Raw genomic sequence first — 226,963 nt, 5'->3', positions numbered from 1 at the left:
TCTTGAGCTTGAGCTCGTAGTTCTCGGTGGCCGCCTCGATCACCAGTTGGGCCTTCTGCAGGTCTTCATAGCGGGTGCTGCCCTGGATGCGGCCCAGTGCGGCGGCCTTGTCGGCTTCGCTGATCTTTTCCTTCTTGATCAGGCGGTCCAGGCTGCTGCCCACCGTCGCCAAGCCCTTTTGCACGGCGGCGTCCGAAATGTCCACCATCACCACATTCAGCCCGGCCACTGCGCAGGTCTGCGCAATGCCGTTGCCCATGGTGCCTGCACCAATTACGCCTACGGTCTGGATCGTCATCTGTCTTCCTTGGGTCCTGTTGCTGGGAGAGGGGCTGGCCTGCATCCGCCCTGCAGCGCCTATCGGCAAGCCCGGTGGCAAGATCATAGCGGCAGGTGTTGCACTGCGGCACAAACTGGGCGACAGAGCGCGGGGATAGGCGAGGGTTCTAAAATGCCCCCCATCGCTGCGCCGCAGCCCCTTAGTAGACACGACCTGATATGACCACCTTCGGCACCCCGCTCACCAAGAACGCAACCAAAGTCATGCTGCTGGGCAGCGGCGAGCTGGGCAAGGAAGTGCTGATTGCCTTGCAGCGCCTGGGCGTGGAGACGGTGGCAGTGGACCGCTATGACCATGCGCCCGGCCAGCAGGTGGCGCACCATGCCCGCACCATCACGATGAGCGACCCGGCCCAGCTGACGGCGCTGATCGAGGCAGAAAAGCCCGACATGGTGGTGCCCGAGATCGAAGCCATTGCGACGCCCGCGCTGCAGGCGCTGGAGGCCGCAGGCACCGTGCGCGTGGTGCCTACCGCCCGCGCCACCCGTTTGACGATGGACCGCGAAGGCATCCGCCGCCTGGCGGCCGAGACCCTGGGCCTGCCCACCAGCCCCTACCAGTTCTGCGACAGCCTGGCCGAGCTGCAGGCGGCCATCGATGGCGGCATTGGCTACCCCTGCGTGGTCAAGCCGGTGATGAGCAGTTCGGGCAAGGGCCAAAGCAAGATTGACGGCCCGGCCGATGTGGAAAAGGCCTGGAACTATGCGATGGAAGGCGGCCGGGTGCAGGGCGGCCGCATCATCGTCGAAGGCTTTATCGACTTTGACTACGAAATCACCTTGCTGACGGTGCGCGCCAAGAATGCCGCCGGCCAGATCGAAACCCATTTCTGCGAGCCCATCGGCCATGTGCAGGTGCAGGGCGACTATGTGGAGAGCTGGCAGCCGGCCCGCATGGCGCCCGGCGCGCTGACCCTGGCGCAGGACATTGCCCGCGCCATCACCAGCGACCTGGGCACCGGCCTGAACGGCGAGCCCGCCGGCCTGGGCCTGTTTGGCGTGGAGCTGTTCGTCAAGGGCGACCAGGTCTGGTTCAGCGAAGTGAGCCCCCGCCCGCATGACACCGGCATGGTGACCATGATCACCCAGTGGCAAAACGAGTTCGAGCTGCATGCCCGCGCCATTCTGGGCCTGCCGGTGGACACCAGCCTCAAGACCGCCGGCGCCAGCGCCGTGATCTACGGCGGTGTCGATGCCCAGGGCATTGTGTTTGATGGTGTCGATGCTGCTCTGCAGATCCCCGGCACCGAAGTGCGCCTGTTTGGCAAGCCCGAGAGCTTTAGCCGCCGCCGCATGGGCGTGGCACTGGCGCGCGCGGCCGATACCGACGCCGCGCGCGACAACGCCAAAAAGGCGGCGGCGCTGGTCAAGCCCCGCGTGGCGGCGTAAGCGGCCGGGGCGCAGCGCTCCCTGGGCTGCGCCATTGAAAAAAGCTGCTGGCTGCCCTTGCAGGACGTCCAGCAGCTTTTGTTTGGGGTGTGCTTGGTGCGGTGGTTTTTAGTTGGACTGGCAGCTATAGCTGTCAGCCACGTTCACATCCCCACTGCCCTTGTAGCGCGGCCAGGTCGGGTACTCGCACAGCGGCCGGGTGCGGCCAGGCACACCCGCGGTGTCGCTGACCACCTGGGCACCAGGCGCGGCGCCAGCGGTCACCCATTGGTCCAGCGCCTTGAGCGAATCCCAGTTGGCATTGAAGGCGGTGCTGGCCGCATGGCCGTAACCGGGTACCTCGTAGTAACGGGCAAAGCTCTTGACGGCGCTGGCGCCCATGGTCTGCTCCAGGCGCTGCCAGTACTGCGCGGTGGCGCGGGTGCTGACGAGCACATCGGCCGTGCCATGCGCCATCAGCAGCTTGCCGCCGCGTTTGTTGAAGGCCGACAGGTCGGTGCTGTTGATGTCCTGCAGCTTGGTGAGCTGGTGGATGCGGTCGGTCCAGGCGCCAGGGTTTTGCGGATCGAGCGACAGCGCATCAAAGTTGGCATCGCGGGTCACAAAGTAGCGCACCCACTGGTCCCAGAACACTGCCCAGTACGGAGCGGTGAGCGGCGCGGGGCTGGCCGGGGCGGTGGTGTTCATCGCCAGCAGGTTGACGGTGGGCTGCAGCGGGCTGCTGCCTTCCTCACCCAGTTCCGAGCCCCAGACGTTGAAGCCGGGGTACTGCGTCTCGCCACTGCCCAGCGGGGCGCTGAAGCGGATTTCGCTGTTATAGGTCTTGAGCGCGCTGATCATCGCATCGGACAGGCAGCCTTCCTGGCTGGCGCCACCGGCGCAGCGCAGCGGCTGGCCGCCCACGGTGGCGGTGGCCGGGTCGAACTGGCTGTTGCAGGCGGCCACATTGCTGACCACGCCGTCCTGCACGCCGTCGAGCGCATCGCACTTCTCCAGCGCCGCCTGGCGCAGCAGCTTGCGCTGGCCCAGGCTGGGGTAGGCGCCGGGCTGGGCAAAGGCGCGGCTGATGCGGCCAAACTGCAGATCCAGGCTGGCCGCATTCCAGGCGGGGTACCAGGCGACGACGCCATCCCAGTCGGACGGCCATTTCTGGGCCACGGCCAGTGCTTCGCGCCCGCCGGTGGAGCCGCCGATGAAGTAACGCTTGTCCGGCTTTCTGCCGTAAAAGCGCGTCACCAGCACCTCGGCCACGTCGCTGACTTTCTTCAGCGCAGCGCCGGAGAAGTTGGCGACCGCTTCGTCATTCGTGCCAAAGCTGCCATCGCGGCTGCCGGCTGCCCCGGCCTGGTGGCCGGAGTCGCTGCCAAACACCGCATAGCCCTGGTTGAGCAGCGGGTAGGCACCCTGGCTGGCGGGGGCGGCCGGGTAGGTGTAGAGGCTGGGCATCACGCCGTTGTAGCCGCCGCCGCCCACCATCACCACCTTGCCATTCCACTCCTTGGGCAGCAGCAGGCCCATCTTGATGGCCGGGGCGCCAGGGTCGACCGGCGCTATCGAGATATTGGCCCGGACCGAGGCGGGCGGCTGTGCGCCGGTGGCGGCGCTTGGCGTTTCGGTCGAGGTCACCGTGGCGCCGCTGGTGGGCAGACCGATCTGGCTGGCTGCCACCTGCTGCTTGGCCAGGGCCAGGCTGGCCTCGTCAAAATTGAAGCTGTGCGAACCGCCGCTGCCGCAGGCGGACAGCGCAAGGACCGCGCTGGCGACGGCCGTCAGAGGGATAAGGCGCCGCAGGGGTGGGAGGATGGTTGTGGTCACTGTGTCTCCTGGTTGTTATGGTGCGGGCGCAAAGGCTTCTTCACGGCCCGCCGACCATTGTGGAAGTGAGGCGCACAGTTATCCACAGGGTTTGCAGTTAGGTAGTTCCCCATAAGTAAAAAAGCCAGCACGCTGGTGCTGGCATTGGAGTAAGGGAGCGGTGCAAAGCGCCGTTGGGGAGCGCAACTTATTGGAAGGCCACCTCGGCAAAGCTGCGCAGCTTGCGGCTGTGCAGCCGGTCCACACCGCCTTCGCGCAGGATGTTGACCGCCCGCATGCCGATGCGCAGATGCTGGTCCACCCGCTCGCGGTAGAAGTGGTTGGCCATGCCCGGCAGCTTGATCTCGCCGTGCAGCGGCTTGTCGCTGACGCACAGCAAGGTGCCGTAGGGCACGCGGAAGCGGAAGCCATTGGCGGCAATGGTGGCGCTCTCCATGTCCAGCGCCACGGCCCGGCTCTGGCTGAAGCGGCGCTGGGGCGTGTTGTCGGGCAGCAGCTCCCAGTTGCGGTTGTCGGTGCTGGCCACGGTGCCTGTGCGCATGAAGCGCTTGAGGTCGTCCTCGGGCACCTGGGTCACATCGGCCACCGCCTGCTGCAGCGCGACCTGGATCTCGGCCAGCGCAGGGATGGGCACCCACAGCGGCAGCTCTTCGTCCAGCACATGGTCCTCGCGCACATAGGCATGGGCCAGCACATAGTCGCCCAGCTGCTGGCTGTTGCGCAGGCCGGCGCAGTGGCCCAGCATCATCCAGGCGTGGGGGCGCAGCACGGCGATGTGGTCGGTGATGGTCTTGGCATTGGCCGGGCCCACACCGATGTTGACCATCGTGGTGCCCGACTGGTCGGCGCGCACCAGGTGGTAGGCGGGCATCTGCGGCAGGCGCGGCGGCGGGCTGCCCAGCGCATCCACGGCCTCGGGCGCCAGGCCCTGGCGGCGGGTGACGACATTGCCCGGCTCGATAAAGGCGATGTATTCGCTGTCGGGGTTGGCCATTTCGGCGCGGCCCAGGCGGATGAACTCGTCGATATAGAACTGGTAGTTGGTGAACAGCACAAAGTTCTGGAACCACTCGGGCAGGGTGCCGGTGTAGTGGCGCAGGCGCTGGAGCGAGTAATCCATGCGCGGCGCGGTGAACAGCGACAGCGGCTGCGGCTCACCCGGCTTGGGCTCCCAGGTGCCGTTGGCGATGCCGTCGTCCATCGCATGCAGGTCGGGCAGGTCGAAGACGTCGCGCATCAGCATGCGGCGCTCGGCACTCAGCTGGCCTTCGATGTGGTCGTTGTCGGCAAACGAGAAATGGATCGGAATCGGCTGGCTGCTGGTGCCCACTTCCAGCTCCACATTGTGGTTCTCGATCAGCAGCCGGAACTGCTCGGCATAGTAGTTGGCAAACAGGTCGGGGCGGGTCAGCGTGGTTTCGTAGTGGCCGGGGCCCTCGACAAAGCCATAAGCGAGCTTGCTGTCGGCCCGCGCCACGGTGCGCGTGTGCAGGCGTACAAAGGGGTAGCAAGCGCGGTACGGGGCCGCCGGGGTCTCGCCCGCCACAAAGCGTTGCATGGCCTGGCGCAGGAATCCGATCTGTTCGGCATAGATGGCCTGCACCTGCGCCAGCGCGGATTGAGCCGTGCGGTGGCTGGTCGGTGCGGTAAAGGCAGGTTTGGTATAGGTCATGCACCATTGTGCCTCTGCTTTGGGGCGGCGGCATGACAAATCGCCTGCCTGCAGCGCTGTGGACGACGGCGGATTTCAGGGCTTCCCGCCGGGTGGTTGGCGGCCCCTGGCCCGGGCGCGGGATAATCGCGGCATGAACGCAACAAACACCCCCGCCAACGCAGCGGACGCCGCCTCCTTTAGCCAACTGCCGCTGGGCCAGACCATGCAGGCCAATCTGCAGCAGCTGGGCTATACGCAGATGACGGCAATCCAGGCGGCCAGCCTGCCCTTTGCGCTGCAAGGCAAGGATGTCATCGCCCAGGCCAGCACCGGCAGCGGCAAGACGGCCGCCTTTGGCCTGGCCCTGCTCGCCCGTCTGAACCCGCGCTGGTTTGCGGTGCAATCGCTGGTGCTCTGCCCCACCCGTGAGCTGGCCGACCAGGTCGCCACCGAAATCCGCCGCCTGGCGCGCGCCGAAGAGAACATCAAGGTCGTCACCGTCTACGGCGGTGTGCCTTCGCGCAACCAGATTGCCAGCCTGGAGAACGGCGCCCACATCATCGTCGGCACCCCGGGCCGGGTGATGGACCTGATGGAGCGCAACGTGATCGACCTGGCCGCCCTCAATACGCTGGTGCTGGATGAGGCCGATCGCATGCTCGACATGGGCTTTTATGGCGATATCGTCACCGTTGCGAGCCAGTGCCCGGCCGAGCGCCAGACCCTGCTGTTCTCGGCCACCTACCCCGAGGGCATTGCCCAGCTGGCCGAGCGCTTCATGCGCGACCCGCAGACCGTCAAGGTCGCCTCGCAGCACAGCGCGCACAAGATTGAGCAGCGCTGGTACGAGGTCAAGGAATCCGAGCGCCTGCATGCCGTATCGCAGCTGCTGGCGCATTTCCGGCCCGAGTCGTCCATCGCTTTTTGCAATACCAAGCAGCAATGCCGCGACCTGGTCGAGGTGCTGCAGGCCCAGGGTGTAAGCGCTTTGGCGCTGTTTGGCGAGCTGGAGCAGCGCGAGCGTGACGAAGTGCTGGTGCAGTTTGCCAACCGCAGCTGCAGCGTGCTGGTGGCCACCGATGTGGCCGCGCGCGGGCTGGACATCGCCAACCTGGCCGCCGTCATCAATGTGGACACCACGCCCGATCCGGAAGTGCATATCCACCGCATCGGCCGCACCGGCCGGGGTGATGCCGAAGGCCTGGCGCTGAGCCTGGCCAGCATGGACGAGATGGGCTCGGTCGGCAAGATCGAAGTGCTGCAGGGGCGCGAGTCGCAATGGCATCCACTGAGCGAGCTGACCCCCGCCTCCAGCCAGCCCATGGTGCCGGCGATGCGCACGATCCAGATCATTGGCGGGCGCAAGGAAAAGATCCGTGCCGGTGATGTGCTGGGCGCCATGACGCGCGACTTTGGCTATGCCAAGGAGCAGATCGGCAAGATCAATGTGAACGACTTCTCGACCTATGTGGCCGTCAGCCGCGACATCGCCCACAAGGCGGTGGACCGCCTCAACAGCGGCCGCGTCAAGGGCAAGACCGTCAAGGCCCGCCTGCTGTAAACCAGGCCACACCCCGCCGCCATGAAACCTGCCTTATCCGCCGCAGCCCACAGCCGCTGGACCACGCCCGAGAACCTGCTGCGCATCTCGGTGGTGGTGGCCATCGCCACGATTGCCCTCAAGACCAGTGCCTGGGCCGTCAGCGGCTCGGTGGGTTTGTTGTCCGATGCGCTGGAATCGCTGGTCAACCTGGTGGGCGCCCTGTTTGCGCTGGGCATGGTGACCATCGCCAAGCGCCCGGCTGACGAGGGCCACCCCTATGGCCACACCAAGGCGGAGTACTTCTCGGCCGGCTTTGAGGGCCTGCTGATCTTTGGCGCGGCCATGGCCATCGTCTGGGCCTCGGTGGACCGCCTGCTCCACCCCCAGCCGCTGGAGCAGCTGGGCTGGGGCATTGCGCTGTCGATGCTCAGCACGGCGCTCAACGGTGGGCTGGCCTGGGTCATGCTGCGCGCAGCGCACGAGCACCAGTCCATGGCGCTCGAAGGCGACGGCCGCCACCTGATGACCGATGTCTGGACCTCGGCCGGTGTGGTCGGCGGCTTGCTGCTGGCGATGCTGACCGGCTGGCATTGGCTGGATGCGGTGCTGGGCATTGCGGTGGCCTTGCATATCTTCAAAGAGGGCGGTCAGCTGGTCTGGCGCTCGTCGCAGGGTTTGATGGACGAATCCATCGACGCCGAGACCCTTGCCAAGATCGAGCGCTGCGTGCGCGCCTTCGAGGCGCAAACCGGCGGCGCCGTGCACTGCGACAAGCTCAGCACCCGCCGCGCCGGCGCGCTGCACTTTATCGACATGCACCTGCACATGCCCGGCGGCTGGAGCCTGGCCCACGCCACCCAGCTGCGCATGCAGCTCGAAGCCGCGCTGCTGCAGGAGTTGCCGCAGGCGCGCATCAGCATGGAAGTGCTGCCGCTGGGTGTGCAAACCCAGACCGAGGCTGTGCAGCGCCATGGCGATGCACCCAGCCCCTGAACCCTGAACCCCGGCTGCAGCGTTTGCGCCTGCCGCCTTTCCGGAAACAAGAATCTCCCATGATCAGCGTATTGCAACGGGTGCGCGAAGCGCGTGTCGAAGTGGATGGCCAGGTGATCGGCCAGATCGGCCATGGCCTGCTGGCCCTGGTCTGTGCCGAGCGCGGCGACAGCCAGGCAGACGCCGACAAGTGGTTGGCCAAGATGCTCAAGCTGCGCATCTTCCAGGACGAAGCCGGCAAGATGAACAAGAGCGTCGTCGATGTGGCCGGTGGCCTGCTGATCGTGAGCCAGTTCACGTTGGCGGCAGATACCAGCGGCGGCAACCGCCCCAGCTTTACCCAGGCCGCGCCCCCGGCCGATGGCGAGCGCCTGTACGACTACGTGGTGGCACAGGCCCGTACGCTGCACCCCGAGGTGGCGACCGGCCGTTTTGGTGCGGACATGAAAGTCTACCTGATGAACGACGGCCCGGTGACGATCCCGTTGCGCATCACGCCGGCCGCTGTGGCGGCGGGCGGTTGAAGCCCATCCCCAGGTCATCTGGCGCCAGCCCAGAGGCAGCTAGACTCAGTCCCTTTGCCACCAAGAGGACGAAAGACACGATGACCGAGATGGAAAAAGCCGCTGCCGGCCTGCTGTACGACGCCAACTATGACCCCAGCGTGCTGCAGCTGCGCGATGCCGCGAAGGAAAAGCTGTTTGCCTTCCAGCAGATTGGCGCCCACCGGCGTGCCGAGCGCGAAGCGGTCTTGCGCGGCCTGCTGGGCAAGCTGGGCCGCAACCCCGTGTTCGATGGCCCGTTTCTCTGTGACTACGGCTTCAACATCGAGATCGGCGACCACTTCTACACCAATGTGAACCTGGTCATCCTCGATGCCGCCAAGGTCCGCATCGGCAACAACGTCTTCATCGCGCCCAATGTCGGGCTCTACACCTCCGGCCATCCGCTCGATGCTGAGCGGCGCAACCAGGGCCTGGAGTTTGCCCTGCCCATCACGATCGGCGACAACGTCTGGATTGGTGCCGGCGTGCAGGTGCTGCCCGGCGTCAGCATCGGCGCGGGCAGCGTGATTGCGGCCGGCGCCATTGTCACCAAGGATGTGCCCGAAGGGGTGGTCAGCGCGGGCAATCCGGCGCGGGTGCTGCGTGCTATTACGGACAAGGACAGCCAAGCTTACAGCTGAGGTTTTGCCGTGGCTTGATGCCTGCTGCAGGGCTGCTTTTCTGAAAGGGGAGCAGCCTTTTTGTTGGGCGCTGGCTGTGTCAGCAATACCTGAATGGGCGGCAGCCTGAGCGCTGCAGTGGGCGCCAATGCTGTCAGCCACAGCGGCTTCACGATTATCTGTGGTGGTTACACGGCGGCTTGGTCCCGATGCAGGCTGCCAAATATGCCGCAGACCTTGTCAGTCACCAACGCCGTCTATAAGAGGTTCTTCGGTCACGTCAGCGTTTGAGGGCGGTTGTTGGCTTTTACATTTTTCGTAATTTTTAAAAGGCGGTAGTTGCTGCATGGTTGCTGTCATTTTGTAAGGTGATGACTAAAGCGAGTTTTGTAAAACACGGGGTGCTGTGTTTTTGAAGTGGGTAATGACTCAGCTGGCTTTTATTTATTCAATCGTTTAATGATCTAAGCTGTTTGGAGTATTTTTCATTTGAAATGAATGTCTGCATAGTAGTTGGCAGCCTTGGGAAATGCTGGTGATGGAAGTGGAAAGGGTAATCGAATATCGGCAATCCGGTCTTTTGACTTCGGCCCCAGGTATTTGCCAGGTCTGCATGCGGGCTACCGTGCAAGGTAGCAAATTCATTTTCAAAGGAGTTATCGATGAAAAGTGGCATATTTCTAAGCAGGCTGCTGTTGTCTGCCTTCTTGCTCGGTGGTTCTGTATCACAGGCGGTGGCGCAAAAGATTCTGTTGCTTACCACCAATGCGGCCAGTACATCCGACGAGTTAGCAGAGGTGGACGCTGCTTATGACAACCTGCAAAACGAGTTTGCATCGGTACTGGCGAATCCCGAAGAAATCACGAGGCTGTCAGTGCTAGGCCATCCCGACGCTATTTCAGCAGAGACCTTCAACACGCCAACGGGCCCCTACGATATGGTGATTGTTGCAAACGCCAATAGAATCATCGATCCATCCAACTGGCAGGTGCTGGAGCAAGCCTTGGCCAATCGTTGGGCGGAAGCCATGGTTTTCTTTGTCGATGGATGTTGTGATGAAGCCAGCCTCGAAGGCAATATAGATGTAATGATAGGCGCCTTGAATACCGGAACAATGTCGGAATTTTCGAGAGGAATCTCCGAAGTTGGAAGTGAGATTTCCTTAAATCCTGACTCGCCCTATGCCCTTGCGTTTGAGAGCGTAGGGATTCAGCAAGGTGGCCGCTTTACCTTAATCGACTCGGTTCCTCAGCTAAATGTACTGTACAGCGGCACAATGAGTATCCCTCAAGTCGCTCAATTAGGGTCGAGCAACATGGTCTATGGCCTCACGATTCCTAAAGCGCAGTCCAATGGTGGCCTAGGTGCCTGTGTGTTTGTGATGATGGATACCTTCTTCTTTTTCGAGAATGTTTGGGCTCAATACCAAGGCAAGATCGCCCCCGCATTCCTCGACGCAGCCACTTCGGCAACCGGTGCTTGCGGTGTGCCCGAAGTCAGCGCCAGTTTTGACAAGTCTGACCTCCACTTGGGGACGGGCGACAACGGCGCGACCTTGACCATCAGCTTGCTCAACGTCACACCCATGACTTCAACAACCTGACCCTGGCCAACAATCTGCCTACACCATTGGTTGTCGCTGGGGGCGCCATCAGCAACACCTGTATAAAAGGCAGCCTTGGCGCTGGCGAGGGTGGCAACGTCATCGATTACACCGGCTTTACCGTGCCTCCCGGTGGCTGCGCTATCACCGTACCAGTAACCTGGCCCAATACTGATGCGGGTGTTCAGGCATGCCGCAGCAGCCCTTCGGTCACCAACACCATCACACCAGGCAGCGATTTTCTCTCGCCGACCGGACAGATCAATACGCCCGCTACCGCATCGCTGGTCTGCCACGCTCCGGATGAGCTCATCGTCAAGCAGCCAGAGCGAGTACCTGCGCTGGACAGCAGCAAGCTGGCGTTGATGGGGGCGGCATTGACGCTGCTGGGGATGTGGGCACTGCGCCGCAGGCAGCGCAGTTGATGGGGCTGGGGTTGGTCTTCCTTCAGGCCAAGCTGCGCAGCGCGCGTTGGCATATGCGTTCGGTGCTGGGCAATGGCGCATTGCCCAGCCACTGGTTGCAGAGCTGGCGCACCCAGTCGGGCTGGTCCTTGGCCGCATCGTTGAGCCAGTTGGCGACGGAATCCTGCACATAGACAGAGGGGTCGGCACGCAGCGCCTGCAGCAGTGGCAGGGCCTGCGCAGGTGCTTCTTTGAGCGCGCGGATGTGGGCGCACCAGACGCCGCGTGGGCGCAGCGCCTCGCAGGCAAAGCGGCGCAGTTTGTCGGACGGCAATGCCGTCCACGGCATCAGCTGCGCGAGGGCCTCGTCCAGATCGCTGGCCAGATGCGGGCGCAAGGCCATCCAGGCCCATTCGCGCACGCCAAAATGCCCGTCGTCCGCCAGGCTTTGGATGGCAGCCAGGCGTGCGGGCAGTGCCAGCCCCGGCTGGGCACCGACCATGAAGCAGGCCCAGCCGCGCACCGTGTCTGCCGGGTGGCTGCGGCACCGCGCGATGCCCTCGGCGCCCAGCGCATGCAGCAGCAACTCCGCCATGCGGCCCATGCGTTTGAGAATGCCCAGCGCACAAGCAGCATCCGCCTGCTGCAAGGTATGGGCAGAGAGGCCTGGAAAGACTGTGCGCAGCAGCTGCGCCTGGTTGAGCGCCGTGCATTCAGCCAGAGTGGCCGTGGCGATCTCGCCGTTGGACAGCGCTTGCAGCACATCGGCGGGGATATCGGCCGCGCGGTTGGCTCCTTTGCGTAGGCTGCTCATGGCGCTGGCGGGCCCAGGTTGCGGGCCACTTTGTCCAGCAGCTGGGCCAGCTGCTGGCGCTCGCTGGCCGACAGACCAGCATACAACCCTGCGATCCAGTGGCTGTGCTGCGCAAACACCTGTTGCGCCACCTGCTGGCCTTTGCCGGTAAGCCGTATGCGCAGCGCGCGGCGGTCGCAGGCCTCGGCATGGCGGGCCGCCAGGCCTTCGCGCTCCAGGCCATCGAGCAGGCCGGTGACGGTGGCCCGGGTCACGCCCGCACGCTCGGCCAGGGTGTTGGGGGCCAGTCCATCGGGCGCTGCGTCGAGCAGGAACAGCAGCACAAAGCGCCCTTCCGACAAGCCGTGGGGCGCCAGCAGGCGGGCGCAGTCGCGGTCAATGTCTGCTGCCAGCGTGAGCGTCTGGAAGCAGAGGCGGATCCCTGCCACATCGGGCATGCCGCGCCGCTGGGCTTCGTCCAGCAGGGCGTTGTACTTTTGGGAGAGTTGCATGGTGGCGGCTGATAGTAAGGTGGCTAATTATATGCGCAAGTCTGGATCGTCCATCCGCTGCGCGTGCCTGTACGGGCATGTCTGCCGCCGTCTGCACGCGGCATTGCTGCGGTTGCGCGGATGCCGATGCCAGGCCCGTCCACGATAAACAAATTTTCGATTGTGGGATTTTGCTATTTCTGTTTCTTTGTCACCGGAATGGGCCATGGCGCTGATAGGCTCGGTGAGAAAGTTTGCAGAAACAGGGGCCGAAAATAATGGGATCCCTGGGGGTTATTTTGCCCGGCGGGATTTAGCGTGGCGTTGGTTGCTGCTTATTTATTGGTGTGGTTAATAATCAAATTTGGATTAAATATTTTTCTTTGCGGCTTGGCAGGCGCATAGTGGGCTCTCGCAAGCAAAGCCGAAAATTATCGGCGATTTGGTACCAAGTCAGACATGTCGATCCGCGCATAGTGACAAATTTGTCCTTGTTTTTCTTTCTCGAAACATATACCGGCCATGCGCATGCCGGTGAATGGTTCCAAACGCGGTTATCAAATATCCGTCCCGAAAATCCTGAGCTGGCATGCGCACGTCAGCATAAGGTCAGGGAATAGGCAGACCTTCTCAAGGAGAAAGCCATGAAAAGCCCACTGTTTTTTGCCAAACTGCCGGCCGCGGCCATTTTTCTGTTCACAGGCATGCAGCCGGCAGCTGCGCAGCGGGTGCCGGATGGGGGCGCAGCGCATTTTTTGCCCTATGCACTGCCGTGTTTGGAGCAAGGGCGCGGGAGACCAGCAGTTTCATCCTCGGTGGTGCTGGCCGTGGTTGATTGCAAAATACGCCCGGCGCTGCGTTTAAGCAGGTCTCCCATCCCTGCTGGTATGCGCTGGATGCAGGGGCGCGTTGCATATGGACCTGTATCCGGGCTCCCGGATGTGGCGGTGCTTCCCACCGGCATCGTTCCAACCACCCCGTGGAGCCACCGCGCCACCGGTTTTACAGGTACCAGCGACCAGGGCTTGCGTGGCGTATTGCCCGGCTCAAGCGCCAGAGCGGCGCCAGCTGACGGGGACCCGCCCAGCAGGCGGCCACCCTACACCGTCAAACTGGTGCTGATGGGCGCAGCGCTTGCCTTGCTGGTTTTGGGGGTGGGACATACCACAGCGCGGCGCTGGTAGCGCCCGCCGCCGTCAATGCAGCGCTGCCACCGGCAGGATCAGCCCAAACGTCGTTTCCCCGCCCTGCGACTGCGCAAAGACCGAGCCGCCATGCATCGTCGCAATGGCTTTGACAATGGCCAGGCCGAGGCCGTGGTTGCGCTCCGGGTTGTGGCGCGAGGCATCGGCGCGGTAGAAGCGGTCGAACAGGTGGCGCAGATGTTCGGGTGCGATGTCGGGCCCGGTGTTGGAGACGGTGATGACCGCATGGGCATGCTCATGCTGCCAGCGCGTGCGTATGTCGATGCGGATGGCCGAGCCCGCCAGCGCATAGCGGGTGGCATTGCTCAGCAGGTTGGACAGCGCGCGGCGCACCAGCGGCGCATCGACCTGGGCCTGGGCATCGCCGCTCACCGCCAGCTGCAGGTCGGCATCCAGCGCAACCGCCTCGTAGAACTCGACGACATCCTGGGCCACGGCGGCCAGGTTGACAACACCGGTCTCGCGCGCGCCCACGCCCTGGTCGGCGCGCGACAGAAACAGCATGTCGCCCACCATCGCGGCCATGCGGCCCAGGTCCTCCAGGTGCGATGCCAGGACCTCCCGCAACTCCTCGACCGAGCGCGGTTTGCGCAAGACCACCTCGGTGCTGGAGATCAACGTGGCCAGCGGGGTGTTGAGCTCATGGGCCACATCGGCGTTGAAGGCTTCGAGCTGGCGGTAGGCGTCTGCCAGGCGGTCCAGCAAGGCATTGAACTGCGTGACGATGGGCTGCAACTCCTGGGGCAGACCGCTGCCGTCCAGCCGGCGCTCGAAATCGCGCGCCGACAGCAGGCTGATCTGCGAGACCAGCGACTCGATGGGCTGCAGGCTGCGCTGCACCAGCAGGCCGCCAAACAGCGCCAGCAGCAAGGAGCCCGCGACCATCGCGGCAAACAAGGTCCCGCCCAGGCCATGCAGCAAGGCTTGGTCAGGGCGCAGGTCCATCACCAAGGTGGCGGTGGCCGCGCGCGCCGGGTGGTACTGGGGTGCGGTGATGGTGACCGCAAAATTGCGGCGCAGCGTGTGGTGGCTGTTCCAGTCTGCCGGGATGCTGTCAAACAGCACATGGCCCTGGTTGTCCACGACGCGTATCGCGTAGTCGCCGTGACCGGCGAGAAAATCGGTGAGCAGGTGGTCCAGCGCCTTGTCGCGGTGGGCCGTGCTGTCATCGCGCAGCACATGCATCAGCGATTGCTGTTTTTGGTCGAGCATCTCCTTTTGGCGGGCCGTCAACGTGTTGTCGAACACCAGAAACACCACCAGGCTGACAGCGCCCAGGCCCAGCATGGACAGCAAGGCCATCCAGCGCGAGAGCCGGCGCCCCAGGTGCGGTATGGCGGGCGCTGGGCTCATGGCGGGGCCCGGCTCTCCAGCACATAGCCCATGCCGCGCACCGTGTGGATCAGCGGCGAGGCAAACGGCTGGTCGACCTTCATGCGCAGGCGCCGCACCGCGACTTCGACCACATTGGTCTCGCTGTCAAAGTTCATGTCCCAGACCTGCGAGGCCAGCTCGGTGCGCGAGAGCACCTCGCCCTGGCGGCGCAGCAGCATGGCCAGCAGGTTGAATTCCTTGGCCGTCAGATCGAGCCGCACGCCGGCGCGCACGGCCTTGCGGCGGATCAGGTCCAGCTCCAGATCGGCCTGGCGCAGCACGGTGGGCTCAGGCGACGCGGGGTGGGCCTGCGCGCGGCGCAGCAGCACCTGGATGCGGGCCACCAGCTCGGAAAACGCGAAGGGCTTGATCAGGTAGTCATCGGCCCCGCTTTGCAAGCCGCGTACCCGGTCCTGCACATCGCTGCGGGCCGTCAGCATCAGCACCGGGGTGGATTTGGACTGGCGCAGCGCTGCCAGCACCGCAAAGCCATCGATGCCGGGGAGCATGCCATCGAGCACGATCAGGTCGTAGTTCAGCTCCATCGCCAGATGCAGGCCATCGATGCCGTTGGTGGCGACATCGACGGTGTAGCTCTCCTCGGCCAGACCTTTGCGAAGGTACTCGCCGAGCTTGGCTTCGTCTTCAATCAGCAGCAGTCTCATGGCCGCCATTGTCCCTGATGGCGCACGCGGGCGCGGATTACAAATTTGTCATCTTCCTGTCGGTCTGGTGTTCGTCGCCGCTTTCTACAGTCGCTGGCATCGCATACGGATACCGCCTGCACCGGGGGCCTGCGGTGTCTGCCGCTCCCTTGCGCCGGGCGCCGCCAACGCCTGGCTGTGCGCGGCCCGCCACCACAGGAGAAGCCGCTATGATCACCCCGCAGCCAGCCCCCACCCGGGCCGGCACACGTTCCCCCCGCCCGGCATGGCCCGCCTGGCTGCTGAGCGCAGCGCTGGCCAGCGGCTGGCTGCCGCCCGCCCATGCCCAGGCCGATGCACAAAGCCAGGCAGGCGTGGCGGCGCAGACCACCCCGGCGATCACGCTGGCTGCCGCCTGGGACAAGGCGCTGGCTGCCAACCCGGGCTTGCAGGCGGCCCGCCATGGCGCCGCTGCCGCCGACGGTCTGGTGATGCAAAGCCAGGCGCGACCCAACCCGGAGCTGGCGGTCAACATCGAAGACACCCGGCCCGAGACCCGAACCAATACCGTGCAGATCAACCAGCGGATCGAGCTGGGTGGCAAGCGCGAGGCACGCATGCAGCTGGCAGACAGCGAGAAGGCGGCGGCAGAGGCGGGTGTAACGGCCGCACTGGCGGCCTTGCGCTACCAGCTGCTCATCAACTTCAACGAGCTGCTGCTGGCCCAGCAGCGGGTGGATTTTGCGAGCCAGACCCATGCGCTGGCAACGCAGGCGCTGGACGCCGCCAACAAGCGGGTGCAGGCGGGCAAGGTGCCACCGCTGGAAGCCAGCCGTGCCCAGGTGGCGCAGGCCAATGCCGCGATGGAGCTGGAGCAGGCCCATGCCTTGACGCGCGTGGCGCAGCACAACCTGGCCGCGCTCTGGGGCGGGCGCGGCGCCGAGCTGGGCCTGGCCAGCGGCGACTTTTTGACCACCACGGCGGCGCCGACCGCCGAGCAGCTGGACCAACGGCTGGACGAGGCACCCGCGATGGTGCTGGCCCAGCGCGCGCTGGCGCAAAGCCAGGCCGCATCGGCGGTCGAGCGCAGCAAGCGCGTGCAGGACCCGACGGTGAGCCTGGGCGTCAAGCGCGCCCGCGATGTCGGGCGCAATCAGGTGTTTGTCGGCGTCAGCATCCCGCTGCCGCTGTTTGACCGCAATGCCGGCAACCAGCTGCAGGCCCTGCGCAAGGTGGACCAGGCCGAGCAGCAGCTGCAGGACCAGCGCCTGCAACTGCAGGCCCAGGTGTTTGCCGCCCGCCAGCAGTGGATCAGCAGCAACCAGCAGGTGGCGCTGCTGCAAAGCCAGGTGATTCCCACCGCGCAGTCGGCCTATGAGCTGGCCGTGCGCGGTTTTTCGCTGGGCAAGTTCAGCTTTCTGGACGTGCTGGACGCCCAGCGCAGCTTGTTTGACAGCCGGCGCCAGCTGCTAGACCAGCTGATGGCATCGCACCGCGCCCGTGCGGAGATTGAACGCATCTTTGGCACGCCAGCGCTGGCGGCCGCTCCAGGAGTCTGAACCCATGTCCGAGAAAACCAGATTCGATAGCTCGCTGACCTCGTCCAAACAGTGGATTGCAGCGGCGCTGATTGCGGCCGCTGGCGTGGCCGGTGGCGCCTATTTGTTGCGGGGCCCCGGCAGCGCAGCTGCTGCACCGGCATCAGGCCATGCCGATGCGCCATCCCACAAAGATGGTGAGCACCATGGCGAGGCCGCTGCCAAGACGGGCGCCAAAGCAGGTGCCCAAGCCGATGCGCACCAGGAGGCTGACCAGCATGGCGATGGAGAACACCACGATGAGAAAGCCGAGGCCGGCAGCAAGGATGCGCATGGCGCTGCGGAAGGCGGCCATGCCGAAGGCGAAGAAGCGGGCGAGGGCCTGGTCAAGCTGAGCCCAGCCCAGGCCAAGGCGGCCGGTTTGGTGGTGGCCCAGGCGGGGCCGGCGTCCATCAAAAAGCAGGTGCTGCTGCCCGGCGAGATCCGCTTTGACGAAGACCGAACGGCCCATGTGGTGCCCAGAGTGGCGGGGGTGGTGGCCTCGGTCCATGCTCAGCTGGGCGAGCAGGTGGCCAAGGGGCAGCTGCTGGCGGTGATTCAGAGCCCGGCGGTATCTGACCAGCGCAGCGAGCTGCAAACGGCGCAGCGGCGCCTGGCCTTTGCCAAGCGCAATTACGAGCGCGAAAAGCAGCTGTGGCAGGAGCGCATCTCTGCCGAGCAGGACTACCAGGCAGCCCAACAAGCGCTGCAGGAGGCCGAGATTGCCGTGGCCAATGCCGCGCAAAAGCTGTCCGCTATTGGGGCGGGTGCAGGCGCGGGCACCGGCGGATCCAGCCGCTATGAGCTGCGCGCGCCGCTGGCGGGCATGGTGGTGGAAAAGCACCTGACCGTGGGCGAGTCGGTGACCGACAGCACGGCCTCGTTCACCGTCTCTGACCTGCGCTCGGTCTGGGCGGAGATCAGCGTGGCCGCGCCGCAGCTGCCGGACGTGCGCATGGGTGCGCCAGTGGTCGTGCGCGCCACCGCTTTTGACTCCCAGGCCGAAGGCCGGATTGCCTATGTGGGTGCGTTGATTGGCGCGCAAACCCGCACGGCGCCGGCGCGTGTGGCGCTGGCCAACCCGCAAGGGGTGTGGCGGCCGGGCCTGTTTGTCGATGTGGAACTGCTGGCTGGCGAATCGCCCGTCCCCATTGCGGTGGACGCCAAGGCCATCCAGAGGCCCGACGGCAAGGAGAGCGTGGTGTTTGTTCCGACCGAGGGCGGCTACCAGGCCCAGGTGGTGCAACTGGGCGCGACGGATGGCAAGACCACTGAGGTCACATCGGGCCTGAACGCGGGGCAGAGCTATGTCAAGCAGGGCTCCTTCATGCTGCGGGCCGAGCTGGGCAAGGCATCTGCCGAGCACGCGCATTGATCGGGAGTCCGCATGTTTGAGCGCATCATCCGTTTTTCCATCGAGCAGCGCTGGCTGGTCATCCTGGCAGTTTTTGCCATGGCTGCACTGGGCATTTTCAGCTACCAGCGCCTGTCCATCGATGCCGTGCCCGACATCACCAATGTGCAGGTGCAGATCAACACCCAGGCGCCGGGCTACTCGCCGCTGGAGACTGAGCAACGCATCACCTACCCCATTGAGACCGTGATGGCCGGCCTGCCGCACCTGGAGCAGACCCGTTCGCTGTCGCGCTACGGGCTGTCGCAGGTCACGGTGATCTTCAAGGACGGCACCGACATCTACTTTGCGCGCCAGCTGGTCAATGAGCGCATTCAGGAGGCGCGTGAGAAACTGCCGCCCGGTATTGCGCCGAGCATCGGCCCCATCTCCACCGGCCTGGGCGAAATCTACCTCTGGACAGTAGAGGCTGAGGAGGGCGCCAAGAAGGCCGACGGCAGCCTTTACACGCCGATGGACCTGCGCGAAATCCAGGACTGGGTCATCAAGCCCCAGCTGCGCAATGTGCCGGGTGTGACCGAGATCAACTCCATCGGCGGCTTTGCCAAGGAGTACCTGGTAGCACCCCGGCCGGACAAGCTCGCGTCCTATGGCATCTCCATGGACAAGCTGGTGGCGGCACTGCAGAGCAACAACACCAATGTGGGCGCCGGCTATATCGAGCGCGAAGGCGAGCAGTACCTGATCCGCGCGCCCGGCCAGGTCCAGGGCATTGCGGACATCCAGGAGGTGATTGTGGGCAGCACCCAAGGCCAGCCGGTGCGCGTGCGCGACCTGGCCGAGGTGAGCCTGGGCCGCGAGTTGCGCACGGGTGCTGCCACCGACAACGGGCGTGAGGTGGTGCTGGGCACCGTGTTCATGCTGATTGGGGAGAACAGCCGCATCGTCTCCAAGGCGGTGGATGCGCGCATGGAATCAATCCGCAAGACCTTGCCCGAGGGGGTGAAGATCGTGACCGTCTACGACCGCACCACCTTGGTGGAAAAGGCCATTGCCACGGTGAAGAAAAACCTGGTCGAAGGCGCGGCGCTGGTGGTGGTGGTGCTGTTTCTGTTCCTGGGCAATATCCGCGCTGCGCTGATCACGGCGCTCATCATTCCGCTGTCGATGCTGTTCACCTTCAGCGGCATGGTGAAGTACGGGATCAGCGCCAACCTGATGAGCCTGGGCGCGCTGGATTTCGGCATCATCATCGACGGGGCGGTGGTGATTGTGGAGAACTGCGTGCGGCGCCTGGCGCATGCGCAGGAGCGCAAGGGCAGCCCGCTGTCGCGCAGCGAGCGTTTTCATGAGGTGTTTGCGGCGGCCAAGGAATCGCGCCGGCCGCTGCTGTTCGGCCAGCTGATCATCATGGTGGTCTACCTGCCGATCTTTGCGCTGACGGGGGTGGAGGGCAAGATGTTCCACCCGATGGCGCTGACCGTGGTGCTGGCGCTGGCGGGCGCGATGCTGCTGTCCATCACCTTCATCCCGGCGGCGATTGCGCTGTTCATCGGGGCGAAGGTGGGCGAGAAGGAAAACCGCCTGATGACCTGGGCGCGCAAGGCCTACGAGCCCTTGCTGGCGCGGGTGATGCGCATGCCGGTGGTGGTGCTGACGGCAGCCGTCGTCTCGGTGGCCCTGAGCCTGCTGCTGGCATCGCGCCTGGGCAGCGAATTTGCGCCCAACCTGAACGAAGGCGACTTCGCAATCCAGGCGCTGCGGGTGCCGGGCACGAGCCTGACGCAATCGCTGGAGATGCAGATGCAGATCGAGCGCGCGCTCAAGGACCAGGTGCCCGAGATCGAGCGTGTGTTTGCCCGCACCGGCACGGCCGAGATCGCCTCGGACCCGATGCCGCCCAATATCTCGGACGGCTACATCATGCTCAAGCCGCGTGCGCAGTGGCCTGATCCGCAGCGCAGCCGCGAGGACTTGCTTGCTCAGGTGCAGGAGGTGGTCGAGGCGATACCGGGGAGCAACTACGAGTTCTCGCAACCGATCCAGCTGCGCTTCAACGAGCTGATATCGGGCGTGCGCAGCGATGTCGCGGTGAAGGTGTTTGGTGACGATATGCAGGTGCTGGAGCGTACTGCCCAATCGATTGCCGCGATGCTGCAGAAGGTGCCCGGCGCCTCAGAGGTGAAGGTGGAGCAGACCACGGGCCTGCCAATGCTGACGGTGCAGGTGGACCGCGAGAAGGCATCGCGCTATGGCCTGAACATGGGCGACGTGCAGCAGACCATTGCCACGGCGGTGGGCGGCCAGGAGGCCGGCACGGTGTTTGAAGGCGACCGCCGCTTTGACATACAGGTGCGCCTGCCCGAGGCGCTGCGCAGCGACCTGGCCGCGCTGGAGCGCCTGCCGATTGCACTGCCGACGCAAGAGGGCAGCCGGCTGGGCTTTGTGCCCTTGTCGGCGGTGGCCAGCTTTGCGCTGTCGCCCGGTCCCAACCAGGTCAGCCGGGAGGATGGCAAGCGCCGCATTGTCGTGAGCGCCAATGTGCGCGGCCGCGATATCGGCTCCTTCGTCGAGCAGGCGCAGCAGGACCTGGGCGCGATGGCCTTGCCCAGTGGCTACTGGACGCGCTGGGGCGGCACCTTCGAGAACCTGCAATCCGCCCAGCAGCGGCTGCTGATCGTCGTGCCCGTCGCGCTGCTGCTGGTGTTCACGTTGCTATTTGCGATGTTCAACAACGTGCGCGATGGCCTGATCGTCTTTACCGGCATTCCGTTTGCGCTGACCGGCGGCATTCTGGCGCTGTGGCTGCGCGGTATTCCGCTGTCGATCTCGGCAGCGATCGGCTTTATTGCGTTGTCCGGCGTGGCCGTGTTGAACGGTTTGGTGATGATCTCGTCGATCCGCGCGCTGCGCGAGGGTGGGCTGGCCGTTCCCGATGCCGTGCACACCGGGGCGCTGTCGCGCCTGCGGCCGGTGCTGATGACGGCCCTGGTCGCGTCACTGGGCTTTGTGCCGATGGCCATTGCAACCGGCACGGGTGCCGAGGTGCAGCGGCCGCTGGCCACTGTAGTGATTGGCGGCATTTTGTCGTCCACGGTGCTGACCTTGCTGGTGCTGCCCTTGCTGTACCGCCTGGTGCACCGGCGCGATCCGTCGGAGGACGAATTGGATAGCAAAGAGGGCGCTGACAGGCCCGCTGCGGCCTGAGCCACTTCATCTCACTGACAACCAAGCCATGGCCTAACCCGCCATGGCTTTGTTTTGTCTGCCGTTTACGCAGTCCGCGCATTGCAGCAATGTCATCTGGCTGTGGGGCTTTGGTCAGCGTGTTTTTTCAACAATGGAGCCATCTCGCATGCAGCCGCAGCGAGCGTATTTCCACCCTCATGAAAGGCAATGCAACCATGCAAAAAGCACCTACCTCCACCCTGTTGTCCCTGGCTTTCGCAGCCCTGTCGCTGGGCATGCTGAACAGCGCATCGGCCAGCGCGACCTTGCACTCGGCGCCGACGGAAAAGGGCTACGAGCTCTACCCCGAGCATGCGCAGCCGGGCAAGAGCCGCGCGCAGGTGCAGGCGGAGACGGTAGAGGCGCTGCAAAAGCGCGGACCCAACGCCTTGCGCAGCAGCAACTACCCGCCTGCACCTGTTGCTTCCGGTCCCGGCAAGACGCGCCAGCAAGTGATGGACGAGTACAGCAGCGAGACGCCGGCCGAGAGAAAGGCCCGCCTGCAAATGTTCCGTGGCTGAACACCGCGTGGCCCTGGAAGGTGGCGCAGTGCGCCACCTTTTTTTGCGCCCACGGGCCTCAACAGCGAACCCGTGCCTAGCGCACATGCAGATGCTGTTTGACCGCCGGCGCCGCTGGCGTCTCGGCCAGGCCGGCGAGGATGCCGCAGTGCTCCACGTCCTGGGTGCCCCGGCAGCGGTCACGCAGCGCGATGAGCTGCGCCTTCAGCCCGCGCAGCTCCTGGATGCGCAGCGCGACATGGCCGATATGCGCTTCGATCAGCTTGTCGACGGTTTCGGCACAGTCCTGGGCGGGCTCGTCCTTGTAGCGCAGCAGCTCGCGCACTTCGTCCAGCGACATCTGCAGCCCCCGGCAATTGCGGATGAACTGCAGGCGCTCCAGGTGTTGCTCTTCATAGACGCGGTAGTTGCTGGCGGTGCGCGTGGGCTGCGGCAGCAGGCCTTCGCGCTCGTAGTAGCGGATGGTTTCCACGGGTGTTGCCGAGGCCGTGGCCAGTTCACCGATTTTCATGTCATTGCCCTCATGTCCATACGGAGTCTAGCGATTTAGGCTTGACATTGTAGTTACTACAGGGTTTTTAATCGAAGCAACAGGGAGCACGCTCTATGACCCCAACGAATTCCAAGCCCATGACTGCCCATTCCGACACCACGCAACGCCATTCCGATGGCCATGCTGCGGCATCCTGCTGCGCTGGCAAAGACCACCAGGCCGCCGCAGTGGCCGCCAACGGGCATGGCCACAGCCATGACCAAGACAACGATCACGATCACAGCCATGGTCACGACCATGCGCATTCGCATTCCCATGCACCTGCAGCAACGGCTGCAGCGCATGCGCATACCGATTGCTGCACCCCTGATCTGGGCGCTGCCGCCCCCGCCAGCTCGGCGTTGAAGGCCGATGACGGTGCCTTGCTGCTGCGCATTCCCGCGATGGACTGCCCGGTCGAAGAGGGGCAGATTCGCCAGATCCTCGAAGGCGCGGCGGGCGTCAAGCTGCTGCAGTTTGACCTGCCTGCCCGCACGTTGCGGGTGGAGGCCGACCCGCAGCAATGGGCCGCAGTGACGGAGAAGATCCAGTCCGCAGGCTTCAGCACCGAGACGCTGTCGGCGCCGCCCGCCGCTGCCGATGTGCAGAAGGCGCAGCGTGTGGAGCTCTACCGCCTGATTGCGGCCTTGGTGGTGGCGGCCACCGCAGAGCTGCTGCACCTGCTGACCCCCGAGACCTCGGTCTGGCGCATGGTCGGCATGGCCGTCGCCGCGCTGGCGATTGCGCTGTCGGGCCTGGGCGTGTTCAAGAAGGGCCTGTCGGCGTTGCTGCGCGGCCAGCTGGGCATCAATGCACTGATGAGCGTGGCGGTGATCGGCGCCTTTGTGATCGGCCAGTGGCCCGAGGCGGCCATGGTGATGGCGCTGTACTCGCTGGCCGAGTTGATCGAGGCGCGCTCGGTGGACCGCGCGCGCAATGCGATTGCCCAGCTGCTGGCGCTGTCGCCGCCGCAGATCGAGGCCCGGCAGGCCGATGGCAGCTGGCAGATCCAGGACGCCAAGACGGTGGCGGTCGGGACCTTGGCGCGGGTCAAGCCCGGTGAGCGTTTTGCGCTCGATGGCGTGGTGACCAGCGGCCAAAGCGCGGTGGACCAGTCCTCCGTCACCGGCGAGAGCATTCCGGTGGACAAGGCGCCGGGCGACCCGGTGTTTGCCGGCACCATCAACCAAAGCGGCTCGCTGGAGTTCGAGGTCAGCAAACGCTCGAGCGACACGGTGCTGGCCCGCATCATCCATGCGGTGGAGCAGGCCCAGGGCCAGCGTGCGCCCACCCAGCGTTTTGTGGACAGCTTTGCGCGCATCTACACCCCCGCCGTCTTTGTGCTGGCGGTCGCCGTCGCGGTGCTGCCCCCGCTGATGCTGGGCTGGCCCTGGCTGACGGCAATCTACAAGGCGCTGGTGCTGCTGGTCATCGCCTGCCCTTGCGCGCTGGTGATCTCCACGCCGGTGACCGTTGTCAGCGGCCTGTCGGCAGCGGCCCGCCGAGGCATTCTGGTCAAGGGCGGCGCCTATCTGGAAGAGGCGCGCAAGCTGCGCGTCGTGGCGCTGGACAAGACCGGCACCATCACCGCCGGCACCCCTCGGCTGGTGCAGACCCGCATGCTGTCGACCAGCACCGATGCCCGGCAGATAGAGCGCATTGCCAAGAGCCTGGCCGCGCGCTCGGACCATCCCGTCTCCAAGGCGGTCGCCGCCGGTATCGATGGCGAGGCGCTGGAGGTAGATAACTTTGCCGCCGAGCTGGGCCGTGGCGTCAAGGGCGATATCGCCGGGCAGAGCTATGTGCTGGGCAACCACCGCTGGATCCACGAGCGCGGCCAGTGCTCTGCCGAGGTGGAGGCGCTGATGCTGGCGATGGAAGAGCAGGGGCAGACCGTCTCGGTGTTGGCCAGCGCGCAAGGCGTGCTGGGGCTGTTCGCGGTGGCCGATACCACCAAGGAATCGAGCAAGCAGGCGATTGCCGAGCTGAAGGCCCTGGGCATCCGCACGGTGATGCTGACCGGTGACAACGAAGCCACCGCCCGCGCCATTGCCGCGCAGGTGGGCATCGACGAGGTCAAGGCCAACCTGCTGCCCGAGGACAAGCTCCAGGTCATCAACGGCCTGGTGGCCCAGCAGCCGGCCGGCATGGTGGGCGATGGCGTCAACGATTCCCCCAGCCTGGCCGCCGCGTCGATCGGCTTCTCGATGGGTGGCGCCGGCACCGACATCGCCAAGGAGGCCGCCGACATCCTCATCATGAACGACGACCTGCGCCGCGTGCCGGAAACCGTGCAACTGTCCCAACGCACCTACGCCATCCTGTGGCAGAACATCATCTTCGCGCTGGGCATCAAAGTGGTGTTCTTCGCGCTGGCGGTGTTTGGCAATGCCTCGATGTGGATGGCGGTGTTTGCCGATATGGGGGCGAGCTTGCTGGTGGTGTTCAATGGGCTGCGGTTGCTGCGCGTGTCCACCAAATAGCCCCTCTCCGGGGACGCCTGGCCCCGGCTTGACCCAGGGCCCCTCCATGGCATCGATCGCCGGGACGGGGCTGACAGGGCAGCGCAGCCTGACCGGCGCTGATGCGGTCCATCGTGGTCATCGCAAATGTCTGTCTACCCAGGTCATCATCCTGGCGATCGCCACAGCGGGCACAACGATGAACACATAGGCGGCCGACCGTGCCCAGCGAGAGCCTTCGATGTGTTGCGCGATCCTGGGGCCATGGCGGTAATACCACCGAATGAACGCCTTGCCCAGTACCGTGCGGACCAGCATCTTGTCCCGGAAGGCGCGCAGGAAAATGACATTCGGGTGGTGCACGCTCCCCATCGTGGCGGTGATCACGAAGCAATGCAGCGATTTTCTTCTTGGGTACGGGAGCTGATAGCCTGGCTCCAGTGCCACGAGTTTTGCGGCATACAGATCAAAGATGGACCGGAGTTCTTTCTCGTATTGGTCATCGAGGTGTTTGACGGTTACGGCGTTGTCATTGGCGGGGTCTTTGAATTTGATGCCGGTAATATTGTCATTGCATATCTGGACAATATTTTTCAGGATCTGGCTGTCCTGGGGCTTGTACGTGTGCGCGGTCTCAAGGAGTGAAATGATCTCCCGGCACAGCACCAAATGGCTGGCCCATGCACCAGGGGCAGCGGCAAGCTTTGTGATGATGGAATATGCCATCTGGTAATTCGTGGCACCAATGCGTGCCATATCCTGTGCGGCGGCCAGTTTCATGTCTTCCCGCTTGTCGGCGGTGGATAACTTGATGGCCTGCGCAAAGGCGACCTGCATTTCTTTCAGGTGTTGAAAGTTTCTATTGCCCAGCGCGCCCGCTGCCTTCCCCTTGCCATACCAGGCCGCCGCATTGCGTGGCTCGATCTCCAGCACCTTGGTGTAATAGCCATAGGCTTCTGAAAAATTTCCTGCCGTCAAAGCGACATCTGCGAGCTCCATGAAAGTGGACGCACTGCCAGAGATCAATCGGATCGCTTGCCTCACCACCACATCGACGCCGCAGTACATGCATTTGACGACGTCGCGATCGTCGGGTACTTGGAGAGTCCCCGAGCAGGAGGGGCATAAGGCGGGCACAAATGGCATAAACGCTTTCGCTATCTTGAAGTCTCTGGAACCTCAGAGCCCGTTGGGCAAAGGGTTTTGCAGAGGATACCTCCAGGGGGTGGACCATTTCCAGGCAAATGGTGGGGGCGCCCATACCGGTGGGTTGCATCGGGATGCGGCGCATCCGCGCATGGGCCCTGGCCCCTGGAGAGTCTACCGCTGCCTGAACGGGCCAATGGCAGCCCACTGCCCAGTGTCTGGACAAGGCATTGTGCAGGCCCCGGCAAGTATCCGTGGCTTTGAAGCCTGGCGCTCAGAAAGTGGACCAGAGTGACCAGGTGCCATAGGCATGGAGCAGACCGATCAAGCCGCAAATGCCGGACGAGACTATCCAAAACGCGGTTGAGTTCTCTGGAAACTTCGCCTTGAGAAGGGGAGATGCGACAGATCGGGCCATGAAGACAACGCTCACAGCAACCAACACCCATTGGGTGAGCGGAAGCCGTTGCCGGAGAACACCTGCGCCAGAAAGCGCAAAGACGGCCCAGATCAAAAGCACGCCCGCTATGGAAAGCGTCACCAGGGTAGGCCGGAGTTGCTGGGCTTCAGCCGCTCGGGCCATGCGCTCCCCTGCGCCCATGAACCGATAGGCTTTCGGGCCGATGACGATACAGGCCATATGGGCCACGGCAGCGGCAGCGCTGAACGCTGCCCCGATGAGCAGCGCAGAAGCGCCCGTGCTGAGTATGTACATGGTGATCTTTATGCGGGCACAGGGTGCAGTCAAAGCCGGTATTTACCTGAAAGCGGTGCGGGAGCAGGGAACGGCTGCCATGTTGCACAGCCCTGAGGGTCCACCGGACGTCAATACGCACCCATATAGTCGCGCTTGCCAATCTCCACGCCGTTGTGGCGCAGGATCGCATAGGCAGTGGTCACATGGAAGAAGAACTGTGGCAGCCCATAGTGCAGGAGATACGCAGTGGCGGTCAGCTTCTTTTCCTTGGGCGTGCCGGGGCGCAATACGATGTCGCGGCTTTCGCTGTGGTCGAATTGCGCGGCTGGGAAGGATTCGAGATGGGCCAGCGCCTTGGCGATCAGGGCTTGCAGGTCGGCGAAGCTGGTCTCCGTGTCGGGCCAGGATGGCACTTCGGCACCTGCGAGGCGGGAGGAAATGCCCTTGGAGAAGTCCGAGGCGATCTGCACCTGGCGGACGAGCGGAAACATGTCGGGAAACAGCCGTGCCTGCAGCAGCGCGTTGGGATCGATGTTGCGTTGCGCCGCATGGTCTTCGGCCTTCTTGAGCACCTCTGACAGGGCACGCAACATCTGCTGCATGACGGGAATGGAGGCGGTGTACAGCGGGCTGGTCATGGAGAGTTCACTTTTTAGAAATGGCACGATGGCCGAGGTGGGGCTGGCAGAGATTCTGCCTGCCCTCGGAGGCTACCAGCAAACGGATGTAACAGCGCGCATGGTGCCGTTATCGGCTGGCTGGTTGCCAGTTGCATCCATGAATATAGGCCGACGACAATCTATGACCAGGTGGAGGGCACCGCCATTCACAGGCCCAGATGGACCTATCGATGCCGCCGATCTGATGCAGCCCATGCTGCGCAACCCCTGTCCTGCTCCTGAAGGAGAACCGATGAAAAAATGCTTGCTGCTCTGCGCACTGGTGTCGCCATTCGCACTCGCCGGCCAGGCCATCGCCGGTGCCAATACCGCACAACTGAACTGCAGCGGCAGCCATGCCGGGCAGGCGATAAGCTTGGTGGGCGCCATTCCCGCCTCCATCGTGGAAGTCGACCTCCAGCTTACCTACGGTGCGCAAACCCTGGGCTTGGCGTCGCCACAGGCTGAGGCCACTGAGCGCACGGATTTTCGCCGTGGCATCTTCACGTTGGATGTGACCCTAGCTGGCGCCAACAGGCTGCAGCTCCAGGCCCAGCCCAAGAGCATCAAGTACAAGGGCAGCATGGGTGGCGGCAAACTCAAAGCTAGCTTTGTTGCCATCCTCCAAGAGGCTCCGGAGCCTTTTAAAGCCGCGCTGAAAGGGGCTGAGTTGCGGTGCAGCTATGCCTATGAAATTTGAGCAGAAGGCCCGGTTGCGGGCTGTTTGAGATGACAGAGGCACCGATCGACTCCAAACCGCATCAATACCAACTGCCCGTATACCCGGACCGGTGACGGAAGCTGGGCACCACTAGGACGCCATGACAGACCCCATCGACCTACTCACCCATAACCAAGCCGCCTGGAACCGCCAGGCCGCGCAAGGCTGCGCCTGGTCGGCCCCAGTCAGCGCTGAAGAGATTGCAACCGCCCGTGCAGGCAATTGGAGCGCCGCCCGTCTCACGCCCGGGCCCTTGCCCGCAGGGTGGTTGAATCAGGTGCGCGGTCGGCGCATTCTGTGCCTGGCAGCCGGAGGCGGGCAGCAAGCCCCCATCCTGGCGGCGGCGGGCGCTGATGTGACCGTGTTCGATTTCTCCGAAGGGCAGCTGGACCAGGACCGCAAGGTCGCCGCCAGAGAGGACCTGGACCTGCGCTGTGTGCAGGGCGATATGCGTGATCTCTCTGTCTTTGATGACGCGAGCTTTGACGTCATCTTCCACCCCATCTCCAACCTCTATATCCCCGATGTGCGCCCGGTCTGGCGCGAATGCGTGCGCGTGCTGGCGCCGCAAGGAGAGCTGCTGTCGAGCTTTTGGAACCCGGTGGTTTTTGTGGCTGACCGCGACCCGGCCTTGACGGCTCAAGGTCTCGTGCGCCCCAACCGCCGGCTGCCTTATTCCGATATCGCGCACTTGTCTGCTGAAGACCTGGCCGCCAAACGCGAACGCGGCGAGGCCCTGGTGTTTGGCCATACGCTGGCAGACCAGATTGGCGGCCAGCTGGATGCGGGCTTGGTCCTCACCGGCTTCCATGAGGACTGGCAGCCCCATCCGCGCTTTGTGGTCGAGAACGTGATGCCGACGTTTATGGCGACCCGGGCGTTGAAGATTGCCTGAACGCCTTGGTGATGTTGGTGTGACTATGTCCACACCTCGTCCGTAAGCCTTTTCATCTCGGCTGCTGCCGCGCGAAAAGAGGACAGAGGAAAAACCGCTTTCTGATGGGGTGTGATCCATTTCACCGAAGTCACTATGCCGTGGCGCACATCGACTGCTTGGCCAAACCGCTCCCAGACCACCGTGTCTGCATTGACCGTCTGCTCAACGACCACGACGGTGCAGTTCATGTCCATATCATTGGCGCACACCAAAACCGGCACGACGGTGGCGCTGCCTTCGCTCTGAGGGCCGAGCAAATGCCATGCATTGTCATAGTCTGCTTGGTCGATCAGCCATCCTTGGGCGGGAACGAGGTAGTCGGTCATATCGTCCCCGGCAACATCCTTCACGCCCTTGATCCACTGTTCAAGCGGTACACCGTCAATGCGCAGAACAGGGTGCGGGCTATTGGCAGTTCGCGATTTGTGCATTCCAGCGTCAATGGTGTTCATGTGTAGACAAAAAAATCTGGGTTGAGACATGCAATTGAGCGTGCAGGTTAGCGCATTGGCTTGCTGCCAGGAAAGCCGCTGGCCATCAAGACCAACGGCTTTCTGTAGCCATCAAGCCTTGAACGTTAGCCAAGGCTTCAAGCGAACGCTGGCGCGGATCAAACCTGCCTGCTCCTGGGCCTGCAAAACGGGCCCCACAGGTTTGTAGGCGCTGGGTGCTTCCTCGATGAGCCGCTCCTCACGCAAGGTGATGCATTGCCAGACCGTGTCGACCAGGGGCTGCTTCATTCGGCGGGTATCCTGGCGGCGCACCTGGCGACCAGCGCCGTGGCTGCAGGAGCGCAACCAGTCCTCGTGGCCCAGGCCCTTGACCAGGTAGGAGTGGTCGCCCATCGACCCAGGGATCAAGGCCCACTGGCCGTCATGCGCGGGCGTGGAGCCTTTGCGGTGCACATTGAATTCGCCTTCTTGCAGAACCACGTTGTGCGGCACATCCACAATCACCGCCGATGCATCTGGCGCTGCGATATCGGCCAATTGCTGGCGCACGATTTCGCCCAGGGCCATGCGGTTGAACCAGGCGTAGCGGGCGGCCACGCCCATGGCCTTCATGTACTCGGCAGCCAGATGGCCGCTCAAGCCATAGAGCCCATGGCTGGGGTGTTTGAGGCCTTGGGGCCACGCTTGCTTGGCCAGGTCCATCCAGCGGCGGCCCACATAGAAGCCTACATCGCGCGAGCCGGTATGGATCATCACGGTGATATCGCCTTTTTTAAGGCCTGCTTCGTAAGCCGCATGCCGGTCGAAGATCTCGTCGACAACATTGAACTCCAGAAAATGGTTGCCTCCGCCCAGCTCCGCTGCAGAGGGCGGACGCACGATTTCGCGGCTTTGCATCAAGGCCTCAGGCCCATAGCATGCATCGCCCTGGAAGCTGTCGAGCCCCACGCAGGCTGCCAGCTCGCGCTGAAGTTGATCGCGATCGGCGGCGCGCCACAGGCCCAGCTCGGGCAGTTGCTCCAAAAAGCTGGCCGTGCCATCGTCAAACAGCGCCTTGAAGCCGGCACTGCGCACCGGCACATCGCGGCCATTCTCCAGAATGGCTCGCTTGAGCTTGGCAATGATGTTGGTCTTGTGTGCCTCGGCCTGGGCCAGGTTGAGTCCCGTGCGCATGATCCGGATGCCACAGTTGATGTCGGTGCCTATCGCGGCGGGTATGACAAAGTCCCGCGATGTGGCGACCACGGCGCCAACCGGCGCAATGCTGCCCGGGTGGAAGTCGGGCGTTGCACAGGCCTTGCAGACAGCGCCTTGGCCCTGCGGATCGGCCACGGAGGCAAACTCAAGCAGCTGGGTCACTGCCTTTTGCTCCAGGGGCAAAGTGGCGGGCAGCAGGATCGATGCCGCTGCATGCGCGTTGTGGATGTTGTAGATACCGTCTCGGAACGAGACATGGATGCCCTGGCGAGACAGGGCTTTTTGGAGTCGGGGAAAGTTCGACATGATGCTGAAAACAGGTACGCAAACAAACACCCTCCGTGTGACGGAGGGTCTACGCACCTTCTGGCAGCAGCACCAAGAAGGATGAGGTGGCCGAGTATAGGCCACCTGGGTTTCCATGCGAAGGCCCATTTGTTGGGCGAGGCATTTGCGCAACGCGGTGTGCAGGGTTGCGCGTCATGCGCAGTAACGAAATCGCTCAGGCTGGCCGTGCATCCCATGCTGGTGTGTAAGCTGTCCAGTTCATTAAATGGGCATCACTAGCAGCTCGGTAGCTCGATGGCTTCAACAGATGTCGAACATGGCAAAGGCAGTACAGCACAATGGGCAAATTCGGATTGGCACCGGCTGTTGAAACTATGGTTCGAGAGGAGTTGGTATGCATGGCGTTGATGAGACGCTCCGATTGGAGACCAAGAACGCAGTGGTTAACACTGCCCGCGACCTTGCCCATCGCAGGACCCCATTCATCGAGGGGATTCGTCTGTTGGCTGCGCTGAGGTTCAGTGATTCACGCCTTGAAAACGATCCTGACTTTATGCTTTTCGTTGCGATAGCGAGCGAAACGGATCACCATCCTTCGCCAGAAGTTCGTAAGCATTGCTCCCAAGCTTGGCTTGAGAAGTGCGACAGCGAGGCATTGGCGATGCACGAGGAGCATGTGAGACTTGTGCGCTTGGCATGTGACCGGCTCATTGAACGGTTTTCATAAGTGCTGCACCGTATTGGCAGAAAGGATCGCGCTACCGATGGCAGTTTGGCAATTCGACCTCCTATTCATACCTCGCGATGGCCACTTGCCGGTCAGGGCGCAAGAATGCTTTGATGCGTCAACATTTTCAAGTCACGAAGCGTCTGTTGCACAGGTTTGGTTATTGGATCGCCTCGGTGAGCCGGATGAAATGATGGACGACTGGTTTGTTTACGGAAGCACAGCAGGAAATAGAGTCGACGTGGTTCTTGATGAGGCGTCGGAAGGGGGGATCAGTGCTCGTATTGATGCGAGGTCCCGAGACTCCGAGTTCGTCAATCGGATTTGCGATCTCTGCAAGTTACTGGAGGCAAAACTTTTCTCCGTTGAACTTTGGAGGTTGGTGGAAGCCAGTCCTTCGGCCATTGAATCGGCATTCAGGTGTTCCCGCGCTGCAGCATATATACAAGATCCCGAGCGCTTTCTTCGGGATGCGGTGCGTCCAGGACTGACGCCACCCTGAGGGCTGAGGGGCATCCAATATGCCTGGCAGCGCGCTCTAGAGTGAGCAAATTTGCGCAGATGCTTGCAATGGTTCTTGAGACTGAATCTCTCAGGTATCAGGTGGCACCTGTCTCACATCACCTCAAACCCCATACCGCTTCAACACCAACGAAGCATTCACCCCCCCAAACCCAAACCCATTGAGCATCGCATGCTCGATCGAATGCGCCCGCGCACTGCCGCGAATCAGATCCAGACCGTCGGCCAAGGGGTCCGGGTTGTCCAGATTGAGCACAGGCGGCGCCATCTGGTCGCGCAAGGCCAAGACGGTAAAGATGGCAGCAACCCCGCCGGCGGCGCCCAGCATATGGCCCAGGGCCGATTTGGTGGCGGTGATGGAGGGGCCCTCGCCGGCACCAAACACCTGGCGGATGGCGGCCAGCTCGCCGCGGTCGCCAACCGGGGTGGAAGTGGCATGGGCATTGAGGTGCTGGATATCGCCCGGCTGCAGCTGCGCCTGGCGCAAGGCGGCGCGCATGGAGCGGGCGGCACCGGATCCGTCCTCGGGGCCGGAGGTGACATGGTAGGCATCGGCCGAGGTGCCATAGCCCACCACTTCAGCCAGTGGTGTGGCGCCGCGTGCCAGCGCAGTGTCCAAAGCCTCCAGCACCAGAAGGCCTGCGCCTTCGGCCATCACAAAACCTTCGCGCGCCATGTCAAAAGGCCGGGACACCTGGCCGGGATGGTGTTCGCCGCCGGTGGCGACGGCCTTGGCGGCGGCAAAGCTGCCCAGTGCCACGCGGTCAATCGTGGCCTCGCTGCCGCCGCACAGTGCCATGTCCGCCTCATGGTTGCGGATCAAGCGTGCTGCATCGCCAATCGCCTGGATGCTGGCGGCGCAGGCGGTGACTGGCGCGCCCAGCGGGCCCTTGAGCTGGTGGCGGATGGAAACCTGCCCGGCGGCCAGGTTGGCCAGAAAGGCCGGCACGGTGAAGGGCGAGAGGCGCTGCGGCCCTTTGCCATCGGTGGTGCGTACCGCGTCGGTGATGGTGCTGAAGCCGCCGACCCCGGAGCCGATGACGGTGGCTGCACGCTCCAACTGTTCGGCGCTGGCTTGGCCCCACTGCGCATGCGCCAGCGCCTGGTCTGCGGCGCCCAGCGCAAAGGTGATGAAGCGGTCCATGCGGCGCAGCTCTTTGGCGGCGATGATGGCCTCGGCGCCCCAGCCGGCCTGTGGGTCTTCTTGCAGACTGGGTACGCGGCCGGCGACTGTGACGCCAGTGCCTTCACCGACTTCGGCAGCCAGCGCACGCACGCCCGATTGGCCCGCCAGCAAGCGCTGCCAGGCCAGCTCTACAAGGCAACCCAGCGGTGACACCAGGCCCAGCCCGGTGATGACGACGCGACGATCCATATGGCAGCTTTCGCGGTTGGACGCTATCGTGCTAAAACGGGTGCCCAGCCTTATTGATGATGGTCGTCATCATAAATGAGTTTTGATGATGGGTATCATCTAACGCATGAAAGTCAGCAAAGCACAAGCCGCCGAAAACCGCGAAGGTATCGTGGATGCCGCTGCGCGCCTCTACCGGGAAAAAGGCCTGGAGGGCGTGGGTGTGGCCGAGATCACGCGCGATGCGGGCCTGACGCACGGCGGGCTCTACCGCCACTTTGCGTCCAAGGATGCCCTCGCCAGAGAGGCCTGCCTGCGCGCCTTTGACTGGACCATCACGCCGCTCGAAGGCCTGGATGCTGCAGCTGCTGACGATGCGCCCGCCGCCCGGCTGCGCGCCTTGGTGCATGGCTACCTGTCGGCCAACCACCGCGACCATCCGGGCGAAGGCTGCCCCGCCGCCGCCTTGGCCACCGATGCGGCCCGCGCGGGGCCGGAGATGTCCGAAGCATTTGCGCAAGGGGTGGAGCGCAATATCCAGCGCTTTATGGAAGTCGTGCCGGGCGATGGGCCTGCCAAGCGCGCCCAGACCATCGTGACGCTCAGCAGCATGGTGGGTGCCCTGGTGCTGGCCCGCGCTACGGCGGCGGGCAACCCGGCGTTGTCTGAGGAGATCTTGGCTACTTTGCGGGCGCAGTTGGCGCCGCCGGTTGGCGAATGACAGGTTTCAAGACGGCGTTGGGCTCTGAAAGTAAATGGCTGGCGTCGATGGCCACCACTCCATCCGCAAATGAGGATTGCAAAGGGTTTAAATCCACGCTTTTCATCCTTAAATCGACAATTTGGAGTTAAGGACGGAAATGGTGGATTTAGTGTTCAATGCGCCACCTCACTCCGGCGCCCCAAAGGCCCCTTCGCGCGACAGCCCATAGCCGGCAATGAAGAACTCGTAGCGCAGCCCCGTAGCCACATCCGTCGCAGTCTCGATGCCGATGGTCTCCAGTGCGCCCTCCAGGATCTGCGCCTGTTTCAAGGGCTTGGCATCGATCTGCTGGGCGACGATATAGCTCCCATCCGCTGCCCGAAAAACCACATCGCCCTTGGGCGTCACTGCCTCAATCACATTCTGCATAGCTGGCTCCAAATCCATCGTGGCCGGGCCCCATGGCCCGCTGCCTGATTGGTCACTGTACGCATGCGGCAGACGATGCGGTAGAGGGCGCCCGCTTGCAGAAATCGTAAGCAGTATTTACGAATCGGTTTGGCGATACATTCACATTCATGACGAATCTGCGCGCTATCGACATCTTTGTCAAAGCCCTGGAAGGGGGCTCCATCGCCTCGGCTGCACGCCAGCTGGGTATCTCTCCGGCGGCGGCCAGCCAGAACATTGCGCGGCTGGAACGCGAGCTGGGCACGCGGCTGATCACGCGCACCACCCGCTCGATGGCGCTGACCGAAGCGGGCGAGCGCTACCTGGCCCGGGTGGCGCCGGTGCTGGATGAGCTGGCGCGCGCGCAGGCCGATGTGTCGCTGGTGCATGGGGCCGTGCAAGGGCGGCTGCGGGTGGCCTGCATGGCCGCCTTTGGCCGCCATGTGCTGGCGCCGTTGCTGCCGGCCTTCCAGGCGCGCCATCCGCAGCTGGAGCTGGAATTGCTGGTGACCGACCGCGATGTCGATGTGCTCAAGGAGGATGTGGACGTCAGCATCCGCTACCGCGATGTGCTGGAGCCCGGCATGTCGGTGCGGCCGCTCGCCGCCATGCCGCGCTTTTTGTACGCCTCGCCCGCGTATCTGGAAAAGCATGGCCGCCCGCAGGTGGCCGAGGATCTGCTGCAGCATGCCTGTTTGCTGTACCGCCGCGAGCGGGACGGGCGCTTTATGCGCTGGCCCTTTGTGCGCGATGGCCGCCGGGTCGACCCCGGTCTGCGTGTTGCCGCCATTGGCACCGATATCGATGCGCTGGTGGAGCTGGCGGTTGCCGGTGGCGGCATTGTCTGGGCTGGCAGCTTTATCACCCAGCGCCATGTGCAGGAGGGGCGGCTGGTGCCCTTGGTGCTGCAGCCCGCGCGCAAAGGCCGCAAAGCCGCACCGGGCCCGCTGCTGCTGGAGGAGGTGACCTTGGACTTTTTTGCCTGTTTCCGCGACCGGCAGTATGTGCCAGCCAAGGTGCGCAGCTTTGTGGACTATTTGCTGGAGGTGCTGCCGGGGCATCCGGCGTTGGCACAGGCGGCAGTCAGCGAAGCGGGGCGGTAACGATGCGCGCTGGGCTGGGGCTTGCCTGCGTTATCAAGCACCGCCGTACTTCAAATGGATCAACGGATAAGGCCGCCCCTGCCCATCGACCGCCGAACGCCCGGTGCGCCGAAAGCCCATCTTTTCGTAAAAGCCCACCGCCTGGTCGTTCTGCTCGTTGACATCGGTGCTCATCTGCGCATGCAGTGACAGCCCATGGCGCACCAGCGCGGCGCCCAGGCCTTGGCCCCGGGCGGCGGGGTCCACAAACAGGGCTTCCATGTGTCCGTTGTCGATGAGCATGAAGGCGAGCGGCTGGTCCTGCGCATCAACGGCCAGCCAGAGCGGCGCCTGGGGCAGGAAGCTGCTGACCAGTGCATCGAGGGCCGCGCGGTCCGCTGGCAGCAGAAAGTGGTGGGTGGCGTCGACGGCCTGGCGCCAGATCTCGACGGCGCGCGGGCCATCTTCGGGGCGGGAGGGGCGGATGGTAATCATCGTGGAATTATGCACAGGCCTGCTGTGCCGAGGCCGTGAGGCGCGCATGGCGCAGCTGCGAATGGGCATTGCACCGCCCATCGCTGGCATCCGCATCCAATAACAATTAAGCTCCACCGTTATGGAGTTTTTGGCAGAACAGTGGAGCTGACGATGGCGCGCAACGGAACCCTTATCCAGCAGGTGATGGCGCATGTGCGTGCCGGTATGGCCTCGCGCAGCTACTTGCCGGGCACACGGCTGCCATCGGTGCGGCAGCAGGCGGGGCTGCTGGGCATGTCGGTGTCGACGGTGGTGGAGGCCTATGAGCGGCTGGCGGCTGAGGGCCTGGTGGTGGCGCGGCCGGGGGCAGGGTTTTATGTCAACGGGCCGGTGGCGCCGCTGGCGCTGCTGGAGCTGGGGCCCAAGCTGGACCGGGTGGTTGATCCGCTCTGGGTGTCGCGCCAATCGCTGGAGAGTGCGCAAACGACCTTGCGCCCGGGCTGCGGCTGGCTGCCACCGGACTGGATGTTTGAAGAGGGCATTCGGCGGGCGTTGCGCGCGCAGGCGCGGGGGCCGCTGGCTGAGCTGACCGAATATGCCACTCCGCTGGGCAGCCCGGGCCTGCGCCAGTTGCTGGCCAGGCGCATGGCGGCTACCGGCATCGAGGTGTCGCCCGAGCAGCTGATGCTGACAGAGTCAGGCACGCAGGCCATCGACCTGGTGTGCCGCTTCCTGCTCAAGCCTGGCGACACGGTGCTGGTCGATGACCCCTGCTATTTCAACTTTCATGCGCTGCTCAAGGCGCACCAGGTGAAGGCAGTGGGCGTGCCCTACACGCCGCAGGGGCCTGATGTGCAGCTGTTCGACAAGGCCCTGCAGGAATACCAGCCGCGGCTCTACATCACCAATGCCGGCATCCACAACCCCACGGGTGCCGCGCTGTCGCCGCTGGTGGCGCACCGGCTGCTCAAGCTGGTGGAACACTCGGACCTAGTGATTGTGGAAGACGATATCTTTGCCGACTTCGAGAACCAGCATGCGCCCCGGCTGGCGGCGTTTGACGGGCTGGCCCGGGTGATCCAGATCGGCAGCTTCTCCAAGACCATTTCGGCATCGGTGCGCTGCGGCTACCTGGCGGCGCGGCCCGAGTGGATCGAGGGACTGGTCGATCTGAAGCTGGCCACCACCTTTGGCGCCGGGCGGCTGGCGCAGGACATCATCCTAAAGACCCTGACCGACAGTGGCTACCGCAAGCACATGGACCTGGTGCGCCAGCGCCTGGCCGAGAACATGGAGAAGGTGGCCCAGCGGCTGCGCAAGCTGCGCGTGGAGCCGGCCTTGGTGCCGCAGGCCGGCATGTTTCTGTGGTGCCGGCTGCCGCAAGGCGCCGATGCGGCGGCGGTGGCGCGCGCTTGCCTGAAGGAAGGCGTGGTGCTGGCTCCTGGCAACTCGTTCAGCCAGTCGCAGTCGGCGGGGGATTATCTGCGCTTCAACGTATCGCAGTGCGCAGATGAGCGGGTGTTTGCGGTGCTGGCCCGGGCCTTGAGCCAGGCCACGGCGGGCCGCTGACGGTCGGATTTTGGGTCATCCACCCAAAAATTGTATTGCTTTTTACCGATAACAGTTTCTTTAAACTGTACTGCACTGTGTCTGGTGTGCAGTGCTGGCCCCATGGTGTACTGCTGGCTCGATCAAGGAGTCTTGCATGGAGAAAAGTACGGCCGGCTGGGTCAATGGCCTGGTGGGGGTGGCGATTTTTGCCGGTTCGCTGCCGGCCACGCGGGTGGCGGTGGCGGATTTGAACCCCAGTTTTTTGACCTGTGCCCGCGCCGTGGTGGCAGCGCTGTTGGGTGGTGCGTTTTTGCTGGCCCAGCGTGCGCGCCGGCCTGCGGCAGCCGATGTGCCGTCGCTCGCGATTGCGGCCTTGGGCGTGGTGGTGGGATTTCCGCTGCTGACGGCCTTGGCACTGCAGCACATGACCTCTGCCCATTCGATTGTCTTTGTCGGCTTGCTGCCGCTGTCCACCGCGATTTTTGCGGTGCTGCGCGGGGGGGAGCGGCCCAGGGGCCTGTTCTGGGTGTTCTCGCTCGCGGGGGCGGCGGTGGTGGCGGGCTATGCAGCCCTGGGCGGCGGGCAGGGCTCGCTCATCGGCGATCTGCTGATGCTGGGCGCCGTGCTGGTTTGCGGCATGGGCTATGCCGAGGGCGCACGCCTGTCGCGCAAGCTGGGCGGCTGGCAGGTCATCAGCTGGGCGCTGATGCTGTCGCTGCCGCTGATGCTGCCGTTGGCGCTGTGGCTGGCCCCTGCCAGCCTGGCGCATGTGCGCAGCGCCACCTGGCTCAGCTTTGTCTATGTGGCCGTATTCAGCCAGCTGATCGGCTTTGTGTTCTGGTACCGGGGGCTGGCACAAGGCGGCATTGCGGCAGTCGGCCAGCTGCAGCTGCTGCAGCCCTTTATGGGCTTGGCGCTGGCCGCCGTGCTGCTGCAGGAGCAGGTCAGCGGGTCCATGCTGGTCGTGACCCTGGTGGCCGTGGTCTGCGTGGCGGGGGCCAAAAAATACGCCTGATCCAGCCGCCGCACAGCGCTTGACAGCCCGTGGACCGATGCGCTGTCTGCATCCGGTACCCAGCGGGCATGTTCGGCATGTTCTGCGTGGCGCTGGCGGCGTTTTCTGGCGTGGGGCGGGGCGGAAAACGGCTATTCTTTCGGCTTTCGAATATAAGAGACGAGGTTCCCTATGAAGACCGTATTCCGCCACACCGCCATCGCGTTGGGCATTGCCTTGGCAGCCGCCGGCGCCCAGGCCCAGCTGCTGCAAAAACCGGCGCTCGATGCGATTGCCGCCGAAGCGGTGAAGACGCCGGCGACCTTTGCACAGTTTCTGCAGAACGCCGCCAAGCAGGACACGCGCCTGGCGCCAGCGGTGCAGCGTTACACGCAAGGCGAGCAGCTGCAAGGCGATGACCTGGCCAATGTGGCCCGTCTGCTGGGCCTCTACACCCGCCTGACGCAAGAGCACCAGGTGCTCAGCAGCATCACCCAGATGGTGGCGCTGCCAACGGTGCGCGACCCCAAGGTGCCGCCGCACGAGAGCCCGGCCATCATCGACTTTGGCCGCATGGTGGAAAAGATGGCCCAGGACTTTGGCCTGCAGTACCGCAATGTGGACAACCGCATTTTTGAAGTGACCCTGCCGGGCAAGGGCACCGAAGAGTTCGGCATCCTGACCCATGCCGATGTGGTGCCGGTGGTACCGGCCGAATGGGTGGTGGATGGCCAGCAGATCGACCCCTTCAAGGTCACCCGCGTGGGCGACAAGCTCTACGGGCGTGGCACCATCGACGACAAGGGCTCGATCGCCACGGTGCTGTATGCGATGAAGGCGGTCAAGCAATCGCAGCTGCCTTTGCAGCGCAGCATCCGCCTGATGATCGAAACCACCGAAGAGACCGGTGGTGATGCGATGAAGTACTACCGCGACAAGACCAAGCTGCCCGACTACAACATCGTGCTCGACAGCAAGTACCCGGCCGTGGTGGCTGAAAAAGGCACGGGCGCCATCAAGGCCAGCTTTGCCGATGTGAAGACCGACCCGCAGCAACCGGCCATCACCGCGATGGCGGGCGCCGCATCAGCCAATGCGATTGCCCAGACCGCCACGGCAACGATCGAGGCTGGCAATGCGGCTGCGCTGGCCGCCGTGGCCCAGAAGCTGCAGGCTGCCAAGGATGGCTTTGTGGCCAGCAACCAGCAGTTTGGCAAGTTCAGCGTGGACCTGGTGAGCAGCGCCAACAAGATCGATATCAAGGTGACCGGCAGCTCCGCCCACGGCTCGCGCCCCGAAGAAGGCGTGAATCCCGTGCCGCGCCTGGCCTTGCTGCTGCAATCGGCGCTGATGCCCGCCCAGGGCCAGCCTCTGGTGCAACAGAACCAGTACAGCGAAGCGGTGCGCTACATCAATGGCGTGTTTGGCATGGACTACTTTGGCAAGGGCCTGAATGTCGCCTACGCCGACGACTTCATGGGCCCGCTGACCATCTCGCCCAACCTGATCAAGCCCGGCAATGGTCAGCTGGAAGTGACCGCCAATGCCCGCATGCCGCGCGGCAAATCGCCGGAGCAGCTGAAGGCCGAAGTGGAAAAGGGCATTGCCAATTGGAGCGCTGCCACCCAGGTACCCGTCAAGATCGACTACACCCAGGGCAACTGGATGGCCCGCGATCCCAAGGGTGCCTGGCTCTCGACCCTGCTGAACATCTTTGGCGACACCACCGGCCTCGATGCCAAGCCCGTGCCGACTGCCGGCAGTACCACCGCCAAGCTGATGCCCAATGCCATCAACTTTGGCCCTGCGATGCCCGGCAAAAAGTACACCGCGCACAATGCGCTGGAGTACAAGGAAGTGCCGGATCTGCAGGCCGATATGCAGATGTTTACCGAGATGCTGGTGCGCATCGGGAACCTGCAGCAAATGCAATAAGCACGAGGCTGTGGCCCAAGCAAAAGGCCTGCTCCCGTTACGGGGCAGGCCTTTTTTACGGGCTAGACATCAGCGGATCAGCCGGCCTTTGAAGCGCGAAAGTTTTCTGCAAACGCCAGCGCATCCACACGCACCTGCGCGGCTGTTTTGCCGGGCTTGAACAGCGCCGAGCCAATGCCAAAACCGGCCGCGCCTGCTTGCAGCCAGGGGGCCATGTTGTCCGGCGCAATGCCGCCGACAGGGTAGATATTGCTGCCCTTGGGCAGCACGGCCAGCAGCGCCTTGACGACGGCGGGCGAGGCCAGCTCGGCCGGGAAGATCTTGAGGCCATGCGCGCCATGCTCCAGCGCCATGAAGGCCTCGGTCGGGGTGAAGACGCCAGGCAGGCTGATGAGGCCGAGCTTGACGGCCTCGTCGATCACGGCCGGGTTGCAATTGGGCGAGATGATGAGCTGGCCGCCAGCGGCATGCACATCGCGCACCTGCTGAGGCGTCAGCACCGTGCCTGCGCCCACCAGCACATGGGGGTAGGCCTCGCGCATCGCGGCAATGCTCTCGAGCGGCTCGGGGGAGTTCAGCGGCACTTCCCACAGGCCAAAACCGGCCGATTGCAAGGCGGCCCCCACGGGCACAGCCTCGCCGGGGGTGAGGCCGCGCAGGATGGCGATCAGCGGCAGCTTGGCCTGCAGGGCCTGGAATGTTTGAATCAGGTTCATGGCTGGGATGGCAGTGACTGCGGTGTGGAGAGGGTCGTCTGGGTCAGGTGGTCGTAAATCGCTTGGTGGCCGGCCCAGGTGGCCTCATCACCAAAAGCGACCGCTTCGCAGCCCACATGGCGCAGCGCCAGGCTGTAGCGCTGCACCAGGGTGCTGGAGCCGATGACGGCGACGCGGCTGCCAGCAGCCGTCGGCATGGTGCGCAGCTCCTGGCCAATCAGCAGGCCCGAGAGGTAGCAGGCCGACTGGGCTGGATCGAGCGCGCCAAACAGTGACAACGCGCGCGTGCCAAACAGCAGGTGGCTCAGGGTGTCGGGGCTCTGCGCCCGCTCCAGGCCCTGGATGAAGGCGGTCTCGTCCAGCGCAGCGCTGCTGTCCAGGGTCTTGCCCAGGATGGAGTGCTGGGCCAGCAGCGCAAACAGCTCGCCGGTCATGAAGGTCTTGAAGCCGGTGATCGTGCTGTTCTGCGCCTGCACCCATTTGCTGTGTGTGCCCGGCAGCAGCAGCAGGCCGTCGCGGCTGCCCATCAACGCCAGCGCGCCGATGACCTGGATTTCCTCGCCGCGCATCACATCGGGCACGCCTTGCACGGGATCGACCTGGCTCTGCGCCAGGCTGCTCATGCCCGGCACGATGGCCGTGGGCACGCCCTGAGGAACATCGAGCCAGAGCAGCTGCTGGCACAGCGCGGAAAAATCGGCCGGGCAGGGGCAGTAAGGCGCCTCCTGCCAGCCCTGGCGGCTGCCCACCATGCCCGACAGCAGGCACAGCTGCGGGTCCTCGGCCAGCCAGTCGCCAAAGTGCTGTGCAAACGCATTGGCAAAGCCGCCAGGCGCCACTTGCAGAATGCCTTGGGGCAGCGCGCGCCGCTCGCTGATCTGGCCCTGCGCATCGATGCGCGCGCCCCGCAGCGAGGTGGTGCCCCAGTCGATGGCAATCATGCGGGGGCGCGGGTCGCCCGGCGCGCGGGCAGTAAAGGATGGGGGCTTGGGCATGGGCGGTGAAAAAGGGCCAAAAAAAAACGCAGACGTGGTCTGCGTGGGCCATTGTAGAAGCGCCTGCAGCGGGACGCTGTCGCGCCTGCTGCGCGTGGCGGCTATGGGCTTACAGCGGCTTGTAGGCCGTCACGTCGATCTCGACCTTCGCATCGATCATCAGGCGCGATTCCACGGTCGAGCGTGCCGGGCGGTGGTCGCCAAAGCACTCCATGTAGACGCGGTTGAAGCTGCCGAAATCACGCGGATCGTCGAGCCAGACGTTGACCTTGGCGACATCGGCCAGGGTGCAGCCGCCCAGCGCCAAGGCCTCTTCCAGGCGCTTGAACACGGCGCGGGTCTGCGCCTCGATACCGCCGGGCACGACCTGGCCCTGGTCATCGGTGGGCACGGTGCCCGAGACAAAAACAAAGTCGCCAGCGCGCACGGCGGGCGAGAGCGGACGGGCCAGACGGTCCGATGCGAGAGGGGCTTGGCCTAGGGTAATTACTGTCATGGGGTGGGTCTCCTGTATGTAAAGATATTACATCAACAACCGATAAACCTGTCAATAAATCGATTTGAAGGCGGTTTTTAGCGGTTGTGGTGTAAAAAAATTTCTTCACCCCTTCGATGAAAGCCTGCCCCATGAACGCCCTTGCCTCGCGTGTCCGCACGTCCCGTCGCCAACTGCTTGCCGCAGCCCTGTTGGCTGCCGGCTGCGCAGGCCTGCCAGCGGGCAGCGCCTGGGCCCAGGCAGCCCACAAGGGCGGTGCCGCCAACCTGGCGATGATTGGCGAGCCCCAGAGTCTGGATCCGATGGTCAGCTCCACCGACCTGGTGGGCACCATCATGCAGCATGTCTACGAGCCGCTCTTCACCTTTGATGCGCAGTGGAACCTCCAGCCCATGCTGGCCCAGGCCATGCCCGTGATTTCTGCCGATGGCCTGACCTACACCATCACGTTGCGCAAGGGCGTCAAGTTCCACAACGGCAAGGAGATGGTGGCCGATGACGTGGTCGCCTCGCTGCAGCGCTGGATGGACGTGTCGGCACGCGGCAAGGCCGTGGGCCAGGAGATTGCCAACATGACCGCCAAGAACCCGCAGACGGTGGAGATCAAGCTCAAGGCGGTGTATGCACCGCTGCTGGCCCACCTGGCGATGCCCAGCGGCATGGCCGGCATCATGCCCAAGGAAGCGGTGGCACCGGTTCTCAAGGATTTCATCGGCACGGGCCCCTACCAACTCAAGGAGCGCAAGCCCGACCAGTTCACCGTGCTGGCGCGTTTTGACCAGTACGCCGCACGCAGCGAGCCTGCCAGCGGCTATGCCGGCAAGCGCGAGGCCCAGCTCGATGAGCTGCGCTTTGTGCCGGTGCCCAATGCGACGACGCGGGTCGAGGGTGTGCTCTCGGGCCAGTTCCAGTACGCCGATCTGCTGCAGGTCGAATCGGTAGGCCGCCTGGAAAAGGCTGCGCCCAACGTGGTGCCGATCGTCACGCAGAACTTTGGCTTCCCCTATATCGTCTTCAACACCAAGGAAGGGGTGCTGGCCAAGAAGGAGCTGCGCCAGGCGGTGCAGACCGCAATGGGCCCGGCCGAGATGCTGCAGGCCGGTTTTGGCGACAAGCGCTTCTTCGCCGCCGAGCCCAACTTCTTTGCCAAGGGCACGCCGTACTACTCGGATGCCGGTGCCAAGCAGTACAACCAGAAGAACCCGCAGCTGGCAAAGGACCAGGCCGCCAAGGCCGGCTACAAGTCCGAGCCGATCCGCATCATGGCCAGCCGCCAGTATGAGTTCCACTACAACATGGCGCTGGTGATGGCCGAGCACTTGAAGCGCGCCGGCTTCAAGACCGAGCTGCAGGTGGTGGACTGGGCCACCCTGGTGCAGCGCCGCAACGATGCCAAGCTCTGGGATGTCTACATGACCCACTCGGGCCTGTTCCCTGAGCCGATGCTGTCGCCCCCCCAGATGGGCAGCGGCGCGCCGGGCTGGTGGGAGACGGAGACCAAGAAGGCCGCGCTTGCCGCTTTCAATGGCGAGCCCGATGTGGCCAAGCGCGGCCCGCTCTGGGGCAAGGTGCAGGCGCTGGTCTATGACGAGGTGCCCTTTGTCGAAGTGGGCAAGTTCAACGCGCTGTCGGCACGTTCATCCAAGCTGCAGGGCTACCAGCCCATGCCCTGGCCTTTCTTCTGGAACACCTCGCTGAGCCAGTAAGCCCCAGCGACTCTCGAGTTCAGCCATGCTGCATTTTTTAGTCAAGCGCCTGGGCGGCGCTGTGGTAGTGCTCGCCCTGGTGGCCGTGCTGGTGTTCCTGCTCACGCGTCTGGCGTCGGGCGATCCGGTGGCGCTGCTGCTGGGTGACCAGGCCACCGCCGCCGATATTGCTGCCGCGCGCGTGCAGTACGGGCTGGACAAGCCCCTCACCACCCAGTTTGTGCTCTGGATTGGCCAGGTGCTGCAAGGCAACCTGGGCCAGTCGTTGTTCCTGCAGATGCCGGTCACGCAGGCACTGCTCGAGCGCGCCGAGCCCACGATGTTTCTGGCGCTGTTCGCCGTGTCGATTGCCGCGTTGATCGGTGTGCCCTGTGGTATGGCCGCAGCCGTGTGGCGTGGCAGCTGGATCGACCAGGTGCTCAGCAGCATTGCGATGCTGGGCGCGAGCATCCCCAGCTTCTGGTTCGGCCTGATCCTGATCCAGGTGTTTGCCGTGCACCTGGGCTGGTTCCCGGCCTCGGGCTATGGCGATCCGGACGCCAGCTTTGGCGACCGCCTGCAGCATCTGCTGCTGCCCGCGCTGGTGCTGGGCGTGCTCAACTCGGCGCTGATCATCCGCTTCACCCGCGCCTCGGTGCTCGACATTCTGGGCGAGGACTATGTGCGCACCGCGCGGGCCAAGGGCCTGGGCGAGTCGGTGGTGCTGGTCAAGCATGTGCTGCGCAATGCGCTGGTGCCGGTCGTGACCGTGCTGGGCCTGACCCTGGCCTTGATGATTGGCGGCACGGTGGTGACCGAGACCGTGTTCAACCTGCCCGGCGTGGGCAACCTGGTGGTGCGGGCCGTGCTGCGGCGCGACTATCCGGTCATCCAGGGCACCTTGCTCGTCATTGCCGCCATCTACGTTTTCATCAACCTCGCGATCGACCTGCTCTACACGGTGGTGGATCCCCGCATTCGTCTGGAGGGCCAATGATGAACGCCTCCCCAACGGCATTGCCGCTGCCCGCGCGCGGCGGCTGGGCCCAGTCCCCCTGGTTCAAGACCTTGCGCCGGCTGTTTGCGCGCAAGGTGGTGCTGGCGAGTGCCGTGGTGCTGCTGCTGATTGCCGCCACCGCGTTGCTCTATCCACTGCTGACCGACTCCGACCCCAATGACATGAACATCAGCATGCGCCTGCATGCGCCTTCGTGGGCGCACTGGGCTGGCAACGATGAGCTGGGCCGCGATGTGATGGCGCGCATCATCTACGGCGCGCGCTACTCGCTGATGATTGGCCTCTTCACCGCGCTGGGCGCCGTGGTGCTAGGCACCTTGCTGGGCATGCTGGCCGGCTACTTCCGCCGCCTCGATGCACCGCTGATGCGCCTGGTCGACGCGATGATGGCCTTCCCCGACATCCTGCTGGGCATTGCGCTGGTGTCGATCCTGGGTGCCTCGCTGTGGAATGTGATTCTGGCGCTGACCATCGTCTACACGCCGCGCGTGGCCCGCGTGGTGCGTGCCTCCACGCTGGTGCTGCGCGAGCTGCTGTTTGTCGATGCCGCCAAGGCGCTGGGCGTGCGCACGCCGCTGATTCTGTGGCGCCATATCCTCCCCAACCTGCTGTCGCCGGTGCTGGTGCAGGTCACCTTCATCTTTGCCTATGCCATCCTGGCCGAGGCGGGCCTGTCCTTTCTGGGCGTGGGCGTGCCGCCTGACATCCCCACCTGGGGCACGATGATTGCCGGCAGCCTGGAATATGCCGACAAGGCGTTCTGGACCATTCTGACCCCCGGCGTGGCCATTGTGCTGACGGCGCTGTCGCTGCAGCTGCTGGGCGACGGTGTGCGCGATCTGCTCGACCCCAAGCTGAAGAACAAATCATGATGAACACCGCCACCCCTGCAGCGGCCACCAGCCTGGCCGCGCCCCGCCTGGATGTGCGCTCGCTGTCGACCTCGTTCGCCACCGAAGGCGGGCGTATCCAGAGCGTCTCCGATGTGAGCTTTCAGATTCTGCCGGGCCAGACCCTGGCCCTTGTGGGCGAGTCGGGTTCGGGCAAGTCGGTCACCAGCCTGTCGCTGATGGGCCTGCATGCCAAGACTTCGCAAGCCCAGGTGCAAGGCCAGGCCCGGTTTGTGCAGCGCGATGGCCGCACGGTGGATCTGCTGTCGCTGGATGCCAAGTCCCTGCGTGCGCTGCGCGGCAATGAGCTGGCCATGGTGTTCCAGGAGCCCATGACCAGCCTGAACCCGGTGCTGACCGTGGGCGAGCAGATTGCCGAATCGGTGCGCCTGCACAAGGGCCTGGGCAAGGCGGCGGCCTTGGCCCATGCCCAGCGCATGCTGGAGCTGGTGGAGATACCGGCTGCGGCCCAGCGCGTGCATGAGTACCCGCACCAGCTGTCTGGCGGCATGCGCCAGCGGGTAATGATTGCGCTGGCCATGGCCTGCGACCCGAGCCTGCTGATTGCCGACGAGCCCACCACCGCGCTGGATGTGACCATCCAGGCGCAGATCCTGGCCTTGATGGGCCGGCTGCAAAAAGAGACGGGCATGAGCATTCTGTTTGTGACCCATAACCTGGGCGTGGTGGCGCAGTACGCCGATGCGATTGCGGTGATGTATGCCGGCCGCATTGTCGAGACCGCCAGCGTGCATGCGCTGTTCGCCGCACCCCAGCACCCCTATACCCAGGGCCTGCTGGGCTGCCTGCCCGGCATGGCGCGCCAGCGCGAGCTGGCTGAGGCCGCCGCGCTGCGCGCCGGTGGCAAGCCGGCCTTTGTGGGGCGGCGCCGCCTGGATGCCATCCCCGGCCAGGTCTCCAGCCCCTTGAGCCCGCCGCCCGGTTGCGCCTTTGCGCCGCGCTGCAGCAAGCGCCTGAACGCCTGCGAGCAGGCCATGCCCGGCCTGGAGACATGGCGCACCGGCAACGACGCCCAGCCCAGCGAGCGCCAGGTGCGCTGCATTCGCGCAGGAGAAGCCGCATGAGCATGACCGACACCCTGGACCGCCCGGCCGCGCTGGCCACGGCAGCCACCTCAGCGGCCGAGCCGCTGGTGCGCATCCAGCATTTGAGCAAGCAGTTTGGCAGCGGCGCCCACCCGGTGCGCGCGGTGCAGGATGTTTCCTTTGACATCTACCCCGGCGAGACCCTGGGCCTGGTCGGCGAGTCGGGCTCCGGCAAAAGCACCATCGGCCGGCTGCTGACGCGGCTGATCGAGCCGACCGATGGCCAGCTGCATTTTCGCAAGCAGGGCGGCGAGACCGTGGACCTGGCGCACCTGGGCCCCAGCGCGATGCGGCCACTGCGTTCCGATATCCAGATCATCTTCCAGGACCCCTATGCCAGCCTGAACCCGCGCATGCGCATCCGCGATGTGCTGGGCGAGGCGCTGTCCACCCACGGGCTGGCGCCCGGTGCGGCGCGCCAGCAGCGCATTGCCGAGCTGCTGGACCAGGTGGGTTTGCGTCCCGAACATGCCGAGCGCTTTCCGCATGAGTTCTCCGGCGGCCAGCGCCAGCGCATTGGCATTGCCCGGGCACTGGCAGTGCAGCCGCGCTTTATCGTGGCCGATGAGCCGCTGTCCGCGCTGGATGTGTCTATCCAGGCGCAGGTGGTCAATTTGCTGGGCGACCTCAAAGATCGCCTTGGATTGACGCTGCTCTTCATCTCGCACGATTTGGATGTGGTGGAATACCTCTGCGATCGCGTGGTGGTCCTGTATCTGGGCCGTGTGGTGGAGGTGGCACCGACCGAGGCCTTGTATGCCCGGCCGCGCCACCCCTATACCCAGGCCTTGCTGGCAGCCGCACCGATTCCGGACCCGGCCCAGCGGCGCAGCATCCCGCTGCTGTCGGGTGACCTGCCCAGCCCCAAGAACCCACCGAGTGGTTGCGTCTTTCGTACCCGTTGCCCGCAGGCCGAGGCGCGCTGCGCCCAGGCTGATATGCAGCTGCGCCCCGTGGCCGAAGGCCATCTGCAGGCCTGCTGGAAAGTCCAAGATTGAGAGAGTGAACCATGCAACCCGATTTTTTGATTGACGCGCGCAGCAAGAGCTACCCGCTGGCTGCTGCTCCCACCCAGGCCTCTGCATTGGCTGCACGCGGCTGGAATGTGCTGCGCGATGACCTGCCTTATCCGCTGGCCGTCATCCGCCAGTCGGCCCTGGCCCACAACGCCCACTGGATGCAGGACTATGCGGCGCGCCGCCAGATCCAGTTTGCGCCGCATGGCAAGACCACCATGTCGCCCCAGCTGTTTGACCTGCAGCTCCAAGGTGGCGCCTGGGGGCTGACCTTTGCGACCATCTTCCAGCTGGCCGTCGGCGTGGAAGCCGGTGCGCGCCGCGCCATCATTGCCAACCAGGTGGTGGCGCCTGCCGATCTGGATGGGCTGGACGCGTTGCTGAGCCAGCACGCGGATCTGCGCGTCTGGTTCCTGGTCGATTCGATCAGCCAGCTGCGCTGCATCGAGGACTGGAGCCGCGCGCGCAACAGCGCACGCCGCTTCGATGTGCTGATCGAGGTGGGCATTCCCGGCCAGCGCACCGGTGTGCGCAGCCAGGAAGACGCGCTGGCGCTGGCCCAGGCCATCCATGCCAGCAGCAGTGCCCAGCTGGGCGGCATCGAATGCTATGAAGGGGGCCTGACCCAGTGCGACAGCGCCCATGACATCCCCGCCGTCGCCGAGCTGGTGCGCCGCGTGGTGGAGATTGCCAAGGCCTGCGATGCCCAGGGCCTGCTGCCTGAGGAGGCGCCGATCCTGAGCGCTGGCGGATCGGCCATTTTTGACCTGGTGGTGCCGTTGCTGCAGGGCGCGGGCCTGTCGCGTGCCTTTACCGGCGTGCTGCGCTCGGGCTGCTACATCACCCATGACCATGGCAACTACCGCCGCTTGCTCAAGCTGGTCGAGCAGCGCGAAGGCGTGGATGCATCGCTGCAGGCCGCGCTGGAGGTCTGGGCCATGGTGCAGTCCGTGCCGGAGCCAGGCCTGGCCTTGCTGACCTGCGGCCGCCGCGATATCTCCTACGACCTGGAAATGCCATCGGTGCAGCGCCATGCGCCGCGCGGCAGCCAAACGGCCCAGCCCGCGCCTGCGGGCTGGACGATCTCGGCCCTGAACGACCAGCATGCCTACCTGCGCTTTGACCCGGCGCAGGGCGCGCCGGCGGTGGGCGACCGCATTGCGCTGGGCATCTCCCACCCTTGCACCACCTTTGACAAGTGGGGCTGGATTCCGGTGGTGGACGATGCCTGGAACCTGGTCGATGCGATCGAGACAAGGTTCTGAATGCTTAGAGCACAACCCCCTGAGGCGCTTTGCGCCTTCCCCCTTCTCTCATGCTACGCATGGGAAGAGGGACGCAGCCCTCGCTGCGGGGCGGCGCGGCCGGCTGCGGCCCTTGCTCGGCTGCCCGCGCATCGTCTCTGCTCCAACCAGTGGCTAGGCTATCAATGGGGAGCATGGTGATGAATCGCTCGGTTTTGAGCCTGCAGTTGCTGCAACAGCAGCAGGCCGCGCTGCCGCTGGCCCAGCGCCAGGTCATCGATGTGATCCTGCGCGACCCGGGCGCCGCCGTGCTGGCCACCGTCGAGCAGCTGGCGCTGCAGGCGAATGTGTCCATGCCGACGATCGTGCGCATGTGCCGCCGCTTTGGCTATGCATCGGTGCGCGAGTTCATGGTGGCGCTGGCGCAGACCTTGGCGGTGTCGGGATCGCACTTGCACCGCAGCGTGCAGCAGGACGACTCCACCGCCGAGGTGGTCAGCAAGATCGTGCATGCGGCAGCGGGTGCGATTGCCAACCTGGGCCAACGCCTGGATGCGGCGCTGATCGACGAGGTGGCCGGCAAGATGGCCAAGGCCTCGCGCATCGATTGCTACTCGGTCGGGGCGGCTTCGTCCTTCATGGCGCAGGAGCTGCAAAGCCGCTTGTTCCGCCTGGGCCTCACGTCCAACGCCATCTTCGATGCGCACCAGCAGCTGGTGTCGGCCTCGACCTTGGGCAAGAACGGCGTGGCCTTTGTGATATCGCATGTGGGGCGCATGCCCTACACCTTGGAGGCGGCGCAGTTTGCCAAGCAGCAGGGCGCCACCGTGGTGGCCCTGACCCAGCCGGACACGCCGCTGGCCGAGATGGCAGACCATGTGCTGGCGGTGAATGTGCCGCAGGACGCGGTGATGCGCGTGGGCACCGAGGCCTACCTGGCCCACCTGGTGGTGATCGAAATCATGATGGTGCGCCTGGCGCAGATTCTGGGGCCGCGCGTGGTCACGGGCATGCAGCAGTACAAGCGGCTGCTGGAGACCCATGGCTTTGACAGCTATGAATACATGGGCTTTCAGCAGCCCGCGCAGCAGCGCAAAGGGGATGCACCCGCCCCCACCAAACAACAAGGCCCCACCGCTGGCTGATGGCAGCCGGCAGCAGTGCCTGGAGATACAACAATGGAACGCAGAGTGTGGTTGAGCAATGGCACGGTGGTGGATGGCACCGGCCTGTCGGAGTTTGTCGGGGATGTGTGGCTGCAGGGTGGGCGCATCATTGGCGTGTTTGCCCGCGATGGTGTGGCCGACGCCGCCCAGCAGGCAGCGCTGGCCGGCTGGAAGGCGCAGGACCCGCTGCAGATCGACTGCACCGCCAAGGTGATCGCACCGGGCTTTATCGATGTACACACCCATGACGACGCGGCGGCGCTGAACAGCCCGGCCATGCTGCCCAAGCTCTCGCAAGGGGTGACCACGGTGATCGCCGGCAACTGCGGCATCTCGCTGGCCCCGGTGGTGACGGCGCACCCGCCAGCACCGCTGTCACTGCTGGGCGACCAGCAGTTCCGCTTTGGCAGCATGCAGGATTACGCAGCGGCCGTGGATGCGGCGCAACCCTCCGTCAATATTGCGGCGCTGTTGGGCCACACCTCGCTGCGCATCAAGCACATGGCCGATCTGAGCCGCCCGGCCAATGCCGCCGAGCGCGAGGCCATGGCGCAGGACATGCACGAGGCCATGCAGGCCGGCGCGCTGGGCCTGTCCAGCGGCATCTTCTACCGCGAGGCCTATGCGGCGGACATGCAGGAGCTGGTAGCAGTAGCCACCGTGGCCGCCCGGCATGGCGGCGTCTATGCCACCCATATCCGCGACGAGCTCGAAGGCATTCTGGAGGCCATGCTGGAGGCCGCTGGCACGGCCCAGCAGTCGGGCCTGCCGCTGGTGCTGTCGCACCACAAATGCGCGGGCTCGGCCAACTGGGGCCGCACGCTGCAGACCTTGCCGCTGGTCGACAAACTGGCGCAGCAGCAAGAGCTGTCGATGGACGTCTATCCCTACACCGCCGGCTCCACCGTGCTGCGCGAGGACCTGGTCGATGGCGTGATCGATATCCTGATCACCCGCAGCGAACCCCACCCTGAGGTGGGCGGCCGCTACCTGCGCGATATCGCCAAGGACTGGGGCATCAGCGAGTACGACGCCTGCGTGCGCCTCAAGCCTGGCAATGCCTGCTACTTCCAGATGCGCGAGGACGATGTGGAACGCGTCATCCGCCACCCGCTGGCCATGATCGGCTCCGACGGCCTGCCCAACGACGAGCGCCCACACCCCCGGCTGTGGGGCGCCTTCCCGCGCGTGCTGGCCATGTACTGGCGCGACAAGGGCGTGCTGAGCCTCGCCCAGGCGGTGCACAAGATGACAGGCATGTCGGCCCAGCGCTTTCGCATGGCCGACCGGGGCCTGCTGGCCGCCGGCAAGGCCGCCGATGTGGTCGTGTTCGACCCCGCCCGCATCCAGGACCAGGCCACCTTTGAAAACCCCAAGCAGCGCAGCGTGGGCGTGGAAGCCGTCTGGGTCAATGGCGTGCTGAGCTACACCGAAGAGGCGGGTGCTTTGCCGGCGCGCGCTGGGCGTTTTGTGCGGCGGGCGGTGGCGGCTTAGGCGCCAGCCTGGGTCTCGTCCTGTGGCTGCCCCGCTGCCGCATAAAGCAGCCGGTAGTCACTCTGCACAAAGCCAAAGTCATAGCTGCGCGTCTGCAGATGCTGGGCGGTCACCGAATTGGTACCCTCCGCCAAGGGCCCGAACAGCGGCAGGCCGCTGCCCAGCAGCACGGGAATGCGGGTGATGGTGATTTCGTCGAGCAGCTGCGCGTTGATAAAGGACTGGATCAGCTGCCCACCATCCACATAGGCCGCGCGCACGCCGCTGGCGGCCAGATGGGTGCGGAGTGCCGGCAGACTGCCCTTCCACAGCTGTGCAGTAGCAGGCGCGCCAGCGGGCAGGGCGCTCCACTGGCGGGACACCACATAGACCGGCTTGTCATACGGCCAGGCGCCAAAGCCCAGCACCGTCTCAAAAGTTTTGCGCCCCATCAGGATCACATCCACACCGGCCATGTACTGCGCATAACCGCAGTCTTCCCCCTCCGGCACAGTGGCATTGGCGGCATTCAGCCAGTCCAGGCTGCCATCGGTTTTGGCGATAAAACCGTCGAGGCTGGTGGCGATAAAGCTGCTGCATTGCATGGGGTTGTCCTGGTGAAATTCATGGGCTAAGCCTCGAATTCTAAGCAGCGGGTAGAGGTCTGGCGGGTCAAATACCTGTTTTTTTCACAGTGTTCATTCGCTGCGTTTAAGAATTCGATTTGAATATCAAACCATCCATATAAAACATTGGACGCGAATCGTTGAGAGCTGCACCATGCAAGCTAGCCCATTGGGATCCTCTGCAAAACTCCCTGCCGTGGTCTGAACGCGGGCTCGGGCGATCCGCTGTGTTGTCTTCCTTGTCAATAGCTCGCTATTGACTGCAAAAGACGCCTTGCGTCTCATCCCGATCCGCGTCCATCCCGCTTGGCGAGGGTTTTGCAGAGGATCCCTGGAGGCTCGACTAAAAAAAGGAGACAAAGACATGCAACCACGCCAATGGTGGGCCACGCTGGCCCTGACCGCGATAGCCACCGTAACAACTGCTGCCTATGCCAGCGCGGCGCAGGGCAGCTACCCCAATGCACCGATCACGATGATCGTGCCCTTTGCCGCTGGCAGCGGCACCGATGCGGTGGCCCGGGCCGTGGGCCAGAAGCTGGGTGAGCGCCTGCAGCAGCCGGTGATTGTGGACAACCGCGCAGGCGCCAATGCGCAGATTGCGGCAGGCCTGGTGGCGAAGGCCAAGCCCGATGGCTACACCTTGTTCATGACCACCAACACCTCGCACTCGGCCAACCCCTGGCTGGTCAAAAGCCTGAAGTACGACCCGATCAAGGATTTCACCCCAATTGCCCGTGTGGGGGAGCTGCCGTTTGCGCTGGCGGTGCACCCGTCGGTGCCGGCCGATTCGGTGCAGACGCTGATCGACTATGCCAAGGCCAACCCGGGCAAGCTGTCGTACGCGACGCCCAACAGCACCTCCTTGGTGGCGTCGGAGACGCTGCGTTTTCTGTCCAAGACCGATATCGTTGGCGTGCCTTACAAGTCCAGCCCGCAGGCGCTGACCGACCTGATGGGCAACCAGGTGCAGATGTATGTGGTGGACCTGGGCTCGGGCTGGAGCATGCTCAAGACCGACCGGGTGCGCACCCTGGCCGTCACGGCCGCCAAGGGCAGCAAGATCCTCCCCCATGTGCCGCCGATCGGCAAGACCTTGCCCGGCTTTGACATCACCTCCTGGAACGGCATTTTTGCGCCAGCCGGCACGCCCCCTGAGGTGGTCAACAAGATCAATGGCGCCTTGCAGGCGGTGCTGGCCGATGAGGCCGTGCAAAAACAGCTCGAACAGATTGGCTTTGAAGTCTGGCCCACGAAGACCCCGCAGGAGTTTGCCCAGTATGTGAGCGAGCAACTGGCGTACTGGGGTCGCCTGGTCAAACAGGCTGATATCCCGGCGCAGTGATGCTGCGCCACGCCCTAGCAGACATTCCCATCCCCACACGATGAACGCCACACAATGACTTCGCGCTACCTGATCCGTGCCTCCGAGGTGGAGGCCTATAGCCCGGCCAACCATACCGGAACCATCAACCGCCGCCTGGTGAGCCAGGCCAATGTGGGCGCCCAGCATATGGAAGTGGTGCTGGGCGAGATTGCCAAGGGCGGCGGCGCGCTGCCCCATGCCCACCCCGGCATGGAGCAGGCCTGCTACCTGCTGGAGGGCACGGCCCATGTCGAGGTGGAGGGCGAGAGCTTTGAGATGGTGCCGGGCGATACCTGTTTTTTCCCGGCCGACAAGATGCACATCTTCCAGACCACCAGCGACACACCGGCCAAGCTGCTGGTGATCTACAGCCCGCCCTATGGCGAGAACCCCGAGCGGGTGCGCCGGCCGGCCTGAGCTGCACTGTGACCGGCGCCGTGCAAGGCACGGCGCCACTGATTGGATATTGAGGACCGCAACACCATGGATTTCGCCCTGACCGAAGAGCAGCAACAGATCATCGATGCCATCGAGAAAGTCTGTGCGCCGTTTGATGCCGACTACTGGCATGCCCGTGACAACGATGGCGCTTTTCCGGAAGACTTTTACCGTGCGCTGGCCGATGCCGGCTGGCTGGGCATTGCGATGCCCGAGGCCTATGGCGGCGCCGGCCTGGGTATCACCGAGGCGGCATTGATGATGCATACGATCTCGGCCACCGGCGCGGGTCTGTCGGGCGCATCTGCGGTGCATATGAACATCTTCGGCCTGCACCCAGTGGTGGTCTATGGCACGGAGGAGCAAAAGGCGCGCATGCTGCCGCCGCTGATTGCCGGCAAGGACAAGGCCTGCTTTGGCGTGACCGAGCCCAATACGGGGCTGAACACGCTCAAGCTCAAGACCCGCGCGGTGCGCGATGGCGACCACTATGTGGTGCATGGGCAGAAGGTCTTCATCTCCACCGCGCAGCAGGCCAGCAAGATCTTGCTGCTGGCGCGCACCAAGCCGGTGGAGGAATGCAAGGGCACCGAAGGCCTGTCGCTGTTCTATACCGACTTTGACCGCAGCAAGATCGAGGTGCATGAGATCGCCAAGATGGGCCGCAAATGCGTGGACACCAACCAGCTGTTCATCGATGGGCTGCGCATCCCGGTAGAGGACCGCATTGGCGAGGAGAACCGGGGTTTTGAATACATCCTGCATGGCATGAACCCCGAGCGCATTCTGATTGCCTGCGAAGCGATTGGCCTGGGCCGCGCCGCGCTGGGCCGCGCCACGCAGTACGCCCGTGAGCGCGAGGTGTTCAACCGCCCGATTGGCCAGAACCAGGGCATCCAGCACCCGCTGGCCGAGCGCTGGATGGAGCTGGAAGCCGCGTTCTTGCTGGCGATGAAGGCAGCCTGGCTGTATGACCGCCACCAGCCTTGCGCAGCCGAGGCCAATGCGGCCAAGTTCCTGGGGGCGGAAGCGGGCTTCAAGGCTTGCGAGAGCGCGATCTTCACCCATGGCGGCATGGGCTACGCCAAGGAGTTCCATGTCGAGCGGCTGATGCGTGAGAGCTGGATTCCGCGCCTGGCGCCGGTGAGCCCGCAGCTGATTCTGTGCTTTATCGCAGAGAAGGTGCTGGGCCTGCCCAAGTCCTACTAGGCGGCGCCATGGGCAGCGCAGTGCCGGGCCATCCCGTGCGGCGTGCGGCCAGCCCGCACTGGCTGGGGCATGATACGCAGATGAAGACCCATTTGCTGCGTTATTTTGTGGTGCTGGCTGAGGAGCTGCATTTTGGCCGGGCCGCCCAGCGCCTGGCCATCACCCAGCCGCCGCTGTCGGTGGCCATCAAATCGCTGGAAGAAGATTTGGGCGTGCGGCTGCTGGAGCGCGATGCCAAGCAGGTGCGGCTGACCGATGCCGGCGCCGCTTTTTTGATCGAGGCGCGCCAGGTGCTCAGCCAGATCCAGCGCGCTGCCGATGTGGCGCGCAATGTGGCCCAGGGGCGCCAGGGCCAGCTGGACATTGGCGTGACCGGCTCGATGATCTACCGCGACCTGCCCCATGTGATGCAGGCCTTTGCCCAGCAGCGGCCCGATATCGACATCACCTTGCATGAGATGTCTACCACTGAGCAGCAGGCGGCCATTCTGCGCGGCCAGTTGCAGGGCGGCTTTGTCAACATCATCACGCCTGCGCCAGGGCTGGAGCTGTGGCCGCTGGCGCCGGATACCCTCGTTTGCTGCCTGCCAGAGAACCATCCCCAGGCCCAGCAGGCCAGCCTGGACCTGCGCAGCCTCGCCCATGAGCGCTTTGTGATGTTTGTGCGCGATGTCAGCCCGGCCAATTACGACAATGTGATCGCCTGCCTGCACAACGCCGGCATCCACCCGCGCACCAGCCATGCGGTGCGGCAGTGGCTGGCCGTTATTTCGCTGGTCGCCATCGGCCAGGGCGTGGCGCTGGTGCCCTCCTGCATGCAGCGGGCGGGCATGGCCGGTGTGCGCTATGTGCCGCTGCACAGCAACCATGGGCAGACGGCGCTGACGGCGGGTGCCTTTGTCTGGCACCCGCAAAGCCGCTCGGCGGCGCTGGATGCGCTGATCGATGTGATCAAGACGCCTAGGCTCGGCACCCCTGCTTGAGCGCGGCCGGCTAGGCGCGGGTGGCTAGGCGCCCCCGGCTGGGCGCCCCCGGCTAGGCGCGGCCAGCTAGGCTTTCAAGAAGAACAGCACCGCCATGACCAAGCCAGTAATCACAATGCCGGCGCGCAGCCACTGCGGCGCAATCTTGCGTGCCACCCGGGCGCCCAGATAACCGCCCAAGGTGGCGGCCACCATCATCAGCAACGCGGGCTGCCACTGCACAACGCCGCCAGCAGCATAGATGGCCACGGCAATGGCGGTCAGCAGCGCAGAGACGAGGTTCTTGGTGCCATTCATCGCATGCAGGTTGGTCTGGCCCAGCAAGCCCAGCAGCGCGAGCAGCAGGATGCCCAGGCCGCCATTGAAGTAGCCGCCATAGACAGAAACCGCCAGCATGCCCAGCGCGGCCTTGCTGCGCGATGGCGTGGCACCATGCTGCGCACCCATGGCCCATTGGCGCAGCTGCGGGCCAAAGGCAAACATGGCGGTGGCCGCCAGCAGCAGCCAGGGCACGATCTTGCGGAAGGCCGCCTCAGGCGTGACCAGCAGCAAGGCAGCGCCTGCAGCGCCGCCCAGCAGCGCCAGGGCGATGACGGCGCGCATCGACAAGCCCGGCGGCGCCTGCATATCGTCCTTGAAGCCCCAGGCCCCTGCCGCGTAGCCGGGCAGCAGTGCGACGGTGCCGGTGGCATTGGCCACCACGGGGGGCACGCCGGTAAAGACCAGCGCAGGCAGGGTCAAAAAGCTGCCGCCGCCGGCGACGGCATTGAGCGCGCCGGCCACAAAGGCGGCTGCGAGCAAGATGGGGGTGTCGAGCATGTCTCCTCCTGTTATGGGCGCTGCAGCAGCGGCGTGCGCTGCCTGCATGGCCTTTGTGAGGAGGATTCTAGGTAGGAATGGCGCCGAAATACCGTTTGATTAGTCGCTCAAAAGTCAGTATTGCGTTGAGGCAGAAGCGCCCAATGCGCGATGTTCATCTTTGGATGCAGCGCTGCGCTGCTTACTTCTGGTAGGGATCCGCAAAGCCCAGCTCTTGCATGATGGCCGTCTCGTAGGCTTCCATCTCTTCGGCATCCTGCTCGCTGGTTTCATGGTCCCAGCCCTGGGCGTGCAAGGTGCCATGCACCAGCAGGTGGGCATAGTGCTCCTGCAGTGACTTGTTCTGCTCCTTGGCCTCGCGCGCCACCACGGGCGCGCACAGCACCAGGTCGGCCAGCACGGTGGGCTCCTGCTGGTAGTCAAAGGTCAGCACATTGGTGGCGTAGTCCTTTTGGCGGTACTCGCGGTTCAGCGCCTGGCCTTCTTCGGTATCGACAATGCGCACGGTGATCTCGGCATCATCGGCCAGCGCATGGCGAATCCAGCGCGTGACCTGGCCCCGGGGCAGGGCGGCGCGGTGTTCGGCAACGCCGTCAAAGCGGGCAAATTGCAGCGACAGGGTGAGTTGGTTCAATGCCATGTGGTTGTGGATCGGTGGGTGGCACAGGTGGGGCGTGCGGGCGGGGCTCAGTCGCCGCGGGTCGGGCGGCGCTGCTTGTCGTAGGCGTCCACGATGCGCGCTACCAGCGGATGGCGCACCACATCGGCGCTGGTAAAGCGGTTGACGGCAATGCCCTTGACCCGCTTGAGCACGCGTTCGGCGTCGATCAGGCCGCTCAGTTGGCCCTTGGGCAGGTCGATCTGGCTCACATCGCCGGTCACTACGGCCTTGGCGCCAAAGCCGATGCGGGTGAGGAACATCTTCATCTGCTCGGGCGTGGTGTTCTGCGCCTCATCCAGAATGACAAAGGCGTTGTTGAGCGTGCGGCCGCGCATGAAGGCCAGCGGCGCGATCTCGATGGCGTTGCGCTCAAAGGCCTTTTGCACCTTGTCGTAGCCCATCAGGTCGTAGAGCGCGTCGTACAGCGGGCGCAGATAGGGATCGACCTTCTGCGACAGATCACCGGGCAGAAAACCCAGGCGCTCACCGGCTTCGACCGCAGGGCGGGTCAGCACAATGCGCTGCACCTGGCTGCGCTCGAGCGCATCGACGGCGCAGGCCACCGCCAGGTAGGTCTTGCCGGTGCCGGCCGGGCCAATGCCGAAGGTGATGTCGTGCGCGGCGATGTTCTCCAGGTAGCCGGCCTGGTTGGGCGTGCGGGCGCGCAGATCGGCGCGGCGCGTATTCAGCACGATCGCGTCTTCGGGCGCGGCCATCAGTTCGCTGTCACCTGCCATCATCAGCTGGATCTGGTCTTCGCTGATGGGGGTATCGGCCATCTCGTACAGCGCCTCCAGCAGCTCCAGCGTCTCGTTGGCCACAGCCTTGGGGCCGTCGATCTTGAACTGCTCATGGCGATGGGCAATCTTGACGCCCAGATGGTTCTCGATCTGGCGCAGATGCGCATCGGCAGGGCCGCAGAGATTGGCAATGCGGTTGTTGTTGTGGGGCGTAAAGGTATGGCGCAGGATCACGCGGCAAATTCCGTTGAAAAATTCAGTATGCTTGCAGGCGGGCACGCGACGCACATCGGGGTGGCCGCAGACAAGCTACAAGGAAAGATACAAATGATAGGCCGATTGAGCGGAACACTGGTGGAAAAGATGCCACCCGAGGTACTGGTGGATTGCCATGGTGTGGGCTATGAGGTGCAGGTGCCGATGAGCACCTTCTACAACCTGCCGTCCGTTGGCGAAACCATCACGCTGCTGACGCAGTTTATCGTGCGCGAGGATGCGCAGCTGCTGTACGGGTTTGGCACGGCCGAGGAGCGCCAGACTTTCCGCGAACTGATCAAGATCACCGGCGTGGGCCCGCGCACGGCGCTGTCCATCCTCAGTGGCATGGGCGTGACCGATCTGGCGCAGGCCGTGTCGCTGCAGGAGGCGGGGCGGCTGGTGAAGGTGCCCGGCATCGGCAAGAAGACCGCCGAGCGCCTGCTGCTGGAGCTCAAAGGCAAACTGGGCGCGGACATGGGGGCCCGTACGGCGGCGGTCAACGATGCACAGGCCGACATTTTGCAAGCACTGGTCGCGCTGGGTTACAGCGACAAGGATGCGGCTGCCGCTCTGAAGTTGTTACCTGCCGACATCAGCGTAACGGACGGTATCAAGCAGGCTTTGAAAGCGCTGGCAAAATGACTCGCGCAGAGGCGACCGGGCAGCAGCGCGGTCGAGTGTGACTATCAATACCAATCAACACGGAGTGGACGATTCCATGAAATATTCCAAGTATGCAGTGCCCGGTCTGTTGTGGACCACGGCCGTGGCTGCGGCCCTGGCTTTGGCGGGCTGCGGCGGCGGCTCTGGTTCCGACGATGACGACAACGGTGGCGTGACCCAGCCCAAGGCCTATGTGCTGGACTCGGTCGTGCTGCCGGCATCGGCCATCAAATCGGCGGCGGCGGCGCCTGCATCCTTGGGTGCTGCGGTACAGACCCGCTTTGTGGTGCTGCCCGAGCTGGAGGCGGAAAAGACCGTGGCCAGCGACGACGGCCCCGCCCAGCAGATTGGCACGCAGCGCGCGGTGGCGGCTACCAGCACGGTGGCCCAGACCCAGTCGGCACTGCAATGGAGCTCGCTGGCCAATGGCCAGCAAGTCGCGGCCATCAACATCCAGTCGACGGGTGCCTACGGCCTGCGCGCCGGCGTGCTGGTGGACAGCCTGCCCGATGCAGCGCTGCTGCGCGTCTACAGCCAGGAACACCCCCATGCGATCATTGAGCGCAGCGGCGCTGAAGTGAACGCGCTGCTGGCGCAAAACCGCAAGGCGGGCGAGACGGGTGCGGCCGCCAATACCTGGTGGACGCCTGATGTTGGCGCCGGTGACACCACTGTCGAAGTGGTGCTGCCAGCCGGTACCGGCGCCGATGCGCTGCGCATCTCGATCCCCGTGGTCTCGCACATCTACCAGAACCTGTCGTTGCCGACCGAGGCCGAACTGGCAGAAACCGCCAAGGCCGATACCTCGGCCAGCTGCAACCTCGATGCTTCTTGCACCAACAGCTACCAGACCGAGCGCAATTCCGTGGCGCGCATGGTGTTCACCCGCTCTGATGGCAAGTCCTATCTGTGCACCGGTACCTTGCTGAACAACACCAAGGGTGACTTTGCGCCGTACTTCCTGACCGGCAACCACTGCATCTCGACCCAGTCCTCGGCATCGTCGATGCAGACCAGCTGGTTCTACCGCTCCAGCAGCTGCAACTCCGGCGTGCCCGGCGCCAATGCAGCCCTGCGCAGTGCAGGTGCGACTTTGCTCTATGCAACCAGCACGACCGACTCAGCGCTGCTCAAGCTCAATGAGATGCCTCCTGTGGGTGTGACCTTGGCAGGCTGGGACGCCCGCACTGCCGGCCAGGTGGGCGATGCCGTCTACGGTCTGCACCACCCCGGTGGCAACCTGCTCAAGTACAGCGTGGGTTCTGTCGTGGGCTACATGAACTGTGTTGCAGGCAGTGGCAATGCCATCACCTGCAGTACCGGTGATGCGAACAGCGGCTTCTACAGCGTGCGCTGGAGCCAAGGTACCACCGAAGGCGGCAGCAGCGGCTCTTCGCTGTTCCGCAATGGCCGCGTCGTCGGTAACCTGTACGGTGGCGGCGCCAGCTGCCTGGCGCCCAATGCATCCGACTACTACGGTCGTTTTGACAAGGTATTCAGCGACCGCATCTGGAACTGGCTGGCGAGCTGATCGCTTCCCACCGGACCGCGGCGCTCTCGCCGCGAGTCCCTGACCGCTAAAAACCTGCCCGTGAAACGGCAGGTTTTTTTATTGGCAATTTCTTGCGTAGATTTTTCTGATTAACAGCACCTCGGAATTGGGGTGTTCTTCATTCTGAGTGCTTTACTGGTTAATGGAGATTTTTGACTGTGGCTAATGGAAGAGCGCTCTCTGAAAGCTGGGCGTGATTTTGCTTGGTATTCAATGGGGATAATGGAAAAATAGGGTCGGTGGAAGAGTTTCTTTTTGTGGGTCGCTATTTGCTCTTGGCAAGAGTGAACGCTTGCTTCTTTGGTGGTTACCTGCCGTTGTTTAAATTACGGAGGGCGCTATTGGTTTTTAAATTTGCCTTTGAAAATAAAGAGGCAAACAGCAATTCGGCGGTTTGCAGGCGTTTTTAATAGCAGTTGATATGGAGTGGATTCACCATGAAATACTCGAAATATGCAATGTGTGGCCTGTTTTGCCTGACAGGCCTGGCGGTGGCGCAGCCTATGGGGTCTGGCGTGGATTCGATCGTGGCCCCTGAAGCGGCTGATGAATCAGCGCAAGCCGCTCCAGTGCCCTTGGGCGCCGCAGTGCGAACACGCTTTGTGGTGCTGCCTGCGTTGGATGAGGAAGAGATGCTGGCGGGCACGCAGGCCGCCGGACCGGCGTTGCAAATTGGTGCCGCGCGTCCAGTGGCCGCTACCAGCTCGGTGGCGCAAACCAGTTCAGCGCTGGACTGGGCTGCCTTGCCCGGCGGCAAGCTGGTGGCGGCCATCAACATCCAGTCGCCGGGCGCCTATGGCCTGCGTGCTGGTGTTCTGGTTGAGAGCCTGCCGGATGGGGCGCTGCTGCGCGTCTACAGCCAGGAGCATCCCGATACCATCATCGAGCACGATGGTGCCGAGATCAATGCGCTGCTGGCGCTCAACAAGCAGGCCGGTGAGACGGGCGCTGCTGCCAATACCTGGTGGACGCCAGAGGTGGGTGCAGGTGATGCGACGGTAGAAGTGGTGCTGCCAGTGGGCACGGCCCCGGAAGCCTTGCGCATGTCGGTTCCGCTGGTCTCGCACATCTACCAGAACCTGTCGCTCCCGACCGATGCGGAATGGGCAGACATGCCCCAGCCGGGGACCGCCCAGGCCGAGAGCTGCCAACTGGATGCCACTTGCAGCACTGAGCATCCGGTCCTGCGCAACGCGGTGGCCCGTATGCTGTATACCCGACCGGACGGTTTGTCCTACCTGTGTACCGGTACCTTGCTGAACAACACCAGGAATAATTTCGTTCCTTTCTTTCTGACGGCCAACCATTGCATTTCAGAGCAATCGGCGGCCTCGTCGTTGCAGACCCGCTGGTTCTACCGCTCCACCAGTTGCGATTCCGGGGTGGCACGTCCCCATGCCACCCGGCACGGAGGCGCTACCTTGCTGCTTGCCACCGACAAGACCGATTCGACATTGCTCAGACTCAATGAGAGACCGCCTGCCGGTGTGACTTTTGCGGGCTGGGATGAAAATTTCCTTCCCATCGACGCGCCCATCCACAGCCTGCACCATCCTAGAGGCGGCTTGCTGAAGTACCACGTCGGTATGGTGGATAACTACGCCGCATGTGAGAGTGATAGCGAAACCACCTTCCAGTGCCAGGTGGGCGATGCGAACGGCGGTTATTACAGGGTGCGCATGACTGAGGGTGCCGCAGAGGGTGGAAGCAGCGGCTCAGCGCTGTTCCTCGGTGACCGCGTGGTGGGTACGCTGTGGGGCGGCTCCCATAGCTGCACCGCGCTGATTGGCTTCAATTTCTATGGACGCCTGGACCTGTTCTTTGCCGAAGGTGCATCGCGTTGGCTGGCGCCTGAAAACGCGCTGTGAAGCCTGGATGACAGAAGCCCTTCCAGTCGCTGCGGATGCTTGTTGGCGGCGCCGCTCATCAGCAAAACCTGCCTGTGATAGGGCAGGTTTTTTCTGATCCATCGCTCCGATGCGGTGAACTCCCCATGCTTGATGGACGGTCGTGGATTCTTGGCGGGAGGCATCTCTGTGGGGGTGGGCCCCCCCTGACAGGTCAGTGCCCGGACAGGCCCAGCTGGAGCGGCCGACTGCAAGGCTTTTGCAAATTGCGGTTCATAAGTCAAATTTAACAAATGTTTTGTTTTTGTACTAGTCGATAGACTTGTTTGATGTGAGTGCTTGCTCTAGATTGGCTTTCTCTGATCAGTCGTTGTGTTGGTCAGGAGCTTTGCTTGTCGCACAGCGAGGAGCCCATCATGTCCTGTCGCATTGTGTCCCGTTGCGAGGCCGCGCTTTCTCGAAATGGGCTGCGGCTCGTGTCGGCCCTGGTCATTGCGGGGGCCTGCGGTTGGGCCCAGGCCAGTTGGCAGGTGGATGCGCGCAGAATGCCAGCCAGCCCAGGCACTGCCCTGACCAAGCAAGCCACCGCCCTCTCGGCCCCTGCTGTCGTTCCCGTTGTGTTGCCACTCTGGCAAGGCAGCAAGGCGCTGGCGCCTGATGAGGGTGGCGTGCGCCAGACAGGCGTAGCGCGTGCGCTGGACGCGATGGATTCTGATGACAAGGTAACGCATCTGCTGCAGTGGAAAGCCTTGCCGTCGGGGCAGAAAGTGGCCGCCCTTCAATGGGTGGCTGCTGATGCTTATGGCCTGCGTCTGGGACTGGAGTTTTCCGCATTGCCAGCGATGGCTGTATTCCGGCTTTATGCATCGCCCGAGGCCGCTGTCAGTTATGAAGTGACAGGCGCTGCGCTGCTGGAGCGGCTGGTTGCGGACGCACAAACTGGCAAGCGCACCTGGTGGACCCCTGATGTGGGGCCGGCGCCGGTGCTGGAGATCCTGCTGCCGGCCGCGTTGCCGACCAGCAGCCTGCAATGGGCGATGCCCCAGCTCTCCCAGATCGTCGTGCCGCCCAGCGCCAGCGAGCTGCTGAAACTGTCCGATGCCGCCGTGCCGACGGAAAAGCGCCGTCCCAATGCCTGCCAGGGGGACGTGAATTGCCAGGATGCGCTGCTCGACCAGCGTGACGCCGTCATCCGAATCTTCTATGTGAACCAGGGCCGCACGTTCCAGTGTACCGGCACCCTCGTCAACAACCCCCGCCAGGACCTGACCCCTTATGTGCTGACGGCTGCCCACTGTGTGGGAGACCAGGCGGCCGCATCCACCGTGCAGACCTCCTGGTTTTATTACTCGCAGTCGTGCAACAGCAACCAGCTGTTTGCGGGCCACACCGAGCGCTTCAGTGCAGCGCGCTGGCTGGCATCGAGCAGCGCCAATGATATGACCTTGCTGCAGCTCAATGAGGCGCCGCCCGCCGGTGCGCTGTTTGCGGGCTGGGACGCCACCGCGCTGCCGGCAGGCACTGCCGTGGCGGGCCTGCACCACCCGCACGGGGATCTGATGATGTTAGCTGCCGGCACCTCCGAGGATGACACTGCCTGCACTGTGAACGATGCCAGCAGCCGCTTGGATTGCAGCGCCCAAACGCTGAGCAATGGCGGCTTCTACCATGTGCGCTGGAGCCAGGGTGGTATCGAAGGGGGCTCGAGCGGCTCGACCCTGTTTGTCGGTGGCCGGCTGACGGCGACCCTGACGGGCGGTGACATCTGGTGCGCCGCCAAGGATGGGCGGGCGGTGTATGGCCGGCTGGACCAGGCGTTCGCGAGCTTTGCCGCCTGGTTGGGTGCCGGCGCGGCAGTGAACAGCGATCTGCAGCTGCCCGTGTACCGCTTCCAGGTGCTGCGCTCGGGCGGAGCGTTCTATACCGTGTCTGTGCAGGAGCGTGACTGGGTGATTGCGGTGCTCTCCGATGACGTCGTTTTCGACGGCATCGCCTTCTATGCTGCGGGCCATGCGCATGACCGTCTGGTGCCCGTCCACCGCTATTTCAATCCCGAGGTGGGCGCCCATTTCTACACGACCAGCGATGCCGAGCGGCAATTTGTGCAGACCTACCACCCCCGCTGGAACTACGACGGCATTGCCTGGTGGTCGCCCGCGCAACCGGGAGACGGGGTCGTGCCTGTCTACCGGGCCTACCAATATGTGCCAGGCGTGCACCACTACAGCATGCGGATCCAGGCCCGCGATGCCTGGCTGGCCAATGCGGGGCTGTTGTATGACGGACTGGCTTATTATGTGTGGGATGCGCCCTAGGGAGCCCCTGCACACCGCCCTGGCCATGCCTGCATTGACCCATGACTATCCATACCGATTCCTTCGCCGCCGCGCCCGCTCCCCGTCCTGACAACCGCGTGATTTCCGCAAGCCAGTCCTCTTCGCAGGAGGAGGTGCTCGAGCGCGCTTTGCGCCCCAAGCAGCTCGATGAGTATGTGGGGCAGGCCAAGGCACGTGAGCAGCTGGAAATCTTCATCGGGGCAGCGAAAAAGCGCAGCGAAGCGCTGGACCATGTGCTGCTGTTCGGCCCGCCTGGACTGGGCAAGACGACCTTGTCGCACATCATCGCCTCCGAGCTGGGTGTGAACCTGCGCCAGACCAGTGGCCCGGTGCTGGAAAAGCCCAAGGACCTGGCCGCGCTGCTGACCAACCTGGAGCGCAACGATGTGCTCTTTATCGACGAAATCCACCGTCTGTCGCCGGTGGTCGAAGAAATCCTCTACCCGGCACTGGAGGACTACCAGATCGACATCATGATCGGCGAAGGGCCGGCGGCGCGTTCGATCAAGCTCGACCTGCAGCCCTTTACCCTGGTGGGGGCGACCACGCGCGCAGGCATGCTGACCAATCCGCTGCGCGACCGTTTTGGTATCGTCGCACGGCTGGAGTTCTACACCACGGAAGAGCTGACCAGGATTGTGATGCGCAGTGCCGGCCTGCTGAACACGCCAATCGATGACGAGGGCGGCCTGGAGATTGCCCGCCGCTCACGCGGCACGCCACGCATCGCCAACCGCTTGCTGCGCCGGGTGCGCGATTACGCCGATGTCAAGGGCAATGGCCGCATCACCCAGGAGATGGCCAGCCGCGCACTGGCCATGCTGGATGTGGATCCGCTGGGTTTTGACATCATGGACCGCAAGCTGCTTGAAGCGGTGGTGCACCGCTTTGACGGCGGGCCGGTGGGGCTGGACAACATCGCCGCCAGCATTGGCGAGGAGCCGGGCACGATCGAGGATGTGATCGAGCCGTACCTGATCCAGCAGGGATTTTTGCAGCGCACGCCCCGCGGCCGCATTGCGACGCAGGCGGCGTACCGCCACTTGGGCCTGGTGGGCGGTGGGCCAGGCCAGGCCGCACTGGTGTAATGCAAGAAGCCCCATTGCTGGGGCTTCGGGGCGGGAGCGCCTGGCTCGGCGCCCCCGGTGGGGTGGGGCGCCAGCGCTCGGTGCGTTCCACGGATTCCGTACGCTGCAGAGGGCAAGGCCCCGGCACAACGGGCTCAAGCGGCCTTGGCGCTGCGCTTGCTGGGCGGAGCGTCGTTGCCCATGTTCTCGCGCAGGTAATCCCAGCATTCCTGGACAATGGCGCGGCGGCTGCCGTTGGCGGCGCGCGTCATCAGGCAGATGCGGCGTGACAGCAGCGGGCCCTTGAGCGGTAGGGTCACCCAGTCATCGCCATGGTGCCCCTGTGTGTACAGGCGCGAAAGCAGGCCGATGCGCAGGCCGCTTTGCACCAGCGCGTAGAGCGATTCGGTATAGCTCAGCGTTTCGGTGTGGCTGGTGCCCACGCCCTGCTGCTCGAGTACCGAGACGATCATCTCGTAGGTGCTGCCGCGTGAGAGCACGACCAGCGGCTCGTCACTGAGGTCCGCCCAGCGCAGGTCGGTCTTTTGGGCGAGGCGGTGCTTGGCGGGGATGACCGCCATCACTTCGTCCTCGGTCACGAACTGCGTCTCGACCGAAGGCGGCACGGTGAATTCCAGGCCCAGGCCGATGTCCGAACTGCCGTTGGCAACGGATGCGAGCAGGTCGTCATTGCGCATATCGTGCAGCTGCAGATCCACCATGGGGTGGGATTGCTGCCAGATCGCCAGCCAGGGGGCCAGCAGGTGGGTGGTGGACGGGATGCAACTGATGCGCACGGTATCGGCCTGGTATTTGAGCAATTGCTGCAGATCTTGCACACCTTGCACAAAGTTGTTGATCATCCACTCCACCTGCGGACGCACGGCTTCGCCGGCCGATGTCAGGCGGACATGGTGCGTGCTGCGGTCAAACAGCGCAGTACCCAGCAGCGTTTCCAGCTCGCGGATCGCAGAAGACAGCGCCGGCTGGCTCATCGACAGCGCCTGCGCGGCACGGCTGAAGCTGCGGTGCGTCGCCACTTCCTTGAAGCAGCTCAGCTGCCGCAGCGAGGGGGTAGGCAGGGGTTTACGGGTCAGCTCGGCGTCTGGCATATAACGGTCAATACCTTTTTAGTAATCTCATAGAAGAGTCATTGAACTCGTCTATAGATGGTCTCACTACTATTAATAATGATCAAGCAATTAGTGAATTCTAAAAGTAATTAAATGTCACTCGATCAGCAGTGTTTAGGAGTGAATGCTGACATACCTTGGTATTTTATCGACTCTATGGGGCATTGCGTTTCATTTGTTTGTGTCATTGCAGAAGGCCCAGCTTGGCAACCACGCGCAGCAGCGCCGGAATGGCGCCATCCGGCGGCTTGCAGTGATGCAAAAAAGTGACAAGAGGTTCGTCGAGGAGGCGCGCAGGCAGCGGCTAGTGCGTGGCTTCGTCCAGCCCTTGGGTCTGGAGATGGCTGGTGTCTCCCCAGCCCACCAGCGTCAATCCGGTGTCGGGTGTCCAGAGCAGGCGGTTAACACTGGTATTGGCAAGCTCCCAGGTGCGGGGTGCTTGGATGCCCTGGCGGGTGGCCAGGCGGTAGAGGCTGTCGAGTACGCCGCCGTGGGCGACCAACGCGATCTGCTGCCCCAGGTGTTGGGCAGCGAGTTCGGCCACGACCTGCGCCACGCGGGCCTGCAGTGCCTGCAGCGATTCGCCTTGCGGCGGGGCGAAGACCGGGTCCCGTTTGCGCCAGCGCAGCGCGGACGGCGGGTCGGACGCCTCGATCTCGGTAAAACGTGCGCCCTCGTAGTCGCCAAAGCTGCGCTCGCGCAGGGCGGCATGGGTGCTCAGCGGCGCGCCATTGGCTTGCGCCAGCGCCTGGGCGGTGTGCAGCGCGCGCTGCAGATCACTGCTGTAGATGTGGGCCAGCGGGGTGTCGGCCAGCGCCTGAGCCAGGCGCTGCGCCTGGCGCTCGCCGGTGGCATTCAGCGGTATATCGGTATGGCCCTGGATGCGGGCGGCAAGGTTCCAATCGGTCTCCCCGTGGCGAATGGCAATGATCTGGGTGCTGTGCATGCGTTCCTTGTTATGGGGTTTTGGAGCTGGACGTTGCGGGAGCGGAGCTGGCTGCAGGGGCAGCAGGGGCGGGTGCGGGCTGTTCAGCGGAGGGCGCGCCAACCGTGGTGCTGACGCGGCGCGGCCCTTGCGGCGGCTTGGGAAAGCCGTTGAGCGCCGAGTCGAACAGGATCCGGTAGATCACCTGGTCATCGACCCAGACGTCCTCGTACCGGGCCGAGGTCTCGTAGACCACCTGCTGGGTCTGGACATCGCGCAAGGTCAGCTGCACCGCACGGTAGTGCAGCGAGGGGCCGGTGTCGCGCCACATCATGCCGCCGCGCCAGCCCCATCCCCATCCCCAGCCGGGCCCCATGCCCCAACCGCCATAGGGGTTGTAGGGGCTGCCGGGCATCAGCCAGCTGTCGGGAATGTAACGCGCCTGGACATCGATCTGCGCGATCACGCTGCCCTGGCGGTCGTCGCGGCGCAGGCCCACCCCGGCCAACGAGGCTTGGGCCTGTTGCACCACGGTGTCGAACTGGGGGCCGAGGGCGATCTGGGAGGGCAGCAGCTGCAGCCGGTAGGTCGGGGGCGAGGGGACTTGCTGCAGTGTCGAGTAGCTCTGCACATCGCTGTCGATGGTGCGCACGCCAGCGCATCCGGCCAGCCAGAAGCTGGCGGAAGCGGCCACCGCGACCCCTGCCAGGCGTCGCAGCGCTCGCCAATTGTCCGCGGTGTGGATGGATGGAAACATCGTGCGATCTCCCGAAAAAAAAGCGCTGCGCCATAAGGACACAGCGCAGACGCTCAACGATAAACGCTTGGAGCGGCAGCGGCTGTCAGTCAGGGGCGACAAGCAGGGCTGCATGGCTCTCAATCAATGGATATCAACCCAATTGCACCACCTGCATGCCTGCGGGCAGCGAGGGGTTGGTGGGCAGGTCGTCGTGGTCGAAGGCCTTGTCGCCGTTTTCATCGGCGATGCCGGTGGGCTTGGCGTTCTGGAAGTCGAACAGCTTGGGGTCGGCCAGGTGGGTGGGCACCACGTGTTGCAGCGCGCGGAACATGTTGTTGACGCGGCCGGGGTGTTTGCGGTCCCACTCGCGCAGCATGTCGCCAATCATCTGGCGCTGCAGGTTTTCCTGGCTGCCGCAGAGGTTGCAGGGAATGATGGGGAAGTCGCGGTACTGGGCCCAGCGCTCAGTGTCCTTCTCGGGCACATAGGCCAGCGGGCGGATCACCACATGCTTGCCGTCGTCGCTCACCAGCTTGGGTGGCATGGCCTTCATGATGCCACCGTGGAACATGTTGAGCATCAGGGTCTGCACGATGTCGTCGCGGTGGTGGCCCAGCGCCACCTTGTTGCAGCCCAGCTGGTCGGCCACCTTGTACAGAATGGCGCGGCGCAGGCGCGAGCACAGGCCGCAGGTGGTCTTGCCCTCGGGCACCACACGCTTAACGACGCTGTAGGTGTCCTGGTTCTCGATGTGGAAGTCCACGCCCACGCTTTGGAGGTACTCGGGCAGCACGTGTTCGGGAAAGCCGGGCTGCTTCTGGTCCAGGTTCACGGCCACCAGGTCGAACTTGATCGGCGCGCGGGCGCGCAGCTTCATCAGGATGTCGAGCAGGGTGTAGCTGTCCTTGCCGCCGGACATGCAGACCATCACCTTGTCGCCGTCCTCGATCATGTTGTAGTCGCCAATGGCGCGCGCCACTTCACGGCACAGGCGCTTTTCCAGCTTGTGGTTCTCGCGCTGGATCTTCAGGCGCTTCTCGTTGGAGGCCGATGCCTGTGCATCGTCGCCAGCGGCGTCATCGAAGTCCCAAGCGTTCGCGGCGGCAGGCTGGGGCTGGAGGAGTGCGGTATCGGTGGGGGCATTCATAGGTTCACCATTGTCCGGTTTCGGTGCGGATTGCAACTTCGCAATCGTCAAAAATCTCTAGCTTGGCGATCTTCACGCGAACGCCGCGCACATTGGGCAACTGCATCAGCCGCTGGGCGACCTTGCCGATCAGGGTCTCGAGCAGGTTGACGTGCTCTGCCGTGCATTCATCGATGATGATCTGGCGCACCTTGCGGTAGTCCAGCACGTGCATGATGTCGTCATCGCTGGGCGCCAGCGGCTGCTGGCCCATGTTGATCTGCGCATCCACCAAGATGGGTTGCGGCGCAGTCTTCTCGTGGGCAAGGATGCCTAAATTGGCATCAAAACGCAGGCCCGTCAAGCTCAGGGTTTGCAACCCGGTGTCAAATGTCGTCATAAAAGCAGCAAGGCAGCGAAGAGCCGCTACATCATCGAAAAATCGCGGTCGAACCGCATCAGGTGCTGGCCGCCGTCCACCAGCAGGCTGGTGCCGGTGATCGAGCGGTTGTCCAGCGCAAAGCGCACGGTGGCTGCCACGTCTTCTGCGGTGGAAGAGCGCCCCAGCGGGCTCATGCGGTGCAGGGCCTCGAACTTCTCGGGGCTCAGGTAGTCGCTGGTCAGGGTCAGCCCCGGGGCCACGCCCACCACGCGCAGGCGCGGCGCCAGCGCCTGGGCCAGCAAGGTGTTGGCCGCCTCCAGCGCCGCCTTGCTCAAGGTGTAGCTGACGAAGTCGGGGTTCATGTTCCAGAGCTTCTGGTCCAGCAGGTTCACGACCACGCCCTGGGCCTCATCGCCCCGCTGGCAGATATGCTGGTGCAGCAGCTGGGCCAGCACGATCGGTGCGGCCGTGTTGCTGCGCAGATGGCGCTCCAGCGCGGCATAGCCAAAATCGGCGGCGCCGTCGTGCTCGAACAGCGAGGCGCTGTTGACCACCGCATCGACCTGGCCGAAATGGGCCACCACCCGGGGCAGCAAGCCGCGTACCGCGGCCTCGTCCTCGAAATCCGCATCAAAATGGCCGCTCAGGCCTGACAGCGCCGCGCACTCGGCAGCAGTCTGCGCGGCCTCGGCGGCCGAGCCCCGGTAGTGCACGGCCACCTGCCAGCCATGGCGTGCCAGCCCGAGCGCAATCACCCGTCCCAGGCGCTTGGCAGCGCCGGTGACCAGTACGGTGCGTGGGGTCGAAGAAGGCATTGGCATGGCAAGCGTGCGGCAAGCGGCGACAATAGGGGGGTGAATACAGAACCCTCTAGTTTAACAATTGTGCTGGCCAGGCGCATGGCTGAGGCTATTGCCCAGGCCGGCGGCTGGATCCCGTTTGATGACTTCATGCGCATGGCGCTGTACGAGCCCGGCCTGGGCTACTACGCCAATGACCGCAGCAAGTTTGGCGTGATGCCCGAGGAGGGCAGCGACTTTGTTACCGCCCCTGAGCTGTCGCCGGTGTTTGGCGAGCTGGTGGCCGCCCAGGTGCAGGATGCCTTTGCCCATACGCAGACCAGCGAGGTCTGGGAGTTTGGCGCCGGCACCGGCGCCCTGGCCGAGCAGCTGCTGTCCACGCTGGGTCCCGCTTGCACGCGCTACACGATTGTCGATGTCTCGGGCAGCCTGCGCCTGCGCCAGCAAGAGCGCCTGGCCCGCTTTGGCGGCCAGGTGCAGTGGGCCGACAGCCTGCCCGCGCAGATGCAGGGCGTGGTTGTGGGCAACGAGGTGCTCGATGCGATGCCGGTCAAGCTCTTGCTGCGCCAGCAGGGCGTATGGCAGGAGCGCGGGGTGGTCGTCGCCAGTGCCGATGGGGACGATATCCGCTTTGGCTGGGCAGAGCGCCCCACCAGCCTGCGCCCGCCGGTGGAGCCGGAGCTGCCGCAGGAGGCCGAGTACCTGACCGAGATCCATCCGCAGGGCGAGGCCTTTGTGGCGACCCTGGCCGACCGCATCAGCCGGGGCGCGGTGCTGCTGATCGACTACGGCTTTGGCGAATCCGAGTACTACCACCCGCAGCGCCACATGGGCACGCTGGTCTGCCACCACCTGCACCAGGTCGACAGTGACCCGCTGGTGCTGGTGGGGCTGAAGGACATCACCGCCCATGTGAACTTCACCGGCATTGCCGTGGCGGCCCAGGATGCCGGCATGGATGTGCTGGGCTATACCAGCCAGGCCCATTTCCTGATCAACTGCGGTCTGGCTGCCAAGCTCGACCAGCTCGAAGTGATTGCCCGCAGCAAGGCGGCCAAGCTGATGATGGAGCACGAGATGGGTGAGTTCTTCAAGGCCATCCTGCTGAGCAAGGGCGTGGCCCCGTGGGACCCGGCCGGTTTTGTGCAAGGCGACCGCATGCACCGGCTGTAATCACTGGCGCCAGCGCAGAGCGGGGCTGGACTGGCCCGGCAGAGGCGGGCCGCAAAAAGATGGCTGCCGGTGCCAAGCCCTGACACATAACCGCTGCCGGGCGCATCCGGTCTGGTCGCGCCCGGCACTGGGCATGCAAGGCTGGCTTGTACTGCACCGACAGACGTCGATCATCGCAGCGCTGCGTGACAGCCTCATGACGGCGCGTTACGCGGCAGCGCCCTCCCGCCCTTCATCGGTTTTCGCATAAAGATACGCGTTTTCATTCGTTTTCTGTTCGTGGCAGGGCTTCTACATTGGGCTTATCACTGGTCCGCCAAGGAAAGCTGCCATGTCCGCGCTGTTTGATGTTCTGACTGCCCACCCCTTCTTCTTCCGCCGTCCGGTGCCCGACAGCGCCAGCCTGGCGGGGGGCGCCACTGGCAGCACCCAGGCCTTCAGCCTGCGCCCGATCCAGCAGCCCGCTGGGGCCCAGACCCGTCTGGGCGTGGAGGTCGTGGGTCTGGACCTGTCCCGCCCGCTGGGCCCGGAGGATTTTGCCCGGCTGCAGCAGGCGCACCAGGACCACAGCGTGGTGGTCTACCGCAACCAGCGCATCACACCGGCTGAGCAGATTGCCTTCAGCCGCCGCTTCGGCCCTTTACAGCGCCATGTGCTGCGCAACTACCAGCTGGCCGACCATGACGAGATCCTGATCGTCTCCAACATCATCGAAAACGGCCAGCCGGTGGGCCTGGGCGATGCCGGCGCGTACTGGCATTCCGACCTGTCCTACAAACCCCAACCGGCGATGGGATCGCTGTTGCATGCGCAGGAGTTGCCCGATGTCGGCGGCGATACCTTGTTTGCCGACCAGGTGGCCGCCTACGAGGCACTGCCCTACACCCTCAAGCAACAGCTGGTGGGTCTGCAGGCAGAGCACAGCTATCTGCTGAAATACGAGGCACTGCGCGAGCGCAATGCCTTCCGCCCCGCGCTGAGCGCCGCGCAGATTGCCGAGGTTAAGCCTGCTGTGCACCCGGTGGTGCGTACCGATCCGCAGACCGGGCGCAAGTCGCTGTTTGTCAGCGAGCATTTCACGACCCGCATCCTGGGCCTGCCCGAAGCCCGCTCTGCCGCGCTGCTGGCCGAGCTGTTCGCCCACAGCACCCAGCCGCAGTTTGTCTACCGCCACCACTGGCGTGACCGGGACATGGTGTTCTGGGACAACCGCGCCGTGCTGCATCTGGCCACCGGTGTTCCGGCCGGCCAGCGCCGCAAGCTCTACCGCACCACGATCGAAGGGGATGTGCCGGTATGAGCGCCGCCCACACCCCACAGCGCCGCCAATCGCTGTTCCTGCTGTCGCTGGCCCTGGCTGCCGCTTGTCGCTGACCGCCAGCCCAGGCCATTGCGGCCGCGCGGCCTGCCCCACCGTCAGCGGCGATTGACGCCAGCCTCCCGCAACGGCACCGCAGCCACCTGACTCCAGGGTGCTGCGGTGCGGACATGCGGCCCCGATTCGATCCTCCGATCCCCCTATTTCATTGAGCACCATGACCTTCCATCCACCCTGGGCGCGCAGCCAGCCGCCGGCCAAAGACTCCGTCACCCCCCACGCCGTGGCCAACCCCTGCGTTGCCAGCCAGCGCCGCAGCAGCCTGGGACAGGCTGGCAAACATGCGGCCGCAGTGCTGGCCGCCACGGCGGCGCTGTGGGGTGTAGGCGCGGGCAGCGCGCAGGCCGCAGAAGGCCAGCTGCGCATCGCCCAGCAGTACGGCATCGTCTACCTGCTGCTCAATGTGGCGCAGGACCAGCAGTTCATCGAAAAGCAGGGCAAGGCCCAGGGCGTCGATATCAAGGTCAGCTACCTGCAGTTCTCCGGCGGGCCGGCGGTCAACGATGCGCTGCTCTCGGGCAATGTCGACATCGCCGGCGCCGGTGTGGCGCCGCTGTTCACTCTCTGGGACCGCACCAGGGGCAAGCAGAACGTCAAGGGGGTGGCCTCGCTGGGCAACTTCCCCTATTACCTGGTGAGCAACAACCCGCAGGTCAAGACGATTGCCGACTTCACCGACAAGGACCGCATTGCCACACCGGCGGTCGGTGTGTCGGTGCAGTCGCGGGTGCTGCAATATGCCTCGGCCAAGCTCTGGGGTGAGCAGCATTACCAGCGGCTCGACAAGCTGCAGGTGGCGCTGCCACACCCCGACGCCGCAGCGGCCATCATCAAGGGTGGCACCGAGATCACCGCCCACTTTGGCAATCCGCCGTTCCAGGAGGTGGAGCTGGCCGGCAACCCCAATGCGCGCATTGTGCTCAACAGCTACGAGGTGCTGGGCGGACCCGCATCGTCCACCGTGCTCTACGCCACCGAGAAGTTCCGCCAGGAAAGCCCCAAGACCTACCGCGCCTTTGTCGATGCCCTCGATGAATCGGCCCGCTTTGTCCAGGCCCATCCCGAGCAGGCGGCTGACATCTTTCTCAAGAGCGGTGGCGGCGGCAAGGTGGACCGCAATCTGATCCTGCAGATCATCAAGAACCCGCAGGTGCAGTTCACGATCCAGCCGCAGAACACCGTGGGCCTGGGCCAGTTCCTGCAGCGGGTGGGCGTGATCAAGACCAAGCCTGAATCGGTGCGTGATTATTTCTTCGATGACGCCCGTATCTCCGGAGGGAGCTGATATGCGCTGGCCCCACGTCTTTGCGCAGGATGGCGATGTCGCCCTCTCACGTGGCAGCTGGCTGCGCAGCGCCGCCGAGCCCTATGCCAGTCTGGCTGAGGCCGAGCTGGCCGACCGCCTGGTCAGCCGTGCACACCCTGTCCCCTCGGCAGCGCCCAGCCAGGCCTTGCCCAGCCACGCCGTGAAAGCGGGCGCAGCCTTGCTGGAGGTGGACCAGGTCAGCATCGACTACGTGACGGAAGAGCGCGTGCTGCGCGCCACCCACCAGGTAAGCCTGCAGGTGCATGCCGCCGAGCGCTTTGTGCTGCTGGGGGCCTCGGGCTGCGGCAAGTCGACCTTGCTCAAGGCCATGGCGGGTTTTGTGCCGGTCAGCGAAGGGGAGATCCGCCTGGGCGGCAGTCCTGTGCAAGGCCCGGGTCCGGACCGCGTGATGGTGTTCCAGGAGTTTGACCAGCTGCCACCGTGGAAGAGCGTGCGCGAGAACGTGATGTTTCCGCTGCTCGCCTCGCGCCGCACCAGCAAGGCCGAGGCGCGCGAGCGCGCCGACCTCTACCTGGACAAGGTGGGGCTGAGCCGATTTGCCGATGTGCACCCGCACCAGCTGTCAGGCGGCATGAAGCAGCGCGTGGCCATTGCCCGTGCGCTGGCCATGCACCCGCAGGTGCTGCTGATGGACGAGCCCTTTGCCGCACTGGATGCGTTGACCAGAAGGCGCATGCAGGAGGAGCTGATGGCGCTGTGGGACGAGTTGCGCTTTACCCTCGTGTTTGTCACCCATTCGATCGAGGAGGCGCTCGTCGTGGGCAGCCGCGTCGCCATTCTGTCGCCACACCCTGGGCGTCTGCGGGCTGAAATCAATGCCCATGCCTTTGGCCTGGCCAGCGGCGGCAGTGCCGAATTTGAAGCCGCGCACCAGCGCATCCACCGGCTGTTGTTCGATGAAGACCGGGCGGGCAGCCCGCTGGTGGAAAGCACCAGCTCCAGCAACCAACCCCCCCAGGCCTTGCGCCGCGTGGCTTGACGCGACAAGCCCCCACCAGGAGTTCCGCATGGCATCCACCCCTGTTACTGCCTGGCCTGGCGATACCAAAGCCCAGGCTCCCGTGCGGCCCGAAGCCGAATACCCGCTGCCCGATGTGCCGCAGCAGCTGACGGCGCGCCGTCTGCCGCTGGCCAAGCGCCTGCTGCACCATCCGGCCTTGCGCAAGGCCATCATCCTGGTGGTGCTGGCCATCATCTGGGAGCTGGCTGCCCGCTGGCAGGACAACGACCTGCTACTGCCCACCTTCAGCCAGACCGCTGCGACCTTGCTGCGCGACCTGGCCAATGGCGAGTTGCTGGGCAAGGCGGCGGTGTCGCTGGGCATCCTGCTGCAGGGCTACCTGCTGGGCGTGGCCGGGGCCCTGCTGCTGACCGTGCTGGCGGTTTCCAGCCAGTGGGGGCGCGATGTGCTGACCACCCTGACCAGCATGTTCAACCCCTTGCCCGCCATTGCGCTGCTGCCGTTGGCACTGCTCTGGCTGGGCCTGGGCCAGGCCAGCCTGCTGGCGGTGCTGGTGCATTCGGTGCTGTGGCCGCTGGCGCTGGCCACCTATGCGGGTTTCCAGGCCGTACCCGAGACCTTGCGCATGGCTGGCCGCAATTACGGCCTGCGCGGCGCGCGCTATGTGTTGCAGATCCTCGTGCCTGCAGCGCTGCCGTCGATCCTGTCAGGGCTCAAGATTGGCTGGGCCTTTGCGTGGCGCACCCTGATTGCCGCCGAGCTGGTGTTCGGTGCATCCTCGGGCAAGGGCGGACTGGGCTGGTACATCTTCCAAAGCCGCAACGAGCTCTACACCGACCAGGTGTTTGCCGGGCTGGCGCTGGTGATCATCATCGGCTTGCTGGTCGAGACCCTGGGCTTTCACCAACTCGAACGGGTGACCGTCAAGCGCTGGGGTGTGCAGCGCTGAGCAGCTTAGGGGGCTGCCTGGTCTGTGGCGTCAGCCCAACGCCGCCCCCCGTGCCAGCAGCGCTGCTGCTGTAAGACGGTGGCGATTGTTGAAGATTGGCTGATCTGCGGCATAGTATTTGCACAATCACTTGTTGCATACTGATAGGTTTTGCAGTGCCTTGCCGTGCCCATGGGGGGCTGGAAGGCTTCTGCGGCGCGCCTGCGACGGACGGGGCGTGCTCCCAACGGGTATACCTATGACCAACTCTTCTCCCGATCCGGCGGTAGCGCCTGAGGCTGGCACCCCGCCAGGCCCGGGCGCACCTGCCTCAGGGCCTGCTGCGCCGGCGCCGCAGAGCAGCCAGCACTCGACCATGTCGCTGCCGGTGGTGATACCGGCACTGCTGGTGCTTACTGCCTTGCTGCTCGTCTGCGTGCTCGCGCCCGATGCAGCGGACCGCCTGTTCTCCGGCGCGCAGCGCTGGGTGGTGGCCAGTTTTGACTGGTTCTATGTGATGGCGCTGAGCGCCTTCCTGCTGTTTTTGGTCGTGCTGGCTGCCAGCCGCTATGGCGATATCCGCCTGGGGCCCGATGATGCCAAGCCCGAGTTCAGCTTTGTCTCCTGGTCGTCGATGCTGTTTGCCGCCGGCATGGGCATTGGCCTGATGTACTTTGGCGTGGGCGAGCCGCTGCAGCATTTCCTCAATCCAGCCACGCAGGAGCCGGGCACGCCCGCCGCCGCCCGCGAGGCGATGGAGGCCACCTTCTTCCACTGGGGTTTCCATGCCTGGGCCGTCTACGGCACGATGGGCCTGGTGCTGGCCTATTTCGGCTTTCGCTACAACCTGCCTCTGACCATGCGCTCGGGCCTGTACCCGCTGCTGCGTGAGCGCATCAACGGGCCCATCGGCCATGGCGTGGATGCGTTTGCCTTGGTCGGCACGATCGCCGGTATTGCGACGACGCTGGGCTATGGCGCACGCCAGATGGCTGCAGGTCTGCACACCCTGACGGGCTGGAACACCGACACCTCTGGGGTGCTGGTGACCATCATTGTGGTGGTGGTGACCTTGGCCAGCCTGTCGGCCCTGCTGGGCGTCGACAAAGGTGTGCGGCGCCTGAGCGAGTTCAACATGCTGCTGTCGGTGCTGCTGCTGAGCTTTGTCGTGATCGCCGGCCCCACGGCCCATATCTTCAAGGCCTTGAGTGAGAACATCGGCAACTACCTGCAGGGCCTGCTGGGCATGTCGCTGCGCACCTTTGCCTATGCGCCGTCGCGCGAAGAGGGCTGGTTTGGCGGCTGGACGATTCTGTACTGGGCCTGGTGGGTGAGCTGGTCGCCCTTTGTCGGCATGTTCATCGCCCGCATCTCGCGCGGCCGCACGGTGCGCGAGTTCGTCATCGGCGTGCTGCTGGTGCCCACCGCCTTCAACCTGCTGTGGATGACCGCGTTTGGCAACAGTGCGATCTGGACGGACACCCATGTCGCCGCCGGCGCGCTCGCGCAGACCGCGACCAATGTGGATGCCTTGCTGTTCCGCTTCTTTGAGTACCTGCCCTGGGTCAAACCGGTGTCGTGGCTGGCGGTGTTGCTGATCGGTGTGTTCTTCATCACGTCGGCCGACTCGGGCGCGCTGGTGGTCAACTCCATCGCTTCGCGCGGCAACAACGAATCGCCCGTGTGGCAACGCCTGTTCTGGTGTGTGCTGCTGGGCGTTACCTCGATCGTGCTGCTGCTCGCCGGCGGCTTGGGCGCGCTGCAGGCTGTCACACTGGTGGCCGCCTTGCCGGTGGCGGTAATCATGCTGGTGCTGTGCATCGGCCTGTGGCGCGGCATGGTCGCCGACCTGGCCCATTACTCCCCCGACCTGGCGCCTGCTACCAACTTCTGGAGCGGCCAGCACTGGCGCAAGCGCCTGGAGCAGATCGTGCACCAGCCGCTCAAGGCGGATGTGCAGCGCTTTTTGCGCGCCACCGTTTTGCCTGCGATGCATGAGGTGGCCGCCGAGATGCAAAAGCGCGGACTGCAGGCGCATGTGCATGAAAGCCTGGAAGGTGAGGGCGACAGCGAAGTGCGTCTGGTGGTGCCGGTGGAAAAGCTGCGCGACTTTGTCTACGGCGTGCGTACCGTGCGCCGCGCGATACCCACCTTCACGGTGCGCGAGAGTGCGGGCAGCAAGGAGCGGCGTTATATGTACGAGCCCATTACCTTCTTTGAAGATGGGCGGTCGGGGTATGACGTGCAGTATTTGCGCAGCGAGGAGCTTATCGCCGATATTCTCCGCCAGTACGAGCGCTATCTCTCACTCAGCGCAGACAAGCGAACCCAACTGCTGAACCGAGCCCCAGGACACACAGATCCTGTGTAAGTTTTTTTGGCCACCTTCGGGTGGCTTTTTCTTTTTGGTTTGTCTGGTTATGCGTTGGGGGGTGAGTGCTCTGGCGGTGCTTTTTTGGCTGGGGCGTAGATAGTTCTCGTTTTGGGGTGGCGATATGGGCGCGCAGGCTTTGTTGCGGAGGCTTGCCATACAGGCGTATTGTCTGCGCCCCCGGCGTCGCGCCTGCGCGCCCATCTCGCCATTGGTGGTGGTGGTTCAGGCGCTGCGCTCGCTGCCTTGTGGGGTGTTTTGAAGTCCAATCCGCTGTTGGGTGGGCTTCCCTGGCGGTGCTGTTGTTGTTTGTGGCGTTGGCAGTTTTCGTTTTGGGGTGGCGATATGGGCGCGCAGGCTTTGTTGCGGGGGCTTGCCATACAGGCGTATTGTCTGCGCCCCCGACGTCGCGCCTACGCGCCCATCTCGCCATTGGTGGTGGTGGTTCGGGCGCTGCGCTCGCTGCCTTGTGGGGTGTTTTGAAGTCCAATCCGCTGTTGGGTGGGCTGCTCTGGCGGTGCTGTTGTTGTTTGGGGCGTTGGTAGTCTTCGTTTTGGGGTGGCGATATGGGCGCGCAGGCTTTGTTGCGGGGGCTTGCCATACAGGCGTATTGTCTGCGCCCCCGGCGTCGCGCCTGCGCGCCCATCTCGCCATTGGTGGTGGTGGTTCAGGCGCTGCGCTCGCTGCCTTGTGGGGTGTTTTGAAGTCCAATCCGCTGTTGGGTGGGCTTCCCTGGCGGTGCTGTAGTTGTTTGGGGCGTTGGCAGTTTTCGTTTTGGGGTGGCGATATGGGCGCGCAGGCTTTGTTGCGGGGGCTTGCCATACAGGCGTATTGTCTGCGCCCCCGACGCCGCGCCTGCGCGCCCATCTCGCCATTGGTGGTGGTGGTTCGGGCGCTGCGCTTGCTGCGTAGTTGGTTGTTCTGAACAGCCGCATTCAATGTGTGGCCTTGGTGCTGTGCTTGCTGTTTGGCTGGTGGCTTGGAACATCCGGGTCGGCTGTTTGCTGGGTGGTTCTTGCAATCGCGGACAATGGCGGCTTCTTGGCCGTCTTTGCTTTTGCAGCCCTTGTCATGTCCTCTTGCCTGTTCACCCACGCCCATGTTTTTACCGGCCGCAGCGAGAGCGATTTCGCGACGGCTTTTGTGGTGGCGGATGGGGTGGTGCGCTGGGTGGGGCATGTGGGCGATGCGGCGCAGCCGGTGGCGGATCGGCAGGTGGATTTGCAGGGGCGAACGGTGGTGCCGGGGTTTGTGGATGTGCATACGCATCCCACGTTCTTGTCGCAGATCGTCGATGCGGTGCCTTGCACGGTGCCGCTGGTCGAAGACATTCCGGGGCTGATTGCGGCGCTGAAGAAGCACCCCAAGGCGGGGCTCGGACCCAACGACTGGATTGAGGGCTGGGGCTATGACGAGTCCAAGCTGAAGGAAGGGCGTACGCCCACGCGCCATGACCTGGATCTGGTGTCGGCCACGCAGCCGGTCTATGTGGGCCGCTCCGATTGCCACTCGGGTATTTGCAACAGCCGTGCGCTGGCGCTGGCGGGCATTGGCAGGGACACGCCCGACCCCATTGGTGGCCATTTTGGCCGCGATGCCGATGGCACGCCCAATGGCGTGCTGACCGAGCTGGCGGCCAACAGTGTGGTGCAGCGCGCCAAGGCGGTGCTGGACTATGCGCAGGCCGTGGGCAGCCTGGCGCGCACCTCGCAGCGCTTCAGCGAGCGCGGCATTGTTGCGGTGACCGACATGATGGCCTTCACCCAGCCCTTCCACCACCTCGATGTCTACCGCGATGCCGCGCAAGCCGGCTTCAAGCAGCAGGCGGCGCTGTATTTTTCCTGGGAGCCTTGCAAGGGCGATCTGTCAGCAGGGCTGCAGGCCGCGCAAAAAAATGGCCGCATCAAGATCGCCGGCATCAAGCTGTTTGCTGATGGCTCGATCTCCGGCAAGACGGCCTGGTGCAGCTGTGCCTACAAGCACACGGGCAGCCTGTTTGGCATGTCCTTGCTCAGCAGCGCGGCGCTGGCGCAGGCCTACGAATGGTCGGTCGCCAACGGCGCGCAGATGGCCGTGCATGCGATGGGCGATGCGGCCCTGCAGCTGGTGATCGACTTCTTTGCCGATAAAAAGCCCTGGCTGCCCGCCGGCGTGCCGTCGGTGCGGCTGGAGCATGCCACCTTGCTCAAGCCCGCGCAGATTGCGCAGATGAACGCCATGCCGATGCAGTGGGGCGTGGCCACGCAGATCATCTTCATGTTTGCCGAGTACGAGGCCTATACCGAAAACCTGGTGGCATCGGAGTTCGACCAGTCCTATGCGCTCAAGACCTTCTACGAGGAGATCGACCATGTCGCGCTGTCGTCCGACGCGCCGGCCACCACCTGGGCCGATCCGGACAATGTCTTTGTCTCCATCCAGGCCGCCGTGCAGCGCCGCGCCTACAATGGCGCCCCCATTGTGGACAGCCAGGCGCTGACCGTGCCGCAGGCCCTGCTGCTCTACACCGCACGCGCGGCCAGCCTGTCGCCGTTCGAGGGCCGGCTCGGCCAGATTGCACCCGGCTTTGAAGCCAGCTTTGCGGTGCTGGACCGCGATATCTTCACGGTGCCCGCCGCCGACATTGGCAGCCTGCGCGTGCAGGAGACCTGGATTGCCGGCGAGCAGGTCTACCGCGCCGCATGATGAGCGCTCTGGCCCTTAGTCCTATGGAGGCCTAGCGATGATCCGCTGGCTGATTGTGATTTTCCTGGCGCTGCTGCTGCTCAACGGCTTTGCGGCCCTACTGCGCAAGCTGGGGCTGGGGCGCTTGCCGGGGGATTTTGAGATCCGGCTGTTTGGCAGAACCTTGTGGCTGCCGATTGCAACCACGGTGGTGTTGAGCCTGCTGGCGGCCGGGATTGCGCGCTGGCTGTAAATAATCTCCCGTGGAGGTGCAGCGACGGTGCTGCGCCGCAGCATTGTCATGGTTGTAAGCGAATCCAGGGAGTGGATGCTTCGCTTTCGCTGGAGCGGCTTGTCAGCTAAGGGAAAGCTTGTAAACAAATTGTCATCCCGCTTTCATACACTGGCGCGATGTCAAGCATTGAGTTACGGCAGGTTGCCAAATCCTGGGGCAGCACCACGGCGCTGCATTCGGTCGATCTGCAGATCGCGCCGGGCAGCTTTTGCGTGCTGCTCGGCCCTTCGGGCTGCGGCAAATCGACGACCCTGCGCATCATTGCCGGGCTGGAGACGGCCAGTGCCGGCCAGGTGCTGATTGGAGGGCGCGATGTGACGCAGCTGCCCCCTGCGCAGCGCGGCATTGCGATGGTGTTCCAGAACTATGCGCTGTTCCCGCATCTGTCGGTGGCCGAGAACATCGGCTTTGGGCTGGCGGTGCGCAAGGTGCCCAGGGCCGAGGCTGACAAGCGCTTGAAGGATGCGGCCGGGCTGCTGGGACTGGCGCACCTGCTGGACCGCAAGCCGGGCCAGCTCTCGGGCGGCCAGCAGCAGCGTGTGGCGCTGGGCCGGGCACTGGTGGCGCAGGCCCATGTCTGCCTGATGGATGAGCCGCTGTCGAACCTGGATGCCCAGCTGCGCCAGGAGATGCGTGCCGAGCTGCGCGAGCTGCAGCAGCGCCTGGGGCTGACCGTTGTCTATGTCACCCATGACCAGACCGAAGCGATGAGCATGGCCGACCAGGTGGTGCTGCTGCACCAGGGCCGGGTCGAGCAATGCGCGACGCCGCGCGAGATGTACGCCCGCCCCGCCAGCACATTTGCGGCACGCTTTATCGGCACACCCGCGATGAATTTGCTGCGGCTCAGCGATGGCGCGATTGCCGGCAGCCAGGTGCAGGTGCCAGCGCCGGCCGGTGCTGCGGCACTGGGCTTGCGGCCCGAGGCGGTGCAGTGCCTGGCAGCCGAAGGCGTAGATGCGCAGGTGATCGGCCTGGAATACCTGGGCGCCGATGTGGTGCTGCGCTGCGCGATTGGCAGCGAGCAGATCACGGTGCGCGCACCCGGCCAGCAGGCAGCGGCCGTGGGGCAGGCGCTGCGCCTGGCCTGGCGTGCGGAAGACATGCATTTCTTCGATGCTGATGGCCTGCGCATGGCCTGAGGTGACCCTTTTTTCTTTGACTGGTCTGTTTGAGCAGCGCCTGCAGGCAGGCGCTCAACCCGAGGAGTGATTCCGTGCAACGCAATATGTTTTTGAAGACCCTGGCCGCATCGGCCGCCGCCATGCTCAGCCTGGGTGCGGGCCTCGCGCATGCGGCCGATCCGCTGGAAGTGCCTTTCTACTACCCCGTGGCCGTGGGCGGCCCAATCACCAAGGTGATCGACGGCTACGCCAATGACTTCAACAAGGCGCATCCGCAGTACAAGATCACGCCGATCTACGCGGGCACCTACCAGGAAACCATTGTCAAGGCGCTCACCGCCAACAAGTCGGGCAAGGCACCGGCCACCTCGGTGCTGCTGTCGACCGACATGTTCACGCTGATCGACGACGACGCCATCGTGCCGATCGACGACTTCGCGAAGACCGATGCCGACAAGGCCTGGCTCAAGGGCTTCTACCCCGCCTTCATGGCCAACAGCCAGACGGGTGGCAAGACCTGGGGCGTGCCTTTCCAGCGCTCCACCGTGGTGATGTACTACAACAAGGACGCCTTCAAGGAGGCCGGCCTGGACCCGAACAAGGCCCCTGCCACCTGGAAGGAGCTGAGCGAGGCGGCCAGGAAGCTCACCAAGAAAGACGCCAGCGGCAATGTGACCCAGTACGGCATCCAGATCCCATCGACCGGATTTGCATACTGGATGCTGCAGACCCTGACCACCCCGAACGATGTGCTGCTGGCCAACGAGGCGGGCACCAAGGTCAGCTTCGACAACCCCAAGGTGATCGAGGCGCTGGACTACTGGGTCAACCTGACCAAGGAAGGCGTGCACCCCAAGGGCGTGATCGAGTGGGGCACGACGCCGAAGGACTTTTTGGAGAAGAAGGCCGCGATAATCGTCACCACCACCGGCAACCTGACCAATATCAAGGCCAATGCCAAGTTCGATTTCGGGGTCGGCCAGATTGCAGGCCATGTGCGCAAGGGCGGCTCGCCCACCGGTGGCGGCAACTTCTACATCTTCAAGAAGGCACCCAAGGAGCAGCAGCAGGCCGCTTTCGAATTTGCCAAGTGGGTGACCCAGCCCGAGCGCGCTGCGCAGTGGAGCATGGACAGCGGCTATGTGGCCGTATCGCCTGCGGCCTATGACACGCCGGCGCTGAAGAAATACGGCCAGGAGTTCCCGCAGGCGCTGGTCGCCCGCGACCAGTTGCCCGTCTCGGTGGCCGAGTTCTCCACGCATGACAACCAGCGTGTGACCAAGGTGCTGAACGACGCGGTGCAGGCTGCGCTGAACGGCACCAAGACCTCGGCGCAGGCGATGAAGGATGCGCAGAAGGAGGCCGACCGCATCCTGCGCAGCTACCAGTAAAGCCGTACCCGGCGTGGCTCGCTTGCAGGCCATGCCGGGGCAGGGTGGGGGAGCCATCCCGCCCCATTGAGAGACACCCAACGCATGAGCGCTTCTTCCTCGTCCATGGCCGGCAGCGGCCAGCGCAGCATCCACGCCTGGTTGCTGCTGCTGCCTGCGCTGGTGCTGCTGGTCGCTTTCACCCACTGGCCCGCAGTGGCGACCTTGATCGACAGCTTTTACTCCACCCCCAAGGGCGCGCGTGCCGCAGTGTGGGTGGGGGCCGAGAACTACCAGGCCATGGCCGAGGACCCGGTGTTCTGGCAGGCGGTGCGCAACAACCTCTGGTTTGCGGCGGCCACGATTCCCGCCTCCATCGGCCTGGCGCTGCTGATGGCCGTCTGGGTGAACGAGCGCATCGCCGGGCGCACCTTTGTGCGCATGGCGTATTTCACGCCCACGGTGCTGCCGATGATTGCGGTGGCCAATATCTGGCTGTTCTTCTACACGCCGCAGTACGGCCTGCTGGAGCAGGTCACCGGCGCGCTGGGCCTGCCGTCGCACAACTGGCTGGGCAGCCCGTCCACCGCGCTGGGGGCGATCACCCTGGTGGCGGTGTGGAAGGAAGCCGGTTTTTTCATGATCTTCTACCTGGCAGCGCTGCAAACGCTCAACCCCAGCCTGAAGGAAGCAGCCGCGATCGAGGGTGCCTCGCGCTGGTACTTCTTCCGCCGGGTGCAGTGGCCGCTGCTGATGCCGACCACGGTGTTCGTGCTGGTCAATGCGGTGATCAATGCCTTCCGCCTGGTGGACCATGTGTTCATTCTGACGCGGGGCGGCCCGGACAATGCCACCACCTTGCTGCTCTACCACCTGTATGAGGTGGGCTTCAAGTTCTGGGACACGGCCTATGCAGCGGCCATCACCGTGGTGCTGGTGGTGGTGCTCTCCAGCGTGGCGCTGTTCCAGTTCTTTGTGCTGGACAAGAAGGTGCACTACCAATGAGCCGCAGCCAAGCCCCTGCCGTCATCTACCGCCATACCTGGCTGGACACCGTTGCCGCCTGGCTGCTGGCGCTGCTGTGGATTCTGCCGCTGGCCTATGCGTTCTGGACCGCCTTCCACCCCAGCGACTACGCGATCCGCTTTGACCTGAGCGCCCCCTGGACCTTGCAGAACTTCCGCAAGGCCTGGGATGCCGCACCGTTTGCACGCTACTTTCTGAACACGAGCTTGCTGGTGGCTCTCATCCTGGCGGCGCAGTTGCTGCTGTCCACCTTGGCGGCCTTTGCGTTTGCGCGCTACCAGTTCCGGGGCAAGAACATCGCCTTTGCGCTGGTGCTGGTGCAGCTGATGATCATGCCCGACATCCTGCTGGTGGAGAATTACCAGACCATGGCCCGGCTCGGTCTGGTCGATACCTTGTTCGCGATTGGCCTGCCATACTTTGCCTCGGCCTTTGCAATCTTCCTGCTGCGCCAGACCTTCATGGGCATCCCCAAGGAGCTGGACGAGGCCGCGCGTGTCGAAGGGGCCAGCACCTTGCAGATTCTCTGGCGCGTCTATGTGCCGCTGGCCCGGCCGGTCTACACCGCCTTTGCGCTGGTGTCGGTGAGCTTTCACTGGAACAATTTTCTCTGGCCGCTGATCATCACCAACAGCGTGGAATCGCGCCCGCTCACCGTCGGGCTGCAGGTGTTCTCCAGCGTGGAGCAGGGCGTGGACTGGTCCACCATCACCGCGGCTACGTTGATGACCTCGGCGCCGCTGCTGATCGGCTTCATCCTGTTCCAGCGCCAGTTTGTGCAGAGCTTTATGCGGGCAGGGATCAAGTAAGGCGGCGCTCTTGGGGGAAGTACGTTCCAGAGAGCAGTCAATGTCCGCAAAGGATCGGGCTGGCGTGGTGCTGTAAGTCAGGAATATCGCGCGTGCCGCGCAGTGTGATGCGCAGCTGCCAGGTTTGCAGGAGCAGAACCCTCTGCCACGGTTGCGTGGCAGCGTTAGCAGCCTTGCGGCTGGAGCTGGATGCCATCCCGGCCGCGACCGCCGGCCGCATCCGCGTCACCACGCCGCGTCAGGGGCGCAAGAACGTGGCACTGCGTTCTTTGTCATGTGCCATCGCTGCAGGCTGCCTGCGCCCGCGCCAGCGGTCTGGGTGGAGCGATGTTCCACGTGGCCTGGACCGGCCCCGGCTACAGCGCCTGCAATGCGAATGTATTCCAGCTGCGTGGGGACGCCCGGGCGCTGGTGTAACCCCTTGCGCTGGCAGCGGTTATCAGCCGTGCAGCACCAGCTCAAAGCCCTCCTCCGCAGACGGTGCCACAAAGTGCTGGCTGATCAGGTCAAACTGCGCATCGCTGGTTTCAAACGGATGCTCGCCCGAGGCATTGCGCGCCTGCAGGCGGCGCTTGCATTCTTCGTCGGGCAGTTGCAGCCAGTGCAGCGCATGCGGTGCCCCCGCTGCTTCAAACATGCTGCGCGCCCAGGCGCGGGTGCTGGGGGTGTTGGACGGGAAATCCAGCACCACGGAGGTACCCGCTTGGAGCAGCGACACGACATGGGGCTGCATCGCACCGCGCAGCCTGGCGGACAGCAGCACATAGTCCTGGATCGAGACCAGTGCATCCGGGTAGAGCTGGGCAAGCCAGGCATCTTCGCTGACCAGCACGGTGCGGGGCTGCGCCGCCAGCTGCCGGGCCAAGGTGGATTTGCCGGACGCGATCTTTCCGCAGAGCAGGTGCAGGGTGCCGCTAGGGCTACCGGCTAGGGTATCAGGCGCTTGGGTGGTGTTCATTCCATCTCCTTGAAGGGAACCCCAGAGACGGAAAACCCACCTCCAGGGTGGGTTGCATGCTTGCGTGGCCGCGCGCTATCCCACCGTCGGTTCGACGATGCGAATAATTCGGGGGTGGTGCACAGAGCCATCAGCGCAATGTAGCAGAAGCCCGGCCAGCCTGCAGCGGTGTGCGGCGTCAATCGCGCCGCTTGGTCAGGCGAATATCGCCATCGCCGATATCGCTCTCGTTGCCCCAGCCCAGGTGGCGGTAGAGGCGCGCGGCGCGGCTGGTTTTGGCTGTTTCCAGCCAGGCCACTTCATGCTGCGCAAACAAGGCCTGCTCGCAGACCTGGCACAGGGCGCTGCCCATGCCCCGGCCTTCGTGGTTGCTGCGCACAAACAGCGCAAACAGGCAGGCGCTGTCCAGGTCCACCATCGCAAAGCCGGCGACTTCGCCTTCGGTCGTGGCGACCCATGCGCAAGGCGCGCTGCGGATGGCCTCGGCAATGGAGTCGGGGGTTACGCCGACGGTGGCCAGCGCGTCACGGGTCATGCGGTTCTCGGTCACGGCCAGGCGCACCTGGAACATGGCTGCGACATCGTCCACGGTAGCGGGGCGGATCTGAAAGGAATCTTGGTGCTTGGGCATCGTCCGACTATAGGGGCGCTGGGTCTGGCTTGGGGCGCTGACACGAAAAACGCCTGGCCCCTGCTGCACAATGGCGGGCGATGGCGCCAGCGGGCGCGGCTATCCACAGAGTTTTCCACATGCAAATACTGACCTGGAATGTGCAATGGTGCTGCGGCCTCGATGGCCTGGTTGACCCGGCACGCATCGTGCGCCATGCGTTGGCGATGGGCGAGGACGCGGGCACGGGTGGCATCGATGTGCTTTGCCTGCAGGAGGTGGCTGTGGGCCACGGCGGACTGGCGGGCGCACCGGGCGACCAGATGGCCCAGCTGCAGGCACTGCTGCCGGGCTGGCAGCTGTTCTTTGGCGCCACCACCGATGGGGTGGATGCCAGCGGCCAGCGCCGCCGCTTTGGCAATGTGGTGGCCACCCGCCTGCCGGTGGCCGAGGTGGCGCAGCACCGCCTGCCTTGGCTGGCCGAGGCCGGTGTGGTCAGCATGCCCCGGGGTTGCCTGGTGGTGACGGTGCGCGACCCGGCCCTGGGCCTGGTGCGGGTGATGTGCACGCATCTGGAGTACCACAGTGCGCGCCAGCGCATGGCCCAGGTGCAGGCGCTGCGGGCAATCCATGCGGAGGCGCTTGCGCAGCTGCAGGCACTGCCCGGTGCGGCAGCGGCGGCCACGCCTTACACCACGCCAGTGCACACCCCGCATGCGGTGCTGTGTGGCGATTTCAACATGCACGCCGGCGAGCCCGCCTATGCCGCGCTGGTTGCAGCGCAGACCGACGGATCCGCGCTGTGGCATGACAGCTGGCCCTTGCTGCATGGCAGTGCGCCGCAGCCGCCCACCTTCTGCCTGTTTGAGCGCACCTGGGGGCCCGCGCCGGTGGCCTGCGATTTTGCGCTGGTCAGCGGCAGCCTGAGCAGCCATCTGCAGGCCTGGCACAGCGACAGCGCCACGCAGCTGTCCGACCACCAGCCGGTGCTGCTGACCCTGGCTTGAAATATGCGGCCTTGGCCTGCACCTGCGCCTTGTAGGTCTGCCTATGATGGGCGGCAGGAGAGTGCCCCATGACGGAAGACAGCTTGCACATCGTGTGCCCCCATTGCCATACCACCAACCGCGTGCAACGCGCGCAGCTGGCCCAGCAGCCCGATTGCGGCAGCTGCCACCAGCCCTTGTTCACCGGCGAACCGGTCGCGCTGGATGCCGACAGCTTTGCCAAGCAGCTGGGGCGCAACCACATCCCTGTCGTTGTGGATTTCTGGGCGCCCTGGTGCGGCCCCTGCCTGCAGATGGCCCCCGGCTATGCACTGGCCGCCAAGCAGCTGGAGCCCCGGCTGCGCTTTGCCAAGCTCGATACCGAGGCCTACCCGCATGTGGCCCAGCCCTTCAATATCCGCAGCATTCCGACCATGGTGGTGTTCAAGGGCGGCCAGGAGGCCGCACGCATCTCCGGCGCGCTGCCGCCCGGTGAGATCGTGCGCTGGCTGCAATCGGTCTTGTAGTCGCGCAGGGCCATGAAAAATGCCATCCGTCCGGATGGCATCGTTGTCTGTGAAGCGCGTGCGCGCGTGGCCACGCGCACGCTGTGGGCAGATTACAGCTTCACGGCTTGCGGCTTGCCGGTCAGGTAGCCGACCGAGGCGCCAAACTTGTTCTTGTAGTTGGCGTTGATCAGCGGATCGAGCTGGTCCTTGATCTTGGCGTGCAGCGCGCTCCAGTCGCCCGGGTGCTGGAAGTTGCTCATGATGTAGGTCCAGCCGTTGGCCTCGTCCACGGCGTGCAGGCCGGTGGATTCGGCGCCCGCAGGGGTTGAGAGGATGCGCGACAGCTGCTTGGTGTCCGCGTTGTAGGCCCACAGGAAGTTGTTTACGTGGTTGCCGCTGTCTTCGCCGATGAACAAGGTGCGCATCTTTTCGGAGAACTTCAGGTTGTCCGGGCTGGCGATCTTGTCGGGGTTGGAGGTGTTGCCCAGTGCGTCTGCGGCAATGTCCTCGCCCATCATCAGCATGTGCGATTGCTGTGGCACCCATTCGCTGTTGATGGTGGCGCCTTGGCGGTCCTTGATGCCGCCGCCCAGGTTATGGGCCAGCACGCCGCCGGCCTTCACGGTCTTGGGGAAGGTCACGTTGTGCTTGGCATTCCAGGCCTTGTCACCGTTGATCATCGAGGTCTGGATGTTGGCCAGTGCCGAGTAGGCAACCTTGTCCTTGATGTTGACGGTGGTGCCTTCCATCTTGGTGAAGGCCATCGAGCCGCCGACCAGGTTGGCGTAACGGTGGGTTTCCAGGAAGGCGGCCGCCTTTTCCATACCCGGCTTGAGCTTGAGCCAGGCGGCCTTGCCGTCCAGGAACACCGCGGTGTAGCTGGGGTCCTGTGGGTCGGCGGTCAGCGACTCCATGATGTCGGTCGGCTTGAGGCTGTTAGCGAGCGCTTCGATCTCGGCGCTGGTGGCATGGCCCAGGTGGATCCACTCCATCTTGGCGGTCGAGGTGTCGGTCAGCACATCGGTGTAATGCGCGACGTACAGGTTGCCGGCGGACAGGTCTTTTTCCTTGTCGGCCACGAACATGAACAGGCCGCCATTGGTGTAGTCATCGCCCATCAGCGCAGTGCGGTTGTCGGGCATCACATGGATCAGCTCGTGCGAGATGCGGCCCAGGCAGTAGTGCTTCTTGACCGTGCCGGTGCCGTCCTTGTTGACGGTGATCTCCGGCAGGTGGCCGTAGTGGTAAGGGTTGGCCGTGGTCTCGTTGCCGTACACATGCTTGCTGAAGGCCTTGAACTGGGCCGAGCTGGCAGCGGTGAACGCATCGGGCTCGTACTCTTCGCTGGACAGGTGGGTGTTCCACGGCGAGAGGCTGGCGCCGCAGGTGATCCACAGGCCGTGGGCCTTGGACATGTCGACGTTGTGGTACTTGACCAGGCTCAGCTTGCCGGTGTCCTGGTCCTGGTCCAGGGTGAGCACGGCGATCGGCGAAGGCAAGGTGCCGTAGGCATCGGCGCCGGACTGGTCCTTGGAGGTGTACTCGAACTGCACGACGGCAAACACGGGCTTGCCCTTGACGCCGTCCACTTTGGCGTCGGCGACCTGGATGATCGACGAGCCATCGGGGCAGTCCGAGAAGAACTGGCGCTCGCTGCCCGCCACCGATTTGTCGATGATTGGCTGGTTGTTGATGTCGTAGTAGCCGCCGGCCAGGATCTTGCCGCCCTTGCCGTCCGCCACCATGTCGCCGGTGACGAAGAACGATTCATAGGCCAGCGCCACTTCGCGCTTGCTGTCGTCGGCGTACAGGATGGTCATCACGGCGCTGGTCGAGGTGGTGGCCATCGCTGCGGGGTTGGTCAGGTTGGGCGCTGCCATGTTGGAGAAGCTCACCGACTTGAACGCCGCCGTCGGGCCATCGTCGTCGCCACCCCCGCCGCAGGCGGTCAGCAGGCCTGCAGCCGACAGGGAGCTGGACAGAGGCAGCAATGGTGCGCTGCCCAGAAATTGCAAAAGACGGCGACGCGAGGTCAGCACTGCGCTCATATCGGTAACTCCGTGGGGTGTTATGTCGTGTTGGATGCACCACAGAGGCCCATGAGAGATCCGGGCGAACATGCTCTGTGGTGCGCACGGAGTATCGGCGGCGCCGATGGCAGGGGTGTGACACGGGTGTGTCGTTTTTATGACGATAGGAGCGGGCCGTCTTGCCGCCTTCAGCCGCCAAGCGCCGCTGTGGCCGGCACGCATGGCGCGAGGCGGAGCGGCGCCGCTCGAGGGGAAGCGTGCCCTTTATGGGCCAGCGCAGGCAGTGGCCCCGTAACCAGAAATATTGCCCGCATTGTGGTCATCCGTGTGTAGGAAAAGTGATCTGGTCAAAGCGCCGCTAAGGTGCTAAAACCAAGTCACGATAACGGTTGCCTAGGGAGGTTCTGCAAAACCCTCGCCAAATGGTATGGATGCATTGCGGCCATGGCAGAGAGTTTTGCAGAGGGGTCCTAACAAGTTTGCGGCACGGTCAGCCCCTTGGGTGCCGCCACGGAGGTCGTATGGATGTCATCAGCAACTCTGCCGCCCGCTACGTTCGTCTGCGGGAGGAGGAAATGTCGCTCGACGAGTTTCTTGCGCTGTGCCAGCGTGACCCGATGGTCTACGAGGGGGCGGCCCACCGCATGCTGGCGGCCATCGGGGAGCCGGAGATGATCGACACCCGCAACGATCCGCATCTCTCGCGCCTGTTTGCGAACAAGGTGATCCGCCGCTACCCTGCATTTGCCGAGTTCTACGGCATGGAAGACTCCATCGAGCAGGTCGTGAGCTTTTTCCGCCATGCCGCCCAGGGCCTGGAGGAGCGCAAGCAGATCCTGTACCTGCTGGGCCCGGTGGGCGGCGGCAAGAGCTCGATCGCCGAGCGCCTGAAATACCTGATCCAGAAGGTGCCGTTCTATTCGCTCAAGGGCTCACCGGTCAATGAATCCCCGCTGGCGCTGTTCGATCCGATCGAGGACGGACCGGTCCTTGAAGAGCAGTTTGGCATTCCGCGCCGTTGCCTCAACCATGTGCTCTCGCCCTGGGCCGTCAAGCGCCTCGATGAATACGGCGGTGATATCCGGCAGTTCCGCGTCGTCAAGCGCTACCCCAGCATCTCGCGCCAGATCGGTATTGCCAAGACCGAGCCGGGTGACGAGAACAACCAGGACATTTCGAGCCTGGTCGGCAAGGTCGACATCCGCAAGCTGGAGAACTATGCCCAGGACGACACCGATGCCTACAGCTACTCGGGCGGCCTGTGCCTGGCCAACCAGGGCCTGCTGGAGTTTGTCGAAATGTTCAAGGCACCGATCAAGGTGCTTCACCCGTTGCTGACGGCCACCCAGGAAGGCAACTACAAGGGCACTGAGGGCTTTGGCGCCATACCCTTCGATGGCATGGTGCTCGCCCACAGCAACGAGAGCGAGTGGAAGGCCTTCCGCAACAACCGCAATAACGAGGCCTTCCTCGACCGGGTCTACATCGTCAAGGTGCCGTATTGCCTGCGCGTGTCCGAGGAGGTGCGCATCTACGAAAAACTCATCCGCGAGTCCTCGCTGGCCAGCGCGGTCTGCGCGCCCGGCACCCTCAAGATGATGGCGCAGTTTGCGGTGCTCACCCGCCTCAAGGAGCCCGAGAACTCCAGCATCTTCAGCAAGATGCAGGTGTATGACGGCGAAAGCCTCAAGGACACCGACCCACGCGCGAAGAGCTACCAGGAGTACCGCGACTACGCCGGCGTGGACGAGGGCATGTCCGGCATCTCCACGCGCTTTGCGTTCAAGATCCTGTCCAAGGTCTTCAATTACGACAGCACCGAGGTGGCAGCCAACCCGGTGCACCTGATGTATGTGCTGGAGCAGCAGATCGGGCGCGAGCAGTTCCCTGCCGATGTGGAGACCCGCTACACCAGCTACATCAAGGAGTACCTGTCGCCGCACTACGCCGAGTTCATCGGCAAGGAAATCCAGACCGCCTATCTGGAAAGCTACAGCGAGTACGGCCAGAACATCTTTGACCGCTATGTCACCTATGCCGACTACTGGATCCAGGACAGCGAGTACCGCGATACCGACACCGGCGAGGTGTTTGACCGCAATGCGCTCAACGCCGAGCTGGAGAAGGTGGAAAAGCCCGCCGGCATTGCCAATGCGAAGGATTTCCGCAACGAGATCGTCAACTTCGTGTTGCGGGCGCGTGCCAACAACCAGGGCAAGAACCCCAGCTGGACCAGCTACGAGAAACTGCGCCTGGTGATCGAGAAGAAGATGTTCTCCAACACCGAAGAGCTGTTGCCGGTCATCAGCTTCAATGCCAAGGCCAGCGCCGAGGATGCGCGCAAGCACGAGGACTTTGTCACCCGCATGGAAGCCAAGGGCTACACCCCCAAGCAGGTGCGTCTGCTGTGCGAGTGGTACCTGCGCGTGCGCAAGAGCAGCTGAAGCAGACCGAACGGCGCGCCGGCACCGGACGCGCCGCTTCATGGATGGGGGCACAGATGGCATTGCAAATCATCGACCGCAGGCTCTCCGGCAAGAACAAGTCGGTAGGCAACCGCGAGCGCTTCGTGCGCCGCTACAAGGCGCAGATTTCCGAGGCGGTACGCCGCGCCGTTGCCAACCGCGACATCCGCCACATCGAGCAGGCCGAGACCATCACGATCCCGCGCAAGGACATCCAGGAGCCGGTGTTCCACCACGGCCCTGGCGGCGTGCGCGACACCGTGCATCCGGGCAATACCGAGCATGTGCGGGGCGACCGCATCGCCCGGCCCCAGGGCGGTGCCGGCGGTGGTGGTGGCTCGCAGGCCAGCGATGGGGGGGAGGGCGAAGACGACTTCACCTTCACGTTGACCAAGGAAGAGTTCATGGAACTGTTCTTTGAAGACCTGGCGCTGCCGCGCCTGCTGCGCACCCACATTGCCAGTACCTTGCAATACAAGACGCGCCGCGCCGGCTACAGCCATGACGGCACGCCGCACAACCTGGCCGTGCTGCGCACGATGCGCGGCGCGCTGGGCCGGCGCATCGCGCTGACCAAGGCGCCCAACCGTGAGCTCAAGGCCCTGCAGGATACGTTGGCAGACCTGCTGGCGCAGGACGATGGCACGAGCGAAGTGGTGGCCGAGCTGCAGCAGCGCATTGCCGGGTTGCAGGCGCGCATGGGCAAGGTGGCCTTTCTCGACCCCCTGGACCTGCGGTTTCGCAGCCGCACCAAGGTGCCCGAGCCGAGCAGCCAGGCGGTGATGTTCTGCGTGATGGACGTGTCGGGCTCGATGGACCAGTCCCGCAAGGACCTGGCCAAGCGCTTCTTCATCCTGCTGTACCTGTTTCTCACCCGCCATTACGAGAAGATCGAGATCGTCTTCATCCGCCACCACACCCAGGCGGCCGAGGTGGGCGAGGACGAGTTCTTCCATTCCACTGAAAGCGGCGGCACCGTGGTCAGCAGCGCGCTGGTGCTGCTCGACCAGGTCATCCGCGCACGCTACCCGGTGGCGGACTGGAACATCTACGTGGCCCAGGCCAGCGACGGCGACAACTTTGGCGACGATGGCGGCAACTGCCGCAACCTGCTGGCCGACAAGATCCTGCCGCTGGCGCGCTACTTTGCCTATGTGCAGGTGGCCCCCGACGAGCAAAGCCTGTGGCAGGAATACACCCAGTTGTTGCCTCTGTTCCCGCATTTCGCGATGCGCAAGGTGGCGGAGCCCGGCGATATCTACCCGGTGTTCCGTGACCTGTTCAAAAAGGAAGGGGTCACGGTATGAATCCGTCGCAATACCCCGTGCTTGCACGGCGCAAGGGCTCCCCGCATTGGAAAGTGCCATTGTCCGCTGACCGCTCGCAGCGCGATGTGCCCGCCACGCCCCGGCCTGCGGGCCAGCGGCCCCGGCAGCCGCTCCCCGACCCCAGCGACTGGACCTTCGAGCTGATCGAGCGCTACCACGCTGCCATTGCGCAGACCGCCGAGCGCTACGGGCTGGACACCTACCCCAACCAGCTTGAGGTGATCTCGGCCGAGCAGATGATGGACGCCTATGCCAGTGTCGGCATGCCGGTGGGGTACCGGCACTGGAGCTATGGCAAGGAGTTTCTGGCCACCGAGCGCCGCTACCGCCGCGGCCATATGGGCCTGGCCTACGAGATCGTCATCAACGCCAACCCCTGCATCAGCTACCTGATGGAGGAGAACACCACCGCGATGCAGGCGCTGGTGATTGCCCATGCGGCCTATGGGCACAACAGCTTTTTCAAAGGCAATTACCTGTTCGGCATGTGGACCGATGCGGGCAGCATCATCGACTACCTGGTGTATGCCCGCGACTTCATCGCCCAGTGCGAGGAAAAGCACGGCTTGGATACGGTGGAGCAGTGGCTCGATTCCTGCCACGCGCTGGCCAACCTGGGGGTGGACCGCTACCGCCGCCCGTCCAAGAAAACCCTGGCGCGCGAGCGTGCCGAGCGTGAGCAGCGCGAGGCCTATGCCCAGCAGCAGGTCAACGAGCTATGGCGCACCTTGCCTGCGCGCCCCGACAAGAACAGCCCGGTGCAGCACCATGAGCGCTTTCCCAAGGAGCCGGAAGAAAACCTGCTGTACTTCATCGAAAAGAATGCCCCGCTGCTGGAGCCCTGGCAGCGCGAGGTGGTGCGCATCGTGCGCAAGATCGCCCAGTACTTCTACCCCCAGCGCCAGACCCAGGTGATGAACGAGGGCTGGGCCACCTTCTGGCACTACACCTTGCTCAACACTTTGTACGACGAGGGCTGGCTCACCGATGGCGTGATGATCGAATGGCTGTCGTCGCACACCAATGTGATCTACCAGCCGCCTGCCGGCCACCGTGCCTACAGCGGCATCAACCCCTATGCACTGGGCTTTGCGATGTACCGCGACATCCAGCGCATCTGCGAGCACCCGACCGACGAAGACCGGCGCTGGTTCCCCGATCTGGCCGGCACGCCCTGGCTGCCGGCGCTGCACCATGCCATGCAGAACTACAAGGACGAGAGCTTTGTCGGCCAGTACCTGAGCCCCAAGCTGATGCGCGACATGCGCCTGTTCTCCATCCATGACGATGCCAGCGAACGCGAGCTGCTGGTCAGCGCGATCCACAACGAGGATGGCTACCGCAACCTGCGCCAGACCTTGTCACAGCAGTACGACCTGGGCGCACGCGAGCCCAATATCCAGGTCTGGAACGTGAACCTGCGCGGCGACCGCTGCCTGACCCTGCGCCACACCCAGTACCAGGGCCGCCCGCTGGCCGACGATGTGCAGGAAGTGCTCAAGCACGCGGCGCGGTTGTGGGGCTTTGGCGTGCAGCTGGAAAGCGTCAATGGCGATGGCAATGTGCCGGTGCTGCTGCACTCCGTGGTGCCTCCGCCTTCCTGAGGCGGTGGGTGGGGCTAGCCACGAACAGGCCCTCTTTGCATCAGTGCCTGAATCTGTGCTTCGCTCAGGGCTGCAGATGCCATTAACTCCACATTGCGGGCCCCGCAGCGTTGGCCCAGCTCTCGCAGGGCGCGGTGCTCTACCCCTGTCAGATCCCCCACTGCCTGGGCGGGCGAAGGGCAAGGATGCAGCAACATGTGTGGCGAAGGCATCAACCAGCGATTGACGCGCCTGAGCTTGAGATAGGACAGCAGCGCATGTTTCAGAAACGCCTCCGCTGCTGTGTAATCGCTGATCAGGCAACGGGGGTGACCAAACGGCTTGCACAGAATGGCTCCCGGGGTTTGCGCCACTGCCAACCGTGCTGCAGCACCAGCGGCCAAAACACTGGTCGAGGGGCCTGCCCGCAAGGCAAGCACCGCCTCATCGCTCCATACGGCATCGCTGTTGCTGCTGCGGATCAGGACCGAATCGGGTGCAATGCGCAGGTACAGCGTGGGCGTCAGTAAATTTCTAAAAGCCATTACTGCTCTGCCTTCATCTCCTGTGCCACCGCCTGGCAACGCGCCTCATGCACCATCGCGCCAATCTCGGCGCCTTGGCGGCCGGTGCGGGCGGCGCGTTCTGCCACTTCCTTGGTGCTGACGGCTTGCGCGGCGGCCAGTAGGCGCAGCAGCTGTGCGCGTTGCGGGTAGGGCTTGTCTTCCAGCCCCAGCCGCCCCTGCGCATCGCACTGGCAGGCCAGCAGCGCCTGCGCAAAGCGATCGGGTTTGCGGAACGCGTCGCAGCGCTCGAGCAGGCGCACGACGGCAGCGGCTGCAATGCCCGGGCTGCGGTGGATATTGCCGTGCTCGGCGGCGACCACCAGCGCCAGTTCGGCGCAGTCACTGGGAACGCGCAGGCGCTGTTGTACCTGGCGGGCCAGGTCGACGCTGCGCTCCTCATGGCCGATATGGCGGGGCAGCACATCGGCCGGCGTCGTGCCCTTGCCCAGGTCATGCGCCAGGCAGGCCCAGCGCACGGGCAGCGGCGCATCCAGCTGGGCGGCGCGGTCCAGCACCATCATCACGTGGACGCCGGTATCCACCTCGGGGTGGTAGTCGGCGCGCTGGGGCACGCCCCAAAGGCGGTCCAGTTCGGGCAGCAGGCGGGCGAGTGCGCCGCAATCGCGCAGCACTTCGAACATGCGGGAGGGCCGGGCCTCCATCAGGCCGCGCGCCAGCTCCTGCCAGACGCGCTCGGGCACCAGCGCATCGACCTCGCCATCGGCCACCATCTGGCGCATTAGCGCGACGGTTTCCGGGGCGACGGAGAAATCATGGAAGCGCGCCGCAAAGCGCGCCAAGCGCAGGATGCGCACCGGGTCTTCGCGGAAGGCCTCGGTCACATGGCGCAGCACCCGGGCCTGCAGATCGGCCTGGCCGCCATAGGGGTCGGTCACCGGGTCGCTGCCATTCCAGCCGACGGGGGCGGCCATCGCATTGATCGTCAGGTCGCGCCGGGCCAGGTCCTGCTCCAGGGTCACATCGGGCGAGGTAGCGATGCTGAAGCCCCGGTAGCCCCGGCCGGACTTGCGCTCGGTGCGGGCCAGCGCATATTCCTCATGCGTGCGGGGATGCAGAAAGACCGGGAAATCCTTGCCGACCGGCACAAAGCCCTGGGCCAGCATGGCCTCGGGCGTGGAGCCGACGACCACCCAGTCGTGGTCATTCACCGGCAGTCCCAAGAGGCGGTCCCGCACTGCGCCGCCGACCATATATGTTTTCATCGCACGAGTTTACTTGCGTACCGGCTGCACATAGACGCCGCTGTCGTGCAACTCGCCCTCGGCCGACTCGATGCGGGCCACCGCCTGCGGGCCGGCGCGGCTGACCAGCACCTCCAGCAGCGATTCGGACAGCGCCTGGGCAGCGGTGACGGAGGGAAAGAAGGAGGGGCTGTTGACGGCAAACAGCAGGGTTTCATCGGCCGCCAGTGACAGCGGCGAGGCCAGGCTGTCGGTCAAGGCCAGCACCTTGCAGCCTCGCGCACGGGCCAGTTCCACCGCATGCACGGTCTCCTGCGAGTAAGGCGCAAAGCTGATGGCGACCAGCACATCGCCCTGGTCGATCGCGCGCAGCTGCATCTCGCGCACGCCGCCCATGCCTTCGAGCAGATGCACCGAGCGGCGAAACAGGCGGTAGACATAGACCAGCGAAAAGGCCACCGGAAAGCAGGCGCGCATGCCCATCACATGCACCTGGCCGGCTTTTTCCAGCAGCTTGGCGGCGGTCACCAGGCGCGCTGCGCTGTGCTGCTCGGTCAGGTCGAGGTTGCTGCGCTGCATCGCAAACATCTCGGCGGTGAGCTGCTTGTCGCGCGCGCGGCCCATCAGGCTGCGGGCCCGCTCACCATACTGGTTGCCCGCTTCGCTGGCCAGGCCCATGTCAGCGGTCAGCGCCTGCTTGAACGGGTTCCAGCCCTCAAAGCCGCAGGTCTGGGCGAAGCGCACCAAGGTGGTGGGCGGCACCTGCGCATGCTGGCCGACGGTGCGCATCGATTGGGTCACCACATCATTGGGGTGGTCGAGCACATAGCGCGCCACTTGCTGCAGCGAAGGGCTCAGGGAGGCAAAGCGGTCTCGCAGTTGGTCGATTACGCCCATGGCGGCGGGTCTTTCTTCAGATTTAGGGAAATCACGGGTAGCTATTGTGCGATATGGAACATATGATCCAAAAAAAATAAATAAGGAGCAAAAGTTCTGAAACGCCGCAAGGCACTGGCCGGTACCAATGGGGTGCCAGGAGGATGATGGTTATGCAAGGAAAAATGGGTGTGAAGCGCGCGGTGGCACTGGCGGCGCTGGCGTGTGCGTCCGTGGCGGCGATGGCGCAAAGCAGCAGCACGCTGGACAAGATCAAAAGCTCGGGCGCCATCACGCTGGGCTACCGCGAGGCCTCGTTCGGCTTCTCCTACCTGGACGCCAACCTCAAGCCCATCGGCTACAGCATGGACATCTGCGCACACATCCTGGAGGCGGTCAAAACCAAGCTCCAGCTGCCGGCGCTGAAGGTGAACTACCAGGCCGTCACGTCGGCTAACCGCATTCCGCTGGTGCAAAACGGCACGGTGGATCTGGAATGCGGCTCGACCACCAACCTGGTGGAGCGCCAAAAGCAGGTGGCCTTCTCGCCGGACATCTTCCGCTACAACGTGCGCATGCTGGTCAAGAAGAGTTCGGGCATCCAGAGCATTGCCGATCTGCAGGGCAAGTCGGTGGCCACCACCACCGGCACCACGTCGTTCCGCCTGCTGCGCCAGGCCGACCGTGCCAGCAAGCTCGACATCACCAATGTGCCGGGCAAGGACCATACCGAGTCCTTCCTGCTGGTGCAGGGCGACAAGGCTGCCGCCTTTGTGCTGGACGATATCCTGCTGGCCGGCCAGATCGCCAATGCGCGCGATCCGCAGAACTACGAAATCGTTGGCGAGAGCCTGCGCACCGAGAACCAGGCCCTGATGCTGCGCAATGACGACCCGGCCTTCAAGCAGCTGGTGGACGAGACCGTCACCGGCCTGATGCAATCGGGCGAGATGGAAAAGCTCTACAACCGCTGGTTCATGTCGCCGATTGCACCCAAGGGCATCAACATCAACTACCCGCTGAACGCCGAAACGCGTGATGCCTTTGCCAACCCCTCATCCAAGGGAATCTGAGCGTCCGTTGGAGATTGAACACGGGCCGCGATGAAGCAATCGACGAGGACCAGGGGCCAGGCCCCTGGTCTTTTTGCGCTATTGCGGCACCAGGCCTGCGGCCTTGACCAGCTGTGCATGCAGGCTGATCTCCTGCGCAATGGTTTGCTGGAACTGCTCCGGTGTCGTGGGCGCCACTTCCATGCCCACGTCCTGCAACTGCTGCTTGATGTCATCGCGCAGCAAGATGGCCTGCACCTGGCGGTTGAGCGCATCGACAATCGGGCGCGGCGTGCGCGCCGGGGCCAGCAGGCCGATCCAGGTCTGCATCACCATGTCGGGAATGCCGGCCTCCGCCATCGTCGGCACCTCGGCAATCAACGGCGAGCGCTTGTCGCTCATCAGCGCCAGCGCCGTGAGCTTGCCCGATTTGAGGTGGGGCAGGGCTTCGGGCAACGGCGCAAACAGCAGGTCCACATTGCCGCCGAGCATGTCGTTGATGGCGAGGGCGCCGCCCTTGTACGGCACATGCGTCATCTGCAGCTGGCCCCGGGTCTCGAACATCAGCGCCGCCAGATGCTGGGGGCTGCCTTCGCCCGAGCTGGCATAGGTCACGACGGTGGGCTGGGCCTTGGCAGCGGCCAGCACGGCAGCGGCGTTGGGGAATTTCTTGCGGTCCCTGACCACCAGCACCATGGCCTGGTTCGCCAGTTTGGTGATGGGCGCAAAGTCGGCCTGCGGGTCGTAGGGCAGGTCCTTGAAGATGCTTTTGTTGGTGGTCAGAAAGGACGCCGGCGAGGCCATCAGGGTGTAGCCATCGGGGCTGGCCTTGGCAACGGCCGGCAGGCCGATGCGGCCTGAGGCGCCCGCGCGGTTGTCGACGATGAAAGGCTGGCCGGTGCCGGCCTGCAGCTGCTGGCCCACCAGGCGCGCGATCATGTCCACACCGCCGCCTGCGGGCAGGGCGACCACCACTTTGACGGGGTGGTTCGGATAGCTGGCAGTCTGCGCCTGCGCGCTGAAGGCCAGCAGACCCAGCGATGCGGCCAGGCTGATAAGGTGGAGACGACGATGCATGGTGAACACTCCTGAAAAGTCAATGCGTGCAGACCGGGGCGGGATCGGCTTCCTGCAGGTAACGCGCGAGCCGCAGGCGGCTGATGGCCGCAATCTCGTTCAGCGCCAGTTGCAGCTCCCTCTGCCGGGTGTGCCCCAGGCGCTGCTCGAACACAAGCAAGGCCGATGCCAGGCTGTGCTTGCGGATGCAGAGAATGAAGGGAAAGCCAAAGCGCTCACGGTAGGCGCGGTTCAGACCATCCCAACGCTGGGCCTCGGCGGCCTGCAGCTGGCCCAGTCCCAGGCTGGCCTGCTCGTCGGTGGATGCGGCATTCATCGCCCCTGTTCGGGCCAGCTCGCCGCCCAGCTCCGGGTGGCCCGCATAAAAGCGGATGCGCGCCGGTTCATCCAGACCGGCGACCACGGCCAGCATGGCGCTGTGCAAGGCATCGGCGCTGGCAAAGGGGCGCAGCGCCACGGTCTGCGCTGCCACCCAGGGCGCATGCTCCCAGATGTCGGCCATCGCTGCGCAGAAGTCGTCGGGGCTGCAATGGTTGAGGTAGTCAAGGCGTTCAGCAGGTGTCATGCAGCCCATGCTAGGGCTGCAGAGCATTGCCGTCCATCATAGGTTTGGCAATGATGCATACGCAAAATTAGTACAATCGCGGCATTCCGGAGAGACCCCTTATGCGCCATTCGCTTGTACCTACCGCGCTGCGCTATGCGGACCAGGTCGCCCGCTCGGGCTCGATCCAGAAGGCTGCCCGCGAGTTGCATGTGGCTGCCTCCGCCATCAACCGCCAGATTCTGGCGCTGGAGGAGGAGTTGGGCGTTCCGCTGTTCGAGCGCATGCCGCGCGGCATGCGGCTGACGGCCTCCGGTGACGCGCTGATCACGATGGCCCGCCGCTGGCGCCAGGATGAGACCCGCATGGTGGCCGAGGTGCGGCGCATTCAGGGCATCCACCAGGGCCATGTGTCGCTGGTGGCGATGGACAGCCATGCCACCGGCGTGTTGCCAGCGCTGGTCGAGGCGCTCAATGCCGAGCACCCGCTGGTCAGCCTGTCCGTCGAGCTGAGCACCCCCGACGATGCCGAGACCGCGCTGATGACCGGCAAGGCCGACCTGGCCGCCATCTTCAACCTGGCGCCACGCCGTGAGCTGCTGGTGCTGTGGAAAGCCCAGCTGCCGCTGGGCTGTGTCGTGGCTCCGGGCCATGCGCTGGCCGGGCGCAAGACCGTCAGTTTTCAGGAGGCCACCGCCTACCCGATCGCGCTGCAAAGCCGCGCCATCACCATCCGCCGCCTGCTGGAGGCGCAGTTCAGCTGGCTGTTCAAGGATGCGCGGGGCTTTGTCGAAAGCAATTCGCTGCAACTGGTCAAACAGCTGGCGCTGGGCGGGCAGCGCCTGATCTTTACCTCGGAGCTGGATGTGGCGCCCGAACTGGCGGCCGGTGCGCTGGTGTTCATCCCCATTCGCGACCAGGGCGCCGAGCCGCAGGACATCAGCGTGGCGGTGGACGCCACCCGGCCGCCGGGCCCGGTGGTCAAGCTGGTGAGCCAGCAGCTGATCGCGGCCTTGCAGGCCAGCCTGGACCAGGCCCGCCAGCCCCGTCACTCCAGCACTTCGGTCTAGGAACCCGTTCAAAGTCTGCAGGGCGCTCAGCGCCATGCGCTGCGCCGCTCGGTTCGCTGCGCGCCGTTGTGGCCGATCCCGCCGCAGGGGCCGAGGGGCTTGCAGACGCTGCTTGAGCCATGATGTATTCACCAACCATATAAGCTCTTTGCATTAGCAGCACTTCCTCGCTATGCTGCCGGGCTGGCCTCAGAGGCCGATCCAACATATGACAAAGAGGGAGGGGGGGTTATGTGGACAACCATTGGCGTGGTGCTGGTGACCATGGCATTGACGTTTGCCGGTCTGTGGGTGCTGCTCAAGTTCGGCATGCGCTGGTATTTTTCGCGCATGCTCAGGCACGCCCAGGCGCTGGGCAGCGCCCCGCAAGGCGTGGTGGCGCGCATCACGATGCAGTTGGACAAGCTGCAGTTCAGCGACCCGCAGGTGCGCAAGGTGATAGAGGAATGCAAGGCCCTCGGTTATGCATCGGCTGGGCGCTACACGGTGGATGAAATGCCTGGTGTCAAGATCTGGGCGGGCACGCATGCGCAAAACGGCAGTCTGGCCTGGTGCTGGAGCTGGCGGACCGCTATTTCTCTGCCGATGTGATCCGGTTTTATGGGGAGGGCGCCGCGCTGGGGGCGGGCACCAACCCGGTGTTCCAGGCCGACCACTATCCCCGCCATGTCCAGTACCGCCAGTTTCCGCGCGATACGGCCATGCAGGAGCTGACGCAGTGGCTGGAGGCCCAGCCTTCGCCCTCTGCGGTGGTCGCTGCCACCCCCAAAAATCTGCGCCAGCTCAATGCCCGCATGTATGCGGAGATGATGGATTTTCAGCTGGCGCAACCCATGCCCGGCCTGGAGGCCTGGAAGCGCATGGCGTTGCAGGATGCCGCTGCCGTGGGCAGTACCGTGCCGACCTTGACCGAGCAGCAATGGCAGGCCGTCTACGATGCACAACGGGAGAGCCAGCAATCAGCCACCGAAGAGGCCCTGCAAGACCATGTGCTGCGCAGCGGGCAGGTATCGGCTGCGCAGTGGCAGGCGATGGCCCATGGTCTGGTCTATGTCTATGCGCACCTGCGTGCAGACGAGGTCGCAGAACGCGCATTGCGCCGCAGTGCGTGGACGGCCGATGTGCCCCAGGTGCAAGCGCTGCTGCGCCAGAATCTGGCGCATGCCGAGCTGTTTGAAGCGGTCCAGCGTTTGCTGCCGGAGGACGAACGTTTTGCGTACCTCATCAGCGTCAATGCCCCGCTGAATGCGCGGGTGTACCGGCCGCAAGCTTTGTGACACCACGGGGAGGCTGGCGGCCCTCAGCGCTCGGCGCGGTAGGGCTCGTCCACCGCGACAAAATCCTGCTCGGCCAGCGCCGCATCGATCCAGGCCTTGACGCCGGGCAATTGGTGCACGCGCTCGATATAGGCGGCGATCTCGCCGGGGACCGGCAACTGGTAGGTCTTGAAGCGCGAGCACACCGGCGCGTAGTAGGCATCGGCGATGCTGAATTGGTCAAACAGCATGGGCCCGCCATGCTGGGCCAGCAGGTGGCTCCACATGCTGCACAGGCGCTCGACGTTCTTGCGCACGGCGGCGTTGTCGCGCCAGACGATCCGGCCGACTTCGGCCAGATCGGCTTCGATGTTCATCGGGCAGGCGCTGCGCAGTGCGGTGAAGCCCCCGTGCATCTCTGCGCAGATGCTGCGGGCGCTGGCGCGGGCAGCCTTGTCCTGGGGCCAGAGCTGCTTGTCCGGGAACTGCTCGGCCGCGTACTCGGCAATCGCCAGGCTGTCCCAGACGCTGATATCACCATCGCGCAGCAGCGGCACCGTTCCGGTGGGGCTGATGGCCGTCATCGTGCGCTTGAATTCGGACTGGCTGTCAAAGCCATCAAAGCGGATCAGCTTTTCCTCGAACGGGATGCCTGCCTGGCGCAGCAGCACCCAGGCGCGCATGGACCAGGAGGAGTAATTTTTGTTGCCGATATAAAGCTGCAGCATGATCTCAATTGATTAATGGATGAAAACGTTCGGGGCCCTGTGCAGAACTCCCGCCCTATGGAACGAGTGCGGAGCATCCGCTACCGCGCTCAGACCCCGGCAGGGGAGGTGCAGAGGGTGCTAGGTTTGACACCGCAGGCACAGGCTCCCAAGGGGCGTAGCAGTGCCTAGGACGCGCCCAGCGGCCACACCACGCCGTTGTCATTGAGGATGGCATCCAGCGGCAGGTCATGGGCTTCGGGCTCGAAGTCGTCGACAAAGCCGTTGGTAAAGCCCAGGCCGACGGTGAAGGGGCGTGGCTCCAGCGCGGCCAGCGTGCGGTCATAAAAACCGCCGCCGTAACCCAGGCGGTAGCCACCCGGGCCATAGCCCACGCAGGGCACAAACAGCAGGGTCGGCACCACCAGTTCGGTATTTTGCGGCTTGGGGATGTCGTAGGCGTCCATCTCCATCGGGCAGCCGGGGTACCAGGCATGGAAGCTCAAGGTCTTGTGCTGCTTGTTGACGACGGGCAGGGCGATGCGGCGCAGCTTGGGCTCGTCCATCAGCGCACCGTCTTCCTTCCAGCGGTGCAGCGCTGGCAGCGGATCAAACTCGCCTTTGATCGGCCAGTAGGCGCCGATGACGGCATCCTGGCGTTCCATCAGCCAAAAACGCAGCACTTGCTGGAGCTGTTCGGCGCGCTCCAGACGATCGGGCATATGCAGACGCTGTTCGATGAGCGCTTGGCGCACGGCTTTTTTATCCATTGCAAATATCCCTACAGAAACACGCTGGGTCAGCCATTCTGACACCCAAAACTGCTGCTCCCGGCAAATGGGTTACCGTGAAAACCAGGTATCGTGGGGACCGCTTGGGGTGGATTCAGTAAGGGCATGTAAGCGGATGCCTCGGATTGCCGACCTTGTGGCTGCCGGCGGCGGTGGCGGTGTGTATGATTTTAGGGTTCACCTGGGCGCCGCTGGATAGCGCCGCCGTCTTGCAACCTGGAGCGGCTATGCGTCGGAATGTTTTCACCCCCTTGATGGCGGCCTTGCTGGCCTGCAGCGCCTGGCCGCTGGCTGCGCAGACGATTTTGCAGGGCGCGACGGCCGCGCAGACCTCGGTGCAAACGCCTGTGCAACTGCAGTCAAGTCCGTCGGTCAGCAGCGGCATGGTCAATGACGATGTGATCGTTGACATGCAGCAGGCCTTCCGCAAACGCGAGAAGAACAAGCTCACCCAGCTGCTGCCCAATGCGCGCGGCCATGTGCTGGAGCCCTGGGCCGCCTATTGGGAGCTGCGTGCCCGCCTGAACGAGGCCACGCAGGACGAAGTGCAGGCCTTTCTGACCCGCTGGGCCGGCACCTACCAGGAAGACCGGCTGCGCAACGACTGGCTGCGCCTGTTGGGCCAGCGCCGCGACTGGAGCAATTTCGATGCGATGTACCCGGCGTTCCGCATGGGCGACGACCGCGAACTGCGCTGCTATGCGGCAGTGATCGATCTGGCCAAGGGCGGCGAGCGCGAGGCGCTGGCCAACACGGTCAAGAGCAATTGGTATGCGCAGCGCGATTCGGAGGATGGCTGCAACCTGGCGGCGTCCGAGCTGTTTTCTGCCGGCGGCCTGCAGGCCGATGACATCTGGCGCAGGGCGCGCCAGACGATGGAGGCGGGCCGCCCCCGCGCCGCCCGCGCTGCGGTGGAAGTGGTCGCCCCCATGCAACTGCCCGCGTTTGCCACGATGCTGCAATCGCCCAGCAAATTCCTGACGGCCCAGGCCAAGACCTCTTCGAAGGAGCAGCAGGAGCTGGCCACGTTGGCGCTGATCAAGCTGGCCGCGGACAACCCTGATGGCGCAGCGACCTTGATGGAGGGCCGCTGGAACGAGCTGCTGACGCAGCCGCGCCGTGACTGGGTCTGGGGAGTGATCGGCAAGACCCAGGCGACGCGGCTGTCGCCCGATGCGATGACCAGCTTCGCGAAGGTCGGCAAGGATGCCAACCTGAGCGACGACCTGCTGGCCTGGAAGACCCGCGCCGCGCTGCGGGCCGGCCAGTGGCAGCAGGTGCGCAAGAGCATCGAGGCGATGAGCGCCGAAGAGCGCGAAGACCCGACCTGGATGTACTGGCAGGCCAAGGCCTTGCAGGCCGGGCGCATCAGCGAGGCGCAGACCCAGCAGTCGCGCCAACTGCTGCAAAAGATTGCCGGGACGCAAGGCTTCTACGAGCAGCTGGCGCAGGAAGAGCTGGGCCAGCCCATCGTCATCCCGGCGCAGCCGGTGCCTATCGATGCGCAGGCGCGTGAGTCGGTGCGCAGTAATGCGGGCCTGGCACGTGCGCTCTATGCGATCCAGCTGGGGCTGCGCAGCGAAGGCGTGCGCGAGTGGAACTACATGACCAATCTGCACCAGCGCGGCGGCATGGACGATGCCCAATTGCTGGCCGCTGCCGAGCTGGCCTGCCAGCGCCAGATCTGGGACCGCTGCATCAACACCAGCGAGCGCACCAAGACGGTGGTCGATGTGGGCCAGCGCTACCCGATGCCGTTCAAGGAAGCCGTGGTCAGCCGCTCGCGTGAGATCGGGCTGGATCCCGCCTATGTCTACGGCCTGATCCGCCAGGAAAGCCGCTTCATCATGGATGCGCGCTCCGGCGTCGGCGCCTCGGGCCTGATGCAGATCATGCCGGCCACCGCCCGCTGGACCGCCCGCAAGATCGGCATGACCGATTTCACGCCGGCCAGCATCAACGACCGCGACACCAATATCACCTTGGGCACCGCGTACCTGAAGCTGGCGCTGGACGATTTCGACGGCTCGATGGCGCTGGCTGCGGCTGGCTACAACGCCGGCCCCGGCCGGCCGCGCAACTGGCGCAATGGCCCGGTGCTGGACGGTGCCATCTGGGCTGAGAACGTGCCCTTTGCCGAGACGCGCGACTATGTGAAAAAGGTGCTCTCCAACACGACCAGCTACGCGGCCATTCTGACCGGCCAGCCCCAGTCGCTGCGTGCGCGCCTGGGCTCGGTGGGCCCCAAGCCCGAGGGCGAGCCGGACCTGTCCAAAGAGCTGCCCTGAGAGCGAAGAGGCTTACTGGTTGACCAGCAGCGCGCCCTCGCGCCGTGCGGCGCCTGAGCGCTCCAGGTCGGCCACCAGCGATGCATGCCACTGCGCCAGGTCCTGGTCGGCAAAGTAGCGCTGGTGCAGCAGGCCGTAGTAGGGTGTGGCGGCCAGCCAGGCCTGTACCTGCGCCAGCGGCCGCTGCTGCCATTCCAGCAGTTTGTACTTGAGCAGCACCTTGGCGGCATAGAGCGCATGGCGCTCGGGGCTTTGCACAAAGCGCTCCAGCCGCTGGCGCGCGGTCTGCAATGCGGTGGCCACATCGCTGAACGCACTGCCATGGCCGGGCAGCACCAGGCGGGGCTGCAGGCGCTCGATCACATCCAAGGTGGCAGCCACCTCGTCAAAGGCTGCGGTGCCCTCGATCTCCGGAAAGACCACGCCAAAGCCGTTCTCCCAGAGCGCGTCGGCCGAGATCAGGGTGCGCGAGGCGGGCTCGAACAAAATCACCGAATGCGGATCATGGCCGGGCGCGGCATGGATTTGCCAGCGCTGCTCGCCCAGCGGGGTATAGGTGCCGGGCTGCAGCACCTCGTCCATCCGGAAACGCGGGCAGTCCTGGCCGGTGGGGCGGTAGCTCAGCTGGTGCTCGTCCCAATCGGCGACGGCCTGCGCATGGCCGGGTGCAATGCCGGTGCGGGCCTGGGGCCAGCGCTGCTGCAAGGCGGCATTGCCGCCGCAGTGGTCGCTGTGCAAATGGGTGTTGACGATGCGCTGCAGCGGCGCGCCCTGCAGGCTGGCCTCGACCAGGCTCACGGTCTGCTCGGCATGGCTGCAGTAGCCGGTGTCAACCACCGCCGTGACGCCGCGCACAAACACGGCATTGTTGGCGGACAGCCAACCGCGCTCAAGGAACTGGAGACCGGCGGGCAGCGGCAGGGCGGAGGCGGGCATGGTGGGGTCTGGCGGCGGGGGTGAACATGGTCTGACCCCCCAGCCTAGCAGACAAGCACCGGCGGCGCATGGCCGGCTGGCACCCAGGCGTCAACGGGGCCGCTGCGCAGCAGTGGGGGCCAGCACAAAGGGCTGGCCAGCCTGCTCGGGCGCGGCCAGCGTATCGGACTCGTCCTTGAGCTGCACGCCCGAGAGCTGGCGCTGGCGCGCCTGCTGCATCAGGTAGTGCAGCTTGTGCACCGCCTGCGCATAGCTCAGCCCCTGTTCGCGCACATTGGAGATGCAGTTGCGCGACTCGTCGGTCATGCCCGGGCGGGGCTGCCAGGTCATGTACAAGCCCATGCTGTCGGGAGAGCTCAGGCCCGGGCGCTCGCCGATCAGCACCACCACCAGTGAGGCGCCCAGCGCCGCCGCTATCTCATCGCCCAACGCCACCCGGGCATTGCGCACCACGCTGATCGGGCCGATGCGCCAGTGCGTAGCCAGTGCCGGCAGCATCTGGCGCAGAAAGGGCCACGCATTGCGCTCGATCGCCAGCGATGACAGGCCATCGGCGACGACGAACACCACATCGGCCGGGGCGCCCGGCAGGCCTTGGAGCAGGCTGCGCGACGCCGTGTCCAGGCGCCGGCCCAGATCCGGCCGCTGCAGGTAGGTGGGGCGGTCCTGCGCCGCGCTATGCAGGCGCAGGACTGGCTGGCCCGGCGGCGCCAGTGTCTGCAGCTCGCCAGCGAGCAGGTCCATATCCACTTCGGTATGCACGGCCATGCGCGCCTGGGCATGGGCCAGCGCAAAGTCCAGGTGCGCGCGCGTAGGCAGGCTGGTGCCGGCGCGTCCCAGTGCAATGCGGGCGCTGGTGAACTGGCGCAGGCGCTCCCAGGGGTTGGGGGTGACGGTCGCGCTCGCGGGCTCGGCGGCGGCGGGCAGCGGTGCGGGGGCGGAGGGGCGTAGGGACATGGGCAGCGGTCAGTTGAGCTGGGCCAGCGCTTGCGAGAAGGGGGCGGGCAGGCCATCGGCCAGGCGCAGGCCTGGGCCCCCGGACTGGGCAATGCCCATGGTCTGCAGCCACGCTTCGAACTCCGGCGTGGGCCGCAGGCCCAGGGTCTTGCGCAGGTAGAGCGCGTCGTGGAAGGACGTGGTCTGGTAGTTCAGCATGATGTCGTCCGAGCCCGGAATGCCCATGATGAAGTTGATGCCGGCCACGCCGAACAAGGTCAGCAGCACGTCCATGTCGTTCTGGTCGGCCTGGGCATGGTTGGTGTAGCAGATGTCGCAGCCCATCGGCAGGCCCAGCAGCTTGCCGCAGAAATGGTCCTCCAGCCCGGCGCGGATGATCTGCTTGCCGTCATAGAGGTACTCGGGGCCGATAAAGCCGACCACGGTGTTGACCAGCAGCGGCTGGAACTTGCGCGCCACCGCATAGGCGCGCGCCTCGCAGGTCTGCTGGTCCAGCCCATGGTTGGCGCCGGCCGACAGCGCGCTGCCCTGGCCGGTTTCAAAGTACATGGCGTTGTTGCCGACCGTGCCGCGTGCGAGGCTCTGCGCCGCGTCATAGCCTTCTTGCAGCAAGGCCAGGTCAATGCCAAAGCTGCGGTTGGCATCCTGCGTACCTGCGATGGACTGGAACACCAGGTCCACCGGCACGCCACGGCCGATGGCTTCGATGCTGGTGGTCACATGGGTGAGCACGCAGGACTGCGTGGGAATCTGGTACTGCTGGATGACCTCGTCGAGCATGAAGAGCAAGGTGCTGACGGCGGCGATGCTGTCGCTGGCCGGGTTGATGCCGATGACGGCATCGCCATTGCCATACATCAGGCCGTCGAGCAGGCTGGCGGCAATGCCAGAGGGGTCATCGGTGGGGTGGTTGGGCTGCAGGCGGGTGGACATGCGGCCGGCCAGGCCGATGGTATTGCGAAAGCGGGTGACCACGCGGCATTTCTGCGCGATCAGGATCAGGTCCTGGTTGCGGCAGAGCTTGGAGGTGGCGGCCACCATCTCCGGGGTCAGGCCCGGTGCCAGTGCGCTCAACGCGGCTTCATGGGCGGCATCGGACAGCAGCCAGTCGCGAAAGCCGCCGACCGTCAGGTGCGCCACCGGGGCAAAGGCGGCGCGGTCATGGCTGTCGATGATGAGGCGGGTGACTTCGTCGCTCTCATAGGGCACGAGTGCCTCTTGCAGGAAGTGGGCCAGCGGCAGATCGGCCAGCGCCATCTGCGCGGCGACGCGCTCGGTGTCATGCCGGGCCGCGACGCCCGCCAGGTTGTCGCCCGAGCGGGCCGGTGTGGCCTTGGCCATCAGCTCGCGCAGCGATGCAAACACATGGCGTTCGGCGCCAACGGTATGGGAATGGGGCATGGTTGCAGCGCTTCCTCAGGGGGTTGTCTCGCCGGGGGCGTCGGCCACCAGGTGGTGGCGGCTGTACAGCGCAAAGTAGGCGACGAAGACAGCGTATACGATGACGGCGCCAATGAGAACCCGGGGATCGACCAGAAAACCGGCCACCACGGCGATGCAGGCCAGCACCAGCGCGATGCCCGAGGTGAACACGCCCCCCGGGGTGCGGTAGGCGCGGGGCAGGTTGGGCTCCTTGATGCGCAGCCAGATGTGCGCGGCCATCATCATCACGTAGGAGATCGTGGCGCCAAACACCGCGACGAGGATCAGCAGATCGCCCTGGCCGGTCAGCGACAGCGCAAAGCCGATGGCGCCGGGCACCAGCAGCGCCAGGTAGGGCGTCTTGCGCTGGGTGGTCAACGACAAGCCCCGGGGCAGGTAGCCGGCGCGGGACATCGCAAACACCAGGCGCGAGTAGCCATAGATGATCGAGAAGAAGCTGGCAATCAGCCCGGCCAGGCCGACAAAATTGACGAAGCGGCTGATCCAGCTGGGGCCACCCAGCACCTTGCTCGATTCGAGCGCCTCGACCAGCGGGTTGCCCGAGTTCATCAAGGCCGCTGCACCGGCGCCGCCCGGTGCCAGCACCAGGATCAGGCCGCAGAACAGCACCAGCACGGCGATGGCGCCGATCAGTCCCCTGGGCAGATCGCGGCGCGGGTCCTGCGCTTCTTCGGCGGCCAGCGGCACGCCCTCCACCGCCAGAAAGAACCAGATGCCATAAGGAATGCAGGCCCAGATGCCCAGGTAGCCAAACGGCAGAAAGTCGCTCGCGCCCCAGGCGTCGGTGGGGGCGATGTCGAACAGGTTGCTGACCTGGAAATGCGGCACCATCGCGGCGATGAAGACCACCAGCGCAACGACGGCCAGCGCGGTAACGGCAAAGATCAGGCGCAGGGCCTCGCCGGCGCCATAAATGTGGATGCCCAGAAAGACGGCATAGAAGCCCAGGTAGACCATCCAGCCATCGATGCCGAACAGCGACTGGCAGTAGGCGCCGATAAACGTGGCGATGGCCGCCGGTGCAATCGCGTACTCCATCAGGATTGCCACGCCGCAGAGAAAGCCACCCCAGGGCCCAAAGGCGCGCCGCGCAAAGCCATAGCCGCCGCCGGCCGTGGGGGCGATGGTGGCCAGCTCGGCCAGCGCAAAGCACATGCAGGTGTACATCGTGGCCATCAGCGCCGAGGCCACCAGCAGGCCGCCCCAGCCGCCGGTCTTGAGGCCGAAGTTCCAGCCGGCATAGTCGCCCGAGATGACATAAGCCACGCCCAGGCCGACCAGCAGCAGCCAGCCGGCGGCGCCGCGCCGCAGCTGGCGCTGCTCGAAATAGTTGCTCGGGTGCGCGGCGCTGGCGCCTGCAGGGGTTGCGTTATCGGCCATGGCCTACCTCGTGAACTGTGGTGCTTCCCATGGTGGCAAGAATGCGGGCTGCGCTCTATCCGATTTCGGCAAATCTGGATCAGGGGAAGGCTGGGTTGACCTTGGTCCGCTTTTTGCATGACCATGCCGGTATGCCTCGCCACGCCACAGCGCCTCCATGTCCTTGAGCGCCCCTTGTCCATCGCCCACGCTGAGCAGCCGCCGGGCGGAGCACAGCGCCGCTGCAGGCGCGCCAGCGGCGCAGGTGGCGCAGACCTGTGATGTCGACGAGCAGGCGGCCCTGCTGCAGGGCTGGAACCAGCGCTATGAGCAGCTGTCAGCGGGCAGCTTCGAGGGCCGGGTGACCAGCCTGCATCTGGGGCCCATCCAGGCCTGGCGCGAGTTCTCCAGCCAGGCACTGCACCAGACCGGGGCATTGCGCGCCGGGCAACTGGCCATCGGGCTGCCCAGCAGCATTCCGGGCAACACCATGTTCTGCAACCGCTCCTGCAGCGAAGGGCATGCGATTGTGTTTTCGGGCGATGGCCCCTTCGAGTTTGTCTCGCCGGGTGGCCTGGAGATCATTGATTTTGTCGTGGAGCAGGGAAGCCTGGAGCCCTACCTGACCGCCAGCGAGCGCGAGCAGCTGCAGGCCCAGCTGGCGCAGCCGCATCTGCGGCCGGTGTCGGCCCATGAGCGCTGGCGCCTGCCGATTCTGCTGTCCGACATGCAGCAGTGCCTGGCGCAGACGGCGCCCGGGGCCTTGCCGCCCCAGCAGCTCGACGAGATGGCCGGCGATGTGCTGGCCGCCATTGCCGCCGTGCTGCGCGATGGGGTGGGCAGCGAGGCCGATGAACAGCTGTCGTACCAGCGGCGTGCGCATATCGTCAGCCTGGCGCGGGAGCGGGTGGTGGCGACCGGTGCCGATGGCTCATTGACGGTGGAAGACCTGTGCCAGGCGCTGGCGGTGAGCCGCCGGGCCTTGCAGTACTCGTTCCAGGAAGTGCTGGGCATCTCGCCGCAAAGCTATCTGCGCGCGGTGCGCCTCAATGGTGCACGCCGCGCGATCAAGCAGGGCAGCAGCGTGTCCGATGCCGCACTGGCCTGGGGCTTTTGGCACTTTGGCCGCTTTGCGCAGGAGTACAAGGCGCTGTTTGCCGAGCTGCCGTCCCAGACCTGCAAGCGCTACCGCTGAGCGGCGCGCGCCTGGTATCAGCCGCGCGCGTCTGCTGCCAGCTCCGGCAGGCCGCGCAATGCGGCATACACGGGGGTGAAGTCGCCTTCGGTCATGTCAAACAGCTGCTGGAAATCGTCGATGACGAAATAGGTCTGCTGGTACGTGTCGATCTTGTAGCGGGTGCGCATCGTGCGCTCCAGCGACAGCGGCAGGCGCTGGGGCAGCGGGCTGGTGACGGCATGCTGCAGCTCACCCGATGAGCTCAGGATGCCGGCGCCATAGGCGCGGATCTCCCCTTGCTCGCGGATCAGGCCGAACTCGATCGTGTACCAGTACAGGCGGCTGAGCATTTCGCAGGCACCCAGGCGCTCGGCCTTGAGCCCGCCCTGGCCGTAGCGCTGCACATAGTCGGCAATCACCGGGTTGAACAGCAAGGGCACATGGCCGAAGAGGTCATGGAAGATATCGGGCTCGACCACATAGTCGAACTCTTCGGGCTTGCGGATCCAGTCGGTGACCGGGAACTTGCGGTTGGCCAGCAGGCTGAAGAATGGCACTTCGGGGATCAGGCCCGGTACGGCCACGATCTCCCAGCCTGTCGCCTGGCGCAGGCGCTGGTTGATGTCTTCAAAGCGGGGAATGCGGTCTTCAACGCCCAGCGAGGGCAGCGCATCGATGAAGGCCTGGCTCGCCAGCCCCGGCAGCAAAGCCTTTTGGCGCGCATACAGACGCCGGTAGGTGTCGTGGTCGGCCTCGGTGTAGGCGGCGTAATCTTGCGCGCAGGTGTAGTCCTCCTGCGCACGGCTGTAGTCGCCGCGGGGTGGGCGGTCGGATTGTCCATAAACCACAGGTGCTTGTCCCATGCTGTGCTCCTTCATTTTTTATAGAGACCAGCCGGGCACCCGCAGTTGATGGGCTGCAGGCGCTCAGTTGGCCTTGATCTTGATCGTGTTGATCAGAAACTGAAACTTGCGTCCTTCCTGCGAAACAAAGTGCGACAGCTCCTTGAGGCGCATGTCTTCCGGGCCAATGCCCATCTTCAGGTATTCGGCCTTGAAGCGCGGGTCGGTCAGCGCACCTTGGAACGCGTAGGCGTACTTCTGTGCTTCCTGGTCAGGCAGGCTGGCGGGCGCAAATACCCCGAACCAGGTGGACACATCAAAGCCCGGCACCGCTTCGTTCACCGGCGGCACCTGGGGCAAGGCAACATTGCGGTCCGAGGTCGTCACCGCCAGTGCCAGCAGTTCGCCGGACTTGATCAGCGGCAGGGCCGAGGCCAGGTTGTCGAACACCACATCGATCTCGCCCCCCAGCAAGGCCTTCTGGGCCGGTGCGGCGCCGGCATAAGGCACGCTGGGCATCTGCAGGTTGGCCAGCGACTTGAGCATCTCGCCGGAGATATGGCCGATACTGCCGTTGCCGCCCGAGCCCATCTTCAACGTGCCGGGGTGGCCCTTGATGTAGGCCACCATCTCCGAGGTGGTCTTGATGCCCAGCTGGTCGGCGCGGCTCTTTTTCATCACCAGCACGTTGGGCACGCGCGCTACCAGGATCAGCGGCTTGAAGTCCTTCTGTGCGTCGTACTGGGGGGGCGTGCCCAGGTAGGGCAGCACCGCATGCGTGGCCACCGCGCCCATCAGCACCATGTTTTCCTGGGGCTTGGCATGGGCCACCAGTGCTGCGCCGGTGGCGCCGCCCGCGCCCGGCTTGTTGGCCACCGTGATGGCGCCCAACTGCTTTTCAGCACCCTGGGCCAGCAGGTGGGCCGAGGTGTCCAGCGGGCCGCCGGCGGGGTAGGGGACCACGAAGGTCAGCGGCTGGCTGGCGTTCTGCGCGCTGGCAGCCAACATGAAACCAGACAGAATGGCGGCGAAGGTGACGGAGCGTTTCACAATTGTTTCCAGATTGATAAATCGCTCCGCAGTATAGAGAGGCCGCATGGCAAATTAAGGAATATCAATGCTGCGACCGTTCAATTTTTCCTATAGCACCCCACGGCGCATCTGATCGAGCTCAATGCTCTCGAACAGCGCCTTGAAATTGCCATTGCCAAAACCGTCGTCGCCCTTGCGCTGGATGAACTCGAAGAAGATGGGGCCGAGCTGGTTTTCGCTGAAGATCTGCAGCAGCAACTTCTGGCCGGTGCCATCGATCAGGATCTTGCGCTTTTTCAGCTCGGCCACGTCCTCGCCATGGTCGGGCAGGCGCTTGTCGACCAGCTCGTAGTAGGTGTCGATGGTGTCGAGCAGCTTGACGCCGCCGGCACGCAACCGGTCCACGGTTTCATAGAGGTTGTCCGAGCCCATCGCGATGTGCTGGATGCCTTCGCCGTTGTACATATCCAGGTATTCCTGGATCTGGCCGGCCTTTTCCTTGCCCTCTTCGTTGATGGGGATGCGGATCTTGCCGCAGGGACTGGTCATGGCCTTGCTCTTGACGCCGGTGACCTGGCCTTCAATGTCGAAGTACTTGATCTCGCGGAAATTGAACAGGCGCTCGTAGAAGCCGGCCCATTCGTCCATGCGGCCACGGTGCACGTTGTGGGTCAGGTGGTCGATATAGGTCAGGCCATGGCCATGCGGGTTCAGCGCTTCCTCGGCGCTGACGCCGGGCAGCGGCTCGAAGTCCACATCGAAGAAGCCGATGTTGCCGATGTCACCGGCTTGTGCGCCGTTCTTGCCGCGCCAGCGGTCCACCAGGTAGATCAGGCTGTCGCCAATGCCCTTGATCGCGGGGATGTTCAGCTCGCCCGGGCCGGCCTGGCCGGCATAGCCCCAGGCGCCCAGGCCCAGTGCGCGTTCGTAGGCGGCCTTGGCATCCTGCACGCGGAAGGCGATGGCACAGACGCTGGGGCCGTGGAGGCGGGCAAAGCGCTGGGCAAAGCTGTCGGGCTCGGCGTTGATGATGAAGTTGATCTCGCCCTGGCGGTACAGGGTCACGTTCTTGTGGCGGTGGCGCGCGACGGGTTTGAAGCCCATCGATGTAAAGACCTTGCCCATCGCGACCGGATCGGGTGCGGCATATTCGATGAACTCGAAACCGTCGGTGCCCATGGGGTTGTCCCAGGTCGTGAACTCAATGGTCTGGTGGGGAATGGCGGCGGTCATCGCGGGTCTCCTGTGGATCGTCTCTGGTGGCGCCAGCATCGGCTGGCTGCTGTGGCTCCACTGTACCGGCCTTGGTGCGCAGCATTTTGGCGATTTATCCCAGTCTTATCGCATGTAAAGCCTGTTTTATGTGATCTTGCCGGAAATCAAGCATTAAAATTGCGTGATCCTGTTGTGTCGCGCTGCTGCGGTGCAGCAAAACCATCCGGACCGTTGCCATGACCACCACTGCCTACCCCCTGGACAAGCTTGACCGTGCCATCCTGCAGCGCCTGCAGCTCAATGGCCGCGAGACCTATGACGTCGTGGGCGAGCAGGTAGGCCTGTCGTCCAGCGCGGTGCTGCGCCGGGTCAAGCGCCTCGAAGAGGTGGGGGTCATCGAGCGCTATGTGGCGCTGGTCAAGCCCGAAGCGGTGGGCTTGTCGATGACGGCCTACCTCAATGTGCGGCTGGAGAAGTTCACCGAGGCGAGCAAGCGCAACCCGCTCGATCTCTTCCGCGCCAGCGTGCAAAGCTGGCCCGAGGTGGTGGAGTGCGTGGCGCTGACCGGCGACATGGATTATCTGCTGCGTGTGGTCGTCGCCGACATGGCGCACTACAGCCGCTTTGTGTTGGACACCTTGCTGCGCCACCCCGCCGTGCAGGATTGCAAGACCAGCTTTGTGCTGGACCGTGTCAAGCTCACCACAGCTTTGCCAGTGCTGCCCGGGGTCTGAGACCTATTACTTTTTGCGCCAGCGCAACCCGCGCTGCAATCGCCAGGCCGTTGAGCGGCCCGTTGAACTGCATGCCCCAGTGCCCGCGCCCGGCGCAAAGCCGCATGGCTGCGGGCGCTGAATACCCTTTGTAAGCGCGGGGTAAGCCATAGGCACGAAATATGCTGCATTGCAGCATGATTGATAATACGCGGGTTAACCCGTATATTTACCCCATGATCACGACGAAAGAATGGTTCCCTTCATCCGTTGCGAACGGCATGATGGCGTTTTTCCCCTTCTTTGGCCGGTGGGGCGAGAGCCCGCAGCAGCCCGACGGCAAGAAGCCACGACCTTCCGCCTCTATGGTTCCTATCCGCGCCCTCAGCGAGCGTCACCGCCCACGCATCCTCGCCCACCTGCTGAGCCTGGATGCGCAGGACCGCTATCTGCGTTTTGGCTACCAGGCCAGCGATGCGCAGATTGAGCGCTATGTGGACGGGCTCAACTTCGAGCGTGACGAGATCTTTGGCATCTACAACCGCAGCCTCAAGCTGATTGCGATGGCCCATGTGGCCTATGCGCCACCGTCATCGGACATGGCCAGCTGCGCAGAGTTCGGCGTCTCCGTGCTCAAGTCCGGCCGGGGCAAGGGGCTGGGCAGCCGACTGTTCGAGCGCGCCGCGATGGACGCCCGCACCAAGGGCGTGCAGATGCTGTTCATCCATGCACTGTCGGAGAACACCGCGATGCTGAAGATTGCCCGCAAGGCCGGCGCCACCGTGGAGCGCGATGGCTCCGAGTCCGAGGCTTATCTGAAGCTGCCGCCCGCAGGCTTTGACACGCGCATGGCCGACCTGGTCGAGGACCAGATGGGCGAGATGGACTACCAGTTCAAGAAGCAGGCGCGCCAGTTCTGGGATTTCCTGTCCACCGTGCAGGAAGTGCGCCGTGACGTGCAGCAAGGCAGGCACAAATCGGGCCAGTGAGCGCCCGCGAGGCAGTGGTGGGGGTGCTGTGGTGCTGAATAATTCGGCAGCGATTTCGGAGGAAATCCGCAATCCGTTATGCTGATCACTTGTTTCACTACCGCACGTCCTGCATTCCAAGACAGTGTCAGACCCCCATCCCTCGCGCTTCCCTGACAAGGAAGACAAACGCACCTTTTTTCAGAAGGTCGCCGAACTGATTCACCCGGCTCCGGACTCCCCGGACGAGTTGATCGAAACCCTGGCAGAAGCCGAAAGCAACGATGTCATCAACGCCGACTCCCGCGTGATGCTGGAGCGGGTTATCCGCATGGAAGACATGACCGCAGGCGATGTGATGGTGGCCGCACCGCGCATGGACCTGGTCGACATCGAGGCCGACTATGAGTCGGTGCTGCACACCGTCATCAACACCGCGCATTCGCGATTTCCGGTGTTCCAGGGCGAGCAGGAAAACATCATTGGCATTCTGATGGCCAAGGACCTGCTCAAGCTCCAACGTTCCCCCAACTCAATCTGCGTGCGCTGCTGCGCCCGGCGGTGTTTGTGCCCGAGAGCAAGGGCCTCAACGACCTGCTGCGCGAGTTCCGGGGTAACCGCAACCACCTGGCCATCGTCATCGATGAGTTTGGCCGTGTTGCCGGCCTGGTCACGATTGAAGACGTGCTCGAGCAGATCGTCGGCGAGATCGAGGACGAGTTCGACCTGCCCGAGGACGAGGGCGACATCTTCGCGCTGGCCGATGACACTTTCCGCATCTCGGGCGATACGCCGGTCGAGCGGGTGGCCGACGAGTTCAACGTGGTGCTGGAGAGCAGCGACCCCGATGAATCGTTTGAGACCATTGGCGGCCTGATTGCCCATGAGCTGGGCCATGTGCCCAAGCGCGGCGCCCACATCATGCTGGGTGGCCTGCACTTCGAGGTGCTGCTGACCAAGGGCGGCGCCGTGCGCTGGTTCCGCGTGCAGCGGGCCGCGCCGGTATCGGACCCGGCCGCAGACGCCTGAGCCAGCGCCGGCCAGGCGCCCATACCGCCTGCAGCCAGGCAGCCCACCATGGCAGCGAATCCCGGTTCGCTGCCATTTTTCATGGACGCTCGCTGGGCCTGCCCGGTGTTTGGCCTTAGGGACTGGGCTGTAGCGCAGCCTCCCTAAAATGCTGCTCCATGCCCATTTCTCCACAAGCCCCCAACCTGGCGCCTGCCGCTGACCATGCCGCCACGGCAGCCCAGCCGGTTTGGCCGGCCCTTGCCGCCCCGCGTGCGGCGCCTCAGGACCACTGGATTGAACAGCTGGGCCGCCGCCGCAATGATGACTTTGCCTGGCTGAAGTACATCCCCGAGACCGGCACGCGCAGCATGGACGAGCTGCCCGAGCCTTTGGGCAGCCTGCTGCAGGCCGAGCGCCGGTATGCGCAGCAGATGCTGGCGCCGCTGGCCGCATCGGCCCAGGGCTTTTACGACGCGATGGCGGCCCATGTCTGCAGCACGGAGCTGGCGCCGCCTGCCGCGCTGCAAGGCTGGGTTTACAGCAGCCGGCCAGGGGCGGGCGGCCAGCGGGTCTTTGTGCGCAGCCATTCGGATGGCCGGGTGCAGACCCTGGTCGACGAGGCCGTGCAATCGCAAGGCCAGGTGTATTACCGCGCCACCGACCACCAGGCCAGCCCCGATGACCGCTACTACGCCTGGGCCGAAGACCTGATCGGCAATGACCGCCACCGCATCTGTGTGCTTGACACCCACACGGGCCAGACCCAGGTGCTGGTTGAGGGCGACGCCTTTGGCTATGGCGGGCTGACATTTTCACCGTCGTCGCAGGACCTGTTCTGGATCTGGCGCGATGCGCACAGCCGGCCCTCGCGCCTGTACCGCAGTGCGCTGCAGGGCGGGCAGCCGGTGCTGGTGCATGAGGAATCAGACCCGGCGCTCTTCATGCGCGTGGTGCGCACAGCGGCCAACGGTTTTGTGGTGCTGAGCCTGTTCGGGCCGGACACCAGCGAGGTGCGTCTGATTGCTGCCGGCCAGGAGCATGCCGCGCCCCGCGTGCTGCACCCGCGCGAGCGCGGCATCCGCTACGAGGTCAATGAATGGGATGGCAGCCTGGTCGCGCTGACCAATGCCGGGGGCGCCACCGACCGCCAGATTCTGCGGCTGGACCCGGCGCAGCTGCAGCCGCAGCACACCTTGGCCCCGCACCGGCTGGGCGTGCCCATCACCATGATGCAGCCCTTTGCCAGCACCCTGGTGCGGCTGCAGCGCGTCGATGGCCTGCCCCAGCTGGTGCTGCTGCAGCGTGACGGGACGGAGACCACCATCGGGTTTGACGAGCCCGCCTACAGTCTCGAACTTTTGCCCGGCCAGCACTGGGATGCCAGCCATGTGCGCATCAAGCACCAGACGCCGGCCCAGCCGCCGCGCTGGCTGGACATCCGCCTGGCCGATGGCCAGATCACCGATGTGGGGCGCGAGACCTGGAGCGGGGTGGATCCGGCGAACTACCGCATCGAGCGGCTGCAGGCCCGTGCCGATGATGGCCAGTGGGTGCCGCTGACGGTGCTCTCGCGCAAGGACATCGATGCCAGCCAGCCCCAGCCGCTGCTGCTGACGGGCTATGGCGCCTATGGCATTGCGCATGAGGCCTCGTTCTCGCTGCCGGCGCTGGCCTGGGCCGATGCCGGCTACCGCTATGCGATTGCCCATGTGCGGGGCGGCTCCGAGAAAGGCCATGGCTGGTACCAGGGCGGCTGCCGGGAGCACAAGCGCAACTCGTTGACCGACTTCATCGCCTGCGCGCAGCATCTGCAGCGGCTGGGCTACAGCACGCCGCAGCAGACGGTGGCGCACGGCATATCGGCCGGCGGCCTGCTGGTCTGCGGCGCGATGAACATGCGGCCCGGGCAATGGGCTGGCGTGATTGCACAGGTGCCTTTTGTCGACATGCTCAATACCATGAGCGATGCCGGCCACCCGCTGGTACCGCTGCTGCGCCCGGATTGGGGCGATCCGCTGTCCGATCCTGCCGCCTATGACTACATCGCCGCGCTGTCACCCTACGAGAACGTGCGCGAGGCGGCGTATCCACCGCTGCTGTGCACGGCGGGCTTGAAGGATGACCGGGTGCCCTACTGGGAGCCGGCCAAGCTGATCGCCAATGTACGCCGCCGCTCCACCAGCACGGCACCGGCCTTGCTGCTGCTGAACCCGGACAGCGGCCACCAGGAAAGCGACCAGCAAGAGAGTGTGCTGGGCCAGGCGGCGCGCCTCTGGGCTTTTGCCCAGCACTGCGCATTGGCCGGCAAGCCGCCAGCCGTTTAGACCGGGTCGCCCGCCCGGGGGCGGTTGCGCTGAAACAGCGCCCAGGCGCACCAGGCGGACACCAGCAGCGCCGGCACTGCCGTGACCGAGATGGCACTGAGCAAATGCCCCTGCACCACCCAGGTGGAGATAAAGCCCGCCAGCAAGGGGCCCAGCGCGCTGAACACCGAGACCACAAAGCTCCACAGCGCAAAGATGCGGGCGCGCAATGCGGCGGGGGTGAGGTCCTGCAGCATCGTCGGCACCAGCGCATTGGCGGTGCAGGTGATGAAGAGAAAGAGCCCCACCACGACAAAGGCCTGCGGCAGCGATGCGGTGGAGAACAGCATCAGGATGGCCGGGATGGCCAGCAGCGCGCAGACGCCCATGACGAGTGGGCGCACCGCCTGGCCCAGGCGCCGGGCGAGCCAGCGGTCCAGCCCGGCCACCACCGGCAGGCAGCCCAGGGTGCTGACCAGCAGGATCGGGCCCATCACCTCGCCAATATGGGCGGGCGTGGCCGCAAAGCGCCGCTCCAGCGCCAGGGCGATCAGCTGGTTGAGGCCTTGCACGGCAATCATCAGGCTGCCGGCAATACCGACAAAGAGGCCGATGGGCTGCCAGCGCGCACGCAGGAACTGGCGCAGCGAGGCACCGCTGGCCCCATCACTGCTGGCGATGTAGCGCGGCGGATCGGCGGTGAACTGGCCTGCCAGCAGCAAGGGCAGGCCGGCCGCCGACAGCAGCAGGAAGGCCTTGCGCCAGGCGTCCAGATCGCCTGGAATGAGTGCGACGGCCGCACTCTGGATGCCACCGGCAAAATAAAAGCCTGCGCTGGCGCCGCTGGAGACCAGGGCCGCAAAGCCCAGGTTGGCCAGCACGCGGTGGCGCTGCGGTGCCAGGTCGGGGATCATCGAGTAGACCAGCGGCACCATCGCAAACTCGGTGATACCGGCGGCCGAGCGGCCGAGAAAGAAAAGGGGGAAGTTGGGCGCCAGCGCACTGAGCACCATCATCGCGGTGGAGGCGGCAATCAGGCAGAGCAGCACGCGCTTGCGCGAGAAACGGTCAGCAAACCGCGCCAGCGGAATCGCCAGCGCACTGCCCACCAGCACACCGGCCAGTCCCTGCAAGGCGCCAATGGCGGCATCGCTGATCGCAAAGCTTTTCTGGATGGCCGACAGCGAGATGGCCTGCAGGCCATAGTCGCTCATCTGCACCCCGGCGGTGAGGCCCAGAAAAACGACCGTCAGTAAAGCGCGAACGGACCACTGCGCGGGTCCGGTGCCGGCGGCAGAGGGGGCGGCACTGCCGGAAGAAGTCGTCATGGAAAGGGAGGCAGAGAAGAAGCCACATCCAGTGCCACGGGCGCTGCCCGCAGCACTGGCACGATGCATTCCATCTTAGTGGCTTACTTCCACTGGTATTGCAGCTGCACATCGACAGTGCGGCCACCGCCGTAGTAGCAGTAGAAGTCACAGCCGCTGACATAGGTCTTGTCGGTCAGGTTGCGGGCATTGAGTTGCAGCGCCCATTCGCGGCTCAGGTCGTAGCGCACCATCAGGTCCAGCAAGGTGTAGCCGGAGATGCGCTTGCCAGGGCTGTAGCGCTGGTCTTCGGTCTGGCCGTTGTAGCGGGCACCGGCCGCCACCGTCAGCTTCTGGCTGTTGGCCAGGCTCAGGCTGTGGCTCAGCCACAGGCTGACCTGGTTGTCCGGGATCAGCGGCGTGCGCACGGTCTGCGTGGTCGAGATGTCCTGCTTGGAGTTGTTGTGCGTGTAGGCCGCCTTGACCGCAGTCGCCGCACCCAGCTTGAAGTCGCCTTGCAGCTCGATGCCCTTGTTGGTGCGCTTGCCCGATTGCGTCTGGATGTTGGAGGCGTCCGAGATCAGCGCGTTCTTTTCCTTGATGTCAAAGTAGGCGAGGGTCAGGGTGCCATTGAGCCAGGTGGGCTCCATCTTCAGACCGATTTCGCTTTGCTTGCCTTCGTAAGGCTTATAGGTCACGCCTTGGCTGTCCACACCGGCGATGGGCTTGAAGGATTCCGAATAGCTGATGTAGGGCGAGACACCGAAGTCGGTGATGTACATTGCGCCCAGGTTGACGCTGTTCTTGCTGACGTCGTAGGCCGCATCCGAGCCGCTGACTGAGCCGGTGTTCTTGGCTTTGTCATGGCGGAAGCCGAGGTTGAAGTTCCAGTGGCTGCCGACGCGCAACTGGGTGGAGGCATAGGCGCCCCACTGCTTGGAGTGCAGGCCATAAGGCGTACCGGTGATGTCGAAAGGCGCGCCGTAGACGGGGTTGAACATGTCCAGCCCCGGCACGAAGCCGAAGCCGTTGTTCAGGCCATCGGTGTCGGACTTGAGGTAGTCGATACCGAAGGTGGGCAGCAGCTGGATGCTGTCGGACAGCTTGAGCTTGCCGGTGATGCGGTTGTCCAGGTAATGGCTCTTGGAGGTGCCGTCGGTGTAGGTGTAGCCGCGCGACAGCGTACGGTCGCCGTCCGAGCCATAGGCAAAGGTGTTGACCTGGTCCAGATCGAGGTGGGTGTACTTGTAGTTCTGCGTGAACTTCCAGTCGCTGTTGATCTGGTGGCTCAGCAGCCAGCCCAGGCTGGACTGGGTGCGCTTGAGGTGGTCCACACCGGGCTCGCCCGCGTTCAAGCGGCGGTCGATGCGGCCATAAGGCGTATCGGTGATGGTGCCGTAGGCGGGCAGGAAGCCGTTGGTGGGGCGGCCATCTTCGCGCTGCACGCTGCCCAGCAGGGTCAGCGAGGTTTGGGGCGTGAACTCCATCGTGACGCTGGGCGCCAGGTAGTAGCTCTTCATGTTGGTGTCACGCTGCTGGCCGTCTTCGCGGCGTGCCTGCGCTACCAGGCGGTAATACACGGTGCCATCGGCATTGGCGATGTCGTTGTAGTCGATGCCGGCGCCCAGGCGCTTTTGGTTGCCGACTTCGGTGTTCAGCTGCAGCGCGCGCTCCTTCTTCGGGCGCTTGGTCACCAGGTTGACCACGCCGCCGGACTCCGAGGCACCAAAGACCAGCGAGTTGGCGCCCTTGACCACTTCGACCGTTTCGACACCAAAGATTTCGGGCTTCCAGACAAAGTAGCCATTGGGCGAAGTGGGCGTGCCATCCAGCGACACCGAGGCGTCAAAGCCACGGATCTTGAACCACTCGACCTTGTTGTCCGCGCCAAAGGGCTCGCTGACCACGCCGGCCTGGTACTGCAGCGCCTGGTCCAGCTTGCGGGCACCCAGCGCGTCGATCTGGTCCTTTTGCAGCACGGCACTGGAGTTGGGCGCATAGAAGTCCAGGCTTTGCAGATCGTTGACCGAGCCGATCACGGTCACGGTCTCCAGCGTGGTACTGGGGGCGCTGGCCTGAGCCGGGGTTGGCGCCGTCTCTGGGGTGTCTGCGTTTTGTGCCAGCGCAGGGGCGGCAAAGCCGATAGCGCCGATGGCCAGCAGAACGGCGTGGACCACCGGGGTGTAGCGTGCGTATTGCATGGTGTTCGGGAGGGGGAGGGGAACGGGAGGGGGATAAGCAGTTTGTAATTTTATATTGCAATCGATAATTATTCTCAAATGCATTCTCTTTTGTCGCTAATTCGCCGCATTTGCCTCTTTCTATCGGGTGTTGCCGCGTGGGGTGGCTGTTGCTTGCGCGGTGCCCCGCTGCCGCAGACACTACGCAGGGGGATCGCGTATAGTGCGCCCAGCGGCCGTGCCCGTAGAGCGCGCGGTGGTGTTCCCTGCCAACCCTGATCGACCTGTGCCCGCTTCCTATTCTTCCTATTCCCTGTTTGAGTCACCGCGCCGCTTTCCGTGGTGGTGGGCCTGCCTGGCCTTGATGGCCGGGGTCCTGCAAGCCTGGTCGTTGGCCTGGCCCTGGCATACCGGTGGTTTTCCGGGCCACCATGGCCAGCCGCTGTGGTGGCTGCAGTGGCTGTCGCTGGCGGTGCTGCCTGCCGCGCTGCTGCGTGTGCAGCGGCCCTGGCATGGGGTGTTGATCGGCTGGGCCTTTGCCTGCGCCTGGCTCTGCGCCACCTTCTGGTGGCTGTTCATCTCCATGCACACCTACGGCGGACTGCCGGCACCGCTGGCGGTTCTGGCGGTGCTGGGCCTGGCCGCTTTTCTGGGGCTTTACTACGCGGTGGCCTGTGGCTTGTTCGTCGCTTGGCGGGGCAAGCGGCTGGCGGGTGCGGTGCTGCTGTTTGCAGCGCTGTGGTTGCTGGCCGAGCTGGCGCGCGGCCAGTGGTGGACCGGATTTCCCTGGGGCGCGGGCGGCTATGCCCATGTCGAGGGACCGCTGGCCAGTCTGGCGCCCTGGATGGGGGTCTATGGCATTGGCGCGGTCGCATCGGCCGCTGCGATGTGGCTGGCCGGTCTGCGCGGCGCGCATATCGCCCGTTGGCCAGGCTATGCCGCGCTGGTGGCAGTGGCCGGGGTACTCTGGCTGGCCCAGCGCCTGCCCCAGGCGCCGGTGGCGGCGGCGCCCAACAAGCCAGTATCGGTGGCCTTGCTGCAAGGCAATATTTCGCAGGGCGAGAAGTTCCAGGCCAGCTCGGGCATTCCGATGGCGCTGGCCTGGTATGCCCAGCAGCTGCAGCAAAGCCAGGCGGACATGGTGATTGCGCCCGAGACCGCCATCCCGGTGCTGCTGCAGCAAACCCCGCATGGCTACTGGCAAGAGCTGCAGCAGCGCTTTGCCAGCGGCCAGCAGGCCGCGCTGATCGGTGTGCCGCTGGGCGATTTTGAGCAGGGCTATACCAACTCGATGGTCGGCCTGGTGCCCGGCCAGCCCGAGGCCTACCGCTATGACAAGCACCACCTGGTGCCGTTTGGCGAGTTCATCCCGCCGATGTTCCGTTGGTTCACCGATTTGATGCAGATTCCGCTGGGCGATTTCAACCGCGGCGGCATGAACCAGCCCTCGCTGCCCTGGGCAGGCGAGCGCTGGGCGCCCAACATCTGCTATGAGGATCTGTTTGGCGAAGAGCTGGCCAGCCGCTTTGTCGACAACGCACAATCGCCGACGATCATGGTCAATGCCAGCAATATCGCCTGGTTTGGTGATTCGATCGCGATCGACCAGCATTTGCAAATCAGCCGCATGCGGACCCTGGAGTTGGCGCGGCCCATGCTGCGTGCCACCAACACTGGCGCCACCGCCGTGATCGACCGGGCTGGCGTGGTCCAGCAGATCCTGCCGCACCAAAGCCGGGCGGTGCTGCAGGCGCAGGTGCAGGGCGTCGATGCAGGCCCTACCTGGTTTGCCCAGTGGGCGGGCCGGTGGGGGCTATGGCCGCTGTGGGGCCTGGGTGTGCTGGTGGTATTGGCGGCCTGGCTGGGCCGGCGGCGCCGGTAAAGCACGCGGCACCGTGCAAATGCAGATGCCGTCTTAAGAAAGCACGTTACCAGCAGATGGCGGCACCTCTCCAGGAGGCTTGCCGCCCCGGCACTACCCCAAGCGGTGCCCGTTGCAAATGTAACTGCTGTTAAAAAACGCAGATAGCCGGGGTTTGGTGGACAAAGCACAGCGCACTCCACGGCTTTGTCTCGCACGTTCGGGCCCAGAAGCGGGATAATGCGTACCTGCAGGTAATGGTGCCTGGGCACCATCAGAGAAATGCGGCGGAGTGACCGCCACCAGAAGTTGGACTGACAATGGCTGAATCTTTTTCCTATGAACAACTGATCGCCTCCGGTGAGGGCAAGTTGTTTACCCCTGAAAGTGGCCGTTTGCCACTGCCGCCGATGCTGATGTTCGACCGCATCACGGAAATCAGCGAAAACGGCGGCGCGCACGGGCTGGGAAAAATTGTGGCCGAGCTCGACGTCAATCCCGACCTGTGGTTCTTCAAGTGCCACTTCCAGGGCGACCCGGTGATGCCGGGCTGCCTGGGGCTTGACGCGATGTGGCAATTGATCGGCTTTTACCTGACCTGGCTGCGCCTGCCAGGTCGGGGCCGCGCCCTGGGTGCCGGTGAGGTCAAGTTCACCGGCGAAGTCGGCCCCGACGTGAAGCTGGTAACCTACGAAATCGACATCAAGCGCGTGATCAAGCGCAAACTGAACATGGCCATTGGCGATGCACGACTGCTCGCCGACGGCAAGGAAATCTATGTCGCCAATGACCTGCGTGTGGGGTTGTTCCTGCGCGAGGGCGACGGCAAGGAAAACGCAGCATGAAGCGTCGGGTGGTTATTACAGGGGCCGGCATCGTCTCCTGTATCGGTGTGGGGCTGGAGGCCGTGGAGACTTCGCTGCGCGAAGGCCGCTCCGGCATCGATCACATGCCGGTGTTCAAGGAAATGGGCCTGCGCAGCCAGGTCGCGGGCATTCCGCGCATCAATGTTGAAGACTTCATTGATCGCAAGCAGCTGCGCTTCATGGGAGATGCTGCCGCCTACGCGCAGATCTCGCTGCAGCAAGCGATTGCCCAGGCAGGCCTGTCACCCGAACAAATCAGCCACCCGCGTACCGGATTGATCATGGGCTCGGGCGGCGGCTCGCCGGCCAACCAGATCGAGGCGGCCGATACCCTGCGTGAAAAAGGCATTCGCCGCGTCGGCCCCTACCAGGTCACGCGCTGCATGGGCTCGACCGTGTCGGCCAACCTGGCGACCAATTTCAAGATCAAGGGCATCAACTACTCGATCACCTCGGCCTGCTCGACCTCGGCGCACTGCGTGGGCGCAGCCGCCCAGCAGATTTCCTGGGGCATGCAGGATGTGATGTTTGCCGGCGGCGGCGAAGAGCTGTCCTGGGGCCTGGCCATCCTGTTCGATGGCATGGGCGCGATGTCCAGCAAGTTCAACGACGACCCGACCAAGGCCTCCCGCCCCTATGACACCGACCGCGATGGTTTTGTCATTGCCGGCGGCGGCGGTGCGCTGGTGCTCGAGAGCCTGGAGCATGCCCAGGCCCGTGGCGCCACCATCCTCGGTGAGATCGTCGGTTTCGGCATCTCGTCGGACGGTGAAGACATGGTGGCGCCTTCGGGCGAAGGTGCGGTCGCCGCGATGGCCCAGGCCATTGAAGGCCTGGACGCCCCGATCGACTACATCAACACCCATGGCACCTCCACCCCGGTGGGTGATGTGCCCGAGCTGCACGCGATCCGCAAGGTGTTTGGCGACCGTATTCCGCCGTTCTCGTCGACCAAGTCGCTGACCGGCCACTCGCAGGGCGCCACCGGCGTGCAGGAAGCGATCTACAGCCTCATCATGCTGATGAAGGGCTTCATCGCCGGCTCGGCCAATGTGGACCATCCCGATCCCGCCGTCGGTGATATGCCGCTGGTCACGAAGGCGCGCGTGGCGGAGTTGAAGCAGGTGCTGTCCAACAGCTTCGGCTTTGGTGGCACCAATGCCTGCCTGGTGCTCAAGCGCTGGGATGCTGCCTGACCGGTCCCCCTCCACAATCCCTCTGACCAAGCGCCTTCGGGCGCTTTTCTTTTGCGGGCGCAACAGTGCCTGGGCTGCTATCAAAATGAGATCGCTGATGCAGCGCAGGCGCGGCGCCAGCACCCGCCAGCGCGGGCGGCCTGCGGCGCCCGGCGGTGCTGGCCTCTGGTGCGCTCGGCTATCGCCGCCCAGAGCGCGGCTGAAAGCACTAAAATCAAATGTTTTTGACCGCTTTGCTGGTGCAGACAGGCAGCAAGGCATGCATGCAGTCCGATCTTGCCGCTGCGCGCCCACTTCGCGGGCCGCCAGCAGCAGGCTGCGTCCACCACCAGACTCTCCATGTTGAATTTCCAACAAATCATTTTGAAGCTGCAGCAGTACTGGGCCGACCAGGGCTGCGCGCTATTGCAACCTTATGACATGGAGGTGGGTGCAGGTACCTCGCACACCGCCACCTTCCTGCGCGCCATCGGCCCCGAGCCCTGGAAAGCCGCCTATGTGCAGCCCAGCCGCCGTCCCAAGGATGGCCGCTACGGCGAGAACCCCAACCGCCTGCAGCACTACTACCAGTTCCAGGTGGTGCTCAAGCCCGCGCCGGCCAACATCCTCGACCTGTACCTGGGCTCGCTCGAAGCGCTGGGCTTTGACCTGAAGAAGAACGACATCCGCTTTGTCGAAGACGACTGGGAAAACCCGACCCTGGGTGCCTGGGGTCTGGGCTGGGAAGTCTGGCTCAACGGCATGGAAGTGACGCAGTTCACCTATTTCCAGCAAGTGGGCGGTATCGATTGCAAGCCCGCGACCGGCGAGATCACTTACGGTCTGGAGCGCCTGGCCATGTACCTGCAAGGCGTGGACAACGTCTACAACCTACAGTGGACCGACGGCCTGACCTATGGCGATGTCTACCACCAGAACGAGGTGGAGCAGTCCACCTACAACTTCGAGCATTCCGATGCGGAGTTCCTGTTCCAGGCCTTTGGCGCCCATGAAAAGCAGGCCAAGCTGCTGATGGAGCAGCAACTGGCGCTGCCCGCCTATGAGCAAGTGCTCAAGGCCGGCCACACCTTCAACCTGCTCGATGCGCGTGGCGCCATCAGCGTGACCGAGCGGGCCGCCTACATTGGCCGCATCCGCAACCTCGCGCGCGCCGTGGCGCAGAGCTACTACGACAGCCGCGAGCGCCTGGGCTTCCCGATGGCGCCGCGCGAGTGGGTGGCGCAGATCCCGCCCAAGGCTGCCGCCTAAACCCCCTGCCGCGCTGCCCATGCCCACGATCTTCACGCATGTCGCCGTACCGGTTGCCGCAGCGTTGGCGCTGGGCAGCCGCCGTGTGCCGCCCAGCATGCTGCTGGTGGGCGCGCTGGCCGCGATTGCGCCTGATTTCGACGGCATTCCCTACCAGTTCGGCAGCGCCGGCAGTGGCATCTGGGCCCACCGCGGCATCACCCACACGGCCTTGTTTGCACTGCTGATGGGCCTGCTTGGCCTGGGGCTGGCCCGCTGGTGGAAGGTGCCGCGCCTGGCCGGCTTTGCCTGGGTGTTTTTCTGCACCTTGTCGCACCCCTTGCTGGACATGATGACCAGCGGCGGCAGTGGCATTGCTTTGTTGTGGCCGTTGAGCTCCGAACGTTTTTTCAGCCCTTGGCGACCGATTGCCGTCTCGCCCATCGCTGCAGACCGCTTTTTCTCGCAGCGCGGTGTGCAGGTCCTGGTCAGTGAACTCTACAACGTATGGTTCCCGCTGCTGACCCTGGGCCTGTCCATCTTCGCGCTGCGCCATACCCGGAAATCCTGATGACTTCCTCTCCCAATCTTCTGGTTGAACTGTTTGTTGAAGAGCTGCCCCCCAAGGCGCTCAAAAAGCTGGGCGACGCCTTTGCCCAGGTACTGCTGCAGCAATTGCGTGCGCAGGGCCTGGCCGGTGACGGCTCTCAGCTGACGGCCTATGCCTCGCCGCGCCGCCTCGCTGCGCTGATCAGCGATGTGCTGCCGCGCGCCGCTGACAAGCAGGTCTCGCAAAAGCTCATGCCGGTGGCCGTGGGCCTGTCGGCCGATGGCCAGCCTACGCCGGCCCTGCTCAAGAAGCTGGCTGCGCTGGGCGCGGACGCCTCGGTGGTGCCGCAGCTCAAGCGGGCCCCGGACGGCAAGGCCGAAGCGCTGTTCTACGACAGCACGGCCGCTGGCGTCAGCCTGGCCGAAGGCCTGCAAAAGGCGCTGAGCGAGAGCATCGCCAAGCTGCCCATCCCCAAGGTCATGACCTACCAGCTCGAAGGCAACTGCGAATTGCCCGGCTGGAGCAGCGTGCAGTTTGTGCGCCCGGCGCACGGTCTGGTGGCCTTGCATGGCACCGAAGTGCTGCTGTCGATCGAAGCGCTGGGCCTCAAGGCCGGCAACACCACGCATGGCCACCGCTTTGAAGCGCTGGTGGATCCGCTGGTGATCAGCGATGCCGACAGCTACGCCAAGACCCTGGCCGAACAGGGCGCCGTGATTGCCAGCTTTGACGAGCGCAAGGCCGAGATCGTGCGCCAGCTGCAGGCTGCGGCCGAGCGCGTGGGCGGCGGCGTCAAGCCGATCGACGACGAAGCGCTGCTGGATGAAGTGACCGCCCTGGTCGAGCGTCCGCATGTGCTGGTCTGCGCGTTTGAGAAAGAGTTTCTCGACGTGCCGCAAGAGTGCCTGATCCTGACGATGAAGGCCAACCAGAAGTACTTCCCGCTGCTGGCTGCCGATGGCGCGCTGACCAACCAGTTCCTGGTGGTGAGCAACATCAGCCCGGCCGATGCATCGGCGGTGACCGGCGGCAACGAGCGCGTGGTGCGCCCGCGCCTGGCCGATGCCAAGTTCTTCTTTGACCAGGACCGCAAGAAAACCCTGGCCTCGCGTGTGGAAGCGCTGGACAAGGTCGTCTACCACAACAAGCTGGGCACCCAGGGTGAGCGCGTGCAGCGTGTGCGCGCCATTGCCAAGAGCATTGCGCAGCAGCTGGGCGCCACCCAGCTGGGCAAGCAGGTGGACCAGGCCGCGCAACTGGCCAAGACCGACCTGATCACCGACATGGTCGGCGAGTTCCCCGAGCTGCAGGGCACGATGGGCCGCTACTACGCGCTCAACGACCAGCTCGACACGGCAGTGGCCGACGCCATCGAAGACCACTACAAGCCGCGCTTTGCCGGCGATGTGCTGCCCCGTGGCGATGTCGGCGTGATCGTCGCGCTGGCCGACAAGCTCGAAACCCTGGTCGGCATGTTCGGCATTGGCAACCTGCCCACCGGCGACCGCGACCCGTTTGCGCTGCGCCGCCATGCGCTGGGCGTCATCCGCATGCTGGTCGAAAAGGACCTGCCACTGGACCTGGACACCTTGCTGGTCAGCACCTTGCCCGCCTTTGGTGACAAGATCGAAGATGCCAGCGCCGCGCTGTCCGACTTCATCTATGACCGGCTGGCCGGCAGCCTGCGTGAGCAAGGCTTTGGCGCCCAGGAAGTGGACGCCGTGCTGGCCTACCGCCCCCAGCGCCTGGCCGACGTGCAAAAGCGCCTGGAAGCCGTGCGCGCCTTTGCCGCGCTGCCCGAGGCACCGGCACTGGCCGCCGCCAACAAGCGCGTGGGCAATATCCTGAAGAAGGCCGATGGCCCGGTCCGCGCCCATGTGGGCGAAGCGCTGCTGCAAGAGCAGGCCGAGAAGGACCTGTTCGCCGCGCTGCAAACCGTTGCGCCCAAGGCCGATGCCCAGTTTGCCGAAGGCGATTACACCGCCAGCCTGCAGACCCTGGCTGCGTTGCGCACGCCCGTCGATGCCTTCTTTGAGCATGTGATGGTGAATGCCGAAGACCCGGCGCTCAAGGCCAACCGCCTGGGCCTGCTGGCGACCCTGCATGAGGCCATGAACCGCATCGCCGATCTGTCGCGCCTGGCCGCCGCCTGATAAGCTCGATGGGCGCGCAGCCATCGCGCGTGGCTGCCGCCCGCCAAGGCCGAGGGCCGCAGCCTGTCTTCTGAGGGAGCCTGTGATGAAACTTGCGATTCTCGAGCGCGACGGTATTGTCGGCCAGCCCGTGCCGGGCCAGCTGAGCGGTCACCAGGACTGGCAGAGCATGCCCGATGCGGCCATCAGCATCGCCCGGCTCAACCTGTCTGGCTGGCATGTGGTGCTGGTCGCCAACCAGCCCGGTCTGGGGCGGGGCCTGTACGACTGCGCCGCGCTCAACGACTACCACCGTCAGATGTACAAGGAGCTGGCCACCGTCGGCGCCAAGGTTGATGCGGTGTTCTTCTGCCCCCATCCACCCGATGACCACTGCGACTGCCTGGACGCCCAGGCCGCGCTGCTGCGCGAGATTCTGGACCGCTTCAACATGGAAGCGGGCAAGGTCGCAGTGATCGCCCGCAGCGCCAGCCTGCTGCAGGCTGCAGCCGGCCTGGGCGCGCGCCTGCACTGGGTCTCCGTGCCCGGCGGGCCGGATGCCGAGACGGCGCTCTGCCCATCGCAGGAGGCGCAGCAGCATGCCAGCATGGTCCAGTGCACCGAGCACTTGCTGCAAAGCATGGCGAATCGGCCGCCGCAGGCTTGAGAGCAGGTTGCTCCCACGATGCACAAAGCCCCGCATGGCGGGGCTTTTGCTTGGGCGATGCAGCAGCGCTCAGCCGCCGCCATTAAGTACGCATCGCACGCGACTGGCTGTGCACCGCTTCCACCAAGGCCGCCACATGCTCGGGCGGGGTGAACTGGCTGATGCCGTGGCCCAGGTTGAAGATGTGCGTGGGGCCGGGGCGGCTGGTGTCGGTGTGGGGCGTGCCAAAGCTCTCCAGCACATGGCGTACCTGCTCGGCGATGCGCTCGGGCGGTGCAAACAGTACATTGGGGTCGATATTGCCTTGCAGCGCCTTGCCGGGGCCGCCGGCTTCGCCGCCGACGATCGCGCGGGCCTTGCCGAGGTTGGCGGTCCAGTCCAGGCCCAGCACCTCGCAGTCCAGATCGCGCATCTCGGGCAGCCAGATGCCGCCGCCCTTGGTGAACACGATGCGGGGCACGTCGCTGCCATCGGTGCCGTGGCGCTGGAGCTGGCTCAGCACGCGCGTGGTGTAGGCCAGGCTGAATTGCTGAAATGCGCCATCGGCCAGCACGCCGCCCCAGCTGTCAAAAATCATCACGGCCTGCGCGCCGGCATCGATCTGGGCGTTGAGGTAGGCGGCCACGCTGTCGGCATTCACCGCCAGGATGCGGTGCATCAGATCGGGGCGGCTGTACATCAGCGACTTGACCTGGCGGTAGTCATCGCTGCCCTTGCCTTCGACCATGTAGCAGGCCAGGGTCCAGGGGCTGCCGGAAAAGCCGATCAGCGGCACGCGGCCATCGAGCGCACGGCGGATGCTGGTCACCGCATCGAACACATAGCGCAGCTTGTCCATGTCGGGCACGGCCAGCGCCTGCACGGCGGCTTCGTCGCGCACCACCTTGGCAAAACGCGGGCCTTCGCCTTCGGCAAACGACAGCCCCAGGCCCATCGCGTCGGGCACGGTCAGGATGTCGCTGAAGAGGATCGCGGCGTCCAGCGCAAAGCGCTCGAGCGGCTGCAAGGTCACCTCGGTGGCGTAGTCCACATTCGTCGCCAGCCCCATGAAGCTGCCGGCGCGCGCGCGCGTGGCCTTGTACTCGGGCAGGTAGCGGCCCGCCTGGCGCATCAGCCACAGGGGGGTGTAGTCCGTCGCCTGGCGGCGGCAGGCGCGCAGGAAGGTGTCGTTGGTCAGCGGTGCAAATGTCGTGCTCATGGGCAGGGATTGTCGCGCAGTTGCTGATGCCTGGGCAGCGATGCCGGTTTGCCAGGGTAGGGTATGGAGCCAGGCGCGCAGATCGCGCGCCTGCGGCTCAGCCCAGGGGGTTCTGGCGGTGTCCGGACTGGCGCGGCGGAAAGGCCGCGTCGCTGGCCTCGTCCTGCGCGGCCCGGCTGGCCTGCTGCTGCAGGCGGTGCAGGCTCTGGTCCAGCTGCTGCAGGGCATCGGCATCGAGCGCGGCCACCAGATCGGTGTTGATGCGCCGCACCTGGGGCAGCAGCGCATCATGCAGGCGCTGGCCGGCGGGGCTCAGTTGCAGCGCGGCGCGGCGGCGGTTGCCCGTCTCGGTGGATTTGTGCAACAGGCCCTTGGCCTGCATCGACGCAATGGCGCGCGAGATGCGGGCCCGGTCGAGTTCGAGCAGATCGGCCAGCTGCGAGGGCTGCAGACCAGGCTGGCGCGCCAGCCACATCAGCACACCCCATTCGCGCCGGGTGATGCCGTAATGCCGCTCGCACAGCCGCGTGACCAGCCGGCCCGCCGATGCAGTGAGCTTGGCCAGGCGGTAGAGCAGCAGGTCGCTGGGCTGCTGCGGATCGGCGAGGGGGTTGGGCAGCACTGCGGGTAAATCCGGGCGATGGTTGATTAGAACAATTGTGCCCTGGTTTTCTACAGTGCAGACAGCCTGCGCGGGCGCTTGTTCTGCAGTGGAAAAAGCTTATGCCTTCAGGCTAGATCAAACGCGGCACCATAGCGGGCATGGGCCTGCTGTTGCGGGCCCCTGTTCATATGCACCGGAGACACTTCCCATGGTTCAACGTCGTCATTTTCTCGGCCAGTCCGCAGCGCTGGCTGCCTCGGTGCTGGCCACTACCTCTTCGATGTGGGCCTTGCCCGCGCAGGCCCAGGATGGCGTGCTGCGCATCATCGTTGGCTACCCGCCCGGCGGGGCGACCGACCGCGTCGCGCGCATCGTGGCCGACAAGTTGCAGGCCAGCCTGGGCAGCACCGTGATTGTCGAAAACAAAGTGGGCGCCGGCGGCCGCGTGGCTGCGCAGTTCGTGAAGAACGCGCCCGCCAGCCAGCCGGTGCTGATGCTGGCCAACCCCGCCGTCATGGTGGTTGCGCCGCTGGTGGTGAACAACCTGGGCTACGACCCCGAGCAGGATTTTGTGCCGGTCAGCGAAGTCAACCGCTATGTGTTTGGCGTGGCCGTGGCCAGCGCCGTGCCGGTCAAGGAGATGAAGCATCTGCTGGCATGGCTCAAGGCCAACCCGGCCAAGGCCAATATCGGCGTGCCTGCCACCGGCAGCCTGCCGCACTTTTTTGCGCTGATGCTCGGCCAGCAAGCTGGCGTCGAGGCCGAGGCAGTGGGCTACAAGGGCTCTGCGCCCCTGCTCACCGATCTGATGGGCGGGCAGGTGCCGGTAGCGGTCGATACGCTCGACACCCTGGTGCAGCAGCACCAGGCTGGCAAGCTGCGCCTGCTGGCTGTCAGTGGCGATGCCCGCAATGCCGTTGTGCCCGATGTGCCGACCCTGAAGGAAGCGGGTGTGAACCTGTCTGCCGCCGGCTGGAACACCTTTTTTGCGCCCCAGTCCATGCCTGCCGCCCAGGTGCAGCGCTATGCCGCCGCCATCCACAAGGTGATGCAGGATCCGGAAGTGCACAGGCAGTTTGCGGCCAACTACCTGGACCCGGTGGCCAGCACCTCCGAGCAGACCGCCAAGGCGCTGCAGGCCTATAAGAAGCAGTGGGCCCCGGTGATCCAGGCCTCGGGCTACAAGCCCTGATCCGTTTTCCCCTGAACTGCCCTGACTGTGAGCGAGACCCCGTGTTGAAACGACCGAACATCATCTTTATCGTGGCCGATGACCTGGGCTACGCCGATCTGGGCTGCTATGGCGGCCGCAACGCCAGCTTTGGCGCCGTGTCACCGCACATCGATGCGCTCGCTGCCGGGGGGCTCAAGCTCACGCAGGGCTATTCCAACTCGCCGGTCTGCTCGCCCACGCGCTTTGCGCTGATGACGGCGCGCTACCAGTACCGCCTGCGCGGTGCGGCCGAGGAGCCGATCCGCACCGCCACACGCGGTAACCCGGACCTGGGCCTGCCGCCCAGCCACCCGACCTTGCCGTCGCTGCTGCGCGCGGCAGGCTACCGCACGGCCTTGATGGGCAAATGGCACTTGGGCTACCCGCCGCATTTCAGCCCCCTCCAATCCGGCTATGAAGAGTTCTTCGGGCCCATGTCGGGCGGGGTGGACTATTTCAGCCACTGTGGTGCCAACGGCCAGCATGACCTCTGGTTTGGCGAGGCCGAGCGCGAGCAGCCCGGCTACCTGACCGACCTGATCAGCGACTACGCAGTGGACTACATCGACCGCATGGCGGCTGGCGCGCAGCAGGACACGCCTTTCTTTTTGAGCGTGCACTACACGGCGCCGCACTGGCCCTGGGAAACCCGGGACGACGAGGCGCTGTCGCGCGAGCTGGTGGAGAACAAGCAGGCCATCTACCACCTGCATGGCGGCAATGTCGAGAGCTACCAGCGCATGATCCACCACATGGACGAAGGCATTGGCCGCCTGGTGGAGCGCTTGCAGGCGCATGGGCTGGCAGACGACACCCTGATCGTGTTCACCAGTGACAACGGCGGCGAGCGCTTCTCGGACAACTGGCCGCTGGTGGGCGGCAAGATGGACCTGACCGAAGGCGGCATCCGCGTGCCCTGGGTGGCCCATTGGCCGCGTGTGATTGCGCCTGCGGGTGAAAGCCGCCAGACCTGCATGACGATGGACTGGAGCGCTACGATGCTGGAGATTGGCGGGGCCGAGCCTGCTGCCGGCTACCCCTGGGATGGACAATCGCTGCTGCCACTGTTGCAGGACGCGGCATGGCAGGACGACCAGCCCCTGTTCTGGCGCATGAACCACCGGGGCCAGCGCGCGATGCGTGATGGCGACTGGAAATACCTGCGCGTCGATGGGGTGGACTATCTGTTCAACCTGCGCGCCGACGAACGCGAGCGCGCCAACCTGGCCAGCGTGCTGCCGGAGCGCCTGCAAGCCATGGTGGCCGCCTGGGAGGCCTGGAACGCCAGCATGCCACCGATACCGGGGGATGCGACCGTGAGCCTGTGCTACACCGAAGCCGACATGCCCCAGCGTTGAGCATCATCACTGGGCCGCTTGCTGCCCGGTATCTTCTTCATCATCCTCGGGGATCGCTGCAAAGCTGATGCCGCCGAGCAAGGCCATCACCAGCGCAAACAGGTAGACGGCGTTGCTGATGCCCAGGCTCAGGCTGTAGCCCCAGGCGATGACCGAGCACCAGATGCTGTCCTTGTACTGGGCCGCGCAGCCCGATTGGGCGGGCATGTGTACATACCAGATGACGGCCACCGCAGCAAAAGCCAGCGCCACGACAATGCCCAGCCCATTGCGGTGGTAGCGCAGCATGGCGATCAGCGAGAGCGGCACCAGCGCGCCCCAGATAAACATCATCAGCCAGCTGGCCATGGGGGCCTGGGCCAGCCAGCTGGAGAGGGCAGGCCAGTGCAGCTGGGTCTGGATCAGCTGCAAGCCTTCACGGACCAGCGGCAGCACCAGAGCGGCGAGGGCTACACACAAAAGCACGATCCCCAGGCAGATCCGCTTGGCGCTGAAGTGGCGCTTGTGCGCGCCTTCGCGAGGGGCGGAATGCAATCCATGGTCATGGGTGATGACAGCCATTTTTGTCTCCTGTTGGAGGCTGTCACTGCGGGCCGCAGGCCCCTTGCCAGGACCCACAGCGGGCATTGCAGCCCTGTTTTAAGGAACCGCATGCACGATGTGGCCTGTTGCAATGCGGCAATCAAGGCGCAGAAGACGTGGGCTGATGGGTACAGCACACCCGCTACACCTTCACTTCAATATAGACCTATTCAGCCCAGGTGGCTATAGGCGCAAGCCGAGGGGCTGCGCCTGCGCATATGTGAAAACTGCATGTGCAAGCGCATTTTTATTCGTGTTCCTGCAGCGTCTGGCGGCCTAAATTGGTGGCTATCCCCATCCATTTGACCGTAGAGGCGATTTATGACGACAACCGATACCAGCCTGCCCGATGTACTGGAGGCGGCCTGGAAGACGGCACAGGACCAGGCTCTCGGCTACGCCGGCGGCGTGCCCCCCCGTGCCGCCTGGCAACTGGTGCAGCAGCAGCAGGCCGTGCTGGTCGATGTGCGCTCGGCCGAAGAGCGCCAATTTGTCGGCCATGTGCCCGGCAGCATCCATGTGCCCTGGGCGACAGGCACGGCACTGACCCGCAACCCCCGCTTTGTGCGCGAGCTGGAAGCGCGCCTATCCGCCCATGGCGGCAAGGAGGCCGTGGCGCTGCTGCTGTGCCGCAGCGGCAAACGCTCGGTGCTGGCCGCCCAGGCGGCCGAGGCCGCCGGCTTTCGCCATGTCTTCAATGTGCAAGAGGGCTTTGAAGGCGAGCTGGATGCGTTGCAGCAGCGCGGCCATGGCGATGGCTGGCGCTTCCACCAGCTGCCCTGGGTCCAGGACTGAGGTCCTGAGCCACCCAGCGCGCGCTTTGATCTCCCACGAAGGCACTCCATGACCACCCCATTCCCCATCCAAGAAGTGGCCGCACAGTTGGCCGAGCAGCGCCGCCACTGGCGTGATTCCCACCAGCGCAGCCAGGAGCCCGGCGGGCGCGAGTTCCCCTCGCGCGATGCACTGGCACAGACCCTGGGCCTGCTCAAGGGCGTGCTGTTTCCGATGCGGCTGGGCCCGCATGATCTGCTGCAGGAGAGCGAGGACTTTTATGTCGCCCATACGCTGGATGCCGCCTTGCACCGGCTGCAGACCCAGATCGCGCTGGAGCTGCGCTACACCCAGCGCAGCCCCGCGGGCACCGAGGAGCAGGCCCAGGCGCTGACGCGCCAGTTTGCGCTGGCCTTGCCCGGCATCCGCCGCCTGCTCGACAGCGATGTGCAGGCCGCCTACGAGGGCGACCCCGCCGCCCGTACCGTTGACGAGGTGCTGCTGTGCTACCCCGGCGTGCTGGCGCTGATCCACCACCGCATCGCGCACCAGCTGTATGTGCTGCAACTGCCGCTGCTGGCCCGCATCGTGTCCGAGCTGGCGCACAGCGAGACGGGCATTGACATCCATCCCGGTGCGCAGATTGGTGAGGGCTTCTTCATCGACCATGGCACTGGGGTGGTGGTGGGGGAGACGGCGGTGATTGGCCGCAAGGTGCGCATCTACCAGGCCGTCACCTTGGGCGCCAAGCGCTTTGTGCAGACCGCGCAAGGCCATCTGCAAAAGGGCCAGCCCCGGCATCCGATTGTCGAAGACGGCGTGGTGATCTATGCCGGCGCGACCATCCTGGGCCGGGTCACCTTGGGCGCCGGCGCTGTCATTGGCGGCAATGTCTGGCTGACGCAGAGCGTGGCCGCCGGTGCCCATGTGACCCAGGCCTCGCTGCAAGCGGCGGCCCAGCGCCCCCGCAGTGAACCCACCTTGCCCGCTGAGGAGGCCGCGCTATGAATGACTTTTCCCACCATTTCGGGCTGGCCGTGCGCCGCTCGCGCGAGGCCATGGGCTGGTCGCAGGAGCAACTGGCTGCGCAGGCCGATCTGAACCGCTCCTATGTGGGCGAGGTCGAGCGCGGCCAGGTGGCGGTGTCGCTGGCCACTATCGGCAAGCTGGCCCAGGCGCTGCAGGTGCCGCAGTCCACCTTGGTGCTGCGCGGTGAGGAGCTGCACCAGCACTACCTGGTGCGGGCCCAGCACATGCGGCGCTTGGCGGCGATAGCCGGTTGAGGCAGCAGCGCTGCAGAGCGATGATTTTCCTGCTTATTCACACGCGCAACCGGAGAGAGATATGACAGCGAATGTAGGCGGCACGACCGCATTGGGTGACAGTGCTGCACGGCAGTTGGCCAACGCCACCAAGACCGTTCCCCAGCTTTCCACGATCAGCCCGCGCTGGCTGACCCACCTGCTGCAATGGGTGCCTGTCGAGGCAGGCATCTACCGGCTCAACCAGGTCAAGAACCCGGAGGAGATCCGGGTAGCCTGCACTGCCAAGACCCATGAGAACCAGCTGCCGCGCACTTTTGTCGAGTACGAATCGCAGCCGCGCGAATTTTTCCTGAACGCCGTCAGCACCGTGCTGGATGTGCATACCCGTGTCTCGGACCTCTACAGCAGCCCGCATGACCAGATCAAGGAGCAGCTGCGTCTGACCATCGAGACCATCAAGGAGAACCAGGAAAGCGAGCTGATCAACAACCCTGACTACGGCTTGCTGGCCCAGGTCACCGAAGAGCAACGCATCTTCCCGCTGACAGGCGCGCCCACCCCCGATGACCTCGATGAGCTGCTGACCAAGGTCTGGAAGGAGCCGGCATTTTTCCTGGCCCATCCGCTGACCATTGCAGCCTTTGGCCGCGAGGCCACGCGCCGGGGCACCCCGCCGCCCACCACCAGCCTGTTTGGCTCGCAGTTCATCACCTGGCGCGGTGTGCCGCTGATCCCGTCGGACAAGGTGCCGGTGGCCGATGGCAAATCCAAGATCCTGCTGCTGCGCGTGGGCGACAAGCGCCAGGGCGTCGTGGGTCTGTTCCAGCCGGGCCTGCCGGGCGAGCAGGGACCTGGTCTGTCGGTGCGCTTCATGGGCATCAACAACCATGCGATTGCCTCGTACCTGATCTCGCTGTACTGCTCGCTGGCAGTGCACACACCCGATGCGCTGGCCGTGCTCGATGACGTGGAAATCAACAAGTACCACGACTATCCCGATACCTACAAGTGAGCAAAGGAGCCGCCATGGTTTCCGCCGTATCCGGCCTGCCCGAGCCATCGGGCGCGCCCATCTCCCCCGAGCTGCTGGCGCAGATGGCCACGGCGCTCTGGGCCGATCGGCCTGCAGCGCCGGCCGGCCTGCCGCCAGGTGTGCAGGCACCGGTCAATATCGCGCCGCCGGGCTCGCCACTGGCCAGCCCGGCCGGCCTGGGGCCCAGCGTGCCCGGCACCCCCTTCCCCGCTGGCGTGCTGCCGGGCAGCAATCTTTTGCCGGCATCGCCCACGCCGGTGCTGTCGCTCGCCCACCGCGCCCCGGCCTTGCTGCCCCATGCCGCCGCCGGCAATGGCGTGCCCGACACGCTGCACAGCGCGCTGCCCGCCTATGAGCCGCGCCTGGGCGGGCTGGTGCAAGGCGTGCCACTTGCGAACGCAGCGCCGGCCGCAGTGCCCGCAGCGACCAGTGGCTATTACTTTCTGGATGCGCCGCCAGCCGCCGCGCCCAGCGATGCACCGTTGCAGGCGCTGGCCGACCAGGCGCGCCGAGCGGCGCCGGACAGCCATCTGGACGGCATCGATCTGCGCGGGCCGCGCGCTGCGGATGCGCCCTTGCCGGGCCAAGCGCTGCAGGGGCCGGGTGCTGCGCCGCAGTACTACTTTGTGCATGCGGTGCAGCTGCCCAATGGCTTTGTCACGCCGGCCAAACCGCATCCGCATGCGGCCCCGGGTGCGGCGGCGGGTCATGTGGCGCAGCAGGACCGCCATCCGGGCTTTGACATCCAGGCGGTGCGGCGTGATTTTCCGATTCTGTCCGAGCGCATCAACGGCAAGCCGCTGGTCTGGCTGGACAATGCGGCCACGACGCACAAGCCGCGCCAGGTGATCGAGCGCATCAGCCATTTCTATGCGCATGAGAACTCGAACATCCACCGCGCGGCCCATACCCTGGCTGCACGGGCGACCGATGCCTATGAGCATGCCCGTGAGGTGGTGCGGCGCTTCATCCATGCGCCCGACGCGCGCGAGGTCATCTTCGTGCGTGGCACCACCGAGGCCATCAACCTGGTGGCCAAGGCCTGGGGCGGTGCGAATGTGGGCGAAGGCGATGAGATCATCATCAGCCACCTGGAGCACCATGCCAACATCGTTCCCTGGCAGCAGTTGGCGGCGGCCAAGGGCGCGCGGCTGCGGGTGATTCCGGTCGATGACCAGGGCCAGATCCGGCTGGACGAGTACCAGAAGCTGATCAACGACCGCACCAAGATCGTCGCCATCGGCCATGTCTCCAACGTGCTGGGCACGGTGGTGCCCGTCAAGCAGGTGGTGGAGATCGCCAAGCGCCGGGGTATCACGACCTTGATCGACGGGGCGCAGTCCATTGCGCACACCCCGGTCGATGTGCAGGACCTGGGCGCGGATTTCTTTGTCTTCTCGGGCCACAAGATCTTTGCACCCACCGGCATTGGCGTGCTCTGGGGCCGGCGCGAGGTGCTCGAGGCCATGCCGCCCTGGCAGGGCGGCGGCAACATGATTGCCGATGTGACGTTCGAGAAAACCGTCTACCAGCCTTTGCCCAACACCTTTGAGGCGGGCACCGGCAACATCGCCGATGCGGTGGGCCTGGGCGCGGCGCTGGAGTATGTAGAGCGCATCGGTATTGCGCAGATCAGCCGCTACGAGCACGCACTGGTGGACTACGGCATGGCGCAGCTGGCCAGCATTGCGGGGCTGCGCCTGATCGGCACCGTGCCCGGCAAGGCCAGCGTGCTGGCCTTTACCTTGAACGGCTACAGCACCGACGAGGTGGGCCAGGCGCTCAATGCCGAGGGCATCGCCGTGCGCACCGGCCACCACTGCGCGCAGCCCATCCTGCGCCGCTTCGGGGTCGAGACGGCGGTACGGCCCTCGCTGGCCTTCTACAACACCTTTGACGAGGTGGACCAGCTGGTGCGTGAGGTGCGCAAGCTCGCGGCGCGGCGGCGCTGAGCGGCTGGTTTCAGCCTTGCAGGAACGAAAAGCGCCGGACAAAACCGGCGCTTTTCTTATGGGGATGGGGTTTAGAGCTGCGCCACCGCGTCCACCACTTCCTTGACGCTCAGCACCTCGGACAGGATCTGCGGCGCCTTGCCCGGTGCATACAGCACATAGACCGGCACGCCACTGCGGCCCAGCTGGTTCAGTGCCTGGGTGATCGCGGGGTCCTGGCGTGTCCAGTCGGCGCGCAGCAGGTGCACCTGCTTATTGTCGAAAGCAGCGAGCACCTGGCTGTCGCTCAACGTGGTGCGCTTGTTGTACTGGCAGGTAACGCACCAGGCTGCGGTGAAATCCACAAACACCGGCTTGCCGGTTGCATTGATCTCGCTGACCTTCTGCGCCGACCAGGGCTGCCACAGCGCGCCGCTGGCCTGCTGGCCGGGTGCGGGGGCGGGCGTGGTCAGGTAGTGGCCCATGGCAGTGGCCAGGTAGAGGCCGCCTGCCAGCGACAGCACCGCAAAGCCCCAGCGCGCACGGCCCTGCAGACCCAGTGCCCAGACCAAAGCCGCCAGCAGCACCAGCAAGGCCAGCAGCGTGGCTGCGCCATCGATGCCGCTTTGCTGGCCCAGCACCCAGACCAGCCAGACCACCGTGGCGAACATCGGGAAGGCCATCGCGCGGCGGAAGGTGTCCATCCAGGCGCCAGGGCGCGGCAGCCAGCGCACCACCGCAGGGATCCAGCTGGCCAGCAGATAGGGCGCTGCCATACCCAGGCCCAGCGCGGCAAACACCAACAGGGCCTCGGCGGCAGGCATGCTGACGGCCAAGCCCATCGATGCCCCCATGAACGGCGCCGTGCAGGGCGAGGCAATCGCCACCGCCAGCACACCGCTCAGGAAGGCATTGGTGATGGGGCTCTTGGCCTGCTTGCCCGCCACGCTGCCGGGCACAAAACTGCCAAACTCAAACATGCCCGCCAGGTTGAGGCCAATGACGGTAAACAGCGCTGCCAGCGCCGCAATCACCAGCGGCGATTGCAGTTGAAAGCCCCAGCCCAGCTGCTGGCCCGCAGAGCGCAGTGCCAGCAGCAGCGCGCCCAGCGCCAGGAACGACAGCACCACGCCCGCCGTGTAGGCCAGGCCTGCTGCACGCTGTTCACGCAGTTGGCTGCCATGGGTGGTAAAGCCCAGCACCTTGAGCGCCAGAATCGGGAACACGCAGGGCATCAGGTTCAGGATCAGGCCGCCGACAAGGGCACCCAGCAGTGCCAGCCAGAGGCTGCCGGAGGACGCGGGTTGAACCGGAGCGGAAGCCTGTGCATTTTTTGCCAGTGCTGCCGCCAGCTCGGGCGATACCTGGGCGATGGCAGCGGCCTTCCATTGGCCACTGACGGGCGCCACGGTGCGCCAGCCGACGGCGCCATCGACGACCGTGTGCTTGTCGGTCGTCAGCACCAGCGCAATGTCCTCGGGCGTCTGGCCCCGGTTGGCCGACAGCGGCACCACGGCGGTCCAGTCGGCGCCGTCCCATTGCTGGGTAAAGTCCTGGCCGTCCTGCATCGCATGGTGCAAGGTGTCGGGGCTCTCGCTCAGCACCTGCAGGCGCTGGCCTTGCAGCGCAGCGGGCAGGCCGGAGACGCGCAGCTTCAGCGTCTCGCCATCGACGCTGGCCTGGCTGCTGCCTTGCAGCGCTACCGGTGCCTGGGCATGGGCCTGGGCAAAGGTGCCGGCGTGCAGCGCGGTGCTGCTCTTGGTGGGAAGGGTCAGGCTGAACTGGCCTTCTTCCGGAATGCATTCGACGCGGCAGATCAGCCAGTTGGCCTGCAGTCGCACGGTCACATCGCGGGCATCGGCCGAGAAATCGCTGGGAATCTGCACGGTGACGGGCAGCAGCACCTGGCCTTCGTAGCCATAGTTCACCAAGCTGCCGACCCGGATCGGATGGGGCGTTGGCCAGGCGATCTCGCCGGCGTCCCAGCCCGGCGGCAGCTGCCACTGCAACTGGGTGGGCAGGCCCGAGTCGCCCGGGTTGGTCCAGTAGGTGTGCCACTCGGGCTGGTGGTCCAGCAGCAGGCCCAGCGCAATGCTCTTGCCGGGCTCCACCCCTTGGGGCGCCAGTGCCACCAGCTCGGCCCGCACCCGGGGGGTGGTCACGACGCTGCCAGCCGCAGCGCTGGAGGCCGTGTCCATCGCAGCGGCGCTGGCGCCGCTGCCGATCTGCAGCTTGATCTGGGCCTGGGCAGGCGGCGCCATGCCGCTCAGCACCAGCACAAGCAGTGTAAAAAAAAGCGCTCCTATCGAGCGGCGCAGGAAAGCATGGGGCATATCGCGTGGTACCTGAGAGTCTGGCGGTGAGAGGACAGATACGTAGAGAGGTTCCCGCATCATAGAACCTGTGCCCCGTCCGCGCTGGCGGCCATGCAGGCGCAAAAAAGGCCACTGCATTGCAGTGGCCTGTTCCCAGGGGGACGGGGAGTGTGTGCGCCGTCCCGTGGATGCCGTACCGGCTGGGGGCGTGCCGGCAGGGGGAGAAAGCTTATTCGCCTTCCAGGATCGAGCCGTTGGCCAGTGCCTGGCGGGCGGCCTGGGTCACTTCAGCACGGCTCAGTTGGCCCTTGCCCAGTTCGTAGGCGTTAACGGTCGACTGGTTGCCTTGGGCAATCATCGTGTTGGTCTTGCGGGCTTCAGCCAGTTGGGCTTGCACATCAGCGCGGCTCACGGCGCTGGTCGCAGCGGCTTGAGGGGTGATGGCTTGGTCGCCTTCAAAAGGGTTGGCTTGGGCAACGGAAGCACCCAGAGCGAGGGTAGCGGCGATAGCGAGAATACGTGCGTTCATTTTTCTTTCCTTTGGTGTTGCGTCCGGCCTGGTGGTCGATTCGCGTCGTCTTGGACTGTGTCTGCCAGCGCTTGCGGCTTGCAGTGCAGCTTTTGTGTAACGATGGAATGAAGTTTATATTGGTATCTATCTTCGATAAATAGCCAAAAATCAAACGGATTGTTCCGAAATTTGGCTGAATTAGCTTGGAACTTTTACAAATATGTGACAGCTAACCCTGGTATTTACCCTAAATTAGGGTATTTACTAGGGGTATAAATTGACTATGTTTATTCAGTATTAAGAAGATAAAAACTATCGACTAGATAGTGTCTCCCGCCGCGCTGCGATCTGCAGCGCATCGGCTGCGCTTGCGGCACCCCGATGCAGCCGCTGCCTTTGCCGCTCCCCGCTCCACAGCACTCGCTTGCCAAGACGCCTGGGAGACAGACGGCCACCGCTGCCGGGCAGCAGCGGGCCCGCCCTGTGCAACCATCACACCATAGCGGCTTCGAATGGTGCGATTGCTGGCAAGTATTAGACAGCCCGGCCAGCGCTGCCCACAATGGGCCGATAACCAAAGCTAGACACAGGAGACATTGCATGGACATGACCCAGCGCCGCCATTTCCTCACCACCGTTGCCGCTGCTGCGGGAGCCGCCAGCATGCCGCAATGGGCGCAGGCGCAGACCGCCTACCCCAGCAAGCCGGTGCGTGTGATCGTGCCCTTCGCCGCAGGCGGCACTACCGATGTGGTGGCCCGGCTGGTGATGCAGAAGATGGGCGAACTGATGAAGGCCAGCTTTGTCATCGACAACCGGGGTGGCGCCAACGGCATGATCGGCACCGGCGAGGTGGCCCGTGCCCAGGCCGATGGCTACACCTTGCTGTTCAACACCGCCGGTGCCCAGACCCTGAGCCCGGTGATCTACAAGGCGCCCTATGAGGCGGCCGCCAGCTTTGCGCCGGTGGCCAAGGTCTGCTCGGTGGGCTTCATCATCATTGCCCGCAAGGACCTGCCGGCCAACACGCTGCAAGAGCTGATCGCGCTGGCGCAGAACAAGGACAAGCCGCTGACGGCGTCGTCAGGCAGCGCCATCATCAACCTGATCACCGAGCAGTTCAAGCACGTGATCAAGGCGCCGCAGATCATCAATGCGCAGTACAAGGGCACCAGCCCGCAGATGCAGGCCGTCGTGTCCGGCGAGGTGGATTTCTCGTTTGACTCCTTTGCCGCCGTGGAGATGATCAAGGCCGGCAAGGTCAAGGCGCTGGCCGTGGTGCTGCCCCAGCGCGCTGCCTCCTTCCCCGATGTGCCGACCCTGGTCGAACTGGGTGTCAAGGACATGGAGTTCAGCTCCTGGGCGGGCCTGCTCGCGCCCAAGGGCACGCCCAAGGACATCGTGACCGCCCTGTCGCAGAACATCGACAAGGTCATGCAGATGCCCGATGTGCTGGCCAAGCTCAAGCAGTACGACTACATCCCCGTGAAGACCACGCCCGAAAGCTTTGCCCAGGAGATCCAGGCCGAGACCGACCGCTGGAAGCAGGTGGTCAAGTCAACGGGTTTCAAGATCGAGTAAGGGCTGCGGCCCGCTGCGTTGAACGCAAGCGGCGCCTGAAGCAGCAGCTACAAAAAAACCACCGGCGTGCAGCCGGTGGTTTTGCTTTGGAGGATGCCGTTCTTACTGCTTGCGGCCCGCAATCGCCTTCTCAGCGGCGGTCACCAGGTCGGCGCCCACTTGCTGCTTCCACTTGTCATACACCGGGCGGGTGGCCTTCACAAAAGCTTCGCGCTCGGCGGCGCTCAGTTCGGTCACGGTGACGCCATTGGCGCTCAGCTCCTTGACCAGCGGCTTGTCCGCTTCGATCATGCCTTTGCGCGCAATGGCGATTTCTTCCTGGCCGGCTTCGATGGCGGCCTGGCGCACGATGTCCTGGTCGGCCTTGCTCCAGCTGGCCCAGATGTCCTTGTTGACGACAAAGATCAGCGGGTCATTGATGTAGCCCCAGAGCGTCAGGTACTTCTGGCCCACGGTGTTGAGCTTGGCCGCCTGGTAGACGGCGACCGGGTTCTCCTGGCCGTCGACCGCGCCGCTGGCCATCGCAGGCTGGGCATCGGCCCAGCTCATCTGCGTGGGGTTGGCGCCCAGTGCGCTGAAGGTGTCGACAAACAGCGGCGAACCGACCACGCGGATCTTGAGGCCCTTCATGTCGGCAGGGGTCTTGATCGCATGCTTGGAGTTGGAGATTTCACGGTAGCCGTTCTCACCCCAAGCGAGCGGCACCACGCCGGCTTTCTCCAGGCGGGCAAACAGGCGCTTGCCAGGCTCGCCCTGGGTCAGCGCATCAGCGGCCGCATAGTCGGGCATCAGAAACGGCAGCGAGAACAGGTTCAGCTCCTTGATCTGCGGCGACCAGTTCAGGGTGGAGCCGACCGCCATGTCGATCACGCCTTGGCGCAGTGCCGAGAACTCACGCGTCTGGTCGCCTTGCACCAGCGACACGCCGGGGTAGAGCTTGATGTTGATGCGGCCCTGCGTGCGCTCGCGCACCTTGTTGGCCCAGATCTCGCCGCCCTTGCCCCAGGGGAAGGCCGTGCCCAGCACCAGCGACATGCGGTACTCGCTTTTGTAGTTGCCCTGGGCTTGTACAGCCGGCGCGGCAAAGCTCAGCGCCGCAGCAGCGGCCAAGGCGGTGGCAAGGAATTGACGGGTTTTCATGGTGTTGTCTCCGGGTGGTTCAAGGGGGAATTTTGCAAATCCAGGGGGCTGGGTGGCGGCGTTCGCGCCTGCACCCAGCCCGGGCTCCGATCAGTAGCCCAGTTGGGCGGGCAGCCACAGGGCCAGTTGCGGGAAGGCGATGACCAGCACCATCACGCAGAACATCGCAAACAGCATCCAGCCGACCCAGCGCACGGTCGATTCCATGCGCACGCCTGCAATGCGGCAGCTGACCATCAGGTTCACTGCCAGCGGCGGGGTGAACTGGCCCAGCGCCACCTTCAGGGTCAGGATCACGCCAAACCAGACGGGGTCCCAGTGGTAGTGCTGCATGATGGGCATCAGCAGCGGCACAAAGATCAGGAAGATGGAGATGCCGTCGAGGAACATGCCCACGGTGATCAGCATCAGGATCAGCAGCGCCATCACACCCCATTCACCCAGGCCCGAGTTGACGATCGCGTTGGTGATCGGGTCGATCACGCCCAGGGTCGACAGCGAGAATGCGAAGATGCCAGCGAGCGACACCACGATCAGGATCACGGCCGAGAGCTCGCCGGCCTCGCGCAGGATCGGGAACAGGTCGCGCACACCGATCGTGCGGTGCACGACCATGCCGACGAACAGACCGTAGAACACGGCGACCACGGCTGCCTCAGTCGGTGTGAACCAGCCCATGCGCATGCCGCCCAGGATCAGCACCGGCGCGGCCAGGCCCCAGGCCGCTTCGCGCAGGCTCTTCCAGAATGCGGGGCGGGGCAGGCTGGCTTCCAGCGCGCCCATCTTGTGCTTGCGCGACATCCAGACCGCCGGGATGATCAGCGCCAGGCCCGCCAGAATGCCGGGGATCATGCCGGCCGCAAACAGCGCCGGCACCGAGGCCCCGGGCACCAGCACCGAGTAGATGATGAAGGCGACCGACGGAGGAATCAGGATGTCGGTGGCTGCAGCAGCTCCCACGACGCTGGCCGAGAAGCTGCCCGGATAGCCGGCACGGCTCATCGCCGCAATCATCACGCCGCCCACCGCTGCTGCATTGGCGGGGCCGGAGCCCGAGATGCCGCCCAGGAACATGGCCACGGCAATGGCCACCAGCGGCAGCATGCCCGGGCCGCGCCCGACGATGGCCACGGCAAAGTTGACCAGCCGCAGCGCCACGCCGGAGCGGTCAAAGATCGAGCCCACTAGCACAAACATCGGAATGGCCAGCAGCGGGTACTTGCCCAGGCCGGCATAGAAGTTCTGCGGAATGGCCAGCAGTCCAAACCATTGGGCATCGGCATTGGCCAGCGCAATGGCTACGGCGCCCGCCAGGCCCAGCGCGGCGCCAATGGGCACGCCCAGCAGCATCAGCGCAATAAAGCCGATAAAGAGCAGGGTGGCAATCATGCGTGCTCCTTGGCTGCAGCACCGCTGCCTTCGGAGTACACATGGGCAAAGCTGGCCCGGCCCTGGCGCAGGAACAGGCCGAGCGCGCGCAGGGTGATCAGCGCGGAGAACACCGGCAGCCAGATGGAGTACCACCACTGCGGCACGCCGATGCCTGGCGAGGTTTCCTCATAGCGGTAGTCGTCATACACGACGCGGATGCTGAGCACGCAGATCAGTGCAAACAGCAGGGCCACCGTCAACGCGCCAAAGCGGGCAAAGGCCTTGCGCCGGCGCGCGTCGCCGCGTTCGGCAAAGTATTCGATGCGGATGTGCAGGTTGCGCGCGACGGCTGCCGAGCCGGCCACCATGGCCAGCAGGATCATCAGGAACACCGAGATCTCTTCGGTCCAGGCAAACGAGCCATCGGTGAAGTAGCGCACGATGACATTGGCGAACGTGATGAGCGCCAGCAGCGCCATGATCACGACCGTGAGCCAGTCTTCCAGCCACAGCCCTCGGGCAGGGGCGGGCTCGCTGGGGAGGGTGCTGGAGGGGTCAGCGCTGCTGCCGCCCGAAGAATGAGGGGAGGGTGATGCCATAACAACCGGTCGCGAGAGGGCTTGGCAGAGCCAAGGGTGGATGCGGAGAACACAAACCGCCTTGTGAGCGGACCATCGGTATCGGATAGATCGGTATCAGCGGCAGCGCCGCACCTGGCCGGTGGGCCAGTGGGGCCCGATTATGGGCCTGAACGGTGGGCTTGCAAGCCATCCTTTTCCCGGGGATGGGCCCTCTCAGTCGCCTGTGTTGCCGGTGCAGGCAGCAGATCTCGGCGAGCAACTTGTCCCCAACGGTGATGGGCGTGTGGATAATGCGCGGATGGAAACCAAGTGGCTTGAAGATTTTGTGAGTCTGGCGGAAACGCGCAGTTTCAGCCGGTCGGCGCAGTTGCGCCATGTCACCCAGCCGGCATTCTCGCGGCGGATTCAGGCGCTGGAGTCCTGGGCGGGCGCGGACCTGGTGGACCGCAGCTCCTACCCGACGCGGCTGACGCCAGCGGGCAAGACGCTGTACAACCAGGCCATCGAGATCCTGCAGGCGGTGCAGAGCACGCGTGCGATGCTGCGGGTGCATTCGTCCTCGGGCAAGGACATCATCGACTTTGCCGTGCCGCACACGCTGGCCTTCACCTTTTTCCCGACCTGGGTGTCGGGCCTGCGCAATGACTTCGGCCTGTTCAAGAGCCGCTTGATCGCCCTCAACGTGCACGATGCGGTGATGCGCCTGGTCGAAGGCGGCTGTGATCTGCTGATTGCCTACCACCATGAATCCCAGCCTATCCAGCTGGACCCACAGCGCTATGAAATGGTGAGCCTGGGCCGCGAGGTGATGGCGCCTTATTGCAAGCCGGGGCTCGATGGCCTGCCGCTTTTCCTGCTGCCCGGCGCAGCCGAGGTGCCGCTGCCATTCCTGGGCTATGCGCCGGGTGCCTATCTCAGCCGCGTGACCGACCTGGCCCTCAAGCAGGCGCCCGAGCCTGCCTACCTGGATCGTGTCTACGAAACCGACATGGCCGAAGGCCTCAAGGCCATGGCGATGGAAGGGCACGGGCTGGCGTTCCTGCCGCAAAGCGCTGCCAAGAAGGAGCTGAAGGCCAAGAAGCTGGTGCGCGCCGACTACCCCAGCTCCACCCAGTGGGAAGTCGCGATGGATGTGCGCGCCTACCGGGAGAAGCCCCAGTCCAGCGATGCCGTGAAGTCCGGCGCCCAGGCACTGTGGGACTACCTGGTGTCCCGGAACCCCGCACAGAATCCATGAGATCTATAAGAATATAGATTGTCTGAATTTGCAGGGTAATTTCTAATATGCGTTACAGAATTTCTGTGCAATGCTTGCGGATTGCTCGTGTTGCAGTTGGTTAGATGTACGCGATTTGTTCGAAAAAGCCTATGAATTGTTAGCAATTCATTGGTAATTTTCCGGATAATTGCAGCGCTCAGTCTGCTGGCATTATCTGGACGGACTGCACAATACGTTGCGTGTCAGTTGTCGCTTTGGCGTCTTCCGAGGCCCATAGTTGTCAACTTAATTGATTTATCTGGAGGTCTGATGATGAAGAAACATTTGCTGGCTTTTGCGGTCGCAGCGGTTGCGGCAGGTAGCGCGTTTGCGCAAGCGGGCGATACGCTGGCCAAGATCAAGTCGTCTGGCAGCATCACGCTGGGCGTGCGCGAGTCTTCGGGCCTGGGCTATACGCTGGGTAACGGCAAGTACGTCGGCTTCCACACCGAGATGGCTGAGTACATCGTGGGCGACCTGCAAAAGCAGCTGGGCCTGTCCAAGCTGGACATCAAGTACCAGCCCGTGACCTCGCAAAACCGCGTGCCTCTGGTGCAGAACGGTACCGTGGATCTGGAGTGCGGCTCCACCACCAACAACCAGTCGCGCCAAAAGGATGCTGCTTTCGCTTTCACCACCTATGTGGAAGAAGTGCGCATCGCGGTGAAGGCCAACTCCGGCATCACCGGCATCAAGGACCTGAACGGCAAGACCATCGTGACCACGACCGGTACCACGTCGGTGCAGACCCTGCGCAAGAACAAGCGCGCTGATGGCCTGACCTTCAAGGAAGTCATGGGCAAGGACCACGCAGACAGCTTCCTGATGCTGGAGTCCGGCCGTGCCGACGCCTTCATCATGGACGGCTCCATCCTGGCCGCCAACATCTCCAAGTCCAAGGCGCCTGCCGACTACAAGGTCGTCGGTGAAGTGCTGTCGGTCGAGCCTATCGCCTGCATGCTGCGCAAGGACGACGCTGCCTTCAAGAAGGCCGTGGACGACTCCATCGTGCGCCAGATCAAGGATGGCTCGCTCGAGAAGCTGTACGACAAGTGGTTCATGCAACCCATCCCTCCTAACAACGTGAAGGTGGGTCTGCCGCTGTCGGCGGCAACCAAGGATGCTTGGGCCAACCCGAACGACAAGCCCATGGAAGCCTACGAAGTCAAGTAAGCACACCATTTAGGTACCGCCCTTCCAGCCTGGGGTTTGGGGGGCGTTTTTGTTGGTACTGGTTTTTGTCAGTTGCAACCAGGCACCAAACATTGCTACAAAGACAAAAAAAGAGGTAGTCCTATGAATTGGGATTGGCAAGTATTTTGTGAAGACACGATTGAGCGCCAGGTCGTGCAGGGCTGTTTCGGTAAAAACGGCGATATCACGTACCTGGACTGGTTGTTGTCTGCATGGGGATGGACTATCTCCGTTTCCTTGTGCGCGCTGGTGATCGCGCTGATCGTCGGCTCCATCATCGGTACCTTGCGTACGCTGCCGGACCGGCCCTGGACCGTGCGCCTGGGCAATGCCTGGGTGGAGTTGTTCCGCAACATCCCGCTGCTGGTACAAATTTTCCTGTGGTACCACGTGGTGCCTGCGATGTTCCCTGCGCTCAAGCAAGTGCCTGGGTTCCTGCTGGTGGTGCTGGCGCTGGGCTTTTTCACGTCGGCGCGTATTGCCGAGCAGCTGCGTGCCGGTATCCTGGCGCTGCCCCGTGGCCAGCGTTATGCAGGCATGGCGCTGGGTTTCACGACCTTCCAGTATTACCGCTATGTGCTGCTGCCGATGGCCTACCGCATCATCATTCCACCGCTGACCAGCGAGTCGATGAACATCTTCAAGAACTCGTCGGTGGCCTTCGCCGTGTCGGTGGCCGAGCTGACCCTGTTCGCGATGCAGGCACAAGAGGAAACCTCTCGCGGCATCGAGGTCTACCTGGCGGTGACCGCGCTGTACATGATCTCGGCATTCGTGATCAACCGCATCATGGCCTTCATTGAAAAGAAGAGCCGCATCCCGGGCTTTATCGCCGCTGGCGGCTCCGGAGGTCACTGAGATGAATTTGAATCTTGATTTTTCGTTCTACAACTGGGACCTGATCCAGAACTTCATCATCAAGGGGCTGGTGTTCAGCGTGATGCTGACCATCGTTGCCACCCTCGGTGGCATCCTCTTTGGCACCTTGCTGGCGCTGATGCGCCTGTCGGGCAAGAAGATTCTGGTCGTGCCTGCGACCATCTATGTCAATGGCATGCGTTCGGTGCCGCTGGTGATGGTGATTCTGTGGTTCTTCCTGCTGGTGCCTCTGCTGATCGGCAAGCCCATCGGGGCGGAGATGTCAGCGGTCATCACCTTCGTGGCGTTCGAGGCCGCGTACTTCTCCGAGATCATGCGCGCCGGTATCCAGTCCATTCCGCGGGGTCAGGTGTACGCCGGTCAGGCCGTGGGCATGACCTATGGGCAGAACATGCGTCTGGTGGTGCTGCCCCAGGCCTTCCGCAACATGCTGCCGGTGCTGCTGACGCAGACCATCATCCTGTTCCAGGACACCTCGCTGGTCTATGCCATTGGCGCCTACGACATGCTCAAGGGCTTTGAAGTGGCGGGCAAGAACTTCGGCCGTCCGGTCGAGGCCTATCTGGCTGCCGCCGTGCTTTACTTCATCATCTGCTTTACGCTGTCGTGGTTCGTCAAGCGTTTGCACAAGAAGATCGCCATCATCCGTTGATGCTGCAATACAAAGGATATCCAAATGATTGAAATGAAGAATGTCTCCAAGTGGTATGGCAGCTTCCAGGTGCTCAACGACTGCTCCACCAGCATCGCCAAGGGCGAGGTGGTGGTGGTCTGCGGCCCTTCGGGTTCGGGCAAGTCGACCTTGATCAAGACGATCAATGCGCTCGAGCCTATCCAGAAGGGTGAGATCTGGGTCAATGGCACGCCCATCCACGATCCCAAGACCGACCTGCCCAAGCTGCGCAGCACCGTGGGCATGGTGTTCCAGCATTTCGAGCTGTTCCCCCACCTGTCGGTGACCGAGAACCTGACCATCGCCCAGATCAAGGTGCTGGGCCGCAGCGCTGACGATGCCAAGGCCCGTGGCCTAAAGATGCTCGACCGTGTGGGCCTGATGGCGCACAAGGACAAGTTCCCGGGTCAGCTGTCCGGTGGTCAGCAGCAGCGCGTGGCCATTGCCCGTGCACTGTCGATGGACCCGAGCGTGATGCTGTTCGACGAGCCCACCTCCGCGCTGGACCCTGAAATGGTCGGCGAAGTGCTGGACGTGATGATCGGCCTGGCCAACGAAGGCATGACGATGATGTGCGTGACGCACGAAATGGGTTTTGCCAAGAAGGTGGCCAGCCGCGTGATCTTCATGGACGTGGGCGGAAAGATTCTGGAGGATTGCTCCAAGGAAGACTTCTTCGGCAACCCAGACGCCCGCCAGCCCCGCACCAAGGACTTCCTGGGCAAGATCCTGCAACACTGATTGCAGCGTCTCTCGTACACGACCATGGCCGCTTATGCGGCCATTTTTCATGGGCGGATGGTTGGGGGGGGGGGAGGGGGCGGACCGCCATCGTGGACCCTGCGTTGGGGCTGGACGGCGCGCGCTGCGGGCAGCGCTGGGCCGGCAGACAGGGGCCGCAGGATGCGGCCCCGGAGACATCAGTTGTCGAACTTGTCGCTGGGGAAGCGCAGCATGTCGGTGAGCAGGTAGGACATCGGCACATTCAGCGCAAAGCTCTTGCCCGGCAGCGGCGACTCGAACCACTTCTTGTACAGGCGCGTGATCTCGAAGTTCTGCGACAGCACGCGCATCTCGGCGTCGAAGACCTTTTTCATGCGCACATCGGTGTCGCGCATCATCAGCGACAGCGGCTCGATCGACATCAGCTTGCCGATCAGCTTGACCTGTTCGGGCTTCTCCGACTGCGCACGGTGGGCCGCCAGCAGGATGTCGTCCATCAGCCAGACATCGGCGGTGCCCGCCTGCACGGCCTTGAAGCAGGCGTCATGGGTGAGGCACTCGCTGTGCTGGATCTTGAGGCCATTGACGGCCACCCGGCGCTCGAGCACCTGCAGCGAGGTGGTGCCCTTGGTGGTGATCACGCGCTTGCCCGAGAGGTCATCCACATCGTTGATGCCGCTGTCGGACCTGACCAGCATGCGCACGCCGGCGATGTAGTAGGGCAGGCTGAAGGACACATGCTTGCTCTCGCGCCGGTCCTTGGTGTTGGTGGTGTTGCTGCAATCGACATCAATGGCACCGCTGGCCAGGTCGGTGAAACGGGTCTGGCCATTGATGGCGCGGTACTGGATATCGAGCCTGGCCAGGCCCATGCTCTGCTGGAGCTTGGTGATCAGCGCCTGGCAGATCTCGATGGCGTAGCCGACCGGCTTCTTGGTCTCTCCCATCTCGTAGGCAAAAGGCAGTCCGTCCGGGCGGTAGCCCACGGTGATGCGCTGCGACTCCTTGATCTTGTCCCAACTGTCGGGCAAAGGGGTCTGAGCCAGGCTGCTGCTGGCAAGGCACAGCAGCACAGCGCCGCGAAAAATATGGTTTAGCCACATGTTGCACAGTCCTTGATTAAGAATTCCTACAGCCATCTATGATACGCATAGAGACTGTGTACTCTATGAGCATCGACCCTTAACATTGAGTTACTTTTGCGCCATGCTCGGTCACAGCGATGACGCCCGCATGACCGGTGCGACAATGGCGGGATGAGCACCGCACCCTCCTCCATCAGCATCCTCCGACCCGACGACTGGCACATCCATCTGCGCGATGACGCCGCCCTGGCCACCACGGTGGCCCATGCGGCGCGGCAATTCGCCCGTGCCATCGTCATGCCCAACCTCAAGCCACCGGTCACGACCGCTGCGCTGGCACAGGCCTACAAGGCGCGCATCGTGGCGGCCATCCCCCAGGGCCAGAGGTTTGAGCCGCTGATGACCCTGTACCTGACGGACAAGCTCGCTCCCGAAGAGATCGTGCGTGCCAAGGCCGCCGGTGTGGTGGCCTGCAAGCTCTACCCTGCTGGCGCCACCACCAACAGTGACCACGGGGTGACCGATATCCGCAAGATCTACCCCACGTTGGAAGCGATGCAGCGCGAAGGCCTGCTGCTGTTGGTGCACGGTGAGGTGACCGGCAGTGAGGTCGACCTGTTCGACCGCGAGGCGGCCTTTATCGACCAGCACATGGTGCCGCTGCGCCGCGATTTCCCCGAACTGAAGATCGTCTTCGAGCACATCACCACACGCGAAGCGGCCCAGTACGTGACCGAGACCGACCGCTTCGTCGGCGCCACCATCACGCCCCAGCATCTGCTGTTCAACCGCAACGCCATCTTTACCGGTGGCATCCGTCCGCATTACTACTGCCTGCCGGTGCTCAAGCGCGAGGAACACCGCCTGGCGCTGGTGCAGGCCGCCACCAGCGGCAACCCCAAGTTCTTCCTGGGCACCGACAGCGCCCCGCATGCCGCCCAGCTGAAGGAGCACGCTACCGGCTGCGCGGGCTGCTACAGCGCGCATGCCGCCATCGAGATGTACGCCGAGGCCTTTGACAAGGCGGGCGCGCTGGACAAGCTCGAAGGTTTTGCCAGCCTGCATGGTGCGGATTTCTACAACCTGCCGCGCAACACCGACCGCATCACGCTGGTGCGTGAATCCTGGACCCCGCCCGAGTCCTACCCCTTTGGCCAGGCCGATCTCAAACCGCTGCGCTCGGGCGAAGCGCTGCCTTGGAAGCTGGCAGACTGAGCATTTTTGTCATTTGATGCGTGAATAACGGCCGGGCCACTGCAGACACTCCGCCCGAGCCCGGCTGGTCATCGCTGGACTGGCAGGCGCCCTGGCTGCAGCCCTACCGGGCGCTGGGCCTGCAGGTCAGCGCGCTGGAACGGCAAGGCCTGGCGATGCCCGACTTGCTCAACCGCCTGGGCGACTGCGGCCGGCGTTTTGTGCCGCAGTCGGCGCTGCCGCCAGGTGAGGCCTACGAGCGCTTCATTGCGCGCACCGGCTGCATCCCTACCCGAGAAAACATGCACGACGGGCTCAACGGCCTGGTCTGGCAGCGCTTTGCGCGCAGCAAGGCACGGCTCAACGCCATGCAGGCCCAGGCGATCGAACAGGCGGGCGGTGTGGGTGCCCGCCGGGGCCCGTTGCGCGATGCGCTGACCCTGTTCGACGAAAACGGCGCGGTGCTGCTTGCGCCCGATGCGCTGTGGCAGGCGCTGCAGCAACGCCAATGGCAGCGGCTCTTTGTCGAGCTGCGACCGCTGTGGCAGCAGGCGCAGCTCATCGTCATCGGCCATGCGCTGCTGGAAAAGCTCATCACCCCCAGAAAACCAATCACCGCGCATGTTTTTTGCCCGGCGCAGCCTTGGCCGATCGTGGACAATATCGACGAGGTCATCGCCGACGCACTGGACGCTGCGCACCTGGCGGGCAAGCCCTTCACACCGTTGCCGGTGCTGGGCATTCCGGGATGGTGCCAGGGCAACCAGCATGTTTCCTTCTACGATGACCCAGACGTATTTCGCTCGGCCCGACGGCCACAACCATCATAAGCACCCGCCGTCGCCATAAAGTGGAGGTAAGGTCTTGAATTACCAAGACATTGCCCCCAGCTACCGAGCACTGTGTTCCCCTCCTTGGAGAATCGACCCCATGAAACGAATGTTCCTTTTTCTGGCGACCAACATCGCCGTCGTTGTGGTGCTTGGCATTGTTGCCAGCCTGCTCGGTGTCAACCGCTATCTGACCGCCAATGGCCTGAACCTCGGGGCGCTGCTCGGCTTTGCCTTCATCATGGGTTTTGGCGGCGCCATCATCTCGTTGCTGATGAGCAAGCCCATTGCGAAGATGAGCATGGGCGTCAAGATCATCAACCAGCCCCAAAGCGCTGACGAGGCCTGGATTGTCGAGACCGTGCGCCGCTTCTCGGACCAGGCTGGCATCCAGATGCCCGAAGTGGGTATCTATGAAGGCGAGGCCAACGCATTTGCGACAGGCGCTTTCAAGAATTCTGCGCTGGTGGCCGTCTCCACCGGGCTGCTGCAAGGCATGACCCGTGAAGAGGTCGAGGCCGTCATCGGCCACGAGGTCGCCCACGTGGCCAATGGCGATATGGTGACGATGGCGCTGATCCAGGGCGTGATGAACACCTTTGTGGTGTTTCTCTCGCGCGTCATCGGCTATGCGGTCGATTCGTTCCTGCGCCGCAATGACGAGCAAAGCTCGGGCCCCGGCATTGGCTACATGATCACCACCATCGTGCTCGATATCGTCTTCGGCTTCCTGGCTGCCATCATCGTGGCCTGGTTCTCGCGCCAGCGCGAGTTCCGTGCCGATGCCGGTGCCGCCCGCCTGATGGGCCGCAAGCAGCCAATGATCAATGCCTTGCACCGCCTCGGCGGCATGCAGCCCGGCACCCTGCCGCAAAGCATGCAGGCCATGGGCATCACCGGCGGCTTGGGCAAGCTGTTCAGCTCGCACCCTCCGATTGAAGAGCGTGTGGCCGCGCTGCAAAACAACCAGGTGCAATAAGCCTGGGCTCGCCCCCTCACCAAAGCACTGCCTCGGCAGTGCTTTTTTTGGGGGGTGCCAAGCGGCGGATCGGGCTGCGCTGGCAGGGGCGGCCCCGCTTTTACCGCTGATTTACGCGCCGCTCACCGGGCGTTAAGGCGGCGCTCCTTCAATGGAGTTCTTGCAATGACTGGAGATGCACCATGTTGCACACTCCCACTTCTGGGGACCCTCTGCAAAACTCCCTGCCCGGGTCTGAACGCGGTCTCGGGCGATCCGCTGCGTTGTCTTCCTTGTCAATGGCTACGGCTCGACGGCCAAACACGCCTTGCGTCTCATCCCGCTTGGCGAGCGTTTTGCAGAGCATCCCGGGGCGTTCGGCTGCTTTGGGGGCCGGGGCCCTGGCGGTCGCCGCCCTGGTGACCGGCTGCGTTGTCGCACCCGCCGAGCCCTATGCCTATGGCAATCCTGCGGCGGTGGTCGTATCGGCGGAAGCGCCGCCGCCCCTGCGTTATGAGCCCGTTCCGGTAGCGGTGGCACCGATGGCGACCCAGGTCTGGATTGGCGGCTTTTGGGATTGGAGCGGAGGCCGTTATGTCTGGCGTGAAGGCCGCTGGGCGGCACCTCCGCACCATGGTGACCGCTGGGTGCCCCGTGAATGGGTGCGCGGCCCCCATGGCTGGCAGGCCCGTGGCGGACATTGGGAGCGCCGCTGAAGTGGCCTGGCAGGCCAGGCCCTGACCAGGGTCCGGTCTGCAGCGCGGCTCAGCGCATCGTGTAGTTCAGCTGAAACATCAGTGCGGACTTGCCCAGCACATTGAGCTGGCCGCCCCAGTGCTGGTTGTAGTTCCAGCCTACAGCCGGGATGGCAGTGATGCCCCAGCCGTTGCGGTTGTTGAGCGGAATCTTGCGGTGGTAGGGGTATTTGTAGCCATGGATCACGCCGCCGGTGAGCTTGAAAAACAGCTGTGGCGTGCTGGACAGCGGCTGGAACTGCCAGCCGTAATACGCGTACTGGCTGGGCTGGCCAAAGGAATTGCTGAAATAGGCAAAGCCGGCCACCTGGTGGTCATCGAGCCTTTTCTCGGCGTTGAGCAGCCATACATATTTGTGCCGCTCGTCATCGGGTTCGAAGTCACGCTCCTTCTTGGCGTTGGAGTAGTGGTAGGTGTAGGGGGAGTAACCCAAGGTCCAGCCAGACAGCACGGAGCTGTCGCTGCCATCCGGGTCATCGACGCTGGCTGCCCAGGCAGAGCCGGACAGCGCACAGAGCAGGGCCGCACACCAGCTGGCAGCACTCAGGCCAGAAGCGTTCCGGCGGGACCAGAAGGTAGAGGGGATCGCGGGCATGGGCAACCTTCAGCAACATCAGAACAATCCAAAATTCTAGGGGGCTGCGCTGGAGGTCGGGATTCGTTTGTGGCGTGCGGACCTCAAAGTTGTAAGAAGCCGTTTTTTAAGCCGTTGTTAAGCGGTACATGCCGTAAATTGTTGTCGCGTTGCGGGGCAGGGGCCTGCCCGCTGCGTGCTGCGCAGGCATGGGCCCGCGCTCCGGCCCCTCCAGCCGGCTTACACGGGCCGCAGTCAGGACGGCAGCCCCGCACGTTACAACGCGGCTCCCGAGCCGCGCGAGCCCGACGACGGCACGGGCAGCCCCAGAATGGCGCAGGCCACCGCCTCGCCCACCTTGATGCCATCGACTCCTGCGGACAGAATGCCGCCGGCATAGCTGGCGCCTTCTCCGGCCGGGTACAGGCCACGCGTGTTATCGCTCTGAAAATCAGCGCCCCGTCCGATCTTGACCGGCGACGAGGTGCGGGTCTCCACACCGGTCAGGATGGCATCGCGCATGTCATAGCCCCGGATCTTTTTGCCAAACGCAGGCAGGGCCTCGCGCATGGCCTCGATCGCGTAGGCCGGCAGGGCCTGGTGCAGGTCGCCCAGGGTGATGCCCGGCTTGTAGGAGGGCTCCACATGGCCAAAGGCCGTCGAAGGCGTGCCTGCGACAAAATCGCCCACCAGCTGGCCCGGGGCGCTGTAGTTCTGGCCACCCAGCAGATAGGCTTTCGATTCCAGCTGGCGCTGCAGCACGATGCCCGACAGCGGGTGGAAAGCGCCAGGGGCCTGCGCCTCCACGCCATAGGTCTTGCCACCAAAGGCCCAGGCAAAGCTCTCGGCATCCTGCGGGTAGTCTTCGGGGTTGATCGCGCAGACCATGCCGGCATTGGCATTGCGCTCGGCGCGGGAGTACTGGCTCATGCCATTGGTCACCACGCGCTCGGGCTCGCTGGTGGCGGCCACCACGGTGCCGCCCGGGCACATGCAAAAGCTGTAGACGGCGCGGCCATTCTTCGCATGGTGCACCAGCTTGTAGTCGGCCGCGCCCAGCAGCGGGTGGCCGGCATCCTTGCCCCAGCGTGCGCGGTCGATGACGCTTTGCGGGTGTTCGATGCGAAAGCCCACCGAGAAGGGCTTGGCCTCCATGGCCACGCCGCGCTCGTAGAACATCGCAAATGTGTCGCGCGAGCTGTGGCCCAGTGCCATCACTGCATGCCGGGTCGGCAGGGTGTAGCGCTCGCCACTCGCCTGGTCCAGTACCTGCAGGCCCACCAGCTGGCGTGCATCGCCCTCGACCAGCACATCGGTGACCTTTTGCTCAAAGCGGATCTCACCGCCCAGACGCACGATCTCCTCGCGGATGCCCTCGACCACCTTGACCAGCTTGAAGGTGCCGATGTGGGGGTGGGCGGTGAACAGGATCTCCGGCGGCGCGCCGTAGGTGACGAACTCCTGCATCACCTTGCGGCCCAGGTGGCGCGGGTCCTTGATCTGGCTGTAGAGCTTGCCATCCGAGAAGGTGCCTGCGCCGCCTTCGCCAAACTGCACATTCGATTCGGGCGTCAACCGGCGCTTGCGCCACAGCCCCCAAGTGTCCTTGGTGCGCTGGCGCACCGTCTTGCCGCGCTCCAGCACGATGGGCTTGAAGCCCATCTGCGCCAGCACCAGCGCTGCAAAAATGCCGCAGGGCCCAAAGCCCACCACCACCGGGCGATCCTGCATGTCCGCCGGCGCCTGGCCCACCGGGTGCCAGGCCATGTCGGGCGTCGGGTTCACATGCGAGTCTGCCGCAAAGCGCTGCAGCAAGGCCGCTTCCTGCGCGGGCTCTGCCAAGGTCACATCGACGATGTAGACCGCCAGCAGCTCGGACTTGCGCGCATCAAAGCTGCGCTTGTGCACCTGCAGCTGAGCAATAGCGGCGGGCTGCAGGCCCAGGCGCTGGGCGGCCAGCTGGCTGAGCGCCTCCTGGGGCGCGTATTCGGTGTGGTTGTCGGGGTGGTAGGGCACCGCCGAGAGGGGGAGTTTGAGTTCTGCAATCCGGATCATGGCTTGTACCTATCAAGCAAGGGCATGGATGGTAGCTGATATGGCCGCAGCAGGGCGGACGGGCGGGGCGCATCCCCATGGCGCAATAAGGTAAGCCCCTGGCAAACCCGCTGCCCAGCGCTCAGCGGTGGAGTTCCAGGCGCGAGTAGCCAATTCCCGCGCCCTTCTCCACCCGGATCTGCGCCGGAATGCGCTCCTTGAGCGCCTCCACATGGCTGATGATGCCGATCATCTTGCCGCTGGCGTTGAGCGTGTCCAGCGCCGTCAATGCCACTTCCAGCGTGTCGCCGTCCAGCGTACCAAAGCCCTCATCCAGGAACAGCGAATCGATCGAGGTCTTGCTGCTGACCAGGTCCGACAACGCGAGCGCCAGTGCCAGGCTGACCAGAAAGGCCTCACCCCCCGACAAGGTGCGGGTATCGCGCGCGACATCGCCTTGCCAGCTGTCGACGATATCGAGCTCCAGCTCGCCGGTGCTCTTGCGCTGCAGCAGGTAGCGGCCATGCAGACGCGCCAGATGGCCGTTGGCCAGGGCCAGCAAATGGTCCAGGGTCAGGCCCTGGGCAAACTTGCGGTACTTGTCGCCCTTGGCTGAGCCGATCAGCCCATCCAACCGTTGCCACAGCTCGCTGTCGCGCTCCTGCGCCGCGATCTGCGCCAGCAAGGCCTGCTGGCCGCTGCGGCGCTGGTCGTCATCGGCCAGGCGCGCGCGGTGGGCGCCCATGCGCTCAGCCGTCTGGTTGCGCTCTGCTTCCAAGGCCTGCCATTGCGCGTCCAGCGCCTCGGGTGTTTCAGCGGTCAGGGCCTGGGCTTGCAGTTGCTGGTGGTGTTGCGCCGCTTCCTCGGCCACCGTGCTGGCGCGTTGCAGCGCCAGCTGCAGGCCATCGCGCTGCTGGGTGAGCCGCTCCAGCTCGCCCGGTGGCAACAATGCGTGCGCAAAAGCCTGTGCATCGGCAAAGGGGCTCGCCTGCAAGCCCTGGTCCCAAGCAGCCAGCGCCAGTGCTTGTGCCGACTGCAGCTGCTCGAGTTGCTGGCCCGCTTGCCGGGTCTGGCCGTCAAGGCTGGCCAGCGCTTGGCGGGTCTGTTCCAGCAGTGCAGCGCAATCGGCCAGCGTGGCGGGCAGCGCGATGGCCGCGGCACCCGTCTGCGCCGGTGGCGGCGATTGCGCCAGGCGCTGCTGCCATTGCCGGGCCTCTTGCGCGCACTGGCTCGCCTGGAGCTGTTGCAGCCCCAGCTGCTGGGCGACGGTGTGCAGCTGCGTATGGTGCTGTTGCCACTGCTGCCATTCCTGCTGGCGGGCCTGTAACCAGGCATCGTGGCCGTCGGCGGGCGGCATCGCCAGGCCCAGCGGGGTGAGGCTGGATTGCAACGCGGCCTCGGCCGCATCGACCAGCGCTTGCACATCCGCTACAGCCTGGAGCAGGCGTTGCTGCTGGTTGCTGTTGTCTTGCTGGGTCTGCTGCAGGCGCGCTTGCGCATGCTGCGCCTCTTGCAGGCTTTGGGCCGCTGCATGGGCGCTGTCTTTGGCGCGCTGCAGTGCTTGCTCTGCAGCTTCGGCTGCGGCCAAGCCCTGTTGCAACTGGGCGGCTTGCGCGGCACGGGCTTGCTGCGCCTCTGCGAGGGTTTGCGGCTGCTGCCAGGCAGATGCAGAGATGGGCGGGACCATGGCGTTGCACAGGGTCTGCCATTGCTGTTGCCATGCATCCAGCCGTTGCTCGGCCGCCGTTAATTGGGCCTGCAGACTGGTCTGCTGATTCTGGGCCGCTGCATGCGCGGCGCTGAGCTGCTCGCCCTGGTGCTGCAGCGCTTCCAGCTCGGCCTGCGCGGTCTGCAGCGCGGCGGCGGTGGCTGATACATCGAGGGCCGCATAGGCAGCAATCGCCGGGTGCTCATGGGCGCCGCACAGGGGGCAGGCTTCGCCCGGCTGCAGGGCCTGGCGATGGGCTTCCAGGCTTTGGATGCGCTCTTCTTGCGCCAACAGGCGCTGTTTGTCGCTCACCCGCTCCTTCTGCGCTTTGTACTGGCTGCGCAGTGCGGCCAACGTGGCCTGCTGCTGGGCCAGCGGTGCGGCGCAGGCCTGCAGCGCATCGCCCAGCTGCTCTGCATCCCGCGCCAGCGGTGGGCGTTGCTGCACGTGTTGCAGCAACTGCTGCCAGGCTTGCTGGTGCTGCTGTGCGGTCTGCCAGTGGCTGCGCAACTGGCCCAGGCTGCCGCCATAGGGCGCCAGGCGGCTTTGTAGTGCGGTCTGCGCCTCGTGCACTGCGGCATCTGCCTGCTGCTGCACGGCTTGGGCCTGTTGCAGATGGGTGGCCTGTGCCGCCATCTGCTGCTGCAGCAACTGGCCTTGTTCCCGGGCTTGCTGCAGCATGGCTTGCTCTTTCGCCAACTGGCGCTGCTGCTGCTGGCGCTGCGCCAGCTGCTCGCGCCAGCCGCTCAGCTGGTCGCCCAGCGCGGCAAGGGCCTGGTGCTGCTGCAGCCAGTGCTGCAGATCGCTCTGCTGGTTTTGCAGCTGCTGGAGTGCCTGCTCGGCCTGCTGCTGGGCATGCAGCGCCAGCGTGCTGGCATGCTGTTGCAGCTGCCACTGGCGGCTGTGGGCATCGGCCAGACGGCCCTGCAAGGGGGCCAGTACGGCCTGGCCTGCAGTAGTGGCCGCTTGCGCCTGCTGCCAGGCTGCATGCAGTGGAGCAATCGCCTGCGCAGGCCCATGGGCCTGCAGACGCTCCAGATCGGGGGTGGCAGCCTGCAGTTCTTGCTGGGCTTGTTGCAGGCGCACCTGGGCCTGTTGCTGTGCCTGCGCCGCTTGTGCGGTTTGCTGCTGCCAGTGCTGCAGGGCTTGCAGCGCGGCATGGCGGGTTTGCAGTGTGGCCAGTGCATCCTGCAGTCGCTGTGCGTCGGCCTGCAATTGCGCGCGCTCGGCCTCGGGCAGCAGCTGCACAGCGCCCGCCTGGGCCTTGTCACGCTCCAGCGCCTGGCGGGCATCGCGGGCGCGCTCAAACACGGTTTGCGATATCTGGCTGTAGATGTCGGTGCCGGTCAGCTCCTCGAGCAGCTCGGCGCGCTCATTCGCCTTGGCCTCCAAAAAGGCCGCAAACCCGCCCTGGGCCAGCAGCATCGATTTGGTAAAGCGCTGAAAATCCAGCCCGGTGATCTCGGTCATCTGGCGCAGTTTGTCGCTGCTGTGGGTGCTCAGGATTTCGCCATCGGCCACGCGCGCCAGCTCTACCCTGGGCCCTTGCAGCGCGCCGCTGGCCTTGTCGCGGGCACGGCGCTGGCTCCAGAAGGCGCGGTAGACGGTGCCCTTGACCTCGAACTCCACCTCGGCCAGGCAGTCGGCCGTGTGGCGCGTCATCAGGTCGTTGCTGCCGGCGCTGATGCTCGCCAGCCGGGGTGTCTGGTGGTAGAGCGCCAGGCAGATCGCATCGAGCAAGGTCGATTTGCCGGCACCCGTCGGGCCGGTGATCGCAAACAGGCTGTTGTCGGCAAAGGGCGCTGCGGTGAAATCGATGCGCCACTCGCCTTTGAGCGAGTTCAGATTCTTGAGGCGCAGGCTGCGTATCTTCATAGCGGCTCCCCGCTGGGGTTGGCCAGCGACTGCAGCACGCTCTGGTAGCGCGTGGTCAGCGCCTGCTGCAGCTCGGCGTCCATGGTTTCCAGCGCCAGGCGGCGCTCGAACACCTGTGCAGGGGTCAGCGCATCCAGCGCCTCGACGGCCGGGCCGCTCCACTGTGCTGCTGCCCGACCGCGCAGCCTTTTGACCCGCAGCAGCTGCAGCGGCAAGCCGTCGGCGAGTGCCTGCACGCGCAGCGGCAGGTCGGCCAGGTAGTCATCTTCTTCGATCGTGATGTCCAGCCACACCTTTTTGTCGGCCCGGGCCAGCGCAGTGGCTTGCTCGAGCGCGGCGGGCAAGGCCGCCAGGCTGCTGCGCAATGCCATCATGGGCTGGAACACCGGCACAGGCAGGGCTGTCACCGACTGCAGCCCTGGTGCGCCCAGTTCCACCAGCAGCATCTGTTTGGTCTGGCGCGCCTCGTCAAAACCCAGCGCGATGGGCGAGCCGCTGTAGCGGATGTGCGCCAGCCCGCCCACTGTCTGCGGCTGGTGGATATGGCCCAGCGCGATGTAGTCCACCGGCGGAAAGGCCTGGGTCGGAAAGGCCTCCAGCGCGCCGACATAGATCTCGCGCACCGATTCGCTGCTGCTCGCGCCCACGGTGGTGAGGTGGCCGGTGGCAATGATGGGCAACTGCCGCCCCAGGCTGGCCTGCAGCGCCGCCTGCTGCTGCAGTGCCGCCGCATACACCTGCTGGTAGGTGGCCTGTATCACCTGCTGCAAGGCCAGCTGTTTGTCCTGCGCGCTTTGCTCGGCCTGGCTTTGCAGCACATCGCGGGGGCGGATGAAGGGCAGCGCGCAGACGATGCAGCCAGGGGTGCCATCGCGCAGCGGCAGGATGCGCACATGCTGCTCGGCAGCGCCGGTGGCGGCAATCACCTGGGTGCCCAGCGCTTGGAGCAGTCCCTGGCTCTCTTCCAGCACCGCGACCGAGTCATGGTTGCCGCCCAGCACCAGCAGCGCGACACCGGCCTGGTGCAGGCGCGCGACCAGGCGGTTGTAGAGCGCGCGGGCGTAGCTGGGTGGCGCGCCGGTGTCAAAGATATCGCCTGCCATCAGCACCGCATCGGCGGCTTGCGCCGCCACCTGTTCCAGCAGCCAGTCGATCAGCGCACTGTGCTCTGCCTGGCGGCTTTGGCCCATGAAATGCTGGCCCAGATGCCAGTCCGAGGTGTGAATGATGCGCATGGTCGGGGGAGGGGGTGGAGAGATCGCGGGAACCCTGCCGATGGTAGTCGCTGCGCGCCGCGCCGGTCAAAGAAAAAGACCTCGCCCCGGTCTGCACCCGGGCGAGGTCTGGCAGCCGATGAGGCGGTGCTTACTTCTGGACGCCCAGCGCCTTGCGCGCCGCAGCGCGGTTGTAGGCAAAGCCAAACACCACCAGCGCCAGCACCAGGGCCTGGGCCAGCATGGTCTCCACCGTGGGGAACATGCCCAGCAGCTCGATGCGGGGCGCGGCCAGCGGCGTGGCGCTGACCCAGCCAGCCTCTTGCAGCGAGGACACGCCCTTGCCCATCAGCACGACGGCCAGCACGGCCACCAGGATCGAGGTGGCCGAGAAGAAGCGGCCCACGGGCATGCGGGCACTGGTGCGCAGCAGCACCAAGGCTATCACCGCCAGGATCGCCACCGCAGCCAGGCCGCCGCCCAGCAAGGCGGCGTGGTGACCGTCCGAGGCCAGGGCCGAGAAGAACAGCACGGTCTCGAACACCTCACGGTAAACGGAGATAAAGGCCAGCGCAAACAGGCCCCACATGGAGCCCTGGCCCATGCTGGCCGAGAGCTTTTCGCTCAAATAGCTTTGCCAGCGGCCGGCGCTGCTCTTGCTGTGCATCCACAGGCCCACGCTCAGCAGCACCAGCGCCGCCACGACCGAGCCCAGGCCCTCGGTCACCTCGCGGCTGGCGCCGCTGATCTCCACCAGGTAGGTGGCGGCGGCCCAGGTCAGGCCGCCGGCGACCAGGGCCGAGCTCCAGCCGGCATGCACATAGCGCAGCGCATCCTGGCGGCCGGCCTTGCGCAGCAGCGCCACCATGCCGATGACGATCAGCAAGGCCTCCAGCCCTTCGCGCAGCAAGATGGTGAGCGCGCCGACAAAGGTGGCGGTGGCGTCCGACGCGCCTGCGTTCAGCTCGGCCTCGACCTGGTCAAACATGGTCTGCAACTGCCCGGCAGCGGCCTCGGCCTGCTGCAGCGTGCCGCTGGCCACCGTGGCACGGTACTGCACCATGGCCGATTCGACCTGGGTCATCAAGGCCTTGTTGCGCGCGGCAATGGTGGGCTCCAGCGGCTCAAAGCCGTCCAGGTAGGCGGACAGGGCCAGCTTCATCGCCTGGTTGCGGTCACCGGCCTTGAGGGCCACCAGGCTTTGCGCGAGGCGCTGGCGTGACAGCGCCACGCCGCTGGCCTTGCCTTCGCTGACGACCTCGGGGTTGGCGCGCAGATAGGCCAGTACCGCGCGGGCCTGTTCGATCGGCATGGCCGGAGTCAGGCTTTGCGCGGTGGTGGTGCTGAGGGCGGCCAGATCGGCAAAGCGGGCGCGCAGGCCTGCATCGCTCTGCCACAGCGCCTTGCCGGTGGCGCGCAGTTCGTCGTTGTACGACAGGCCGCCGACAAAGTAGGCCAGTGCCCAGCGGTCGTCGTCGGGCAGTGCGCCAAAGGCCACCATCGACGTGCCTTCCACGCCTTGCGAGGTCACCTGGTACAAGGCCATCAGGCTGCGGGCATTGGCGCGCTGGGCATCGCTGAACGCAATCGGCTGCGGATCCAGACCTTGCGCCGCAGGGCCATCGCCGCCGCCGCTGGCGCCATGGCAGCTTGCACAGATTTGCTGAAAGAGCTGAGAGCCTTTTTTTATATCGGGAGCCTTCGCCGGGGAGACGGGCATCGGGTAGGCCGCCACCAGCAACTGGGCCGCCTGGTGGGCCAGCTGGGCCACCTCATCGGCAGATGCCTTGGCCTGCACAGCCGCACGCAGTTGGCCGACCAGGGCCGTCACCCGGGCCTTGTCGGCATGCGCAGGCAGGGCCCCCGCCTGCTGCAGCGCATTGGCGCTGAAGTCCAGCATCTCGGCATATTCGCCCTCGCTGGCGATCTGGCCGTTTTCGACCGCGCCACCGTAGTCCACGGCGACATAGTCCAGCAACTGCCAGAGCTGGCGGGCGTCGGTGGCTTCGGGAGCCGTGGTGGTCGCTGCAGGCGCCGCAGCGGGCGTTTGGGCAAGGGCAGGGCCGCTGAGCAAACCGGCCAGCAGCGCCAGTGTCCAGCTGAATGAAGAACGCATGGAATGTTATGAATAAGAATTATTCGCGGTATTTTATGCTTGTTTACATTCTGTACTGCCGCAGTCGCCCAGCGGGGCGGAAGCGCCAGAACGGCTCTGCAGACCGGCTCGGCGCGTGTGGTGGGGCGCTGCTGGAAACGCAATTGGTAACCATTTCTACGCCTTGGATCGATACACTGCGGCCACGCGCTTGTGCTCATGGGGAGGGCAACGCGTCGCACGCCGCATGCCCGTGCCGTGCCGCAATGAGGAGATACAACATGGAAAAACTAACAGGAATGGCCGTCGTGGCCGTGGTCGTGTGTGCCGGACTGATCGGCTGCAGCAAGAAGGAAGACACGCCCAGCAGCCCGCCAGCAGCCGCTCCGGCAGCGGCGCCTGCTGCAGCCCCGGCTCCGGCACCCGCTGCGGCGGCACCCAAGGTACAGCCGGGCAAGTGGCAGGCCATCACTGAGATGAGTGGCCCCATGGGCCAGCAGGCGCTGGCCGGCATGGAGCAGGCCTTCAAGACCATGACACCAGAGCAGAAGAAGGCCGCCAACCTGGACAATGCCAAGGTCGAAGGCGGCAAGCTGGTGCAAGAGATGTGCATCACCCCCGAGATGGCGGGCAAGACCTTGCAATCGCTTGCCGATGCGCAGTTGAAGAACATGCCCGGCTGCAGCCCCGCCGACGTCAAGAGCGATGGCAACAAGGAATCGATGCGCTTTAGCTGCGGCGACGGCAAGATGAGCATGGACCTTGAGGCCGTCTACGTCTCGCCCACCGAGAACACCGTCACCAGCAAGATGGACATGGGCGGTCAGGGGATGACCACCACGGTGACCAGCAAGCGCGTGGGCGACTGCTGATAGAGAGGCTCGTGCGCCGCTGCTTGGGCGGTGGCGCGGGGGGCTTTTGAATGTAAGAACGCAGCCTGGGGCTGCGTTTTTTATGGGCGCCCATGAACAGGGGCAATCCATCCAGGCACGGTTACTGCTCCACCCGTATCACCTGCGCCAAATCGACACCCAGCGACTGCGCTTTCTCAAGCAGGGCTTGCCGTTGGGCCTCCGCAATGGTCTTGCTGCGCGAGAGGATCCAGACGTAATCGACGCTGCTGCCGATGACCAAGGCGGTCTGGTACTGGTCATCGAGGCTGACCACGTTGTAGCCGCCGTAGAAAGGGCCGAAGAACGAGACCTTCAACGCAGCCTCATCGGCCTGGCGCAGGAAGCGTGCCTTGCCTTGGGCCTCCCTCCACTGCTGCTTGACAGGGTCATAGCCGCGGTTCAGCACGGTCACGCTGCCATCGGCATTGAGGCTGTAGGTGGCAGTCACCTGGGTCAGGCCCTTTTCAAAGCGGTGGTCAATGCGTGCCAGCTCATACCAGGTGCCCATGTATTTGCTGGCGTCAAAGTTGCTGACCGGCTGAACACCTGGGGGAACGGAAACGGCGCAACCGGGCAGCGCGACGGCAGTGCCGGTGATGACCAGCGCCATGGCCGTGGCGCGGATGAGAGCGCTTGTGCAGAAAGGCATCGTAGATTTCCTTTTGTGTCTAGGGCAGGGCCAAACGGGAGAAGTGGATGAACAGGTCTGCTGCAAGACTGGCCCACTGCGGGGCTACCGGCAATGGGCGCGCATGCCGTGCTGCTGTCGTCCCAGCCCCCGCATCAGGCCTTGGTGATGCGGCGCACGCTGGCAAAGTACCAGCGGTCGGGCAGGCAGCGCAGCAGCCGCATCCAGCGGGTAAAGCGGCGGGGGAAGTTCATCTCAAACTGTCCGCGCGCCCAGCCTTGCAGAATGTGCTGCGCCGCTTCGGCGGAGCTGATCAGTGCCGGCATCCGGAAGCTGTTCTGGGCGGTCAGCGGGGTCTCGACAAAGCCGGGGTTGATGATGGACACGCCCAGCCCTTGGGGGTGCAGGTCGAGGTAGAGGTTTTCTGCCAGGTTGTTGAGCGCCGCCTTGGTGGGGCCATAGGCCAGCGACATCGGCAGCCCCCGGTAGCCTGCGACACTGCCAACCAGCGCGATATGGCCTTGCCCCGCCTGCAACAGCATCGGAAGCACGGCGTCCAGCACATGGAGCACGCCGACATAGTTGACCGCCAGATGTTTCTGCATCTCTTCGAGGTCGAATGCGGTGGCGCGCAGTGGCCGGTAATAGCCTGCACAGTACAGCACCAGGTCGGGCGCAGCACCTAAGGCGGTATGCACGGCTTGCGCGGCTGCGGCCACTGTGCCTGGCTGGCTCACATCCAGCGCCAGTGCCAGGCAGCCAGGGCGGCTGTTGGCAAAGTCCTGCAGCGCTGCGCCATCCCGGGCCGATACGACGACGCGCGCGCCCCGTGCATGCAGCGCCTCCGCCGTGGCCCGGCCAATGCCGGTGGAGGCACCAATCACCCAAGCGGATCGGCCTTGCCAGTCGGGCATCGGCAGATTGAGCCTGGCTTGCAGCAGCGGCATTATCCCGGCTCCTTGGTGAATGCAATGGTCAGATCGCCCAGGTGGATACCGAACTTGCTCATCGCGGTGCGGTTGAGCATCGTGCGCCCGTCCATCAGGTACATCCAGTCGTCCATCCGTACGTTCCAGACCCTTCCGTTCACCGGCAAGGCCAGCACGTAGTTCCAGTGCAGCGCGTTGCCGGCAGCCTGGCCCGTGGCCGGGCCGACCACATCCCCTGCCTGGCCGCTATAGCGCCCTTCACCCAGGTACTGGATGTGCCAGGTGCGCTCCTGCGTCGTGCCATCGCTGTAGACAAAGTGCTCTTCCAGCACGCCGTCATTGCCCGTCCACCTGCCGGTCATGTGCACGGTAAAGCGCTTGACCACCTTGCCCTGGCGGTCGGTGAACATGCCATGCGCCGTGAGCGGGCCGTTGAAGTACTGGCGCAGGTCCAGCGCCGGGCGCTCCTGGGCGTAGTCTTCGACCGGGGGGCTGGCGCAGGCGCTCAGCACAGCGATCGTGCCGACCAAGGCCAGGCCGATTCCGGCGCGCCGCAGGGTCAGGAACCGGTGGGTGCAGGGTGGGGATGTCATCATTACCTCCAGGAGGGTTGCAGGCGTTCAGCGCGCCAGAGTGAGGCCAGGGCCAACAACTTGAGCAGGCAGGGCAGACCGCCATAGGCCCAGGCCAGCGCCTGTAGACCGGCGGGGGCGGTGCTGCCGCTGTGGTAGCCCGCAATGGCGAGCAGCGGCAGGCACAACCCGGCGGCGAGAGCCAGGTTGAGCTTGGTGGCGCAGGCCCACCAGCCCAGGTAACGCCCGTCGCCGGATCCCCCATGGCCAGATTCGTGGATCACACCGGTCAGCAGCGCACCAGGCACCGCCAGGTCTGCGCCCAGCGCCAGGCCGCTGGCGATGCAGATGGCGGCAAAGGCCCAGGCATCCCCCGCGCCCAGCAGGGACGCCGAGAAAAATGCAATGACGCTGGCCAGCATGCCGGCGCGCCAGCTGGGCGCCAGGCCCCAGCGGGCAACGGCTTTCACCCACAGCGGCAGCCCAAGGGCTGCAGCGGCGAAGTAGCACAGCAAGAACAGCGGCAGCAGCTCGGGCGCCTGGAGCCGGTCCACGACAAAGAAAGGCAAGAGCGTGGCCGGTATGGCCGCCGCAATGCCGTTGAGCATGAAGACCGACAGCAGCCGGCGAAAGGCGGCATCGCGCCACGGCGAGGCCTGGGGCAGGCTACCGCGCGGTGCGGCCCGTGCAACCGCATCTGCAGCGCCCGCGCGCGGATCGCGCAGCCGGTACAAGCCCAGCAAACCCAGGCCCAGCGCGGCCAGCAGCACCGCACTGGTCGCATCCATGCCCAGCAGGCTGGGCAAGACGCTGGCCGTGAGTACGCCCACCAACGTGGCGCCCTCGCGCCAGGCAGTCACCTGGGTGCGCCAGGCTGCCTGGCCGCCCCAGCGGGTGCCCCAGGTCTGGTGCAGGATGGCAACCGCGCTGTAAGCCAAGGTGCTCAGCAGCAGGCAGGCTGCGAGCCAGCCCAGCATCTGGACCGGGTGGCTGGCGGGCGGGTGCCATAGCGCAAAAAACCCCAGGGCCATGGCCAGACTGCCCAGTGCCGCCGCCAGCCAGGCGGCACCTCGCCCGCGCTGCAGCAGGCGGTCTGCCAGGCGGCCCAGCGCCGGGTCCAGCAGTGCATCAAAGGCCCGGGTGGCGAGCAGCACGGCCCCCAAGCCGGCCAGTGGCGCACCGGCCTCGGCCGCGTAGTAGTGGGGCAGGGTCACATACAACGGCAGCGATACAAAGGCCAGCGGTGCAGCCAGCGCGCCATAGGCCAGCCCCGTGCGCCAGGAAAGCGCTTGCTGAACCGGGATGGCATGCATCGCGGACCGTCCTCAGCTTTGGCCCAGCAGCGCAGCGCGCAGTGCCGGTGCGCTGGTTTGCTCCGACAGCCAGATGCCAAAGAACAGGCGCGCGTACAGCGCATCGTCAATGGCGGCGGTCTCGCGCCCGTTGTGCAGGAAGACGACCTTGCCTGTGCCGTCGTTCAGGCCCAGCAGGCGGTCCTGCGCCGCCACATTGGGAAAGGCCTGCTTCATCATGCGCAGCCACTGGCGGGCCTGGTCCTCCGAGAAGGGCGCCACCCGGCGCATCTCGGCAATGGAGCGCTCCGCAATGGCCTCACCCTCAAGCTTGCGGTCGTAGACCAGCTCCAGCGCAAAAGGCTGGCGTGTGTAGTCCTGCGGGTTGAAGCCGGCAGGCGCCCACAGCCGCGCCTCGTAGACCCGCAGTCCAAAAAACCGCAGCACACCGGTGCCGACCAGGCGCGCGCCGGGCAAGGCGGTGCCCAGCTCGGCAGGGATGGCAGGTGTGGCAGCGAGGAGGTCGTGGGTCATGGCAGTGGTGGAAAGAGCAACAAGGCTGGCGCCCCAGCACAGGGTTTGGCGTCGGCGCAGGTCAAGCATGGTCGGGCCTGCGCAACGTGAACTGGACCACATCGGTATTGCCCATGTCGAACGATGCCTCGCAGTAAGCGAGGTAGAAGCGCCAGATACGGATGAAACGCTCGTCAAAGCCCTGGTCCCGGACGGCATCGAGCTGGCGCTCGAAAGCGTCGCGCCAGCGCCTCAGCGTCTCGGCATAGTCGCTGCCAAAATGCAGCTTGTGTTCCACGACCAGTCCGGCCCGCAGCGCCTCCTGCTCAAAGGCTTCGGTGCTGGGCAGCAGCCCCCCGGGAAAGATGTACTGCTGGATGAAGTCGGTCGAGTGCAGGTAACGTGCAAACAGGTCGTTGCGCAAAGTGATCGACTGCACGCAGGCCCGGCCGCCGGGCTTGAGGCACTGGCGCAGCGTCTGGAAGTAGCTGCCCCAGTATTCATGCCCCACGGCTTCAAACATCTCGATGGACACGATGGCATCAAAGGGTTGCGCCTGGTGCTCGGCCGCCAGGTCGCGGTAATCCTGGTAGCGCAGATCGACCTGATGCGCCAGTCCCGCATCGGCGATGCGCTGCCGTCCCCACAGCAGCTGTTCGCGCGACAGCGTCACACCGGTGACCTGCGCACCAAATCCCTCGGCTGCCATCTGCGCCAAGCCGCCCCATCCACACCCGATCTCCAGCAGGCGCTGGCCCGGCTGCAGTCCGGTTTGCCGCAGCGCCTGCCGCATCTTGGCATCCTGGGCCTGGCCCAGGTCGGCCTGGGCCCGTGCCGGGGCGTCGCGCCCGACAAACCAGGCTGCGCTGTAGCTCATGCCCGGATCGAGAAACAGGCGGTAGAAGTCATTGCCCAGGTCATAGTGGGCATGGATGTTTCTGGCACTGCCCGCTCGCGTATTGCGGCGCAGCAGGTGGCGCAGCCGAAAGCCCAGCCGCCCCCACCAGCTGCCGTACACCAGCTGCTCCAGGTGATCACGGTTGGCGATGCACAGGCGCAGCAGCGCGCTGAGGTCCGGACTGTCCCATTGGCCGTCGATATAGCCTTCGGCCAATCCTATGTCGCCCGAGCGCTGAACGCGGTCCAGCGCATCCCAGTCGTGGATGACGCAGCGTGCATCGGCCTGGGCTGTGGCCTGCTGGCGGAAGTGCCGCACCCGCCCATCGGGCAGTTGCAGGTCCAGCTGGCCGCGGGGCAGATGTTCCAGCAGCTGCAGCACCTGGCGCGCGCTGCGGGGGGTGGAGCGTCCGGCTGGGGCGGACGGGCTCGGCAGGGGTGCAGTGGTGGAGTTCATCGTGTGACGAGGCTCTTGGGCTCGGAGGGTTTGCGGTGGAAAGGCAGGCGTTTGCACCAAAGGCGCAGCGCCTGCCAGTGGATGCGGAACACGACGCCCCAGGTCATCAAGGGCATGCCCCAGAATGCGCGCCGCACGGTGGCGCGGGTCAACGGCTGCAGCGTGCCTGCGACGCCGGTGCGCAGCAGCGGCCCCGCCTCGTCATGCAGATCGACCTGCACCAGGTTGCGGCTGTCGCTGCGCACAAAGCGGAAGCGGTACTCGCCCTGCACCTTGCAAAACGGCGACACATGGAAGCACTTGGCCGCGACCTGTTCTGTTCCCCAGGCCAGATCGGGCCCGGCCAGCAGGTAGGCATGGCGTTCGCCAAAGGTGTTGTTGACCTCGGCCAGCACTGCGGCCAGCGAGCCATCGGCGCGGTGCGCATACCAGAAGCTGACGGGTTTGAACGCATAGCCCAGCACACGCGGGAAGGTGTGCAGCCAGACCTCGCCGACCGCGTCCCCGATGCCTTCCTGCTGCAGCAGCTGGTCAAACCAGGCCAGGCAGTCCGCACTGCCGTCGCCATGGTCGCAGTCACGAAAGCTGATCGCCGCGCGCCGGTTGCGGCGCAGCACCGCATCGGGCTGGTCGCGCAAGCTGCGCAAAGGCAGCAGCAGGAAGTACCCGGGGTAGCGGAAGGCATGCACCACCGGGCGCAAGCGCTGGTGCCAGATGTGGCCAAAGCCGATCAGCGAGCGGTTGCTCATGCAGCCTCCTCCAGCATAGGTGCTTGCACGGCTGGCGCTGCGCCGGCCAGCGACTGGCACAGGCTCTCAGCGGCCGCCAGGCCGGACCGCAGTCCGTCCTCGTGGAAGCCATAGCCGCACCAGGCACCGCAATACCAGGTGCTCAGCTGGCCCTGCAGTTGGGGCAGCTGGCGCTGGGCCAGGATGGCCGCCTGGTCAAACACCGGGTGGCTGTAGTGGATGCGGGCATGTACCTGGTCTGCGGCAATCGGGCGTGCCGGGTTGAGCGACACCAGCACCGGCTGCTGCCAAGGCAGGGGCTGGAGCTGGTTGATCAGGTAGTGCAGGCAGACGCCCGCCTGCTCCGCGCTGGAGGCGGCTGCGCGCTCGTAGTTCCATGCGGCCCAGGCCGCCCGGCGCTGGGGCAGCACGCTGCTGTCGGTATGCAGGACCGCCTCGTTGGGCTGGTAGCGGATGCTGCCGAGCACCGCGCGTTCAGCGGCCGTCGCGCCGTCGCCCAGCAGCTGCAAGGCCTGGTCGCTGTGGCAGGCCAGAACCACGGCATCAAACCATTCGGCGCCCTGGGCCATCTGTACCATGACGCCCTGTGGGTGGCGCTGCAGGCCGAGCACCGGCGTGTTCAGCCGCGCCTCGTGGCGGCCATCCTGCGTGAATCGGGCCAGCAGGCGGCGCACATACTGGCGCGAGCCTGCGCGCACGCTGTACCACTGCGGCCGGTCCCGCACCTGGATCAGGCCGTGGTTGTGGCAGAAGCGGATCATCGTGGCGACGGGGAAGCGCAGCATCTGGTCCGTCGGGCAGGACCAGATGCAGCCCAGCATCGGCAGCAGGTAGTCGCTGCGGAACGCCTCAGAGAAGCGGTGCTGGTCCAGGAATGCAGCGATCGGTGCGGTCATCTCTGCCTCGGCCTGGCGCTCGGCGATCCCGGTGGTCAGGCGGTTGAAGCGGGCGATGTCCTGCAGCATGCCCCAGAAACGCGGGCGCAGCAGGTTGCGTTTTTGGGCAAACACGCTGGCCAGGGACCGGCCGCTCCACTCCAGCGCGGATGCCCCGTTGGCACCGGGCACCTGGACGGAGAACGACATCTCCGAGGCGACCGTATCGACATCCAGGTCTTGGAAGAGCTGGGTCAGCAAGGGGTAGGTGCGGTGGTTGAACACCAGAAAGCCGGTGTCCACGCCGTGCGTGATGCCGTTCAGGCGCAGGTCCACCGTGTTGGCATGGCCGCCGAAATGGCTGCCGCCCTCCAGCAGGCAGACCCGGTGCGATGTCTGCGAGCGGGCCAGGTGGGCGGCAGCGGCCAGCCCAGAGATGCCCGATCCGATGACAGCGATGCGTTGCATGAAAGGCCCCTTGTAGATACGACAGCCAAACGTTTGAACCTCAAAGATCAATTGTTGAACTGATGAGTTCACACTATAAACCACAAATATCAAATTTGCACCATTTAGTTTTCTTCCTGACCTTCGACGTCATAAAATGGCGGCATGAATGCTCGGTCTGCCATCAAGGAACAAATACAGCGTGTGCGTGAAGAGGCCATCGTGACGGCGGTCAACCGGCTGCTCGCGACCAAGGGCTACGACGCGATGACCGTCGACGAGGTGGCGGCGGAAGCGGGCATGGCCAAGGCCAGTCTCTACAAGCTGTTCACGTCGAAGGAGGAATTGGCCGGCGCTGCGATGGTCGGGGTGCTGGACCGCGCGTTGGCCTTTGTCGATGGCTTGCGCAGTGCGGCCGAAGAGGCGGCGGAGTCCGGCCAGCCCATTGGGGCACTGGAGCAGTTGAAGGCGGTGGTGCGCTGGGCCATGCGCACCCAGCTGGAAGGGCAAATGCCCTCGCTGCCGGCGCAAAACTCCAACCTCAGCGCGTCGCTGCAATCCAACGATGCCTACATGGACCGCCTCATTGCGCTGAGCAACCGGCTCAGCATCTGGATCACCGAGGCCCAGACCGGCGGCCAACTGCCAGCGGCCTTGCCTGCCGAGCTGGTGCTCTATACCTTGTTTGCGCGTGCCTGCGATCCGGTGCTGGGCCTGCTCAACGACTCGGGCCAGTACACCCATGACCAGATCATTGACTGGGTGACCGGGACCACCTTTGACGGCCTGACGGGCGCAGCCGCTGCACCTGGCCTGCGCTGAGGCGGGCGCGTCTGCGGCGCTGCCGTCCGCACCGCACTCGGCACGGCACGCCGCGCACCGGTCACGCGCCGCCCGGCGGACCGCCCGCGTTGGCCGCTGGCGCCGAGCCACTGCGTCGCAGCCAGCGCATCAGCACGCCCAGTGCCGGCAATTTCTCATACACCTCTTCGGCGGTATCCCAGTAATCGCGGTGGTGTGAGACGCGCCCCTGGGCATCCAGGCTCAGCCACGACACACCCCTTATGCACTGCGCCACTTGGGGGCGCCAGCGCTGGAAGCGAAAGTGGAATTCCCATTCCAGCGCTGCGCTGCGGTCCCGCGCCAGTGTGCGTGTGATGACAAAGCGCGGCTCCTGCAAGGCCGCAAACATATGCACAAAGATGGCGGTGATGGCGGGCACGCCGCGCACCGCGTTGAATGGATCCTTGAAGAAGGCATCCGCCGCATAGTAGTCGCCCAGCCTGTCGAGATCGGAAGGCGCGAGCTGCTGATAGAACTGCGCCAGCCGCTGTACGGCTGCCTCGGGGTCGGGCATCGAAGAGAGATCGGTCATCGGGCAGGCTTTCTGTGGGGCTGGCGCGCTAAGGCAAGACTGCAAGCTTAAGACATGCCGCAGCATCTGGGGCGGGCGCTGGCGCGGATCGGATGTCAGTGGCCGCCGGATGCGCAGGGCGGGCCGGATGCGGGTGGCGCCTTGGTGGGGGGAGCTGTGGACCGTGTGGCTGCATCTGCTGCCGCCTTTTGGCAGGTCTAGATTCACAAGAAATAGACGACTGGTCTATTTTTAACTACAATGCAGCACATGACCCTGACCAAGAAGGCGGAAGCGACCCGCCAGCACATCCTCGATACCGGGCACCAGCTCGTGCTGCGCAAAGGCTTTGCTGCCCTGGGCTTGCTGGAAATCCTGAAGACCTGCAACGTCCCCAAGGGTTCGTTCTACCACTACTTCCCGTCGAAAGAGGCTTTTGGCTGCGCGCTGCTCCAGCAGTATGTCGATGGCTATGGCCGCAAGGTCGACGGGCTGCAGGCCGCAGAAGGCACGGGCTATCAACGCCTGATGCGCTACTGGGATGCCTGGATCGAAGCACCCGGCGATGCTGGCTGCGGCTGGGCCGAGGAATGCCTGGTCGTCAAGCTGGCAGCCGAGGTGGCCGATCTGTCCGAAGACATGCGGCGGGTGCTGGACACCGGGGTGCAGCGCCTGCTGGCCCGGATTGCCGCATGGATTGACGAGGCAAGGGCCGATGGCTCCTTGCCCGCTGGTGCGCCGTCGCTGGGCCTGGCGCACGTGCTGTACCAGATGTGGCTGGGCGCAGCCTTGCTCGCCAAGCTGAGCCAGGACCGATCGTCACTGCAACAGGCGCGGCTTGCGACCGTGCACCTGCTGCGCTGCGAGGCGGCGGCCTCTGCATCCTCCTCCACCCCTGCGCATTAACCTCCAAGGAGTTCCCCATGAAAGTTCTGTTTGTACTGACCTCGCACGACCGTCTTGGCGGCACGGGCCGCAAGACGGGCTTCTGGCTCGAAGAATTTGCCGCGCCCTATTACGTCTTCCAGGACGCAGGTGCCCAGATCACGCTGGCATCTCCGCTGGGCGGACAGCCGCCTCTGGACCCCAAGAGTGACGAGCCCGATGCCCAGACGCCTGCCACCGAGCGCTTCCGCAAGGATCCGCAGGCCCAGGCGGCGCTGGCCAAGACCGTGCCACTGGCACAGATCCAGCCCGATGACTTCGACGCCGTCTTCTACCCTGGCGGCCATGGCCCGCTGTGGGATCTGGCCCAGGATGCGCACTCCATCGCGCTGCTGGAATCCTTTGCGCAGGCAGGCAAGCCACTGGGTCTGGTCTGCCATGCCCCGGGTGCACTCATCAAGGTCAAGACCGCCGGTGGACAACCGCTGGTGGCGGGCCGGCGCGTGACCGGCTTTAGCAACAGCGAAGAAGAGGCGGTCGGCTTGACGGCTGTGGTGCCCTTTCTTCTGGAAGATGCGTTCAAAGGCTTGGGCGGCGATTACCGCAAAGGCGCTGATTGGCAGGTGCATGTGGAGGTGGACGGTCCCTTGGTCACCGGCCAGAACCCTGCGAGCAGTGAAGCGGTGGCCGAGGCCTTGCTCACCCAACTGGCTTGAAAGGACACACCATGCGCAGTGCGATGCATACCACCTTTGGCGAGCCTTCCGACGTGCTGAGCCTGGGCAGCCTGCCCAAGCCCGAGCCGGCTGCTGGCGAAGTCCGCATCCAGACCTTGCTGGCGCCTATCCATAACCATGACCTGTGGACCATCCGGGGCCGCTATGGCTACAAGCCCGAGTTGCCGGCGATTGGCGGCAGTGAGGCGGTCGGCATGGTCGAGGCGCTGGGGCCGGACGTCGAGGGCGTCACCGTGGGACAGCGCGTGGCCGTCGCCGGGGTTCACGGCACCTGGGCGGAGTACTTTCTGGCCCCCGCACGCCAGCTGGTGCCGGTGCCTGACGCCATCCCCGACGACGTGGCGGCACAGCTCATCGCGATGCCGCTCAGCGCGCTGATGCTGCTGGAGTTCCTGCAGGTCGCGCCGGGCCAGTGGATTGCCCAGAACACGGCCAACGGCGCGGTCGGCAAGACACTGGCGATGCTGGCGAGCGCACGCGGTGTGCATGTGCTCAACCTGGTGCGCCGCGACGCGGGTGTGCAGGAGCTGAGCGGTCTGGGGATCGCCCATGTGCTGTCGACCGCACAGGACGGCTGGCAGCAAAGCGCCAGCGCTCTGCTGGGTCCGGGCGGCGCCCATGCGGCCGTTGATTCGATCGGCGGAGCGGCCAGCGCCGCGCTGCTGGCATTGTTGGGCGAGGGCGGCACCCTGGTGTCATTCGGCACCATGGCGGGCGAGCCGATGCAGATCGACTCGGGCGCGATGATATTCAAACAGGCCACCGTCAAAGGCTTTTGGGGCAGCAAGGTGAGCGAGGCCATGTCCGCGCAGGACAAGCGGCGCCTGCTGGGCGAGCTGATGCAGCGCATCCTGGGCGGGGAGCTCAAGCTGCCGACCGAAGCCATCTATGACCTGGCCGATGCGGCCCAGGCCGCAGCGGCCAGCCTGCAGCCCGGCCGCAAAGGCAAGGTGCTGCTCAAACCCTGAGCGCCTTGCCACCGCGCCTGCCCTTCAGCGCAGCAGTAACGGGCAGCGCTGTCCGCGCAGGCGGGTGCTGGCAGGCCGCTCAGCCCCGCAATCCCCGTTTGGGCGTTGCGGGGCTTTTCCAATAGCCAAACTCGTCCTCATGCACCTCGTAGTCGAGCTCCTGCAGGCGCTCGTGCATACGGGCCTGGGCATCGGCCACGCCCTGGTTGTAGAGGCTGGGCCCGATTTCCTGCAGGAAGAAGCCGAGCAGGGCCGAGGCCGTCATGTTGCCGATGCGCTCGCCCTGGGTCTGCTCGAAGTAGCGTTCGATGGATTGGACGGCACGGTCGTGCACGTCCTTTTTCAGCTCGATGGTCATGGTGTTGCCTACAAAGGTCCATCGACCGGCTCGGCCAGGAAGCCGCCACTCTGGTGGGCCCACAGCTTGGCATAGATGCCGCCTTGGGCCAGCAGTTGCTGGTGGCTGCCCTGCTCGATGATCTGGCCCTTGTCCATGACGATCAAGCGGTCCATCGCGGCGATGGTGGACAGGCGGTGCGCGATCGCGATGACGGTCTTGCCATGCATGAGGCTGTCCAGGCTTTCCTGGATGGCGGCTTCGACCTCGCTGTCCAATGCGCTGGTAGCCTCGTCCAGCAGCAGGATGGGCGCGTCCTTCAGCATCACGCGGGCAATGGCCACGCGCTGGCGCTGGCCGCCCGAGAGCTTGACGCCGCGCTCACCCACCTGGGCGTCGTAGCCGGTGCGGCCAAAGCGGTCGCTCAGGGTGCTGATGAAGTCCGAGGCCTCGGCCCGCTCGGTGGCGCGGCGCATGTCTTCTTCGCTGGCATCGGGGCGGCCATACAGGATGTTGTCGCGCATCGAGCGGTGCAGCAGCGAGGTGTCCTGCGTCACCATGCCGATATTGCTGCGCAGACTGTCCTGCGTGACCTTGGCGATGTCCTGCCCATCGATGCGGATCTGGCCACCGGCCAGATCGTGGAAGCGCAGCAGCAGGTTGACCAGGGTCGACTTGCCGGCGCCCGAGCGGCCAATGAGGCCGATGCGCTCGCCGGGGTTGATGGTCAGGTTCAGCTGGTCGATGACCGGGCGTCCGGCATCCTTGTAGGCAAAGCTGACGTTGTCGAACTCGATGCGGCCTTGCTGCACCACCAGCGGCTTGGCGTCGCTGGCATCGACAATGCTGCGCGGCTTGGTCAGGGTGTTGATGCCGTCCTGGATGGTGCCGACGTTTTCAAACAGCCCCGTCATCTGCCACATTACCCAATGCGAATAGCCCATCAGGCGCAGTGCCATCGCGATCACGGCGGCCACCACGCCGGCGCTGGCCTGGCCATTGAGCCACAGGTACAGCGCGGTACCCGAGGCACCCAGCAGCAGCAGGGTGATCATCAGGTGGTTGGTGATCTCGAACAGGCTCACCAGGCGCATCTGCGCATGGCCGGTCTGCTTGAAGGCTTCCATCGCGCTGCGGGCGTACTCGGCCTCGCGCTTGGTATGGGCGAACAGCTTGACGGTGGCGATATTCGTATAGGCGTCGGTCACGCGGCCGGTCATCATCGAGCGCGCATCGGCCTGGGCCTTGCCGATCTTGCCCAGGCGCGGCACAAAGAAGAAGCAGGCGCCGATATAGGCCAGCAGCCACAGCAGGAACGGAATCATCAGCCGCCATTCAAAGCTGGCTGCGAGGACCAGGATACCGATCATGTAGACGCTCACGCCGACCAGCACATCGACAATCATGAACACCACTTCGCGTACGGACAGCGCCGTCTGCATGATCTTGGTCGTAATGCGGCCGGCAAACTCGTCGGCGTAGAAGGACATGCTCTGGCCCAGCATCAGCCGGTGGAAGACCCAGCGCAGCCGCATCGGAAAGTTGATGGCCAGCACCTGGTGCATCACCTGCGTGTGCAGCGCCAGCAGCAGCACACTGCCCAGCAGCACGCCGACGATGCCCAGCACGGTGCCGCCCTGCTCAGCCCAGAAGTTGTTGGGCGACATCGTTGCCAGCCAGTCGACCACATGGCCCATCACCGCAAACAGCATCGCTTCATAGACGGCCAGCAGCGCCGATGTGGCCGTGAGCAGGCCGATCCAGCCACGCATGCCCTGGGTACAGGCCCACATGAAAGCAAAAAACCCCTTGGGCGGAACCTGGGGCTCGGCGCTGGGATAGGGCGGCACCCGCCGCTCGAAAAACGAAAACATGCACTCTTCTCCTGCAATGGGCCTGCGGCCGTGCCTGTGCCGTGCGCAACAGGCAGGCACACCGCGCAGACCTGCGGCCTGGCTGCTGCGGCTTGCGCAACGCCAGAACCTGTTGATATTGACAGTGGTAACAACCCCGATCCGGCAAGTCTAGCGGCGCTGGCAACCCCCTTGGCCGGCGGCCAACATAGCCCTAGATATGTCTGTGTCTTTGTGTCGGCGAATCGTCGCCTGGGCGTCAATCTTGGAGCCTATGGGCTTGCAAAAAACCATAGGTGTGTTCACCAATGCGCGGCCCGCACACAGTTTCTAAGATAGCGGCTTTTGACACGAGGTGCTACTGATGCCATCCCAATCGATGACCCATTCATCCCAGAACGCCCGCTGGAGGCTTCCCGCACTGAGTGCCGTGACCCTGGCGATCAGCTTGAGCCTGGGCGCCTGCGCCAGCAGCCCGCAATCCACCAAGATGGTGGAGTCCGCTCCTGCGACTCCCGTTGCGGCTGCCGCTGCTCCCGCAGCTGCGAGCCAGCCCGCACAGCAAGGCCAGCGCAATGTCGTCGTGCTGGCCACCGGTGGCACGATTGCTGGCGCCGGTGCATCGGCGATGAACAGCGCCACCTACAGTGCCGCCAAGGTACCGGTCGACAAGCTGCTGGCAGGCCTGCCGGAGCTGTCCAAGGTGGCCCAGGTGCGCGGTGAGCAGGTCTTCCAGATTGCATCCGAGAGCTTTACCAATGACAACCTGCTGGTGCTGGCCAAGCGCGTCTCCGCGCTGGTCAAGCAGCCGGATGTCGACGGTGTGGTCATCACCCACGGTACCGACACCCTGGCCGAGACGGCCTACTTTCTGAGCCTGACGGTGCACACCAACAAGCCCATCGTCGTGGTCGGTTCGATGCGCCCAGGCACGGCGCTGTCGGCCGATGGCGCTTTGAACCTGGTCAACGCCGTCAGCGTCGCCGCCTCCAAGGATGCCGAAGGCAAGGGCGTGGTCGTGACGATGAATGACGAGATCCAGACCGCGCGGGATGTGAACAAGGATGTGAACATCAAGACCAGCGCGTTCCAAAGCCAGTGGGGTCCGCTGGGCATGGTGGTCGAGGGCAAGAACTACTGGTTCCGTGCCCCGGTCAAGCGCCACACGATGCAGTCCGAGTTCAACATCGACTCCATCACCAGCCTGCCGGCGGTGGAAGTGGTCTACAGCTACGGCAATGTGCCGCGCACCGCGATCGATGCCTTCGTCGGCACCGGCGCCAAGGCGATCGTGCATGCCGGCACCGGCAATGGCTCGGTGGCAGACCGCATCGTGCCTGCACTGCAGGAAGCGCGCAGCAAGGGCGTGCAGGTGATCCGCTCGGCACGTGTGCCTTATGGCTTTGTGCTGCGCAATGCAGAGCAGCCGGATGACAAGTACGACTGGGTAGTTGCGCATGACCTGCGTCCGGAAAAAGCCCGTCTGCTGGCCGCATTGGCACTGACCAAGACCAACGACCCCAAGGAAATCCAGCGCATTTTCTGGGAATATTGATAGCCAGCGTGCCCGGCTGCGGCGGGGCACTTGCTTCAATACCGCATCTACCAAGGACAGCTACGGCTGTCCTTTTTACTGTCCGCTGTATGGCTTGCCAGCGGCGGCCAGGGCCGCTGCCAATGTCACAATGGCTGCCTTCACAGGAGCAAAACAGATGGCGCATGCGTGGACCCGAATCAGCTACGAAGGCTTTCCCGCCTGGTGTGCCCAGTGGGCCGATGGATCGTCGGCCGTGGTGGCGGAGCAGGGCGCGCAGCTGTTGTCCTGGAAGACGGCTGATGGCCGCGAGCACCTGTACCTGAGCCCCGCCAGCCTGCGCGATGGCCAGGCCGCCATTCGCGGCGGCGTGCCGGTGTGCTTTCCACAGTTCAATGTGCGCGGGCCTTTGCCCAAGCATGGCTTTGCGCGCAACCTGCGCTGGCAGATGCTGCAGGCCGATGGAGACGGTATCGTGATGCAGCTGACGGACAGCGCGGCCACCCGGGCCTTTTGGCCGCATGCCTTTGATGCCCGGTTGCGCATCACGGTGCATGCCCGCCAGCTCACCATTGGCCTGGATGTACAGAACACCGACGAGGTACCTTGGTCGATGACCTGCGCGCTGCACAGCTACCTGCAGGTCGACGATGTGGCGCAAACGGCGCTTTCCGGTCTGCAGGGCCTGGCCTGCTGGGATGCGCTGGCCGATACCCGCTTTGTGCAGCCGCCGGGCGATGTAGGCTTTGCCGCGACCACTGAGCAGGGCTTTGACCGGGTGTTCTCCACGCCTGGCGCAGCGGGCACGGTGCTGCAGCTTGAGCAGCGCGATCTGCCCGGCGGCCGCAGGCTGGAGATTGCCCACAGCAGCACGGCCAGCGAGGTGGTGGTCTGGAACCCGGGCGTACGACTGAGCCACAGCCTGGCCGATATGCCCGATGACGGCTGGCGCCAGATGCTCTGTGTGGAGGCCGCGAGCATCGACACGCCGGTGCTGCTGGCGCCGGGCCAGCCGTGGTCGATCAGCCAGACCCTGACCTTGGCCTGAGACCTGGACCGCGAAAGGGAAACACAGGCCCTGTAGCGGAATTGTGGGCGGCCACTACCGCAGGCCAGGGGAAAACCCGATAATGGCGGCCTTGTCATTGTCGGCATGGCGCTTGCGGCCATGCTTTTTTGTTTATGCCGGGTTCTGGGTCTCCCTCTTCTTGCGCGCCAGTCAATGAACTGCGCCGTGATCTCAAGGCACGCCATTTGTCGATGATTGCCATTGGTGGCTCCATCGGTACGGGGCTGTTTGTGGCATCGGGTGCCACCATTGCGCAGGCGGGGCCCGGCGGGGCGCTGCTGGCCTATGGCGTCATCGGCCTGATGGTCTACTTCCTGATGACCAGCCTGGGCGAGCTGGCGGCCTTCATGCCGGTGTCGGGCTCGTTTGCCACCTATGGCGCGCGCTACGTGGACGAGGGCTTTGGCTTCGCGCTGGGCTGGAACTACTGGTACAACTGGGCGATCACGATTGCGGTGGACCTGGTGGCCTCGCAGCTGGTGATGGCCTACTGGTTCCCCGATGTGCCGGGCTACTGGTGGAGCGCGCTGTTCCTGATGCTGATGGTGGCCCTCAATGCCATCTCGGTGCGAGGTTTTGGCGAGGCCGAGTACTGGTTCGCGGCGATCAAGGTGACGACGGTGCTGGTGTTCATTGCGCTGGGTGTGGCGATGATTTTTGGCATTCTCAAAGGCGGCCCGACCGACGGCGTCTGGGGCGCCATTGCCAACTGGCAGGTGGCCGATGCGCCGTTTGCCGGTGGCTTTGCGGCCCTGATCGGTGTGGCGATGATCGTGGGCTTTTCCTTCCAGGGCACCGAGCTGATCGGCATTGCAGCGGCCGAGTCCGAGAACCCGGCCAAGAACATTCCGCGCGCAGTGCGCCAGGTGTTCTGGCGCATTCTGCTGTTTTATGTGCTGGCCATTGCGGTGATCGGCTCGCTGGTTGCCTATACCGACCCGCACCTGTTGCGCAACGATGTGGGCGATATCAGCGTCAGCCCCTTCACCCTGGTGTTTGAGAAAGCAGGCCTGCTGTCGGCGGCCGTCATCATGAATGCGGTGGTGCTGACCTCGGTGCTGTCGGCCGGTAACTCGGGCATGTATGCCTCCACCCGCATGCTCTACACCCTCGCCTGCCAGGGCATGGCCCCGCGCATTTTTGGCCGCCTCTCGCGCCACGGCGTGCCGGTGATGGCCTTGCTGGCGACCACGGTGATGGCCGGCCTGTGCTTTTTCAGCTTTCTGTTCAGCCCGCAGACGGTCTACCTGTGGCTGCTCAACCTGTCGGGCATGACCGGCTTCATCGCCTGGCTGGGCATTGCGATCAGCCATTACCGCTTCCGCAAGGGCTTTCTGGCGCAGGGCCATCAGGTGTCGCAGCTGCCCTATGTCTCGCCCTGGTTCCCGTTCGGCCCCATCTTTGCGTTTGTGCTGTGCCTGGTCATCACCCTGGGGCAGAACTACGAGGCCTTCCTGAAGGACCAGATCGACTGGGGCGGTGTGGTCGCCACCTATATCGGCCTGCCGGTGTTCCTGCTGATCTGGTGGGGCTACCGCCTGGCCAAAGGCAGCCGCACCGTGGCCTATGCCGACATGCGCTTTGATGGCCAGGTGGCGGGCGACAAATAAGCGGGCTGCGGGCTGCTATGACAGCCCTTCAGCCAGCAAAAAGCGAGTGCCAAGACTCGCTTTTTTTGGGGCTGACCAGCGGGCGCCTTATTCGCTGCGCGGGACCGGCTGGCGGCCGATGGACACATAGCCCAGGCCATAACCGGCTACCAGCGCCGGGTCATAGAGGTTGCGGCCATCAAAAATCATGCGGTCGCGCAGGCGCTGGGCCAACTGGCCAAAATCGGGCGCGCGGAAGATCTGCCACTCGGTGACGATGGCCAGGCAGTCGGCGCCTTGCAAGGTGGCCTCGGGGTCGGCGGCCAGCACCAGATCGCTGCGCGCGCCATAGATGCGCTGGGCCTCCTGCATCGCGACGGGGTCATAGGCCTGAACGCGGGCGCCTGCGGCCCACAGCGATTCCAGCAGGGTGCGGCTGGGCGCCTCGCGCATGTCATCGGTGTTGGGCTTGAAGGCCAGGCCCCACAGCGCAACCGTCTTGCCCTGCAACTGGCCGCCGTAGAAGGCGCTGATGCGCTCGAACAGCACATGGCGCTGGGCGGCATTGCGGGCCTCGACGGCGTTGAGCAGCAAGGGGTCGAAGCCGATTTCCTCGGCGGTGCGCACCAGGGCTTTCACATCCTTGGGGAAGCAGCTGCCGCCATAACCCACACCGGGGTAGATGAAGTGGTAGCCAATGCGCGGGTCGCTGCCGATGCCGCGGCGCACCGCTTCCACATTGGCGCCCAGGCGCTCGGCCAGGTTGGCGATCTCGTTCATGAAGCTGATCTTGGTGGCCAGCATCGCGTTGGCGGCGTACTTGGTCAGCTCGGCGCTGCGCACATCCATCACCACGATCTTGTCGTGGTTGCGGTTGAAGGGCGCATACAGCTCGCGCAGCCGTGCCTCTGACGCGGGGTTGCTGGTGCCGATGATGATGCGGTCGGGCCGCTGGCAGTCGGCCACGGCGGCGCCTTCCTTGAGGAATTCCGGGTTCGACACCACATCGAAACCGTAGCTGGCGCCCCTTGCGGCCAGGCCCTCGGCGATCACGGCGCGCACCTTGTCGGCGGTGCCTACCGGCACGGTGGATTTGTTGATGACGATGCGCGGGCCATCCATGTGCTGGGCAATGGTGCGGGCCACGGCCAGCACGTACTGCAGGTCGGCGCTGCCGTCCTCATCGGGGGGCGTGCCCACGGCCAGGAAGATCACCTCGCTGTGGCTGACGCCCAGGGCCGCATCGGTGGTAAAGCGCAGCCGCCCGTTGGCATGGTTGCTGGTGACGAGCTTGTCCAGGCCCGGCTCATGGATGGGGATCTGGCCGGCCTGCAACGCGGCGACCTTGGCCGCATCGACATCGACACACAGCACCTGGTGGCCGACATCGGCCAGCACGGCACCTTGAACAAGACCGACATAGCCGGTTCCAAAAACAGTGACTTTCATACGCGGTAGAACGAGCGGTACCAGTCGACAAAGCGCTGGATCCCGTCTGTGACAGTGAAAGAAGGGGCGAACTGCACCCAGGCCTGCAAGGCCCGGGTGTCGGCCGAGGTGCTGTGCATGTCGCCCGGCTGGATGGGCAGCATGCGCTTGTGGGCCTGCATGCCCAGCGCGGATTCCAGTGCTGCGATGTAGTCCATCAGCACGGTGGGCTGGCTGTTGCCGATGTTGAAGATGCGGTAGGGCGCGGTGCTGGTGCCCGGGTTGGGCTGCAGAGGATCATAGCTGGCATCGGGCGTGGCGGGTTTGTCCAGCACACGCAGAATGCCTTCGACGATGTCGTCGATGAAGGTGAAATCGCGCACCAGCTGGCCATTGCCATAGACGTCGATGGTCTCGCCCGCCAGCATGGCCTTGGTGAACTTGAACAAGGCCATGTCCGGCCGGCCCCAGGGCCCGTAGACCGTGAAAAAGCGCAGCCCGGTGGTGGGCATCTGGTAGAGGTGCGAGTAGGTGTGCGCCATCAGCTCGTTGGCCTTCTTGGTGGCCGCGTAGTAGCTGATCGGGTGGTCGATCGCATCGCTCTCTGCATAAGGCATCTTGGCATTGCCGCCGTAGACGCTGGAGCTGCTCGCATAGACCAGGTGCGCGACCTGGTGCTTGCGGCAGCCCTGCAGCACATGGCCAAAGCCCAGCAGGTTCGAATCCGTGTAGTCGTCGGGCTGGTCGATGGAGTAGCGCACCCCTGCCTGGGCGGCCAGGTGCAGCACGCGCTGGGGCTTGATCTCGTCAAACAGCGCGGCCATGCCGGCGCGGTCGGCCAGATCGAGCTGGATGAAGCGGAAATGGGGATGGCTTTGCAGCTGCGCGAGCCGGGCCTGCTTGAGCGCGACGTCGTAGTAGCTGTTGAGGTTGTCGATGCCGACAACGGGCAGGCCCCGCTCCAACAGGCGCAAGGCGCAGTGCATGCCGATAAAGCCGGCAGCGCCGGTGACGAGAACAGGTTTCATGGTGTGATGGGTGCGGGCAGCCACACAAACTGGTAGTGCATGGGCGGCGTGCTGGCACGCATATGGGAAAACGGAAGGGTCAGATCTTGGATGGCGGCGCCGGGCGCCGTGGCCAGCACCGGCTCCCACCAGGCAGGCATGGCCTTGTCCATGCGGGCAATGTACAGCAGGCCGCTGCCGGTTTGCGCGGCCTTGGCGCGGGCCTGAGCGAGGCAGTCGGCCATGCGGCCAAACTCGGCCGTGCAGGCCGTCGCATAGGCCCGGGGGTTGCGCGAGCGCAGCATCGCCGCGACCATGTTGTCCGAGCCGACGATGACGCCTTGGCCGTCGTAGCCAGCAGCAGCCAGCGACGCGCTCAGCTGCGCGACGGGGTGGTTGAGCTCGTCCGGATCCTTGCGCAGGTTGGACTGCCAGGGGCGCACGGTGGCCAGGGTCAGAAAGACCAGCGCAAACACCAGCACCGTGGTGGTGTAGCCCCGGCCCACGCCATCGGCCAGCAGGCGCGGGCGCCATACATACAAGGCCAGCGGCGCCACAGCCGTCAGCGGCAGCACCCAGCGCTGCTTGAAGCTGCTGACATCGCCCACGAGCACCATGCCCACCAGGATGGCAAACACCAGGGCCAGATAGCGCCACAGCAGCGGCCAGGCCCAGACACGCCATTCCGGCAGGGGCGCATCTGCAGCGGGCTCGGTTTTCCACAAACGGCTGCGGTAGCTGGCCAGGCTGACCAGCAGCCACAGGCCCAATGTCGAGAACACGGCGGCCGCCAAGGCGCCCAGGCCCTTGAGGTGGGACACCTGGGTGGAGATGTCCATCTTGTGGATGGTTTCGGTCGTGGCCTCACGCCAGTGGTGCAGCAGCCAGTAGCCATGTGGCGCAAAGATCAGCAGGCCAATCAAGGGCGCCAGCCACCAGCCCCGGCCCAGCAGCGCCCGGCGCACCTGGGGCACGCTGAAGGCGGCCACGGCAAACACGGCGATCAGCATCGCAAAGCTGTATTTGGCCAGCATGCCCACGCCGCAGAAGATGCCCAGGCCGACAAAATTGACCAGCGCCGGTGCGCGCACCTGGCGCAAGGCCATCCACCAGGCGCCAAAGGTCATCGCGGTCACCAGAATGGTGTGGGTCTGGTCGCGCACGCTGTCCCAGCCAAACGGCAGCATCAGCAGCAGGCCGCCAGCGACCCAGAAGGCGCCCTTGGCCGGCAGCAGCGCGCGGCCGGTTTGCCAGGCCAGCACATAGGTGAGCACGATCAGGCTGTGCTTGACCAGCGACAGCGACAGCACCGTGGGGCCCAGCAGCTGGCCCACCAGCCATTGCAGCCAGCTGTAGGCGGGCGGCTGGGCGCCGTAGCCCAACAGAAACTGCTGGGACCAGAGGATTTGTTCGGACTCGTCCCATTTCATGCCGTCCGAGATGGCCACGCGCGAGATGACATGTGCACAGGCCAGCACCAGCACCCAGGCCAAGGGGTGGCGGTAGAGCTGGGACTGCCAATCTTTGGCGGGGGAGGGGGACGCAGACGTCATGGCAGAAACATGAAATGCTGGTGCATACAGGGCCCGCAGCCCCAAGGCGCGGCACCAGCCTGTCGCATCAGCAGCAGAGGAAAAAGCGGATCAGGTAGTATAGGCGACCGCTGTTTTACCAATGCCAGAAGAGTCGCCCACCCCGGTTGGGCTGCGCCGCACACCGTTTCCGGTACCGGTCCAGCCGCCTGTTTGAGCGGCTTTTTGCAATGTGCCCTTTATGTCCCCTGCTGTTTCCATCGTCGTCCCCATCTACAACGAGTTCGACAATCTGATCGCCCTGGTCGACCGGATTGACGCGGCCATGCGCTCGCAGCCGCTGAGCTATGAGCTGATTGCCGTCGACGATGGCTCCAAGGACGACAGCGCCAAGCGCCTGCTGGAGCTGGCTGCCACGCGCCCCTGGCTGCGCCCGGTGATCCTCGCGCGCAACTATGGCCAGTCCAGCGCGTTGCAGGCCGGTTTTGACCGGGTGCAGGGCCGCTATGTGGTGACCCTGGACGCCGACCTGCAAAACGAGCCCGACGACATTCCTCTGCTGCTCAACCGCCTGGAGACCGACCCGAGCGTCGATATGGTCTCCGGCTGGCGCAAGGACCGCCAGGATGCCGCCATCTCGCGCAAGCTGCCGTCCAAGATTGCCAACCGCCTGATCTCCAACGCCACCGGCGTGCAGCTGCACGACTACGGCTGCGCACTCAAGGCCTACCGGCGCCACATCATCGACCGCGTGCACCTCTACGGTGAGCTGCACCGCTTCATCCCCTCGCTGGCGCGCGATGCCGGTGCCCGCATCACCGAAGTGCCGGTGCGCCACCACGCCCGCACGGCCGGCGTCTCCAAGTACGGCATTGACCGCACCTTCCGCGTGATTCTGGATTTGATCCTGATGGTCTTCCTGATGCGCTACCGCCAGCGCCCGCTGCACGCCTTTGGCGGACTGGGCCTGTGGCTGGCCACCCCCGGCTTTCTGATCCTGGCCTACCTGTTCATCGTCAAGCTGATGGGCGAGAGCATTGGCGGGCGGCCCCTGCTGATCATTGGCGTGATGCTGGTGCTGATGGGCATGACCTTTGTCGCCGCCGGCCTGATCGGTGAGCTGCTGACCCGCATCTACTACGAGTCCGGTGGTGGCCGCCAGTACTATGCGGACGACTATGTGATCGACGAGACCGGCGGCACCCCCCGCATGGTGCGCCTGGATGCCCACACAGCGCGCGAGCAGACTGTGCAGCCCGCTGCCGCTTCGAGTCTTTAAGCGCCGCCTGGTGTGAACCGTACACAAAAAGCCTGCATCAAGGCCTTGTGTGGCGCCGCTTTGCTGGGCGCCGTGGCCTATTTTGCCGACCCTGCCGCCCTCTGGGCCCGCCTGCGTGCCGCTGACGGGCGCTGGCTGCTGGCGGGGCTGGCGGCAGCCATCGCGTCGAACGTGGTGTCTGCCTGGCGCTGGCGTGCACTGGCGCAGTGGCTGGGCGCACCGATGCGCTGGCCCGATGCGCTGCGCTGGTATTTCCAGGCGATTGGGCTGAATGCCTTGCTGCCCGGCGCCGTGGTGGGGGGTGACGTCTACCGCGCCGTGGTGCTGCAGCGCAGTGGCCAGGGCAAGGCCGCTGCCTCGCTGTCGGTGCTGCTCGACCGCTTCAGCGGGCTGTGGATGCTCTGTGCCATTGGCGCCATCGGCGCGGCGCTGTCCGCCAGCGCCTTGGCGCCTGTGCTGCATATCTCTCCGCTGGCGCTGCAGGTCTTGATGGTCCTCGGCGTCATCGTCTGGATTGCGCTGCCTTGGCTGCTGCTGTGGTGGCTGGGCCAGCGCCAGGCGGCCAGCCTGCCGGGTTGGTTGCAGCCCTTGCTGCAGGCCGCTGCACGGCCAGACTTCAACCGCCAGATGCTGGTACAGGCAGGCTCTTCTGCGCTGGTGCAGCTGCTGTCTGCCGCTGCTCTGGCGCTGGGCGGGCTGGCGCTGGGCATCCATCTGGACCTGGCCGCCTGGGCCTTTGCGATGGCCCCCATTTTTCTGATGGCGGCCTTGCCTGTCAGCGTGGGCGGCTGGGGCACGCGTGAAGCGGCCAGTGCGGCGGCGTTGGCTCCCTTTGGCGTGCCAGCAGCCTTGGCCGTCGGTGTGGGGCTGATCTATGGCGTGTATGCGCTGGTGCAAGGGGCGCTGGGTGCCATTGCCTTTGGTCTGCCCAGCCGGCGCGAGCGTGAGGCGGATACAGCATCTCTATAGCTTGCGGACAACTTCGACGTATTAGGTTGTCATTATCGCGAATCAATTGCCTCTGTTCAGCCGATGTCCAGAGCTGGGATAGCATCGGATAGATTGATGCCAAATATCCTCAACGTCTACTATGTGGACCTCAAGATTTTGAAGTCATGAGTTTTTGATTGGTGGCTTCGGGGATGGTCTTGGAATATATATGGATTCTATTTGCAAATACAACCCATATGTATAAGTCTCTCATCGTTGTATGAACTCATGATCGGTCGCCTCACCATCCACGCTATATTGTTTTCGCTGTTTTCGCTGTTTTCGGTTTGAGATTCACTTGGTAACATTGAAAATGGTTTTGTAATTTGAGTTGCCAGTATGACATAACTATTTTTAGACTAGATGCGCAGCGGTTCGACGTTGCGTAAGATCTAAGAGGAGTAAGTCATGAAAAATATTGCTATAGGAATTGCGCTCACTGTACTTTTGGGGGAGCATGTAAGAGCTCAAGTTGTTAGCCAAACAGCTGATAATGGAACTATTTCAATCAGCCTAAATCCGGTGCAGTATGGTGGGGCAATAACGTCGTTGAAAGTTTCTGGAGTTGAAACTCTGGATACCCATGATCATGGTCGACTGCTCCAGGCCTCCTTGTTTTTTAATGCTGGATCCGAATCCGGAGCATATGTGCCTTGCAACGGTGGCAACTCTCCACCTTGGGTGAATCCTCAAGAAGCAGGTGATAATTGCAATCGCACTTCCACGACTATTGGTGGTGGCCCTGGTCATGTAGGAAGTGGTGAAGTTAATGTACTTACTGAGCCGCTGGATTGGGGAGGCCTGGGAGTTCGACCGGTGGGTTTCCAAATTGGGGGGAATCATAAATTAGGTCCATTGCCTTATATGAATCTGAATCAAGTCGCGCGCCTTTTGTATACATTTAAGACAACCGACCAGACTGTCCATCCCTTGACCTACTTGCCATGGGGAGAGCCCAATCTTGGTCCATTTGTACCGGCGATATATTTCAAGGCATCGTTGTTGAATAGGCTGTATGGGCTTTCAATGGATGGCTCCACCTGGACAGAAGTAACTTCCTCAGTTAACGCTCCAATTTCAACCGCCTACCAACCTTCGTACTATCGCTTTAAAGCTATGGCTTGGGCAACTGATGACACCAGCAGTCCCAGTGATGGGTGGGGTGTTGCGATTTACGGAGGTTGGACAACAAATCAGATATGTTCCGGAATTGTAACAATGACGTTGCCTGCCCAAGCTGGGCAATGTGCGAATTACGCTGCACAGAGGTTCCCTACTACAGCTTCGTCGGATAAAGTCGGGACAAATAATATTTCATTGCTTGACCAAACACTGACAACGATTCAGGCTGATAGCAGCGTGACCCGAATGCCCCATATTGTTGTTGGTAATCTGGATACCATTCGAAGTATAATCAACGGTCTCTCAGATCAGGGATATTAATTAAGTTTTTTATAATTTGATGCTATCTTTCGGAGAATTTAAATTGTATTAAATTCTCCGATGTTGCTTTATATAATGCCAAGCCGTAATATTCCCGATGAATAAGTGTGTTATATGCAATAGCCATCGCGCTGAAGATTACTTAAGTCATTTTTAAGTTTATCGACGGCATTTGTATTATCTGAACTTTTTGCTACTAGCAATAACGTGCTGAAATTGATTTCCGTTCCGGAGGTGATGTTGTCATTAATTAGTCGAATAACGGACCATTTAGTTGTGGCATGAAAAGGTACTGTGCTACCTAATGGCCCCCATGCAATATATTTTGCAGGAATATTTGTAAAGCTTGCGCCCGATGCATTTACTGAACATACCGCCATTGCATGCGAGAGATCTTTTGTGGCATAAATAAGAGGGTCGTTAGTCCAGCATCCCAAAATCATGCAACTCGAATTGGTGATCTCCTTTATTACGGAATTAGATAGATTGTATTGATAGACTCTATTAAACTCTCCGGCCATATAACCTGTTGGCAACTCGAAAAGTAATTTCGGACCCGTAGCATCAAGTGGGTCTTGATGCGGAACTTCATTCACCTGAATTTGCCCAGTGAATTTTACAGCATTAGGATACTTGGGTATGCCAATTGAAATATTCTTATTAATTATATGGTTGTTTGCAGTCACATTTGAGTTAACGCCTCCACCGCAATTTTCATCATTCCCTGGATTGAACCAAAACGCTGGGTTATTAGTAGTGCTCATATTTCCTTCCGATGCGGAAATTGATCGCAAAATTGCTGATGTACTATATCCTAAGTCATCGGCGCATGAGCCAGCTTCAGTAGGGTTGTATCTCCCGCCATAGTTTGATGAATAAGCTATTTGCAGCTCCCGACCATGGTCTGTTGCATTTATAAATTCAACATTATCAAAAATCAAGCTATCTATGGCTCCGGCATTTCTTTGGCTAGTTCCGATGAAAATTTTTCCATCTTGTGCGAGTGAGCTTATCGTGGTAGTTAGTTGGCCTAAAAGGATACCGTTTTCTTGATATCCCATGCGACCTTCTTTATTTCCGTGATTTACGAAATGTACTATGGATTCGGCGTAGTCGTTGCCATACGCTTCTAATAGATCGGTATGTCTATTTAAATATTGAATTGAATGAAATCCAGCGTGTGCTTGACGTCCTTCGCGTATCCCGTTAATTAGCCAATGATTACAAGCTTCCTCTGGAGTTTGCAGCCCTGCTATAGCTAGATCAGCATTTATATTTAAATAATATCTCCAATTAAATACATTTTTATCTGTGGCATGTTGATGCTGCACGCAGCCTTCGGCGATATCAATTGCATATGCTGGTAGCGTAGCTATAAAGAGAAAAGATCCTAGAATTTGATGAATATTCAATTTTCTCATTATGATTCCTATGTGCCATATTCACTACTAGTGAAAGAGTTGCTGGATTAGTACATTTAATTGAGGTTAATATTTGGATGCTTGCTACTAATGTAAGGTGCTAGGTTTGCATTCTTAATCATTAGAACCATATGCTACATTCCGAAAATATTGCATTTTAGGTGTCATTAAATGCAGTGTCCAGTTTGGTGTAATTCATTTAGGTTGAGTTTGACTCTATCGACAGCCGAAACATTGTCCAGCGTTTTTGCTATTGCTAGATAGCTATTGAAATTTAGTACGGTTCCAGGGGATACATTGCCGTGAATGTATCTCACTACAGACCATTTCGTTGTTGATGCGAAAGGGCTGCTATTGTCGAGATTTCCAAAGGCTAGATACCTCTCTCTTGCTGCAAAGTCGGCGCCTGCCTCTCGACCTGCACACACTCCTAGTGCATGCGATAAATTGGCAGTCGCATAAATTAGTGAGTTTTCGGATGCGCACGCGCCGCCTATCATGCACGAAAGATTTGTAATCTCTATCAGTGTTGAGTTTTCCTTATGGAACTGAAACATTCTGTTGAAATCACCCCCGTGATACGCGGTTGGGAGTTCAAATCGCATGTATGAATTCCGAGGGTCTTGCGGTACATGTTCATTGATGTCTACCTGGATTGCGTAATGTATTACATTAGGCATTCCTGGTATCTCGCCGATTGATATATTCTTATGAAACCTATAATTTTCGGCTGATGTAGTTGTATTATTTCCAAGTCCGCAAAAGGTATTGCCGGGTTTTCGCCAAAATGCTGGGGTTACAGAGGTGAAAAGACTATTGGGTTTGAATATAAGGGTGTTCAGACTGCTTGATGTAGCATATCCCGATCCATCGTTGCAAGATCCTGCTTCCGTAGGGTTGTATCCTTCTTCCCATGAAGAGACCCCGGCGATTTGCAGCTCTCGGCCGTGATCTGTTGCATTTATAAATTCGACATTATCAAACATAAGGCTATCGACTGCGCCAGCGGTTCTTTTGCTGATGCCCATGAATATCTTCGAGGTATCGACTTGATTGCTGATTGTCGTGGTTTGATAGCCAAGTGATATGCCGTTATCTTGGTATCCAATTCTTCCTTCGGGTATGCCTGATTGAATATAATGATTCACAGCTGCGATATAATTTGTCTTTCCGAATGCTGCGAGTAGGTCTGGATATCTTGCCAGATATTGAGAGGAGTGAAAACCCGGATGGGCTTGTCTGCCTGCTGGTAGACCATGATTCAGCCAGTGGGTACATGCTGCACTAGCAGTTTTAACGCCAGCTCCTGCTACATCAGCATTGGAGTTTAAATAGTATCGCCAATTGAATATGTTCTTATCAACGGCAGCTTGTGATCCTGTGCACCCTTCCGCTACTTCAATGGCAAAGCCAGGAGCTGCTAATGTAATAGTGATGGCAAATACGCCAGCTTTTAATTTTGTGGTATTCATCTTGTCTGATTTGGTTGGTGGTGTGAAAAGGCTCACGTGAAGGGTATTTCTCGAAACTTACGCAAATCTTACGATGTATTAAATGAATTGAGTTGTTGGAGTTTATTTTGTGTCTGGCTGTGTTGAATTTGATATATTGAATATCAAGAAATATCAATTGAATTAATTTTAAATATTAAATTTTGTTGACAGCGATAAATGCATAGAGCGACGCCTAGCTAGCTGACGCAAGTGATTGAAATATAAAATTGCATGTGTTATTGCCTTTCGCCATGAAAAAGCCCCAAAAAATTGGATTTACATCCAATTTTTTGGGGCTCAGGTTAAAAGACGGAGATTTGCGTAGCGAAAGTCGCCAGAAAAGCCCTCGGACTGTCTTTAGACCGCCGTGATCGACACAGCCTTGGAGTTCAGGTAAGCCTCCATGGCTTCCGGGCCGCCTTCGCTGCCGTAGCCGGAGTCCTTCACGCCGCCGAAGGGGAACTCGGCCGTTGGCGTGGCAGCCTGGTTGATCCAGACCATGCCCGCTTCGATCTGGTTCGACAGCAGCTGCACGTTCTTGTACGCACGGGTGTAGGCGTAGGCCGCCAGGCCGAAAGGCAGGCGGTTGGCTTCGGTGATCGCGTCTTCGAGCTTCGTAAAGCTGCGGATCGCGGCAATCGGGCCAAAGGGCTCGTCGTTGAACACCGAGGCGTTCATCGGCACATCGGCCAGGATGGTGGGGGCGAAGAAGTTGCCTTCGCTGCCCACGCGTGCGCCACCGGTGGCGACCTTGGCACCCTTGGCGGCGGCGTCTTCGACGACCTGGGCCATCGCAGTCAGGCGGCGGGCATTGGCCAGGGGGCCCAGGGTGGTGCCGTCGCTCAGGCCATCACCCAGCTTCAGGCTTTCGGCGTGCTTGACGAAGGCGCTGACAAAGGCGTCCTTCACATCGGCGTGCACCAGGAACCGGGTGGGCGAGATGCAGACCTGACCGGCATTGCGGAACTTGGCCGCAGCGGTGGCCTTGACGGCCAGTTCCACATCGGCGTCTTCTGCAACGATCACCGGTGCGTGGCCGCCCAGCTCCATCGTCACGCGCTTCATGTGCGAGCCAGCCAGTGCGGCCAGCTGCTTGCCCACGGCGGTGGAGCCGGTGAAGGTCACCTTGCGGATGATCGGGTGGGGGATCAGGTACTCGGAAATTTCGGCGGGCGAGCCGAACAGCAGGCCCAGCACGCCCTTGGGCAGGCCGGCATCGACAAAGCACTGCAGCAGCGCGGCAGGGGATGCGGGGGTTTCTTCCGGCGCCTTCAGCAGGAAGGAGCAACCGGTGCCCAGCGCTGCGCCGAGCTTGCGCACCACCTGGTTGACCGGGAAGTTCCAGGGCGTGAACGCGGCGATGGGGCCGACCGGCTCCTTGATCACCAGCTGCTGCACATTGGGCACGCGGGCGGGCACGATGCGGCCATAGACGCGCAGGCCTTCATCGGCAAACCATTCGATGATGCCGGCGCCAGCGAGCACTTCGCCCTTGGCTTCGGCAAAAGGCTTGCCTTGCTCCTGGGTCAGCAGGCGGCCAATTTGCTCGGCACGCTCACGCAGCAGCGCGGCAGCACGGCGCATGGTGTTGGCGCGCTCGATGGCAGGGGTTGCACGCCAGACCAGGAAACCCGCCTGAGCGGCTTCCAATGCACGGTCCATGTCTTTCTTGGTGGCATGAGCGACCTTGCCGATGGGCTTGCCGGTGGCCGGGTTCAGCACATCGATGGTCTTGCCATCGGAGGCATCTTGCCATTCGTTGTTGATCAGCAGTCGGGTATCCGGATATGCAGTGGTCATTGCCATTTTTCCTTGCGTGTCTTGGAGGTATCCAGTGGTCGGGCCGTCGCCGGCAGCCCGGAGGATGGCTGCAGGCGATCAACTTCAAATCCTAACCGCTAGTGCCAATGCGCGTAGTCACCCACGGCAATTTCGACATGCGGGAGCGGGCATGTACCGGATTTCTCCACAATGGGGCCGCAGGCCCGTGGTAAAACATGGGGTTTGCTGCGCGGGCAGCGTTGTTGTACCGCGCCCTGTGCACGCCAGGTTGGCCTGGGCCGCACCACCACGAGACTTTTGGAAGCTTCAGACCATGTCATTGATCCGTACCAGTTCTGCCGTTGTCACCGTTCTTGCCGCACTGCTGGCGGGCTGCGCCACCAACCAGTCGGCTCCCACCCCTGATGCTGCCGCTGCTGCGGCCACCGCCCCTGCGGCCAATGCAGCCCCTGTGGCGGCCGGCTGTGCCGACAACGCTTGCGACACCGCGCCCCAGCTGCTGACGGGTGCCTCTCCCCGTTTCCCTTACCCGGCTGGTGCCCAGCCCCAACCGGCCAGCGTGCGCGTGCAGTTCGTCGTCAACACTGATGGCGCCGTCAGCGATGTGAAGACCCTGACTACCACCTCCCGCGATATGGCGACCGAGGTGGAGCGCGCAGTGCGCCAGTGGAAGTACCGCCCTGCGATGAAGAACAACCAGCCGATGAAGGTCATCCTGCAGCAGCAGTTCGACTTTAAGCCCTGATGCAGACATAGCGCTTCCACGCGTTCCGCATGACAAAACGCCCGTTGCACCTCAGGTGCCGCGGGCGTTTTTGCCGTGCAGGGGCGGCCGGTTCGCCGCCCCAGCGCTTACTTCAGCGCGCAGATGCGTTCGGCCAGCTCGATAAAGCCAGCGCCGCGCTCGCCGCGCGTCACATAGCGCGGCAGGTGCTGCAGCTGGGGCACAAAGCGCTCGATATTGGCCACGCCAAAGCTGTTGTCGAAATGCTGGAACATCAGCTGGTCATTGGTGGAGTCGCCGATATAGCACCACTGCCCGATTTCCGCGTCCAGATCGCGACCGAATAAGGTCTTGACGATCCAGCGCGCGCCTTCGAGCTTGTTGTGCCCGCCAAACCAGCCATTGATATGGATGGAGCTGACGGTGGCATTCATGCCGGCCGCCTGCATCAGCGCCACACAGCGGTCGATATCGGCCTGCGGCATCTGCGTGAACTCGCTGTGGTCCACGGCAATATCGCATTCGCGCCCGGCCGAATCGGTGGCGCGCTGCGCACCCGGCACCGTCTGCTCGATCTGCGCGAGCACCGCCTGCATCTTCGCAAAGTTGGCGACGCGCGTGGCTTCGTCCTGCTGGTAGAGCTTGTCCAGTCCGCCGCTGGCATTGCGGCGCAGCGCCACGGCACCGTTCTCGGCCACGATGGCATCAACCGGCCAGGCAGCGGCAAAGGGCTCGCTCCAGCCTACCGGCCGGCCGGTGATGGGGATCACGGCCAGGCCCTTGGCCTTGAGGGCAGCGATGGCCTGCACCACGTTGTCAGGGACGGCGCCCTCTGTGGTCAGGGTGTCGTCGATATCGGTCAGCAGGCCGAGGATGGGGGTGGCCGGCTGCCATTGGTTCAGAGCAAGCATAGAGAAGGAAACAGCGAGAGGTTAGCGTAAAAAGCGTTTGAGGCGAAGGGTGGGCGCCTCTACCAACTGCCAGGACAGCCAGCCGGCCAGCAAGGTCAGCACCGTCACCAGTGCCAGACTGCTGGCAAAACCCCATTCAGGCCAGAGATAGCGAACCGTCTGTTGGACCGGGAAAGCGTACAGATAAACCCCGTACGATACATCACCCCAGCCTCCTGCCTGGCGAAGCACGGGCCAGGACAGGGTGCCCACGCCCACCAGAACGGCGGGCAGAAACAGCAGCAATGCCGAATAGCTGAAGCCGCATGCCCACAGCAGCCCGCCGGCAACACAGGCTGCAGCGCAACAGGCCAGGCGGTAGCGCAAAAACCAGTCGCTGACAGTAGCGATCAGCGACCCAAAGACAAAATACGCAGGAAACTCCCACCAGTGCGTCATGACGCCCCGCAGGTCCATGGTCATTTGGGTGAGGAACCACAGCAGATAGCCAAGGCAGCAGAAAGCCCATACCCAACGCCAGCGCAACAAACCCAAAACCCCGGCTGCAGCCAGTACGGCATAGCAGCTCACCTCCATGGGAATGGTCCATAGCGATCCGTTCACCGTATGAGGCAAGGCATTGTTCTCAAAAACCCCAGGCAGGCTCCAGCGAATCTGCAGCAGCATGTTGTGCAGATAGTCCCAGGTCATGGGGTGATGGAAGTAATCGCGCAGAGCTAGCGTCGTCAGGCTTGGGCCCAGCACAAATATGGCCAGCAGTACGACCGCAGCCAAGGCCGGCCAGATGCGCAGCGCGCGCTTGGCACAAAACACCCACAAGCGTGGCTGCGAAAACCAGCTGAGCGTCACCAGGTAGCCGCTGATAACAAAGAAAGCCATCACGGCGACACCACCTACCATGGCCACATTCATCCATTCAGGCGGTGTAGTCCCCGTCACCGGATACTGGTGGCTGAACAGCACGGCCAAGGCAGCCGCCAAGCGCAGTGCGTCAAAATTATTGGCCTGGTGCAGGCGCTGCGGTTTCATGCGTGCTTCAGTCTAAGAATTTGTCTTGCATGTGCTGGCAAGATGCATTCGGTGCAAGCCTTAGCCAGCTGGGTAAGCTCACTGTTCGCTGCGCTGGCGGTATAGCAGCCGGGTCATGCTGAGGTAGTTCACCGTCATCGCGACGAGGGTACCGGCTGCTACATACAGCATCAGCCACTGCGGGCCTTGGGGAAAGATCCAGGCCAGCAACGAGTAAACCGCCAAGTTGACTGCGCCTCCGCCCAGCATCAGGCCCAGATAGCGCAGGTACTCAGTCAGTAGGCCCCCGGAAGCGCTGCGGCCCGCAAACGAGATATTGCGATTGATCAGCCAAGTGGTGGTAGCGGCCAGCCAGAATGATACGGCTCTTGCGGCATACACCCCCAGCGTATCCCGCAGCAAGGTCAGCACCGCTACATCAACAACAAAAGCGAGCGAACCGGCGATCAGAAACCAGAGCACCGAGCGCTTGATCTTGATATCCATCACTTGCTCGGTGTATTGGCCACGGATGCCAGGTATGCAAACTGCTTGATCTCGCGCCGCGTCAAGGTAATGGCTTGCAGGATCAGGCCGGTGACAAAGGATACGCCTCCGCAAACCATCATGGCGGTTACCAAACCCAAGGTGGGAAAGCGCCGCACCATGCCCGTGTGGCTGTACTCCACCAATATGGGAACGGCCAGTGCAATGGCGATCAGTGCCAGCGCAGCGCCCAGCCAGCCGAAGAACTGCAGGGGCTTCTCGCTGACTACTAGGCGGCCAATGGTCTTGAGGATGCGCCAGCCATCGCGGTAGGTCGACAGCTTGCTGGCGGAGCCCTCAGGCCGGGCGCCGTAAGGCGTATCGACCTCGGTACAAGGCATGCGCAGCTCCAGCGCATGGACATTCAGCTCGGTCTCGATCTCGAAGCCATGCGAATGCGCAGGGAAGGATTTGACATAGCGCCGCGAGAACACCCGGTAGCCTGAGAGCATGTCACGGAAACTGCCGCCAAAAATCTGCTGCACTGTACCCGTCAACAGCTTGTTGCCCCAGCGATGGCCGGGACGGTAGGTGATACCTGTGTCGCCCGGTGCGGGTTCGACCTCCACGCGCGCGCCCACCACCATGTCCAGCTGCTGGTCAATCAACATGTCGATGAGCTTGCGTGCCGAAGGCGCGTGGTAGGTCGCGTCGCCATCGGCCATCACATAGATATCGGCATCCACATCGGCAAACATGCGGCGCACCACATTGCCTTTGCCCTTCAGATTGACATTGCGCAGATGCGCGCCTACTTCCAGGGCGATCTCGGCAGTGCGGTCCGTCGAGAGGTTGTTGAAAATGTAGATCTCCGCCTCTGGCAACGCCTGCCGAAAGCCTTCCACCACGGGGCGTACGGTCAGCTCTTCGTTGTGGCAGGGGAGGATGACGGCGATGCGCTGGTTGCGGTAGAGGCTGGATGGGAATTCGGTCATGTCAGAAATTATTTTTTAATCATTCACACGGCTGCCGCATTGTGCCCGTGTTTGAGTTTGGAGCGCAGCATGCCTGCAACCTGCCAGACGACCAGGACCTGCATCGCCAGCGACAAAGGAACCGCTGGGAAGATATACAGAATGTAGTTGCTGGGGATGGAAGTGGCTTCCAAAATACCTAGCAATGTTATACGGGTGACGATGGCTGCGGCCATCACGGTAGTTAATAGCCAGGCTCCATTGGGAAGAGATCCGCGCCTGATCCATTGGAATAGCGTGCTTGCTGACCAAACTAACCAGATGGCAAAGGATAGAGGTAGACCCACTTCCGAGATTTTGCTCATGGTGGTAGCTATAACTTGCGCCAATCCCCAACGCAATTTGTCCCGAGGTGAGGTCATGTCCATCTCAAAAACGGGACTGTCAGCCGTGGGTGCTAGCGGGCCGTTGGTCACCACGTCAAACAGCTTCAGATGCAGGGGGGAGCCCAGGCTTTGATATGACTTGAGCGTACCCCGATCCAAATTCGCCAAGGTGCCAAACACCTCCCAAGTGGCTTTGGCAGAGTCCCAGGCATACTGTTCTCGCCACGGTGGCAGCATGGTGGCGCGGGGGGGCAGGCAGTCATCAGGGCGCAGCTTGCATCCTGCATCGATCTCTTGGGCCAAACGTTGGTAGAACTTGCTGGCTTCTCTAGCACTGCTGTAATGGCCGGCTTCTTCCACTGCACCTCGAACTGCCCACATGAACCAGCCGGACAAGATTTCAGGGCATGGGGATGTCTGAGTCTGCTCGCAACCGGTTTTGCGCCAACCTTCGCCACGCTCGCCCTCGAAATAGGGCTTGAGTTCGCGAGCAGCAGCGCTCATCGCGTAGGCGCGTTCTCGCGCATCTTTAGGGAACAATACATAGCGTTGCCAGTGGTCATGGCGTATACGGGTCAGTGCGCCATAGCCGGAGAGAAAATCAGCGGAGCGAAAGTCGTTATTGCGGTAGACGCCGTACTTGACGTAGTTGATCGTATTAACCGCAGCCACCATCAATGTCGCAATCACCACAGGCAAGGCCATGTAAGCCAGCAAGGCCTTCCAGGCGCTTAGGGCCTTGCGTTGGATCCACAAGTAGTAGCCCAGCATCAGCCCTAGTGCGGGCAGCAGCCACACGCCTTCTTCACGGGTCAGCCAGAACCAACCCCCCACACATCCCATTGCCAGCAGCGATGGCCAGCGCAGACGGAGTTGTGCTGCAGGCGCCAAGCTGGCATCGGCTAGCAACCAACAGCGAACGCCCAGCGCCAGCAAGAACAAGGTCTGCGAGATATAAATACCCTCACGCATCACCCTTGCGCCGGATTGCTCCATCCAGGCTGCTGGTTGGAAGGCCAGCACCGCAAACATCACCAGTACCAAGTTGCGTGATCGCAGCAACTGGCCGGCTATATAGGCAAAAAATCCTGCAGATGCCAAATAAAGCGCATGCTCGGAGAACTTCAAGGGCAGCGCGGTTGCGTGGTTGAGCAGCAAGAACAGCGGGTAGCCAACGCCTTTGGCATGTGTCAGGTTGTCGTAGTGACCTAGCCAGCTGCCCCTGCCTATTTCGGCAGCCAAATGCACGAAGAGCAAATCGTCGTGCGACGCCCATCCCACTGCAAAAACGGGAAACGCCATGCGCAGCCACAGCGACAGGACCGCTAGCGTGAGAAGGGTGTAGAGATGGCTACGCGGTAGCGTCAAATTCTTGTCTGTCATTTATCTCGTGATTGCTGGCTTCTGACGCTAGTTTCTTGGGGGGCGCGGCTCTGCGCAGCATGGGCTCAGAAAAAGTAAAAAAGAGCGAAGTCAAGTGAAGCACTAATGGGCGTCATTAGTGAAATATCAGTGCCCGTGACTCTTGCCAATCCGACTTGGTTTGTTCGGTGCGGATTCTGACATACAACTGTCTGGCTCCATTTCCATGAGCATGTCTCGTAAAAGAACCAAGCGAGCTTTATCAGAGTTTTGTAGCGTCAACAGGAGTCTTCTAAGCCGTAAGCATCATGGCGCTCTGCCAAGGCTTGACGACGCTATGACATGGGCGGCGCATGAAGGCACATCGGAAGGATTGTTCAGCAGTTTGCGTTCTCCAGTGCGTTTGTCCCATGAAATCAGTGTGATGCAACGAGGAGGCGCTTGGTCTGGATGGGGGAGCATGATCTTGAAGCCATTCAGTACCGACACTCTGTTTTGGGTGTTATGCGGAAGATCCGGACGAACTATTGGGGTCAGCTGAATACGTCCTTCAGTGGTGGGCTCTGTGATGACTTCCATTCCATGCGCGTCGGGCTCACTCGTCCAGCCAGCCCAGCCATGAAGCACCAAGGCATTTGGATATTGGGCACTTCGCTCAAAGCCTCCATCGGCGGGAAGTGTGTCAGGATAGCCGATCACCAAATCCGCATGCGCAATTTGCATAAACCGGTCCATCGGTACCTGCACTGCATCGGTCTGTTGGAGACGCGGAAGAGGCATCAGATCAGGGACCACATGCGCATAGCGGTTGAAGATCAGATTGCGCTCTTCTGCAGGAATATCTGCAAAGTGCTTATTCCAAAATGCCATTGGTGGCACGGCATTCGTATGGCTGAGGGAGCGAAACCCCAGACCATTGGCCGTTGCCGCATGCAGGTGCGGAAATACCAGAACGCCATCGTTGTTCTTTTCTTGCTCTTGCAAGTATTTGACCACTGCATTGGGTTGCAGGTTGAAGATGGGCCAGGCCGACTGCAAAGGATTGAAGCGCCCAAACAGAACCGCTCCAAACACCAGTGAGGCCAACGCCAACGCTTCATGGCTCTGAATTTTGCGCTTGCGTGCAAGCAGGTACAGAACGATCAGCGGGAACAGGAAAAACAGGTCTTCGGCCCGCTTGGCGCCTAGCGGATGCTTGAAGACCCACCAGCCCGCAAGGACGAAGGCGCAGAGCGCAAGCAGGCGGCCGAGCGACAAGGCCAAACCCAGCGCATTGGCTGCGTACAAGACGATGATCGTCAACAAGACGCCGCTTGCGTACTGCATGCGTGCTGGCTCCACATGGTCCCACAGCAGTACTTTGCCAAATACTGAAGGGATTGGCAGCACCATCCAGACAAACTGAACCATGAACCCTGCGAGCAATACCAGGAATATTCTGCGCTTGCTGGTATTACTCCAAAGCGCAGCCATATTCCGGTAATCGAGGAAGAACAGCACAGCGACGTAGTAATACATCCCTACGGTTCCGATCTCGCTCATGTTGAGGCCAATCAGGCTGTTGTAAACCCAGCTGAAATTGATTGACGGGAAGATCCACGAGAGCATGAAGCGATCGCCGACCCCGCCGCCCATGGAGTGTCGGCTTCCCGGATAAATGGTGGCACTGGTGGCCGAGAGATAGTCGTAGAGATACAGACCCACTGTGCCGGCGGCCAAGGCTGCGGCAAGGCCTACCCAGACAAGGGTGCGCGGCTGAAAGAGTCGGGGCTTGCCAGCGACCAAGAGCACCAGGCCCACAAAGGCGAGCGAAATCTGAACTGGCGGGTAGAAGTTGGTCAGCAGCCAGAAGACGGCCGCGTAATAGAACCAGATAAGCTGCCAGTGCAAGCGTAAATTCAGCCAGAAGGGCATGATGACCCATGGGAATATCGCAATGATAGGGCCCTTCTCGTTCCACCAGAACTGGCTGAATCCGGTGAAATACAGGCCAAACGACAGAAGTAGGGCGGTGGTATTGCTGGCACCAAAGCGTTTGAACAGGAGCGCGTAGCCCGTGATGAAGAGCGCAAATATGGCAAACCAGTGGAACGAGTATGCATACGCCGGGTTCACCAAGCCGTAAAGCCACATCGTGGGTTTGAATGCCATGCCCCAATCTGCGATGGGCAAGCCATAGTTGATGCGCAAATCCTCTTGGTAGAGCGATGTTTTGTTATAGCGCTCGAAGTCATTGCGGACCGCAGCTTGCGTCAGTGGCGTAACTACGGCCCATTCATCCGCACGGATGGATCTTGCCTTACCTAGCGCGGGCTCGATATTCTGGTAGCCGTAGTGTGTCTTCAGCGTATATGCATAGGAGGAAGGCGACCAGGTGTTGCCGATGTACACCAATCCGAAAACAATCCAAAACCCCAAAAATACAAGACGCCATCCCATTTTCTGCATTGAAAACCTTGACATATATTGAAATCTCAACGCATCGACAGTCGTCAAGGGTTGGTGACCGCAAGTATCACATCAATTGGTGGGGCTTTCAGCATGTTCTGGCTCATGGGAAAGTGAGCGCAGCATGCCCCACAGAACCAGTGGAGGCATGGCGAGAGAAAAGGGAACCAGCGGGAAGAGGTAGAGCATGTTGTTGCTGGGGATGGAGGTCGCCTCCAAAAAACCCAGCAACACAACGCGCGTGACAATCCCTACCGCAACCGCCGATGTAAGCCACCATCCTGCCTTAGGCAGCACCCGCCTGCGCAGAAGTTGTAGCCCTGCAACCACTGACCACATGACCCACACCACCAAGGCCATGGGCAGGGCGTAGGTAGAGAGTGTGGTGATTCCCGTGGTCAGCTGTTGTGCCCAATGCATTCTTATCTGATCGCGCGGAGATCTCAGTGTATGTTCACCCCATGCGCCCTTGGACGCAGCTGTGGGAGTCAACGCCCCGTTAGTGACTGCATCGAACAAGGCCAGGTGCTTGTCATCCCCTTCACTGGGTTGCGTGTGGGGGGGTATTCTCCCCAGGGTGGCAAGCGTCTGGAAAACGGCCCAAGAGGCCTCAAGGGTATCGCTGAGATAGCCCTCATGCCATGGGGGTAACAGGGTTTTGCGCATGGGCAGGCATTCACCTGGCCGCTGTCTGCATCCGTCGTCGATCTCGGCAGAGAGCCTGCGGTAAAAAGCCCTGGAATCACGAGCACTGTTGTAGTGGCCGGCATCGGCGACCGCGTCACGGAGTGCCCACATGAACCACCCCGAAAGAATCTCTGGACAGGGAGAGGTTTGGGTTTGGTTGCATCCCGCAGCAAGCCAACGTTCGCCACCCTTGCCTTCAAAAAAAGGCTTGAGCTCGCGTGCTGCGGAACTCATCTCATACGCCTTTTCGCGCGCATCCTTCGGAAACAGCACGTAGCGCTGCCAATTGTCATGACGAATGCGCGTCAAGGCGCCATAACCCGCCTGGTAGTCGCTGGATCGGAAGTCGTTGTTGCGGAAAGTGCCATAGAAGGCGTAGTTGACCGTATTGATAGTCAGGACCACCAGCGATGAAGCTAACAGGGGAATGAACAGAAAACCCAGGATGGCGCGCCATTGCAAGCGCCAATCAGTTTGGCGTAGCAGCCAGTACCCCTGCATCAACAACATCGAAGGAAGCAGCCATATACCCTCCTCGCGAGTGATCCAGAACCAGCCTGCAACCATGCCCAGCGCTAGCAGCGTGAACCCATGCGTATTTATTTGACTCGCTGCTTTTTTTGTAGAGGGCAACACCCAGCATCGAATACCCAAGGTGAGCAGCAGCAGTGACTGGGAAATGTACAAGCCCTCGCGTACTACACGCCCACCTACGCCAGCCACCCAGACCGTAGGTATGAAGGCCAAGAGGAAAAAACACACCAAAGCGGCCGCATGTGAGCGATGTAGCTGGGCGACGGTGACAGAAAAGTAGGCGGCAGTGGCTAGGTAGAAGGCGTGCTCGCTGAATTTAAGGGGAAGGCCAGTTGCATGGTTGGCCAGCATGAACAAGGAGTAACCGATTCCTTTGGCGAGTGTGAGATTGTTGTAATCGCCCAGCCAGTTTCCCCGTCCTATGTCTACAGCCTGCCTGACGAAAAGAAGATCATCATGTGAAGCCCAGCCGACCGCAAGAATCGGGAATGCCATGCGGATCCACAGTGATAGCAAGGCCATCAGTGTAATGAGTGCCCAGAAGAGAGCTGTTGAATGGAGGCGAATTTTCATAGAATTCTTTCAAACCAGATATGAAAAGGCGCTGACGAAATAGGCTGTGGTAAACGAGCTGCCAAAGGCCCTGGGTGCCTCCAAATTGAGAAGTTATCTTAATATATTTATCGGCTTAGTATATTGCTTGTCAGCGGCATTCGCTGTGAATGTAATATTGCGGGATTGGTTTTGTTGTGCGGGTAAATGCCGGATTGCACAAAATATTTTTGCTTTCGTTATGTTTGATGATGTCGTGGTGGTTGTAAATTTTATATTTTTATAGATTTGCTTTCGTTAATTTATCTATAAGTATATTAATAAGTAACTGAGGGTTAAATTGTCTAGACGAGGGGCAGATGCATGCAGCATCCCTCAAATAAAAACAGGATGCGGAGAGATTTTTTTGAGCCGGCGAAAGAGTAGGTTCTCAATGTATGGGCACCGCGCCTGATAAATGGCAACCAGTAACGCCTGCTAACCCGCATGGGTGGTATCAATTGCCACCTATTTGCAACCCAAAGCGTCTCATCTGAGCCGAGTTTGTCCACTGCTGCGGTGTATCGGTTGTGCAAAAGCTGAGATGGGGCGTTGTAAAAAGCCTTCATGCCCAACACATCGCCTTATTCAATGCTGAAGTTATTACCCGGAGGACTGATTGGGCTGGTTTAAATTTGCAGGCGGCACAGCCGATTAAGAGCCGCGCGGATTCCGTATTGCAGGCCATGCGCTTAACAGGAGCCCGACTCGGCAGTGCAACAGCAGCAGGCAATCAATTGCACAAACAAAAATGCCCAATGCATTGCATCGGGCGTTATTCGCTGGGTTAAGTTTGCCCGGCAGGGCGGTGAGCCGGGCAGGACGAGCTGCAGCCGACGAGTCAGCCGCTACGAAGGCTGCTTTGTGCTGCGAGAGTTTTAGCTCGTCTGCAATTCCAACCCCGCATGCTCGCGCAGCGGATGGAAGTGGATCTTCGGAAAACGCTCTTGCGCCAGGCGCACGTCATACGGGCTGGTGCACAGATACGCCAGGGTATTCGCCGCATCATGCGCCAGGCGCAGCGGGTAGGCGTGTTCGAACTCGCGCAGTTCGGCGGGGGTATCGGCGGTGATCCAGCGGGCACCGGTGTACTGGCAGCCTTCCAGGCGCACTTCGCAGTCGTACTCGGTCTTCAGGCGGTGCTGCACCACTTCAAACTGCAGCTGGCCCACGGCGCCCAGCAGCATGTTGCCGCCGGCATCGGGCTTGAAGACCTGGATGGCGCCTTCTTCGCCCAGCTGCATCAGGCCTTGCTGCAGCTGCTTGGTGCGCAGCGGGTTCTTCAGCACCACGGTCATGAACATTTCTGGCGCGAAGAACGGCAGGCCGGTGAACTGCAGGTTGGGCCCATCGGTGATAGTGTCGCCCAGCTGCACGCCGCCGTGCGTGGTAAAGCCGATGATGTCGCCGGCATAGGCCTCGTCCACCGCTTCGCGGCGCTGGCTCATGAAGGTCACCACGCTGGTGGGGCGCAGTTCCTTGGCGGTGCGCTGCACCTTCATCTTCATGCCGGGGGTGTACTTGCCCGAAGCCACGCGCACAAAGGCGATGCGGTCGCGGTGGTTGCTGTCCATATTGGCCTGCACCTTGAACACCACGCCCGAGAAGCTGCTGTCTTCTGGATGGATGGTTTTCTCTTCGCGGTTGCGGTTGACCTCGGTGTAGGCGATGCGGGGGCCGGGCGGTGGCGACATGTCCACCACCGCGTCGAGCACTTCCATCACCCCGAAGTTGTTCACACCGGAGCCGAAGAAAACGGGGGTCAGCTTGCCGGCCAGAAAGTCCGCATGGTTCCATTCGGCAGAGGCGCCCTGGGCCAGCTCCATCGAGTCGAGCGCATCGTCAAAGGCCTGGCCAAAGCGGCTGCGCAGCTTGTCGCTCTCGCTCAGCGGGATGACTTCGAAATCCTTGGGGCCGCGGTCGCTGCCTGGCGCGAACACGGTCATGCTTTGGGTCAGCAGGTTGATGATGCCGCCAAAGCTCTTGCCCTGGCCGACGGGCCAGGTGATGGGGCAGCAGGGCATGCCCAGCTCGCGCTCGACCTCGTCCATGATGTCCAGCGGATCGCGCACTTCGCGGTCCATCTTGTTGACGAAGGTGATGATGGGCGTATCGCGCTGGCGGCAGACCTCGATCAGGCGGCGGGTCTGCGATTCCACACCGTTGGCCGCATCGATCACCATCAGCGCCGAGTCCACGGCCGTCAGCACGCGGTAGGTGTCTTCCGAGAAGTCCTTGTGGCCGGGGGTGTCGAGCAGGTTGATGACATGGTCGCGGTAGCTCATCTGCATCACCGACGAGGCCACCGAAATTCCGCGCTGCTTTTCAATCTCCATCCAGTCCGAGGTCGCGTGGCGCGAGGCCTTGCGGCCTTTCACTGCGCCCGCGATCTGGATCGCACCGGAGAACAGCAGCAGCTTTTCGGTCAGGGTGGTCTTACCCGCGTCCGGGTGGGAGATGATCGCAAAGGTGCGGCGGCGTTGGGTTTCGGGAGCGTAGGACACAGTACGGAAGAGCAATGAGCGCAGACCCGGGACCGGGCTGCCAAAAAACAAAGCCAGCAGGTGCTGGCTGGGACTGCAGGCATTTTAACGGAAAGCGTTTATCCGGGCATGTGGGGGTGAGGCTGGGGATCCTCTGCAGAACCCTCGCTAACCGATATGGGCGCGGATCGCCCGGGACCGCGTTCAGACCACGGCAGGGAGTTTTGCAGCCGGTCCCTAGCGCAGATAGCGCTTCAGGCGCAAGCCAGGCGATTCAATCGAATGCCACAGCGCATAGCCCAGCAGCATCGACAGCAGCATCGACAGTCCCATGCTGGCATAGAAGTTCATGCCCGGCCACAAGGCAAACACCGCCTGGGCGATGGGGCAGCCCGACAGGTAGACGCCATAGGAAGGATCACCCAGGCGGCTGACCGCGCCAGAGAAAGCCGAACTGCAGCTGCCCAGAAAGATCAGCAAGGCCGGCAATACCAACAGGCCCGACGTATGTTGCAAGCCCGTCAGCCAGAAAAACAAGGCCACGGGAATCAGCCCGAAGGTGATGGCGGCGCCATGGGCTAGGAAACGGTCCCGGTGCAGCGCGATCAGCGCGCCGCAGGCAAAGTAGGCCGGGTATTCCCACCAATGCATCATCGTGCCGGTGAAGTCAGCGTTGTAGCGCGCAATGAACAGCAGGATGTAGGCCACCAGCACCAGGCTGGCCAGCCAGCGGTAGCGAAAAACGCCCACCACGCCGGCTACGGCCAACGCGGCATAGCACATGGTCTCGATCGGAATGGTCCACAGCGGCCCGTTCATCAAGTTGTTCAGCGGGTTGCTGGAAAACACCTCGGGCAGGTTGACGTAGGCGCGGTAGAGCAGCAGGTTCTTGAAGTACTCCAAGGTCTGGGCATGGGTCAAAAATGTGCGTGCGGGCAGATCGGTAAATACCACGCCAAACACGTAGATGTTCAGCAGCACCGCCGCAATCATGCCGGGCCACAGGCGCAGCAGGCGCTTGGCGCAGAACTTGAACACCTGCGGCTCACGCAGCCAGCTGGTGGTCACCAGGTAGCCGCTGATCGTGAAAAACGTCATCACCGACACGCCGCCAATCATGCCCACATTCATCCAGGCAGGGCCCTCGCGGCCGCTGATGTAGTAGTGGTGGCAAAAGATCACGCCCAGCGCCGCGCAGATGCGAAGAATGTCAAAAGAGTTGCTGCGATGGGGCATGGATGGAGGCGTAGGCATAAGGGGGTGGGGTCAAGCGCGGCACCACTATACATGGCCTGAGCGGCTGCCGATCACCTCTGGGCGTCGCCTCTTGATGCCATCTTGATATCCCCCTGCGCATTCTCAGCGCCTGCTTGATGCGCCCAAACCTACATTGGCTCCACTGCAGGCGTTTTGCCTGTGCAACACCACGCCGCGCCGGGCCGCATTGGGTGGCCTGGCATCGGCGTATGAGGAGAAGACCATGTGGATCCATGGAGTGGAGGTGCTGGCCGCGCTGGTCAGTGCTGCGCTGTTTGTCTATCTGGGTTACGCGCTGTTGCGGCCCGAAAAATTCTGAAAAAGGGAGAGGGCCATGTACATGCTGCAAGACCTCGTATTCGTCGGCCTCACGCTGGCCTGCTTTGTGGGCCTGCTGGGCTTTGTTCGCGCCTTGGTGCGCATCTGAGCGGGGGCTGACATGGGTTTAGTCTGGATCGAATATGCCGCCTTCGTGGCGGTGCTGGTGCTGCTCACCATCCCCATGGGGTGGTGGTTGGCACGCTGCTTTACCAGTGCGCACGACAGCCGGCTGGAGCGCTGGACCTACGCCGCCATGGGCGTGGATCCGCAAGAGCGCATGGGCTGGCAGCGCTATGGCGCGGTGCTGGTGCTGAGCAATGGGCTGCTGATGCTGCTGGGCTACCTGCTGCTGCGGCTGCAGCGCCTGCTGCCGCTCAACCCGCTGCAAAATGCCGCGCAGACGCCGGATCTGGCGTTCAACACCGCCGCGTCCTTCATCACCAACACCAACTGGCAGGCCTATGCGGGCGAAAGCAGCCTGAGCAATGCCACGCAGATGGTCGTGATCACCGGCCTGATGTTTGCAGGCTCGGCCGCCGGCCTGGCAGCGGCGGCCGGTTTTGTGCGCGGGCTGGCCCGTGCGGGCAGCCAGGACATTGGCAACTACTGGGTGGACTTTGTGCGCATGCTCTGGCGCGTGCTGCTGCCGCTGTCGCTGCTGCTGGCGCTGGTCTATGTCTGGCAGGGCGTGCCCCAAACCCTGGGCACCGAGGTGCTGGCCCACAGCATCGATGGCGGCCGCACCCAGCAGCTGCTGATGGGCCCGGTCGCGAGCCTGGAGAGCATCAAGCACCTGGGCACGAATGGCGGCGGGTTCTTCGGCATGAATGCGGCCCATCCTTTCGAAAACCCCACACCGCTGACCAATATGCTGCACATCCTGGCGATGCTGCTGATCCCTGCCGGCATGACCTATGCGCTGGGCGCGATGCTGCTCAAGCGCCGCCAGGGCTGGGTGTTCTTTGGGGCGAGCCTGGTCATCTTCCTGGGCTTTCTGGCCCTGGTCTGGACGGGCGAGCAAAACGGCAGCAGCCTGCTGGCCCGCGCCGGTGCCGACCAGCAGTGGAGCGCCACCCAATCGGGCGGCAATATGGAAGGCAAGGAGTTGCGCTTTGGTATCACCGATACCGCCCTGTTCGTGACGGCCACCACGGCGGCCACCACCGGCTCGGTCAATGCCATGCATGACTCGCTCACGCCGCTGGGCAGCATCACGCCCCTGGCGCTGATGATGCTCAACTGTGTGTTTGGCGGCGATGGTGTGGGCCTTATCAACCTGCTGCAGTACGCCATCCTGACGGTGTTCCTGGCCGGGATGATGATCGGGCGCACGCCGGAGTTCCTGGGCAAGAAGATCGAGGTGCGCGAGATCAAGCTGGTGATGCTGTCGGTGCTGGCCCACCCCGCCTGCATTCTGGGCTGGACGGCGCTGGCCATGCTCTGGCCGGGTGCCGCCGACAGCCTGAACAACCGGGGCCCGCATGGCTTCTCGGAAATTCTCTACGCCTATGCCTCGGCCACCGCCAACAACGGCTCGGCCTTTGCAGGCCTCAATGCCAACACCCCCTTCTTCAACACCACGGTGGGCCTGGCGATGCTGATGGGACGCTACCTGACCCTGCTGCCGCTGCTGGCGGTGGCCGGCAGCATGGCCAGCAAGGCCAGCGTGCCCGCCGGTGCCGGCACCTTCCCCACCGCCACGCCGCTGTTCACCGGATTGCTGGTGTTTGTGGTGCTGGTCGTCGGTGGCCTCACCTTTTTGCCAGCGCTGGCGCTGGGGCCGGTCGTCGAGCACCTGCAGATGCTGGCTGGGCAGCTCTACCCCTGAGCCCCCGCCTTTGACCCGAACTTGCAACTGATGTGGAGCGAACCGGGGCATGGCCAGGCCGTGCCCGCAGGAGAAAAACATGACAAGCCTTGATTCCGATAAACGCCTGCCAGCGCCCGGCGCGCAGCAGGCTGCTGTCCCCGCCGCCGCAGGCTGGGGCCGCACCCTGGGCAGCAGTGCCCGCGCCGCCGTGCTGGTGCTGCTGCTGTGCGGCGTCGCCTACCCGCTGGCCACCACCGGCGTGGCCCAGGCGCTGCTGCCCCATGCGGCCAATGGCTCGCTGGTGCTGCGCGACGGCCAGATCGTGGGCTCCGCCCTGATTGGCCAGCAGTTTGACAGCGCCCGCTACTTCCATGGCCGGCCCAGCGCCACGACGGCGCCTGACCCCAAGCAGGAAGGGGCCAGCATCGCTGCGCCCTACAACGCCGGACTGTCCGGCGCCAGCAACCAGGGCGTCAGCAGCCAGGGGCTGGCCGATAGCGTGGCCGAGCGTGTGGCGCAGTACCGCAGCACCAACGGCCTGGCTGCCGATGCGGCCGTGCCGGTCGATGCGGTGACCGCATCGGCTTCGGGCCTGGACCCGCATATCTCGGTCGCCAATGCCCAGTTGCAACTGCCCCGCGTGGCACGCGAGCGCCAATTGCCCCCCGCCCAGGTGCAGCAGTTGCTGGACCAGGCTACGCAGCAGCGCACCGGCTACCTGCTCGGTGAGCAGCGCGTGAACGTGCTGGCGCTCAACATGGCGCTGGACGCATTGCCAACCCGGAGCCAACCATGAACACGAAAAAAATGACGGCATCCGCTGGCCTCGGCGATCTGGCACTGCTGCAGGCCGCTGCCTGGGATGCGCTGCGCAAACTCTCGCCCCGCCTGCAATGGACCAACCCGGTCATGTTTGTGGTCTACCTGGGCGCCTGGCTCACCAGCCTGCTGTGGCTGCAGAATCTGCTGACGGCACAGGGCAGCAGCGGGTTTACGTTGGCCATTGCCGGTTGGCTGTGGTTCACCGTGCTGTTTGCCAACTTTGCCGAGGCCCTGGCCGAAGGGCGCAGCCGCGCCCAGGCCGCCAGCCTGCGCGGCATGAAGCGCGATACGGTTGCCAAGGTGCTGCAGCAGGCGCAGCATGGCGCCGCCTGGACGGCCCAGCCCGCCAGCAGCCTGACCAAGGGCACGTTCCTGTTGGTGGAGGCCGGAGATGTGATCGCGCTCGACGGCACCGTGGTCGAAGGCGTGGCCTCGGTCGATGAGAGTGCCATCACCGGTGAATCGGCCCCCGTGGTGCGCGAGGCCGGCGGCGATTTCTCGTCGGTGACCGGCGGCACGCGCGTGCTGTCCGACTGGCTGGTGGTCGAGGTCACGGTGAACCCGGGCGAGTCGTTTCTGGACCGCATGATCTCCATGGTCGAATCGGCCAAGCGCCAGAAGACCCCCAACGAGCTGGCGCTGGGCATTCTGCTGGTGGGGCTCACCCTGGTGTTTCTGATGGTCATCGTCACGCTCTGGCCGTTCTCGGTCTTTGCGGTGGCGCAATCGGGCAGCGGCAGTGCAGTCGGCGTGGCCGTGCTGGTGGCGCTGCTGGTCTGCCTGATCCCGACCACCATCGGTGGCCTGTTGTCGGCCATTGGCGTGGCCGGCATGGGCCGCATGATGCAGGCCAATGTGATTGCCACCTCGGGCCGCGCGGTCGAGGCTGCAGGCGATGTGGATGTGCTGCTGCTGGACAAGACCGGCACCATCACCCTGGGCAACCGCCAGGCCAGCGAGTTCCTGCCAGCGCCTGGCGTGAGCGCTGCGCTGCTGGCCGAGGCCGCGCTGCTGTCGTCGATGGCCGATGACACCCCGGAAGGCCGCAGCGTGGTGGCCCTGGCCCATGAGCGCCATGGCCTGAACCCTGCAGCGCTCGACCCCGCCCAGGCCCAGCCGGTGCCCTTTACCGCCCAGACCCGCATGAGCGGACTGGACCTGGCCGGCCCCGCTGGCCTGCGCAGCCTGCGCAAAGGCGCGGCCGATGCGCTGCGCCGCCATGTCGAGTCGCTGGGCGGGCAGTTTCCGCAGGCGGTGCAGCTGGCGGTGGAGAGCGTCTCGCGCAAGGGCAGCACGCCGCTGGTGGTGGCCGAGGGCGCCCAGGTGCTGGGCGTCATCGAGCTCAAGGACGTTGTCAAACCCGGCATGCGCGAGCGCTTTGCGCAGCTGCGCCGCATGGGCATCCAGACCGTGATGGTGACCGGCGACAACCCCCTGACGGCCGCCGCTATCGCCGCCGAGGCCGGCGTGGACGACTACCTGGCCGAGGCCCGGCCTGAGGACAAGCTGCAGCTGATCCGCAGCCACCAGGCCGCTGGCCGCCTGGTGGCCATGACCGGCGACGGCACCAACGATGCACCGGCTCTGGCCCAGGCCGATGTCGCAGTCGCGATGAACAGTGGCACCCAGGCTGCCAAGGAAGCGGCCAACATGGTCGACCTGGACAGCAACCCCACCAAGCTCATCGAGGTGGTGGAGACCGGCAAGCAGATGCTGATGACGCGCGGCGCGCTCACCACCTTCAGCATTGCCAACGATGTGGCCAAGTACTTTGCGATCATCCCGGCCGCCTTTGTTGCCACCTACCCGCAGCTGGCGTCGCTCAACATCATGGGTTTGCACAGTGCCGATTCGGCCATTCTGAGCGCGGTCATCTTCAATGCGCTGATCATCATCGCGCTGGTGCCGCTGGCCTTGCGCGGCGTGCGCTACCGGGCCGTGGGAGCGGCTGCCTTGCTGCGCCGCAATCTGCTGATCTACGGTCTGGGAGGCTTGCTGGTGCCGTTTGCCGGCATCAAGCTGATCGACATGCTGCTGACCGCCACTGGCTTGGTCTAAGGGCTTGCCCCACAATAGCGCCACCATGCCCAACCCCAGCAACACCCCCAGCGCAGCCGCCGCACGGCCCGACCCGGACGCGCTGGTCGCCCAGCTCAAGGCCGACCAGCAGCAAGCGGCGCGGGGCAAGCTGCGCATCTACTTTGGCTCCAATGCCGGGGTAGGCAAGACCTATGCGATGCTGGCGGCCGCGCAGCGCGAGCGCCAGGCGGGCCGCCAGGTGCTGGTGGGGCTGGTGGAGACCCATGGCCGGGCCGAGACCGTGCAGCAGCTGCACGGCCTGGAGCTGCTGCCCCGCCGCATGCTGGCCCACCAGGGCCGCCAGCGCGAGGCCTTTGACCTGGATGCCGCATTGGCACGCCACCCGCAGGTGTTGCTGCTCGACGAGCTGGCCCACAGCAATGCGCCTGGGTCGCGCCATCCCAAGCGCTGGCAGGATGTGCAGGAGCTGCTCGATGCCGGCATCGACGTCTGGACCACGCTCAATGTGCAGCACCTGGAGAGCCTCAACGATGTGGTCAGCGGCATTGTCGGCATCCAGGTCCATGAGACCGTGCCCGACCATATCTTTGACGACGCCAGCGAGGTCATCGTCGTCGACCTGCCTCCCGAGGAGCTGCTCAAGCGCCTCAAGGCTGGCAAGATCTACCCGCTGGAGCAGGCCGAGCGGGCCTCGCACCATTTCTTCCGCCTGGGCAACCTGCTGGCCTTGCGCGAGCTGGCCTTGCGCCGCACCGCTGACCGGGTCGATGAGGACATGCGCGACTACCGGCGCGAGCGCGCCATCGGCGATGTCTGGCCGACGCGTGAGCGCCTGCTGGTTGCGGTCAGCGGCCAGGCTGGAGACGACGCGCTGGTGCGCCAGGTGGCACGGCTGGCCCGGCGGCTGGAGGCCGACTGGATGGTGGTGTATGTCGATGCACCGGCGCGCCAGCACCGCTCAGCGCAGTCACAGCAGGCCGTGCTCAAAACGCTGGCGCTGGCCGGCCGCCTGGGGGCGGATACCGCGACGATTCCGGGTGCACAGGTCGCTGCGGCCCTGGTCGATTTTGCGCGTGAGCGCAATGCCAGCCACCTGGTGCTGGCCCGCGTGCCGCCGGCGGCGCGGCGCTGGTGGCCCTGGGCCTCATCGCGCCTGCCCGAGCAGATTGCCCGGCTGGACCCGGGCCTGGATGTGCTGCTGCTGTCCGTGCCCCGGCCGCGCAACCGGCCCGAGCCCGCGCCGGTGCGGGAGGCGCCGTGGCCCTGGCGCGGCTACCTGGGGGCCAGCCTGGCCTGCGGCGCTGCCGCGCTGCTGGCGCAGGCGCTGCTGCAGGTGTTTGACCCCGCCAATGTGGTGATGCTTTTTTTGCTGGTGGTCGTGCTGTCGGCCTTGCGCTGGGGCCGGGGGCCGGGCGCCTGGGCGGCGCTGTTGTCGGTGCTGCTGTTTGATTTTTGCTTTGTGCCGCCGCGCAACTCCTTCGGCGTCAATGACACGCAGTACATCTTCACCTTCTGCCTGATGCTGGGCGTCGCGCTGGTTTGCGGCCAGCTGATGGCGCGGCTGCGGCATGAGGCCCGGGTGGCGGCAGAGCGCGAGCGCCGCGCCGGTGCGCTGGCGCGCCTGGCCCGTGATCTGTCGGGCGCACTGACGCAGGCGCAGGTTGTGCAGACGGCGCTGACGACGGTATCGGGGGTGTTCGATGCGCGCACGGGCCTGCTGCTGCCTGATGCGCAAGAGCAGTTGCAGGTAGCGCCCGGCAGCGAGGCGGCGATAGACAGCAGTGTCGGCCGCTGGAGCATGGAGCATAGCCAGATGGCCGGCCGGGGCACGGACACCTTGGCGGCGTCGGAGGCGCTCTACGTGCCGCTGATGGCGCCGGTGCGGGCGCGCGGCGTGCTGGTGCTGCAGCTGCGCACGCCCGAGCGCCTCAAGGTGCCCGAGGAACGCCGCCTGCTGGACGCCTGTGCCAGCCAGATCGCGCTGGCGCTGGAGCGGGTGCACTTTGTCGAGGTGGCCCAGCAGACCCAGGTGGCGATGGAGGGCGAGCGCATGCGCAATACCTTGCTGTCATCGGTATCGCATGATTTGCGCACACCCCTCACCAGCATCCTGGGTGCCGCCCAGGCCGGGCTGCCCCATGCGCCTCCTGGCCCCGCGCAGGACATGCTGGTGCAGATCCGCAACCAGGCCCAGGCCTTGCAGCAGCTGGTGGACAACCTGCTGGCGATGGCCCGGCTGCAGCAGGATGGCGTGCACCTGCAGCGCGCCTGGATCCCCGTCGATGAGCTGGTCGGCAGCGCGTTGCGCCAGCTGGGTGGGCGCCTGGCCGAGCACCCGGTGCAGCTACAGCTGCCGGCCGGTTTGCCGCTGCTGTGGATCGATGCCGCGATGATGGAGCGGGTGCTGGTCAACCTGCTGGACAACGCCAGCAAGTACACGCCCGTGGGCACCGCCGTGCGGGTCAGCGCGCAAGTGGAGCGCGATCAGCTGCTGCTGCGGGTGCAGGACAGCGGGCCGGGCCTGCCCGCGCACCTGGCGCCCGAGCAGCTGTTTGCGCCCTTCAGCCGGGGCCATGCCGAGTCCAGCATCTCCGGCATTGGGCTGGGGCTGGCGCTGGCCCAGCGCATTGTGCAGGCCCATGGCGGCAGCTTGCATGCCGCTGCGGCTGAGCCCGGTCCGGGGGCCGTGTTCAGCCTGGCGCTGCCGGTGCTGCCTCAGCCGGCGCTGGATTGATTGGAGTGGGGCGCACCGGGCAGGCGGCGCAGCAGGTAGATATCCATGATCCAGCCATGCTGGGCGCGCGCAGCGGCGCGGGTGGCCACAATGCGCCCGGCCGCCTCGGCCAGCGGGCCATGTTCCAGGCACTGCTGGGCCATGCCCAGGTAGGCGCCCCACCAGATGTAGACACCACGGGTTTGCTCCGCCGGCAGGCTGTTAAAGCTGCACTGGCCATCCAGCATCACTACCAGCGTGTCCACCCCGGCCGGCCAGCCTTGCTCGCGCAGATGGCGGCCGGTGGTGACGGTAAAGGGCTGGCCAATGTCATTGACGGCGATCGCATGCGCGGCGGTGAGCGCCTGCATCGAGGTGATGCCTGCGATGACCGATACCTGCACTGGCGCTGGCTGCATGCGCGCGGCAATGCGCAAGGTGCTGTCGTACAGCGATGGATCGCCCCAGACCAGCAGCGCCACCTGCAGCACGCCGTTATCCGTACGCGGCACCAGGCCGCTCTCCAGCGCCTGTGCAATCGCGGCTTGCCAGCGCAGGGTGATGGCGGCATGCCATTCATCGACCTGGTTCAGGTAGTCATCGCCCTGGCTGCGGCGCTCGGGCATGTCAAAGCCGGCGATCAGCGGCGCGGGCTGCTGCAGCACCGCATCGCAGAGCGACTGGCGCAGCGCTGCCAGCTCGGCCTTGTCCTCGCCCTTGTGGGGCAGCAGCAGCAGGTCGGCCGCATTCATCGCCGCGATGGCCTGGCGGGTCAGGTGGTCGGGGTTGCCGGTGCCAATGCCGATCAAGGTCAGCGCGACCGGCGGCAAACTGCTGCTCATGCCTGGCCTTCGCGATTCGCGGGCGTGGCAACCAGCGGCCGATCCGTGGCGGTATCCACCGCCGCCTGTGGCGCCGGAAAGCGCGGCTCCGTGCCCTGGGGCCGGTAGCGGCGGTCGTAGTCGGTGGCGTAGAGGCGGCTCTCGCCAAAGTCCTCGGCGCTGATGCTGCGGCCCACCAGGATGATGGCGGTGCGCTCCATGCTGGCCGCAACAGCCTGGGCCAGTTGGCCCACGGTGGTGCGCACAACGGTTTCATCGGGCCAGCTGGCGCGCCAGACGATGGCAGCCGGGCAGTCGGCGCCGTAGTGGGGCAGCAGCTCGCTTTGCACCTTCTCGGCCACATGGATGGACAGGTGGATCGCCAGCACCGCGCCGGTGGCGGCAAAGGCGGCCAGCTGCTCGCCCTCGGGCATCGCCGTGGCGCGGCCCGAGGTGCGTGTCAGCACCACCGATTGGCACAGACCCGGCAGGGTCAGCTCTGCGCCCAGGGTGGCGGCTGCCGCGGCAAACGAGGGCACGCCCGGCGTCACGCTGTAGGCAATGCCCAGCGCGCGCAGCCGGCGCAGCTGCTCGCCCATGGCCGACCAGACCGACAGATCGCCCGAGTGCAGGCGCGCCACATCCTGGCCCTGCGCATCGGCGGCGCGGATCTCTTCAATGATTTCGTCCAGACTCATCGACGCGGTGTTGACGATGCGCGCGCCGGGCGGGCAATGGGCCAGCAGCTCGCGCGGGATCAGCGAGCCCGCATAGAGGCAGACGGGGCAGCGGGCCATCAGGTCGCGGCCGCGCACGGTGATCAGGTCGGCAGCGCCGGGGCCGGCGCCGATGAAATGCACGGTCATGCCGTAACTCCTTGGGTTTGTGGATCAGCCGGGCGCAGGCCCGCTGCCAGACAACAATAGGGGGTGGTGCCGCGCTCGCGCAGTGCGGCGGCCAGGGTGGCGCTGCCGTCGCCGGCCACCAAGCGGGCCAGCAGCAAACGGGGGGCGGGTGCAGCCGCAGACATGGCCACGGCCTCGGCCACGCTGCCGGTGCCGTAACGCGCCAGCAGGCGGGGCGACTGCGTCACCACCGCTTGCGCTGGCAGGGCCTGCTCGGCCACCGCGACTATCGCCACCGCAAACGGCAACTGCGCGGCCCACTGCTGCAGCGCCGGCCGCTGCTCCTTGCCTTGCAGCACCGCCACCGCGCAAAAATGGGCCAGCGCGGGCTGGTCCTGCCGGGCCTGCAGCCACAGCGCCTGCAGGTCGGCGGCCTGGGCCTGGGCACGCAAACCCATGCCCAGCACCACGCAGCGGTGCGGCGCTGCTGCCGTCATGCCTGCCAGCTCCACTGCACCAGCGGGCGTGCGGCCTTCCAGCTGCGCATGCGGCCCAGCGCTG

Annotated in this window: 199 protein-coding genes and 1 pseudogene (2 of these 200 only partly in view); 108 read left to right on the top strand and 92 right to left on the bottom strand. The window is 64.0% G+C overall.

Going from position 1 to position 226,963, the window contains the following annotated elements; translation table 11 throughout:
* A protein-coding gene (locus MJ205_RS17765; protein ID WP_342395185.1) for a 3-hydroxybutyryl-CoA dehydrogenase crosses the window boundary here: on the bottom strand, window positions 1-343 show its 5' portion. 554 nt of this gene lie to the left of the window's left edge; the window shows 343 of its 897 coding nt (coding positions 1-343); the start codon lies at window positions 341-343; the stop codon falls past the left edge of the window.
* Between the two features lie 155 nt (window positions 344-498).
* Between MJ205_RS17765 and purT the strand changes: the two genes are divergently transcribed.
* Window positions 499-1,728 carry a formate-dependent phosphoribosylglycinamide formyltransferase gene (purT, locus tag MJ205_RS17760; RefSeq protein ID WP_239809672.1) on the top strand — a complete coding sequence of 410 codons (1,230 nt, stop codon included), beginning with the start codon at window positions 499-501 and terminating at the stop codon, window positions 1,726-1,728.
* A 108-nt stretch (window positions 1,729-1,836) separates the two neighbouring features.
* Here purT and MJ205_RS17755 read toward each other — a convergent pair whose 3' ends face one another.
* Both MJ205_RS17755 and MJ205_RS17750 read right to left on the bottom strand, forming a co-directional pair.
* Complete coding sequence (locus tag MJ205_RS17755) at window positions 1,837-3,543, bottom strand: tannase/feruloyl esterase family alpha/beta hydrolase (protein WP_239809671.1); 1,707 nt, start codon at window positions 3,541-3,543, stop codon at window positions 1,837-1,839.
* A gap of 187 nt (window positions 3,544-3,730) precedes the next feature.
* Entirely contained in the window at window positions 3,731-5,215 is a 1,485-nt protein-coding gene (locus MJ205_RS17750) for an AMP nucleosidase (protein WP_239809670.1), read from the bottom strand.
* 133 nt (window positions 5,216-5,348) lie between these two features.
* Here MJ205_RS17750 and dbpA point away from each other — a divergent pair, with 133 nt between their 5' ends.
* The 6 genes from dbpA (at window position 5,349) to MJ205_RS17720 (ending at window position 10,927) form a co-directional block, all read left to right on the top strand.
* Entirely contained in the window at window positions 5,349-6,758 is a 1,410-nt protein-coding gene (gene dbpA, locus MJ205_RS17745) for an ATP-dependent RNA helicase DbpA (protein ID WP_239809669.1), read from the top strand.
* A gap of 21 nt (window positions 6,759-6,779) precedes the next feature.
* Window positions 6,780-7,733, top strand: coding sequence for a cation diffusion facilitator family transporter (locus MJ205_RS17740; RefSeq protein WP_239809668.1), 954 nt, complete (start codon window positions 6,780-6,782; stop codon window positions 7,731-7,733).
* A 59-nt stretch (window positions 7,734-7,792) separates the two neighbouring features.
* Entirely contained in the window at window positions 7,793-8,257 is a 465-nt protein-coding gene (gene dtd, locus MJ205_RS17735) for a D-aminoacyl-tRNA deacylase (protein WP_239809667.1), read from the top strand.
* Between the two features lie 80 nt (window positions 8,258-8,337).
* Window positions 8,338-8,919 carry a sugar O-acetyltransferase gene (locus tag MJ205_RS17730; protein WP_239809666.1) on the top strand — a complete coding sequence of 194 codons (582 nt, stop codon included), beginning with the start codon at window positions 8,338-8,340 and terminating at the stop codon, window positions 8,917-8,919.
* Window positions 8,920-9,560: 641 nt separating this feature from the next.
* Complete coding sequence (locus MJ205_RS17725) at window positions 9,561-10,502, top strand: hypothetical protein (protein WP_239809665.1); 942 nt, start codon at window positions 9,561-9,563, stop codon at window positions 10,500-10,502.
* Window positions 10,503-10,528: 26 nt separating this feature from the next.
* Window positions 10,529-10,927: a hypothetical protein gene (locus tag MJ205_RS17720; RefSeq protein ID WP_239809664.1), complete on the top strand. Its 399-nt coding sequence runs from the start codon at window positions 10,529-10,531 to the stop codon at window positions 10,925-10,927.
* 22 nt (window positions 10,928-10,949) lie between these two features.
* On the opposite strand, the gene MJ205_RS17715 is transcribed toward MJ205_RS17720, so the two are convergent.
* The gene (locus MJ205_RS17715; protein WP_239809663.1) at window positions 10,950-11,720 is read right to left on the bottom strand and encodes a DNA alkylation repair protein; all 771 of its coding nucleotides are present in this window, start codon (window positions 11,718-11,720) and stop codon (window positions 10,950-10,952) included.
* Entirely contained in the window at window positions 11,717-12,211 is a 495-nt protein-coding gene (locus MJ205_RS17710) for a MarR family winged helix-turn-helix transcriptional regulator (RefSeq protein WP_239809662.1), read from the bottom strand. The genes MJ205_RS17715 and MJ205_RS17710 overlap by 4 nt, the downstream gene beginning before the upstream one ends.
* A 623-nt stretch (window positions 12,212-12,834) precedes the next feature.
* Here MJ205_RS17710 and MJ205_RS17705 point away from each other — a divergent pair.
* Window positions 12,835-13,374 (top strand): hypothetical protein, encoded by a 540-nt coding sequence (locus tag MJ205_RS17705; protein WP_239809661.1) that lies wholly within the window; start codon window positions 12,835-12,837, stop codon window positions 13,372-13,374.
* 12 nt (window positions 13,375-13,386) lie between these two features.
* On the opposite strand, the gene MJ205_RS17700 is transcribed toward MJ205_RS17705, so the two are convergent.
* Together MJ205_RS17700 and MJ205_RS17695 are read right to left on the bottom strand one after the other, a co-directional pair.
* Window positions 13,387-14,748 (bottom strand): heavy metal sensor histidine kinase, encoded by a 1,362-nt coding sequence (locus MJ205_RS17700; protein ID WP_239809660.1) that lies wholly within the window; start codon window positions 14,746-14,748, stop codon window positions 13,387-13,389.
* Window positions 14,745-15,434 (bottom strand): heavy metal response regulator transcription factor, encoded by a 690-nt coding sequence (locus tag MJ205_RS17695; RefSeq protein WP_239809659.1) that lies wholly within the window; start codon window positions 15,432-15,434, stop codon window positions 14,745-14,747. The genes MJ205_RS17700 and MJ205_RS17695 overlap by 4 nt, the downstream gene beginning before the upstream one ends.
* A gap of 209 nt (window positions 15,435-15,643) precedes the next feature.
* Between MJ205_RS17695 and MJ205_RS17690 the strand changes: the two genes are divergently transcribed.
* The 4 genes from MJ205_RS17690 (at window position 15,644) to MJ205_RS17675 (ending at window position 22,093) form a co-directional block, all read left to right on the top strand.
* Window positions 15,644-16,972 (top strand): TolC family protein, encoded by a 1,329-nt coding sequence (locus MJ205_RS17690; protein ID WP_239809658.1) that lies wholly within the window; start codon window positions 15,644-15,646, stop codon window positions 16,970-16,972.
* A 4-nt stretch (window positions 16,973-16,976) separates the two neighbouring features.
* Window positions 16,977-18,365, top strand: a complete 1,389-nt coding sequence (locus MJ205_RS17685; protein ID WP_239809657.1) for an efflux RND transporter periplasmic adaptor subunit — start codon at window positions 16,977-16,979, stop codon at window positions 18,363-18,365.
* Between the two features lie 12 nt (window positions 18,366-18,377).
* A complete protein-coding gene (locus MJ205_RS17680; protein ID WP_239809656.1) occupies window positions 18,378-21,551 on the top strand; it encodes a CusA/CzcA family heavy metal efflux RND transporter in 3,174 nt (1,057 codons plus the stop codon).
* Between the two features lie 197 nt (window positions 21,552-21,748).
* A complete protein-coding gene (locus MJ205_RS17675; RefSeq protein WP_239809655.1) occupies window positions 21,749-22,093 on the top strand; it encodes a DUF4148 domain-containing protein in 345 nt (114 codons plus the stop codon).
* A gap of 76 nt (window positions 22,094-22,169) precedes the next feature.
* On the opposite strand, the gene cadR is transcribed toward MJ205_RS17675, so the two are convergent.
* Entirely contained in the window at window positions 22,170-22,604 is a 435-nt protein-coding gene (gene cadR / locus MJ205_RS17670; protein WP_239809654.1) for a Cd(II)/Pb(II)-responsive transcriptional regulator, read from the bottom strand.
* Window positions 22,605-22,723: 119 nt separating this feature from the next.
* Here cadR and MJ205_RS17665 point away from each other — a divergent pair, with 119 nt between their 5' ends.
* Entirely contained in the window at window positions 22,724-25,108 is a 2,385-nt protein-coding gene (locus tag MJ205_RS17665; RefSeq protein WP_446715034.1) for a heavy metal translocating P-type ATPase, read from the top strand.
* 117 nt (window positions 25,109-25,225) lie between these two features.
* On the opposite strand, the gene MJ205_RS17660 is transcribed toward MJ205_RS17665, so the two are convergent.
* The 3 genes from MJ205_RS17660 to MJ205_RS17650 form a co-directional block, all read right to left on the bottom strand.
* On the bottom strand, window positions 25,226-26,086 hold the full coding sequence (locus tag MJ205_RS17660; protein WP_239809653.1) for a CFI-box-CTERM domain-containing protein: 861 nt from the start codon (window positions 26,084-26,086) through the stop codon (window positions 25,226-25,228).
* Window positions 26,087-26,507: 421 nt separating this feature from the next.
* Window positions 26,508-26,948: a hypothetical protein gene (locus MJ205_RS17655; protein WP_239809652.1), complete on the bottom strand. Its 441-nt coding sequence runs from the start codon at window positions 26,946-26,948 to the stop codon at window positions 26,508-26,510.
* Between the two features lie 110 nt (window positions 26,949-27,058).
* Window positions 27,059-27,568, bottom strand: a complete 510-nt coding sequence (locus tag MJ205_RS17650) for a DUF1993 domain-containing protein (RefSeq protein ID WP_239809651.1) — start codon at window positions 27,566-27,568, stop codon at window positions 27,059-27,061.
* A gap of 235 nt (window positions 27,569-27,803) precedes the next feature.
* Between MJ205_RS17650 and MJ205_RS17645 the strand changes: the two genes are divergently transcribed.
* A complete protein-coding gene (locus MJ205_RS17645; RefSeq protein ID WP_239809650.1) occupies window positions 27,804-28,289 on the top strand; it encodes a hypothetical protein in 486 nt (161 codons plus the stop codon).
* A 121-nt stretch (window positions 28,290-28,410) separates the two neighbouring features.
* Window positions 28,411-29,205, top strand: coding sequence for a class I SAM-dependent methyltransferase (locus MJ205_RS17640; protein WP_239809649.1), 795 nt, complete (start codon window positions 28,411-28,413; stop codon window positions 29,203-29,205).
* A gap of 23 nt (window positions 29,206-29,228) precedes the next feature.
* Here MJ205_RS17640 and MJ205_RS17635 read toward each other — a convergent pair whose 3' ends face one another.
* Together MJ205_RS17635 and MJ205_RS17630 are read right to left on the bottom strand one after the other, a co-directional pair.
* On the bottom strand, window positions 29,229-29,699 hold the full coding sequence (locus MJ205_RS17635; protein ID WP_239809648.1) for a hypothetical protein: 471 nt from the start codon (window positions 29,697-29,699) through the stop codon (window positions 29,229-29,231).
* A gap of 111 nt (window positions 29,700-29,810) precedes the next feature.
* The gene (locus MJ205_RS17630; protein ID WP_239809647.1) at window positions 29,811-31,202 is read right to left on the bottom strand and encodes an RtcB family protein; all 1,392 of its coding nucleotides are present in this window, start codon (window positions 31,200-31,202) and stop codon (window positions 29,811-29,813) included.
* Between the two features lie 376 nt (window positions 31,203-31,578).
* Here MJ205_RS17630 and MJ205_RS17625 point away from each other — a divergent pair, with 376 nt between their 5' ends.
* Window positions 31,579-31,911, top strand: coding sequence for a hypothetical protein (locus tag MJ205_RS17625; RefSeq protein ID WP_239809646.1), 333 nt, complete (start codon window positions 31,579-31,581; stop codon window positions 31,909-31,911).
* Window positions 31,912-31,948: 37 nt separating this feature from the next.
* Window positions 31,949-32,413 carry a hypothetical protein gene (locus MJ205_RS17620; protein WP_239809645.1) on the top strand — a complete coding sequence of 155 codons (465 nt, stop codon included), beginning with the start codon at window positions 31,949-31,951 and terminating at the stop codon, window positions 32,411-32,413.
* A 123-nt stretch (window positions 32,414-32,536) separates the two neighbouring features.
* Here the strand turns inward: MJ205_RS17620 and MJ205_RS17615 are convergent, their stop codons facing one another.
* Window positions 32,537-33,808, bottom strand: a complete 1,272-nt coding sequence (locus tag MJ205_RS17615; protein ID WP_239809644.1) for a beta-ketoacyl-[acyl-carrier-protein] synthase II — start codon at window positions 33,806-33,808, stop codon at window positions 32,537-32,539.
* A gap of 106 nt (window positions 33,809-33,914) precedes the next feature.
* Between MJ205_RS17615 and MJ205_RS17610 the strand changes: the two genes are divergently transcribed.
* Complete coding sequence (locus MJ205_RS17610) at window positions 33,915-34,508, top strand: TetR/AcrR family transcriptional regulator (RefSeq protein ID WP_239809643.1); 594 nt, start codon at window positions 33,915-33,917, stop codon at window positions 34,506-34,508.
* Window positions 34,509-34,676: 168 nt separating this feature from the next.
* Here MJ205_RS17610 and MJ205_RS17605 read toward each other — a convergent pair whose 3' ends face one another.
* Complete coding sequence (locus tag MJ205_RS17605) at window positions 34,677-34,919, bottom strand: hypothetical protein (RefSeq protein WP_133855114.1); 243 nt, start codon at window positions 34,917-34,919, stop codon at window positions 34,677-34,679.
* A 149-nt stretch (window positions 34,920-35,068) separates the two neighbouring features.
* Between MJ205_RS17605 and MJ205_RS17600 the strand changes: the two genes are divergently transcribed.
* The gene (locus MJ205_RS17600; protein WP_239809642.1) at window positions 35,069-36,043 is read left to right on the top strand and encodes a LysR family transcriptional regulator; all 975 of its coding nucleotides are present in this window, start codon (window positions 35,069-35,071) and stop codon (window positions 36,041-36,043) included.
* A gap of 33 nt (window positions 36,044-36,076) precedes the next feature.
* On the opposite strand, the gene MJ205_RS17595 is transcribed toward MJ205_RS17600, so the two are convergent.
* Window positions 36,077-36,517 (bottom strand): acetyltransferase, encoded by a 441-nt coding sequence (locus tag MJ205_RS17595; RefSeq protein WP_239809641.1) that lies wholly within the window; start codon window positions 36,515-36,517, stop codon window positions 36,077-36,079.
* Window positions 36,518-36,670: 153 nt separating this feature from the next.
* Between MJ205_RS17595 and MJ205_RS17590 the strand changes: the two genes are divergently transcribed.
* From MJ205_RS17590 to MJ205_RS17580, 3 genes are all read left to right on the top strand, one after another.
* Complete coding sequence (locus MJ205_RS17590) at window positions 36,671-38,068, top strand: aminotransferase-like domain-containing protein (protein ID WP_239809640.1); 1,398 nt, start codon at window positions 36,671-36,673, stop codon at window positions 38,066-38,068.
* Between the two features lie 136 nt (window positions 38,069-38,204).
* Window positions 38,205-39,065 (top strand): DMT family transporter, encoded by an 861-nt coding sequence (locus tag MJ205_RS17585; protein WP_239809639.1) that lies wholly within the window; start codon window positions 38,205-38,207, stop codon window positions 39,063-39,065.
* Window positions 39,066-39,236: 171 nt separating this feature from the next.
* On the top strand, window positions 39,237-40,979 hold the full coding sequence (locus MJ205_RS17580; RefSeq protein ID WP_239809638.1) for a dipeptidase: 1,743 nt from the start codon (window positions 39,237-39,239) through the stop codon (window positions 40,977-40,979).
* 77 nt (window positions 40,980-41,056) lie between these two features.
* On the opposite strand, the gene MJ205_RS17575 is transcribed toward MJ205_RS17580, so the two are convergent.
* The 3 genes from MJ205_RS17575 to MJ205_RS17565 all read right to left on the bottom strand — a co-directional run bounded on the left by MJ205_RS17575 (window position 41,057) and on the right by MJ205_RS17565 (window position 43,186).
* Window positions 41,057-41,695, bottom strand: coding sequence for a 2-dehydro-3-deoxy-6-phosphogalactonate aldolase (locus MJ205_RS17575; protein ID WP_239809637.1), 639 nt, complete (start codon window positions 41,693-41,695; stop codon window positions 41,057-41,059).
* A complete protein-coding gene (locus MJ205_RS17570; RefSeq protein WP_239809636.1) occupies window positions 41,692-42,690 on the bottom strand; it encodes a 2-dehydro-3-deoxygalactonokinase in 999 nt (332 codons plus the stop codon). Before MJ205_RS17570 ends, MJ205_RS17575 begins: the two co-directional genes overlap by 4 nt.
* A 109-nt stretch (window positions 42,691-42,799) precedes the next feature.
* A complete protein-coding gene (locus MJ205_RS17565; protein ID WP_133855106.1) occupies window positions 42,800-43,186 on the bottom strand; it encodes a RidA family protein in 387 nt (128 codons plus the stop codon).
* Window positions 43,187-43,317: 131 nt separating this feature from the next.
* Between MJ205_RS17565 and MJ205_RS17560 the strand changes: the two genes are divergently transcribed.
* The 8 genes from MJ205_RS17560 to MJ205_RS17525 all read left to right on the top strand — a co-directional run bounded on the left by MJ205_RS17560 (window position 43,318) and on the right by MJ205_RS17525 (window position 52,805).
* Window positions 43,318-44,892 (top strand): ABC transporter substrate-binding protein, encoded by a 1,575-nt coding sequence (locus MJ205_RS17560; RefSeq protein ID WP_239809635.1) that lies wholly within the window; start codon window positions 43,318-43,320, stop codon window positions 44,890-44,892.
* A gap of 25 nt (window positions 44,893-44,917) precedes the next feature.
* Entirely contained in the window at window positions 44,918-45,868 is a 951-nt protein-coding gene (locus MJ205_RS17555; protein ID WP_133855104.1) for an ABC transporter permease, read from the top strand.
* Window positions 45,868-46,761 (top strand): ABC transporter permease, encoded by an 894-nt coding sequence (locus MJ205_RS17550; protein ID WP_239809634.1) that lies wholly within the window; start codon window positions 45,868-45,870, stop codon window positions 46,759-46,761. The genes MJ205_RS17555 and MJ205_RS17550 overlap by 1 nt, the downstream gene beginning before the upstream one ends.
* A complete protein-coding gene (locus MJ205_RS17545) occupies window positions 46,758-47,864 on the top strand; it encodes an ABC transporter ATP-binding protein (protein ID WP_446715033.1) in 1,107 nt (368 codons plus the stop codon). The genes MJ205_RS17550 and MJ205_RS17545 overlap by 4 nt, the downstream gene beginning before the upstream one ends.
* A 2-nt stretch (window positions 47,865-47,866) precedes the next feature.
* Window positions 47,867-48,883 carry an ABC transporter ATP-binding protein gene (locus tag MJ205_RS17540; RefSeq protein WP_239812783.1) on the top strand — a complete coding sequence of 339 codons (1,017 nt, stop codon included), beginning with the start codon at window positions 47,867-47,869 and terminating at the stop codon, window positions 48,881-48,883.
* A gap of 11 nt (window positions 48,884-48,894) precedes the next feature.
* On the top strand, window positions 48,895-50,166 hold the full coding sequence (locus MJ205_RS17535; RefSeq protein WP_239809633.1) for an amino acid deaminase: 1,272 nt from the start codon (window positions 48,895-48,897) through the stop codon (window positions 50,164-50,166).
* 179 nt (window positions 50,167-50,345) lie between these two features.
* Window positions 50,346-51,290: a MurR/RpiR family transcriptional regulator gene (locus MJ205_RS17530; RefSeq protein WP_239809632.1), complete on the top strand. Its 945-nt coding sequence runs from the start codon at window positions 50,346-50,348 to the stop codon at window positions 51,288-51,290.
* 33 nt (window positions 51,291-51,323) lie between these two features.
* Entirely contained in the window at window positions 51,324-52,805 is a 1,482-nt protein-coding gene (locus MJ205_RS17525) for an N-acyl-D-amino-acid deacylase family protein (RefSeq protein ID WP_239809631.1), read from the top strand.
* On the opposite strand, the gene MJ205_RS17520 is transcribed toward MJ205_RS17525, so the two are convergent.
* Window positions 52,802-53,389, bottom strand: a complete 588-nt coding sequence (locus tag MJ205_RS17520; protein WP_239809630.1) for a dihydrofolate reductase family protein — start codon at window positions 53,387-53,389, stop codon at window positions 52,802-52,804. The two genes, MJ205_RS17525 and MJ205_RS17520, sit on opposite strands and share 4 nt — an antisense overlap.
* Before the next feature lie 385 nt (window positions 53,390-53,774).
* Here MJ205_RS17520 and MJ205_RS17515 point away from each other — a divergent pair, with 385 nt between their 5' ends.
* The 4 genes from MJ205_RS17515 to MJ205_RS17500 all read left to right on the top strand — a co-directional run bounded on the left by MJ205_RS17515 (window position 53,775) and on the right by MJ205_RS17500 (window position 57,406).
* Window positions 53,775-54,755, top strand: coding sequence for a Bug family tripartite tricarboxylate transporter substrate binding protein (locus MJ205_RS17515; RefSeq protein WP_239809629.1), 981 nt, complete (start codon window positions 53,775-53,777; stop codon window positions 54,753-54,755).
* A 54-nt stretch (window positions 54,756-54,809) separates the two neighbouring features.
* Window positions 54,810-55,193 carry a cupin domain-containing protein gene (locus MJ205_RS17510; RefSeq protein ID WP_239809628.1) on the top strand — a complete coding sequence of 128 codons (384 nt, stop codon included), beginning with the start codon at window positions 54,810-54,812 and terminating at the stop codon, window positions 55,191-55,193.
* Window positions 55,194-55,259: 66 nt separating this feature from the next.
* The gene (locus MJ205_RS17505) at window positions 55,260-56,423 is read left to right on the top strand and encodes an acyl-CoA dehydrogenase family protein (RefSeq protein ID WP_230780867.1); all 1,164 of its coding nucleotides are present in this window, start codon (window positions 55,260-55,262) and stop codon (window positions 56,421-56,423) included.
* Between the two features lie 80 nt (window positions 56,424-56,503).
* Entirely contained in the window at window positions 56,504-57,406 is a 903-nt protein-coding gene (locus tag MJ205_RS17500; protein WP_239809627.1) for a LysR family transcriptional regulator, read from the top strand.
* Window positions 57,407-57,472: 66 nt separating this feature from the next.
* Here MJ205_RS17500 and MJ205_RS17495 read toward each other — a convergent pair whose 3' ends face one another.
* The 3 genes from MJ205_RS17495 to MJ205_RS17485 form a co-directional block, all read right to left on the bottom strand.
* Window positions 57,473-58,225, bottom strand: a complete 753-nt coding sequence (locus MJ205_RS17495; RefSeq protein WP_239809626.1) for a sulfite exporter TauE/SafE family protein — start codon at window positions 58,223-58,225, stop codon at window positions 57,473-57,475.
* Between the two features lie 181 nt (window positions 58,226-58,406).
* A complete protein-coding gene (gene ybeY, locus MJ205_RS17490; protein ID WP_239809625.1) occupies window positions 58,407-58,865 on the bottom strand; it encodes an rRNA maturation RNase YbeY in 459 nt (152 codons plus the stop codon).
* Window positions 58,866-58,912: 47 nt separating this feature from the next.
* On the bottom strand, window positions 58,913-59,860 hold the full coding sequence (locus MJ205_RS17485) for a PhoH family protein (protein ID WP_239809624.1): 948 nt from the start codon (window positions 59,858-59,860) through the stop codon (window positions 58,913-58,915).
* A 93-nt stretch (window positions 59,861-59,953) separates the two neighbouring features.
* Between MJ205_RS17485 and ruvA the strand changes: the two genes are divergently transcribed.
* From ruvA to ruvB, 5 genes are all read left to right on the top strand, one after another.
* A complete protein-coding gene (ruvA, locus tag MJ205_RS17480; RefSeq protein WP_239812782.1) occupies window positions 59,954-60,526 on the top strand; it encodes a Holliday junction branch migration protein RuvA in 573 nt (190 codons plus the stop codon).
* 76 nt (window positions 60,527-60,602) lie between these two features.
* Window positions 60,603-62,078 (top strand): trypsin-like serine peptidase, encoded by a 1,476-nt coding sequence (locus MJ205_RS17475; RefSeq protein ID WP_239809623.1) that lies wholly within the window; start codon window positions 60,603-60,605, stop codon window positions 62,076-62,078.
* A 458-nt stretch (window positions 62,079-62,536) separates the two neighbouring features.
* On the top strand, window positions 62,537-63,967 hold the full coding sequence (locus tag MJ205_RS17470) for a trypsin-like serine peptidase (RefSeq protein ID WP_239809622.1): 1,431 nt from the start codon (window positions 62,537-62,539) through the stop codon (window positions 63,965-63,967).
* Between the two features lie 524 nt (window positions 63,968-64,491).
* On the top strand, window positions 64,492-66,261 hold the full coding sequence (locus MJ205_RS17465; RefSeq protein WP_239809621.1) for a trypsin-like peptidase domain-containing protein: 1,770 nt from the start codon (window positions 64,492-64,494) through the stop codon (window positions 66,259-66,261).
* 41 nt (window positions 66,262-66,302) lie between these two features.
* Window positions 66,303-67,370: a Holliday junction branch migration DNA helicase RuvB gene (gene ruvB / locus MJ205_RS17460; protein ID WP_239809620.1), complete on the top strand. Its 1,068-nt coding sequence runs from the start codon at window positions 66,303-66,305 to the stop codon at window positions 67,368-67,370.
* Window positions 67,371-67,504: 134 nt separating this feature from the next.
* On the opposite strand, the gene MJ205_RS17455 is transcribed toward ruvB, so the two are convergent.
* From MJ205_RS17455 to MJ205_RS17430, 6 genes are all read right to left on the bottom strand, one after another.
* Window positions 67,505-68,461, bottom strand: a complete 957-nt coding sequence (locus MJ205_RS17455; protein ID WP_239809619.1) for a LysR family transcriptional regulator — start codon at window positions 68,459-68,461, stop codon at window positions 67,505-67,507.
* A 325-nt stretch (window positions 68,462-68,786) separates the two neighbouring features.
* On the bottom strand, window positions 68,787-69,428 hold the full coding sequence (locus tag MJ205_RS17450; protein WP_239809618.1) for a histidine phosphatase family protein: 642 nt from the start codon (window positions 69,426-69,428) through the stop codon (window positions 68,787-68,789).
* Between the two features lie 10 nt (window positions 69,429-69,438).
* Window positions 69,439-70,164, bottom strand: coding sequence for a hypothetical protein (locus MJ205_RS17445; protein WP_239809617.1), 726 nt, complete (start codon window positions 70,162-70,164; stop codon window positions 69,439-69,441).
* 133 nt (window positions 70,165-70,297) lie between these two features.
* Window positions 70,298-71,293 (bottom strand): tRNA 2-thiocytidine(32) synthetase TtcA, encoded by a 996-nt coding sequence (gene ttcA / locus MJ205_RS17440; RefSeq protein ID WP_239809616.1) that lies wholly within the window; start codon window positions 71,291-71,293, stop codon window positions 70,298-70,300.
* A 4-nt stretch (window positions 71,294-71,297) separates the two neighbouring features.
* Window positions 71,298-71,672 carry a dihydroneopterin aldolase gene (locus tag MJ205_RS17435; protein WP_230780831.1) on the bottom strand — a complete coding sequence of 125 codons (375 nt, stop codon included), beginning with the start codon at window positions 71,670-71,672 and terminating at the stop codon, window positions 71,298-71,300.
* Window positions 71,673-71,698: 26 nt separating this feature from the next.
* Window positions 71,699-72,475: an SDR family oxidoreductase gene (locus tag MJ205_RS17430; RefSeq protein WP_239809615.1), complete on the bottom strand. Its 777-nt coding sequence runs from the start codon at window positions 72,473-72,475 to the stop codon at window positions 71,699-71,701.
* 78 nt (window positions 72,476-72,553) lie between these two features.
* Here MJ205_RS17430 and MJ205_RS17425 point away from each other — a divergent pair, with 78 nt between their 5' ends.
* The 13 genes from MJ205_RS17425 (at window position 72,554) to MJ205_RS17365 (ending at window position 88,297) form a co-directional block, all read left to right on the top strand.
* Window positions 72,554-73,627 (top strand): class I SAM-dependent methyltransferase, encoded by a 1,074-nt coding sequence (locus MJ205_RS17425; RefSeq protein ID WP_239809614.1) that lies wholly within the window; start codon window positions 72,554-72,556, stop codon window positions 73,625-73,627.
* 331 nt (window positions 73,628-73,958) lie between these two features.
* The gene (locus MJ205_RS17420) at window positions 73,959-74,927 is read left to right on the top strand and encodes a TauD/TfdA dioxygenase family protein (RefSeq protein WP_239809613.1); all 969 of its coding nucleotides are present in this window, start codon (window positions 73,959-73,961) and stop codon (window positions 74,925-74,927) included.
* A 235-nt stretch (window positions 74,928-75,162) separates the two neighbouring features.
* Entirely contained in the window at window positions 75,163-76,290 is a 1,128-nt protein-coding gene (locus MJ205_RS17415; RefSeq protein ID WP_239809612.1) for an ABC transporter substrate-binding protein, read from the top strand.
* A gap of 1 nt (window position 76,291) precedes the next feature.
* The gene (locus tag MJ205_RS17410; RefSeq protein WP_239809611.1) at window positions 76,292-77,311 is read left to right on the top strand and encodes an ABC transporter ATP-binding protein; all 1,020 of its coding nucleotides are present in this window, start codon (window positions 76,292-76,294) and stop codon (window positions 77,309-77,311) included.
* Between the two features lie 28 nt (window positions 77,312-77,339).
* A complete protein-coding gene (locus MJ205_RS17405) occupies window positions 77,340-78,242 on the top strand; it encodes an ABC transporter permease (RefSeq protein ID WP_239809610.1) in 903 nt (300 codons plus the stop codon).
* A 355-nt stretch (window positions 78,243-78,597) separates the two neighbouring features.
* Entirely contained in the window at window positions 78,598-80,592 is a 1,995-nt protein-coding gene (locus MJ205_RS17400; RefSeq protein ID WP_239812781.1) for a BCCT family transporter, read from the top strand.
* Window positions 80,593-81,663: 1,071 nt separating this feature from the next.
* Window positions 81,664-83,277: an amidohydrolase gene (locus tag MJ205_RS17395; protein WP_239809609.1), complete on the top strand. Its 1,614-nt coding sequence runs from the start codon at window positions 81,664-81,666 to the stop codon at window positions 83,275-83,277.
* A gap of 37 nt (window positions 83,278-83,314) precedes the next feature.
* Complete coding sequence (locus MJ205_RS17390; RefSeq protein ID WP_021028510.1) at window positions 83,315-83,509, top strand: DUF2905 family protein; 195 nt, start codon at window positions 83,315-83,317, stop codon at window positions 83,507-83,509.
* A gap of 158 nt (window positions 83,510-83,667) precedes the next feature.
* The gene (locus MJ205_RS17385) at window positions 83,668-84,693 is read left to right on the top strand and encodes an ABC transporter ATP-binding protein (protein WP_239809608.1); all 1,026 of its coding nucleotides are present in this window, start codon (window positions 83,668-83,670) and stop codon (window positions 84,691-84,693) included.
* 86 nt (window positions 84,694-84,779) lie between these two features.
* On the top strand, window positions 84,780-86,066 hold the full coding sequence (locus MJ205_RS17380) for an ABC transporter substrate-binding protein (protein WP_446715090.1): 1,287 nt from the start codon (window positions 84,780-84,782) through the stop codon (window positions 86,064-86,066).
* 84 nt (window positions 86,067-86,150) lie between these two features.
* Complete coding sequence (locus MJ205_RS17375) at window positions 86,151-87,050, top strand: carbohydrate ABC transporter permease (protein ID WP_239809606.1); 900 nt, start codon at window positions 86,151-86,153, stop codon at window positions 87,048-87,050.
* Window positions 87,047-87,880, top strand: a complete 834-nt coding sequence (locus tag MJ205_RS17370; protein ID WP_239809605.1) for a carbohydrate ABC transporter permease — start codon at window positions 87,047-87,049, stop codon at window positions 87,878-87,880. The genes MJ205_RS17375 and MJ205_RS17370 overlap by 4 nt, the downstream gene beginning before the upstream one ends.
* A gap of 276 nt (window positions 87,881-88,156) precedes the next feature.
* Complete coding sequence (locus MJ205_RS17365) at window positions 88,157-88,297, top strand: hypothetical protein (protein WP_239809604.1); 141 nt, start codon at window positions 88,157-88,159, stop codon at window positions 88,295-88,297.
* 22 nt (window positions 88,298-88,319) lie between these two features.
* On the opposite strand, the gene MJ205_RS17360 is transcribed toward MJ205_RS17365, so the two are convergent.
* Window positions 88,320-88,838 (bottom strand): AAA family ATPase, encoded by a 519-nt coding sequence (locus tag MJ205_RS17360; protein ID WP_239809603.1) that lies wholly within the window; start codon window positions 88,836-88,838, stop codon window positions 88,320-88,322.
* 178 nt (window positions 88,839-89,016) lie between these two features.
* On the bottom strand, window positions 89,017-89,469 hold the full coding sequence (locus MJ205_RS17355) for a GNAT family N-acetyltransferase (protein ID WP_239809602.1): 453 nt from the start codon (window positions 89,467-89,469) through the stop codon (window positions 89,017-89,019).
* A 119-nt stretch (window positions 89,470-89,588) separates the two neighbouring features.
* Here MJ205_RS17355 and MJ205_RS17350 point away from each other — a divergent pair, with 119 nt between their 5' ends.
* The gene (locus tag MJ205_RS17350; protein WP_239809601.1) at window positions 89,589-90,455 is read left to right on the top strand and encodes an endonuclease/exonuclease/phosphatase family protein; all 867 of its coding nucleotides are present in this window, start codon (window positions 89,589-89,591) and stop codon (window positions 90,453-90,455) included.
* Between the two features lie 68 nt (window positions 90,456-90,523).
* The gene (gene trxC / locus MJ205_RS17345) at window positions 90,524-90,961 is read left to right on the top strand and encodes a thioredoxin TrxC (protein ID WP_021028739.1); all 438 of its coding nucleotides are present in this window, start codon (window positions 90,524-90,526) and stop codon (window positions 90,959-90,961) included.
* A gap of 92 nt (window positions 90,962-91,053) precedes the next feature.
* Here trxC and MJ205_RS17340 read toward each other — a convergent pair whose 3' ends face one another.
* Entirely contained in the window at window positions 91,054-92,991 is a 1,938-nt protein-coding gene (locus tag MJ205_RS17340; protein WP_239809600.1) for a PhoX family protein, read from the bottom strand.
* 503 nt (window positions 92,992-93,494) lie between these two features.
* Between MJ205_RS17340 and MJ205_RS17335 the strand changes: the two genes are divergently transcribed.
* Genes MJ205_RS17335 through MJ205_RS17325 form a run of 3 tightly spaced genes read left to right on the top strand, consistent with a single transcriptional unit; the run spans window position 93,495 to window position 98,370 of the window.
* On the top strand, window positions 93,495-95,417 hold the full coding sequence (locus MJ205_RS17335; RefSeq protein ID WP_239809599.1) for a PrkA family serine protein kinase: 1,923 nt from the start codon (window positions 93,495-93,497) through the stop codon (window positions 95,415-95,417).
* Window positions 95,418-95,473: 56 nt separating this feature from the next.
* Entirely contained in the window at window positions 95,474-96,745 is a 1,272-nt protein-coding gene (locus tag MJ205_RS17330; protein WP_239809598.1) for a YeaH/YhbH family protein, read from the top strand.
* Window positions 96,742-98,370, top strand: coding sequence for a SpoVR family protein (locus MJ205_RS17325; RefSeq protein ID WP_239809597.1), 1,629 nt, complete (start codon window positions 96,742-96,744; stop codon window positions 98,368-98,370). Before MJ205_RS17330 ends, MJ205_RS17325 begins: the two co-directional genes overlap by 4 nt.
* A gap of 14 nt (window positions 98,371-98,384) precedes the next feature.
* Here MJ205_RS17325 and MJ205_RS23795 read toward each other — a convergent pair whose 3' ends face one another.
* From MJ205_RS23795 to MJ205_RS17315, 3 genes are read right to left on the bottom strand one after another with little or no spacing between them, the layout of a single operon-like run.
* On the bottom strand, window positions 98,385-98,894 hold the full coding sequence (locus MJ205_RS23795) for a rod shape-determining protein (protein ID WP_409450715.1): 510 nt from the start codon (window positions 98,892-98,894) through the stop codon (window positions 98,385-98,387).
* Window positions 98,894-100,138 (bottom strand): multifunctional CCA addition/repair protein, encoded by a 1,245-nt coding sequence (locus tag MJ205_RS17320; RefSeq protein WP_239809596.1) that lies wholly within the window; start codon window positions 100,136-100,138, stop codon window positions 98,894-98,896. The genes MJ205_RS23795 and MJ205_RS17320 overlap by 1 nt, the downstream gene beginning before the upstream one ends.
* A 9-nt stretch (window positions 100,139-100,147) precedes the next feature.
* Window positions 100,148-101,014 carry a MurR/RpiR family transcriptional regulator gene (locus MJ205_RS17315; RefSeq protein ID WP_239809595.1) on the bottom strand — a complete coding sequence of 289 codons (867 nt, stop codon included), beginning with the start codon at window positions 101,012-101,014 and terminating at the stop codon, window positions 100,148-100,150.
* Window positions 101,015-101,178: 164 nt separating this feature from the next.
* Between MJ205_RS17315 and MJ205_RS17310 the strand changes: the two genes are divergently transcribed.
* Complete coding sequence (locus tag MJ205_RS17310) at window positions 101,179-102,066, top strand: amino acid ABC transporter substrate-binding protein (protein WP_239812780.1); 888 nt, start codon at window positions 101,179-101,181, stop codon at window positions 102,064-102,066.
* 78 nt (window positions 102,067-102,144) lie between these two features.
* On the opposite strand, the gene MJ205_RS17305 is transcribed toward MJ205_RS17310, so the two are convergent.
* Both MJ205_RS17305 and uraD read right to left on the bottom strand, forming a co-directional pair.
* Entirely contained in the window at window positions 102,145-103,122 is a 978-nt protein-coding gene (locus MJ205_RS17305; protein ID WP_239809594.1) for a Bug family tripartite tricarboxylate transporter substrate binding protein, read from the bottom strand.
* Between the two features lie 19 nt (window positions 103,123-103,141).
* Window positions 103,142-103,687: a 2-oxo-4-hydroxy-4-carboxy-5-ureidoimidazoline decarboxylase gene (gene uraD, locus MJ205_RS17300; RefSeq protein ID WP_239809593.1), complete on the bottom strand. Its 546-nt coding sequence runs from the start codon at window positions 103,685-103,687 to the stop codon at window positions 103,142-103,144.
* 101 nt (window positions 103,688-103,788) lie between these two features.
* On the opposite strand from uraD, the gene MJ205_RS17295 reads away from it, so the two are divergent.
* From MJ205_RS17295 to MJ205_RS17285, 3 genes are all read left to right on the top strand, one after another.
* The gene (locus MJ205_RS17295; RefSeq protein WP_239809592.1) at window positions 103,789-104,736 is read left to right on the top strand and encodes a LysR family transcriptional regulator; all 948 of its coding nucleotides are present in this window, start codon (window positions 103,789-103,791) and stop codon (window positions 104,734-104,736) included.
* 231 nt (window positions 104,737-104,967) lie between these two features.
* Window positions 104,968-105,327: a hypothetical protein gene (locus MJ205_RS17290; RefSeq protein ID WP_239809591.1), complete on the top strand. Its 360-nt coding sequence runs from the start codon at window positions 104,968-104,970 to the stop codon at window positions 105,325-105,327.
* The gene (locus tag MJ205_RS17285; RefSeq protein WP_239809590.1) at window positions 105,288-106,013 is read left to right on the top strand and encodes a hypothetical protein; all 726 of its coding nucleotides are present in this window, start codon (window positions 105,288-105,290) and stop codon (window positions 106,011-106,013) included. Before MJ205_RS17290 ends, MJ205_RS17285 begins: the two co-directional genes overlap by 40 nt.
* A gap of 23 nt (window positions 106,014-106,036) precedes the next feature.
* Here MJ205_RS17285 and MJ205_RS17280 read toward each other — a convergent pair whose 3' ends face one another.
* Window positions 106,037-106,720, bottom strand: a complete 684-nt coding sequence (locus MJ205_RS17280; RefSeq protein ID WP_239809589.1) for a glutathione S-transferase family protein — start codon at window positions 106,718-106,720, stop codon at window positions 106,037-106,039.
* 167 nt (window positions 106,721-106,887) lie between these two features.
* Entirely contained in the window at window positions 106,888-107,469 is a 582-nt protein-coding gene (locus tag MJ205_RS17275; RefSeq protein ID WP_239809588.1) for a 5-formyltetrahydrofolate cyclo-ligase, read from the bottom strand.
* Window positions 107,470-107,873: 404 nt separating this feature from the next.
* Here MJ205_RS17275 and MJ205_RS17270 point away from each other — a divergent pair, with 404 nt between their 5' ends.
* A complete protein-coding gene (locus MJ205_RS17270) occupies window positions 107,874-109,778 on the top strand; it encodes a lytic transglycosylase domain-containing protein (protein ID WP_239812779.1) in 1,905 nt (634 codons plus the stop codon).
* 12 nt (window positions 109,779-109,790) lie between these two features.
* Here the strand turns inward: MJ205_RS17270 and MJ205_RS17265 are convergent, their stop codons facing one another.
* The 4 genes from MJ205_RS17265 to eat form a co-directional block, all read right to left on the bottom strand.
* The gene (locus MJ205_RS17265) at window positions 109,791-110,714 is read right to left on the bottom strand and encodes an MBL fold metallo-hydrolase (protein WP_239809587.1); all 924 of its coding nucleotides are present in this window, start codon (window positions 110,712-110,714) and stop codon (window positions 109,791-109,793) included.
* Window positions 110,715-110,804: 90 nt separating this feature from the next.
* On the bottom strand, window positions 110,805-111,671 hold the full coding sequence (gene eutC / locus MJ205_RS17260; RefSeq protein WP_239809586.1) for an ethanolamine ammonia-lyase subunit EutC: 867 nt from the start codon (window positions 111,669-111,671) through the stop codon (window positions 110,805-110,807).
* 9 nt (window positions 111,672-111,680) lie between these two features.
* Window positions 111,681-113,072, bottom strand: a complete 1,392-nt coding sequence (locus tag MJ205_RS17255; RefSeq protein ID WP_239809585.1) for an ethanolamine ammonia-lyase subunit EutB — start codon at window positions 113,070-113,072, stop codon at window positions 111,681-111,683.
* 15 nt (window positions 113,073-113,087) lie between these two features.
* Window positions 113,088-114,494: an ethanolamine permease gene (eat, locus tag MJ205_RS17250; RefSeq protein WP_239809584.1), complete on the bottom strand. Its 1,407-nt coding sequence runs from the start codon at window positions 114,492-114,494 to the stop codon at window positions 113,088-113,090.
* A gap of 157 nt (window positions 114,495-114,651) precedes the next feature.
* On the opposite strand from eat, the gene MJ205_RS17245 reads away from it, so the two are divergent.
* Window positions 114,652-115,668, top strand: coding sequence for a helix-turn-helix domain-containing protein (locus tag MJ205_RS17245; protein ID WP_239809583.1), 1,017 nt, complete (start codon window positions 114,652-114,654; stop codon window positions 115,666-115,668).
* A gap of 17 nt (window positions 115,669-115,685) precedes the next feature.
* Here MJ205_RS17245 and phhA read toward each other — a convergent pair whose 3' ends face one another.
* From phhA to hppD, 3 genes are all read right to left on the bottom strand, one after another.
* Window positions 115,686-116,513 (bottom strand): phenylalanine 4-monooxygenase, encoded by an 828-nt coding sequence (gene phhA / locus MJ205_RS17240; protein WP_239809582.1) that lies wholly within the window; start codon window positions 116,511-116,513, stop codon window positions 115,686-115,688.
* Window positions 116,514-116,576: 63 nt separating this feature from the next.
* Window positions 116,577-117,542 (bottom strand): Bug family tripartite tricarboxylate transporter substrate binding protein, encoded by a 966-nt coding sequence (locus MJ205_RS17235; RefSeq protein WP_312411237.1) that lies wholly within the window; start codon window positions 117,540-117,542, stop codon window positions 116,577-116,579.
* Between the two features lie 90 nt (window positions 117,543-117,632).
* Window positions 117,633-118,757, bottom strand: coding sequence for a 4-hydroxyphenylpyruvate dioxygenase (gene hppD / locus MJ205_RS17230; protein ID WP_239809581.1), 1,125 nt, complete (start codon window positions 118,755-118,757; stop codon window positions 117,633-117,635).
* 218 nt (window positions 118,758-118,975) lie between these two features.
* Between hppD and MJ205_RS17225 the strand changes: the two genes are divergently transcribed.
* The 4 genes and pseudogenes from MJ205_RS17225 to MJ205_RS17210 all read left to right on the top strand — a co-directional run bounded on the left by MJ205_RS17225 (window position 118,976) and on the right by MJ205_RS17210 (window position 123,755).
* Window positions 118,976-119,473, top strand: coding sequence for an Lrp/AsnC family transcriptional regulator (locus MJ205_RS17225; protein ID WP_239809580.1), 498 nt, complete (start codon window positions 118,976-118,978; stop codon window positions 119,471-119,473).
* Window positions 119,474-119,688: 215 nt separating this feature from the next.
* Window positions 119,689-120,441, top strand: a complete 753-nt coding sequence (locus MJ205_RS17220) for a GNAT family N-acetyltransferase (RefSeq protein WP_239809579.1) — start codon at window positions 119,689-119,691, stop codon at window positions 120,439-120,441.
* A 124-nt stretch (window positions 120,442-120,565) separates the two neighbouring features.
* Window positions 120,566-121,449: pseudogene (locus MJ205_RS17215) on the top strand (HlyC/CorC family transporter).
* Window positions 121,450-121,607: 158 nt separating this feature from the next.
* Entirely contained in the window at window positions 121,608-123,755 is a 2,148-nt protein-coding gene (locus MJ205_RS17210; RefSeq protein ID WP_239809578.1) for a prolyl oligopeptidase family serine peptidase, read from the top strand.
* On the opposite strand, the gene MJ205_RS17205 is transcribed toward MJ205_RS17210, so the two are convergent.
* Both MJ205_RS17205 and MJ205_RS17200 read right to left on the bottom strand, forming a co-directional pair.
* Window positions 123,752-125,062 (bottom strand): MFS transporter, encoded by a 1,311-nt coding sequence (locus MJ205_RS17205; protein ID WP_239809577.1) that lies wholly within the window; start codon window positions 125,060-125,062, stop codon window positions 123,752-123,754. The two genes, MJ205_RS17210 and MJ205_RS17205, sit on opposite strands and share 4 nt — an antisense overlap.
* Before the next feature lie 83 nt (window positions 125,063-125,145).
* Complete coding sequence (locus tag MJ205_RS17200; RefSeq protein WP_239809576.1) at window positions 125,146-127,242, bottom strand: TonB-dependent siderophore receptor; 2,097 nt, start codon at window positions 127,240-127,242, stop codon at window positions 125,146-125,148.
* Between the two features lie 265 nt (window positions 127,243-127,507).
* Here MJ205_RS17200 and lnt point away from each other — a divergent pair, with 265 nt between their 5' ends.
* The 7 genes from lnt (at window position 127,508) to MJ205_RS17165 (ending at window position 135,720) form a co-directional block, all read left to right on the top strand.
* The gene (gene lnt, locus MJ205_RS17195) at window positions 127,508-129,103 is read left to right on the top strand and encodes an apolipoprotein N-acyltransferase (protein WP_446715032.1); all 1,596 of its coding nucleotides are present in this window, start codon (window positions 127,508-127,510) and stop codon (window positions 129,101-129,103) included.
* A 299-nt stretch (window positions 129,104-129,402) separates the two neighbouring features.
* Window positions 129,403-129,927, top strand: coding sequence for a bifunctional 3-hydroxydecanoyl-ACP dehydratase/trans-2-decenoyl-ACP isomerase (fabA, locus tag MJ205_RS17190; protein WP_133855041.1), 525 nt, complete (start codon window positions 129,403-129,405; stop codon window positions 129,925-129,927).
* Window positions 129,924-131,144, top strand: coding sequence for a beta-ketoacyl-ACP synthase I (fabB, locus tag MJ205_RS17185; RefSeq protein WP_239809575.1), 1,221 nt, complete (start codon window positions 129,924-129,926; stop codon window positions 131,142-131,144). The genes fabA and fabB overlap by 4 nt, the downstream gene beginning before the upstream one ends.
* 339 nt (window positions 131,145-131,483) lie before the next feature.
* Window positions 131,484-132,392 carry a glycine--tRNA ligase subunit alpha gene (glyQ, locus tag MJ205_RS17180; protein ID WP_116926715.1) on the top strand — a complete coding sequence of 303 codons (909 nt, stop codon included), beginning with the start codon at window positions 131,484-131,486 and terminating at the stop codon, window positions 132,390-132,392.
* Window positions 132,393-132,411: 19 nt separating this feature from the next.
* On the top strand, window positions 132,412-132,942 hold the full coding sequence (locus tag MJ205_RS17175; RefSeq protein ID WP_239809574.1) for a metal-dependent hydrolase: 531 nt from the start codon (window positions 132,412-132,414) through the stop codon (window positions 132,940-132,942).
* Window positions 132,942-135,074, top strand: a complete 2,133-nt coding sequence (gene glyS / locus MJ205_RS17170; protein WP_239809573.1) for a glycine--tRNA ligase subunit beta — start codon at window positions 132,942-132,944, stop codon at window positions 135,072-135,074. Before MJ205_RS17175 ends, glyS begins: the two co-directional genes overlap by 1 nt.
* Before the next feature lie 85 nt (window positions 135,075-135,159).
* The gene (locus MJ205_RS17165) at window positions 135,160-135,720 is read left to right on the top strand and encodes a histidinol phosphate phosphatase (RefSeq protein WP_239809572.1); all 561 of its coding nucleotides are present in this window, start codon (window positions 135,160-135,162) and stop codon (window positions 135,718-135,720) included.
* Between the two features lie 82 nt (window positions 135,721-135,802).
* On the opposite strand, the gene hemE is transcribed toward MJ205_RS17165, so the two are convergent.
* Both hemE and MJ205_RS17155 read right to left on the bottom strand, forming a co-directional pair.
* Complete coding sequence (gene hemE / locus MJ205_RS17160; RefSeq protein ID WP_239809571.1) at window positions 135,803-136,918, bottom strand: uroporphyrinogen decarboxylase; 1,116 nt, start codon at window positions 136,916-136,918, stop codon at window positions 135,803-135,805.
* 97 nt (window positions 136,919-137,015) lie between these two features.
* A complete protein-coding gene (locus tag MJ205_RS17155) occupies window positions 137,016-137,540 on the bottom strand; it encodes a MarR family winged helix-turn-helix transcriptional regulator (RefSeq protein WP_239809570.1) in 525 nt (174 codons plus the stop codon).
* 190 nt (window positions 137,541-137,730) lie between these two features.
* Here MJ205_RS17155 and MJ205_RS17150 point away from each other — a divergent pair, with 190 nt between their 5' ends.
* Together MJ205_RS17150 and MJ205_RS17145 are read left to right on the top strand one after the other, a co-directional pair.
* The gene (locus MJ205_RS17150) at window positions 137,731-138,714 is read left to right on the top strand and encodes a Bug family tripartite tricarboxylate transporter substrate binding protein (protein ID WP_409450086.1); all 984 of its coding nucleotides are present in this window, start codon (window positions 137,731-137,733) and stop codon (window positions 138,712-138,714) included.
* 41 nt (window positions 138,715-138,755) lie between these two features.
* Entirely contained in the window at window positions 138,756-140,093 is a 1,338-nt protein-coding gene (locus MJ205_RS17145) for a sulfatase family protein (RefSeq protein ID WP_239809569.1), read from the top strand.
* 6 nt (window positions 140,094-140,099) lie between these two features.
* Here the strand turns inward: MJ205_RS17145 and MJ205_RS17140 are convergent, their stop codons facing one another.
* On the bottom strand, window positions 140,100-140,654 hold the full coding sequence (locus tag MJ205_RS17140) for a hypothetical protein (RefSeq protein WP_239809568.1): 555 nt from the start codon (window positions 140,652-140,654) through the stop codon (window positions 140,100-140,102).
* 342 nt (window positions 140,655-140,996) lie between these two features.
* Between MJ205_RS17140 and MJ205_RS17135 the strand changes: the two genes are divergently transcribed.
* The 5 genes from MJ205_RS17135 (at window position 140,997) to MJ205_RS17115 (ending at window position 145,699) form a co-directional block, all read left to right on the top strand.
* Entirely contained in the window at window positions 140,997-141,470 is a 474-nt protein-coding gene (locus MJ205_RS17135; RefSeq protein WP_239809567.1) for a rhodanese-like domain-containing protein, read from the top strand.
* Between the two features lie 48 nt (window positions 141,471-141,518).
* Window positions 141,519-142,457: a serine O-acetyltransferase EpsC gene (gene epsC, locus MJ205_RS17130; protein ID WP_239809566.1), complete on the top strand. Its 939-nt coding sequence runs from the start codon at window positions 141,519-141,521 to the stop codon at window positions 142,455-142,457.
* Window positions 142,454-142,732, top strand: coding sequence for a helix-turn-helix domain-containing protein (locus tag MJ205_RS17125; protein WP_021028780.1), 279 nt, complete (start codon window positions 142,454-142,456; stop codon window positions 142,730-142,732). Before epsC ends, MJ205_RS17125 begins: the two co-directional genes overlap by 4 nt.
* A gap of 61 nt (window positions 142,733-142,793) precedes the next feature.
* A complete protein-coding gene (locus MJ205_RS17120) occupies window positions 142,794-143,726 on the top strand; it encodes a family 2A encapsulin nanocompartment shell protein (protein ID WP_239809565.1) in 933 nt (310 codons plus the stop codon).
* Between the two features lie 14 nt (window positions 143,727-143,740).
* Complete coding sequence (locus tag MJ205_RS17115) at window positions 143,741-145,699, top strand: family 2A encapsulin nanocompartment cargo protein cysteine desulfurase (RefSeq protein WP_239809564.1); 1,959 nt, start codon at window positions 143,741-143,743, stop codon at window positions 145,697-145,699.
* Between the two features lie 71 nt (window positions 145,700-145,770).
* On the opposite strand, the gene MJ205_RS17110 is transcribed toward MJ205_RS17115, so the two are convergent.
* Together MJ205_RS17110 and MJ205_RS17105 are read right to left on the bottom strand one after the other, a co-directional pair.
* On the bottom strand, window positions 145,771-148,011 hold the full coding sequence (locus MJ205_RS17110; protein WP_446715031.1) for a protein-disulfide reductase DsbD family protein: 2,241 nt from the start codon (window positions 148,009-148,011) through the stop codon (window positions 145,771-145,773).
* A gap of 211 nt (window positions 148,012-148,222) precedes the next feature.
* Window positions 148,223-148,522 (bottom strand): hypothetical protein, encoded by a 300-nt coding sequence (locus tag MJ205_RS17105; RefSeq protein WP_239809563.1) that lies wholly within the window; start codon window positions 148,520-148,522, stop codon window positions 148,223-148,225.
* Window positions 148,523-149,104: 582 nt separating this feature from the next.
* Between MJ205_RS17105 and MJ205_RS17100 the strand changes: the two genes are divergently transcribed.
* The gene (locus tag MJ205_RS17100) at window positions 149,105-150,085 is read left to right on the top strand and encodes a Bug family tripartite tricarboxylate transporter substrate binding protein (protein WP_239809562.1); all 981 of its coding nucleotides are present in this window, start codon (window positions 149,105-149,107) and stop codon (window positions 150,083-150,085) included.
* 102 nt (window positions 150,086-150,187) lie between these two features.
* On the opposite strand, the gene MJ205_RS17095 is transcribed toward MJ205_RS17100, so the two are convergent.
* From MJ205_RS17095 to MJ205_RS17085, 3 genes are all read right to left on the bottom strand, one after another.
* The gene (locus MJ205_RS17095) at window positions 150,188-151,225 is read right to left on the bottom strand and encodes a DctP family TRAP transporter solute-binding subunit (protein WP_239809561.1); all 1,038 of its coding nucleotides are present in this window, start codon (window positions 151,223-151,225) and stop codon (window positions 150,188-150,190) included.
* 90 nt (window positions 151,226-151,315) lie between these two features.
* Window positions 151,316-152,614: a TRAP transporter large permease gene (locus MJ205_RS17090; protein ID WP_239809560.1), complete on the bottom strand. Its 1,299-nt coding sequence runs from the start codon at window positions 152,612-152,614 to the stop codon at window positions 151,316-151,318.
* The gene (locus tag MJ205_RS17085) at window positions 152,611-153,195 is read right to left on the bottom strand and encodes a TRAP transporter small permease (protein WP_239809559.1); all 585 of its coding nucleotides are present in this window, start codon (window positions 153,193-153,195) and stop codon (window positions 152,611-152,613) included. The genes MJ205_RS17090 and MJ205_RS17085 overlap by 4 nt, the downstream gene beginning before the upstream one ends.
* A gap of 280 nt (window positions 153,196-153,475) precedes the next feature.
* Here MJ205_RS17085 and MJ205_RS17080 point away from each other — a divergent pair, with 280 nt between their 5' ends.
* The 5 genes from MJ205_RS17080 (at window position 153,476) to MJ205_RS17060 (ending at window position 157,922) form a co-directional block, all read left to right on the top strand.
* A complete protein-coding gene (locus MJ205_RS17080; RefSeq protein WP_239809558.1) occupies window positions 153,476-154,414 on the top strand; it encodes a LysR substrate-binding domain-containing protein in 939 nt (312 codons plus the stop codon).
* Window positions 154,415-154,708: 294 nt separating this feature from the next.
* On the top strand, window positions 154,709-155,608 hold the full coding sequence (locus tag MJ205_RS17075) for an amino acid ABC transporter substrate-binding protein (protein WP_239809557.1): 900 nt from the start codon (window positions 154,709-154,711) through the stop codon (window positions 155,606-155,608).
* Window positions 155,609-155,731: 123 nt separating this feature from the next.
* Window positions 155,732-156,487, top strand: coding sequence for an amino acid ABC transporter permease (locus tag MJ205_RS17070; RefSeq protein WP_239809556.1), 756 nt, complete (start codon window positions 155,732-155,734; stop codon window positions 156,485-156,487).
* A gap of 1 nt (window position 156,488) precedes the next feature.
* A complete protein-coding gene (locus tag MJ205_RS17065) occupies window positions 156,489-157,160 on the top strand; it encodes an amino acid ABC transporter permease (RefSeq protein WP_239809555.1) in 672 nt (223 codons plus the stop codon).
* Window positions 157,161-157,184: 24 nt separating this feature from the next.
* On the top strand, window positions 157,185-157,922 hold the full coding sequence (locus MJ205_RS17060; protein ID WP_230780669.1) for an amino acid ABC transporter ATP-binding protein: 738 nt from the start codon (window positions 157,185-157,187) through the stop codon (window positions 157,920-157,922).
* 179 nt (window positions 157,923-158,101) lie between these two features.
* Here MJ205_RS17060 and MJ205_RS17055 read toward each other — a convergent pair whose 3' ends face one another.
* Window positions 158,102-159,007, bottom strand: a complete 906-nt coding sequence (locus MJ205_RS17055) for an amino acid ABC transporter substrate-binding protein (RefSeq protein WP_239809554.1) — start codon at window positions 159,005-159,007, stop codon at window positions 158,102-158,104.
* A gap of 153 nt (window positions 159,008-159,160) precedes the next feature.
* Between MJ205_RS17055 and pyrC the strand changes: the two genes are divergently transcribed.
* The 4 genes from pyrC (at window position 159,161) to MJ205_RS17035 (ending at window position 162,687) form a co-directional block, all read left to right on the top strand.
* Window positions 159,161-160,204, top strand: a complete 1,044-nt coding sequence (gene pyrC, locus MJ205_RS17050) for a dihydroorotase (protein ID WP_239809553.1) — start codon at window positions 159,161-159,163, stop codon at window positions 160,202-160,204.
* A gap of 20 nt (window positions 160,205-160,224) precedes the next feature.
* The gene (locus tag MJ205_RS17045) at window positions 160,225-161,013 is read left to right on the top strand and encodes a DUF3025 domain-containing protein (protein WP_239809552.1); all 789 of its coding nucleotides are present in this window, start codon (window positions 160,225-160,227) and stop codon (window positions 161,011-161,013) included.
* A gap of 100 nt (window positions 161,014-161,113) precedes the next feature.
* A complete protein-coding gene (gene htpX, locus MJ205_RS17040; RefSeq protein WP_239809551.1) occupies window positions 161,114-161,992 on the top strand; it encodes a protease HtpX in 879 nt (292 codons plus the stop codon).
* A 335-nt stretch (window positions 161,993-162,327) separates the two neighbouring features.
* The gene (locus tag MJ205_RS17035; protein ID WP_239809550.1) at window positions 162,328-162,687 is read left to right on the top strand and encodes a hypothetical protein; all 360 of its coding nucleotides are present in this window, start codon (window positions 162,328-162,330) and stop codon (window positions 162,685-162,687) included.
* 49 nt (window positions 162,688-162,736) lie between these two features.
* Here the strand turns inward: MJ205_RS17035 and MJ205_RS17030 are convergent, their stop codons facing one another.
* From MJ205_RS17030 to MJ205_RS17010, 5 genes are all read right to left on the bottom strand, one after another.
* A complete protein-coding gene (locus MJ205_RS17030; protein WP_239809549.1) occupies window positions 162,737-163,321 on the bottom strand; it encodes a hypothetical protein in 585 nt (194 codons plus the stop codon).
* 255 nt (window positions 163,322-163,576) lie between these two features.
* A complete protein-coding gene (locus MJ205_RS17025) occupies window positions 163,577-165,355 on the bottom strand; it encodes an NAD(P)/FAD-dependent oxidoreductase (RefSeq protein ID WP_239809548.1) in 1,779 nt (592 codons plus the stop codon).
* Between the two features lie 121 nt (window positions 165,356-165,476).
* Window positions 165,477-168,917, bottom strand: a complete 3,441-nt coding sequence (locus MJ205_RS17020) for an AAA family ATPase (protein ID WP_239809547.1) — start codon at window positions 168,915-168,917, stop codon at window positions 165,477-165,479.
* Entirely contained in the window at window positions 168,914-170,152 is a 1,239-nt protein-coding gene (gene sbcD, locus MJ205_RS17015) for an exonuclease subunit SbcD (RefSeq protein ID WP_239809546.1), read from the bottom strand. Before sbcD ends, MJ205_RS17020 begins: the two co-directional genes overlap by 4 nt.
* Window positions 170,153-170,282: 130 nt before the next feature.
* Entirely contained in the window at window positions 170,283-172,247 is a 1,965-nt protein-coding gene (locus tag MJ205_RS17010; RefSeq protein WP_239809545.1) for a cytochrome c/FTR1 family iron permease, read from the bottom strand.
* Between the two features lie 260 nt (window positions 172,248-172,507).
* Here MJ205_RS17010 and MJ205_RS17005 point away from each other — a divergent pair, with 260 nt between their 5' ends.
* The gene (locus tag MJ205_RS17005) at window positions 172,508-173,098 is read left to right on the top strand and encodes a DUF3617 domain-containing protein (RefSeq protein WP_239809544.1); all 591 of its coding nucleotides are present in this window, start codon (window positions 172,508-172,510) and stop codon (window positions 173,096-173,098) included.
* Between the two features lie 121 nt (window positions 173,099-173,219).
* Here MJ205_RS17005 and MJ205_RS17000 read toward each other — a convergent pair whose 3' ends face one another.
* The 8 genes from MJ205_RS17000 to MJ205_RS16965 all read right to left on the bottom strand — a co-directional run bounded on the left by MJ205_RS17000 (window position 173,220) and on the right by MJ205_RS16965 (window position 180,499).
* Window positions 173,220-173,768, bottom strand: a complete 549-nt coding sequence (locus tag MJ205_RS17000) for a lipocalin family protein (protein WP_239809543.1) — start codon at window positions 173,766-173,768, stop codon at window positions 173,220-173,222.
* 134 nt (window positions 173,769-173,902) lie between these two features.
* Complete coding sequence (locus MJ205_RS16995) at window positions 173,903-174,694, bottom strand: SDR family NAD(P)-dependent oxidoreductase (protein WP_239809542.1); 792 nt, start codon at window positions 174,692-174,694, stop codon at window positions 173,903-173,905.
* Window positions 174,694-175,269, bottom strand: coding sequence for a DUF3833 domain-containing protein (locus MJ205_RS16990; protein WP_239809541.1), 576 nt, complete (start codon window positions 175,267-175,269; stop codon window positions 174,694-174,696). Before MJ205_RS16990 ends, MJ205_RS16995 begins: the two co-directional genes overlap by 1 nt.
* Window positions 175,270-175,271: 2 nt before the next feature.
* Complete coding sequence (locus tag MJ205_RS16985) at window positions 175,272-176,561, bottom strand: MFS transporter (RefSeq protein ID WP_239809540.1); 1,290 nt, start codon at window positions 176,559-176,561, stop codon at window positions 175,272-175,274.
* 12 nt (window positions 176,562-176,573) lie between these two features.
* Window positions 176,574-177,143: a chalcone isomerase family protein gene (locus MJ205_RS16980; RefSeq protein WP_342395167.1), complete on the bottom strand. Its 570-nt coding sequence runs from the start codon at window positions 177,141-177,143 to the stop codon at window positions 176,574-176,576.
* Window positions 177,136-178,407, bottom strand: coding sequence for an SAM-dependent methyltransferase (locus MJ205_RS16975; protein WP_239809538.1), 1,272 nt, complete (start codon window positions 178,405-178,407; stop codon window positions 177,136-177,138). The genes MJ205_RS16980 and MJ205_RS16975 overlap by 8 nt, the downstream gene beginning before the upstream one ends.
* A complete protein-coding gene (locus MJ205_RS16970) occupies window positions 178,404-179,156 on the bottom strand; it encodes a DUF1365 domain-containing protein (RefSeq protein WP_239809537.1) in 753 nt (250 codons plus the stop codon). The genes MJ205_RS16975 and MJ205_RS16970 overlap by 4 nt, the downstream gene beginning before the upstream one ends.
* The gene (locus MJ205_RS16965; RefSeq protein ID WP_239809536.1) at window positions 179,153-180,499 is read right to left on the bottom strand and encodes an NAD(P)/FAD-dependent oxidoreductase; all 1,347 of its coding nucleotides are present in this window, start codon (window positions 180,497-180,499) and stop codon (window positions 179,153-179,155) included. Before MJ205_RS16965 ends, MJ205_RS16970 begins: the two co-directional genes overlap by 4 nt.
* A gap of 144 nt (window positions 180,500-180,643) precedes the next feature.
* On the opposite strand from MJ205_RS16965, the gene MJ205_RS16960 reads away from it, so the two are divergent.
* Window positions 180,644-181,300: a TetR/AcrR family transcriptional regulator gene (locus MJ205_RS16960; RefSeq protein WP_239809535.1), complete on the top strand. Its 657-nt coding sequence runs from the start codon at window positions 180,644-180,646 to the stop codon at window positions 181,298-181,300.
* Between the two features lie 61 nt (window positions 181,301-181,361).
* Here MJ205_RS16960 and MJ205_RS16955 read toward each other — a convergent pair whose 3' ends face one another.
* Window positions 181,362-181,853: a nuclear transport factor 2 family protein gene (locus MJ205_RS16955; RefSeq protein WP_239809534.1), complete on the bottom strand. Its 492-nt coding sequence runs from the start codon at window positions 181,851-181,853 to the stop codon at window positions 181,362-181,364.
* Between the two features lie 249 nt (window positions 181,854-182,102).
* Between MJ205_RS16955 and MJ205_RS16950 the strand changes: the two genes are divergently transcribed.
* The 3 genes from MJ205_RS16950 to MJ205_RS16940 are packed head-to-tail and all read left to right on the top strand — an operon-like array spanning window position 182,103 to window position 184,422.
* Entirely contained in the window at window positions 182,103-182,738 is a 636-nt protein-coding gene (locus MJ205_RS16950; protein WP_239809533.1) for a TetR/AcrR family transcriptional regulator, read from the top strand.
* A 17-nt stretch (window positions 182,739-182,755) separates the two neighbouring features.
* The gene (locus MJ205_RS16945) at window positions 182,756-183,433 is read left to right on the top strand and encodes a type 1 glutamine amidotransferase domain-containing protein (protein WP_239809532.1); all 678 of its coding nucleotides are present in this window, start codon (window positions 182,756-182,758) and stop codon (window positions 183,431-183,433) included.
* A gap of 11 nt (window positions 183,434-183,444) precedes the next feature.
* Window positions 183,445-184,422 carry a zinc-binding dehydrogenase gene (locus tag MJ205_RS16940; protein ID WP_239809531.1) on the top strand — a complete coding sequence of 326 codons (978 nt, stop codon included), beginning with the start codon at window positions 183,445-183,447 and terminating at the stop codon, window positions 184,420-184,422.
* Between the two features lie 79 nt (window positions 184,423-184,501).
* Here the strand turns inward: MJ205_RS16940 and MJ205_RS16935 are convergent, their stop codons facing one another.
* Window positions 184,502-184,780, bottom strand: coding sequence for a DUF2164 domain-containing protein (locus MJ205_RS16935; protein WP_239809530.1), 279 nt, complete (start codon window positions 184,778-184,780; stop codon window positions 184,502-184,504).
* 8 nt (window positions 184,781-184,788) lie between these two features.
* Window positions 184,789-186,633 (bottom strand): ABC transporter ATP-binding protein, encoded by a 1,845-nt coding sequence (locus MJ205_RS16930; protein ID WP_239809529.1) that lies wholly within the window; start codon window positions 186,631-186,633, stop codon window positions 184,789-184,791.
* A 469-nt stretch (window positions 186,634-187,102) separates the two neighbouring features.
* Here MJ205_RS16930 and MJ205_RS16925 point away from each other — a divergent pair, with 469 nt between their 5' ends.
* From MJ205_RS16925 to MJ205_RS16915, 3 genes are all read left to right on the top strand, one after another.
* The gene (locus MJ205_RS16925) at window positions 187,103-188,167 is read left to right on the top strand and encodes a type II asparaginase (protein WP_239812774.1); all 1,065 of its coding nucleotides are present in this window, start codon (window positions 187,103-187,105) and stop codon (window positions 188,165-188,167) included.
* A 157-nt stretch (window positions 188,168-188,324) separates the two neighbouring features.
* Window positions 188,325-189,194, top strand: a complete 870-nt coding sequence (locus MJ205_RS16920; protein ID WP_239809528.1) for a D-hexose-6-phosphate mutarotase — start codon at window positions 188,325-188,327, stop codon at window positions 189,192-189,194.
* A 134-nt stretch (window positions 189,195-189,328) separates the two neighbouring features.
* Window positions 189,329-190,825, top strand: coding sequence for an amino acid permease (locus MJ205_RS16915; RefSeq protein WP_239809527.1), 1,497 nt, complete (start codon window positions 189,329-189,331; stop codon window positions 190,823-190,825).
* Between the two features lie 87 nt (window positions 190,826-190,912).
* On the opposite strand, the gene MJ205_RS16910 is transcribed toward MJ205_RS16915, so the two are convergent.
* Genes MJ205_RS16910 through MJ205_RS16900 form a run of 3 tightly spaced genes read right to left on the bottom strand, consistent with a single transcriptional unit; the run spans window position 190,913 to window position 194,792 of the window.
* The gene (locus tag MJ205_RS16910) at window positions 190,913-192,253 is read right to left on the bottom strand and encodes a UDP-glucose dehydrogenase family protein (protein ID WP_239809526.1); all 1,341 of its coding nucleotides are present in this window, start codon (window positions 192,251-192,253) and stop codon (window positions 190,913-190,915) included.
* Entirely contained in the window at window positions 192,250-193,260 is a 1,011-nt protein-coding gene (locus MJ205_RS16905) for an NAD-dependent epimerase (protein ID WP_239809525.1), read from the bottom strand. Before MJ205_RS16905 ends, MJ205_RS16910 begins: the two co-directional genes overlap by 4 nt.
* Window positions 193,257-194,792: an ArnT family glycosyltransferase gene (locus MJ205_RS16900; protein WP_239809524.1), complete on the bottom strand. Its 1,536-nt coding sequence runs from the start codon at window positions 194,790-194,792 to the stop codon at window positions 193,257-193,259. The genes MJ205_RS16905 and MJ205_RS16900 overlap by 4 nt, the downstream gene beginning before the upstream one ends.
* A 220-nt stretch (window positions 194,793-195,012) precedes the next feature.
* Between MJ205_RS16900 and MJ205_RS16895 the strand changes: the two genes are divergently transcribed.
* From MJ205_RS16895 to MJ205_RS16885, 3 genes are all read left to right on the top strand, one after another.
* Window positions 195,013-196,050 (top strand): glycosyltransferase family 2 protein, encoded by a 1,038-nt coding sequence (locus MJ205_RS16895; protein WP_239809523.1) that lies wholly within the window; start codon window positions 195,013-195,015, stop codon window positions 196,048-196,050.
* Window positions 196,051-196,062: 12 nt separating this feature from the next.
* Entirely contained in the window at window positions 196,063-197,019 is a 957-nt protein-coding gene (locus MJ205_RS16890) for a lysylphosphatidylglycerol synthase transmembrane domain-containing protein (RefSeq protein WP_239809522.1), read from the top strand.
* A gap of 429 nt (window positions 197,020-197,448) precedes the next feature.
* Window positions 197,449-198,483 carry a hypothetical protein gene (locus MJ205_RS16885; protein WP_239809521.1) on the top strand — a complete coding sequence of 345 codons (1,035 nt, stop codon included), beginning with the start codon at window positions 197,449-197,451 and terminating at the stop codon, window positions 198,481-198,483.
* A 110-nt stretch (window positions 198,484-198,593) separates the two neighbouring features.
* Here MJ205_RS16885 and MJ205_RS16880 read toward each other — a convergent pair whose 3' ends face one another.
* The 3 genes from MJ205_RS16880 to MJ205_RS16870 all read right to left on the bottom strand — a co-directional run bounded on the left by MJ205_RS16880 (window position 198,594) and on the right by MJ205_RS16870 (window position 203,197).
* On the bottom strand, window positions 198,594-199,904 hold the full coding sequence (locus tag MJ205_RS16880; RefSeq protein WP_239809520.1) for a hypothetical protein: 1,311 nt from the start codon (window positions 199,902-199,904) through the stop codon (window positions 198,594-198,596).
* Window positions 199,905-200,071: 167 nt separating this feature from the next.
* Complete coding sequence (locus tag MJ205_RS16875) at window positions 200,072-201,376, bottom strand: hypothetical protein (RefSeq protein ID WP_239809519.1); 1,305 nt, start codon at window positions 201,374-201,376, stop codon at window positions 200,072-200,074.
* 378 nt (window positions 201,377-201,754) lie between these two features.
* On the bottom strand, window positions 201,755-203,197 hold the full coding sequence (locus MJ205_RS16870) for an NAD-dependent succinate-semialdehyde dehydrogenase (protein ID WP_373449849.1): 1,443 nt from the start codon (window positions 203,195-203,197) through the stop codon (window positions 201,755-201,757).
* 295 nt (window positions 203,198-203,492) lie between these two features.
* On the opposite strand from MJ205_RS16870, the gene MJ205_RS16865 reads away from it, so the two are divergent.
* Window positions 203,493-203,924 carry an energy transducer TonB gene (locus tag MJ205_RS16865; RefSeq protein ID WP_239809517.1) on the top strand — a complete coding sequence of 144 codons (432 nt, stop codon included), beginning with the start codon at window positions 203,493-203,495 and terminating at the stop codon, window positions 203,922-203,924.
* Window positions 203,925-204,031: 107 nt separating this feature from the next.
* Here the strand turns inward: MJ205_RS16865 and MJ205_RS16860 are convergent, their stop codons facing one another.
* From MJ205_RS16860 to MJ205_RS16820, 9 genes are all read right to left on the bottom strand, one after another.
* Complete coding sequence (locus tag MJ205_RS16860; RefSeq protein ID WP_239809516.1) at window positions 204,032-204,814, bottom strand: HAD-IIB family hydrolase; 783 nt, start codon at window positions 204,812-204,814, stop codon at window positions 204,032-204,034.
* A gap of 21 nt (window positions 204,815-204,835) precedes the next feature.
* Window positions 204,836-205,843, bottom strand: coding sequence for an acyltransferase family protein (locus MJ205_RS16855; RefSeq protein ID WP_256460940.1), 1,008 nt, complete (start codon window positions 205,841-205,843; stop codon window positions 204,836-204,838).
* A 78-nt stretch (window positions 205,844-205,921) separates the two neighbouring features.
* Window positions 205,922-206,329: a GtrA family protein gene (locus MJ205_RS16850; RefSeq protein ID WP_239809515.1), complete on the bottom strand. Its 408-nt coding sequence runs from the start codon at window positions 206,327-206,329 to the stop codon at window positions 205,922-205,924.
* Window positions 206,329-207,303: a glycosyltransferase family 2 protein gene (locus MJ205_RS16845; RefSeq protein ID WP_239809514.1), complete on the bottom strand. Its 975-nt coding sequence runs from the start codon at window positions 207,301-207,303 to the stop codon at window positions 206,329-206,331. The genes MJ205_RS16850 and MJ205_RS16845 overlap by 1 nt, the downstream gene beginning before the upstream one ends.
* A 23-nt stretch (window positions 207,304-207,326) precedes the next feature.
* A complete protein-coding gene (locus tag MJ205_RS16840; protein ID WP_239809513.1) occupies window positions 207,327-209,051 on the bottom strand; it encodes a hypothetical protein in 1,725 nt (574 codons plus the stop codon).
* 285 nt (window positions 209,052-209,336) lie between these two features.
* Complete coding sequence (locus MJ205_RS16835) at window positions 209,337-211,526, bottom strand: DUF7657 domain-containing protein (RefSeq protein ID WP_239809512.1); 2,190 nt, start codon at window positions 211,524-211,526, stop codon at window positions 209,337-209,339.
* Window positions 211,527-211,550: 24 nt separating this feature from the next.
* On the bottom strand, window positions 211,551-213,272 hold the full coding sequence (locus tag MJ205_RS16830) for a hypothetical protein (RefSeq protein ID WP_239809511.1): 1,722 nt from the start codon (window positions 213,270-213,272) through the stop codon (window positions 211,551-211,553).
* A gap of 896 nt (window positions 213,273-214,168) precedes the next feature.
* The gene (locus MJ205_RS16825) at window positions 214,169-215,794 is read right to left on the bottom strand and encodes a peptide chain release factor 3 (protein WP_230780523.1); all 1,626 of its coding nucleotides are present in this window, start codon (window positions 215,792-215,794) and stop codon (window positions 214,169-214,171) included.
* 216 nt (window positions 215,795-216,010) lie between these two features.
* The gene (locus MJ205_RS16820; RefSeq protein WP_239809510.1) at window positions 216,011-217,009 is read right to left on the bottom strand and encodes an acyltransferase family protein; all 999 of its coding nucleotides are present in this window, start codon (window positions 217,007-217,009) and stop codon (window positions 216,011-216,013) included.
* Between the two features lie 244 nt (window positions 217,010-217,253).
* On the opposite strand from MJ205_RS16820, the gene kdpF reads away from it, so the two are divergent.
* The 5 genes from kdpF (at window position 217,254) to MJ205_RS16795 (ending at window position 224,757) form a co-directional block, all read left to right on the top strand.
* On the top strand, window positions 217,254-217,349 hold the full coding sequence (kdpF, locus tag MJ205_RS16815) for a K(+)-transporting ATPase subunit F (protein ID WP_027010947.1): 96 nt from the start codon (window positions 217,254-217,256) through the stop codon (window positions 217,347-217,349).
* Between the two features lie 120 nt (window positions 217,350-217,469).
* The gene (kdpA, locus tag MJ205_RS16810; RefSeq protein ID WP_239809509.1) at window positions 217,470-219,179 is read left to right on the top strand and encodes a potassium-transporting ATPase subunit KdpA; all 1,710 of its coding nucleotides are present in this window, start codon (window positions 217,470-217,472) and stop codon (window positions 219,177-219,179) included.
* 79 nt (window positions 219,180-219,258) lie between these two features.
* Complete coding sequence (kdpC, locus tag MJ205_RS16805) at window positions 219,259-219,957, top strand: potassium-transporting ATPase subunit KdpC (RefSeq protein WP_239809508.1); 699 nt, start codon at window positions 219,259-219,261, stop codon at window positions 219,955-219,957.
* The gene (gene kdpB / locus MJ205_RS16800) at window positions 219,954-222,041 is read left to right on the top strand and encodes a potassium-transporting ATPase subunit KdpB (RefSeq protein WP_239809507.1); all 2,088 of its coding nucleotides are present in this window, start codon (window positions 219,954-219,956) and stop codon (window positions 222,039-222,041) included. Before kdpC ends, kdpB begins: the two co-directional genes overlap by 4 nt.
* A gap of 25 nt (window positions 222,042-222,066) precedes the next feature.
* Window positions 222,067-224,757, top strand: a complete 2,691-nt coding sequence (locus MJ205_RS16795) for a sensor histidine kinase (RefSeq protein WP_239809506.1) — start codon at window positions 222,067-222,069, stop codon at window positions 224,755-224,757.
* Here MJ205_RS16795 and cobF read toward each other — a convergent pair.
* The 4 genes in view from cobF to cbiE are tightly spaced (each overlapping or abutting the next) and all read right to left on the bottom strand, a layout consistent with a single transcriptional unit that may run on beyond the window.
* A complete protein-coding gene (cobF, locus tag MJ205_RS16790) occupies window positions 224,739-225,578 on the bottom strand; it encodes a precorrin-6A synthase (deacetylating) (RefSeq protein WP_239809505.1) in 840 nt (279 codons plus the stop codon). The two genes, MJ205_RS16795 and cobF, sit on opposite strands and share 19 nt — an antisense overlap.
* The gene (gene cobM / locus MJ205_RS16785; RefSeq protein WP_239809504.1) at window positions 225,575-226,423 is read right to left on the bottom strand and encodes a precorrin-4 C(11)-methyltransferase; all 849 of its coding nucleotides are present in this window, start codon (window positions 226,421-226,423) and stop codon (window positions 225,575-225,577) included. Before cobM ends, cobF begins: the two co-directional genes overlap by 4 nt.
* Entirely contained in the window at window positions 226,420-226,899 is a 480-nt protein-coding gene (locus tag MJ205_RS16780) for a cobalamin biosynthesis protein (RefSeq protein ID WP_239809503.1), read from the bottom strand. Before MJ205_RS16780 ends, cobM begins: the two co-directional genes overlap by 4 nt.
* A protein-coding gene (cbiE, locus tag MJ205_RS16775) for a precorrin-6y C5,15-methyltransferase (decarboxylating) subunit CbiE (protein WP_239809502.1) crosses the window boundary here: on the bottom strand, window positions 226,896-226,963 show its 3' portion. The gene runs 1,126 nt beyond the window's last position; only the last 68 of its 1,194 coding nucleotides appear in the window; its start codon lies off the right edge, out of view — the gene reads right to left on this strand; the stop codon is at window positions 226,896-226,898. Before cbiE ends, MJ205_RS16780 begins: the two co-directional genes overlap by 4 nt.

This window comes from Comamonas sp. B21-038 (assembly GCF_022387135.1).
Classification (GTDB): domain Bacteria; phylum Pseudomonadota; class Gammaproteobacteria; order Burkholderiales; family Burkholderiaceae_C; genus Comamonas; species Comamonas sediminis.
The sequence above is the reverse complement of the archived record's forward strand: the minus strand, read 5'-3'. Positions and strand labels throughout refer to the sequence as shown.

Bases quoted from the DNA above. Each gene is read 5' to 3' on its own strand.
- fabB (WP_239809575.1), top strand. From the start codon at position 129,924: ATGAAGCGTCGGGTGGTTATTACAGGGGCCGGCATCGTCTCCTGTATC.
- purT (WP_239809672.1), top strand. From the start codon at position 499: ATGACCACCTTCGGCACCCCGCTCACCAAGAACGCAACCAAAGTCATG.
- MJ205_RS17465 (WP_239809621.1), top strand. From the start codon at position 64,492: ATGCCAGCCAGCCCAGGCACTGCCCTGACCAAGCAAGCCACCGCCCTC.
- MJ205_RS16900 (WP_239809524.1), bottom strand. From the start codon at position 194,792: ATGACGTCTGCGTCCCCCTCCCCCGCCAAAGATTGGCAGTCCCAGCTC.
- glyS (WP_239809573.1), top strand. From the start codon at position 132,942: ATGACTTCCTCTCCCAATCTTCTGGTTGAACTGTTTGTTGAAGAGCTG.
- MJ205_RS17405 (WP_239809610.1), top strand. From the start codon at position 77,340: ATGGCATCCACCCCTGTTACTGCCTGGCCTGGCGATACCAAAGCCCAG.
- MJ205_RS17355 (WP_239809602.1), bottom strand. From the start codon at position 89,469: ATGCCCAAGCACCAAGATTCCTTTCAGATCCGCCCCGCTACCGTGGAC.
- MJ205_RS16965 (WP_239809536.1), bottom strand. From the start codon at position 180,499: ATGCAACGCATCGCTGTCATCGGATCGGGCATCTCTGGGCTGGCCGCT.
- MJ205_RS16980 (WP_342395167.1), bottom strand. From the start codon at position 177,143: ATGCTTGACCTGCGCCGACGCCAAACCCTGTGCTGGGGCGCCAGCCTT.
- MJ205_RS16995 (WP_239809542.1), bottom strand. From the start codon at position 174,694: ATGCCGCTGCTGCAAGCCAGGCTCAATCTGCCGATGCCCGACTGGCAA.
- MJ205_RS17530 (WP_239809632.1), top strand. From the start codon at position 50,346: ATGAATCGCTCGGTTTTGAGCCTGCAGTTGCTGCAACAGCAGCAGGCC.
- MJ205_RS17255 (WP_239809585.1), bottom strand. From the start codon at position 113,072: ATGCCCCATTCCCATACCGTTGGCGCCGAACGCCATGTGTTTGCATCG.
- htpX (WP_239809551.1), top strand. From the start codon at position 161,114: ATGAAACGAATGTTCCTTTTTCTGGCGACCAACATCGCCGTCGTTGTG.
- MJ205_RS17565 (WP_133855106.1), bottom strand. From the start codon at position 43,186: ATGACAGTAATTACCCTAGGCCAAGCCCCTCTCGCATCGGACCGTCTG.
- MJ205_RS17080 (WP_239809558.1), top strand. From the start codon at position 153,476: ATGGAAACCAAGTGGCTTGAAGATTTTGTGAGTCTGGCGGAAACGCGC.
- MJ205_RS17580 (WP_239809638.1), top strand. From the start codon at position 39,237: ATGAAGACCGTATTCCGCCACACCGCCATCGCGTTGGGCATTGCCTTG.
- MJ205_RS17120 (WP_239809565.1), top strand. From the start codon at position 142,794: ATGACAGCGAATGTAGGCGGCACGACCGCATTGGGTGACAGTGCTGCA.
- MJ205_RS17375 (WP_239809606.1), top strand. From the start codon at position 86,151: ATGAGCGCTTCTTCCTCGTCCATGGCCGGCAGCGGCCAGCGCAGCATC.
- cadR (WP_239809654.1), bottom strand. From the start codon at position 22,604: ATGAAAATCGGTGAACTGGCCACGGCCTCGGCAACACCCGTGGAAACC.
- MJ205_RS16860 (WP_239809516.1), bottom strand. From the start codon at position 204,814: ATGCTTGCTCTGAACCAATGGCAGCCGGCCACCCCCATCCTCGGCCTG.
- MJ205_RS17450 (WP_239809618.1), bottom strand. From the start codon at position 69,428: ATGCACAGCACCCAGATCATTGCCATTCGCCACGGGGAGACCGATTGG.
- MJ205_RS17005 (WP_239809544.1), top strand. From the start codon at position 172,508: ATGGAAAAACTAACAGGAATGGCCGTCGTGGCCGTGGTCGTGTGTGCC.
- MJ205_RS17150 (WP_409450086.1), top strand. From the start codon at position 137,731: ATGGTTCAACGTCGTCATTTTCTCGGCCAGTCCGCAGCGCTGGCTGCC.
- MJ205_RS17310 (WP_239812780.1), top strand. From the start codon at position 101,179: ATGGGTGTGAAGCGCGCGGTGGCACTGGCGGCGCTGGCGTGTGCGTCC.
- MJ205_RS17515 (WP_239809629.1), top strand. From the start codon at position 53,775: ATGCAACCACGCCAATGGTGGGCCACGCTGGCCCTGACCGCGATAGCC.
- MJ205_RS17140 (WP_239809568.1), bottom strand. From the start codon at position 140,654: ATGGCTGTCATCACCCATGACCATGGATTGCATTCCGCCCCTCGCGAA.
- MJ205_RS17525 (WP_239809631.1), top strand. From the start codon at position 51,324: ATGGAACGCAGAGTGTGGTTGAGCAATGGCACGGTGGTGGATGGCACC.
- MJ205_RS17330 (WP_239809598.1), top strand. From the start codon at position 95,474: ATGGCATTGCAAATCATCGACCGCAGGCTCTCCGGCAAGAACAAGTCG.
- MJ205_RS17705 (WP_239809661.1), top strand. From the start codon at position 12,835: ATGAAAAGCCCACTGTTTTTTGCCAAACTGCCGGCCGCGGCCATTTTT.
- MJ205_RS17070 (WP_239809556.1), top strand. From the start codon at position 155,732: ATGAATTGGGATTGGCAAGTATTTTGTGAAGACACGATTGAGCGCCAG.
- MJ205_RS17635 (WP_239809648.1), bottom strand. From the start codon at position 29,699: ATGAACACCATTGACGCTGGAATGCACAAATCGCGAACTGCCAATAGC.
- MJ205_RS16935 (WP_239809530.1), bottom strand. From the start codon at position 184,780: ATGACCATCGAGCTGAAAAAGGACGTGCACGACCGTGCCGTCCAATCC.
- MJ205_RS17650 (WP_239809651.1), bottom strand. From the start codon at position 27,568: ATGACCAGCCCGCTGTACACCGCCTCCATTCCCGTCATGCAGCAGATG.
- MJ205_RS16855 (WP_256460940.1), bottom strand. From the start codon at position 205,843: ATGAAACCGCAGCGCCTGCACCAGGCCAATAATTTTGACGCACTGCGC.
- MJ205_RS17075 (WP_239809557.1), top strand. From the start codon at position 154,709: ATGAAGAAACATTTGCTGGCTTTTGCGGTCGCAGCGGTTGCGGCAGGT.
- MJ205_RS17615 (WP_239809644.1), bottom strand. From the start codon at position 33,808: ATGGATCGTCGCGTCGTCATCACCGGGCTGGGCCTGGTGTCACCGCTG.
- MJ205_RS17210 (WP_239809578.1), top strand. From the start codon at position 121,608: ATGCCCATTTCTCCACAAGCCCCCAACCTGGCGCCTGCCGCTGACCAT.
- MJ205_RS16960 (WP_239809535.1), top strand. From the start codon at position 180,644: ATGAATGCTCGGTCTGCCATCAAGGAACAAATACAGCGTGTGCGTGAA.
- ttcA (WP_239809616.1), bottom strand. From the start codon at position 71,293: ATGAATGCCCCCACCGATACCGCACTCCTCCAGCCCCAGCCTGCCGCC.
- MJ205_RS17500 (WP_239809627.1), top strand. From the start codon at position 56,504: ATGAAGACCCATTTGCTGCGTTATTTTGTGGTGCTGGCTGAGGAGCTG.
- MJ205_RS17445 (WP_239809617.1), bottom strand. From the start codon at position 70,164: ATGTTTCCATCCATCCACACCGCGGACAATTGGCGAGCGCTGCGACGC.
- glyQ (WP_116926715.1), top strand. From the start codon at position 131,484: ATGTTGAATTTCCAACAAATCATTTTGAAGCTGCAGCAGTACTGGGCC.
- MJ205_RS16905 (WP_239809525.1), bottom strand. From the start codon at position 193,260: ATGAAACCTGTTCTCGTCACCGGCGCTGCCGGCTTTATCGGCATGCAC.
- MJ205_RS17100 (WP_239809562.1), top strand. From the start codon at position 149,105: ATGGACATGACCCAGCGCCGCCATTTCCTCACCACCGTTGCCGCTGCT.
- MJ205_RS17695 (WP_239809659.1), bottom strand. From the start codon at position 15,434: ATGAGACTGCTGCTGATTGAAGACGAAGCCAAGCTCGGCGAGTACCTT.
- sbcD (WP_239809546.1), bottom strand. From the start codon at position 170,152: ATGCGCATCATTCACACCTCGGACTGGCATCTGGGCCAGCATTTCATG.
- MJ205_RS17430 (WP_239809615.1), bottom strand. From the start codon at position 72,475: ATGCCAATGCCTTCTTCGACCCCACGCACCGTACTGGTCACCGGCGCT.
- MJ205_RS17175 (WP_239809574.1), top strand. From the start codon at position 132,412: ATGCCCACGATCTTCACGCATGTCGCCGTACCGGTTGCCGCAGCGTTG.
- MJ205_RS17305 (WP_239809594.1), bottom strand. From the start codon at position 103,122: ATGCATCGTCGTCTCCACCTTATCAGCCTGGCCGCATCGCTGGGTCTG.
- cobM (WP_239809504.1), bottom strand. From the start codon at position 226,423: ATGACCGTGCATTTCATCGGCGCCGGCCCCGGCGCTGCCGACCTGATC.
- MJ205_RS16955 (WP_239809534.1), bottom strand. From the start codon at position 181,853: ATGACCGATCTCTCTTCGATGCCCGACCCCGAGGCAGCCGTACAGCGG.
- MJ205_RS17740 (WP_239809668.1), top strand. From the start codon at position 6,780: ATGAAACCTGCCTTATCCGCCGCAGCCCACAGCCGCTGGACCACGCCC.
- MJ205_RS17395 (WP_239809609.1), top strand. From the start codon at position 81,664: ATGTCCTCTTGCCTGTTCACCCACGCCCATGTTTTTACCGGCCGCAGC.
- hppD (WP_239809581.1), bottom strand. From the start codon at position 118,757: ATGACCGCCGCCATTCCCCACCAGACCATTGAGTTCACGACCTGGGAC.
- MJ205_RS16985 (WP_239809540.1), bottom strand. From the start codon at position 176,561: ATGCATGCCATCCCGGTTCAGCAAGCGCTTTCCTGGCGCACGGGGCTG.
- phhA (WP_239809582.1), bottom strand. From the start codon at position 116,513: ATGGGACAAGCACCTGTGGTTTATGGACAATCCGACCGCCCACCCCGC.
- MJ205_RS17105 (WP_239809563.1), bottom strand. From the start codon at position 148,522: ATGAACGCACGTATTCTCGCTATCGCCGCTACCCTCGCTCTGGGTGCT.
- MJ205_RS17055 (WP_239809554.1), bottom strand. From the start codon at position 159,007: ATGTGGCTAAACCATATTTTTCGCGGCGCTGTGCTGCTGTGCCTTGCC.
- MJ205_RS16990 (WP_239809541.1), bottom strand. From the start codon at position 175,269: ATGACATCCCCACCCTGCACCCACCGGTTCCTGACCCTGCGGCGCGCC.
- eutC (WP_239809586.1), bottom strand. From the start codon at position 111,671: ATGTCCCTACGCCCCTCCGCCCCCGCACCGCTGCCCGCCGCCGCCGAG.
- MJ205_RS17455 (WP_239809619.1), bottom strand. From the start codon at position 68,461: ATGCCAGACGCCGAGCTGACCCGTAAACCCCTGCCTACCCCCTCGCTG.
- trxC (WP_021028739.1), top strand. From the start codon at position 90,524: ATGACGGAAGACAGCTTGCACATCGTGTGCCCCCATTGCCATACCACC.
- MJ205_RS17545 (WP_446715033.1), top strand. From the start codon at position 46,758: ATGATGAACACCGCCACCCCTGCAGCGGCCACCAGCCTGGCCGCGCCC.
- MJ205_RS16915 (WP_239809527.1), top strand. From the start codon at position 189,329: ATGCCGGGTTCTGGGTCTCCCTCTTCTTGCGCGCCAGTCAATGAACTG.
- ruvA (WP_239812782.1), top strand. From the start codon at position 59,954: ATGATAGGCCGATTGAGCGGAACACTGGTGGAAAAGATGCCACCCGAG.
- epsC (WP_239809566.1), top strand. From the start codon at position 141,519: ATGACCACCCCATTCCCCATCCAAGAAGTGGCCGCACAGTTGGCCGAG.
- MJ205_RS17270 (WP_239812779.1), top strand. From the start codon at position 107,874: ATGGTCAATGACGATGTGATCGTTGACATGCAGCAGGCCTTCCGCAAA.
- MJ205_RS17370 (WP_239809605.1), top strand. From the start codon at position 87,047: ATGAGCCGCAGCCAAGCCCCTGCCGTCATCTACCGCCATACCTGGCTG.
- MJ205_RS17610 (WP_239809643.1), top strand. From the start codon at position 33,915: ATGAAAGTCAGCAAAGCACAAGCCGCCGAAAACCGCGAAGGTATCGTG.
- MJ205_RS17730 (WP_239809666.1), top strand. From the start codon at position 8,338: ATGACCGAGATGGAAAAAGCCGCTGCCGGCCTGCTGTACGACGCCAAC.
- MJ205_RS17340 (WP_239809600.1), bottom strand. From the start codon at position 92,991: ATGAGCGCAGTGCTGACCTCGCGTCGCCGTCTTTTGCAATTTCTGGGC.
- MJ205_RS17710 (WP_239809662.1), bottom strand. From the start codon at position 12,211: ATGCAACTCTCCCAAAAGTACAACGCCCTGCTGGACGAAGCCCAGCGG.
- MJ205_RS17630 (WP_239809647.1), bottom strand. From the start codon at position 31,202: ATGTCGAACTTTCCCCGACTCCAAAAAGCCCTGTCTCGCCAGGGCATC.
- MJ205_RS16865 (WP_239809517.1), top strand. From the start codon at position 203,493: ATGTCATTGATCCGTACCAGTTCTGCCGTTGTCACCGTTCTTGCCGCA.
- MJ205_RS16870 (WP_373449849.1), bottom strand. From the start codon at position 203,197: ATGACCACTGCATATCCGGATACCCGACTGCTGATCAACAACGAATGG.
- MJ205_RS17320 (WP_239809596.1), bottom strand. From the start codon at position 100,138: ATGAAAACATATATGGTCGGCGGCGCAGTGCGGGACCGCCTCTTGGGA.
- MJ205_RS16910 (WP_239809526.1), bottom strand. From the start codon at position 192,253: ATGAAAGTCACTGTTTTTGGAACCGGCTATGTCGGTCTTGTTCAAGGT.
- ybeY (WP_239809625.1), bottom strand. From the start codon at position 58,865: ATGGCATTGAACCAACTCACCCTGTCGCTGCAATTTGCCCGCTTTGAC.
- MJ205_RS17495 (WP_239809626.1), bottom strand. From the start codon at position 58,225: ATGCTCGACACCCCCATCTTGCTCGCAGCCGCCTTTGTGGCCGGCGCG.
- MJ205_RS17520 (WP_239809630.1), bottom strand. From the start codon at position 53,389: ATGCAATGCAGCAGCTTTATCGCCACCAGCCTCGACGGTTTTATCGCC.
- MJ205_RS17435 (WP_230780831.1), bottom strand. From the start codon at position 71,672: ATGACGACATTTGACACCGGGTTGCAAACCCTGAGCTTGACGGGCCTG.
- MJ205_RS17655 (WP_239809652.1), bottom strand. From the start codon at position 26,948: ATGTACATACTCAGCACGGGCGCTTCTGCGCTGCTCATCGGGGCAGCG.
- MJ205_RS17010 (WP_239809545.1), bottom strand. From the start codon at position 172,247: ATGCGTTCTTCATTCAGCTGGACACTGGCGCTGCTGGCCGGTTTGCTC.
- MJ205_RS17675 (WP_239809655.1), top strand. From the start codon at position 21,749: ATGCAAAAAGCACCTACCTCCACCCTGTTGTCCCTGGCTTTCGCAGCC.
- MJ205_RS17640 (WP_239809649.1), top strand. From the start codon at position 28,411: ATGACAGACCCCATCGACCTACTCACCCATAACCAAGCCGCCTGGAAC.
- MJ205_RS17625 (WP_239809646.1), top strand. From the start codon at position 31,579: ATGCATGGCGTTGATGAGACGCTCCGATTGGAGACCAAGAACGCAGTG.
- MJ205_RS17245 (WP_239809583.1), top strand. From the start codon at position 114,652: ATGTCCTTGAGCGCCCCTTGTCCATCGCCCACGCTGAGCAGCCGCCGG.
- MJ205_RS17505 (WP_230780867.1), top strand. From the start codon at position 55,260: ATGGATTTCGCCCTGACCGAAGAGCAGCAACAGATCATCGATGCCATC.
- MJ205_RS17275 (WP_239809588.1), bottom strand. From the start codon at position 107,469: ATGGATAAAAAAGCCGTGCGCCAAGCGCTCATCGAACAGCGTCTGCAT.
- MJ205_RS17570 (WP_239809636.1), bottom strand. From the start codon at position 42,690: ATGCCCAAGCCCCCATCCTTTACTGCCCGCGCGCCGGGCGACCCGCGC.
- MJ205_RS17020 (WP_239809547.1), bottom strand. From the start codon at position 168,917: ATGAAGATACGCAGCCTGCGCCTCAAGAATCTGAACTCGCTCAAAGGC.
- uraD (WP_239809593.1), bottom strand. From the start codon at position 103,687: ATGACACCTGCTGAACGCCTTGACTACCTCAACCATTGCAGCCCCGAC.
- MJ205_RS17125 (WP_021028780.1), top strand. From the start codon at position 142,454: ATGAATGACTTTTCCCACCATTTCGGGCTGGCCGTGCGCCGCTCGCGC.
- MJ205_RS16880 (WP_239809520.1), bottom strand. From the start codon at position 199,904: ATGAGAAAATTGAATATTCATCAAATTCTAGGATCTTTTCTCTTTATA.
- MJ205_RS17555 (WP_133855104.1), top strand. From the start codon at position 44,918: ATGCTGCATTTTTTAGTCAAGCGCCTGGGCGGCGCTGTGGTAGTGCTC.
- MJ205_RS17585 (WP_239809639.1), top strand. From the start codon at position 38,205: ATGGAGAAAAGTACGGCCGGCTGGGTCAATGGCCTGGTGGGGGTGGCG.
- kdpC (WP_239809508.1), top strand. From the start codon at position 219,259: ATGACAAGCCTTGATTCCGATAAACGCCTGCCAGCGCCCGGCGCGCAG.
- MJ205_RS17510 (WP_239809628.1), top strand. From the start codon at position 54,810: ATGACTTCGCGCTACCTGATCCGTGCCTCCGAGGTGGAGGCCTATAGC.
- MJ205_RS17095 (WP_239809561.1), bottom strand. From the start codon at position 151,225: ATGAAAACCCGTCAATTCCTTGCCACCGCCTTGGCCGCTGCTGCGGCG.
- MJ205_RS16930 (WP_239809529.1), bottom strand. From the start codon at position 186,633: ATGTTTTCGTTTTTCGAGCGGCGGGTGCCGCCCTATCCCAGCGCCGAG.
- MJ205_RS16895 (WP_239809523.1), top strand. From the start codon at position 195,013: ATGTCCCCTGCTGTTTCCATCGTCGTCCCCATCTACAACGAGTTCGAC.
- MJ205_RS17315 (WP_239809595.1), bottom strand. From the start codon at position 101,014: ATGGGCGTAATCGACCAACTGCGAGACCGCTTTGCCTCCCTGAGCCCT.
- MJ205_RS17550 (WP_239809634.1), top strand. From the start codon at position 45,868: ATGAACGCCTCCCCAACGGCATTGCCGCTGCCCGCGCGCGGCGGCTGG.
- kdpF (WP_027010947.1), top strand. From the start codon at position 217,254: ATGTGGATCCATGGAGTGGAGGTGCTGGCCGCGCTGGTCAGTGCTGCG.
- dtd (WP_239809667.1), top strand. From the start codon at position 7,793: ATGATCAGCGTATTGCAACGGGTGCGCGAAGCGCGTGTCGAAGTGGAT.
- MJ205_RS16920 (WP_239809528.1), top strand. From the start codon at position 188,325: ATGGCGCATGCGTGGACCCGAATCAGCTACGAAGGCTTTCCCGCCTGG.
- MJ205_RS17410 (WP_239809611.1), top strand. From the start codon at position 76,292: ATGCGCTGGCCCCACGTCTTTGCGCAGGATGGCGATGTCGCCCTCTCA.
- MJ205_RS16850 (WP_239809515.1), bottom strand. From the start codon at position 206,329: ATGGATATCAAGATCAAGCGCTCGGTGCTCTGGTTTCTGATCGCCGGT.
- kdpB (WP_239809507.1), top strand. From the start codon at position 219,954: ATGAACACGAAAAAAATGACGGCATCCGCTGGCCTCGGCGATCTGGCA.
- MJ205_RS17590 (WP_239809640.1), top strand. From the start codon at position 36,671: ATGGCGCGCAACGGAACCCTTATCCAGCAGGTGATGGCGCATGTGCGT.
- MJ205_RS17295 (WP_239809592.1), top strand. From the start codon at position 103,789: ATGCGCCATTCGCTTGTACCTACCGCGCTGCGCTATGCGGACCAGGTC.
- MJ205_RS17540 (WP_239812783.1), top strand. From the start codon at position 47,867: ATGACCGACACCCTGGACCGCCCGGCCGCGCTGGCCACGGCAGCCACC.
- eat (WP_239809584.1), bottom strand. From the start codon at position 114,494: ATGGCCGATAACGCAACCCCTGCAGGCGCCAGCGCCGCGCACCCGAGC.
- MJ205_RS17110 (WP_446715031.1), bottom strand. From the start codon at position 148,011: ATGCCCCATGCTTTCCTGCGCCGCTCGATAGGAGCGCTTTTTTTTACA.
- MJ205_RS17605 (WP_133855114.1), bottom strand. From the start codon at position 34,919: ATGCAGAATGTGATTGAGGCAGTGACGCCCAAGGGCGATGTGGTTTTT.
- MJ205_RS17665 (WP_446715034.1), top strand. From the start codon at position 22,724: ATGACTGCCCATTCCGACACCACGCAACGCCATTCCGATGGCCATGCT.
- MJ205_RS17390 (WP_021028510.1), top strand. From the start codon at position 83,315: ATGATCCGCTGGCTGATTGTGATTTTCCTGGCGCTGCTGCTGCTCAAC.
- MJ205_RS17385 (WP_239809608.1), top strand. From the start codon at position 83,668: ATGTCAAGCATTGAGTTACGGCAGGTTGCCAAATCCTGGGGCAGCACC.
- MJ205_RS17620 (WP_239809645.1), top strand. From the start codon at position 31,949: ATGGCAGTTTGGCAATTCGACCTCCTATTCATACCTCGCGATGGCCAC.
- MJ205_RS17265 (WP_239809587.1), bottom strand. From the start codon at position 110,714: ATGCCCGCCTCCGCCCTGCCGCTGCCCGCCGGTCTCCAGTTCCTTGAG.
- MJ205_RS17750 (WP_239809670.1), bottom strand. From the start codon at position 5,215: ATGACCTATACCAAACCTGCCTTTACCGCACCGACCAGCCACCGCACG.
- MJ205_RS17660 (WP_239809653.1), bottom strand. From the start codon at position 26,086: ATGGAGCTCGCAGATGTCGCTTTGACGGCAGGAAATTTTTCAGAAGCC.
- MJ205_RS17085 (WP_239809559.1), bottom strand. From the start codon at position 153,195: ATGGCATCACCCTCCCCTCATTCTTCGGGCGGCAGCAGCGCTGACCCC.
- dbpA (WP_239809669.1), top strand. From the start codon at position 5,349: ATGAACGCAACAAACACCCCCGCCAACGCAGCGGACGCCGCCTCCTTT.
- kdpA (WP_239809509.1), top strand. From the start codon at position 217,470: ATGGGTTTAGTCTGGATCGAATATGCCGCCTTCGTGGCGGTGCTGGTG.
- hemE (WP_239809571.1), bottom strand. From the start codon at position 136,918: ATGAGCACGACATTTGCACCGCTGACCAACGACACCTTCCTGCGCGCC.
- MJ205_RS16950 (WP_239809533.1), top strand. From the start codon at position 182,103: ATGACCCTGACCAAGAAGGCGGAAGCGACCCGCCAGCACATCCTCGAT.
- MJ205_RS17425 (WP_239809614.1), top strand. From the start codon at position 72,554: ATGGCTGAGGCTATTGCCCAGGCCGGCGGCTGGATCCCGTTTGATGAC.
- MJ205_RS17380 (WP_446715090.1), top strand. From the start codon at position 84,780: ATGTTTTTGAAGACCCTGGCCGCATCGGCCGCCGCCATGCTCAGCCTG.
- MJ205_RS17135 (WP_239809567.1), top strand. From the start codon at position 140,997: ATGACGACAACCGATACCAGCCTGCCCGATGTACTGGAGGCGGCCTGG.
- MJ205_RS16970 (WP_239809537.1), bottom strand. From the start codon at position 179,156: ATGAGCAACCGCTCGCTGATCGGCTTTGGCCACATCTGGCACCAGCGC.
- MJ205_RS17680 (WP_239809656.1), top strand. From the start codon at position 18,378: ATGTTTGAGCGCATCATCCGTTTTTCCATCGAGCAGCGCTGGCTGGTC.
- MJ205_RS17280 (WP_239809589.1), bottom strand. From the start codon at position 106,720: ATGCTGCAGCTTTATATCGGCAACAAAAATTACTCCTCCTGGTCCATG.
- MJ205_RS17060 (WP_230780669.1), top strand. From the start codon at position 157,185: ATGATTGAAATGAAGAATGTCTCCAAGTGGTATGGCAGCTTCCAGGTG.
- MJ205_RS17335 (WP_239809599.1), top strand. From the start codon at position 93,495: ATGGATGTCATCAGCAACTCTGCCGCCCGCTACGTTCGTCTGCGGGAG.
- MJ205_RS17000 (WP_239809543.1), bottom strand. From the start codon at position 173,768: ATGCCTTTCTGCACAAGCGCTCTCATCCGCGCCACGGCCATGGCGCTG.
- MJ205_RS17535 (WP_239809633.1), top strand. From the start codon at position 48,895: ATGCAACCCGATTTTTTGATTGACGCGCGCAGCAAGAGCTACCCGCTG.
- MJ205_RS17560 (WP_239809635.1), top strand. From the start codon at position 43,318: ATGAACGCCCTTGCCTCGCGTGTCCGCACGTCCCGTCGCCAACTGCTT.
- MJ205_RS17575 (WP_239809637.1), bottom strand. From the start codon at position 41,695: ATGAACCTGATTCAAACATTCCAGGCCCTGCAGGCCAAGCTGCCGCTG.
- MJ205_RS17700 (WP_239809660.1), bottom strand. From the start codon at position 14,748: ATGAGCCCAGCGCCCGCCATACCGCACCTGGGGCGCCGGCTCTCGCGC.
- MJ205_RS17420 (WP_239809613.1), top strand. From the start codon at position 73,959: ATGTCCGCGCTGTTTGATGTTCTGACTGCCCACCCCTTCTTCTTCCGC.
- MJ205_RS17600 (WP_239809642.1), top strand. From the start codon at position 35,069: ATGACGAATCTGCGCGCTATCGACATCTTTGTCAAAGCCCTGGAAGGG.
- MJ205_RS16875 (WP_239809519.1), bottom strand. From the start codon at position 201,376: ATGAATACCACAAAATTAAAAGCTGGCGTATTTGCCATCACTATTACA.
- MJ205_RS16780 (WP_239809503.1), bottom strand. From the start codon at position 226,899: ATGACGGCAGCAGCGCCGCACCGCTGCGTGGTGCTGGGCATGGGTTTG.
- MJ205_RS17475 (WP_239809623.1), top strand. From the start codon at position 60,603: ATGAAATATTCCAAGTATGCAGTGCCCGGTCTGTTGTGGACCACGGCC.
- MJ205_RS17645 (WP_239809650.1), top strand. From the start codon at position 27,804: ATGCTGCGCAACCCCTGTCCTGCTCCTGAAGGAGAACCGATGAAAAAA.
- MJ205_RS23795 (WP_409450715.1), bottom strand. From the start codon at position 98,894: ATGGCTTTTAGAAATTTACTGACGCCCACGCTGTACCTGCGCATTGCA.
- MJ205_RS16975 (WP_239809538.1), bottom strand. From the start codon at position 178,407: ATGAACTCCACCACTGCACCCCTGCCGAGCCCGTCCGCCCCAGCCGGA.
- MJ205_RS17725 (WP_239809665.1), top strand. From the start codon at position 9,561: ATGAAAAGTGGCATATTTCTAAGCAGGCTGCTGTTGTCTGCCTTCTTG.
- MJ205_RS17030 (WP_239809549.1), bottom strand. From the start codon at position 163,321: ATGCCCGCGATCCCCTCTACCTTCTGGTCCCGCCGGAACGCTTCTGGC.
- MJ205_RS17115 (WP_239809564.1), top strand. From the start codon at position 143,741: ATGGTTTCCGCCGTATCCGGCCTGCCCGAGCCATCGGGCGCGCCCATC.
- MJ205_RS16925 (WP_239812774.1), top strand. From the start codon at position 187,103: ATGGTGGAGTCCGCTCCTGCGACTCCCGTTGCGGCTGCCGCTGCTCCC.
- MJ205_RS17595 (WP_239809641.1), bottom strand. From the start codon at position 36,517: ATGATTACCATCCGCCCCTCCCGCCCCGAAGATGGCCCGCGCGCCGTC.
- MJ205_RS17200 (WP_239809576.1), bottom strand. From the start codon at position 127,242: ATGCAATACGCACGCTACACCCCGGTGGTCCACGCCGTTCTGCTGGCC.
- cobF (WP_239809505.1), bottom strand. From the start codon at position 225,578: ATGAGCAGCAGTTTGCCGCCGGTCGCGCTGACCTTGATCGGCATTGGC.
- MJ205_RS17290 (WP_239809591.1), top strand. From the start codon at position 104,968: ATGTGGACAACCATTGGCGTGGTGCTGGTGACCATGGCATTGACGTTT.
- MJ205_RS17360 (WP_239809603.1), bottom strand. From the start codon at position 88,838: ATGAACACCACCCAAGCGCCTGATACCCTAGCCGGTAGCCCTAGCGGC.
- MJ205_RS17325 (WP_239809597.1), top strand. From the start codon at position 96,742: ATGAATCCGTCGCAATACCCCGTGCTTGCACGGCGCAAGGGCTCCCCG.
- MJ205_RS17205 (WP_239809577.1), bottom strand. From the start codon at position 125,062: ATGACGACTTCTTCCGGCAGTGCCGCCCCCTCTGCCGCCGGCACCGGA.
- MJ205_RS17225 (WP_239809580.1), top strand. From the start codon at position 118,976: ATGACCACCACTGCCTACCCCCTGGACAAGCTTGACCGTGCCATCCTG.
- MJ205_RS16820 (WP_239809510.1), bottom strand. From the start codon at position 217,009: ATGCCCCATCGCAGCAACTCTTTTGACATTCTTCGCATCTGCGCGGCG.
- MJ205_RS17400 (WP_239812781.1), top strand. From the start codon at position 78,598: ATGTCGCTGCCGGTGGTGATACCGGCACTGCTGGTGCTTACTGCCTTG.
- MJ205_RS17220 (WP_239809579.1), top strand. From the start codon at position 119,689: ATGATCACGACGAAAGAATGGTTCCCTTCATCCGTTGCGAACGGCATG.
- MJ205_RS17350 (WP_239809601.1), top strand. From the start codon at position 89,589: ATGCAAATACTGACCTGGAATGTGCAATGGTGCTGCGGCCTCGATGGC.
- fabA (WP_133855041.1), top strand. From the start codon at position 129,403: ATGGCTGAATCTTTTTCCTATGAACAACTGATCGCCTCCGGTGAGGGC.
- MJ205_RS17415 (WP_239809612.1), top strand. From the start codon at position 75,163: ATGACCTTCCATCCACCCTGGGCGCGCAGCCAGCCGCCGGCCAAAGAC.
- MJ205_RS17715 (WP_239809663.1), bottom strand. From the start codon at position 11,720: ATGAGCAGCCTACGCAAAGGAGCCAACCGCGCGGCCGATATCCCCGCC.
- MJ205_RS17065 (WP_239809555.1), top strand. From the start codon at position 156,489: ATGAATTTGAATCTTGATTTTTCGTTCTACAACTGGGACCTGATCCAG.
- MJ205_RS17090 (WP_239809560.1), bottom strand. From the start codon at position 152,614: ATGATTGCCACCCTGCTCTTTATCGGCTTTATTGCGCTGATGCTGCTG.
- MJ205_RS16840 (WP_239809513.1), bottom strand. From the start codon at position 209,051: ATGACAGACAAGAATTTGACGCTACCGCGTAGCCATCTCTACACCCTT.
- MJ205_RS17165 (WP_239809572.1), top strand. From the start codon at position 135,160: ATGAAACTTGCGATTCTCGAGCGCGACGGTATTGTCGGCCAGCCCGTG.
- MJ205_RS16830 (WP_239809511.1), bottom strand. From the start codon at position 213,272: ATGAAAATTCGCCTCCATTCAACAGCTCTCTTCTGGGCACTCATTACA.
- MJ205_RS16845 (WP_239809514.1), bottom strand. From the start codon at position 207,303: ATGACCGAATTCCCATCCAGCCTCTACCGCAACCAGCGCATCGCCGTC.
- MJ205_RS17690 (WP_239809658.1), top strand. From the start codon at position 15,644: ATGATCACCCCGCAGCCAGCCCCCACCCGGGCCGGCACACGTTCCCCC.
- MJ205_RS17685 (WP_239809657.1), top strand. From the start codon at position 16,977: ATGTCCGAGAAAACCAGATTCGATAGCTCGCTGACCTCGTCCAAACAG.
- MJ205_RS16885 (WP_239809521.1), top strand. From the start codon at position 197,449: ATGAAAAATATTGCTATAGGAATTGCGCTCACTGTACTTTTGGGGGAG.
- MJ205_RS16795 (WP_239809506.1), top strand. From the start codon at position 222,067: ATGCCCAACCCCAGCAACACCCCCAGCGCAGCCGCCGCACGGCCCGAC.
- pyrC (WP_239809553.1), top strand. From the start codon at position 159,161: ATGAGCACCGCACCCTCCTCCATCAGCATCCTCCGACCCGACGACTGG.
- MJ205_RS16940 (WP_239809531.1), top strand. From the start codon at position 183,445: ATGCGCAGTGCGATGCATACCACCTTTGGCGAGCCTTCCGACGTGCTG.
- ruvB (WP_239809620.1), top strand. From the start codon at position 66,303: ATGACTATCCATACCGATTCCTTCGCCGCCGCGCCCGCTCCCCGTCCT.
- MJ205_RS17470 (WP_239809622.1), top strand. From the start codon at position 62,537: ATGAAATACTCGAAATATGCAATGTGTGGCCTGTTTTGCCTGACAGGC.
- MJ205_RS16945 (WP_239809532.1), top strand. From the start codon at position 182,756: ATGAAAGTTCTGTTTGTACTGACCTCGCACGACCGTCTTGGCGGCACG.
- MJ205_RS17025 (WP_239809548.1), bottom strand. From the start codon at position 165,355: ATGATCCGGATTGCAGAACTCAAACTCCCCCTCTCGGCGGTGCCCTAC.